We start from the raw sequence: 227,037 nt of genomic DNA, 5'->3' as shown, positions 1-227,037 counted from the left end.
CGACATCGGGCGGGTCGTAGCCGAACCAGGCCACCGCCGCCACCCGTTCGCCCCCGAAACCGGCGCGCTCCAACTGGAATTCGGCCTCCCGGCGCAGCGCGACGGCCTCGTCGGCCATCGACGGCAGCGACGTGGCATGCGTGGTCATGCCGGGTGTGGTGACCGCGACGTGCTGGGCCTCGTCCGGGTTGCCGATCGCGACGGCGGCCAGCAGTTCGGTGTCGGTGGGCTCGAACATCATCAGGTAGCGGTCCTTGTCGTAGCCCTGACTGGGGTCGCCGTCCACCGACAACGCCCGCTGCACACCGAGCGCCTCGTCGAGGCGCCGGCGCCGGTCGCCGACCATCGCGGTGTAGCCGGAGTTCAGCGCGGCGGCGTTGCGGCCCGGATGGTCGCGGCGGTACTCCTCGCGGCTGGGGATCGAGGCCACCTCGGCGCGCGCCGCGGCGATCTCGCGTTCGAGCGCGTCGATGTTGGCGTCGTGGCGCGGCGGCACCGGGACGCCGTCGCGGTTGCCGATCCAGTCGGGATGCTCCTCGACGACCTTGCGCTGCTCCTCGGGCGACAGCGCGTCCCACCACGCGGTGACCTCGTGCGGCGTCACCCCGGGGCCGTCGGGCGGATACGGCGCCGACAACCCGGACTGCAGCCCCCCGGCCTGCCGCGCGCCCTCGAAATCGGTGGCGCGGCCGCCGGTCACCTTGCCGTCGGCGATGTTGGTGAACACCTCGGCGCAGTCGGCGTCGATGTCGTCGGCCTGCCGGATCAGGGCCTTGGCGCGGGCCTCGATGTCGTCGGCCTCGTCCTGCAGGTCGCGGATCTCCTCCGCGGTGCCGCTGATCGTCACCTCGCCGCCGTCGGACAGGCTCAGGTGCCCCTCGCTACCGGCCACCTCCGCGCGCAGCGCCGTCAGCTGCTGCTGCAGGGTGCTGACGGCCTGGGCGGTCTCCTCGGCGAGGCGTTCCACTGCGCCGAGGACCGCGGCGTCGTCGAGCACATGCGCGCGCGCCGTGGCGATCCGCTCGCGGGCCACGTCGGCGGCCGGCGATTCCCACCCGGGTAGGCCGGCCAGGTTGCCCAGTTCGGTCGCGGCGCGCTGGGCGGCCTCGAGTTCGGCGCCCAGCTCGGTGGCCACGGTCTTCAGGGCCGCGACGTCCCAGCTCTCGATCTCGCTGAGCAGCATGGCTCAGAGCGGGGACGGGCCGCGGTGATAGCGCAGCGCCTCGGCGCCGGCCAGGGCGGTGGCCACGTACTCGCGGGCGGCCAACCGCAGCTTGTCGGCCACGTCGGCCAGCTCGGACTCGGCGCGCCGGCCCTGCCGGTGCACGGTGTCTCCGAAGGCGACGAATCCCGGCCGGGCGCGGTCTTGCCAGGCCGCGTCGTGCGCGGACAGCTCGACGGCCAGCGCGCGGCGTTCGGCCCCGGCGGCCGCACCGATGGAGTCCAGGTAGTCGGCCGAATAGATGACGTCGGACGGGGTCATCGACAACGAGCCGGGATCTGCCATGCATCCTCCCCGATGCCTTGAGCCATTTGCTGCCGAGCGCAACAACTCCGTGGAGATCCTAAGCGCCGCGCCGACCGCGGGGTGACGCAATTTGTCCCGGGCGCGGGCGCCGGGGGAGCCCGCAGTGAGATTGTTTGTGGTCCGCGGCGTGTGGTAGCAGAGTTTTGTCACGGTTTGGTGACACCATGGACAGTCATGAGGCAAAGAATCCTGGTCGTCGATGACGACGCATCGTTGGCCGAGATGCTGACCATCGTCCTGCGGAACGAGGGTTTCGACACTGCCGTCATCGGCGATGGCACCCAGGCGCTCACCGCGGTGCGGGAGCTCCGCCCGGATCTGGTCCTGCTGGACCTCATGCTGCCCGGGATGAACGGCATCGACGTCTGCCGCGTGCTGCGGGCCGACTCCGGGGTGCCGATCGTGATGCTCACGGCCAAGACCGACACCGTCGACGTGGTGCTGGGGCTCGAGTCGGGCGCCGACGACTACGTCATGAAGCCGTTCAAGCCCAAGGAACTGGTGGCCCGGGTCCGCGCGCGGTTGCGCCGCAACGAGGACGAGCCGGCCGAACTGCTCTCGATCGGCGACGTCGAGATCGACGTGCCCGCGCACAAGGTCACCCGCCAGGGCGAGCAGATCTCGCTGACGCCGCTGGAGTTCGACCTGCTGGTGGCGTTGGCGCGCAAACCCCGCCAGGTGTTTACTCGGGATGTGCTGCTCGAACAGGTTTGGGGCTACCGGCATCCCGCCGACACCCGGCTGGTGAACGTGCATGTGCAGCGGTTGCGGGCCAAGGTCGAGAAGGACCCGGAGAACCCGCAGGTGGTGCTGACCGTTCGAGGAGTGGGATACAAGGCCGGACCTCCGTGATTCCAGCCGGCGGCGACGGATGTGAGCGCCGCGGATGATCATCGGGCGCTCTAAGCGGCGAAGCCGGGGCCGCTGGGGGCGATCGGGTCCGCTGCTGCGCGGGCTGAACGCCCTGAGTCGTGCCGTCGGGGTGGCCTGGCGGCGTTCCCTGCAACTGCGCGTGGTGGTCCTGACCCTCGGGTTGTCGCTGACGGTCATCCTGGTGCTGGGCTTCGTGCTCACCAGCCAGATCACCGATCGGGTGCTCGACGTGAAGGTGCGCGCGGCCACCGAGGAGATCGAGCGGGCCAGCACCGCGGTCGCCGGGATCGTCGGCGGCGAGGAGACCCGCTCCCTGGACAGCAGCCTGCAACTCGCGCGCAACACCTTGACCTCGCGGGCGGCGCCCACCTGGGGCACCGGGCTGGCGGGCACGTTCGACGCCGTGCTGGTGGTGCCGGGGGACGGGCCGCGGGCCGCGACGGCCGCCGGGCCCATCGACGAGGTGCCCGAGGCGCTGCGCGAATTCGTCAAGGCCGGTCAGGTCAGCTACCAGTACGCCACCGTGAACACCGAGGGTTTCTCGGGATCGGCGCTGGTCATCGGCTCGCCGACGGCCTCGCGGGTGACCAACCTCGAGCTGTACCTGATCTTCCCGCTCTCCGGTGAGGAACGCACCATCGCGCTGGTGCGCGGGACCATGGTCACCGGCGGCCTGGTGCTGCTGGTGCTGCTGGCCGGCATCGCGTGGTTGGTGTCGCGGCAGGTAGTGCAGCCGGTGCGGTCGGCCTCGCAGATCGCCGAGCGCTTCGCCGAGGGGCACCTCACCGAGCGGATGCCCGTGCGCGGCGAGGACGACATGGCCCGGCTGGCGGTGTCGTTCAACGACATGGCCGAGAGTCTGAGCCGCCAGATCACCCAGCTCGAGGAGTTCGGCAACCTGCAGCGCCGGTTCACCTCCGACGTCAGCCACGAGTTGCGCACCCCGCTGACCACGGTGCGGATGGCCGCCGACCTGATCCACGACCAGCGCGACGAACTGGATCCGTCGCTGCGGCGCTCCACCGAGTTGATGGTCAACGAACTCGACCGGTTCGAGTCCCTGCTCAACGACCTGCTGGAGATCTCCCGGCACGACGCCGGCGTGGCCGAGTTGTCGGTGGAGGCCGTCGACCTGCGTTCGACGGTCAACAGCGCGCTGGACAACGTCGGGCACCTCGCCGACGACGCCGGCATCGAGTTGCTGGTCGACATGCCCGGCGAGGACGTCATCGCCGAGGTGGACCCGCGCCGGGTGGAGCGCATCCTGCGCAACCTGATCGCCAACGCCATCGACCATGCCGAACACAAGCCGGTGCGCATCCGGATGGCCGCCGACGAGGACACGGTCGCGGTGACGGTGCGTGACTATGGTGTGGGTTTGCGGCCCGGTGAGGAGAAGCTGGTGTTCAGTCGGTTCTGGCGGTCGGACCCGGCGCGGGTGCGGCGCTCCGGCGGCACCGGGCTGGGACTGGCGATCAGCATCGAGGACGCCCGGCTGCACCAGGGCCGGTTGGAGGCCTGGGGCGAACCCGGCAACGGCGCCTGCTTCCGGCTGACGCTGCCGCTGGTGCGCGGCCACAAGGTGACGACGAGCCCGCTGCCGATGAAGCCGGTCGGCGCCGAGAGCCGGGACCGGCAGCAGCAGGCCCGGACCCGCGAGCACGCCGGAGAAGGCGTGTGAATCGCCTCCTGGCTGTGCTGGTCGCCTTGGGCGCCGCCGTCGCGTTGCTCGCGGGCTGCGCCGGCGTGCCCAATTCCTCTGCGCCGCAAGCCATCGGCACCGTCGAGCGGCCGGCCCCGCAGGATCTGCCCAAGCCGACCCCCGGAATGGCCCCGGATCAGTTGCTGCGGGAATTCCTCAAGGCCACCGCCGATCCCGCCAACCGGCACCTCGCGGCCCGGCAGTTCCTCACCGAATCCGCCTCCCGGGAATGGGACGACGCGGGCAGCGCGCTGCTGATCGACCGCGTGGTGCTCACCGAGACCCGCACCGCGGGCAAGATCTCGGTGCAGATGAAGGCCGACATCCTGGGGTCGCTGTCGGACATGGGGGTCTTCGAGACCGCCGCGGGACCGCTGCCCGACCCCGGCCCCATCGAGTTGGTGAACACCCCCGACGGCTGGCGCATCGACAAGCTGCCCAACGGTGTCTTCTTGGACTGGAAGCAGTTTCAGGAGACCTACAAGCGCCACCCGCTGTACTTCGTCGACCCGACGGGCGACACCACGGTGCCCGATCCCCGCTACGTCGCGGTCTCCGATCGCGATCAGTTGGCCACCGAACTGGTGTCCAAGCTGATCTCGGGGCCGCGGCCGGAGATCGCCAACTCGGTGCGCAACATGCTCGGCTCACCGCTGCAACTGCGCGGGCCCATCACCCGCGCCGACGGCGGCAAGACCGGGATCGGCCGCGGCTACGGCGGCGCGCGGATCGAGCTGGAGAACCTGCCGAGCTCCGATCCGCAGAGCCGGGCTCTGCTTGCCGCACAGATCATCTGGACGCTGGCCCGCGCCGACATCCGGGGCCCGTACGTGATCAACGTCGACGGTCTGCCGCTGGACGACCGCTTCGCCGACGGCTGGGAGACCTCCGATGTCGCGGCGACCGACCCGGGCGCCGCCGCCGGGGCCTCGGCCGGGCTGCACGCCCTGGTGGGCGGGTCGCTGATGTTCCTCGACGGGCCGAGCGGCACCCGCGTCGACGGTGCGTTCGGGGCGATGCCCGACCAACGGTCCGCGGCGCTGTCCCGGGACGGCAACGGGGTGGCCTCGGTGGTGGCCGTGCGGGTGAACACGCCCGAGGTCGCCTCGACGCTGTGGATCGACAACAACGGCCAGGACGCCGTCGAGGCCATCAAGGGCCGCACCATCACCCGGCCCACCTGGGGCCTCGACGGGGCGGTGTGGGTCGTGGTGGACGGCAACAACGTGGTGCGGGTGACCCAGGAGGCGGCCACCGGCGCGCCGGCGCGCGTCCCGGTCGACTCGATCGCGGTGGCCACGAAGTTCCCCGGCGCCGTCACCGAACTGCAGCTGTCCCGCGACGGCACCCGTGCCGCGCTGGTGATCGAGGGGCAGGTGATCCTGTCCGGCGTCGAGGAGACCCCGGGCGGACAGTTCGCCCTGACCTATCCGCGCCGGCTCGGTTTCGGGCTGGGCTCCTCGGTGGTGTCGCTGTCCTGGCGGACCGGCGACGACATCGTGGTCAGCCGCGACGATCCCGCGCACCCGGTGTCGTATGTGAACCTCGACGGGGTCAACTCCGACGGCCCGAGCCAGGGGCTGACCATGCCGGTCGGCACGGTGGCGGCCAACCCGTCGACGGTCTATGTGGCCGACCGGCAGGGCGTGCAGCAGCTGTCCGGGTCCGGTGCCGACAACCAGCAGGCGTGGTCGGGCGTGCGCGCCTTCATGATCCCGGGTGCGGTGCCGGTGCTGCCGGGCTGAGCGGTGTCGGTGGGTGGCCGCACACTCGCGGTGTGCTGGACCTGATCCTGCCGTTGGAGTGCGGCGGCTGCGGCGCCCCGGGGACGCGTTGGTGCTCCGCCTGCGCGTCGGCGTGGCGGGTCGGCGTCGACCAGCCGCACCTGGTGGCCCCGCGCCAGGACCCCGGCGTCCCGGTGTTCGCGCTGGGCCGCTACGCGGGGGCGCGGCGCGCGGCGATCGTCGCGCTCAAGGAACATCGACGCACCGACCTGACCGCCCCGCTGGCGGGTGCGCTGGCCCTCGGCGTGCACCGGCTGCTGCGGTGGGGACTGGTGAGCCTGCCGCTGGTGCTCGTGCCCGCGCCCACCCGGCGATCCTCGGCGCGCCGCCGCGGCGGCGACCCGGTGCTGCGGACGGCCGCCGCGGCCGTGGCCGCACACCCCGGGATCGCCGTCGTGCCCGCGTTGCGGATGCGGGCGGGCGCGCGGGACTCGGTCGGACTCAACAGCCGGGGCCGCGAACGCAACGTCGCCGGGCGCGTCCTGCTGACCCGCCGCGTCCCCGCCGGGGCGGAGGTTCTCGTCGTCGACGACGTCGTCACCACGGGCGCCACCGCGCGGGAATCGGTGCGCGTCCTGCAAACTTCCGGGGCGCGCGTGACGGGTGTGCTCACGCTGGCGCACGCGTGACCCGGCGCCGGGTTTTCGGCGTCGAATCGGGCCGGATGTGACGCCGGTCGAAAGTTCCGGCAACGCGTGCACCAAAAGGGTGGCACGTTTGGGTGAACTGCGACTACCTTCGGGTGCAACGACCGCAAGAGCCTTGCGGCGGGGCTTCTGACCCGAGGCCCACACAGCTGTGTGGAGCCGATGCGTGAGGAGGTGAGTTCTCGACCCCAGGCGCCGGTGGATCGAGCGTCGGACACCCTCACCGCGCATGTTGTGTATCAGCCAGGCACGCGCTCGCGTGCAAAGCGACACAGAATCGAGTTGTCAAGCATGTCAAGCCAATCCGTGAATTCTGCCCAGACCCTGGTCTCCGAGAAGTCGGAGACCAAGCCGTCTGGACCGAACGCCGAAGTGGTGGTCAAGGGGCGCAACGTCGAGGTGCCCGACCACTTCCGGATCTATGTCTCGGAGAAACTCGCCCGCTTGGAGCGGTTCGACCGCACCATCTACATGTTCGACGTCGAACTCGACCACGAACGCAACCGTCGTCAGCGCAAGAACTGTCAGCACGTCGAGATCACCGCGCGGGGTCGCGGCCCGGTCGTGCGCGGTGAGGCCTGCGCCGACAGTTTCTATGCCGCGCTGGAATCCGCGGCCGCCAAACTCGAGGCCCGGCTACGGCGACACAAGGACCGCCGCAAAATTCATTACGGCGACAAGACGCCGCTGTCGCTCGCCGAGGCGACCGCCATCGTGCCGGAGGCCTTCGAGCGCCCGTCCGCCCCCATCGAGACCCCGGAGGCCGCGGCGGAACCGCACGAACCGGGTCAGGTGGTCCGGGTCAAGGAGCACCCGGCCAAACCGATGACCGTTGACGACGCGCTCTACGAGATGGAGCTCGTCGGCCACGACTTCTTCCTGTTCCACGACAAGGAGACCGACAAACCGTCGGTGGTCTACCGCCGGCACGCCTTCGATTACGGCCTGATCCGGCTGGCCTGATCCGGAGCCGACATCCGCGCGCGTGCGGCCCGGGCGGAATCCGCCCGGGCCGCCACGTCGGTTCGAGGCCGACTTCGCCGGGGTATATTCGCGCGTCACCTACGATGGTGCCGAGATAAAACTCCAATCCTGTAGGGGATACATCTAGTGCTGTCTAAGCTGCTGCGCCTTGGTGAAGGTCGCATGGTCAAGCGCCTCAAGGGGGTGGCTGACTACGTCAACACCTTGTCGGACGACGTCGAGAAGCTCACCGACGACGAACTGCGCGCCAAGACCGATGAGTTCAAGCGGCGGGTCGCCGCCGGTACCACCCTCGACGACCTGCTGCCCGAGGCGTTCGCGGTGGCCCGCGAGGCGGCCTGGCGGGTGCTGTCCCAGCGCCCGTTCGACGTGCAGATCATGGGCGGTGCGGCCCTGCACTTCGGCAACGTCGCCGAGATGAAGACCGGTGAGGGCAAGACCCTGACCTGTGTGCTCCCGGCGTACCTGAACGCGTTGGGCGGCGAGGGCGTGCACGTCGTCACGGTCAACGACTACCTGGCCAAGCGCGACGCCGAGTGGATGGGCCGGGTGCACCGGTTCCTGGGTCTGGACGTCGGCGTCATCCTGTCGCAGATGACCCCGCCGGAGCGGCGGGCCGCCTACGGCGCCGACATCACCTACGGCACCAACAACGAGTTCGGGTTCGACTACCTGCGCGACAACATGACCCACTCCGTGGACGACATGGTGCAGCGCGGCCACAACTTCGCGGTGGTCGACGAGGTCGACTCCATCCTGATCGACGAGGCGCGCACCCCGCTGATCATCTCCGGTCCCGCCGACGGCGGCGCCGCGCACTGGTACACCGAGTTCGCCCGCATCGTCCCGCTGATGGAGAAGGACACCCACTACGAGGTGGACCTGCGCAAGCGCACCATCGGCGTGCACGAACTCGGCGTCGAGTTCGTCGAGGATCAGCTGGGCATCGACAACCTGTACGAGGCCGCCAACTCGCCGCTGGTCAGCTACCTGAACAACGCCATCAAGGCCAAGGAGCTGTTCCACCGGGACAAGGACTACATCGTCCGCAACGGCGACGTCGTCATCGTCGACGAGTTCACCGGTCGCGTGCTGACCGGCCGGCGCTACAACGAGGGCATGCACCAGGCCATCGAGGCCAAGGAGCACGTCGAGATCAAGGCCGAGAACCAGACCCTGGCCACCATCACGCTGCAGAACTACTTCCGGCTCTACGACAAGCTCTCCGGCATGACCGGTACGGCCCAGACCGAGGCCGCCGAGCTGCACGAGATCTACAAGCTGGGCGTCGTGCCGATCCCGACCAACCGGCCGATGGTCCGGGCCGACCAGTCCGACCTGATCTACAAGACCGAGGAAGCCAAGTACATCGCCGTCGTCGACGACGTCACCGAGCGCCACGAGCAGGGCCAGCCGGTCCTGATCGGCACCACCAGCGTGGAGCGCTCGGAGTACCTGTCGCGGCAGTTCACCAAGCGCCGCATCCCGCACAACGTGCTGAACGCGAAGTACCACGAGTCCGAGGCGAACATCATCGCCGAGGCCGGCCGCCTCGGCGCGGTCACGGTGGCCACCAACATGGCCGGCCGCGGTACCGACATCGTGCTCGGCGGTAACCCCGACTTCCTCGCCGACAAGCGGCTGCGGGACCGAGGCCTGGATCCGGTCGAGACGCCCGACGAGTACGAGGCCGCCTGGGACGAGGTGCTCGAGACCATCAAGGCCGAGGCCGCCGAGGAGGCCGACAAGGTGCGCGAGGCCGGTGGGCTCTACGTGCTGGGCACCGAACGGCACGAATCGCGCCGCATCGACAACCAGCTGCGCGGCCGCTCGGGCCGCCAGGGTGACCCCGGCGAATCCCGGTTCTACCTGTCGTTGGGCGACGAGTTGATGCGGCGGTTCAACGGCGCGACGCTGGAGTCGTTGCTGACCCGGCTGAACCTGCCCGACGACGTGCCGATCGAGGCCAAGATGGTCACCCGGGCCATCAAGAGCGCCCAGACGCAGGTCGAACAGCAGAACTTCGAGGTCCGCAAGAACGTCCTCAAGTACGACGAGGTGATGAACCAGCAGCGCAAGGTCATCTACGCCGAGCGCCGCCGGATCCTCGAGGGCGAGGACCTGCAGCAGCAGGCCCACGACATGATGGTCGACGTCATCACGGCCTACGTGGACGGCGCCACCGCCGAGGGCTACTCCGAGGACTGGGACCTCGAGAAGCTCTGGGAAGCACTCAAGACGCTGTACCCGGTGGGCGTCGATCACCGGACGCTGCTGGACTCCGACGCGGTGGGCGAGCCCGGCGAGCTGACCCGCGAGGAGTTGCTCGACGCCCTGCTCACCGACGCCAAGGCGGCCTACGCGCGACGCGAGGCCGAACTCGAGGAACTCGCCGGCGAGGGCGCGATGCGCCAGCTCGAACGCAACGTGTTGCTCAACGTGATCGATCGCAAGTGGCGCGAGCACCTCTACGAGATGGACTACCTCAAGGAGGGCATCGGGCTGCGCGCGATGGCCCAGCGCGATCCGCTGGTCGAGTACCAGCGCGAGGGCTACGACATGTTCCGGGCGATGCTGGACGCGCTCAAGGAAGAGTCGGTGGGCTTCCTGTTCAACGTCCAGGTCGAGGCGACCCCGGCTCCGGCGGTCGCACCCGTGCAGGCCCCCGGCGGTCTGGCCGCGTTCGCCGAGCAGGCGGCGGCCAAGCAGGCCGAGCCCGCCGCGCCGGCCGAACCCGAGGAGACCCCGGCGCCCGCGCCGACCGGCGGCCGGCACGCGGCCCCGGTGGGCCTGCGCGCCAAGGGGATCGACAACGGCGAGTCCGCGCCCGCGCTGACCTACTCCGGCCCCGCCGAGGACGGCCAGGCCGCGGTGCAGCGCTCCGGTGGACCCCAGCCCGCGGCGGCCGCCGCCGGCGGCGGGACCCGTCGGGAGCGTCGCGAGGCCGCCCGCAAGGCCGCGAAGGCCTCGCGCAAGGGCTAGCCCCACGGGTCAGCCGATGTGCAGCGCCACGATCTGCCAGCGGCGGTCGGACGCGGCAGCGCGCCACTCGATGCGGCACGCGATCGCATGCGTGCGGTGGTGCCGCGAGTAGGTGGCGGCCACTTCGAACGCGCGCTCGTCGCGGTCGCAGGGCTGCACCCGCGCGCGGCGCAGCACCGCCGCGCCGCGACGCGCGCCCGCGGTGCGGCCGAACGCCAGCACCGAGTCGGCGAGCCCCGAGGACATCAGCGCGCGCAACTGGGTGGGCGGCCGGCGTCGGTCGATGACCTCGAGCACCGTGCGCAATGCCGCGTCGGCGAAGGCCGCGGCGGAGCCCAGCTGCGGCGACGGCGCGCGGCGGGAAGGGCCGGTCGGCACCGCCTCGAGGTGCCGCACGGGCGGGCGTCGGACCGGTGGGGCGGGCCAGGCGGGGGCCGCGGCGCCGATCGCCGGTTCGTAGTCGATGACCGGGATCACGATCGCGGGGACAGCGGGTGCGGTGCTGCTCGCAACGGTCACGTCGGAACCCTCCAGTTTGCGCGGCGAAAATACGCTCGACCTGCTGGAGAGTGGCAGGAACGACGAGAGTGATCCTGGCACAGACGGCGCCGGCGCGTGTGCACCCGTTGTGCACAACCACCACTGGGCCGGTTAACGTGACAGCAGCAGGTTGACACGCAAGGGGGGACGACACCGGCAATGGTGACCAGGTTGTCGGCATCGGACGCGTCGTTCTATCAACTCGAGAACAGCTCGACACCGATGTACGTGGGTTCGCTGTCCATTCTGCGCCGACCGCGCTCCGGACTGAGCTACGAGACGCTGCTGGCCACCGTCGAGCAGCGGCTGCCGCAGGTGCCCCGGTACCGGCAGAAGGTCCGGGAGATCACGCTGGGGCTGGCGCGCCCGGTCTGGATCGACGACCCCGACTTCGACATCACCTACCACATCCGCCGCTCGGCGCTGCCGTCCCCGGGCAACGACGCCCAGCTGCACGACCTGGTGGCCCGGCTGGGCTCGCGGCCGCTGGACAAGACCCGCCCGCTGTGGGAGATGTACCTGGTCGAGGGCCTGGCCAACAACCGCATCGCGATCTACACCAAGAGCCATCAGGCGCTGGTCAACGGCTTGAGCGCGGTCGAGATCGGGCACGTGATCGCCGACCGCACGCAGAAGCCGCCGGTCTTCGGCGAGGACATCTGGATCCCGGCGCGCGAACCGGGCACCGCCGAGTTGGTGCTCGGGGCGGTGGGGGACTGGTTCTCCGGCCCGCGCGAGCAGCTGGCCGCGGTGCAGTCGGCGGTGACCGGCATCGTCTCGAGTTCCGATCAGCTCGTGGAGACCGGGCGCCGGCTCGCCGATGCGGCGCGCATCGTCGCGCGCGGCACGGCGCCGAGCAGCCCGTTGAACACCCGGGTGTCGCGCAACCGGCGGTTCACGGTGGCCAGCGGCAGCCTCGAGGACTACCGGCGGCTGCGGGTGCGCTACGACTGCGATGTCAACGACGTGATCCTGGCCGTCGTCGCCGGGGCCCTGCGCAACTGGCTGCTGTCCCGCGGCGAGCCGGTGAAGCCGACGACGACGGTGCGCGCCATGGCACCGATGTCGGTCTACCCGGAACTGGACGACGACGGCGCGGCCGGCCCGGGTCAGGCGATCAGCGAGGTGACGCCGTTCCTGGTGGATCTGCCGGTCGGGGAGGGCAACGCGGTGGTCCGGTTGTCGCAGATCGCCCACGCCACCGAGTCGCACCCGACGGCCACCAGCCTGGTCGACGCGCGCACCATCGTGACGCTGTCGGGGTTCGCGCCGCCGACCCTGCACGCCATGGGAATCCGGGTGGCCACCAGCTTTGCTGCGCGCACGTTCAACCTGTTGATCACCAACGTGCCGGGCGCGCAGACCCAGATGTACGTCGCGGGGGCCAAGCTGCTCGAGACCTATGCGGTGCCGCCGTTGCTGCACAACCAGGTGTTGGCCATCGGGGTGACGTCCTACTGCGGGCGGGTGTACTTCGGGATCAACGCGGACCGGGAGGCGATGAGCGACGTCGACGTGCTGCCCGCGTTGCTGCGCGAATCGCTGGAAGAACTGCTCGAAGCCGCCAAATAGGTCGGCCACCGAACTTTGCCGAAGCGATTGACCTGGCCCGCGGAACGCGGTCTGATGGGTACACCATGTCGAAAACTGAATCAGGGAAACGAGAACGCACCAGGCCCGCCCGCGCCACGCAGGGCGCGTTTCGATCACCGACCGGGACCGTCGTGCCCCGGCATCACCCCGTGCTCGACCAACCCGTCGAGCACAAGGCGTACGGCCGCGGCGGCGGCATCGACTGGGTGGTTTTCGGCGTCACCGCGCTGATCGCGGTCGCCTTCCTGGTGTGGGGCTTTGTCGACACCGAGGCGTTGGCGTCCGCATCGTCGAGCGCCCTGGGCTGGGTGATTGACAACACCGGCTGGCTGTTCGTGTTGACTGCCACGGGATTCGTGGTGTTCGTGGTGTGGCTGGCGCTGAGCCGATACGGCAACATCCCGTTGGGCCGCGACGACGAGGAACCGGAGTTCCGGACCGTGTCCTGGATCGCGATGATGTTCAGTGCCGGCATGGGAATCGGGCTGATGTTCTTCGGCGTGGCCGAGCCGCTGTCGCACTTCACCGATCCGCCCCCGGGGACCGGGTCGCCCACCGTGGAAGCCGCGATGGCCACCACGCTGTTCCACTGGACGCTGCATCCGTGGGCGATCTACGCCGTCGTCGGCCTGGCGATCAGCTACGGGGTCTACCGCAAGGGCCGGTTGCAGCTGATCAGCGCGGCCTTCGAACCGTTGATCGGCGATCGCGCCAACGGTGCGTGGGGGAAGGTCATCGACATGTTGGCGATCTTCGCCACCCTGTTCGGGTCGGCCGCCTCCCTGGGCCTGGGCGCGCTGCAGATCCGCAGCGGGCTGGGCATCGTGGCCGGGATCGGGGAAACCGGCAACACCATCCTGATCGTCATCATCACGATCTTGACGATGGCGTTCGTGCTGTCGGCGGTGTCCGGGATCGCGCGCGGGATCCAGTGGTTGTCCAACATCAACATGGTGTTGGCCACGTTGTTGGCGCTGTTCGTATTCGTGGTCGGTCCCACGGTTTTCGTGCTGAATCTGCTGCCGACGGCACTGGGCAGCTACTTCCAGGATCTGGCGATGATGTCGGCCCGCACCGGCGCCGAGGGTGCCGAGGTGAACGCCTGGCTGGAATCGTGGACCATCTTCTACTGGGCGTGGTGGATTTCCTGGACCCCGTTCGTCGGGATGTTCATCGCGCGCATCTCCCGGGGGCGCACCATCCGGCAGTTCGTCGCCGGTGTGCTGTTGGTGCCCAGCGTCGTGTCGCTGATCTGGTTCTGCGTGTTCGGCGGCGCGGCCATCCGGGAGCAACAGCAGGGCGCCGATCTCGCCGGGGAGGGCAGCGTCGAGGAGCAGCTGTTCAGTTTGCTGGCGCAGTATCCGTGGGCGGCGGCGGTCAGCGTCGTCGTGATGCTGCTGGTGGCCATCTTCTTCGTCTCGGGCGCCGATGCCGCCTCGATCGTGATGGGTTCGCTGTCGGAGCGCGGCACCATCGCACCGTCGCGGCCCACGGTGATCTTCTGGGGTTGCGCCACCGGGGCGGTGGCCGCGGTGATGTTGCTCGTCGGCGGGGCAGACGCGTTGACCGGTCTGCAGTCCATCACGATCATCGCCGCGGTGCCGTTCGTGCTGGTGATGGTCGGTCTCGCGGTGGCATTGGTCCGGGACCTGAGCAGCGACCCCATGGTGGTGCGTCGCGAATACGCCGTGGAGGCCGTCAATTCCGCGGTGATCACCGGCGTCACCCACCACGGCGACGACTTCGTGATCGCGGTGGAAAAGGATCCCGACGCGGATGGCTAGGGGCAAGAATGGCTAAGGTCAAGAAGATCCCCGCCGAGCTCTACACCGCCGAATTGTTCCGCCTGCAAACCGAATTCGTGAAGTTGCAGGAGTGGGTCAAGCACACCGGGACCCGGCTGGTGGTGGTGTTCGAGGGCCGCGACGCCGCGGGCAAGGGCGGCACCATCAAGCGCATCACCGAATACCTCAGCCCCCGGGTGGCGCGGATCGCCGCGCTGCCCATCCCCACCGAGCGGGAACGCGGGGAGTGGTACTTCCAGCGCTACGTCGCCCAGCTGCCGACGCGCGGCGAGATCGTCCTGTTCGACCGGTCCTGGTACAACCGGGCCGGAGTGGAGAAGGTCATGGGTTTCTGTAGCCCGCACGAACATTCGCTGTTCCTGCATCAGGCGCCGATCTTCGAGCAGATGCTCATCGACGACGGGATCCTGTTGCGCAAGTACTGGTTCTCGGTGTCGGACGTGGAGCAGTTGCGCCGCTTCCGGAAGCGGTTGAAGGACCCGGTCCGGCAGTGGAAGCTCTCGCCGATGGATCTGGACTCGGTGTACCGCTGGCAGGACTATTCGCGGGCCAAGGACGAGATGATGGCGCACACCGACACCCCGGTAAGCCCCTGGTACGTCGTCGAATCTGACGTCAAGAAGCACGCGCGGCTGAACATGATGAGCCATCTGCTGTCCACCATCGACTACCACGAGGTCAAGCGGCCCAAGGTGAAGCTGCCGGACCGGCCGCAGCAGGCGCGCGACTACCAGCGGCTGCCCCGGGAGCTGTCCACCTACGTGCCCGACCACGTCGCGACCCTTTTGGACCGATAGTCTGCGGGCATGCGGGTCTACCTCCCGGCGACGCTGGGCATGCTGCGCCAACTGGTTTCCGACGGCGAGTTGTTCCCGGTCGGCGGCACGGCGTTCGCGGTGACCCCGACCTTGCGGGAGGCCTACGCCGAGGGCGACGACGACGAGTTGGCCGAGGTGGCGCTCGGCGAGGCGGCGCGCGCGTCGCTGCGGCTGTTGGCCGCCGAGGCGCCCGAGGACGGCGAGGACGTGCAGGGGCCTGAGGCGCAGGCGTCTGACTCCCAGGGATCGCTGCCGCTGCGGCGCGCGGTGATCGTGGCCGACATCGAGCCGGCGACGGCCCGTCCCGACCTCGACGACGCGGTGGTGCGGGTGGGTGCGCCGTGCCGTCTCGATGCGGTGGCGGCGGTGTACGTGGACATCGCGGACGCCGAGGCGGCGGTCCGCGCGGCGATGGCCGTCATCGACGAGGCGGACCTGGGCGACGAGGATGCCGAACTGACCGTCGGCGATGCGCTGGATCACGATCTGGCCTGGTACGCGACGCAGGAACTGCCGTTTCTGCTGGAACTGCTGTAGCGGAGTTCCCGCGGCCAGCGCTGGATACGGTACCGTAAGTTACGGTACCGTAGGTTATCTCCCGGGCTTCGGGAATGTTCATGCACCGCCACCGAGGCAGGAGCTCTCATGGCCAAGAACTACATCAAGGTCAGCGCCAAGGTGGGTGACACCGTCCGTCCCACCGTGGCCGGCGCCGACAAGCATCCGGGCTGGCATGCGCTGCGCAATCTGGTCGCCCGGATCACCACGCCGCTGCTGCCCGACGACTACCTGCACCTGGCCAATCCGCTGTGGTCGGCGCGCGAACTTCGGGGTCGCATCCTGGAGGTGCGCCGCGAGACCGAGGATTCGGCGACGTTGGTGATCAAGCCCGGCTGGGGCTTCACCTTCGACTACGAACCGGGGCAGTACATCGGCATCGGCGTGCTGATGGACGGTCGGTGGCGCTGGCGGTCGTACTCGCTGACCTCGGCGCCGGTGGCGGGTTCGAACACCATCACGATCACCGTCAAGGCCATGCCGGAGGGGTTCCTGTCCAGCCATCTGGTGGGCGGGGTCGCCCCGGGCACCATCGTGCGACTGGCCGCCCCGCAGGGCAATTTCGTGATGCCCGACCCCGCGCCCGGCAAGGTGTTGTTCCTCACCGCGGGCTCCGGGATCACCCCGGTGATGTCGATGTTGCGCACGCTGGCGCGCCGCGATCAGGTCTTCGACATCGTGCATCTGCATTCGGCGCCCACCGAGGCCGACGTGATGTTCGCCGGCGAGTTGGCCGCGCTGGCCGAGACCCATCCGGGCTATCGGCTGCGGGTGCGGGCCACCCGGACCGAGGGTCGGCTGGATCTGGGCAAGCTCGACGCCGAGGTCTCGGACTGGCGCGAGCGGCAGACCTGGGCCTGCGGCCCGGAGGCTATGCTCGCGGACGCCGAACGCCTGTGGTCCGGCGGCGGTCTGGACGACCAGCTTCATCTGGAGCGGTTCGCCGTCTCGCGGGCTGCCCCGCACGGCGCCGGTGGCACCGTCACCTTCGAGCGCAGCGGCAAGACCGTCCACGCGGACGCCGCCACCTCGCTGATGGACGCGGGGGAACAGGCGGGGGTGCAGATGCCCTTCGGCTGCCGGATGGGTATCTGTCAGACCTGCGTCGTCGGCCTGGTCGACGGCCACGTCCGGGACCTGCGCACCGGCGACGAGCACGAACCGGGCACCCGCGTGCAGACGTGTGTGTCGGCGGCGTCCGGCGATTGTGTGTTGGACATCTGACAATTACTCCCTGGTAACCTACGGGGCCGTAGGTTACGCTAGCGTAGGTACGACGAGAGGAGGTCGACGATGGCAATCACTGACATTCCGGCATTCACGCACTTGACTGAGGCCGACATCGAGAGCCTGGCGTTCGAGTTGGACGCCATTCGGCAGGACATCGAAGACTCCCGTGGTGAGCGAGATGCGCGGTACATCCGGCGCACCATCGCCACGCAGCGTGGACTCGAGGTGGCCGGCCGGCTGTTGCTGCTGGGCAGCTCCAAGCGGTCGTTCTGGTGGGCCGGGACCGCGACATTGGGCGTGGCCAAGATCATCGAGAACATGGAGATCGGCCACAACGTCATGCACGGTCAGTGGGATTGGATGAACGATCCCGAGATCCACTCCTCGAGCTGGGAGTGGGACATGACCGGGGCGTCGAAGCACTGGCGGTTCACCCACAACTTCATGCATCACAAGTACACCAACATCCTGGGCATGGACGACGACGTGGGCTTCGGCCTGATCCGCGTCACCCGCGACCAGAAGTGGACGCCGAGCAACCTGTTCAACCTGGTCTACAACACCATGTTGGCGGCGCTGTTCGAGTGGGGCGTCGGCCTGCAGCACCTCGAACTCGGCAAGATCTTCAAGGGCCGCGACGACCGCGCCGCCACGCTGGTGCGGATGCGCGAGTTCGGCGTCAAGACCGGTCAGCAGCTGCTCAAGGACTACGTGGCCTTCCCGGCGCTGACGGCGCTGTCGCCGGCGGCGACGTTCAAGTCGACCGCCAAGGCCAACGCGGTGGCCAACATCATCCGCAACATCTGGGCCAACGCCGTGATCTTCTGCGGCCACTTCCCCGATGGCGCAGAGAAATTCACCAAGACCGACATGGTCGGCGAGTCCCAGGGGCACTGGTACCTGCGGCAGATGCTCGGCAGCGCCAACTTCGAGGGTGGCCCGCTGCTGCGCTTCATGAGCGGCAACCTGTGCCATCAGATCGAGCATCACCTGTACCCGGATCTGCCCAGCAACCGGTTGCACGAGATCTCGATCCGGGTGCGCGAGGTGTGCGAGAAGTACGATCTGCCCTACACCACCGGGTCTTTCCTGGTGCAGTACGGCAAGACGTGGCGGACCATCGCCAAACTGTCGCTGCCGGACAAGTTCTTGCGCGACACCGCCCACGACGCGCCGGAAACGCGCAGTGAGTGGATGTTTGCCGACCTGGGGCCGGATTTCGCGGCCACCGACGAGCGCACCGGGCGTCGGCGCGGGCTCAAGAGTGCCATCCAGCGCGTGCGCGCGGCGCGAAAAGCCCGTCGACTCAACCAGATCGAGGACGATCGGACCGATCGCGCGGCCTGATGACCTGCGGTCTCGCCCTTGCGGCGCGAAGACCGGATTAGCGATCCACCTCCTCGGGAACACCAACGAACAGGGTCCGCACCCACCGGCGCGGCCCTGTTCTTGGCAGCTATCGAGGAAGGTAATCATGAACCGGCTTCTGCCCGCCGTAGCGGGCGCGTCCTGGCTCACCGCCGCACTGATCTTCGCTGGCGGTGCGAGCGCGGCACCCGCGGACGAGTACGAGGACTACGAGGACGCCGACGCCGCCGCGGTGGTCGAGGAACTGCGCAGCCAAGGGTTCGGGGTGCAGGTGCACGGCGCGCGCAACGGCCCGCTGACCGAGTGCGATGTCGAGGGCGTGTCGTCGGACGAGTCCGGCACCAAGATCGTCGACGTGACGTGCACACCGGACTACACCGGCTAGTTCTCGGCCCCCTCGCGCAGCGCGCGAAGTAGGTTGCGCGCGGCGGCAACTCGACCCACGGCCGGCCCGGACAGCTCATCGAGGGCACATTCGGGGTCGGCCGGCGGGCCCATGTGGCCGCACCCGCGCGGGCAATCGGCGATGGCCTCGGCCAGGTCGGAGAAGGACAACAGCACATCATCGGTCTCGATGTGCGCCAGCCCGAACGACCGGATGCCCGGGGTGTCGATCACCCAGCCGCCCCCGGCCAGCGGTAACGCGACGGACTGCGTGGAGGTGTGCTTGCCCTTGCCGACGCCGGACACCTCACCGATCGCGCGATCGGCCTCGGGCACAATGCGATTCACCAGCGTGGATTTCCCGACCCCGGAGTGTCCGAGCAGCACGGTCAGCTTGCCGGCCAGCACCGGCTCCACGGCGTCCAGCGGATCATCACGCCCGGCGGTCAGCACGGTGAGGTCCAGGTCGGCGAACTGCGCCGCGAACGGTTCCGGCGGAGCCAGATCCGACTTCGTCAGGCACAGGATCGGCCGCAGCCCGCCGGCGTAGGCGGCGATCAACGCCCGCTGCACCAGCCCCGCCCGCGGCGGGGGATCGGCCAGCGCGACGACGATCAGCAGTTGATCGGCGTTGGCCACCACCACCCGCTCGGTGGGGTCGGTGTCATCGGCGGTGCGGCGCAACACCGTTCGGCGTTCCCGGCGCCGCACGATGCGCGCCAGCGTGTCCGGCCGGCCCGACAGGTCGCCGACCACGTCGACGTCGTCGCCCACCACGATGGGGGTGCGGCCCAGCTCCCGCGCCCGCATCGCCGTCACCGGGCGGCGCGGATCACCGCCGAGCACGCAGCCCCAGCGGCCCCGGTCCACCGTGACCACCATCGCCGACTCGGCGTCGGCATGGTCGGGACGGTTCTTGGTGCGCGGCCGCGAGCCCTTGCCCGGGCGGATCCGGACATCGGATTCGTCGTAGTGGTGCGTCCGCCCCGCCATCGGCGGCCCTACCCCTGGCCCGCCAGCATGTCGGCCCACAGTTCGGGAAACTCCGGGAGGGTCTTGGCGGTGGTGTCGATGTCATCGATCTCGACACCGCTCACCCGGAGCCCGATGATGGCCCCCGCCATGGCCATTCGGTGATCGGCATAGGAGTGCCAGGTGCCGGCGCGCAGCGGTGTCGCGGTGATCGTCAGACCGTCCGCGGTCTCCTCGCACTGCCCGCCGAGGCCGTTGATCTCGGCGCTGAGCGCGGCCAGGCGGTCGGTCTCGTGCCCGCGCAGGTGCGCGATCCCGCGCAGCCGGGACACCGAGCCCTCGACGGCCAGGGCGGCCAGCGCGGCCACCGCCGGGGTCAGCTCGCCGACCTCGTTGAGGTCGACGTCGAAGCCGTCGTAGGACAGCGCGCCGCGTACCTCCAGATGCGAATCCGTCTGCGACACAGTGGCCTCGGCGAGCCTGAGCACCCGCAGGATGGTGTCGGAGGCCTGCAGGCTGGGCGACGGCCACCCGGTGATGCGCACGGCGCCGCCGGTGACCACCGCGGCCGACAGGAACGGCACGGCGTTGGACAGGTCCGGTTCGACCTGCCAGTGCCGGGCGCTGACCGGGCCGGGCTCCACCCGCCACTGATCAGGGGTGCTGTCGTCGACGCGGACCCCCGCCTGACGCAGCATCTGCACCGTCATCGCGATGTGCGGGGCCGAGGGCACCGTGGCCCCGGTGTGCCGGACGGTCACCCCGTCGGTGAACGACGGGCCGCACAGCAACAGCCCCGAGACGAACTGCGACGACGCCGAGGCGTCGATGTCGACCGGGCCGCCGGCCACCGCACCGGAACCGATGACCTTGAACGGCAGGCCGTCGCCGTCGATCTGCACGCCGAGGGTGCGCAGGCCGGCCAGCAGCGGCGCGATGGGCCGCGTGCGGGCCTGCTCGTCGCCGTCGAATTCGACGGGGACCGTCCCGAGCGCCGCCAGCGCCGGCACGAACCGCAGCACCGTGCCCGCCAGTCCGCAGTCCACCCGCGCATCCGGCGGCGGCGCCACCGCCCCGGAGATGGTCAGTTCGGAGTTGTCGCCGTCGACGTCGAGGCCCAGGGTGCGCAGCGCGCCGATCATCAGGTCGGTGTCGCGGCTGCGCAGCGCCCCGCTGATCGTCGAGGGGCCCGCGCCCTGCGCGGCGGCCAGCGCCGAGAGCAGCAGCGTGCGGTTGGTCAGCGACTTCGACCCGGGGACGGTGACGGTGGCATGGACGGGCGTGGCCGTCTGCGGGGCCGTCCAACTCTGTTGCGGCACGGATCCATCCTGCCTTGTCGTCGTCGTCTGGAAGCATGGAGGCCATGTGTGGACGGTTTGCGGTCACCACCGACCCGGCGCTGCTGGCGCAGAAGATCCAGGCGCTCGACGAGACCGCCGGCAGCGGGCCCGGTGCCGCGGGCAACGCCGCGGGCAACGCCCCGAACTCCGCCCCGAACTACAACGTCGCCCCCACCACGACCATCAGCAGCGTCGTCAAACGGCACACCGAACCCGAGGACGAGTCGACGCGCCGGGTGCGCTCGATGCGGTGGGGCCTGGTCCCGCCGTGGGTCAAGGCCGGACCGGACGGCGGGCCCGAGAACAAGGGTCCGCTGCTGATCAACGCGCGCGCCGAGACGGTCACCGAGTCGCCGGCCTTCCGCAACTCGGCCAAGAACAAGCGCTGCCTGATCCCGATGGACGGCTGGTACGAATGGATGCCGCACCAGGGCGAGGGCAAGGCCAAGGGCCCCAAGACCCCGTTCTACATGTATGCCGAGGACGGTGAGCAGCTGTTCGCCGCCGGACTGTGGACCACCTGGCGGCCCAAGGGTGCGGACAAGGCGACCCCGCCGCTGCTGAGCTGCACCATCATCACCACCGACTCCGCCGGCCCGCTGGCCGAGATCCACGACCGGATGCCGCTGACCATCAGCAGCGCGGATTGGGACCGCTGGATGGATCCGGACGCCCCGGCCGACGAGGGTCTGCTGCGCGGCCACGGCGACCTGGACCGGATCGTCGTGCGGGAGGTCTCGACCCTGGTCAACAGCGTCCGCAACAACGGGCCCGAACTCATCGCCCCGGCGCCCCCGCAGCCCGAACAGGCCGAGCTGTTTTGAACCCGACCAGCCTGGATCCGGCGCTGCTCGACGCCGTCGGGGCCGACCTGCGGGCCGCGGGCTTCAGTACCGCCGGGGTGGCCGAACTGCTCGGCGAGCAGGCCGACGCCGCCCTCACCCGCGGGGTGTGGTGGCCCGCGCTGCGCGTCACCCGGACCTGCCCGCCCGACCGGCAACCCCTGGCGGTGCTGGTGCGGCTGTTCCTGTTGGGCTCCGAGGAACCCGTCGAGCAGATCGCGCAGGCGTTCCCCACCGTGCCGGCCCAGACCCTGGCCGCTCACGGCGTCATCGAACTGACCGAACCCGGGACGGCGCGCGCCGTCCTGGACATCCGCCCGCACAGCGACGGGGCGCGGGACTTCCTGGTGATTTCCGATCAGGACGCCGTGCTGCGCGCCGCGCCGGTACGCCACGACCACGTGCTCGGCATCGGGGGCGCGTCGGTGTCGCTGGCGCGCGCGGTGATCCGCACCCCGGTGGCCCGCGCCCTGGACCTGGGCACCGGCTGCGGCATCCAGGCGCTGCACCTGGCTGCACACTGCGAACAGATCGTGGCCACCGACACCAACGACCGGGCCCTGGCGCTGGCCGCGGGCACGGCCCGGCTCAACGGGATGAGCTGGGACCTGCGCCGCGGCAGCCTGTTCGAGCCGGTGGCCGGCGAGCGCTTCGACCTGATCGTGAGCAACCCGCCGTTCGTGGTGGGCGCGGGGGCCACGGACTACCTCTACCGCGACTCCGGGATGGCCGGGGATGCGGTGTGCCGGCAGCTGATCGAGCGGGTCGGCGACCACCTGACCCCGGGCGGGACGGCGCACATCATGGCCAACTGGATCGTCCGGGACGGGCAGGACTGGCGCGCCCGGGTCGGCGGCTGGCTGGCCGACACGGGCCTGCACGCCTGGGTGGTGCAGCGCGAACTCGCCGACCCGGTCAGCTACGTCTCGCTGTGGCTCGCCGACGCCGGTGAGACGCTCCAGGACGGCGCGCGCCGCGGCGGGCAGTGGCTGGACTGGTTCGCCGAGGAGGGCATCACCGGCGTCGGGATGGGCATCATCGCGTTGCGCGCGCCGGCGGTCGGCGAGACCGGTGCGCCCGAACACATCCTGGAGGAGATCACCGAGGCCGACGAGGTCATCACGGGCCCCGAGGTCGAGGCGTTCTTCGCCCGCCGGGCCTACCTGCGCGACACCAGCGATGCGGCGCTGCTGGCGGCCCGGCTGTCGACCGCCCCGGTGTTCCTGGAGGAGCACGCGCTACCCGGCCCCGAGGGCTGGCAACAGGTTTCGGCCGCGGTGCGCCGCCCGGGCGGTCCGGCGGCGGTGCTCGGCGTCGACGAGGTGTCCAGGGCGCTGCTGGCGGGCTGCCGCGGCGAGGTGCCCCTGGGCACGCTGCTGGAACTGCTGGCCCACCACCACGGCGTCGACGCCGACGCGCTGGCGCAGGCCGCCCTGCCGGTGGTCCGCGAGGCGATCGGGCGCGGGATCCTCTACCAGGCGCAGTGAGTCACGGCCCGGTGTAACCCGGCGGGTTGGCGGAGTCGACCCACAGGTCCACGCCCAACTCGACCTCGCCGGGGGTGCAGTTGTACACCGACAGGTCGGTGACCCCGGACTCGAGCAGCACGTCCTCGCACAGCGCGCTGTGGCCGGTGTACTCCCGGGCGGGCCGGGTCAGGATGGCGTAGGCCGCATCCGAGTACACCTCGGGCCTGCGGGAGCGTTTCATCGACTCGTCGCCGCCGAGCAGGTTCTGCACCGCCGCGGTGGCCACCATGGTGCGCGGCCACAGCGTGTTGGAGGCGACGCCGGCGGACCGCAGCTCCTCGGCGATGCCCAACGCGCACAACGTCATCCCGTACTTGGCCATCATGTAAGGCGTGGGTTGCAGCCACTTCGGCTCCATCCGGATCGGCGGCGACAACGTCAGGATGTGCGGATTGTCGCCGCCCTTGAGGTGCGGAATGCAGGCCTGGGACACCGCGTAGGTGCCGCGTACCTGGATGCCGTTCATCAGGTCGAAGCGTTTCAACGGCACCTCCTCGATGGAGCCGAGGTTGATCGCCGAGGCGTTGTTGACGCAGATGTCGATGCCGCCGAACTGTTCGACGGCCTTGGCGACCGCGGCGGCCACCACGTCGCCGTCGCGGATGTCGCCGACGATCGGCAGCGCCCGGCCGCCGGCCGCCTCGATCTCCTCGGCCGCGGTGTAGATGGTGCCCGGCAGCGTGGGGTGGGGTTCGGCGGTCTTGGCGACCAGCGCGACGTTCGCCCCGTCGGCGGCGACCCGCTTGGCGATCGCCAGCCCGATGCCCCGGCTGGCGCCCGAAATGAACATCGTCTTGCCCTCGAGCGGGCGTGCTTCTCGCGAGCTTGGTGTGGCCATACCCGAACCCTAATCAGCGGTGATGGGGGCCAGCACCGCATCGGTGAGATCCACCAGGTCCCGCGGCGCCAGCGCGATGTCCAGACCACGCTTGCCGCCGCTGCACAGGATGCGGTCCCAGTCGCAGGCCGACGCGTCGATCACGGTCGGCAGGGCGCGGCGCTGTCCCAGCGGCGAGATGCCGCCCAGCACGTAGCCGGTGGAGCGCTGCGCGTCGGCGGGTGCGGCCATGGCGACCTTCGGCACGCCGAGTGCGGCCGCGGCGGCCTTGAGCGACAGTGTGCGCGGCACCGGCAGGACGGCGACGGCCAGACCCTTGGGCAGCGCCAGGACCAGCGTCTTGAACACCTGCTCGGCGACGATCCCGTGGCTGCGGGCGAGTTGTTCGGCGGCCTCGGCGCCGAACGAGGTGCTGCGCGGATCGTGCTGGTAGGTGAGTACCTCGTGGGCGATTCCGGCCGCGATCAGGGCGCTGATCGCCGGGGTTGCTGCTCTGGCCACCGGGCCAGATTAATCACGTTCGGAAATAGGTTGGCGTCGATATCCGTTTGACCATGCAGTCGGCGCTCGTGCGTCGAGGTTTGTCAGGATGCGGCCCTACGATGGGGCGGATAGGGGAGTCTGGTGTCAACGATATGCCTGGCAACTCCCACCGCGGCGGAACTCGCAGCGGTGTTCGGGTGTTCGGTGACGGAAGGGACTGTGTCAACCACAATGACCGACATCGACGGTAAGACCGCCACGGCGGTGGAGCCCGAGGAGACCGACGCCGAACTGACGGCGCGGTTCGAACGGGATGCGATACCGCTGGTAGACCAGCTGTACGGCGGCGCGCTGCGGATGACCCGCAACCCCGCCGACGCCGAGGATCTACTGCAGGAAACCATGGTCAAGGCCTATGCGGGGTTCCGCTCGTTCCGGGAGGGCACCAACCTCAAGGCGTGGCTGTACCGCATCCTGACCAACACCTACATCAACAGCTATCGCAAGAAGCAGCGCCAGCCCGCGGAGTACCCCACCGAGGAGATCACCGACTGGCAGTTGGCGGCCAACGCGCAGCACTCGTCGACCGGTCTGCGCTCCGCGGAGGTGGAGGCCCTGGAGTCGCTGCCGGATACTGAGATCAAGGAAGCGCTGCAGAAGCTGCCCGAGGACTTTCGGATGGCGGTCTACTATGCCGACGTCGAAGGTTTCCCCTACAAGGAGATCGCCGAGATCATGGATACGCCGATCGGGACCGTCATGTCCCGGCTCCACCGCGGCCGGCGTCAGCTGCGTGACCTGCTGACCGACGTGGCCAAGGACCGCGGCTACATCCGGGGTGCCCAGGCCGCGACGCCCGAGGAGGTGTCGTCATGAGCTCGACGCCCGACGAGGACAAGCGCGCCGAAGAGCAGATCGACCCGCTCGACGTCCAGCATCCCGCCTGCTCGGCCGTGATCGCCGAGGTGTGGACGCTGCTCGACGGCGAATGCACCGCCGATTCGCGGGAGCGCCTGCAGCAGCACCTGGACGAATGCCCCGCCTGCCTGCGCCACTACGGCGTCGAGGAGCGGATCAAGCGGCTGATCGCCACCCGTTGCAGCGGGGAGAAGGCCCCGGAGGGGCTCCGCCAGCGGCTGCAGATCGAGATCAGCCGGACCACCATCCGGCGCACCTAGCACCCGGCCCAGACGCAAAAGACCGCCCGGTTCGACTGAACTCGGGCGGTCTTTTCGGCGGCGGACCTAGGAGTTGGGCCGCTTGCCGTGGTTTGCCTTGCTGTGCTTGCGATCGCGCTTCTTACGGCCACGCTTGGCCATGACTACCTCCAGGTTGATGATGTCGTCGAGGACTCGACTGCGGTGCCCGCAGGGCCGGGCCCGCGAAGCAGTGCGTCCATTGTCGCATGTGCGGCCGCCGGGACCAGAATCCGCGTGCTGGGCGGGCGCGCTGCACCGATTCCGGCGGCGACTCAGCTTTGTAAGGTTGAAGGTCGACCGAACCGAAAGGACTGCCGAATGTCTTCCGCCCACGGCGGCTCGCGGGTAGGGACCCGATTCGGTCCCTACGAACTGCGGTCGGTGATCGGTGTCGGCGGCATGGGCGAGGTCTACCGCGCCTATGACACCGGCAAGGAGCGGATGGTCGCGGTCAAGCTGCTGCGCGCCGAGTTGGCCGCCGACCCCAAGTTCCAGGAGCGGTTCCGGCGGGAATCGCGCGTCGCGGCGCGCCTGCAGGAACCGCACGTGATCCCGGTCCACGACTTCGGCGACATCGACGGCGTCCTCTACATCGAGATGCGTCTGGTCGAGGGCCCGAGCCTGCGGGACCTGCTGCACAGCGGCGGCCCGATCGAGCCGCGCCGGGCGGCGTCGATCATCACGCAGGTGGCCTCCGCGCTGGACGCCGCGCACGCCGACGGCCTGGTGCACCGCGACATCAAGCCCGAGAACGTGCTGCTGACCAACGACGACTTCGCCTACCTCGTCGACTTCGGCATCGCCCACGCCGGCGGCGATGCGAGCGTGACGATGACGGGCATGGTGGTCGGCTCGTCGGCCTACATGGCCGCCGAGCGGTTCAGCGGCTCGAACCCGCCCGGACCGGCCTCCGACATCTACTCGCTGACCTGCGTGCTGTTCGAGGCGTTGACCGGCCGCCCGCCGTTCGACAGCCAAGACCTGCAGCAACTGCTCGGGGCGCACATGTTCGCCGCACCGCCGCGGCCCAGCGTGCTGCGCCCGGAGATCGGCCGCGCCTTCGACGACGTCATCGCCCGCGGCATGGCCAAGCAGCCCGCCGACCGGTTCCCGTCGGCCGCTGCTCTGGCGAAGGCCGCCACCGCCGCGGCCTCGACGGCGTCGCCGCTGATGTCCCAGCACGGGCGGCCGCCGGCGGCGGGCCGGCCCGCGAGCACCCGGCAGTTCACCTCGCTGTACGCCAACCCGGCAGCCACCGGCTACACGCCGTATCCGCCGCCACCGGCGCGACCCACGCCCCCGCCCGCGCCGGTGCGCAAGGCCCGCTTCGGCCCCGCCCAGATCGCGCTGGCGGCCGCGACCCTCGTGCTGTTCGGCACCGCCGCGATCCTGGCGGTGCTGTTGGTCAACGGGGGCGACGGCTCGACGTCGCCGAGCCGGCTGGCGGCCCCGCCGACGAGCACCACCCCGAGCCCGACCGCCACGTCGCCCAGCACCCCGGCGACCACCACCACGACCACGACCACCACCACGACGAGCCCGGGCCCGGTCCGGATGTCCGGCGCCGACGAGCAGGGCTTCGTCGGCCATTCGGCCCGTTGCGACTCCGGCAGCTCGCCGGCCGCGATGATCCGCACCGCGCACTCCCTGGCGGTGATCTGCCAGAGCGGATCGGACGACTTCTACTACCGCGGCGAGCGGCTGCGCGACGGCGCCGCCCTCGAACTCGCCCACGCGGTGCCCTCGGGCGGCGGCTTCGACGCCGTCAACCCCGCCGACGGCGCGCGCTACCAGGTCCGCCCCGACGGCCTCACCATCCTCAGCGACCGCGGCGTCGATTCCGCCGAGCCGGCCCTGCAATACGCCGCCGAACGGCCATAGCTTGTCCGGGATGGGCCGGTTGCACCGGCGGGGGTCAGGCGGTGCGACAGGCCCTTGTGGTTCGATAGAGCGTCAATAGCACCGGTGGACGCCGCCGTCCGTGGGAATGAAGAGTGGGGTGAAGATGGCCGAGGATGTTCGCGCGGAGATCGTGGCTAGCGTGCTCGAGGTGGTTGTCCGCGAGGGTGACCAGATCGGCGAGGGCGACACCGTGGTGCTGCTGGAGTCGATGAAGATGGAGATCCCGGTGCTCGCCGAGGCCGGAGGCACCGTCACCAAGGTGAACGTCAACGTCGGTGACGTCATCCAGGCGGGCCATCTCATCGCCGTGATCAGCTAGCCGGCCCATGGCGACCCTCGGTGAGCTACTTGCCGAGCACACCGTCCTGCCGGGCGAGGCCGTCGACCATCTGCACGCCGTGGTCAGCGAATGGCAACTGCTGGCCGACCTTTCCTTTGCCGACTACCTGATGTGGGTCCGCCGCGACGACGGCGACCTGGTGTGCGTCGCGCAGTGCCGCCCCAATACGGCGGCCACGGTGCTGCTGTCCGACGCCGTGGGCACCACCACCGCCTCCGAGAAGCTCCCGCTGGTGGCGGCCGCGTTCTCGTCCGGGGCCATCGGCCACGACGACGACCCTAACCCCGCCCTGACCGCCCGCACCGGGCTCAACGTGGAGGCCGTGCCGGTCCGGCACGGCGACACCGTGGTGGCGGTGCTGACGCATCAGACCGCGCTGGCCGCGCTGCGCCAGTCCAGTCCGCTGGAGAGCGCCTACCTGGATTGCGCCGACGATCTGGTGCACATGCTCTCCGAGGGCACCTTTCCCAACGTCGGGGACCTGGCGGCGTCCTGGTCCAGCCCGCGGGTGGGCGACGGGTTCATCCGCCTCGACGGCAACGGCGACGTGCTGTTCGCCAGCCCGAACGCGCTCTCGGCGTATCACCGGATGGGGTTGACCGCCGAGTTGGAGGGCCAGAACCTGGTCGCGGTGACCGGGCCGCTGATCTCGGATCCGTTCGAGGCCCAGGAGGTCGCCGAGCACATCCGCGCGTCACTGGCCGGCGGGTCGAGCATGCGCATGGAGGTCGACGCCGGGGGAGCGGCGGTGTTGCTGCGGACCATCCCGCTGGTGGTGCACGGTGCGGCGGCGGGCGCGGCGGTCCTGGTGCGCGATGTCACCGAGATCAAGCGCCGCGATCGCGCCCTGCTCAGCAAGGACGCCACCATCCGCGAGATCCACCACCGGGTGAAGAACAACCTGCAGACGGTGGCCGCGCTGCTGCGGCTGCAGGCGCGGCGCAGCAGCAACTCGGAGAGCCGTGAGGCGCTGATGGAGTCGGTCCGGCGGGTGACCTCGATCGCGCTCGTGCACGACGCCCTGTCGATGTCGGTGGACGAAGAGGTGAACCTCGACGACGTGATCGACCGGATCCTGCCGATCATGAACGACGTGGCCTCGGTGGACGCGCCGATCAAGATCAGCCGGGTGGGTGCGTTGGGGGTCCTCGACGCCGACCGCGCGACCGCGCTGATCATGGTCGTCACCGAACTGGTGCAGAACGCCCTCGAGCACGCCTTCGATGCCGACGCCCCGCGCGGGTCGGTCACCATCCGCGCCGAGCGCTCCGCCCGGTGGCTCGACGTCGTCGTCAACGACGACGGGCGCGGCCTGCCGGCGGGGTTCAGCCTGGAGAAATCCGATCGGCTGGGGCTGCAGATCGTGCGCACCCTGGTGTCGGCCGAACTCGACGGCTCACTGGATATGCGCGATGCGCCCGACGGCGGCACCGACGTCGTGCTGCGGGTGCCCATCGGGCGACGGCCGCGGCTGCCGCAGTAGCCGGCCCCGGACACAGCGATGGCCCCGGCTGATGCCGGGGCCATCGCTGAAAGATCGCCTCGTCAGACTCCGGTGCGAGTCCGGGTCCGGGCGTTGCGACGCTTGAGCGCGCGGCGCTCGTCCTCGCTCATGCCGCCCCACACGCCGGCGTCCTGACCGGACTCCAACGCCCAGCTCAGGCACTCGGTGGTCACGGGACACCGGTTGCAGACGAGCTTCGCGTCGGCAATCTGCGCGAGCGCGGGACCGCTGTTCCCCACCGGGAAGAACAGTTCCGGATCCTCGTCACGACAGACCGCCTTGTGCCGCCAATCCATGGCAAATACTCCTAACTGAGGCGCGCGGCGAGGCACGCCATTTATTGGTCTCGGGCTAACACGTGCACCGAATGTTTCTGCACTGTTGCATCTGATAGTTCCAGAGGCTGAACAGATGTCAATAGAACTCAGTTAACACGTGGGCAATGTCACTGCTGGGGGTCGTTCGCGGTTGGGCTACCCGTTTGTACTACACTTACACTCACTTGCGCCCGAAATTTTTGGCCCAGTTTCTGTTACTGCAGGTCAGGCGCGGTATTCGCCGGTGGAGCAACTACGTCCAACGCATCCGGCACGGACCGGAAGCTCATGGTTTCGCGCTCGCCGAGGTAATCCCCGTCGATCTGAGTGGCGATCGGAGTGTCGCTCGTCACGGTCACCCATTGGACATCATCGGAGCGAATCAGATGCTTCGCAGCCAACTTTGGTCGCTTGGACAACATCTGTCGCACCAGGCCGAGATTGCGCCACACACTCATGCTCGTGGTGGCGAAAACCCCGAGATCGGCCTCGAAAGTGGTGTCCGGATTGGTCCAGACCGGGCGCTTGTTGGCGTAGGTCCACGGGCTCGAGTTGGAGACGAACACGAAGTGCACACCCGCCACGGGCTCCTGGCCGGGCAGCCGCAGCGTGAGACGGGGTTGACGCCGCGCGCTGCGCAGCACCGCCGGCACGGCCACCCGGATGTAGCGCGACGCGGTGACGCCCTTCTGCTTGCGGCCGCGGTTGCGGTGCGATTCCACCGCGGCGACCACTTCGCCGTCGACGCCCATCCCCGCGGTGAACACGCCCCAGCGTTCGCCGCAGTCCATCAGGCCGATCCGGCGCCAGTTGCGTTTCGGGCCAACGGAATCCAGGAGGTCGACCAGCAGGTTGGTGGCCTCGACGGGGTCCGGGGAAATGCCCAGCGAGCGGGCGAAGACGTTGGCGGACCCGCCGGGCACCACCGCCACGGCCGGGGCGTGGGCGGGCAGGCGACCGCCGGGCGCGCCGAGCAGGCCGTTGACCACCTCGTTCACCGTCCCGTCGCCGCCGTGCACGATCACCACGTCGACGCCGTCGGCGGTGGCCCGGGCCGCGATCTCGGTGGCGTGCCCGGCGTGATTGGTGTGCTCGACGGTGAGGCGGACGCGGCTCTCGAGCGCGTGGGCCAGCAGGTCGCGGCCGGCGGCCGTGGTGGAGGTGGCATTGGGATTCACGATGAGCACGGCACGCACGAGCCACCAGCCTAATGGGCCGCGCCGCGAACTCGCCTTTGTGAAACCCGCCATTGTGCGCGAGCGTGCGCAAACCACGGGAAGTTTGCGGCGTGTCGGGCGGGGGCGCGCCCGTTCGCGCTGACAAGGGGAGGGCTTCAGGCGATGGTGCGCAGGACGGCGAGCACGCGGTCGATCAGCGGGGAGGCCGTGGCCATCCGGGCCGCCACCAGTTCGACGCCCAGCGTGGACGGCTCCAGCGGCAGGTAGCGCACCCCGGCGACGTCCAGAGCCGCGGTCGGGTCCGGCACCACCGCGGCGCCCAGCCCGGCGGCCACCAGGGTCACCAGCGTCGAGGTCTCCATCACCTCGTGGCGGATCCGCGGGACGAACCCCGCGTCGGCGCAGATCGCCGACAGCATGCTGCCCATCACCGACCGGCCGCCGCCGGCGTGGGCGACGAGGTCCTCGTCGCGCAGATCGGCGACCCGCAGCGCGGTGCGCCCGACGAGGGGATGGCCGTCGGGCAGCGCCACCAGCAGCCGGTCCCGGCGCACCACCTCGGTGCGCACACCGGGATGCTGCACCGGCGGGCGCAGCAGCGCCAGGTCGATCTCGCCGGCGGTCAGCGCGGCCAGCTGCGCCGGGGCCAGCATCTCGCCGCGGACCCGGACCTCCACGCCCGGCAGGGCCTCGCCCAGGGCGCGGACCAGCAGCGGCAGCAGCGAGTAGGTCGCCGATCCCACGCAGCCGATGGCCAGCAGCCCCTCGGTGCCCTCGGCGATGCGCCGGGCCTGCTCGCCGGCGTCGTCGACGGCGTCGAGGATCCGCACCACGCGCTGCAGATAGGCCGCGCCCGCCGGGGTCAGCTCCACGGTGCGGGTGGTGCGGATCAGCAGCGCCACCCCGAGCTCGGTCTCGAGCGCGCGGATCTGCTGGGACAACGGGGGCTGGGCGATGTGCAGGCGCGCCGCGGCGCGGCCGAAGTGCAGCTCCTCGGCGACGGCGCGGAAGTACCGCAGGTGACGCAACTCCACACTAAGACTCTAAACCTATCAATTGCCGCAATCTAAGTACTTCAGAATATTGTCGCTGGCACCTACCGTCGAAGGCATGGATGTCGTGATCTGCAGCCCCCTCCGCACGCCGGTGGGCCGGATGGGCGGGGCGCTGGCCCCGCTGACGGCCGCCGAGCTGGCCACCACCACGCTGCGCGCCCTCATCGAGCGCACCGGGCTGGGCGAGGGCGACATCGACGACGTGATCCTGGGCAACGGGTACGCCAACGGCGAGGCACCGGCCATCGGCCGGATCGCGGCTCTGGACGCCGGGCTGGGGACCGGGGTGCCCGGCCTGCAGATCGATCGTCGCTGCGGCTCGGGTCTGCAGGCCGTGCTGTACGCGGCGGGCCAGGTCGCCACGGGCGCGGGCCGGCTGATCGTGGCCGGCGGCGCCGAGTCGATGTCCAACGTCGAGCACTACGCGCTGGGCCTGCGCACCGGCGTGCGCCAGGGCGGCGTCGCGCTGGCCGACCGGCTGGACCGCGCCCGCGAGACCGCCGGCGGCACCAGCCATCCCATTGCCGGCGGCATGATCGAGACGGCCGAGAACCTGCGCCGCCAGTACGGCCTCACCCGCGCCGATCAGGACGAGCTCGCGGTCCGCTCGCACCGCCGCGCGGTCAGCGCCCACGACGACGGGCGCTTCGCCGACGAACTGATCCCCGTCACCATCCCCGGCAAGCGCGGCAAGCCCGACACCGTCGTCGACCGCGACGAGCATCCGCGCGCCGACATCACCGTCGAGCGCCTGGCCGAGCTGCGGCCGATCCGCGGCAAGGCCGACCCGGAGGCCACCGTCACCGCGGGCAATGCCTCGGGTCAGAACGACGGCGCCGCCATGTGCGTGGTCACCACCGCCGAGGAGGCCGCGCGACGCGGCCTGACCCCGCTGCTGGCGCTGCGGTCCTGGGCGGTCACCGGCTGCGCGCCCGAGACCATGGGCATCGGCCCGGTCGGCGCCACCGCCGCGGCCCTCGAGCGGGCCGGGCTGACGCTCGACGAGATCGACCTCATCGAACTGAACGAGGCCTTCGCCGCGCAGGTGCTGGCCGTGTTGGCCGAGTGGAAGCTCGACGCCGACGACGAGCGGCTCAACCCGTGCGGCTCGGGCATCTCGCTGGGCCACCCGATCGGGGCCACCGGGGCGCGCATCCTGGCCACCGCGGCCTACGAGGCGCGCCGACGGCAGGCCCGCTACGTACTGGAAACCATGTGTATCGGCGGCGGTCAGGGACTGGCCGCGATCTTCGAAGCAGTGAGGTGAAGTGAAATGACCGTGTGTGAGGTCCATGCCGTCGTCAGCGGCCGGCCCGACGGGCCCGCGGTGGTGTTGTCGAACTCGCTGGGTTCGACCCACCGGATGTGGGACGCCCAGCTCGCCGAGTTGGAGAGCCGGTTCAAGGTGGTGCGCTACGACACCCGCGGCCACGGCGGATCGCCCGTGCCCGACGGCCCCTACTCGATCGACGAGCTGGTCGACGACGTCGTGGCCCTGCTGGACCGCCTCGACATCGCCTGCGCGCACGTGGTGGGCCTGTCGCTGGGCGGCATGACCGCGATGCGGCTGGCCGCGCGCAACCCCGAGCGGGTCGACCGGATGGCGCTGCTGTGCACCAGCACCCAGCTGCCGCCGGCCGAGGCCTGGACCGAGCGCGCCAAGACGGTGCGCGAGGGCGGGTCCGGGTCCGTCGCGGCGGCCGTGGTGGCCCGCTGGTTCACCCCCGACTACCTGGCCGCACACCCGGACGTCCGGATCGAGGCCGAGCATATGGTCGCGGCCACGGCCGCCGAGGGCTACGCCGGCTGCTGCGAGGCGATCGCCAAACTCGATCTGCGCGACGATCTTTCGTCGATCAAGGCTCCGACGCTGGCGATCGCCGGCGCCGACGACCCGGCCACCCCGCCGGCCATGCTGCGCGATATCGCCGACCACATCCCCGGCGCGCGCGTGCTGGTGGTACCCCGCTCGGCGCACCTGGCCAACGCCGAACAGCCCGGCACCGTCACCGCGGCCATCATCGAACACCTGGAGCAGTCATGACCCTGAACAAAGTGGTGGGCTCGGCCGCCGAGGCGGTCGCCGACATCCCGCACGGCGCGAGCCTGGCCGTCGGCGGCTTCGGCCTGGCCGGCATTCCCTGGTTCCTCATCGAGGCGCTGCTCGAGCAGGGCGCCGGCGACCTGACGATCGTCAGCAACAACTGTGGCGTCGACGGCGCCGGGCTGGGACTGCTGCTCGACGCGCGCCGGATCAGCCGCGTGATCGCCTCCTACGTCGGGGAGAACAAGGAATTCGCGCGGCAGTACCTGGCCGGTGAGCTGACCGTCGAGCTGACCCCGCAGGGCACGCTGGCCGAGCGGCTGCGCGCCGGCGGCAGCGGCATCGGCGCGTTCTACACCCCCACCGGGGTGGGCACGCTGGTCGCCGAGGGCGGGATGCCGTGGCGCTACGCCGCCGACGGCAGCATCGCGCTGGCCTCACCGCCCAAGGAGGTGCGGACCTTCAACGGCCGCGAGATGCTGCTCGAGGAGGGCATCGTCACCGACTTCGCGCTGGTGCGCGCCGCGGTCGCCGACAAGGCCGGCAACTGCGTATTCCACGCCGCCGCACGCAATTTCAACCCGCCCGCGGCCATGTCCGGCCGGGTCGCCATCGTCGAGGCCGAACGCGTGGTCGAGGTCGGCGAACTGCACCCCGACGAGATTCACCTGTCGGGCATCTTCGTGCAGCGCGTCCACGAGCTAACTCCCGAGCAGGCCAACCGCAAGAGCATCGAGAAGCTGACCACCCGGGTACGACAGGAGGCCCACCAATGAGCTGGACCCGCAACGAGATGGCGGCCCGCGCCGCGCGTGAACTGCGCGACGGCGACTACGTCAACCTGGGCATCGGACTGCCCACGCTGATCCCGGACCACCTGCCCGCGGACTCCGATGTGCAGTTGCACGCCGAGAACGGCATCCTGGGCGTCGGCCCGTTCCCGTACGAGGACGAGGTGGACCCCGACCTGGTCAACGCCGGCAAGCAGACCGTGTCGGTGCTGCCCGGTGCGTCGTTCTTCGACTCCGCCACCAGTTTTGCGATGATCCGCGGCGCGCACGTCGACGTCGCGGTGCTCGGTGGCATGCAGGTGGCCGGCAACGGCGACCTGGCCAACTGGATGGTGCCGGGCTCCATGGTCAAGGGCATGGGCGGCGCGATGGATCTGGTCAACGGCGCCGGCCGGGTGATCGTCCTGATGGATCACGTCGCGAAATCCGGTGCGGCCAAGCTGGTCACGGCCTGCGACCTGCCGTTGACCGGCAAGGCCGTCGTCAGCCGCGTCATCACCGACCTCGGTGTCTTCGACGTCACCGGCGACGGGTTCCGGGTCGTCGAACTGGCACCCGGGGTGGATTACGACGATGTGGTGGCCAAGACCGCCGCGCCGGTCACCGACGGACGGGTCCTCGAACCCGCCTGAGCGTCAACCTCTCTCGTGTTCAGCCCGCGGCGTTGGGCAGCAGCGGCGGGCAGTTGCCGTAGGCGTCGACGGCCAGTTCGAAGTGCCAGGACTCGTTGGCGTAGATCTGGCACAGCCCGAACTGCCGGCCGTGGGCGATCAGCCACTGCGCGGCCTCGGGCCCGCCGATGTCCACGGCCTGGCCCACCACGTGCCGGGACGCGGTGGGGGTCTGCACGTACTGGCGGGCCGCCGCGTAGCTGCCGTAGGTCAGCACCGCGTCGTCGAGCAACTGCTGCTGGAATTCCGGGGAGCGCCACCCGGAGTTGACGGTCATCGTGATGCCGTGCGCGGCGGCGGCGGTCGCGGCGTTCTGCACGGCGGTGCGCAGCGCCGGGTCCAGGTTGCCGATGCTGGGATCGGCCACGTCGAAGGGGGTGACCAGCGCCACCGAGTTGTCGGTGAGCCGCACCTGATCGGCGGTGGCGGGCGCCGCCAGCGTCAGTGTCGCGGCCGTGAGGGCCGCCAGCGTCAGTCCCGCCGTGATTCGCATCGTGTCGTTCCTTGCCGCAAGTTCGCCCCCGACCCTGCTGCCGTTGCCCACCTTACGCATCGGCGCCCCACGGTCCCCGGGCCGCCAGCTCGGTGCGGGACCGGATCCCGAGCTTGGCGTAGATGCGGGTGAGGTGGTACTGCACGGTCTTGGGGGAGACGTACAGCTCGGCGGCCACCTCGCGGTTCGACTTGCCCTGGGACACCAGCGCGGTCACCGCCTCCTCCTGCGGCGTGAGCTCGACGCTGTGCCGGGCGCCGCGCAGCTGGTTGAGCCCGCCGGCCTTCAGTTCCCGCTCGCAGCGCGCGACGTAGGTCTGGGCCCCCAGCGCGACGTACAGGTCGCGGGCGGTGCCGATCACCGCGTCGGCCTCGCGGCGCTTACCGGCCCGGCGCAGTGTCTGCCCGTAGGCGAAGTTCACCCGGGCCCGGTCGTAACGCAGCGGCAGCCCGTCGAGCAGGGCCAGCGATTCCTCGAAGGCGGCGCGCGCCGCCGTTAGATCGCCGCGCGCGCCGAGCAGCCGGCCGCGGGCATAGCCCAGCCGCGCGATGGCCGAGCGGTGGTTGCGTTCCCGCGCCCGCCGCTCGTGCGGGGCCAGGAACGCCTCGGCGTCGTCGAGGCGGCCGTCGAGCACCAGGGCGTTGGCCAGCACGTCGGGCCACGGCCAGTAGCCCGGCTCGTGCAGCGAGGTCCCCGGCGCCATCCGCACCAGCGGCTCGAGCGTGCGGCGCACCCGGCCGTAGTCGGCCTCGGCCTCGGCAATCTGCGCGCGCGCCAACACGTTCGGGATCTGCATCATCTCGTAGTCCTGGGTGACCACGTCGGCGGCTTGGACCGCCGCGGTGGCCGCGGCCCAGTCGCCGCGCAGGGCATGGATCTGCGCGGCCGTCCACTCCAGCAGCGGGGTCACGACCACGATGCCGCTCGAAGTTGCCAGCGCACGGCCGGATTCGACGGCGGCCAGCGCGCTGTCCCACTCGCCGGTGACGAAGTGCACCCGCGCCAGCCAGCCCAGCGACCACAGCGTGATGCGCCGTGAACCGCCCAGACCCGCAGTGGCGACGGCGGTTTCGAGCTGGCTGCGGGCGCCGTCGACGTCGTCGCCGAGCAGTTGCACCCAGCCGCGGCCCATCGTGACCCGCTGGGCCTGCGCGCCGTGACGCACCCGGGCGGCCAACTCCTCGTAGGCGGTCGCGGCGTCGGCCGGATGCCCCGCGGCCAGCATGCCCAGGCCCCGCACCGCGGCGGCCTCGATGGCCTCCGGGGTGTCGGGCGCGGCAAGTTGCAGCGCGGTGTCCGCCCACTCGACGAGTTCGTCGCCGCGCCCCCGGATCAGCGTGTGCAGCACGTAGCGCTGGGCGATCAGGGCGGCGGTCTCCGGATCGCGCTCGGCGTTGACGATCGTCCAGGCGCGCCGCAGCCGGACCTCGGCCTCGGTGGCGCGGCCGCGCAGGATCGCCAGGTATCCCAGAACCGCGTTGCGCAGCGGTGTTTCGCGCATGCTCTCCACCGCCGGAACCAGCGCGCCGGCGGCCCCGCAGTCCCCGGCGGCCACCAGGGCGTCGACGGCCAGGGTCAGCCGCTCGTCGCGCAGCACCGGGTCCAGGGTCAGCCGGGCGGCGTCGCGCAGCAGGGTCGCGGCCTCGGCCCAGGCGCCATCGGTGCCGCGTTGGCGGGCCAGCGCGGCGACCTCGTCGGCCAGCGCATCCTCGGGCATCGGGGTGGCCGCCACCCGGTGGCGCAGGCGCGCGGCGGGATCGGCGACGATCTCGGCCGCGCGCCGGTGCGCCGCGGCGGCCGCGCGCACCCCCATCAGTTGCACCACCGCGGCCTCGGTCAGGTGACCGCGCAGTCGCGGTTCGAACGGGGCCTCCGATGCCAGCAGTCCGGCGGCCGTCGCCTCGTCGATGGCCGGTAACGGGTCGGCGAGGCCGGCCAGCGTGGCCGCCTCGGCCAGGGTGGCCCGCGGCCCGAGGATCCCCAGCGCCTCGACCAGCGCCCGGCCGTCGGAACCGCAGTGCCGCAGCGCCTCTGCGACGCCGTCCACGAGATAGCCGGGTGCGGGCAGCGCGGCGTCCGGACGCGACCACACCGCGGCGGGCACCTCGGCGAGCAGCGCCAGCACATCGCGGGGGATCCCGCGGGTGTGGCGGCTGAGCTCCTCGGCCATCGCCGGGTGCACGCTGATGCCGCGCTGCCGTAGCAGTTCGTCGACCGCCGCGGCGGTCAGGCCGGGCAATCGGATCTCGTCGGCACCCAGATCGCCGGGCAGCCGGTCGGCGGCGGTGGTGGCCAGCACGACGAGCACCGGCTGCTCGCGCTGATGGCGCACCAGCGTCGAGATCGCCTGCAGCGACTCGAGGTCGGCGTGGTGCGCGTCGTCGATCAGCAGCACCCGGATGTCGCCGGCGCGCAGGTGGTCGAGCAGATGCGCGGCCGCCTCGACGGGGTCGGCGGGAATCTCGTCCTGCAGCAGTTGGGCCAGGACCCCGCCGGGCAGGTCGGTCTCCCAGGCCATGCCGGCGGCCCAGCGGCAGGTGTGCTGATCGGCCAGCTGCCGCAGCAGCGTGGTCTTCCCGACCCCGGGCGGGCCGCAGACCGCGACGATGCGCGCACCGCGCTCCGAGTCGGTGACGAGGTCGGCGAGCTGGGTCAGCTCGCCCTCACGGCCCACGCAGCCGATGGGGTCCGGCACAGCTCACATGGTAGGCGTTACCCGAGGTCGCCACCGGCGACTGGAAGAACGGTGCCGGTGATGTAGGAGGCTTCGTCGGAGGCCAGGAAGCAGATGGCGGCGGCTTGTTCGTCGAGGGTGCCGTAGCGGTGTAGTAGTGCGGCGTCGATGGTTTGGTCGATGTGGGCTTGGTACCAGGCTTGTTCGGTGGCGTTGCGGGGTTGGGGGGTGCCGCGGGAGATGCGCCGGGGTGGGGCTTCGGTGCCGCCGGGGGCGGTGGCCACGACGCGGATGCCGGCGTCGGCGTATTCCATGGCCAGGGAGGCGGTCAGGGCGTTGACGCCGCCTTTGGCGGCGGAGTAGGGGATGCGGTGGATGCCGCGGGTGGCGGCCGAGGAGACGTTGACGATGACGCCGTGGCCGTGTTCGACCATGGTGGGTAGTGCGGCGCGGCAGGAGTAGAGGGTGGTGAGCAGGGATCGGGTGATCTCGGCGCGGATGTCCTCGTCGGTGAACTCGGTGAAGGGTTTGAAGTTGATCGCCCCACCCACGTTGTTGATCATCACGTCGATGCGACCGAACTCCGACAGTGCCTGCGCCACCGCGGAATCCGCGCCGTCGAACTGCTCGAGGTCGGCGGTGACGGCCAGGGCGCGCGGCCCGGTGCCGCCGGCGACGTCGAGCTCGTCGGCGACCTCCTTGACCAGCTCGCTGCGGTCGACCAGTACCAGGGTGCCGCCCTCGGCGCTGATCCGCCGCGCGGTCTGCTCGCCGATGCCCTGGGCGGCGCCGGTGATCACGACGACCTTGCCGGTGAAGCGGCCGGGGGCGATGAACTTCGGTTGCTTTGCCGCCCGGGTGTTCTCCAGATCGGTCATGGCTCTCCTCATGGTCTGCTTGGACCGTTCGGCGTGCGCGACGATCAGGTCCCGGGCCGCGTCGCGGTCGCCGGCCTCGAAGGCCGCCGCGATGTCCAGGTGGTCCTGGGCGCACAGCGGATGACACCAGGTGGCGTTGCGCAGCACCTCGGCCATCCGGCCCTTGACGCCGAGGGCCTGATAGGCCTGCAGCAGATGCTCGTTGCCGGTCATGTCGAACAGGTAGTCGTGGAAGGCCGCATTGGTCTCGGTGTACTGCGCGGCGTCGGTGAAGGATTCGCCGTCGACGAACGGCACGGTGGCCTCCGCGAGCAGCCGGTAGCCCGTGAGCTGCTGGCTGGACAGCCGGCCCAGGGTCAGTTCCAGCGCGCCGAGTTCCAGCGCCCGGCGCGCCTCGAACAGCGCATCGGATTCGTAGACCGAGGGGTGTTCCTCGCCGATCTCGTAGCCGTCGGCGGTCACGGGGGCGGTGGGGGCCGTGGCGGTCGGGGCTGCGGCGGTGGGGATTGGGACGGCGGGCTGGACCGCGTCGAACATCTGCTGCCCGATCACCGCGCGCGCGTCGTCGGCCGGCAGGGTCGCGTCGTCCTCGTCGAGTGCGTCGGCACCGCCGGTGCCGCCCGGGATCACCAACTGGCCGCGCAGGCGGCGGATGGCGTCGCCGGGATCGGCGGCCGGTGCGGGGTTGGTCACGGGGCCCAGGCCGCTGGGCGCCAGCACGGTCTGGCCGTTGACGGTGCGCGCGACACCGTCGGTGGCCGCCGGGCGCAGCTGCTCGACCGCGGTCGCGGCGGCCTTCGGTGCCGCGGTGGTTTGCGCTGCGGCCGCGGGGGATTCGGCGCCGCCGCCGTGGGCCAGCGCGAACTTCTCGTAGTAGAAACCGTGGGGTTGGATGCCGCCGGTGTCGATGTGTTTGCGGACGGCTTCGACCATGGGTGGGGGTCCGCAGAGGTAGATGGAGGTGTTGCCGTTGTGGAGGTGTTCGGGTGTCATCAGGGCGGTGACGTAGCCCTTGTTGGTGGCGGTGCTGTTTTGGTCGGCGACGCAGTAGTCCCAGGTGAGGTTGCCCAGTTCGGTGGCGAGTTGGTCGATGGTGTCGAGTTCGACGGCGTCTTCGTCGGTGTTGACGCCGTAGATGAGGTGCAGGGGTCGGGTGGTGCTGGTGCGCATTTTGCGCAGGATGGACAGGATGGGGGCCAGTCCGGTGCCGCCGGCGAGCAGGAGTGCGGGGCCGTCGCCTTCGCGGAGGAAGAAGCTGCCGTTGGGGCCGGTGAAGGACAGTTGGTCGCCGACTTTGGCGCGTTCGTCGAGGTAGGTGGACATGACGCCGCCGGGGGTGAGTTTGACCAGGAAGCTCAGGGTGGGGTCGTCGGGGGCGCTGGAGAAGGAGTAGGAGCGGGTTTGGTCGGTGTCGGGGACTGCGATGTTGACGTATTGGCCGGGCAGGAACACCAATTCGTCGCGGTTGGGGATTTCGACGCTGAAGGCCACGGTGGTCGCCGACAGTCGGGTCAGCTCGGTGATGGTGGCGACGTAGGTGGCCGCCTGGGTCTTGGCGATCTCCGAGGTGCTCGCGATCTGCAGGACCAGATCGGATTTCGGCTTCATCGCACACGGCAGGACGTAGCCGGCCGCGGCCTCGTCCGGGGACAGGGCGTCGTCGATGTAGGTGCCGCCGTCGTAGCGGCCGGAGTCGCACAGCGCCTTGCAGGTCCCGCAGGCGCCGTCGCGGCAGTCCAGGGGGATGTTGATGCGCTGCCGGTAGGAGGCGTCGGCGACGGTCTGGTCATCCCGGCAGGTGATGAACCGGGTGACGCCGTCCTCGAACGTCAGTGCAACGGAATGGGTTTCGGGCACCGGCGGTGCCTGCACGGCGGTCACGAGCGTAGCCCCCTAGATGTGGTAGATGTCGATGACGTGGTGGATGTAGTCGTTTTTGAGGACGACGGTTTTGCGGCGGATCAGGGGTTGTGGTCCGGAGAAGTCGATGGTGTAGAAGCTGGTGCCGTAGTAGGGGTCGACGGTGTTGTAGCGGAAGTACATGGTGTGCCAGTTGAAGCGGATGTCGACCAGATCGCCGCGGCGTTCGATGACTTCGACGTTGCTGATGTTGTGGCTGGTGCGCGCTTCCGGTAGTGAGGTGGCGCTGGAGCGTTCGGTGCGGATCCGGAAGACTCGGTCGGTCAGGCCGCCTTTGTTGGGGTAGTACATCAGCGAGACTTCGGTGTTCGGGTTTTCCGAGAGCATTTCGTCGTCGCGCCAGGACGGCATCCAGAATTCGACGTCGTCGGCGTAGCAGTCGAGCCATTTCTCGAATTCGCGGTCGTCGAGGTAGCGGGCTTCGCGGTAGAGGAATTGTTCGATCGCGTTCTGGGTGATCGTCGCACCACCGGAGGATCCGGTGGTGGTGGTGTTGGTGGTGGGCAGGGTGGCGGTCATCGCAGTCACTTCCCGTCGTGTCCGTTGGTGGTGGTGCCCAGGCCGGCGCGCATGACGTCGAGCCAGTAGCCGTGTTGGACGGGGAACAGGCCTTCGTCTTCGTTTTTGACCCCCGAGGAGATGACGCCGTTCATGCCGAGGTCTTTGGCCAGGTCGTTGGGGCCGTTGAGCCAGTGTTTGGCGCCGCGGCTCATGTCGTTCCAGGGGGCTTTGGTGGCGCGGAAGGTCAGCTGGGTGGAGCGGAACTCTTCCAGGTCATCAGGGGTGGCCATGCCGGAGGCGTTGAAGAAGTCCTCGTACTGGCGGATCCGGTTGGCCCGGGCCTCAGCAGTTTCGCCCTTGGGGGCGATGCAGTAGATGGTGACTTCGGTCTTGTCCGGGGCGATCGGGCGGAAATGCCGTATCTGGGTGGAGAACTGATCCATCAGATACACATTCGGGTACAGGCACAGGTTGCGCGAGCCTTTGACCATGAATTCCCCCTTGGCCTCCCCATAAGTGGCCTTGAGTTCGTCGAGGCGGTCCCACAGGGGCCGGTCCTGGGGGTTGGCGGCATAGGTCCACAAGCACAAATGCCCGTGCGGGAAGGACCAGTAGCCGCCGCCGGATTTCCCCCAGCCGCCGGCGTCGAGGGTTTTGGTGACGTTGGTCGACTCCCCCGAGGAGCGCCGTGAGGTGGTGGCGGCGTAGTTCCAGTGCACCGCCGAGACGTGGTAGCCATCGGCGCCGTTTTCGGCTTGGACTTTCCAGTTGGCGTCGTAGGTGTAGGTCGAGGCCCCGGGCACGACTTCCAGGCCGTCGGGGGATTGGTCGACCAGCAGGTCGATCACTTTCGTCGAATCACCCAAATGTTCTTCCAGGGGCAACACGTCGTCGTTGACCGAGCCGAACAAGAACCCGCGGTAGGACTCCATCCGCACCCGGGTCAGGTCGTGGGAGCCGTCGGTGTTGAACGAGTCCGGATAGCCCGCACCGTCAGGATCCTTCACCTTGAGCAGGGAGCCGTCGTTGCGGAACGTCCAGCCGTGGAACGGACAGGTGAAGGTGGGGCGGTTGTCGGTCTTACGCCGGCACAGCATCGCCCCGCGATGCGAACACGCATTGATCAAACAGTGCAACTCGCCCTTGCGGTCGCGGCTGATCACCACCGGCTGACGCCCGATATAGGTGGTGAAGTAATCCCCCGGGTTCGGGATCTGGGACTCATGAGCCAAATACACCCAATTGCCCTCGAAGATGTGCTTCATCTCCAACTCGAAAATCTCATCATCAGTAAAAATCCGGCGATTCGCCCGGTACACACCGGCAGCCGGGTCCTCCACCACCGCATCGGAAAGGATCTCGTCGAGGTGGGTGCTGTGGCTCGCGGGCGTCCGCGGCAGTGAAGTGGTCATCGGGGCCTCCGGTTCTTCTGGAGAGCTCGGAAATGTGCTCTGGGCACCCACTGTCACATTCAGTGGTGACCATCACACTAGGCATATTGCTAGTCCGGACCTAGGCTGGTATTGATAAACAAAATCAATCATTCACCCGTAAGTAAGTCCTTGTTCTCTATTGGTTGAGGGCCTAACGTCGGCTGTGTCACCCATCACAGGCGTAGCAAGTCAGGCAGGAGCGAGGCATGGAGCTGAGGCACCTTCGGTACTTCGCCGCCGTGGCCGAGACCTGCCATTTCGGTCAGGCCGCCGAGCGGTTGCACGTCGCGCAGCCGGCCCTGTCCTACGCCATCCGGCAACTCGAGTCCGAACTGGACGTCACGCTGTTCAACCGGACCACCCGGCACGTCTCGCTGACCGCGGCCGGGGAGTTCCTGCGTGGTGAGGCCGACCGCATCCTGGCCCACGTCGACGACGCCGAACGCGGCGTGCGACGGATCGCCGCCGGCCGCAGCGGCCTGCTGCGCCTCGGGCTCACCGGTACGGCGGCCTTCTCCTATCTGCCGCGCATCGCCCGGGTGGTCAAGCGTGAACTTCCCGACGCGGCGCTGGAGATCCAGGCCGACCTGCTGACCCCGGCCCAGTGCGACGCGCTGCGCAACGACGCCCTGGACCTCGGCGTGCTCCGGCCGCCCGCGGTCGGGGAGGAGATCGAGTTGCGCACCATCGACGTCGAGTCGCTGGTGCTGGCCGTCTCCGTCGATCACCGCCTGGCCGTGGAACCCGTTGTGTCCATGGCGGATCTGCGCAACGAGCCGTTCGTCGCCTACGCGGGCCGCGACTCGGCGGTCAACGAGGCGGTGCTGCGCAGCTGCCGCGCCGCCGGCTTCGTCCCGCACCGCGAGCACGCCGTGTCCGGCACCGCCGTGCTGCTGGCCTTGGTGGCCGCCGGCCTCGGGATCGCGCTGGTGCCCGAGTCGGTGCGGTCCCTGCCGCTCGACGGCGTGGTGTTCCGCGATCTGGTCGACGGCGGCAGCATCGAGTTGGCCCTGGCCTGGCGCCGCGGCACGGAGAACCCCCTGGTGCAGTCCGTCGTCGACGTCCTATCCGCTGCGCTCGTCAAGGAGAACCAGTGAAAATCACTGCGGTCGAGGCGATCCCGTTCGCCATTCCCTACACCAAGCCGCTGAAGTTCGCCTCCGGTGAGGTGCACGCCGCCGAACACGTCCTGGTGCGCGTGCACACCGACGACGGCATCGTCGGCATCGCCGAGGCCCCGCCGCGGCCGTTCACCTACGGCGAGACCCAGGCCGGGATCATCGCCGTCATCACCGGCGTGTTCACCCCGCAGCTGGTCGGGCTGCGCCTGACCGAACGCGAGGTCGCCCACGCGCGGCTGGCTCGCACCGTCGGCAACCCGACCGCCAAGGCCGCCGTCGACATGGCGATCTGGGACGCGCTGGGCCGCACCCTGGGCCTGCCCGTCTCCGATCTGCTGGGCGGCTACACCGACCGCATGCGGGTCAGCCACATGCTCGGCTTCGACGAACCCGCGGCCATGGTCGCCGAGGCGGAGAAGATGCTGGAGCGCTACGGCATCTCGACGTTCAAGGTCAAGGTCGGCCGCCGGCCGGTGCAGCTGGACACCGCCGTCGTGCGGGCGCTGCGGGAACGCTTCGGCGACACCATCGAGCTCTACGTCGACGGCAACCGCGGCTGGACGGCCGCCGAGTCCCTGCGGGCCATGAAGGAGATGGCCGACCTGGACCTGCTGTTCGCCGAGGAACTCAACCCGGCCGACGACGTGCTGGGCCGACGTTGGCTGGTCGGCAAGCTCGACGTGCCCTTCATCGCCGACGAGTCGGTGCCCACCCCCGCCGACGTCACCCGCGAGGTGCTCGGCGGGTCGGCGACCGCGATCAGCATCAAGACCGCCCGCACCGGGTTCACCGGCTCCACCCGGGTGCATCACCTGGCCGAGGGACTCGGGCTGGAGGTGGTGATGGGCAACCAGATCGACGGTCAACTCGGCACCGCGTGCGCCGTCACCTTCGGCGCCGCCCACGAGCTGACCTCGCGGCGCGCCGGCGAGCTGTCGAACTTCCTGGACATGTCCGACGACCTGCTCGCCGAGCCGCTGCGGATCAGCGACGGCGTCCTGCGGGTGCCCTTCGGCGTCGGCCTCGGCGTCGACCTGGACCCCGACAAACTCACCCGGTATCGCACCGACAACTGATCAGCCCCACGTCGATCAAGCACGTCGATCAGGAATATTGACGAAGGAGAACACCGCGAAATGACCACCATGGAGAGTCCGGCAGAGCACGCCTCGGCGGCGGCCTCGGGGGCGTCGGCCACCGAACGCTTCCACGCCGACAAGTCGCCGTTCGAAGCAGTCAAGGACACCCCGCCCGAACGGGTCGACATGCTCGCGCGCGAGGTGCTCGACGCCGTGCACGCCACCATCCGCAAGCACAAGGTCTCCTACGACGAGTACAACGCGCTCAAGGCGTGGCTGATCAACGTCGGCCAGGACGGGGAGTGGCCACTGTTCCTCGACGTGTGGGTCGAACACGTCGTCGAGGAGGTCGCCACCGATCACCGCCAGGGCAACAAGGGCAGCATCGAGGGCCCCTACTACGTGCCGGATTCGCCGGAACTCGGCGCGGTGGGCACCATGCCCATGCGCGAGAACGAGGCCGGCACGCCGCTGGTCTGGGACGGCCGGATCACCTCCACCGACGGAAAACCGTTGGCGGGCAAGATCGAACTGTGGCACGCCGACGCCGACGGGTTCTACTCGCAGTTCGCCCCCGGGCTGCCCGAGTGGAATCTGCGCGGCAGCTTCTCCACCGGGGCCGACGGCAATTTCCAGATCACCACCATCCGGCCCGCGCCCTACCAGATCCCCACCGACGGGTCCTGCGGCAAGCTGATCGCCGCGGCCGGCTGGCACGCCTGGCGCCCGGCGCACCTGCACGTCAAGGTGTCCGCCCCGGGCCACGAATCGCTCACCGCGCAGCTGTATTTCCCCGGTGACCCGCACAACGCCGACGACATCGCCAGCGCGGTCAAGCCCGAACTGATGCTCGACCCGCAGCCGCGCCCGGACGGCTCCGAGGCGATGACGTACTACTTCGTGCTCGACCCGGTGGGGGCCTGACATGCTGTACCACGTACGGATGGACGTGCGGATCCCCGACGACATGGATCCGCAGCGGCGCAGCGATCTGGTGAACCGGGAGAAGCGCTACTCCCAGGACCTGCAGCGGTCCGGCAAGTGGCCGCACATCTGGCGGGTGGTAGGCGAGTACGCCAACTACTCGGTGTTCGACGTCGAGTCCAATGACGAGCTGCACCAGATCCTTTCGGGTCTGCCGCTGTTCCCCTACATGGACATCCACGTCACCCCGCTGGCCGTGCACCCGTCCGATATCCACGCCGGCGACGCCGAATAGCGACCGCCTACGGTACCGGGGTCGTGTGCCTCGGTACCGTAGGTGAATGACCGAACGCCGTCTGCTGCTGCTCAACGGGCCGAACCTGAACCTGCTGGGATCCCGCGAGCCGGAGATCTACGGATCGACCACGCTGGCCCAGATCGAGGAGAACACCCGGTCGGTGGCCGTCGAGTTCGGCTTCGATCTGCGCGCGCTGCAGAGCAATCACGAGGGCGAGTTGGTCGACGCCATCCAGGCGGCCCGCGCCGACTGCGCCGGCATCATCTTGAACCCGGCGGCCTATACGCACACCTCGGTGGCCATCCGGGACGCACTCGCGGGCGTCGAATTACCCGTGGTCGAGGTGCATCTGAGCAACGTCGCGCGCCGCGAGGAGTTCCGGCAGCACTCGTATGTGTCTGGGGTCGCCGACGCCGTGATCGCCGGGGCGGGGGCGCTCGGGTACGAATTCGCCGTGCGCTACCTCGCCGACAGGATCGGCTCGTGATCCAGCCACCCGCCGTGCGCTACGCCGGTTTCATCGTCGTCGCCGAGGGGATCGTCGCACTGGTCACCGCGGTGGTGCTGGCGGTGCTGGCCACCGGCGGCACCGACAAGCACGCCGACGGCTTCAACGCCTACGGCACCTCGGCGTGGTTCACCATCATGGGCCTCGGCGTGCTGGCCGGGGGCTGGGCGCTGGTGACCGACCGGCGCTGGGGGCGCGGCATCGCGGTGTTCGTCAACCTGCTGCTGCTGCCGGTGGCGTGGTACGTGTTCAGCTCGCATCAGGTGGTCTACGGCGTGCTGGTGGCCGCGGTCGCGCTGACCGTGCTCGGGTTGCTGTTCAGCCCGACGGCGCTGCAGTGGGCCGCCGCGCCGCGCGGCTGAGCGTCCTCAGGAGTCGGCCAGGCGGCGCAGCGCGTCGCCGGAGACCCGGTAGCCGGTCCACTCGCTCTGCGGGGTGCCGCCGACGTCGTCGTAGAGCGCGATGGCCCCCGAGTTCCAGTTCAGCACCGTCCACGACAGCCGGGTATAGCCGCGGGCCACGCACTCGCCGGCCAGCGTCGCCAGCAGCGCCCGGGCCAGGCCGCGGCGCCGGTAGGCCGGCCGCACGTACAGGTCCTCGAGATGGATCCCGCCGACACCGTCCCAGGTGGAGAAGTTCACGAACCACACCGCGGCGGCCGCGGCCTCGCCGTCGATGTCGACGACGTGACCGTGGGCGATGGGCTCGTCACCGAACAGCGCGGTGTGCAACTGGGTTTCGGTCACCGTGCACTCGTCGGCGGCCTCCTCGAAGGCGGCCAGCTCGTGGATCATCGCCGTGATCGCGGGCACGTCGGCGGGCTCGGCGCGCCGGATGTGTTGGCTCATAGCGTGACTCCCAGCCCGGACAGGATGGTCCGGAATTTCGTGGTGGTCTCGGCGACCTCGTCGTCGGGATCGGACTCGGCGACGATCCCGCCGCCGGAATGGGCGAGCGCGCTGCGCCGGTCGGCCGATAGCTGGGCGCACCGGATCGAGACCACCCAGCGGCCGTCCCCGCGCGCATCGCACCAGCCGGCCGCACCGGCGTAGAAGCCGCGGTCGCCCTCGATCTCGCCGATCAGTGCGGTCGCCGCCGCCGTGGGCACCCCGCCGACCGCCGGGGTGGGCTGCAGCGCCAGCGCGAGATCGATTGCCGTGGTGCTGCTTTCCCGCAGGGTTGCCGAGATCGGCGTGTTCAGGTGCCACAGCGCATCGGTGTGGTGCAGCTGCGGTTCGGCGGCGATGTCGAGGTCCACGCACAGCGGTTCCAGTGCCGCGCGCATGACGTCGATCACCAGCTGATGCTCGTGGCGGTTCTTCGCCGACTCGGCCAGCGCCGTGCTGTTGGCGCGGTCGATCTCCGGATCGGCCGAGCGGGGCGCCGAACCGGCGAACGGCCGGCACGTCACCCGGTCCCCGGAGCGTGCCACCAGTAGTTCGGGGGAGGCGCCCACCAGCACGGTGCCGGCGTGCGCGCCGCCGGCGGGGGACAGGTCCACCAGATAGCCGTAGGCGCCCGGGTCGGCGTCGAGCAGCCGGTGCAGCACGGTCGTCGGGTCCCACGGCCCGTCGGCGTGCAGCCGCAGGGACCGCGCCAGCACCACCTTGTGCAGGTCGGTGCCGGGGGCGCGCAGGCGGGCGACCGCGGTGGCCACCCGGTCGCGGTGCGTGGCCAGGTCTGGCTGCGGGCTGACCTCGGTGACCCGCGGCAGGCGCCCGCCCGCCGGCGCGGTCAGTGGGCCGCGGTGCAGCTGTTCGGGCGCGTGCAACGCCGCCGGGGACGCCACGTCGAAAGGCAAGGCGCCCACCACGATCGGCACCTCGCCGCGGTCCAGCGCGGTGGTTGCGGCGGCCACGCTGTCGAAGGCGGCGCGGACGCCGCGGGACAGCACGGTGCCCGACGGTCCGCTGAGCACGAACGACGGCGGCGGGGCGGTCACGGTGTCCTGGGTTCGCGGTGCGCGGTCAGCCCCAGCGACTTCAGCTGGCGCAGACCGTAATCGAAGCCGCACACCGCCAGCGCGGCCGGGCCGAAGCCGTACCGGGCCCCCTCGCTCAGCGGCTGCTCGACCCAGCGGGTCAGCACCGACCGGGAGAAGTGGCCGTGACCGACGAACACCACGTCGTGCTCGCCGAGGTGATCCAGCGCCAACTCGATGGCCGCGTCGGCGCGCGCACTGACCTGCGCCACCGACTCCCCGCCGGGGCAGCCGTGCGTCCACAGCAGCCAGCCGGGGGTGTCCCGCCGGATCTCGCGGGTGGTCCGGCCCTCGTAGTCGCCGTAGTCCCATTCGGCCAGCCCGGGGACCTCCTCGTGCACCGCCAGTCCGGCGAGTTCGGCGGTGGCCAGCGCGCGCCGCCGCGGGCTGCTGAACACCAGCGCATCGTGCAGGTCCAGGTGCGCCAGGGCCAGCGCGGCCAGCTGGGCCTGTTCGCGGCCGCGCGGGGTCAGCTCCAGGTCGGTGGTGCTGGTGTGCTGCCCCGACAGCGACCACTCGGTCTCGCCGTGGCGCAGCAGGATCAGCCGATGCTCACCGACACTCACGGGTTCCGATTCTGCCCGATCGCGCCGGGTGGGCGCCCGTGTGGTCCCGGTGCCCGGCGCCGCGGCATGACAGGATGGTTGGCGTGGGGACGCAGGTATTGGCAGTGGCCAACCAGAAGGGTGGGGTGGCCAAGACGACGACAGTGGCGTCGCTGGGCGCCGCGATGGTCGAGGCGGGCAAGCGGGTGCTGCTCGTCGACCTGGATCCGCAGGGCTGTCTGACGTTCTCGCTGGGCCAGGATCCCGACAAACTGCCGGTCTCGGTGCACGAGGTCCTGCTCGGTGACGTGGAGCCGACGGCGGCGCTGGTGCAGACCGACGAGGGCATGACGCTGCTGCCGGCCAACATCGACCTGGCCGGCGCCGAGGCGATGTTGCTGATGCGGGCCGGGCGGGAATACGCCCTGAAGCGGGCGCTGGCGAAGGTGGCCGATGATTTCGATGTGGTGATCATCGACTGCCCGCCCTCGCTGGGGGTGCTCACGCTCAACGGGCTGACCGCGGCCGACGAGGTCATCGTCCCGCTGCAGTGCGAGACGCTGGCGCACCGCGGCGTGGGTCAGTTCCTGCGCACGGTGACCGACGTCCAGCAGATCACCAACCCGGACCTGACCATGCTCGGGGCGCTGCCCACGCTGTACGACTCGCGCACTACGCACAGCCGCGACGTGCTGTTCGACGTCGTCGACCGCTACGGGCTGCCGGTGCTGGCGCCGCCGATCCCGCGGACCGTGCGCTTCGCCGAGGCTACCGCCTCGGGGGCCTCGGTGCTCGCCGGGCGCAAGAACAAGGGCGCGATGGCCTACCGGGAACTGGCGGACGCGCTGCTCAAGCATTGGAAATCCGGCAAGAAGCTCGCGACCTTCACCCCGGAGGTCTAGGGCAGGTCTAGGGCCGCGCGCCGAGGGCGACCACCGTGCGGCCGCGCTGTTCGAGCACGGTCGGGCCGACGACGCTCGGCACGATCACCGGAACCCCGGAATCCATGCTCGGGCGGTCCACATCGATGACCCGTTCGAGTTCGCCGGTGCCCGAGTCGTAGACCCCGACGCCGCCGGTGACCGGGATCAGCAGCCGGTCGGCCATCATCGTCGCGGGCCCCAGCGGGATCACGCCGTCGGCGGGTTCGACCGTGAACTTGTGGGTCAGCTGATCGGAGTTGAAGACCAGTACGGCGTCGCCGGTCCACCAGGTGAACAGGTTGCCGGCGCGGGTCACCGTGGTCGCCGGGTCCGCGGCCGACGGCGGTTGCGGCACCGGCGTGCTCGACAGCTCGGCGCCGTTCTGGTCCACCACCGACACCCGCGGCGACGGGGTGGGCAGATACACGGCGGTGATGGTGTCGGAGACCGCAAGCACCCGGGCCGTCGAATCGGGGGCGACGTCGGGCTGCGGGACGTCGCGCTGGGTGGGTTCGTCGTCCTCGTCGCCGGGCCGCAGCAGGGTCAGCCGCACGTCGACCTCGCCGGGGCAGGCCTGCAGCAGCGACACCGCCAGCGGGCTGGCGGCGGCCGAGGTGATGGCGCAGCCCTGGCCCAGGCCGGTCTGATTGGGCTTGACCCGCGCGTCGACCTCGCCGAAGCCGATCATCCGGACCATGTCCGAGCGCCACAGTTCCAGCCGCGTAGACCCGGTGGACAGCACCACGGTGCCGTCCGAGGACAGCCGCACCCGGTCGTCGGCGTAGCCGGTGCGGGCCGGACCGCGGCGGCCGGTCGAGGAGTCGATGGTGCTGACCTGACCGCAGCCGCGCACGTCCGGATACACCGCGACGGCGTACTGGTAGACCCAGGTCACCCCGCACAGCTGCCGGTCGCGCGCGTAGCTCCAGCGGGTTTCGCCGGTGATCGGGTCGCGGCCCTCGACGGTGCTGCCGTCCCCGGTGACCACGGTGCCGCTGGCCACCAACGGCAGGTCCGTGGCCGCGCTGGGCGCGCTCCACAACTCGTCGAGGGCGGCGGGTACGGCGTCGGCCGGCGGGATGCTCTTCGACGGGGCGTCGGCGGGGCGGCTCTGCGTGGCCCGCGCGTCGCTGGTCCACCAGATGGCCACCGCCGCGATGGCGACGATCGCGGCGATCGCGGCGGCGACGGCGACGTCGGTGCGGGTCCGACGCTCCGGTTTGACCATGGGCGAAAGCGGTCTCAGCCGGCGTTGACGGCCGATTCGGTGGCGGGCTTGCGCGGCCCGCGGCGCCGACGACGGCGCGGGGGCCGGCTCGACTCGGCGTTCTCGCCGGTCGCAGCCGAATCGCCGGCCGGGCCCTGATCGCCGTCGGCGGCTGGGGCGGCGGCCTCGGCCCCGTTGGTCTCGGGGCGCCCGCCGCGGGTGCGGCGACGCTGCCGGGTGCGCTTGGGCCGGTCGGCGGGCGCCTGCTCGCTGCCGCGCTCGCCGCGGGTGGTGCGCTTGCCCTCGCGCCGTGCCGGCTTGCCCACCGAGCCCTTGGCGTCGGCGGGGATGTTCAGCTCCTCGAACAGGTGCGGCGAGCTGGAGTACGTCTCGGCCGGCTCGGGGCAGTCCAGGCCCAGCGCCTTGTCGATCAGCGCCCAGCGGGGCAGCTCGTCCCAGTCGACCAGGGTGACGGCGATACCGGTCTTGCCCGCGCGTCCGGTGCGGCCGATGCGGTGCACGTAGGCCTGCTCGTCGTCGGGGATCTGGTAGTTGATGACGTGCGTGATGTCATCGATGTCGATACCGCGCGCGGCGACGTCGGTGGCGACCAGCACGTCCACGTCGCCCTCGCGGAAGGCCTTGAGCGCCTTCTCGCGGGCGATCTGGCCCAGGTCGCCGTGCACCGCGCCGACCTTGAAGCCGCGCTCGGCGAGCTCGTCGGCGACCTTCTGCGCGGTGCGCTTGGTGCGGGTGAAGATCATGGTGGCGCCGCGGCCCTCGGCCTGCAGCACGCGGCTGACCAGCTCGACCTTGTCCAACGCGTGCGCGCGGTAGATGAACTGCTCGGTGCTGTCGTGGGTCTGCGAGGACTGCGGCGACTCGGCCCGGATGTGGGTGGGCTGGTTCATGAACGTGCGCGCCAGCGTGATGATCGGGTCCGGCATGGTGGCCGAGAACAGCATGGCCTGCCGGGTGTCGGGGGTCAGCCGCAGAATGCGCTCGATGTCGGGCAGGAAGCCGAGGTCCAGCATCTCGTCGGCCTCGTCGAGCACCAGCACCGACAGTCCACCGAGCTGCAGGTGGCCCTGCTGGGCGAGGTCCAGCAGGCGCCCGGGCGTCCCGACGACGACGTCGGCGCCGGCGCGCAGGGCTTCGATCTGCGGCTCGTAGGGCCGGCCGCCGTAGATGGACACGACCGACAGCTTGCGGCCGCCGTCGGCGGTCAGGTACTTCGCGGCGCCGGCGAGGTCGCCGTAGACCTGCAGGCACAGCTCGCGGGTGGGCACGACGACCAGGGCGCGCGGGGCGCCGGCCAGCGGGCGTTCGGTGTCGGTGGTGACGCGGTTGAGCAGCGGCACGCCGAAGGCGTAGGTCTTGCCCATGCCGGTGCGGGCCTGGCCGATCAGGTCGTCGCCGGCCAGGGCCAGCGGCAGGGTCAGTTCCTGGATGGCGAACGGATGAACGATGCCCTCTTCGCCGAGGGCGCGCACGATCTCGTCGCGGACGCCGAGTTCGGCGAAGCTAGGGCCGGTCGGGGCGGTATCGGTCACCGCGGTATCGGTGGTCTGGGAATCAACAGTCATGAGGTGGGGGTGGTGCCTTTCGATGTCGTATGCGAGTCAAATTTCCGAGGTGTACTCGTCTCTGGTTCTCGTCGCGTCGTCCGCGCGCACGAGTCGTAGAGAAACAAACCCCGGTATCTCGCGACACCGAATTCGCCGGGCCCAGCACCTGAAGGCGGGCCATGCACGTGCACGCACATTTCCTTGCCGGGTCGTCCAGGACACACCCAACGTCCGCCATTGTAGCTGTTGGCGCCGCGGTGCAGGTCCGCCGCACTGCGCGAGGGCCGGGGGCCGATACAGTGACTCCATGAGTTCGACGCCACCCGCGGCCGGCCAGCAGGCGCGAGCATCGAAGATTTCCCCCGATCACCCCGGCGTCGACAAGCTGTTCGCGTTGTTGGCCTACGGCGAGGTCGCGGCCTTCTACCGGCTCACCGAAGAGGCCCGGATGGCGCCGAATCTGACCGGTCGGATCAACATGGCGGCCATGGCCGCCGCGGAGATGGGACACTACGAGCTTCTCCGAAATGCCTTGGAGCGCAGGGGAGTTGACGTGGTCTCGGCCATGTCGGAGTACGCCTCGACGCTGGAGGACTACCACAGTCTGACCACGCCCAGCACGTGGCTCGAGGCGTTGGTGAAGACCTACGTCGGCGACGCGCTGGCCGCCGACTTCTACCTGGAGATCGCCGACGTGCTGCCCGCCGAGGTCGCCGACGTGGTGCGCGGCGTGCTCGCCGAGACCGGGCATTCGCAGTTCGTCATCGCCGAGGTCCGCGAGGCGGTCGCGGCCAGCGACATGCACCGCAGCCGGCTGGCGCTGTGGTCGCGCCGGCTGCTCGGCGAGGCCATCACCCAGGCGCAGTACGTGCTGGCCGACCACGACGAACTCGTCGACCTGGTGGTGTCCGGCACCGACGGGCTGGGCCAGCTCACACAGTTCTTCGACCGGTTGCAGCGCACCCACGCCGAGCGGATGGCGCAGTTGGGCCTGGCCTGAGGCCCTACTTGGTGCAGGTCGTGATCAGCGTGTTGTTGTTCTGAGCCAGCACGGTGGCACCGGTGCCGTCGGTGATCGCGCAGTTCAGCTTGCCGGTGACGCTGGTGGCGGTCACCGACTGGGTCTGCACGCCCGGGTTGAGCGTGACCGTGCGCGTCCACGGCAGCGCCGCGTTGATCTCGGTCCGCGGGAAGCCCTGCTCATCGGTGTAGATGATGGTCACCACGTCGAACAGCTGGCGTTCCCCGGTCACCGTGTAGGTGATGGTGCGCTCCGGGGCGGGCGCCTCCGCCGGCGGCGGCGGGGGTGGCGGCTCGGGTGCGGGATGGACCGCCGAGGGCGTCGGGGTCACGGTGACGACGGTCTCGGGGGCCAACTCGGCGCCGGGGCCGGGTCCCGGGGTGGCGATCACGGTGCGCGGCGCGGTGCTGGGCGCGGCGTCCTGGACCGGTTCGGCGGTATCGGTGGCCGCCTCCGTCGTCGACGACGTGGAGGTGGCGCTGTCGTTGCCGAGCACCGTGGCGATCGCCACGACCGCGATGAACAGCACGGCCGCGGCCCCGCCGGCGATCCAGCGCCAGCGGGTGTCGCGGTACTCGTAGCCCGCGTAGTCCTCGTCGTCGGAGTCCGGGTAGCCCTCGTAGTCCAGCAGGTCGGTGGCGCCGGTGTCGTAGTCGCCGGAGGCGTGGCTCTGGTACGACGGGGGCGCGTAGGAGCCGCTCTCGTGGGACGGGCGCTGGTAGGAGGAACTGCCGTACGACGAACCGTACGAGGAACCGCCATAGGCCGAGTTCTCGTAGGACGGGCTCTCGTAGGACGGCGCACCGCCGTCGAACTGGTCGCCGGCGTCGGGCTGGTCGTCGGCGTAGGTGTTACCCCCGCGCGAACGTCCACCGCTCCAGTAGGGCTTGTTCATCGCGTCACCCGTCGTAGGCACCAAGTCACTTTGATCACTCCCGTCACATCCTTCACGATGGTATCGGGCCGCGGGCCCGCGACGGGGACACGGCGGCGGGCGTGTCGGGTTCCGGGCGGTCGCCATCGCGGCAGGTCAGACCGATCGGTCGGGGCGCTTCGCTGACCGCGAACGCCTGGCGCGGCGGTGCGAGGACCCCGTGCATTAGCCTGCTGGAGGGCATTTCGCCCGCATGTCGCGTCAAGGAAAGGGTGCTCACGTGGAGGTCAAGATCGGTGTCACGGACAGTCCGCGTGAGCTCGTCTTCAACAGCGCGCAGGCGCCGGCGGAACTCGAGAAGCTGGTCACCGACGCGCTGGGCGGCAACGGCGCGAGCGTGTTGAGCCTGTCCGACGACAAGGGGCGGAAGTTCTTCGTCCAGACCGCCCGCGTGGCCTACGTGGAATTGGGTCCCGCCGACGGCCGTCGCGTCGGCTTCGGGGTGGGCGCCGGCCCGGTCACCGCGCCGGCCACCGACTGAGTCGGCAGGCCCGGGTCGTCAGGCCCGGGCCCTCAGGTGCGGGTCAGCGGCACGTGTGACAGGCCGCCCCAGATGAACTGGACGGTGCCCTCGACGGCGTCGTCCTTGGTGATCGGCCGCTCGTTGTCCAACCAGTAGCGCGCCGAGTCCACGCTGATGCTGACCAGCCCGACCGCGATCATGCGGGCGCGGTGCGGATCCAGCCCGGAGTCGTGGCTGATCAGGTCGAACACCGCATCGGTGCACGCCTCGGTGGCGACCTTGACCTGCGCGGACACCTGCGGCTCGTTGGTGTAGTCGTTCTCGAAGATCAGCCGGTAGCCCTGGCCGTCGTGCTCGATGAAATCGAAGAATGCGTGCACCGCGGCCCGGACGCGCTGCCGGTTGTCGGTGGTGGTCCGCAGCGCCTGGCGCACGCCCGACACGAGGTTCTCGACGTGCCGCGCCAACACCGCCAGGTAGAGCTCGAGCTTGCTGGCGAAGTGCTGGTAGAGCACCGGCTTGCTGACCCCGGCCCGATCGGCGATCTCGTCCATGCCGGCGGCGTGATAGCCGCGGTCGACGAACACCTCGCTGGCCGCGGCCAGCAACTGGCCGCGACGCTCGTCGCGGGGGAGCCGGTTACCGCGCCGGTTGGTGCCCGCAGTGCCGGCGGGCCGGTCTGCGTCGCCCGCTCTGGCGCCTCGCCGTGCGGCAGTGTTGGCGAGATCGCTCATCAGGTCCTCTGTTTCAAATTCTTGACGCCGAGCCGTCTCGGCGTGGGTGTCCACGCTGGCACCCAGGCGGCGAGCGGTGGCTCGTCGCCCCGACATTACTACCCGCCGGTACCGAACCGTCGAAAGGCACTCGCGCGCCCCGGCACTCGCGCGCCCCGGCACTGGCGCGCCGAAAGCCCCTGAGCAGCGGACTGTGCGATCCTGGGTCGGTGACCTACGACCCGGGGCGTCGCGGGGAGAGTCGTGTGCCCGTGCTGCGCAACGAGTGGCGCGAGCCGCTGCGCGCACAACGCGACCCGCTCGCCGGTGACTCCGGACGGGTCCGTTCCAACCGCGACGAACACCAGCATTGGCCCAAACAGTCCTGGTTGGGGCGGTTCGTGTCCACCTACGGCTGGCGCGCCTACGCGCTGCCGGTGCTCGTGGTGATCACGGTGATGGTGATCTATCAGACGATCACCGGCACCACCACGCCCGCGCCCACCGCGCAGGAAACCGTCGAGGGTCCGCCGACCATCGGCGCCGGCGGCACGGCCATCGTCGGCGCGCCGCCGAAGGGCCTCACCGAGTTCGACGCCAACCTGCCGACCGGCATCCTGCCGGAGGGTGGGCCGTTCACCCAGGCCGGCAACCGGACCTGGCGCGTGGTGCCCGGGGGCACCCCGCAGGTCGGGCAGGGCACCGCCAAGGTGTTCCGGTACACCGTCGAGATCGAGGACGGCGTCGACGCCACGACCTTCGGCGGCGACGACGCGTTCGCCCGGATGGTCGAGCAGACGCTGGCCAACCCGAAGAGCTGGATCCACAACCCGCAGTTCGGTTTCGTGCGCGTCGACGCGAGCGCCCCGGAACCGCCGGACTTCCGGGTGTCGCTCACCTCACCGATGACCATCCGGGACGGCTGCGGCTACGAGATCCAGCTCGAGGCGTCGTGCTACAACCCGGCGTTCCACCCGGTGCCCGGCTCGCCCGCCGAACCGCGGGTGTTCATCAACGAGGCGCGCTGGGTGCGCGGCGCGGTGCCGTTCCAGGGCGACATCGGCTCGTATCGGCAGTACCTGCTCAACCATGAGATCGGTCACGCCATCGGCTATCACCAGCACTCGGCGTGCGAGGAGAACGGGGCGCTGGCGCCGGTCATGATGCAGCAGACGTTCTCCACGTCCAACGCCGACCTGGCCCGGTTCGACCCGGATTCGATCACCCCGGACGACAAGACCTGCCGGTTCAATCCCTGGCCCTATCCCATCGCCTGACGGCCGATCGGTGGACGCTCGCGTGCAGAGCGCGCGGTGACACAATTGCGGGGGAGTCCGTTCGCAGAGGAGTCGCTCGTGTCCACGCTGCCCCCGCTGGTGGAGCCCGCCGCCGACCTGACCCGCGACGAGGTCGCGCGGTACAGCCGGCACCTGATCATCCCCAACTTCGGGGTCGACGGGCAGAAGCGGCTGAAGAACGCCCGAGTGCTGGTCATGGGCGCCGGCGGGCTCGGCTCGCCCACACTGCTCTATCTCGCGGCCGCCGGGGTCGGCACGATCGGCATCGTCGACTTCGACGTGATCGAGGAATCCAACCTGCAGCGTCAGGTCATCCACGGCGTTGCCGACATCGGCCGCTCCAAGGCGCAGAGCGCCCGCGATTCCATGCTGGCGATCAACCCGCTGGTGCAGGTCAACCTGCACGAGATCCGGCTGCAGCCCGACAACGCCGTCGAACTGTTCGCCCAGTACGACCTGATCCTCGACGGCACCGACAACTTCGCGACCCGCTACCTGGTCAACGACGCGGCCGCGCTGGCCGGCAAGCCCTACGTGTGGGGTTCGATCTACCGTTTCGAGGGCCAGATCTCGGTGTTCTGGGAGGACGCCCCGCCGGGCCCGGACGGCCAGGTGCAGGCGGTCAACTACCGCGACCTGTACCCCGAACCGCCCCCGCCGGGGATGGTCCCGTCGTGTGCCGAGGGCGGGGTGCTGGGCATCCTGTGCGCCTCGGTGGGTTCGGTGATGGGCACCGAGGCCATCAAGCTGATCACCGGGATCGGCGACTCACTGCTGGGCCGGCTGATGATCTACGACGCGCTGGCGATGAGCTACCGCACCATCGGGATCCGCAAGGACCCCGCCGCGGCGAAGATCACCGAGCTCATCGACTACGACTCGTTCTGCGGCGTGGCCTCGCCCGCCGCCGCCGACGCCGCCCAGGACTCCACCATCACCCCGCGCGAGCTGCGCGAACTGCTCGACGCCGGTAAGGAACTGCTGCTCGTCGACGTGCGCGAACCCGTCGAATGGGACATCAACCACCTCGACGGCGCCACCCTGATCCCCAAATCCACCCTGGACACCGGCGCCGGGCTGGCCAAGCTGCCGCAGGACCGGATGGCGGTGCTGTACTGCAAGACCGGGGTGCGCTCGGCCGAGGCGCTGGCGACGGTCAAGCAGGCCGGATTCTCCGACGCCGTGCACCTGCAGGGCGGCATCGCGGCGTGGGCCCGCCAGTACGAGCCCGACATGGTCATGTACTGAGCCGAGCAAAGTTTCCCGACACAGCTGGTCAGCGCGCCGCTGTGCGGGGCAACCGGCGATAGGGTGACAGCTGTGACTGTCGACCGCCCGCCCCAGCATGTGTTGACGGCGTTCGGTCTGAGCGGGGTCGACCCCGATCCGCTGGGACCCGGCTGGGACGGCGGCTGGCGCAGCGGCGAGGTGGTGCTGTCGATGGTGGCCGACCACGCCCGCGCGGCCTGGTCGGCCAAGGTCCGCGAGACCCTGTTCGTCGACGGGGTGCGCCTGGCCCGGCCCGTGCGTTCCACCGACGGCCGCTACGTGGTGTCCGGCTGGCGCGCCGACACCTTCGTCGCCGGTACCCCCGAGCCCCGCCACGACGAGGTCATCTCGGCCGCGGTGCGGCTGCACGAGGCCACCGCCAAGCTCGAGCGTCCCCGCTTCCTCACCCAGGCGCCGGTGGTGCCGTGGTCCGACGTCGACGTGTTCATCGCCGCCGACCGGGCCGCCTGGGAGGAACGGCCGCTGCATTCGCTGCCCTCGGAGGCCCGGGTGGCGCCCGGTTCGGCCGACGGACAACGCTCGGTCGACCTGATCAACCAGCTCGCCGAACTGCGCCGCCCCACCAAGAGCCCCAACCAGCTGGTGCACGGCGACCTGTACGGCACCGTGCTTTTCGCCGGCACCGCGGCCCCGGGCATCACCGATATCACCCCGTACTGGCGGCCGACGTCGTGGGCGGCCGGCGTCGCCGTCGTCGACGCGTTGGCCTGGGGGGACGCCGACGACGGCCTGATCGAGCGGTGGAACGCGTTGCCGGAGTGGCCGCAGATGTTGTTGCGCGCGTTGATGTTCCGCTTGGCGGTGCACGCGCTGCACCCGCGGTCGACGGCCGCGGCGTTCCCGGGACTGGCCCGCACCGCGGCCCTGGTGCGCCTCGAACTCTAGAACCGGTGTCGCACGGAGTCGTTGCCGTGCAACCGGATCCGGCCGTCGACGGCCAGCACGCCCTCGGCGCGTAACAGCGCGAGCTGGCGGGTGCGCAGATGTGCGGCCGGGCGGCCCGAGGCGGCGATCACCCGGTGCCACGGCAGATCCGCGGAGTCGGTGCGCATGATCCAGCCCGTGATGCGCGCGCTGGAAAGCCCCGCCGCCGCGGCGATGTCACCGTAGGTGGCGACCTTTCCGGCCGGGATCGAGGCCACCAGTTCGCGGACCCGTTCAACCTGTTCGTCGGTGACGGCGGCCACGCTCAGGACCCCAGCGCGGCCCGGATCAACGCGGCCGTCTCGGCCGGCTTGGCGTGCGGAACCATGTGGTTGCAGTCGAATTCGACCAGCTCCACGGCGCCCAGGCCGGCCCGGAGAAGCTCGACGAACTCGTCGTCGACATAGCGCGGATGGGTATGCCGGGCCCGCACGACGGTGGTGGGGATCGGGGTCCGCGGCACCGCCGGGTCGCGGGCCAGCTCGCTCCAGTACGCCAGCATCGCCGGGATGCTGATCCGCCAGCCCACCCGCCCGTTCGGCAGGGCGATCAGGTGTTCGTCGATCTCGGCGTCCAGCACGGCGTCGTCGACGTCGCCCCAGGAGCCGCCGCTCTTCTCGTTGCGCGCCTCGGCGGCGTCGGTGTAGTCCGGGTCGGCGAACATCGCCTCGGCGATCTGCTGCATCCACGTGCCGTCCAGGCCGACCGCCGGGTCCAGCAGGACCAGCGCCGCCACCAGCTCCGGGTTGGCCGCGGCCAGCTGCAGCGCGACGGCGGCGCCGAACGAATGCGCCACCACCACAACGGGGTCCCGGGTGTCGGCCTCGAGCAGCGCGGCCAGCGCGGCCGCGTTCGCGTCGATGGTCCACGGCGCCGCCCACGGCGAGCGGCCGTGCCCGATCAGGTCCGGTGCGGCGATCGCGATCCCCGGCAGGTGGTCGTCGGACAGCCGTTGCCAGCGCTGCCCGTGGCCGGTCAGCCCGTGCAGGGCGAGCACCCGCGGCGCTCCGTCGGGTCCGTACCGGTGCACATGCAGAGATGGGGGCACGCCCACGATGGTGCCAGGCCCGCGCCCGGCGCCGGTTGTCGTACCCCCGTGGTGTCATTCCGGCATGGCCACACCGCACACCGCACCCGCGCCGTCCGCGCCGTCGGGCGCGCGGCGCTGGGACTCCGCCGCCGCCGAGCTGCTCGACCCGGCCCGGCGCGGCACCTTCCGTGTTCTCGGTGGGGCCGGCACCGGCACGTCGAGTCTGCTGGTGGACGTGGCCACGGCCCGCATCGCCGCCGGGACGGATCCGGAATCGGTTCTGCTGCTTACCGGTTCGGGACGGGTCAGCGGCCGGGTCCGCAGCGCGCTGACCACCGCGTTGCTGACCGCCGGGGCGGCGGGGCGCGCCGTGGTGCGCCAGCCGCTGGTGCGTTCGGTGCACGCGTACGCGTTCGGGGTGCTGCGGGTGGCGGCCCAGCGCGTCGGTGATCCGCCGCCGCGGCTGATCACCGGCGCCGAGCAGGACGGCGTCATCCGCGAACTGCTGGCCGGCGATCTCGAGGACGGCGCCGCGGCCTGGCCGCCGGAGTTACACGCCGCGTTGGGCACCGCCGGGTTCGCCACAGAATTGCGGGACCTGCTGGCCCGCTGCACCGAACGCGGCATCGATCCGCTGCGGCTGCAGCGCCTCGGCCGCTCGGCGCGCCGGCCCGAGTGGACCGCGGCCGGCCGGTTCGCGCAGCAGTACGAACACGTGATGCTGCTGCGCTCGGCCGTGGGCACCGCCGCGCCGCAGGCCAGCGTCCCGGCCCTGGGGGCGGCCGAACTGGTGGGCGCGGCGCTCGAGGCCTTCGGCGCCGATCCGGACCTGCTGGCCGCCGAACGCGCCCGGGTCCGGGTGCTGCTGGTCGACGACGCCCAGCACCTCGACCCGCAGACCGCGCGGCTGGTCCGGCTGCTGGCCGCCGGCGCCGATCTGGCGGTCGTCGCGGGGGATCCGAATCAGGCCGCGTTCGGTTTCCGCGGCGCCGATCCGGCGCTACTGCTCGCCGAGGAATGGCCGGCGGTGCCCCTGACGGACTCGCATCGCTGCGCGCCGCCCGTCGCCGCGGTGCTCACCGGACTGGCCGCGGCGCTGCCCGGCACCGGTCCGGCGCGTCAGGTGCGCAGCGCCCGCACCGAACCCGGCGTCGTCACCGCCACGCTGGCCGCCTCCGAGCATGCCGAGGCGACGTTGATCGCCGACACCCTCCGGCGCGCGCACCTACTCGAGGGCGTGCCCTGGTCGCAGATGGCGGTCCTGGTGCGGTCGGTGTCCGGGATCGGGGCGGCCCTGCCGCGCATCCTGCGCACCGCCGGCGTCCCGGTGGCCGCCCCGGCCGCGCATCCACCGCTGGCGCACAACGCCACCGTGCGCGCGGTGCTGACGGCGCTGCAGGCCACGGTCGCCGGGCTGACCGCCGACCGGGCCCACGCGCTGCTGACCGGACCCGTCGGGCGGGTGGACCCGGTGTCGCTGCGGCAGCTGCGCCGGGCGTTGCGCCGGCAATCGGCCGACACCGCCGACTTCGGCGAACTGCTGGTCGCGGCGCTGCGCGACGGCGTCCCGGAGGCCCTGCCGCCCGCGCACGCGCGGCCGCTGCGCCGGGTCAAGGCCGTGCTCGACGCCGCGGCCGCCGGCTACCGCGCGGGCGCCGATCCGCGGTCCGTGCTGTGGCAGGCCTGGTACCGGACCGGGCTGCAGCGCCGCCTCGACGCGGCCATCGACCGCGGCGGCGACAGCGCCCGCCGCGCGCACGCCGACCTCGACGCGGTCACCGCGCTGTTCGACGTCGCCGACCAGTACGTGTCGCGCACCGCCGGGGCGACGGTGGCCGGGCTGGCCGAGCACGTGTGGGGCCTGCAGCTGCCGACCCCGGCCGCCGAACCCGTCGTGCCCGCCGAGGCGGTGGCGATCCTGAGCCCGCATCAGGCCCTCGACCGGGACTGGGACACCGTGGTCATCGCGGGCCTGCAGGAGGGGTTGTGGCCCAACACGATTCCGCGCGGCGGCGTGCTGGGCACCCAGCGGCTGCTCGACGTGCTGGCCGGCATCGGGGCCGATGCGTCGGACCGCGCGCCGCTGATCGCCGACGAGCGCCGGCTGCTGATCACCGCGGTCGGGCGGGCCCGGCGCCGGTTGGCCGTCACCGCGGTCGACGGCGCGGCCGCCGAGACCGACGACGGGCTGCGGGTGCCCTCGCCGTTCTTCTACGACATTGCCCGCTTGGCCACCGACGACGACCTCGCCGAGCGCGCCGTGCCGACGGTGAGCACCCCGCCGGTGCTGTCGGTCCCGTCCGTGGTGGGCCGGTTGCGCGCGGTGGTCTGCGCGCCCGACGGCGCCGTCGCCGACGCGCAACGGTTCAGCGCCGCAACCCAACTGGCGCGGCTGGCCCAGGCCGGCGTGCCGGGTGCGGACCCCGCCGACTGGCAGCAGCTGCGGCCGGTCAGCACCGTCGAGCCGCTGTGGCGCCTCGACGAGGACGGGGAGCGCACCCCGGTCACCATGTCCCCGTCGACGCTGCAGCAGGTGCAGGACTGTCCGCTGCGCTGGCTGATGGAACGCCACGGCGGCTCCGATGCCCGCGAACTGCGCTCCGCGCTGGGCTCGGTGGTCCACGCGCTGATCGCCGAACCCGGCGCCGACGAGGCCACCATGCTGGCCCGCCTCGAACAGGTCTGGGACCGGCTGCCGTTCGAATCGCAGTGGTTCGCCCGCAACGAGTTGGACCGGCACCGCGCCATGATCGAGACCTTCGCGCGGTGGCGCGAGGACTCCCGCGCCGAGCTGACCGAGGTCGGCACCGAGGTCGACGTCGACGGGGTGCTGCCCGCCCCGGACCGGGCGCTGCCGGATGTCCGGGTCCGGGGGCGCATCGACCGCCTCGAACGCGACGCCGAGGACCGGCTGGTGATCGTCGACGTCAAGACCGGCAAGAGCCCGGTCAGCAAGGACGACGCGCAGAAGCACCCCCAGCTGGCGGCCTACCAGCTGGCGGTGGCCCAGGGCCTGGTACCCGACGGCGCGGAGCCGGGCGGCGGCAAGCTCGTCTACCTCGGCAAGGTCGGCGTCTCCGGCGCGACACAGCGCGAACAGGATCCGCTGACCGCGCAGGCACGGCAGGATTGGCGCGACGAGGTGCACGCGGCCGCCGCCGACACCGCCGGCCCGCAGTTCCGGGCCCGGGTCAACAGCGGCTGCGCGCACTGCCCGGTGCGGCCCAGCTGCCCCGCGCACCGCCGGACCGAGGAGAGTTCGTGATGCCCGCAGCGCTGCGGTACAGCCCCGCCGACCTGTCGGAGGCCCTGGGCCTGCATCCGCCCACCGACGAGCAGGCCGCGGTGATCGCCGCCCCGCCGGGCCCGCTGGTCGTCGTGGCCGGCGCCGGCGCCGGCAAGACCGAGACCATGGCCGCCCGGGTGGTGTGGTTGGTGGCCAACGGCTTTGCCGCCCCCGACCAGGTCCTGGGCCTGACCTTCACCCGCAAGGCCGCCGGTCAGCTGCTGCGCCGGGTGCGTTCACGGCTGGCGCGACTGGCCGGGGTCGGCCTGACCCCCGGGGACTCCGGCGCGGACCCGCACGGCACCGTCACGGTGAGCACCTACCACGCCTTCGCCGGCACCCTGCTGCGTGAACACGGCCTGCTGCTGCCCGTCGAACCCGACACCCGGCTGCTCAGCGAAACCGAGCTGTGGCAGCTGGCCTTCGACGTGGTGAACCGCTACCCGGACGAGCTCGCGACCCAGAAGACCCCGACCGACGTCACCCGCCTGGTGCTGCGGCTGTCCAATCAGCTGGCCGAGCATCTGGTCAGCACCGAACAATTGCGCGACATCCACCTCGAGCTCGAACGGCTGGTGCACACCCTGCCGCCGGGCCCCAACCAGCGCGACCGCGGCCCGAACCAGTGGCTGCTGAAGATGCTCGCGACGCAGGCCGAACGCAGCGAGGTGGTCCCGCTGATCGACGCGCTGCACCAGCGGCTGCGCGCGGAGAAGGCGATGGACTTCGGCATGCAGATGGCCGCCGCGGCGCAGCTGGCCACCGACTGCCCTACGGTGGGCGCCCAACTGCGGCAACGGTTTCGGGTGGTGCTGCTCGACGAGTACCAGGACACCGGGCACGCGCAGCGCATCGCGCTCTCGGCGCTGTTCGGCGGCGGTGTCGACGACGGCCTGGCGCTCACCGCCGTCGGCGACCCCATCCAGTCCATCTACGGTTGGCGCGGCGCCTCGGCCACCAACCTGCCGCTGTTCACCACGGACTTCCCGCGCGCCGACGGGACCCCGGCGCCCACGCTGGAGTTGCGCACGAGCTGGCGCAACCCACCGAGCACGCTGCAGGTCGCCAACGCGGTGTCGGCCGAGGCGCGGCGGCGCTCGGTGGCGGTGCGCGAACTGCGCGCCCGCCCGGGTGCGCCGGCGGGCACCGTGACCTGTGCGCTGCTGTCCGATGTAGCGGTCGAGCGGGACTGGGTCGCCGATCAGATCGCCGCACGATTCCGGGCCGCCCAAGATGGCGCCGCCCAAGATGGCGCGGAGCCGCCGACGGCCGCGGTGTTGGTGCGCCGCAACGCCGATGCCGGGCCGATCGCCGAGGCGCTGCGGGCGCGCGGCCTGCCCGTCGAGGTGGTGGGGTTGGCCGGGCTGCTGGCCATCGACGAGGTCGCCGACCTGGTCGCGATGCTGCGCCTGGTCGCCGACCCGACCGCCGGTGCGGCGGCCATGCGGGTGCTGGGCGGGCCCCGGCTGCGGCTGGGCGCGCGCGACCTCACCGCGCTGTGGCGCCGGGCCCGCGATCTGGACGAGGGCGGCGGCAGCAGCCTGGACGCCGAGCAGATCGTGGCGCAGCTCTCCCCGGATGCCGACACCGCGTGCCTGGCCGACGCCATCGGCGATCCCGGTCCCGCCCACGCCTATTCGGCGGCCGGCTACGAGCGCATCACCGCGCTGGCCGAGGAGCTGACGGCGCTGCGCGGCCACCTGGACCGGCCCGTGACCGACCTGGTGGCCGAGGTCCGCCGGGTGCTCGGCGCCGACACCGAGGCGGCCGCTCGCGCCGGCGTCGAGCAACTCGACGCGTTCGCCGACGTCGTCGACGCCTACGCGGCCCGAACGCCCCGGGCCGGCAACGACATTCACGGGCTGCTCGGCTACCTCGCCGTCGCCGAGGACATCGAGAACGGGTTGGCCCCGGCGGAGGTGAGCGTCGCGCCCGGCCGCATCCAGGTGCTCACCGTCCATGCGGCCAAGGGCCTGGAGTGGCAGATCGTGGCGGTGCCGCACCTGTCGGCGCGGGTGTTCCCGTCCACGGCCAACACTCGGACCTGGCTGACCGACCCGGGCGATCTGCCGCCGCTGCTGCGCGGGGACCGCGCCGATCTGGGCGCTCACGGGGTGCCGCTGCTGGACACCTCCACCGTGACGCACCGAAAGCAGCTGGAGGACACCATCAACGCCCACCGCGCCCAGCTCGAGCAGCGCCGGGTCGACGAGGAACGCCGGCTGCTCTACGTCGCGATCACCCGCGCCGAGGACACCCTGTTGGTGTCGGGGCATCACTGGGGCGCCACCGAGTCCAAGCCGCGCGGGCCGTCGGACTTCCTGCGCGAACTGAAGGACATCATCGAGACTGCGGCCGAGGAGGGCCAACCCTGCGGGACGGTCGAGCAGTGGGCGCCCGAGCCGGCCGCCGGTGAGCAGAACCCGCTGCGCGACACCGTGATCGAGGCGGTGTGGCCACCAGAGCCCGCCCCGGCTGCCCAGAGCGCCGTCGAACGCGGCGCGGCGCTGGTCGCCGCGGCCATGGCCGCCCCGGCTGAGGATCATCCCGACCCGGACGGCTGGGCCGCCGACGTGGACGCCCTGCTGGCCGAACGCCTCGCACCGCCGATGACCGAGGCCACGCCGCTGCCCGGGCAGCTGTCGGTCAGTGCCCTCGTCGAACTCGGCAAGGACCCGGCCGGGGCCGCCGCGCGGCTGACGCGGCGGGCACCGGTGCGGCCCGACCCGCAGGCGCTGCTGGGCACGGCTTTTCACGACTGGGTGCAGCGGTTCTACGGTGCGGACCGGCTGTTCGACCTCGACGACATCCCCGGCGCCGTCGACGGCGGGCACGGCAGCACCGACGCCGAGGCGCTCGCGGATCTGCAGGCCGCGTTTATGGCCTCGCCGTGGGCCGCGCGGACCCCGGTCGACATCGAGGTGCCGTTCGAGATGATGATCGGCGGCCGCGTGGTCCGCGGCCGCATCGACGCGATCTTCGCCGACGCCGACGGCGGCTTCACCGTGGTGGACTGGAAGACCGGGGCGGCGCCGGCCGATCCGCAGGCCGGCCGCGCCGCGGCCATCCAGCTCGCGGTCTACCGGATGGCCTGGGCGGCGCTGCACGACTGCCCGGAGGCGGCGGTGCGCGGCGCGTTCCACTACGTGCGCACCGGGCAGACGGTCGCGCCGCAGGACCTGCCCGCGGCCGAGGAACTCGCCGAGCTGCTGGCCGCCGAAGATCCGGACGTCAGGACAGCCGACGGACCTTGAGCGCCTCGGTGATCATCGGGACCTGCAGCGGCAGCCGCGCGATCGCGCCCAGGCGCATCGGCCACGGCTTGTCCCACCACAGCCGGACCATGTTCAGGTTGCCGGGGAACACGGCCACGAACAGCGCCACGGCCGCCGTCGCGCCCAGGCGCCGGGTGCGCGGGGCCGCCAACAATCCGGCGGTCACCAACTCGGCCACGCCCGAGGCGTAGGTGTAGGTGCGGGGACTGCCGGGCAGCTCGGCGGGGATGATCGAGTCGAACGGCTTTGGCGCCACGAAGTGCAGCACCCCGACGCCACCGAGGAGCGCGGCCAGCCGGTGGGCCGAACGCCTGCCGGCGCGACGCGCGTCGACGGTGGCGGATGCGGACGCGGGATCGGTCGAGGTCATGATTACATGATGACGTGCGACGGCGAAGTCATGACGGGTTCGAGCCGATGACCGAGCATCGTGGCTGAGAGCAGGCTGCGCAGGCGGATGCGCCGCCTCGACGAGGCACTGACCGCGAAGCCGGACGCGGCCCTCGTCGATCACCTGCGGATCCCGGAGCGGTTCGTCTCCCCGGCGCGCAAGATCGGCCGCCGCGTCCTCTACGCGTTGGGCGCGCTGTTCGCAGCGGTGCTCATCGTCTACGTCGACCGCCACGGCTACCGCGATGTGCAGGGCGACGAGCTGTCGTTCCTGGATTGCCTGTACTACGCCACGGTGTCGCTGTCGACCACCGGCTACGGCGACATCACCCCGTACACGCCGTCGGCCCGGCTGATCAACGTCCTGGTCATCACGCCGCTGCGGATCGCCTTCCTGATCGTGCTCATCGGCACCACCGTCGAGACCCTGACCGCGGCCTCGCGGCAGGCCTTGAAGATTCAGCGCTGGAGGAACACCGTGCGCAACCACAACGTCGTCATCGGGTACGGCACCAAGGGCAAGACCGCCGTCACCGCGATGATCGCCGACGGCATCCCGCCCGCCGAGATCGTCGTCGTCGACACCGACCAGGCGTCGCTCGAGCGTGCCAACGCCGCCGGGCTGGTCACCGTCCGCGGCGACGCCAACCGCTCCGATGTGCTGCGCCTGGCCGGCGCCCAGCACGCCAAGTCGATCATCGTGGCCCCCAACAGCGACCCCACCGCGGTCATGGTCACGCTGACCGCCCGCGAACTCGCGCCCAACGCGAAGATCATCGCGGCCATCCGGGAGTCCGAGAACCAGCACCTGCTCAAACAGTCCGGCGCGGACTCGGTGGTGGTGTCCTCGGAGACCGCCGGACGGCTGCTGGGCATCGCGACCAGCACCCCGAGCGTGGTGGAACTCATCGAGGACCTGCTGACCCCCGACGAGGGTTTCGTCATCGTCGAGCGCGACGTGGAGCGCAGCGAGGTCGGCGGCTCGCCCAAGCACCTGGTGGACATCGTGCTGGGCGTGGTGCGCAACGGTGTGCTCAAGCGGGTCGACGATCCCGAGGTCGACTCGCTCGAGGAAGGAGATCGGGTGCTCTACGTGCACAGCGGGGGTGAGGACCGTGACTGACTTCCAGCTGCGCAACACCCCACTGTTGTCCCGGGTGGGGGCCGACCGCTCCGATCACCTGCGCACCGACATCGACGCGGCCATCGCCGGCTGGGCCGAGGCCGCGGTCCTGCGCGTCGACGGCCGCGGTCAGGTGCTGATCGCCGACGGGAAGGTGGTGCTGGGGGAGACCGCCCCGCTGGGCGACACCCCGCCGCACGACGCGGTGTTCCTGGGGCGGCTCGAGGACGGCCGGCACGTCTGGGCCATCCGCGCCCCGCTGGCGCCGCCCGAGGACGGGGCCGACGCGCAGGTCCTCGACATCCGCCGCACCGGGGTCCTGTTCGACGACGTCAGCGCGCACCTGGTGTCCTCGGCCACCGCGTTGCTCAATTGGCATGACGCGGCAAGGTTTTCGTCGGTCGACGGTGCGCCGACCCAGCCGAGCAAGGGCGGCTGGTCGCGGGTGAACCCAGTGACCGGCCACGAGGAGTTCCCGCGCATCGACCCGGCCGTCATCTGCCTGGTGCACGACGACGCCGACCGGGTGGTGCTGGCCCGGCAGCGCAACTGGCCCGACCGGATGTTCTCGCTGCTGGCCGGGTTCGTCGAGGCCGGCGAGTCGTTCGAGACCTGCGTGAGTCGCGAGATCGCCGAGGAGGTCGGCCTCGCGGTGCGCGACGTGCGGTATCTGGGCAGCCAGCCGTGGCCGTTCCCGCGCTCGCTGATGGTCGGCTTCCACGCCGTCGCCGATCCGGATCAGCCGTTCAGCTTCAACGACGGCGAGATCGCCGAGGCCGCCTGGTTCACCCGCGACGAGGTCCGCGCGGCCCTGGGCGTGGGGGATTGGAGCACCGCGGCGGCCTCGGCATCGAAACTGCTGCTGCCGGGCTCGATCTCGATCGCCCGGGAGATCATCGAATCCTGGGCTGAACGCGACTAACCCCCTTTTTTCCAGCGCGAGCGGGCGAGTCCCCGGCCGACACGCCGACATTTTTTCGGGTTTTCCGCCCGCTCGCTACCCGGCGAGCTTGGCCTTGACCTCGCCGATGCTGGGGTTGGTCAGCGTCGAGCCGTCGGCAAACTTCAGCGTCGGCACGGTCTGGTTGCCGCCGTTGGCCGACGCGACGAACTCGGCGGCCGCCGGATCGTCCTCGATGTCCACCTCGGTGTAGGCGATGCCCTCGGCCTTGAACGCGGTCTTGAGCCTGCGGCAATACCCGCACCACGTGGTCGAGTACATGATCAGGGGTGTTTCGCTAGCGGTCATGTGACCATCTTGTCAGCAGCGCCTGCCAAGATGAACGGCATGCCAACCGACGGACTCGACGACGAACAGCGCGAAGCCGTGCTGGCCGCCCGCGGTCCGGTGTGCGTGCTCGCCGGCGCGGGAACGGGAAAGACCCGCACCATCACCCATCGCATCGCACACCTGGTCACCGCCGGACAGGTGGCGGCCGGCCAGATCCTCGCGGTCACCTTCACCTCCCGGGCCGCCGGGGAGATGCGCGTCCGGCTGCGCGGCATCGAGGCCGCCGACCCCGACGCCCCGCGGGTCGGGTCGGTGCAGGCCCTGACCTTCCACGCCGCCGCGCGCCGCCAGCTGTCCTACTTCTGGCCGCGGGTGGTCGGCAACACCAGCTGGCAGCTGCTCGACAGCAAGTTCGCGGTGGTCGCCCAGGCCGCCAACCGGGCCCGGGTCCAGGCCAGCACCGACGACGTCCGCGACCTCGCCGGCGAGATCGAGTGGGCCAAGGCCTCGCTGATCACCCCCGAGCAGTACCCGGCCGCGGTCGCCGAGAACACGCGCGACATCCCGATGGACGCCGCGCGGGTGGCCGCGGTCTACGCCGGCTACGAAAGCCTCAAGGCCCGCGGCGAGGTCACGCTGCTGGACTTCGACGACCTGCTGCTGCACACCGCCGCGGCCATCGAGAACGACGTCGGGGTGGCCGAGGAGTTCCGGGACCGCTACCGCTGCTTCGTGGTCGACGAGTTCCAGGACGTCACCCCGCTGCAGCACCGGGTGCTGACGGCCTGGCTGGGCGGCCGCGACGACCTGACCGTCGTCGGCGACGCCAACCAGACCATCTACTCGTTCACCGGCGCCTCCCCGCGCTACCTGCTGGATTTCTCCCGGACCTTCCCCGACGCCACCGTCGTGCGCCTCGAGCGCGACTACCGCTCCACCCCGCAGGTCGTCTCGCTGGCCAACCGGGTGATCAAGGCGGCGCGCGGCCGCGTCGCGGGCAGCAAGCTGCACCTGGTGGGGCAGCGGCCGCCGGGCCCGGAGCCGACGTTCTCGGAGTATCCGGACGAGGTCGCCGAGGCCACGGCCGTGGCCAAGGCGATCGGCACCCTGATCGAGGCGGGCACCCCGGCGGCCGAGATCGCGGTGCTCTACCGGATCAACGCCCAGTCCGAGGCCTACGAGGAGGCGCTGACCGAGGCCGGCATCGCCTTCCAGGTGCGCGGCGGCGAGGGGTTCTTCAGCCGCCAGGAGATCCGGCAGGCGCTGGTGGCGTTGCAGCGCGCCGCCGAGCGCAGCCCCGAGGTCGACGGCGCCGCCCTGCCGGCCGCGGTGCGCGCCCTGCTCGAACCGCTGGGCCTGACCGCCGAGGCGCCCACGGGCACCAAGGCCCGCGAGCGCTGGGAGGCGCTCGACGCGCTGGCGCAACTGGTCGACGACGAGGTCGCCGAGCGGCCCGGGCTGGACCTGCCGGCGCTGGTCGCCGAGCTGCGGGTGCGCGCCGACGCCCGGCACCCACCGGTGGTCCAGGGCGTGACCCTGGCGTCCTTGCACGCGGCCAAGGGACTCGAGTGGGACGCGGTGTTCCTCGTCGGGCTCACCGACGGCACGCTGCCCATCTCGCACGCCCTGGCGCACGGCCCCGACAGCGAGGCCGTGGAGGAGGAGCGGCGGCTGCTCTACGTCGGAATCACCCGCGCCCGAGTGCATTTGGCGCTCAGCTGGGCGTTGTCGCGGACCCCGGGCGGTCGCCAATCGCGCAAGCCGTCGCGGTTCCTGAGCGGCATCGCCCCGCAGACCAGCAACCCGGCGCCCACCGGCAACTCACGCCGGTCCCGGTCGGCGAACAAGCGCTGCCGGGTCTGCAATAACGCGCTGAGCACCCCGGCGGCGCTGATCCTCGGTCGCTGCGAGACGTGCGCCTCCGACATCGACACCGATCTGCTGACCCGGCTCAAGGAATGGCGGCTGCGTACCGCGCAGGAACTCAAGGTGCCGGCGTTCGTGGTGTTCAGCGACAACACCCTGATCGCCATCGCCGAGACCCGCCCCACCGACGACGCCGCGCTGGTGGCCATCTCGGGTATCGGCGCGCGCAAGCTCGAACAGTTCGGGCCCGATGTGCTCGAACTCGTCCATGGCAGCTGAAACCGCAGGTCAAAAAATTGCTTGGCGAATTCGGCGACGGAGGTCTAACCTCTGAAGCGCACATTCACGCACGTGAGCACGAGCCCAGGAAGGAGGCCCCAACGATGATTAGCACCGCAGCTGGCGTCGGCGTAGCCGAGGTCGCCGTCGTGCGCATCGCCCGGGCCTCCCGAGCTGCCGCCGCCCATCAGTGGGCCGCCGCGCCGCACGCCAAGCGTCGTCCCGCCGCCGCGATCGTCGCGTCCGTGAATCGGGGTTTCCGCTAGAGAAACCCGCGAAACCCGCCTTAGTGGCCACGGACCCGACGTCACCCGGATCCGTGGCCACAGTTTTTTCGCCGGATTACCCGCGAAACCTGGCCCCGGATCTCATGGAACTGAAAGCCAAGAGACCAGGAAGCAGGTGAAGGACATGTCAGCCCTGACAGTCCCTGAGGAGAAACTGCCGGTGCTGCCGTGCCATGTCGGAGACCCCGACCTGTGGTTCGCCGAAAACCCCAACGATCTCGAGCGCGCCAAGGTGCTGTGCGTGGACTGCCCGATCCGTCGGCAGTGCCTGTCCGCGGCGCTGGAACGCGCCGAGCCGTGGGGTGTGTGGGGCGGCGAGATCGTCGAGCGCGGAACCATCGTGGCGCGCAAGCGTCCCCGCGGCCGGCCCCGCAAGGAGACGGTGGCTGCCTAGCCCCGGCAGGACCGGGCGGCAGCCCCGCTAGATATCGACCCCCGCCAGAGTTGGCTTGTTGCACCGGTTTCGCCCGAAATAGGTATAACAAGGCAACTCTCGGCGAGGCGCTATCGCGGGGGCCGTGGCCAGGGTTGAGTTGATGCACGGGTTTCACCCGAAATGCGTGCAACAAGGCAACTCTCGGCGAGGGACGACGGCGCCGCGGGACGCTACGGCGCGAGACCAGGCGGCCCCGCGCGGGACTACACCCCGTCGGGGTCGGAGAACCCGGGCACCATCTCGTCGGCGATGCGCCGCGTGGGCACATGCGCGTCGAGCTGACACGAAATCGCCACCACCGAGGCCATCACCCGCAGCGGGATCGCCAGCTTGGCCGGGATGTCCATCTGCCGGGCGGTCCTGATTTGCCCTGCGGCGCGGTCCAATTCGACGTTGGTCATCTTCTGCAGCCACTTGCGGCGGTAGTGGAAGACCGGGACCTCCAGCGGCTCGACGTACTGGCGCAGCATGTCGTCGATGTCGCGGGTGGAGACCTGCTCACCCTTCTGGATGAACCCGACCTTCTCCATGGTGGGCAGCAGCTTCTCGTAGTTCTTGTCCACCGCGTAGCGCAGCATCTGGCCGAGTTCCACCGGCCAGCCGCCAGGCATGGGGGCCACCGCGCCGAAGTCGATGACGCCCATCTTGTTGTCGGGCAGCAGCATGAAGTTGCCGGGATGGGCGTCGCCGTGCACCATCTCGAGCCGGCGCGGGGAGTCGTCGCAGAACTCGAAGAGCCGGGTGGCCATCAGGTCGCGCTGCTCCTGGGTGCCGTCGCGGATGATCTGCGACAGCGGGATGCCCTCGATCCACTCGGCGATCACCACCTTCGGCGCGCTGGCCACCACGTGCGGGACGACGAACTTCTCGTCGCCGTCATAGGCCTTGGCGAACGCCCGCTGGTTGTCGGCCTCGAGGCGGTAGTCCAGCTCCATCTCGGTGCGGTCGATCAGCTCGTCGACCACGCCCTGCACGTCGGCGCCCGGCGCCAACTGCTTGAAGACCCCGACCAGGCGCTTCATGGTCTTCAGGTCGGCGCGCAGGGCCTCGTCGGCCCCGGGGTACTGGATCTTGACGGCGACGTCGCGGCCGTCCTTCCAGACCGCCTTGTGCACCTGCCCGATGCTGGCCGAGGCCACGGGAGTGTCATCGAAGGAGGCGAAGCGCTCGCGCCACTTGGTGCCCAGCTGGGCGTCCAGCACGCGATGGACCTTGTCGGCCGGCAGCGGCGGGGCGTCCTTCTGCAGCTTGGTCAGCGCCTCGCGGTAGGGCTTGCCGAACTGCTCGGGCACGGCGGCCTCGAGCACCGACAGAGCCTGGCCCACCTTCATGGCGCCACCCTTGAGTTCACCCAGAACGGTGAACAACTGGTGGGCGGCCTTCTCCACCAATTCGGCGTTGACCTCGTCTTTCGACTTCCCGGTCAGCCGCTTGCCGAAGCCCAGCGCCGCGCGACCGGCCATTCCGCCGGCAAGTCCCGCGATCTTCGCATTGCGCGCCATACCACCGCGCTTGATTTCTGCCACCCGACCATCATCCACCACCGCGCCCACTCCTTCCGCACCGAGATGGCAACACGCGTTTTCAACATGGGCAGCGCGGGTGCCGCGGCCAGCGCCGCGAGACGATCGAACCGGCCCCCACATCGAACTCCAGCGTGGTCGACAGGGTCTGCGGCGCGGCCGGTACCGGCGCGCTGGAACCGGCGGTGCGCACGCCGCTGATCACGGCCAGCACCTGGCCCAGCGCCAGCGCCGCGGTGGCCAGGACGGTGCAGTGGTCGGCCACCCCGACGGTGTCGCGCAGCTGGGCGGCCAGCGCCGGCCAGGCGGCGTCCCGGTCGCTGCGGTGCAGGTCCGCGCACGTCAGGCAGCTGGTGACGCCGGGGATCACCAGCGGACCCACCAGGCCGGTGCCGTCGCGCACCCGCACCAGCAGGTGGGGGACACCGGCGGTGTGCAACTCGCGCACCAGGCGCGGGTCGACGACCAGGTAGTCGGAGAGCACCACCAGATCGGTGCGTTCGGAGCGCATCACGGCGTGCGGTTGGCTGCTGTGGCTGACCCGCACCCCGGTGCCGCCCAGGGCCTCGACGAGCCGATCGGTCAGCGGCCCCTGGCCGTGCACCCGGATGGCGGTGGCCCGGCCGGTGCGCGCGACGGCGCCCGGGCGGGCCACCCCGGCGCGCACCAGCGCCGAGACCAACTCGGTGAATTCGGTGGCGTCCACCGCGCCGTGGCGGCAGGCGTCGCGATACAACCGGTCCACGTCGGTGCTGCTGCGCATGGTCTGCAGGATGTCGGCCAGCGCCGACGCGGAAAGCCCGGTCGGCGGGCGGACCAGCACCGCCCGTCGCGGATCCCAGCCGATCTGGACGACACCGTCGGGTCGGAGCAGCACCGGCATCGCCGGATCGAGGCTGAACAGCTGTGCCATCCGCCGACTGTGGCACGCAGACTCGGGTCTGCGTGCTCAGCGATCCACAGGCTCAGCTGGACTCGCTGCCGTCCTTAGGGTCGTCCTTGAACTGCTTCTCCAGATCGGCCAGCGCGCTGTCGATGCCGCTGGTGTCCCCGCCGATCACCCGGTCGATGAACGCCGCCGGATCGTCGAGATCCTCCGACGACGGCAGCAGGTCGGGGTGCTGCCAGACCGCGTCGCGGGCGTCCATGCCGGCGGCCTCGGTCAGGCGCTGCCACAGCGCGGCCGCCTCACGCAGCTTGCGCGGGCGGAGCTCGAGGCCCACCAGCGTCGCGAATGTCTGCTCGGCCGGCCCGCCGCTGGCGCGGCGGCGCCGCAGCGTCTCGCTCAGCGCGGAGGTGCCGGGGATCCGCTCGCCGAGCGCATCGGCGACCACGGTCTGCACCCAGCCCTCGATCAGGGCCAGCAGCGTCTCGAGGCGTTCGAGGGCCGCGGTCTGGCCGGGGGTGGCCTTGGGTTCGAAGATGCCCTGGTTGAGCAGCTGCTCCATGGCGGCCGGGTCGGCCATCGAGGCGGGGTTGAAGCCCTGCGCCAGTTCCTCGATCCCGCTCATGTCGATCTCGATGCCTTGGGCGTAGGCCTCGACCGCGGACAACAGCTGCGCCGAGAGCCACGGCACGTGGCTGAACAGCCGGTGGTGGGCGGCCTCGCGGGCGGCCAGGAACATCATGGTCTCGCTGCGGGGCTGCTCGAGACCGGCCGAGAACTCCTCGACGGCCTGGGGCAGCAGCGCCGCGGTGCCCTTGGGGCCCAACGGCAGGCCGATGTCGGTGGAGGTCAGCACCTCCTTGGACAGCTTGCCCAGCGCCTGGCCCAGCTGCGAGCCGAACGCCATGCCGCCCATCTGGGAGATCATCGACAGCAGCGGGCCGGCCATCGCCTTGGCCTCCTCGGGCAGCGCCGAGGTCCACATCGACGAAATCTGTTGGGCCACCGGGTCGCACAGCCGCTTCCAGGTGTCCAGCGTGTGGTCGATCCAGTCGGTGGGCGACCACGCCGAGATGGTGGTGGTGCCGGCGGGCAGGGCGGTGGACCCGTCGAGCCAGGTCTCGGCCAGCCGGACCGCGTCGGCGATCGCGTTGGCCGTGCCGGCCGGGATGGGGGCGACGAAGCCGATGGACTGCGAGGCCAGTTGTCGCGCCAGGTCGTAGTTCACCGGGCCCGAGCCGCCGCCGGCCATCGCGCTGCCCGCGCCGGAGAACATCTGGCCCAGCCGGGTGAAGATCTGCCCGAGATCACCCATGTCGCCGGCACCGAAACCGAACGGGTCCGACGGACCGCCGGAGTCCTTCTTGTTTTTATCGCGATCGGGATCGTCTCCGTGGGAGAACCCGAAGGGCAGGTCGGCCATACCCCAACGGTACTCACCGCCACGGCGGATCGTGCGCTTGGCGGTCACGCTCTGGGTGAACTGCCGCGTCTACTCTTGGCGGCGTGAACAGGCGGATTTTGACGTTGTTGGTGGCGCTCGTGCCGATCCTCGCCTTCGGAGTGCTGCTGGCGGCCGTCACGGTGCCGTTCGTATCGCTGGGGCCCGGCCCGATCTTCAACACCCTCGGCGACTTCGACGGCAAACCCGTCATCGAGATCGAGGGCACCGATGTCGAGCCCACCGCCGGCGAGCTAAACATGACCACCGTCTCCCAGCGCGACGGCCTGACGCTGGGGCAGGCGATGACGCTGTGGCTGTCGGGACGCGAACAGCTGTTGCCGCGCGATCTGGTGTATCCGCCGGACAAGACCCGCGACGACATCGACAAGGCCAACCAGGCCGAGTTCAAGAGCTCCGAGGACAGCGCCGAGTACGCCGCGCTGTCCTTCCTGGACTACCCGCGGGCGGTCACCGTCGAGACCGTCAGCGACGACGGACCCGCCAAGGACAAGTTGCGCGACGGCGACGCCATCGACGCCGTCAACGGCACCCCGGTCGCCGATGTCGCCGCCTTCACCGGGCTGCTGGAGCACACCAAGCCCGGCGACGACATCGTCGTCGACTTCCGCCGCAAGAATGAGGCGCCCGGCACCGTGACCATCACGCTGGGGTCCAACGACGACCGCGACTACGGCTACGTGGGCGTCGGCGTGCGCGACGCCCCGTGGGCGCCGTTCACCATCGACTTCAACCTGGCCAACATCGGCGGGCCGTCGGCGGGGCTGATGTTCAGCCTGGCCGTCGTCGACAAGCTGACCCCCGGTGAGCTCAACGACGGTCGCAACGTCGCGGGGTCGGGGACCATCGACGGCGACGGCAAGGTCGGCAGCATCGGCGGCATCACGCACAAGCTGGCCGCCGCCCGGGAGGCCGGGGCCACGGTGTTCCTGGTGCCCGCCGACAATTGCGCCGAGGCCGTCTCGGCCAAGCAGGACGGCATGGAATTGGTCAAGGTCGAGACCCTCGATTCGGCCGTGGCGGCGCTGGAGACCGTTTCAGCTGGTGGCGAACCGCCGCGGTGCTAGAACACTCGACGGCCGGTCGTCGAGCCGGCATGCGTACAGTTGGCACCAACTAATCAGCTCTGACCGGGAGTTCACTCGTGGGTATGCGGCCCGCCGCAAAGATGCCGAGCCTCACTCGGCGTAGTCGATTTCTGATCGCGATCGCAGTGGTGGCCGTCGTGCTGCTGCTGATCGGGCCTCGGTTCATCGACACGTATATCGACTGGCTGTGGTTCGGCGAGTTGGGTTACCGCTCGGTGTTCACCACCGTGCTGTTCACCCGGATCGCGGTGTTCCTGGTGGCCGCGCTGCTGGTCGGTGTCGTGGTGTTCCTCGGGCTGTTCCTGGCCTATCGCAGCCGGCCGGTGTTCGTGCCGACCAGCGGCCCCAACGATCCGGTGGCGCGCTACCGCACGACGGTGCTCTCGCAGCTGCGGGCCATCGGCATCGGCGTCCCGGTGCTGATCGGTCTGCTCGCCGGACTTGTCGCGCAGAGCTATTGGGTGCGCGTGCAGCTGTTCCTGCACGGCGGCGACTTCGGCATCACCGATCCGCAGTTCGGCATGGACCTCGGTTTCTACGCCTTCGAGCTGCCGTTCCTGCGGCTGGTGCTGTCCTATCTGTTCGTCGCCGTCGTCCTGGCGTTGATCGCCAACCTGGTCGGCCACTACATCTTCGGCGGCATCCGGCTGGCCGGTCGCGAGGGCGCGGTCACCCGGGCCGCGCGCATCCAGCTGGTCACCCTCGTCGGCGTCCTGGTCCTGCTCAAGGCCGTCGCCTACTGGCTGGACCGCTACGAGCTGCTGAGCAACACCCGCGCCGGCAAGCCGTTCACCGGCGCCGGCTACACCGACATCAACGCCGTGATGCCCGCCAAGCTGATCCTGGTGGCCATCGCGGTCATCTGCGCCGTCGCGGTGTTCTCCGCGCTGGTGCTGCGCGATCTGCGGATCCCCGCGATCGGCCTGGTGCTGTTGCTGCTGTCCTCGGTGGTGGTCGGGGCCGGTTGGCCGCTGGTCGTCGAGCAGTTCAGCGTCAAGCCGAACGCCGCGCAGAAGGAAAGCGAATACATCAGCCGCAGCATCACCGCCACGCGGGATGCCTACGGCTTGACCGACGACAAGGTGACCTACCGCGACTACAGCGGTGACGCCCCCACCTCGGCGCAGCAGGTCGCCGCCGACAGTGCGACCATCTCCAACATCCGCGTGCTGGACCCGCGCATCGTCAGCCCGGCGTTCACGCAGTTCCAGCAGGCGAAGAACTTCTACGCGTTCCCCGAAGAGCTGTCGATGGACCGCTACCGGATGCCCAACGGCGACGTGCGCGAGTTCGTGGTGGCCGCACGCGAACTCGACCCGGCCCGGTTGATCGACAACCAGCGCGACTGGATCAACCGGCACAGCGTCTACACCCACGGCAACGGGTTCATCGCCTCGCCGGCAAACACCGTGCGCGGAATTGCCAACGACCCCAACCAGAACGGCGGTTACCCGGAGTTCCTGGCCAGCGTGGTCGGCGCCAACGGCAGCGTGACCTCGCCCGGACCGGCCCCGCTCGAGCAGCCGCGGATCTACTACGGGCCCATCATCGCCTCGGCGCCCGCGGACTACGCCATCGTCGGCAGCAACGGCGCCGATCGCGAGTACGACTACGAGACCAACACCGAGACCCGCAACTACACCTACACCGGTTCCGGTGGTGTGCCGATCGGGAACTGGCTGGCGCGCTCGCTGTTCGCCGCCAAGTTCGCCGAGCGGAACTTCTTGTTCTCCAACGTGATCGGCGAGGAGAGCAAGATCCTGTTCAACCGGGACCCCGCCGAGCGGGTGCAGGCCGTGGCGCCCTGGCTGACCACCGATTCGATGCTGTACCCGGCGATCGTGGACGGTCGGATCAAGTGGATCATCGACGGCTACACCACGCTGGACAACTACCCGTATTCCGAACTCACCGTGCTCTCGAGCGCGACGGCGGACTCCACCACGCCGAGCGTCAACAACCGGTTGGTGCCCGACAAGCAGGTGTCCTACATCCGAAACTCGGTGAAGGCCACCGTCGATGCCTACGACGGCACCGTGAAGCTGTACGCGCACGACGAGTCGGATCCGGTGCTGCAGGCGTGGATGAAGGTGTTCCCCGACACCGTCCAGCCCAAGAGTGAGATCACCGAATCGCTGGCGCAGCACTTCCGGTACCCGGAGGATCTGTTCAAGGTGCAGCGTTCGCTGCTGGCGCGCTACCACGTCGACGACCCGGTGACGTTCTTCTCGACGTCGGACTTCTGGAACGTGCCGCAGGACCCGATCCGGCAGGGGACTTTCCAGCCGCCGTACTACATCGTGGCGAACAGCCTTGCCGAGGGCGACAATTCGGCGGCGTTCCAGCTGACCAGTGCGATGAACCAGCTCAACCGCGAGTATCTGGCCTCGTTCATCAGCGCCAACTCCGATCCGGAGAACTACGGGCAGCTCACCGTGCTGACCGTGCCCGGTCAGGTGCGAGGTCCGTCGCTGGCCCACGGCGCCATCAACACCGACACCTCGGTCAGTGAGCACCTCGGCCAGATCGGTAGAGACGGGCAGAACCGCATCCAGTGGGGCAATATGCTCACGCTGCCGGTGGGCCACGGCGGCCTGCTGTACGTGCAGCCGGTGTATGCCTCACCGGGTCGCGCCGATGCCGCCTCGACCTATCCACGGTTGATCCGGGTGGCAATGATGTACGGCGACAAGGTCGGTTACGCGCCGACGGTGCGCCAGGCCCTGGACCAGATCTTCGGTGCCGGTGCCGGTGCGACCGCCGTCGGGCCCGCGCCCATGAGCCCGACGCCCAACGGTCAACCGGCCGAGGCGACCCCGCCCGCCGAGGGACGGCCGCGCACGCCGGCTCCGGCCGCGGCCGTGCCACCGGCGACCGACGGCGCGCCTCAGCAGCTCTCCGGCGCGAAAGCCGCTGCGCTGCAGGAGATCGGCACGGCCATGGAGGCGGTGCGTGAGGCGCAGCAGAGCGGCAACTTCGCCGAGTACGGCGAGGCGCTGCAGCGGCTCGACGACGCCATGAACAAGTTCGACAGCGCGGAGTAGGTAAGCGTTAGGGGAGGGGCGTCCAGCTTGCTGGGCGCCCCTTCTAGCGCGAGCGGGCGCGTCCGCGGACGACACGCCGCTGGAATTGCGTGGTTTGCGCACCTTCGCGGCCAGCCGGCGGGTTGTCGCGGGCCCGTAGCTGTTGCGGCCTGTAGGGGCTGCCTTGCCCGCCCGCTGCGCCGCGATTGTGCGGTTTCATACGCGCCACGCCGTCATCGCGTATGAGACTGCACGTTCGAGGCCGGGCGGACCGACGTCAGCGGCGCGCGTCTCGGCACGGTCCTGCGCGCCTCTTGCTCGCCTGCTGCGTCGCGATTGTGCGGTTTCATACGCGCCCACGCCGTTACCGCGTATGAGACCGCACGTTCGAGGCCGAAAACCACCGCTGAGCACCCGATTTGGAGTCTCACGAGCCGTTGGGTAACCTTGTGTTCACCCGTCGCGGGGTGGAGCAGCTCGGTAGCTCGCTGGGCTCATAACCCAGAGGTCGTAGGTTCGAATCCTGCCCCCGCTACTAACGAGAATGGCCCTCGGAGGAAACTCCGGGGGCCATTTTCAATCGTCGAGCGTCCGCTGCGCCTGCTTGCCAAACCCCGTGCCTAAGCTGCCCGAGCTGAGAACCCATCCAGTCGGCGCTCGATCACGGTTCCGGCGGGAAACATCGACGCGATCATCAGGTTGTCGTGGACGACTTCCGCGGCCCAGTTTTGCGGCCAACCACTGTCGGCCAGACTCGTCTGGATGGCAAGCACCAGTTCGTCGTAGCTGAAGTCGACCTCGACGACCTGGGCGGTGGTCGTCGCGCGATGCGATGCCGCACCGGCGAAGCCGCGCCCGCATCCGCAGCCGCCGTCGGGGTCGCGCAGGTCTCGGTCGCAGGGTTCTTGAACCCATAGGAGTTCCCCTGGGACGCAGTAGTTGTAGTCGTTGTCGCGGGTTCCCTGGGTGAGTGGTGTTGCTACCAGGATCTTCATCGGCCGGCCTCCTGCACGGTTGGCGCCGAGCCTAGGACCGGCCACCGACAACCGCTCAGCAGTAACCCGCTACCGGTTGCGGAAGTAGCTAAGGACTGCCGCAGCTGCCCGTTGGCGGTGCACATAATCTGGGTGCGGTTCTCGATGCAGGTGGCGCTAACCGCTACTTCCTCCGCCGACTGTCCTGCATCTGCACCCACAACGTGTCCGAGGACCGCGGGTAGTACCCGGCCAGGTCGTAGAAATGCTTCTCGCAGACCACCGGCTCCTCGTGCGGGCGGGCCACCGCCTGCCGCCGCTTGGGCAGCACGTAGGCGTCGCGGTGCGTCAGCGTCTTGGCGCACCGGATGCATTGCAGTCTGGCCATCTCGCCTCCCGGTACCAGACCCTAATGGCGTCCCACACCAGACGCGGCCCTATTGCCAGCCTCGAATAATCGAGAGACGATAGCTCCCAATCCGAGGGAGGTGAGCCGTGGCGACATCGGCGCCCACCGAGCGGGTCCTGGACATCCTCGAGTTCGTGGCCCGCCGCAACGGCGAGGACGTCCGGTTCTCGGATGTCGCCCGCGAACTGAAGATCAGCCAGGGCACCGCCAATGCCATCCTCAACTCGCTGTGCGAGCGCGGCTGGCTGGTCCGCGATCCGCAGACCAAGGCCTACGGGCTGGGGCCCGGGCTCGCCGCCGTCGCCGCGACCACTGCGACGGCGCTGCCGCTCACCCACGCCGCCAAGCAGGCGGCCACCGAGCTCGCCAACGACACGGGCCTGGCGGCCTCGGTGGTCGAACTCGTGGGAGATGCGCTGGTGATCATCGCCTTCGAGGGCGGCGACGGCCGGCATCCGGCGGGATTGCCCGGGGAGCGGATTCCCTACGCCCCGCCCTTCGGGGTGGCGTTCGCGGCGTGGGCCGAGGCCGACGAGCAGCGCGCCTGGATGGCGCGCAACCCGGGCGTCACCGGGGCGGTGGCCCGCCGGCTGCGCGGCGTCCTGCAGCGCGCCCGGGAACGCGGGTACGACGTGGACTGGACGACGCCGGTGCTGATGCGCATGTCCCAGTTCCTCGGCGAGGTCCGCACCGACGCCGACGTCTCCGACCACGTGGTCGCCGTCCTGGAAAAGGCCCTGCTCGACTGCGCCAAGGTCGGCTACCTGTCCGACGACGACCCGGCCATCGAGACCCAACCGGTGGCGACCATCGCCGCACCCATCTTCGACGCCGCGGGGCAGGCCTCCCTCATCCTGGGAGTACATCCCGGCCGGCCGTTGCCGTTCAAGGAGATTCGCCGGCTCGGCACCACCGTCGCGGCCGCTGCCGCTCGATGCAGCATTGACCACAAACCAACCCGCGCCTAGTCTCAACACAAATTAGAGAATTCAGTTCTCGAATAATTGAGATAGGCCCTACTGCAATGCGCGCGATGACATACAAGAACCGCCGGATCGAGATCGCCGAGGTACCCATGCCGGTGCCCGGACCCGGGCAACTGCTGGTGCGCACCCTGGCCTGCGCGGTATGCGCCTCCGACCACCACTACGTCGACCATCCGGACGTCAACGCCGCGGACAAGTCCGGCATGCGCGTCGACGCGCCCGACTGCGACGTCATCATGGGCCACGAGTTCTGCGCCGAGATCGTCGATTACGGACCGGACTGCCAGAAGACGCTGCCCATCGGCACCCGCGTCACCTCGATTCCCGTCCTCATGCGCCCCGACGAACCGGCCCGCATCGTCGGCTACTCGCCGGAGGCCCCCGGCGGGTACGGCGAGTACTTCCTGCTCACCGAGTTCCTGGCCCGCGAGGTTCCGGACACTGTCCCGGTCGAGCACATCGCGGTCAACGACGCGTTGGCTGTGGGCTGGTTCTACAGCCGCGCCGGCATGGAGCAGGTCGCCGAGCAGGGCACCGTGCACCTGGTCATCGGCTGCGGGGCCATCGGCGCATCGGTCGTCGCGGGACTGAAACTGCGTGGGGCGCAGAAGATCATCGCCGCGGACCTGTCGGCCGAGCGCCGCGCCATCGCCCGCGAACTCGGCGCCGACGTCGTGGTGGATCCCCGCGAGGAATCGCCGTTTGCCGCGTGGCGCCGCGAGGCGTGGGGTTCCCCGGAGGAAGTCCACGACCGGGTCCGCCAGATCGGGTTGCCCACGCAGGTGGTCTACGAATGCGCGGGCGTCAAGGGCGTGCTCACCGACATCGCGGAGAACTGCGCGGCCGGCGCGTACGTGCTCAGCGCCGGTGGCTCGCATGTCGACGAAATCTCCTCCACCGTCGCGCATCTCAAGGGGCTGATCATCCAGTGGGGTGGCGGTCCCGAGTTCGAGGACTGGTACGGCTGTTTGGACATGATCCTCGACGGCAAACTCGACCCCGTCCTGTTCATCGGCGAGACCATCGGCCTCGATCAGCTGCCGGACGCCTTCGAACGGGCCCGTTCCTCCTCGGCGCCGCTGCGCATCGTCTGGAAGGCCGACAATGACTGACCGCGACGACATCGTCGATGTGCTGACTCGGTACGCGACGGGTATCGACAGCCGCGACTGGACGCTGTTCCGTTCCTGCTTCACCGACGACGCGCACTTCGACTACGGCGCCATCGGCCAGTGGCAGTCCCCGGAGGCCATCACGGCCTACATGCGGGCGTCGCACTCGGGCCCGTCGATGCACCGATTGACGAATTTCGTCATCGTCGTCGACGGCGACACCGCCACCGCCCGCACCTACGTCGACGCCGTGGTCATGGGGCCCAAAGGGCTCGGTGCCATCGAAAATTTCGGTTGGTACGACGACCAACTCGTGCGCACCGACCAGGGGTGGCGCATTAGGTTCCGCCGGACAATTCTGCACGGCGCCCGTCTGCCGGGACCGCTGCGGTTGGTGCCGCCGGTCCTGGGTGCGCGCATCGCGGGATGGCTCGGCGGCCGCCGGTAGCACGTACGGCTTGCGCAGAAACAGTTGTAGTTTCACAATCATCGGGTGACTGCACCCGCCGAGGCGATGACCACCCGGCGCAAGGCCGTCATCCTCTTCTCCTGCTGCCTGAGCCTGCTCATCGTCTCCATGGACGCGACGATCGTCAACGTCGCGATCCCGTCGATCCGCACCGACCTGGACGCCACGCCGGCACAGATCCAGTGGGTCATCGACATCTACACTCTGGTGCTGGCGTCGCTGCTGATGCTGGCCGGGGCCACCGGGGACCGCCTCGGACGCCGCAGAGTGTTCCAGACCGGGCTGACGCTGTTCGCCCTGGGATCGCTGGCCTGCAGCCTGGCCCCGACGATCGAGATGCTGATCGCCGCGCGCTTCCTGCAGGCGGTGGGTGGTTCGATGCTCAACCCCGTTGCCCTGTCCATCATTTCGCAGATCTTCACCAAACCGGTGGAACGCGCCCGGGCCCTGGGCGTCTGGGGCGGGGTGGTCGGGATTTCGATGGCGCTCGGACCGATCGTCGGCGGCCTGCTCATCGACACGATCGGCTGGCGCTCGGTGTTCTGGATCAACCTGCCGATCTGCGCGGCGGCCCTCGTGCTGACCGCGGTGTTCGTGCCCGAGTCGAGATCGGCGACCATGCGCAACGTCGACCTGGTCGGACAGGGCCTGGCGATCCTGTTCCTGTTCGGCACCGTGTACACGCTCATCGAGGGCCCGGTGCTGGGCTGGGGCCACCCGCGGGTCGTCGGGACCGCCGTCGCCGCGGCGGTGGCGTTCGTCGCGTTCCTGGCCTACGAGTCCCGACGCGTCGATCCGTTCCTGGACCTGCGGTTCTTCCGCAGCATCCCGTTCGCCACCGCGACCATCAACGCCGTGAGCGCCTTCGCCGCCTGGGGCGCCTTCCTGTTCATGATGTCGCTGTACCTGCAGGGCGAGCGCGGCTACTCCGCCATGCACACCGGCCTGATCTACCTGCCCATCGCGATCGGCGCGCTGGTCTTCTCGCCGCTGTCGGGCCGCCTGGTCGGCCGCTACGGTGCCCGGCCGTCGCTGGTCACCGCCGGGGTGCTGATCGCGACGGCCGCAGGCATGCTGACCGCGCTGGACGCCGCCACGCCGGTGTGGTGGCTGCTGATGGTCTTCGCGGTGTTCGGGATCGGCTTCTCGATGATCAACGCGCCCATCACCAACGCCGCGGTCAGCGGGATGCCGACCGACCGGGCCGGGGCGGCCTCGGCCGTGACCTCGACCAGCCGTCAGGTCGGGGTCAGTATCGGTGTGGCACTGTGCGGTTCGGTCGCGGGTTCGGCGCTGGCGCAGGGCGGCAACGACTTCGCCACCGCCGCCCGGCCGCTCTGGTTCATCTGCATCGTGCTCGGTCTGCTGGTCGTGGTGATGGGCCTGTGGTCGACGTCGGCGCGGGGGCTGCGTTCCGCCGAGCGGCTCGCCCCGTTGATCCTCGACGAACGGGGGGAGGTTCCCGTTGTCCGCTGAGGCCGACGAGATCTGGCGCGCGCTGGCAGCGCTGGTGCGCGATCACCGCGACGACTGGAAGCGCGCGGTCATCGCGGAATCGGGGCTGCCGTTCAGCAGGATCCGGATCCTGCTGCGGCTGAACGGCACCGCGATGACGGTCAAGGAACTGGCCGCCGCGGCCACCGTCGACGCACCGGCGGCGACGGTCGCGGTCAACGATCTGGCCGGGCGGGGGTTGGTGGTGCGCCGCACCGACCCGTCGAACCGTCGCTGCAAACTGGTGTCGCTGACCGCGGCCGGGCAGGCCCTCGTGCGCTCGATCGGTGCGGTGCCCGACCCCGCCCCGGAGGTGTTCGGGGTGCTCGGCGCCGAGGATCTCGCGGCGCTGCGCTCCATCCTCGACAAGCTCGCCGGCCACTAGGGATACCGCCCGCTCCATCCTATTGACTCAAAGTCATTGAGAACTAGTCAGCCCGTTGCTACAGTTCAGGCGATCGACCGGGCACTAGGAGGGCTTCGCACATGACCAAGCTGGATTCGAAGACCGTGCTGGCGGCGGCGCGGTCGAGCATCGGCGTCAGCGGCTGGCTTGCGCCCATCGCGGCCGGCCGCCTCTTCGGCATCGAGGCGTCCCAGGACGTCAGCGCCCCCCAGTATCTGCGGATGGGCGCCACCCGGGATTTCGCCCTGGCCGCCGGGCCGTTCCTGACGACCGGGCCCTCGCGCAAGGCGGTCCTCGCGCTCGCCGGTGCCTGCGATGTCGGTGACATCATCGGCGTCGCCATCGCCTCGCGGCGCGGCCGGATCTCGCGCGGGGGAGCCATCGCCTTCGTCGCCGCATCGCTGAGCTGTCTTGCGCTCAGTATCAAGGCTCGCGGCGAGGTCGACGGCTAGCGCGCCCGCGCGACCGTGCGCCGTCGACGGGAGGTGCCGACGGCGGGTTTCGGCTGCCCGCAGCGCGCCGATTCGTGAAATCTGTTTGCGCAGCGCGTATTTCGTGGCAGTGGAACCCGGCGGGTGGGGCTTGCGGAATTTTGAGTATACGCCGTAGACTTCGGCGCGAGCTCATAGGTGACGGGCGTCTCAATCCACCGAATCTCCGTGTTGGAGCACGAGACCCCACCGCACCCGCCGTCGAAAGGACCCCTGTGACCGCCGCGATTCTCAACGACACCTCGCCGCATGCGGGCGGCAACGCCGCCTGGGGGCCACTGGCCACCGCCGTGCACACCGACGCCGCAAGGCCGACGGACCCCACCTGGAAGGACAACGCGTACGTGTCCTTCTGGGATGTCACCGGCGAGATCTACGGCGCCATCCACGTCTCGACCTCGCCCAACGACGCCGGGTCCCGCCGTGCCAGGTTCTCCATCCAGCTGGGAACCGGGCAGGTGGAGATCATCGAGGAGCTCCCGGCCGGATCCTTTGCCAGTGAGTCGATTTCGTTCGGCCTGGACGGGACCATTGGCGTCGACCACCCCGACTTACGGGTGCTGATCGGCAACGCGCCGCTGTGGGTGCCGGCCGACTACAGCCTCAACGACCTCATCCCGCCGCTGGTGCCGGGCCGGCCCCTGCAGCATTTCCAGCAGGCCTGCACCGTGCGCGGCGAGATCGCGCACGCCGGCCGCACCTGGGATCTCGACGCCATCGGGATGCGCGACCGGACCTGGGGGTTCCGTGACGAATCGGCGCAGTGGGTGGAGTACGCGGGCTTGGTCGGCGTCGTCGAGGATGCGTTCCTGACGGTCATCAAGTTTCTCGGCGCCGACGGGTCGCTGCGCTCGGACGGTTACTGGACCGACGACGCCGGCGCTGTTCTGATCACCGACGTCGCGTTCCGGCGCAATGCCGCGGCGCAGTTCGTCTCCGGCACAGTCACTCTGGCGGACGGACGCGCCAAGGTTGTGTCGATGTCCAGTCGGCGGGCGGGCTTCTTCGTCCCGATGGGGCGCGAGACCGACGGCCCGGCGTTCGGCACCTACGACGATTTCATGACCTTCGAGTCCGACGGAGCCACGGGCGCGGGTTTCTTCGAGCAGGGCATCATCCACCGCGTGCACTGACCGCGGCCGCAAAGACCACGCAGGGAGACAGGAAATCAGCATGGACACCGACCGTCTTCGCGTCCTTCGGACAATTCGGCTGAAGGGCCGGGTGCTTCCCGGCGATCTGCCGGCCTCGGCCGGCGCCGACGAAAGTAGTTGCGCGACAATCACACAGGACTTCCTGACCTCGGGCCTGGCGGAGGAGGCCCGCGGCCGCCTCAAGCTCACCACCGCGGGACGTGAGCGTCTCACCGAGTTGCTCACCGCGGAACGGAACACCGTCGATGCGCGTGCCGTCGAGGGCCTGTACGCGGAGTTCGGCGACTTCAACAGCGAACTGAAGTCCTTGATGACCCGCTGGCAACTCAAGACCGCCGACACCCCCAACCTGCACGACGACCCGGACTACGACCAGGCCGTGATCGACGACCTGGCGGCACTCGACGCCCGGTTCCGGAGCCTGCTCGCCCGCCTGGTCGACACGGTGCCGCGACTCGGCCACTACCCGACGAGGTTCGCCGAGGCGCTGGGGCGGGTGCAGGCCGGGGACCACTCGTGGTTCGCAAAACCGTTGGCCGACAGCTACCACACCGTGTGGTTCGAACTCCACGAAGACCTCATCGGGCTGGCGGGCCTGACCCGGCTCGAAGAGGCCGCCGCCGGACGGGCCGAATGATGGTCCCGACCAACACCCTCAGCGTGCAACCGGTACGCCGCGACGGCAGCCTCACCCGCGACCTCGCCGGCGGCAAGGCCTGGGGTATCCAGCGCATGCTGACCCTGGGGATCCCCGTACCGCCGGCGTTCGTGGTGACCACCGAGGTGTGCCGCGCCTACCACGCCGGCGGCCGCGCGCTTCCCGTCGGCGTCACCGACGAGGTTCGCGCCGCCATGGCGCACCTCGAGGACGCCACCGGACGGCGCTTCGGAGGTACCGAACGGCCGCTGCTGGTATCGGTGCGGTCCGGGGCGGCGGTGTCGATGCCCGGAATGATGGACACAGTGCTCAATCTCGGCATGACGGCGGCGATCCAGGACGCGCTGGCCAGCGAGACTGCCGATCCGGCCTACGCCGACGACACCCGCCGCCGATTCCGCGAGCAGTTCGAGAACGTGGTGCAGACAACGCCGCCCGAGGACCCGTGGGCACAGCTGGACCTGGCCATCCGGGCGGTGCTGGACTCGTGGCATTCCACGCGAGCCATCGCCTACCGGCGGGCCCGCGGCCTGGACGACGACGCCGGCACGGCCGTCACGGTGCAGGCGATGGTCTTCGGCAATCTCGACGACTCCTCCGGTACCGGCGTGCTGTTCTCGCGGGATCCCCTGAGCGGCAACCCGGCTCCGTACGGCGAGTGGTTGCCGCGCGGGCAGGGCGAGGAGATCGTGTCCGGCCGAGCGGACGCGCTGCAGCTCGACGCGCTGGCCGCGCAACTGCCCTCGGTGCACGCCGAATTGCTGGCGGCGGCAAGGATCCTCGAACAGGATGCGCGCGACGTCCAGGACATCGAGTTCACCGTGCAGTCCGGCACGTTGTGGCTACTGCAGACCCGGGCGGCGAAGCGGACCCCGCGCGCCGCGCTGCGCTGCGCGATCGACCTGCAGCGCGACGGCGTCCTCAACGTGGCCGAGGCGCTCGACCGGGTGAGCGCCGAGCAACTGCGGGCCCTGCTGCGCCCGAGCCTGGATCCGTCGGTGGTATCGGCCTCGCCGCCGGTGGCCGCGGGCAAGTCGGCCTGCCCCGGCATCGCGACGGGGGTCGTGGTCACCGACGCCGAGGAGGCCGAGCGTCGCGCGGACGAGGGAGAGGCGGTGATCCTCGCGCGTCCGACGACCGACCCGGACGACGTCGCGGGCATGTCCGCGGCCGTCGCGGTGGTGACCGAACTCGGCGGGGCCACCTCGCACGCCGCGGTGGTGTGCCGCGAGATGGCGGTCCCGTGTGTCGTCGGCTGCGGTGTCGACACCGTGACCGCATTGGCCGGCAAGATCGCCACGGTCGACGCCGACGCCGGCACCGTTCACCTCGGCGAGCTTCCGGTCCGGACGCCGGTGGCGGCCGACGACCCGGACCTGGTCCTCTTCGCAGGATGGCTGCGAGATGCGCTGGGAGACAGCGACGCCCCGGCCGACGTCGTGAAACTCAAAGAGCGGCACCAACAGCAGGGCGGTCTGTGATGACAAGTGTTGACGAGATGCTCGAGACGTTGACCACGACCGGGTCGCGACCGGACCAGACCTGGACCACCGGCAACGTCGCCGAGGCGTTCCCCGGGGTCTTCACCACCTTCGGTCTCGGATTCGTGTTCACGGCCATGGAGATGGCCTTCCGGCGAATGTTCCACGACCTCGGCGTCTACTCCGCCGCGGAGATCGCGGTGCCCGAGAACGCAGAGGAGTGCTTCTGGGCCGTGTTCGACGGGTGGGCCGCGGGCAACATCGACAAGTTCCGCGACATCGCGAACCGGATGCCGGGAACCACCGCCAGTGCCGTCGAACAGCAACTGTTCGGCTTCGTGCGGCCGGAGACGGTGAACGAGAACAGTTTCCGTCGATACCCGTTCATCCTCGGCAAGGCTCCGCTGTGGTTGCTGCGCACGCCCGAGCGCCACGATGCGTTGTTTGCCGAACTGCGACGGTGGCGCCTCGAGATGCTGCCGCGGATCGAGGGCATGGACGAGCGAGCCTGCGCGGCAACGATCGCCGACGCCCAGGCGCGCTGCGAGGACATCATGAGCATCCACATGGGTGTGGCGATGATCAGTTCGTCGTTGGCCGAGAAGGTCGCCGACGTGGCCGAGGCCGCCGAGCAAACCGGACTCGAGGCCGCGCTGCTTAGCGGCGTGGGTTCGGTCGAGAACGCGGTGGCCCACGACCTGTGGGCCCTGGCGCACGAGCAGATCAGCCTGCGCGAGTTCACCGACCGCCACGGCTATCACGGCCCCAACGAGGGACAGCTCTCCGGCGTCACGTGGCGGCAGGACCCGGCGCCGATCCTGGCGCGCATCGAGGACTATCGCAGCATCGCGGCCGACAGCCCGCGCGCGCCCCGCGCCCGCAGCGCCGCCCAGGAGGCCACCCGCGCCCGCGCCCTGCAGGACCTCCTGGCCGGCACGCCCCGGTTCAAACGACCGGTCGTGGCGGCCCTCGTGAAGCTCACGGCGCGCTACCTGGCCCTGCGCGAACAGGGCAAGGCCGGCTATCTGCTGACGTTCGACGTGGCCCGGGCCGCTGCGCGCCGGATGGGTTCGCTGCTGGTCGAGCGGGGCATTCTCGACGATGCCGAGGACGTCTTTCACCTGCGCTGCGATGCGCTGGAAAGCGGCATCGACATCGATCAGCGCGACATCGTTGCCCGGCGCGCCGCGCAATACCGTGAGCGGCAACAGATCCGGTTGCCGAAGTCGTGGACGGGCTCGCCCGAGGTGGTCAAGGTCGCCGAGGAGGAGCGCACCGCGTTGGCCGTCGGGGAGGTGCTGACCGGGGTGGCCGCCAGCGGCGGCGTCACCGAGGGCCGCGCGCGGGTGGTCAAGGACCCCGACGGGGTGGAACTCGACGAGGGCGACATCCTGGTCTGCGAGACCACCGACCCGGCCTGGGTGCCGCTGTTCCTCGTCGCCGGCGGTGTCATCACCGACCACGGCGGACTGTTGAGCCACGGCCCGATCGTCGCCCGCGAACTCGGCATCCCCTGTGTCTGCGGCACCGAGGACGGCAGTCGCCGGATCCTGGACGGCCAGATCGTCCGGATCGACGGGGACCGCGGCACCGTCGAGGTGATCGACGGCGACCGCTCGCTCACCACGAGTTGAGTCTGCTCATCCGACACACCAAAAGGGCTCCGACGCAATGTCGGAGCCCTTTTCGTCGCTGTGCACTCGGCCGAGCCCGGCCGGTGCGGGTGAGCGCGCTGCCTCGCTGATCCGCTCACCCGCACCCGAGGGCCGTCAGCCCCCGGCCAGCTTGGCGCTGACTTCCCAGGCCGGCGGACGCTTCGGGTACTCGCGGTCGACCTGCCAGCGGTCGGGATGCTTGGCCTCGGGCACCGCCGCGAACGACAGGTGGGTGTGCAGGATCTTCCACTCACCGTCGATCTTCTCGACGGTATCGGTCTGGCGCATCTTCCAGACGAACTCCGAACCGTCCTCGAGCTTGCCCTGGTAGGTCTGGTTCATGTACACGAAGCCGACGCCGTTCTTGGCGTAGATCCGCATGTTGATCAGACCGAAGTCGCCCACGAACTGCGGGCTGATGTACATGAACCACTTCCGCACATCGTCACCGAAATACTCACCGGGGGAGAGGATGTCGATGAAGCTGACGTCCTCGTGGTCCGCGTAGTACTTCAGCGGGGCGTCGTAGACCTTCAACCACTCGTTGTTGTAGACGCGCTCGGCGTCCTTCTCCATCTTGGCGATGTCCGCCACGTCCTGCGGATCGCTGCCGAACAGTGCGATCGGCTCCTCGAAATCTGGTTTCAGATTCGGATGGGTCACCATTTCCTCCTCGTCGAGCGGGTTGGGATTTCCGCTGGCCTTCAGCGGGACAAGACAGCGCCTACGGCGCCGGCAAGCTCATCGGCCGGATTGGCGGCCGAAGTTGTACTGCGCCAGGCGACAAAGTTGTCGGGACGCACGAGAATCGCACCGTCGTCGGCAATCTCGCCGACCTCGGCCCACTGGCCGTCGACGTCGCGGTAGTCGCCGCCGATCGACGCGACCGAGATGGTCACCCCGAAGCGCTCGGCGGCCGCGGCCGCGGCGTCGGCCCACGCCTGCCCCCGCGCCCCGGTGATCAGGACGAACCGGCCGTCGTTGCCGGTGAGGTCGTGGGTGGAGACCCGGTTGCCGGCGTGCTCGAGCCAGGCGTGTGGCAACCGGTGGCCCGGCCGCGACGTCGGGTGATAGACCGATCCCATCGGATCGACCGGCGGCGGCGCCGAGCCGTCCGGCACCAGCGCGCCCGCGGCGTAGGCGATGCCGAGTTCCAGGTCGTGGGCCTGGAACTCGACCCGTTGGGTCTTGACCACCTCTTCGAAGCGGGCCCGGCGGGCGGCGCCCATCGGGGTGTCGGAGAAGAAGATCTCGAACACCCCGCGGTGCATCTCCGGGGGCACCGGGACCGGCAGCAGTCCGATCCCCGAGTCGACCACGAAATGGTTCTGCATGGTGTGCAGCGCCCAGTCGACGATCCGCAACCCCTCCGGTTGCCGCTCGGCGGCGTAGGTGTCCAGCAGCGCCGGGCCGGCAACGCCCTTGAGCACGGCGGCCAGCTTCCAGGCCAGGTTCTGCGCGTCCTGCACACAGGTGTTCATGCCCAACCCCGTGGTCGGCGGGTGGCGGTGCACCGCGTCACCGACCAGGAATACCCGGCCCTGCGAGTACTTGTCGGCGACCGAACCCTGCACCGACCAGTGGCTGATGCGCAGGATCTCCATCGGAATATCGCCGACCCCCAGCAGTTCCCGGATCTTGGCCGAGATCGCCTGCTCGTCGAGGTCGGAGTCGTCGGTGGGCAGGAACGCGAAATGGAAGGCCCACTCCTCGGAGTGCTTGCCCCAGGTCGGGCCCATCTGCACCATGTTGCCGCCGGACGGGTACGACCCGGCCTCCGGATTGATGAAATGCGCGATCAGCACATCGTCTTCCCACCACTGGGACAGATCCGCCTTCAGGTGCGCGGTGACGATGTCGAGCAGGTCGTGGGCGCCGACCATCGTGGCGCCGATCATCTGGCCGACGGTCTTGCCGCCGTCGGCGCCGACGAGGTAATCGGCGGTGACGGTGAAGGTTTCGCCCGACGAGCGGTTGCGGATCGTCGCGGTGACCGCGTCGTCGCTCTGGCTCATCTCGGTCAACTCGTGATGGAACAGAATCCGTCCCGCCGCACGCTTCTCGGCGTGCTGACGCATGATGGGTTCCAGGCGCAGCTGCGGATAGTTGGTCGACCGGCTCGCACTGTCGCGCAGGTACTGCTCGGTGAGCGCGCCACCGCCGAAACAGTCCATCTTGTAGAAGGTCTTGCGCTGCAGCGGTCCGTCCCCGGCGAGGGTGGTCTGCCAGACCACCGAGGCCATCTTCTCCGTCGGCGTGCCCACGGCGTAGATGTCGTCGGCGACCTCGAACTGACGGAACAACTCCATCGCCCGTTGATTCAGGTAGTGGGCCTTCGGCAGGATCGACGTGCCCTCGTGCCGTTCGACGAGGATGTGGTCGATTCCGTAACACGACAGCATGATCGAGGTCATCAGACCGGAGGCGCCGCCGCCGACGATCAGTACGGGGACCTTGGTATCGGACATGGTTGGTTACCTCTTTCGAAGATCGTGGATCATGAGGGCGCCGCCGCGAGGCCGTCCGCCAGTTGCTCGAAGACGTCCAGCGCCTCGGGATTGCGGACCGCGCCGTCGGAGACGACGGTGGCGCGGGGCGCACCCGTGAGGAGGCGCTTGACCGGTACCTCGAGCTTCTTGCCGGTGAGGTTGTAGGGGACCGCCGGGATCGCGTGGATCTCGTCGGGCGTATGCCGGGGCGAAAGCCGCTGCCGCAGCTGACTGTTGATGCCGCGGCGCAGATCGTCATCGAGGGTGACCCCGTCGGAGAGTTGCACGAACAGCAGCAGCGAACCCGATCCGCCGGACGGGTCGTCGAGGTGGACCACCAGACTGTCCTGGACTTCCGGAACGTCGTCGAGCGCGGAGTAGAACTCACTGGTACCCAGGCGGACCCCGCCGCGGTTCAGCGTGCCGTCGGAGCGACCGCTGATCACGCAGGCGCCGCGGCTGTTGAACGTGACCCAGTCGCCGTGGCGCCACTGGCCGGGGTAGTGCTCGAAGTAGGCCCGCCGATACTTGGCCCCGTCCGGGTCGTTCCAGAAGCACACCGGCATCGAGGGCATCGGCGCGGAGATGACGAGTTCACCGAGTTCGTCGACGACCGGATTGCCGGCCGGGTCCAACGCCCGGGCCAGCACGCCGAGCGCCGGAGCGGTGATCTCTCCGGCCCGCACCGGCAGCAGCGGTGTGCCCCCGACGAACGAGGTGCACACGTCGGTGCCGCCGCTGGTGGACTGCAGATAGATGTCGGGGCCGATAGCGTCGTAGACCCAGTGGAACCCCTCGGCCGGCAACGGTGAGCCGGTGGAGGTCATGGCCCGCAGCCTGCTGAGATCGAAACTCTCCCCGGGCCGCATACCGGCCTTGCGGCAGCCCATGAGAAACGCTGCGCCGGCGCCGAATACGGTCACCCCGTGGTCGGCGACCGTCCGCCACAGCTCATCCGGCCCCGGGTGGGCCGGATCGCCGTCGAACAGCACGATCCTGGCACCCAGCAGCAGCGCGGAGACCTGGATGTTCCACATCACCCAGGTGGTGGTGCAGTAGACGAAGTAGGTGTCGTCGGCGCCGAGATCCGAATGCAGCCCCAGGGCCTTCTGCAACTCGAGGGTGATGCCGCCGTGGGAGTGCACGATGGCCTTGGGCAGACCGGTGGTGCCGGAGGAGAACAGTACCCACAGGGGCTGGTCGAAGGGCACCCGCAGATAGTCCGGCGCGGCCGGTTCGGCCAGTAGCTCGGTCCAGGTAGTCGTGCCGTCAGGTCCCGCACCGAGGTAGGGGACCGAGACGGTGTGCACCACGCTGGGCAGCGCAGCCCGGATCGCGGAGACGTGCTCGGTACGGTCGATCGACTTGGCGCCGTACTGATATCCGTCGACGGCGATGAAGATCTTGGGGGACAACTGCTGCAGTCGGTCCAAGACGCTGTCGACACCCAGCTCGGGCGCGCACACCGCCCAGACGGCCCCGATGCTGGTCGTCGCCAGCATCGCCACCAGGGCTTCGGGAATGTTGGGCAGATAGGCGGCGACGCGGTCGCCCGGTTCGACGCCCAGCCGTCGCAACCCCGCGGCCGCGCGGGCCACCCGGTCGCGGAGCTCACCCCGGGTCAGCGTGATCACCTCGCGCGACTGGGAGATCGCGGTGAGGACGGTCTGGTCCTCGTCGCCGCGCAGCATGTTCTCCGCGTAGTTGAGGCGGACGTCGGGAAACCACTGCGCGCCCGGCATCGTGTCATCGAGCAGGGCACGGCCGGTGTCGCCGTCGGCGAGGATGCCGAAGTAGTCCCAGACCGAGCGCCAAAACTCGGCCAATTCGGTTGTCGACCAGCGCCATAGCTCGTGATAGTCGGGCGTCGTCACAGTGCCGCGCTCGACCAGTTCCCGGGCGTAGCGCCCCATCCGGCTGTCCTGCAGCAGCTGCTGCGAGGGCTCCCAGAGCACGCTCATCCGCGCGCCTTGGCGGCCGTCATCCGGTTGCGCATGGTGCCGATGCCCTCGACGTAGGTCGACAGCCGTTCACCGTCGCGCAGGTACCGCGGGGGGTTCAGGGCGAATCCGATGCCCGACGGGGTCCCGGTGAAGATCAGGTCCCCGGGCAGCAGCGGCAGGATGCCGGAGAGGTAGGACACCAGGAACGGCACCGTGAAGATCAGGTCGCCGGTGCGGGCCTGCTGGACCTGCTGATCGTCGATCGCGCAGCTGATCTCGAGGTCATCGGGGTTGGCGAACTCGTCCGGCGTCACCAGGGCCGGGCCCAGTGGCGCGAACCCGGGATGCGACTTGGCCAGGCTGAACTGCTGCGGGGCAGGCGGTTTGACCTGCAGGTCGCGCTCGGACAGATCCTGGCCGACCGTCAGGCCCGCGACATGCTCCCACGCCCGTTCCACTGCGACGCCTTCGGCTCGGCGGCCGATCACCGCGACCAGTTCCGCCTCCCAGTCCACCGAACCCGGGGGCATGACGACGTCGTCGTAGGGCCCGGTGATCGAGGAAGCGAACTTGGTGAACACCATCGGGGTGTCGGGAATGTCGATCCCGGTTTCCTCGGCGTGGCCGCGGTAGTTGAGGCCGATCGCGAAGATCTGGCGAGGTGTGCCGACGGGCGCTGCCAGTTCGGCCTCTTCGAACGGCCGGCCGTCGGCGTCACCGAGTGTGGCTGCCCAGTCCCGGAATTCGTCCCAGCGCTCCAGCAGGTCCTGGAACGCGGCCGAGAACCGCCCGGCGCTGGCTTCTTCGATGTCGACGGCGGTTCCGCCCTGGTCCAGGGCGGCCCGGCCGGCGAGGTTGATCAGGCGCATGGATGTGCTCAGCTCCTTCTAGGCGGTGGTGAGAAGTTCGAAGGGGTTTACCTGCGGGGTGGTCTTGGCCCAGGTGCGCGTGATGAGTTCGGCTTCCGGGGTGCCGCCGCGATAGGCCTTGATCAACTCGTCGACATCGAAGCTGGGGCCGATCGGGTCCGCGGCGTACTCGGGGCCCTTCATGTACTCCGTGGCCTCGTCGGGCGTCGCAAAGTTGTCGATCTGGAGTTCGACCATGTTGCCGTCCGGATCCCGGTAGTAGATCGAGGTGGTCAACCCGTGTTGCACGGGCACCCGCGGATGGATGTCCTCGGCCTTCAACTCCAGGTACTTGTCGAGCAGATCGCCCAGGGTGGGGAAGGTGAACGCCGAGTGGGCCATACCCGTCGTCAGCGGTGTGCGGTCGGCGAGCACGCCCGGCGGCAGGCCGAGGAGGGCGACCCGGTGATGTTCCTCGTCGAAGGTCAGGAAGGACATCGCTTCGTTCTCGTAAACGGCGTGGGCGCCAAGGACTTTCAGGTACCAATCACGCATCGCTGGGAGCTGAGCGGTCTGCAGCACGAAATGCGCTAGACGAGGTCGAACTGTCATCGTGTTCTCCAAGGGGGTGAGCTGGCCGTAGGCACACATCGGGAGTTGGACACGGCCACGTGGGCAGCGGGATGCGCGGTGGTTGCCGCGGCATCTGCTCGAGCTGACCCGTTGACGTGTTCAGCCTCACACTAGGACGTTGTTGATTTATAGTCAATGACTCAAAGTCGAAAGTTTGTGGTTTGATGCGTTAGCCTGCGCTGATATGCCGAATGGGTACTAGTGGGGTCGATTGCAGAGGGGCGCTTGTGAGTACGAAGGCGGATATGTCTGCCCGGAAGGCTCAGGCGGAGGAAACTCGCCGCCGGATCCTTGACGTTGCGGTGGAGGCATTCTCGGCGCAGCACTACGACGCCGTCGCCGTGAGTGACATCGCGACCTCGGCCGGGGTGGCGCACGGTTTGCTGTTCCACTACTTCAAGAACAAGCGCGGGCTGTATCTGGCGGCCATGGAGGAGGCGGCGCGCGAGTTCGACGCCGCCCATCAGAACGACCCCGACCTGCCGCCCGGTGCCCAGATGCGGCAGCGGTACTACAACCAGTTCGCCTACCTGGCGCGCCACCGCGGTCTGGCCACGCGCCTGGTGCTCGGCGGCCGGGGGGCCGACCCCGAGGCGTGGGCCTTCTTCGAAGATCAACGCTGGCAAGAGATCGCGCGGGGTTGCACCGCGCTGGGTCTCGACCCGGAAAAGCCGGCGCTGCGCATGATGCTCAGTGCCGCGACCGCGACCGTGGATGCCGTCGCGGCGTTCTGGCATCAGAACGGACAGCCCTTCGACGTCAAGGCGCTCGGCGACGTGCTGTTCGAGCAGACCATCGAGGCGCTGCGTGGCGCTGCCCGGCTCGATCCGACCTTGCAGCCGTCGGTGGAAAAGGCGATCGAACAACTGCGTGCCGACACGTAAGCGGCCCTTGCCCGACGCGCGCTGATCCGCGCGGTTGGTAGCTGTCTTCCTGTATCGCAACGTCTTCCGTGCTTCATTGCGCGAACGTCGAGCCTGATTGACCGTCCCACGACCTCTCGCGATGGCGCATGTCCGTGTCATCGACTTTGAGTCATTGACATTTAGTCAATGCAAGATATGCTGTGACGTGGACCACCGGTCTAGGTGGTCGAACGCCGTGGGGTCAGGGCATTCGGGAGGCGGGATGGAAGCGCGCGTCGGTGACAGTGCCGCGTTCCGGAGCGCACTTGTCGCAGGCCTGGTCGCCGGGGACGAAAGACCGGTTCGCCGACGTGCCTACGGAAATGCGTTCGCTCAGGACCGGTCCGGGCCGCCCGCGCGGCCGTTGTTGTATTCGGTTGCGCACTAGGCGAATCCGACGTTTCATCCAGAAAGGTAGTACATCCATGTCGATCGATCAGGACGTCAAACCGGCGGCACGCTCGCTGGCCGGGTTCAACGACGAGCTGGCGGACGAACTCGTCTCCCGCGCCAAGGCGGTACGCCCGCTGCTCGAGAGCAAGGCCGACGAACACGAGCAGAACAGCGAGCTGAGCCAAGAGGTTGTCGACAAGCTCACCGAGATCGGTGTGTTCGCCATGGCCGGTCCGGCCCGCGTGGCCGGCCTGGCGCAGTCGTGCCGGTCGATGGCCAACGTCGCGGCCGAGTTGGCCAAGGGCTGCCCGTCGACGGCGTGGGTCTACACGATCTACAACTCCTGCCTGTGGTTCGCCTCCAAGCTGCCGGCCGGCATCCAGGACCAGATGTTCGCCGACGGAGTACCGCTGATCTGCTCGCCGCAGAACGGGATCGGACACCTGGTCCCCGACGGCGATTCCTTCAAGCTGACCGGGAAATGGAGCTACGCCACGGGTTCCCACCACGCCGCGTGGACGATGGTCCCGGCGCTGTCCCCGGAGCAACTGCCGGTGCTGGCCGTCATGCCGATGGCGGATGTGGAACTGGACTACACCTGGCGTGTCGCGGGGATGAAGGGGACGGGTTCGGACACCGTCGTCGCCAACGACGTGCGGGTACCGGCGAACATGATCGCCGCGTTCTCCGACATCGCGGTGGCGCCGCCGGCCACGATCGACGAATCGGTGCGCGTCGCCAGCGATTACTGGGTCAACTACCCGATTCTGCGCGCGAAGGCGCTCGGCGTCCTGGTCGGATGCGCCGAGGGTCTGCTCGACGTGGCCGTGGCCAAGAGCGGCAGTCCCATCCTCTACAGCGCCTATGCACAGAAGCGCGACTCGTCGGCCTATCACGCGGCCATCGGTGAGGCCACCACGATGATCCAGGCCGCCAAGAGGTTGGTGGACGACTCGTGTGCCCGGATCGACCAGGCCGCCTGCGAGGGCCGCGTACAGTCCATCGACGAGCGCACCGAGGCCCGCGGCGCCGGGGCACTGGTGATCCGTCTGCTGCACGACGCCATCGAACTCCTGATGGATCTGGGCGGATCGTCAGGCTTCTCGACCACCGCTCCGGCGCAACGGTATTGGCGTGACTTCGCGACCGGCTCCCGGCACGTGATCTTCAACTCGCAGATCAGCTACGAGCAGGCCGGCCGGCACCTGCTGGGCATCGAGCCGGGGATCGTCGAACCAGACATGCTCTGATGGGTACGGGCGGGCCGCGGGGGACCGCGGCCCGCCCGATCTCAGTTCAGCCGAACCTTTTCGTTGACCGCGGCCACCACCAGCCGGGCGGATTCGACGCAGCCGCTGAGGCCGGCGGCCAGGGGAGGCCGAGCCCCGTCCCCGACATTCCACAGGTTCGCGATGGGGGTGGCGTTGGGCCAGTCCCGGCCCGGAATCGCCCGTTGGCCGGGCCAGTCCCCGGTGCACACGGCGACCGAGATGATCTGGGCCGTGGCGAATTCGGGGAACTCCGCGGCCGCCTCCTGCTCGAGCAGCCGCACTTCGGCGTCGGTGTCGAAACCGGAACTGGCCGGGTGCGGCGTGCTGGTCACGCAGTACAGATGCCTGCCGGCCGGGGCCAGACGCGGCGAGGGGCCGCTGACGTAGGACGCGTAGGCCAGTCGCCGCGTGTGGCCGAAGAAGATCAGCGTGGCCAGATTCGGGATGGGCCGCTCGGTCGCGAAGTTGATCGTGATGAGCGTGCCCGGATAGTTCTGCTGCGCAAGGCTCTCCAGGTAGCCCTCGGGCCACTGCGCAGCCGGCACGAGTTGGCCGGTCGCGACCGGCCCGATATTGCTCACCACGCATCGGGTCCGCACCGTCGTCGTCGACCCGGAACTGTCCGCGACGACCACGGATTCGATGAGCCCGCTGGGCCCGACCTCCGCGCGCACCACGGTGCTGTCCAGGCGCAGTACGCCACCCGCGCGCTCGAAGTACTCGGCGAGGTCCGACCAGGGGCCGATGGAGCCGTCCGGGTGGGCCCCGTAGGGATTCATGCCGCCCTTCTTCGTGAGGTAGTCGAAGAAGACGCGGGCGCACACATCGGCCGGTTCGGCGGCGAACATGGCGCTGGTGAGGTTGCGAACGAGCTTGCGGGCGGCCGGTGATGCGTTCAACTGCGCCAGCCAGTCATCGAGGCGCTGGTGCTCCGCTGGGCGGAACCAGCCGAACCTGCGCGCCAGCGCGCCGATGACGGGGATCGCGACCTTGTTGATGAGGAGGCCCGACGGGCCACTCATCATCGCGATGTCGCGGCGGCCCATGCGAAGCACCAACGGCTTGGCCTGACGGCGGGCCCGCAGGGGGACGCCGAGTTCGTCGAACAGTTCCTTGTTGGCGCCGCCGAGCTCGAATATCTGTGCGCCGGTGTTGATCCCGAACCCGTCGATGTCGACCGTGGAGGCGCGGCCGCCGACCTGTGCCGCGCGTTCGACCAACAGGGTCCGGTACCCCTGCTTCACCAGCAGTGCCGCGGCCGCAACGCCGCCCGCACCGGCCCCGACAACGACGACGTCGTATGCCTCGTCGGTCAAAGATCCAGGACCAAGCGCTTGCCGACGCAGCGGGAGACGCAGATCATCATCGACTCGTTGCTCGCGCGTTCCTGCGGGGTCAACACCGAGTCGCGATGATCCGGCTCACCCTCGAGGACGTCGGCCTCGCAGGTCCCGCAGGTGCCCTCGGAGCACGAACTGAGGACCTCGATACCCACCTTGCGGACCTCGGCCAGGATCGTCGAATCGGCCGGCACCGTGACGGTGATATCGGATTCCGCGCAGACGACCTCGAATTCCTCGTTCGCGCCGACGTCGGCGTCCTGTTTCGGAGCGAACCGCTCGACGTGCAGGGGCAACGCCTTGGTCGCGCAGATCTCCTCGGTGGCGGCGATCAACGGCTCTGGCCCACAGCAATATACGGCGGTGCCGGCCGGGGCCGTACTCAGATAGGACGTCAGGTCCAGGAGGCCACATTCATCCTGGGGGCACACTTGGATCTTGTCGCCGAACCCGTCGAGTTCGTCGAGGAAGGCCATCGACGCGCGGCGCCGTCCGCCGTAGAGCAGCCGCCACGACGCGCCCTGGCGTTCCGCGGCGTGGATCATGGTCAGTATCGGGGTGATTCCGATGCCGCCGGCGACGAACAGATAGTGGTCGCTGGGCTGCAGCGGGAAGTGATTTCGCGGGCCCCGTGCGGTCAGCGTGGCGCCTGCGCGCACCGAGTCGTGGAGGAACTCGGAGCCGCCGCGGCTCTCCGGCTCGCGCAGGATCCCGATGCGCCAGCGGGAGCGGTCGGCGGGGTCGCCGCACAGTGAATACTGCCGAACGAGGTCGTCGCCCAGGATCAGGTCGATGTGGGCACCGGGCGACCACTCGGGCAGCTCGGCGCCGTCGGCCGTCTCCAGAACCATCACGATGCAGTCCTCCGCCACTGGCCGGACCTCTCGAACGGCAAGGTCGATGGTGTCGGTGGTGCTGATGCTCTCCTCCTGGAGGGGCAGTGTCATGTGGGTCGTCATGTGGGTCCCCGCAATCCGGTGCCCGTGGCCCGATGCGCTCGGATCGGGCCACGGTTCTACGTTGTTTCGACGCCGCAAGCGTGTCGTCTGGATCACTTATTACCGGTTCATTGACTTGGTGTCAAGGAGTTTGGCGCGTCGACTTGTCGCCGCCGTAAATAAGATGACAAGCTCTGGGTCGGTGCATTTTCCCTGTTGACCGGGGGTTGCGCAGTATAAGTAGACTTATGTCACACCCCGCGATGACCTTTTCGACTTCAAGTCATTGATTCTGTGTCAACAGTGTGCTTAGTATGTGATCCACCACACTGCGGATCGCCGGCGGGGGCGACGACATTCGAGATCGGGCCCCTGTTCGGCGAGCCGAGTGGGGTTCAGCCGACATCACGCACGGAACGGGCGCTGCGCGAGCACTTTGGCCCAGCGGGGGCTGGCAGCCGCCACAAAGAAAGGGTTAGAACCATGTCCGAACTGGTCGACAAGGGCCTTCCGGCCGACCTTCAGACCGAACTGTCGGGCTACAGCAGCTACACATCCACCCCGGACCGGGCCATGGAGCTCTTCGCCGAGGCCCGCGCCGCGGGGTGCCCGGTGCCGCACAGCGACGAGCTGGGCGGCTTCTACCTCGCGCTCGACCACGACCTGGTCAGGAAGATCCACAGCGACTGGGAGACCTTCTCGCACTACCCGACGGTGGTGCTGCCGGTGGTCGAGCGGCCGGCCTTCCCCCCGATCGAGATGGATCCGCCGGAGCACACCATGTGGCGCGAGTTGGTGGCCAAGGCGTTCAACGCCGATACCGCCGGGCGCTTCGAGGAAGGTATCCGCGAGGACATCAACCTTCTCATCGACAATTTCGCGGCCAAGGGTTCCTGCGATCTGGTCGAGGAATTCTGCGAGGAGGTGCCCCTCTACGCGCTCTGCCGCATCATCGGGTTCGACCTGGACAAGCGCGCCACCGTGCGCGATATGACGCTGCGCCTCGTGGCGGCATTCGAGGATCCCGAAGAGGGCCCCAAGGCCTTCCTGGACTTCGCGATGTTCGGTGCGCAGGAAGTCATGGCGCGCAAGGAAAATCCGAAGGACGACTTCCTGACCGATCTCGCCAACGCGGAGTTGAACGGCCAGCCCCTCGGCCCGCTCGAGATCGGCCAGATCATGAACTCGTTCCTCGTTGCGGGTCACGGCACCAGCGTCGCCGTGCTGGGCAGCATCTTGCACGAGGTGCTCTCGCGGCCCGAACTGACCGAACGGCTCAAGGCCGACCCCGAGATGATCCCCAGCGCGGTCGAAGAGACGCTGCGGCTGCACCCGCCGTTCTTCGGGCTCTACAAGCGGGCCACCCGCGACGTGGAGCTCGGCGGCACGCAGATCCCCAAGGACAGCTACATCCAGACGTGCTGGGCGGCGGCCAACCGGGATCCCAAGGTGTACGAGAATCCGGACGAATTCGATGTGGATCGCAAGTTCGGCCGCAAGAACCGCCACCTCACCTTCGGCTTCGGAATCCACTCGTGCCCCGGCGCTCCCACCGCGCGGATGGAACTGCGCATCGCCGTCGAGGAATTGCTGCGCCGACTGCCCGACATCACCCTTGTCGATCCGTCGGCGGCGAAGTACGAGTTCCACGGCACCGAAACGGCGGCGATCGGCTCTCTGCCGGCCACTTTCACGCCCGCACCGTGACGCCCGTGACGATGAGAGTTGAGATCGATTACGACCGTTGCGAAGGCCATGGGGTCTGCGTCGGCTTGGCGCCGGAGGTGTTCGTGCTCGAGGACGACGACGAACAGGTGCGTCTGCTGACCGACACCCCCGACGCCTCGCTGGCGGAAGCAGTGACGCTGGCGGGCAAACGCTGTCCGATCCAGGCCATCCGAATCAGTTCCTGAAGTTCAGGCGTAGACGAAGGGTTTGGCATTGACCACGCCCTCCGAGATGACTACGCCCTCTGAGATCGAGGAGAGCCGACCGTAATGACGGTTACTCAAACCGCGCCGCCCGCGGCGGATACCCGACCACGGCCCGTCGCGGCCGCGGTCGGGTCCGCCGCGGCCGGCGCCGCCGGACGGCTCGCGGAGATTCCGGTGCACAGCGCGGCCACCACCGGCCGGGGTGTCCTGCTGGCCGCGTCGGTGTTCCGGTACGCCGTGACCGACACGCTGACGCTGCGACTTCCCTTCGGGGAGACCATGTCTCAGGCCTGGATCCTGCTCCGGGTGACCGTGCTGCCGGCGATCCTGATGGCGATTCCCTTCGGGGCGATGGTCGCGGTGCAGCTGTCCGGCCTCGTCAACGAGGTGGGTGCCAACTCGCTCGTCGGGTCGGCAACCGGGGTGGCCGTCCTGCGGCAGGGCGCGCCGGTGACGGCGGGGCTGCTGATGGGTGGTGCGGCCGCGGCCGCGATCGCGTCCGACTTCGGTGCCCGGGCCATCCGCGAGGAACTCGATGCGCTGCGCACGCTGGGGATCGATCCCGTTCGGCGCCTGGTGGTTCCGCGGTTCCTGGCGCTGCTGCTGATCACGCCGATCCTGGTCACCATCGTGATCGCGATGGGCGTGGGGGCCGCATTCCTGATCGCCACGGTGGTCAATGACGTGACGCCGGGCAGCTTCTGGATCTCGTTCGGGTCGTTCGCGAAGATGACCGACCTGTGGTTCACCATGGGCAAGGGATTCGTCTTCGCCTCGATCGTGGCGATCATCTCCTCCCAGCGCGGTATGGAGGCCAAGGGCGGACCGCGCGGTGTCGCCGACGCGGTGAACGCCTCGGTGGTGCTCAACGTCATCCTGATCGTGGTCGTCAACCTGGTGATCACCCAGTTGCAGACGATGTTCTTCCCGATGGCGGTGGCGTGATGGCAACGGCGGCACAACACCGATCTTCGGCACCCTCAAAGCTTTTCAGTTCACGGCTGATCCCGACCAAGCAGCTGCGGGCACCCTTCCGGGAGCTCGGCCAATGGGCCACCTTCATTGCGCAGACCATCTGGTTGCTGCCGATCACGGTCCGCCGGTATCGGCGCGAAACGCTGCAGGTGATGAACAACCTGGCGTGGGGCCGGGGTTCGATCGTCGTCGACGGCGGCGTCATCAGCGTGCTGGCCATCCTCGGCGTCACCGTCGGCGGGATCGTCGCCATCGAGGCCTTTGCCACCCTCGATCTGATCGGACTCGGTGCCCTGGCCGGAATCATCGGCGGGTGGGGCAACGTCCGGGAGATGGCTCCGCTGGTCGCGGGAGTGGCGTTTGCCTCGCAGGCCGGTTGCCGGATGACCGCCGAGATCGGTTCGATGCGTATCGCCGACGAGATCGACGCCACCGAGGCGATGGGGCTGCGGGCGATCCCGTTCGTGGTCGGCACCCGCGTCATCGGCGGATTGCTGTGCGTCATACCAGGTTTCCTGTTGACCCTGATCGTCAGCTTCTACACGGCGGTGACGGTGATCACCGTCTTCTACGGTCAGGCGGCCGGGACCTATGACCACTATTTCATCCAGTTCCTCACCCTCCCGGACATCGGGGCGGCGCTGCTCAAGGCCACCGTGTACTGCACAGCGGTGACGCTGATCCACTGCTACTACGGGTTTTTCGCCTCCGGCGGACCGGTCGGTGTCGGTGAGGCGTCCGGGCGGGCCATCCGGGCCAGCCTGGTGACGATCATGGTCCTGGACCTGGCCACCACGATCATGCTGTGGGGCTTGCGCCCAGAATTCATCTTCAAGGGATAGGTGCGCGGTGTTATTTCGTATGACGGCAGACGCCGAGGACCGCAGACTGACCACCATCGGGGTCGGGGTCGCGGCGGCCTTCGCCGCGGCAGTCCTGGTGGTCGCCATCAATCCGTTCGCCAAGCCGCCGGCCGACCGGACGTCGATCGTGATGGATGTGCCCTACGTGGGCCAGGGGGTCGGGGCGGGCACGCCGCTGCTGATGCACGGGGTGCCGGTCGGTGAGGTCACCGCCGTGGCGGTTCGGCCCGACGGCAACGTGCATCTCGACGCCAATGTCGAGGGCACGCCCGCGGTGGGGCTGACCGACTCCATGCGGATCGACTTCCGGCCCGCCAACTACTTCGGGGTCACCGGCATCAACCTCATCCCGGGCGAGGGCGGACAGCCGCTGCGCGACGGCGCGCAGGTCCGGACCGTCCCGGTGGGCAACTTCACGCTGCCGACGATGCTCTCGCAACTGGGCGAGATCACCGGGGGAGTGATCACCCCGCAGCTCATCGATGTCATCAACCGAGCCACCAGCTACACCGACGGGCTCAACCCGATGATCGAGTCCGGGTTGATCGGCGCGAACACGCTGGCCCGGGTGCAGACCGTCAGCACCGAGCAGTTGATGCGGAACACCACCGGGATCAGCGTGGCCTTCCCGTCCTTCGTCGACAACGCCACGGCCGCCGGGCAGTCCTTCAATCAGGAGTTCGTGACGTTCAACGTCTCCGGCAAGGATGCGTTGCCGGGGCAGGACGTCGTGGCTGAACCGGGCATGGCGGTCACCGAGGAGTACTGGCAGGACCGCGCCCTCGTCACACTCGATGTGATGTCGGGATCGTTCTTCGGCGCGCTCGGCAAGCTGCTGTCGTCGCACAGCTCGGATCTGCGTCCGGTGGTCGACCTGGTCCAGACCCTGTCCGACACGGTGCCCGCCCTGGTGACACCGGTAGGAGTCGACGACATGCTGACAGAACTCCGCACCCGACTCGAGAAGCTCTACGCCGGCTCGCCCGAACAGCGGGCGCTGCAGGTGCACCTTGTTCTCGACCGGATCCCCGGCGTCCAGGCGCCCGTCAACGCGATCGGTGGACCATGATCAAGCCCTGGCATGCATTCTGGCGGTTCGCCCTGGTGGCCGCGCTCACCTCGGTGATCTTCGTCCTGACGGTGAACGTCCTGAGACAACCCGTCGCCGCTGAAACACGCTCCTACACTGCAGAATTCAGTGACATCTCGGGCTTGCACGCCGACGCCGACGTGCGCATCCGTGGCCTGCGGGTCGGCAAGGTGGGCGACATGCGGCTGACCCGTGCGGCCGGTCAGAGTTTCGCCGAGGTCGATTTCACCCTCGACAGTCGCTACGCGGTGCTGCCGGAAACCCGGCTGCTGATCAAGTACCAGGCGCTGACGGGGTTGCGGTACATCGACGTGGTCGAGGCCGCCGAAGTCGACGATCCGGGTGCCTCGCTGGTCAGCCACATCCCGCTGAGCATGACGAGACCGTCGTTCGACATCACCAAGCTGTTCAACGGATTACAGCCGGTGCTCGACACGTTGAGTCCCGACGACATCGACCTCTTCACTGCCAACGTCGCGTCGTTCCTGCACGGCGACGGCGGGGGCCTGGGCCCGATGCTGGACAGCATCAGGACACTGACCTCCTTCGTGTCCAACCGTCAGGAGGTCGTCGCGACGCTGATGCGGAACCTCTCCGAGATCTCGACGACCTTCGGCGGGCATTCCGAAAAGCTCGTCCAGATCCTGGACTGGCTGAACCGGCCGGTGGACGCCGCGCTCTCGGTTCTCGACGAGTTCCGCAAGTCCGAACTCTACGGGCCGGCGTTCACCTCCGCGGCCGTCCGACTGCTCGAGAACGCGGGTTTCCGTGCGGGCGAGGCGGATATGGACGAAGGGCTGGACCGCGCCCTCACCGTCCTGGACGACTACAGCGACGCCTTCAAACGCGTGCCGGTCATCTGGGACAACATCGAACCCGCTGCGGCGCCGGATGAACCGGTCCCGTGCTCCAAGGGTCGCGCGCAACTTCCCGAGACAATGGATGTATTGCTGAACGGACAGCGGGTGATCCTGTGCAACCAGTGAGCAAGTTCAAGAGCCCGATGTTCTGGGGGGTGAGCGCCCTGGTCCTGGTGACGGTGCTCGCGGTGACCGCCGCCGCCGTCTACGTCAATCCACCCGGCCAGAAGACCGTCACGTTCTACACCAACGACGTCGCGGCGGTGCAACCCGGCGACGACGTGCGCATCGCCGGGATGACGGTGGGCAAGGTGAAAGACCTGACGCTGGAACAGGATCAGGTCAAGGTGCGCGCCAAGGTCGACGGGAGCGCCTTCGTCGGCGATCAGTCGCAGATCGAGGTGCGGATGCTCACCATCGTCGGCGGCTACTACGTCAACCTGGTCTCCCTGGGCGACAAACCGCTGGGCGAGCAGCCCATCGCGCGCGAGCGCACCACCATGCCCTACAGCCTGATGGACACCCTGGCCGACTCCACGAAGGTCACCGAAGAGGTGGACACCAGGCCGATCCGGGAATCGCTGGACGAACTGCAGGCCGGCCTCGACGGCACCAACGTCGATGCGCTGAGCGCGGTGATCGACGCGGGCAACTCGCTGACCGCGACGATCGACAGCCAACGCGGACAGATCACCCAGATCCTCAACCTGTCCGACGAATACATCGAGAGCCTGAGCAACTACGGCGGCAAGCTCAGCGAACTCGTCGCCAAGCTCTCGATCCTCGAGCAGACACTGGTGTTGTACGGCAAGGGGTTTGCCGGTGCGCTCAAGGGGATGGGCGACATCTCCGATGCCTTCCTGGTGCCCTACGGCAAGTTCTGGGTGAACCACCGCGAGGACTTCATCCTCAAGGTGCGGGAGTGGCAGGACCGGGTGCGCCGTTGGGTCGACAACAACAGCCGGATCGTTCCGCGGTTGCGCCGAGTGCGGGACAAGATCGAGCGGGTGCTCGATGCCCAGAACGCGCGTCCCGAACTGCTGGCCACCGATCTCTGTATCCCGCTACCGGAGAGCCCCTGCTGATGCCCATCAACCTGACACCGCGCGCGACACGTACCGCCGCAGCGACGCTGACCGCCGTCGCCCTCGCAGCCGGCAGCACCGCGTGTGCGAGCCCGCGCAGCGAAAGTGCCGACTACTGCACGCTGTTGCCCGACACGGTCGGCCTGTACGTCGGAAACCCGGTGACCCAGATGGGATACCCGATCGGCACCGTAACCTCCATCGACGCTGGACCGGCTCATGTCCGGGTCGGATTCTCCGTCACCGAGCAGCGGACGTTGCCCGCCGACGTCAAGGCGGTCGTCCGGTCGCCGTCGATCCTGGCCGACCGGTCCCTGGAGTTGGTCGGCAACTATGCCGAGGGGCCACAACTGGATCCGGGGAGCTGCATCGCCCCGGAACGGTCGTTCTCCCCGAAGACCTTGTCGGAGGTCATCGGGTCGGCGGACACGATGTTGAACGCGATCAACGACAGCGGTTCGACCAACATCGCCGACACCGTCGGCGGTCTGGACCGGTTGACGCACAACAACGGTGTCCGCGGCGGGCAGCTGGTCAGCGCGACCTCCGCGCTGCTCGACAGCCCGGACCAGGCCATCAGCGATCTGGGCACGATCACCGACAACCTGGGGGATCTGACCACCGTCCTGGTCGACAGCCGGGAACCGTTGAAGGAGATCATCGTCGACCTGCCGGCGACCGCCGGCGATCTCGTCGTCGCCCTCGACGGCACCGCTCGCCTGGCCGGCGCCGACGTGGAGTTGGGCACGCTGGGGCCGCTGCTGGAATCGGTGGCCGTGCTGGAGACCCGACTGGGCGACGAAACCCAGATCACGCTGGACTCGGTGAGCGCGGCGGTGCGCAAGGTCACTCCGCACGCGAATGCGCTGGCCGGCCTGTTCAACGGCGTTCCCTGGTGGATCGACTCCGTGGCCCACAGCTACAACCACCGGCAGTTCAACATGTTCAACATCGCCTACCGGCCGCCGATGTTCCGCGTCCGGGCCCCGGATGGACTGGCCCTGTGCGGCTTCATGAACTCGTCGATGCCGGGCAGCTGCGCCGACGTGCACGGCACGCCGTACGCCGTCGACGTCGCGCTTCTCCAGTACGTGCTACAGCAAGCGAGCCGCTCATGATGAAACGTCGGATAGCCGCGGTGATCGTCGGCGCCACCACGGCCATGGTGGTCACCTCCTGCGCGTCGCTGACGGTGAACTCGTTGCCGCAGCCGGGTGCACAGGGCGGCGGGGGATACCCCATCGTCATCGAGTTCGAGAACATCCTGAACCTGCCCGAACGCGCCAAGGTGGTCCAGGGTGGGACGACGGTGGGAATGGTGACCTCGGTTGACCTGCAGGGCGACCGCGTGGAGGTCTCCGCGCAGATCGAGCCCGGCGTGGCCATCCCGTCCGACGCCCGAGCCACGTTGGAACAGTCCACGGTCCTCGGCGACATCTACCTGGCCCTGGAGCGCCCCTCGCTGGAAGAGCAGGGCCCGGCGTTGGTGCCGGATGGCCGGATTCCGTTGGCGCAGACCACATCACCTCCTCAGCTGGAAGACACCATCGCCAACCTGGCGAACTTCGTCGGCAGCGGATCGGTGCAACGGATGCAGGACAGCATCATCAAGGTCAACAACGTCACCCCGACCGACCGTCAGGAGTTGCGGGCGTTGGTGAGTCGGGTCGCGGTCGACCTGTCGGATCTGGCATCCGACATCGAGACCGTTGATCAATGGCTGCAAGGTGTCTCGGGAACCGCCGAGGTGATGCGCCGACACCTCCCGGTATACGCCCACTGGTTCACCCCGGCCGGCATGCTCGGCTTCGACCGGGCCACCCAGGTGGCCGACTACATCGGCACCGTGCTGCCGTCGATCGGCAGCATCTACAGCGGTGGCTACTGGCTGGTGCCCCTGCTGAATTCGATGGCCGATGCACTGGGTGCGGTGCAGCAGACGAAGTGGAACGTCGAGGACGAAGCGGCGGCGTGGCGCACGCTGTTCACCGAGTCCTACATGCCGGCCGACAAGTATCCGGCGATCAACATCACCTCGATCACGGGACCGGACGGCAACGAGATGATCGACAACGTGGAGGACGTCCTGCGGATGCTGGGGGCAATGCCATGAGGACCGTCAAGAACGTCCTGTCGTTCGGCGCCTTCGCCGTCATCATCGCCGTCGCGGCGGCCTATATCGGCTCCTTCGGGCTGCGGCTGAATCCGCCCGAGGATCGGACCAACCTGTCCATGGCCGTCCCGGATGTCAAGGGCCTGGTTGTCGGCTCCAGTGTGCTGCTGCGCGGGGCCGTCGTCGGTAAGGTCACGGCGGTCTCGGCGGAGATGGACGCTGCCTCGGTGGACTTCTATCTCGAGGCCGGCCACGAGATCCCGGTCGACAGCGAGATTCGGCTGGAGAACCTGTCGGCGCTCGGGGAGGCGTTCATCGGCTTCAAGCCGCGGACCACCCAGGGGCCGTTCTTCACCGAGGGGCAGCACATCGCGACCGAGTCGATCACGGTCCCGCCGTCGATCTCTCAGTTGGCGACCAGCGTGGTCCGGGTCCTCGACCAGATGGACCCCGAGCAACTCAAGCGGATCCTGAACGAGACCGACGCGGCACTGCCGGATCCCCAGGTGGTCCTGCCGAACCTGGTCAGGGCAAGTCGCCTGGCGCGCAACATGGTGACCGGATTGGACGGCGACGGCGCGGAGGTACTGGAGAACTTCCAGACGCTGCTGCAGAACGCCCATTGGGTGGGGCCCAAGCTCGCCGAGGCCGGCGCACCGGTGCGTGAGGCCGGGGTCAACATCAACCGGGTGTGGCACGGGATGATGCACACCGTCGCCTGGAACAACCCCGAGAACATGCAGCTGTTCCAGAAGTTCCTGGATCGCATCCAGAAGCTCCTCGACGACCGCGGCGGGGACCTCAAGGTCATCTCGGAGGCCCTGCTGCCGCAGTTCAGCGGCATCGGCGGGGCGCTGATGAATTTCGATACCGCGCAGATCCTTTCCAATGCGCTCGCGGGAACTCCGGAAGAGGGGGCCATCAGACTTCATGTCGCAATTCCCGATCGTTAGGTCGGCCCCGTCTTTGCTCAACCCGAAAGAGGAATCCTCATGGCAGTAATCGACACCGATGTCCGGACCGAGGAAGCGGAATCCACCGTGGACGACGAGTCCGGGATCGACGAGACCGCAACGCCGGTGGGCGAGGACCGGCAGCCCGACACCGCTGCGGACAAGAAGTCCCGGCAGATCTCGATGTCGCTGCGCGGCTTGGTCATAGCCGTGGCGATGGGCGTGCTGATCATCGCGGTGGCCGCACTGGGCTGGCTCTACCTCGACGCCAAGGCTCAGCTCGACGCGAGTGCCGTCGAGGCGAGCAACGTCGAGCGCGCCGAGACCGCCGCCATCGAGTACGCGGTCAACGCCGCCGAGATGAACTATCAGGACTTCGGTGGGTGGAAAGCCAACCTCGTCGGCGGCACTTCACCGGAGTTGAAGGACAAGCTGACCAAGGCCGCCGACTCCATGGAGCAGGTGCTGGCGCCGCTGCAGTGGCAATCGACGGCGCAACCGCTGACCGCGAAGGTGCGCTCGATCAGCGGCGGGATCTACATCGTCGACGCGTTCGTCAGTGTGCTGACCAAGACGATGCAGGCGCCGGAGGGGCTGCAGTCCACGGCGACCTACAGCATCACGTTGGACAGCCGGAACAATTGGCAGATCACCGATGTCGGCGGTGTCGATGCGGCCCTGGGCAGGTAGCGCCGTGTGGACACGAGTGATCGCGGCCGTGGTGATGACGCTCGGGGCGGCGCTGACCTTCAGTTCGACCGTCGCCGCGCTTCCCGGCCGGGACGTCGAACCGATCACCCACGACTTTCCGCAGCCGCTGCCGGTCGTGGTTCCGGTGCCCAGCGATTGGGAGCCCATGTGGCCCTTCCCGTTCGATCAGACGCGCGGTGATGTCACCGCGGCGGAGATCAACGCGGAGCGGGAGATGTGTCAGTGGTACAACGCCCAGTACGCCACCATCAAGCGGCAGATCGCCGGCCTGAACAACGCGATCATCCGCAACAACGGCAACTTCGACGGCCCGGGTGTTCCCGAGCAGACCGCCATCGTCGTCGGGAACATTGATCAGTCCCTGCAGTTCCTGACCCCGCGCGTACACATGCTGACCCAAAGCCACAACCATGCCGGCGACATGTATTTCCCGCTGTATCAGGGCGATGCCTTCTACGGCCTGTGGCAGCAGATGTCCAACGTCTCCAACGGGATCAAGGGCCGCCAGCCGACCTGGTTCACCGGCCCGTCGTATCACCACATGATGCGGTGGGGAAGCAAGATCAACCGCTCCCATGTGTGCCGCTGATGAGTCGAGGAAGGGATATCGGAGATGAGTAGCGGTAATCAGCGATGGCGCGGGGCGCTGGCCCTGATCATCGGCGGACCGATCGTGGCGGCCGGGATGGCGGCCCCGACCGCCGGCGCCGATCCCGGGTCCGAGGTCGAACAGGCGGTGGCGACGGCGCGGGGCGCCTCCTCCTGCGGGGCGCTGCAACACAATGCGACGGTCGAGCAGGCCGCGGATATCGTGAATCGCTCCACCGCCAGCTATCTCGACCACAGCTCCGGGAACGTCCCGGCCGACGACCCGAAGCCGACCGCGTTGTTGCGGGACCTGGGCATCGAGACCGACAACGCGATAACGCTGCTGGGCGCGGGTCGCAACGCCCCCGACGCCATCAAAGCGCTGCTGTTGCAGGGCTATAAGGAGATCCCCAACTGCTCCTACGCCGACATCGGCACCAGCCTGCGCTTCGAGGAAGATACGGGCTTCGTGATCGTGACCGCGATCCTGGTGGGCCCATGACCACATCGAAGTTCACACCCCGGGCCTGGCGCGCGCTGGCGGGCATCCTGAGCACCGCGACGCTGGGCGCCGTGCTCGCCAATCCGGCGGTGGCCTGGGCCGACGAACTCGTCACCTACGAGGTGGTCTCGGACCACATCGACACCGCCAACATCGAATACCAGGACGCCACCGGGCGACTGTGGGCGGTGCACGCACCGCTGCCCTGGCGCATCGACGCGAACGTGCGCGCGGTCCGCGACGCCCCGCCGCATGGCAGTCAGGTGCGTGCGCACTGGCGGGAAAAGGCGTCGCCGGGCCGATGGGTGACCGTGCGCATCATCTATCGAGGCGAGGTCCTGTGCCAGAACACCCTGGATCTGGGCAACGCCGCCTGCTACGGCATCACGAACCGGATCACCTAGGCCCACAACGTGAGTCGCCGAGCAGAAGGACGGCCGGAAGGAAGCATGAGAGTTCGATTGCACAGCATCGCGTTGGGCGTGCTCGCGACGGTGATGGCGTTCGCCGGTGCGGCGCCCGGGCACGCCGACCCCGGCGCCGCCGAGGCCGCCCCGGATCCGTTCCCGGACATCCGCTACTACGAACAGGCCGACGCCGGCAGCTTCGTGGAGCCCGGCGGGGTGTGGTTCATCGCCCCGACGGGACAGAACTGCGGGATCTGGGGCCTGGGCAGCTTCGGCTGCGCCGGAACGATTCCCGGGGCGCCGGCGGGGACCAGTCACATCGGCTGGGTCGACGGCGACCGGGCGGTGCACTACGACTGGTCGATGGCGGTCCGGTTCCCTCCGGCCCGGGCACAGCGGGTGCTCGAACCGCGGACCAAGGTCACCCACGAGGGCACGACATGCGCGGCGACGCCCGACGGGCGGATCTACTGCGAACGGGGTCCGCTGCGGTTCCTCATCGAGCCGACCCGAACCTGGCTGTCCCCGCCGTGGATGGACCTGAGCTGGATCGAACTCGGACCCGCGTCGTGCAGTCCGCCGGGCGGTGGCCCCTGCTACAGCTGACCGGCCTCCGAGGGAGACCCACATCGCCGACATCGCACTTGAAGATACGAACGAAAGGTAATCGACGACATGAGTAACAGCAGCGAGGCCGCAGGTAAGTGGTTCGACATCCTGGCCCGCGGCGCGGTCGCGGAGTGGGACGGGTTCGTCGATCCGGACTTCAGCATGCACGTGCCGCTGATGCCCGGTGAACCCGAAACACCCACCCTGGGCCTGGAACCCAACCGGGCCCGGGTGGGTCAGCTCTGGCAGGCCTGGGAGTCCTTCGAGTTCGCGGACACCGACATCCATGCCTCCGCCGACGATCCGGAGGTGGTGTTCGCCACCACCAATTCGAAGGCGAAGACGGTCTGGGGTGCCCCGTACGAGAACCGCTACGTCATCAAGCTCCGGTTCCGCGACGGAAAGCTCGTCGAGCACCTGGAGTTCATGGATCCCCGCCCGGTCCTCGCGGCCTTCGAAGGTCACCTCTAAACAGCGCAACGCAGAAGGGATTACAGCAATGACAGAGAACAGCAAGGTCGCCCTGGTGACCGGGGCGGCCAGCGGGATCGGGGAAGCGACCGCCCGCGCGCTCGTGGCCGCCGGCGCCAAGGTGTACCTCGGCGACATCAACGAGGAAGGGGCAAAAGCCGTGGCGACGGCACTGGGCTCCGGCGCCGAAGCCATCCAACTCGACGTGACCAGCGCGGAGTCCTGGGAAGCGGCGGTCACCCGGATCACCGCACAATCCGGTTCGCTGTCGGTGTTGGTCAACAACGCCGGCATCTTCACCCCCGGTGGCCTGGAAGCCATCGGCGAGGCGGAGTTCCAGAAGACCTTCGAGATCAATGCGCTCGGTGCGTTCCTCGGCATGAAGGCCGTCGTCGAGTCGATGAAGTCCGCCGGTGGCGGATCGATCGTCAACGTGTCCTCGTCGGCCGGCCTGGTCGGCGTGAAGGACGCCATCGCCTACTCGGCCTCGAAGTGGGCCGTGCGCGGCCTGAGTCGCAGTGCGGCACTGGATCTGGCGCCGTACTCCATCCGGGTGAACTCCGTGCACCCGGGCATCGTCGAGACGCCCATCTTTACGGGCTTCCCGCGCGAGGCCCTCGACATGATGACCGCCGCGCTGCCGCAGCCCCGCTTGGGCAATCCGGAGGAAATCGCGGCCATGATCGCGTTCCTGGCGTCCGATCAGGCCAGCTTCTGCACCGGGGCGGAGTACACCGTCGACGGCGGATACGCCTGCGCATAGGCGCAGACGCCGCGCCCCGGCCCGGGCGACACCGCACTGCGGGCCGGGGTGCGCAAGTGCGCAACCACGAACGGCGAAAGGACGACATTGACCACCATCGGCATCACCGGAGCCAGCGGCGAACTCGGCCGCGCGGCAACCGATCACGTCCTGCGTGCGAATCCGGACACCGATCTGGTGCTGCTCACCCGCAACCCGGAGGCGCTGACGGGGAGCCGATCCGCCGGTTCGGTGCGCATCCGCCACGCGGACTTCGACGCCCCGGAGGAGTTGCCCGCGGCGTTCGACGACATCGACGTGCTGCTGCTGATCTCCACCGATGCCGTCGGTCGCCGGGCCGCGCAGCACCGTGCGGCCATTGCGGCGGCCGCGAAGGCGGGGGTCGCACGGGTGGTCTACACCTCGGCGACCAACCCGCACGTCGCGCATCCGGTGGAGTTGGCGCCGTTGATGCGCGACCACGCGGAGACCGAGGCTGCCCTGCAGGCCGCCGGGATGTCCTGGACCATTCTGCGCAACGCGCTGTACCTCGATGCCTTCGCGCCGGTCTGGGCGCAGAGCGCGGCCACCGGGACGCTGGTCTCCAACAACGGGACCGGGCGACACGCCCCCGTCGCACGCGATGACTGCGCCGCCGCCGCGGCGGCGGCGCTCACCACCGCGGGCCACGACAACGCCACCTACAACATCTCCGGTGCCCAACTGATCGACGACGAGACGCTGGCGGCACTGCTGAGCACTGCATACGGCCGCACGGTCGAGGTGGTTGCGGTCTCGGACCAGGAGTATGCCGCCGGCCTGCAGGAGGCCGGACTGCCGCCCGCGGTCGCGGATCCGATCGTCGGCTTCGGCGCGAGCATCAGGGGCGGCTTGTTGGAGGCGCCGTTGGGCGACACCGAAAGGCTCATCGGCCGCGCCCCGATCTCGGTCGAGGCGTTCCTGTCCCCGGCCGGCGCCTGAACCAACGAAAGGTCGAAGCAATGGTGGATTGGGATGCGGGCGACGACGTCATCGTCATCGGCAGCGGGGTCTCAGGACTGACGGCGGCGTTCGCCGCGACGTCGGCCGGACTGAGCACGCGCGTGTATGAGGGGGCCGCCGAGTGGGGCGGCACCAGCGCCATGTCCGTCGGCGGCGTATGGATCCCGGTCAACCCGCTGATGGCCGCCCAAGGCGTGCGCGATTCGATCGAAGAGGCGATGGAGTACCTCGAGAACGTGATCGGCGACGCCGGCCCGGCCAGCTCGATCGAACGTCGCCGCGCGTACGTCGAGAATGCCGCTCGGATGGCGAACGACCTTGCTCAGCACGGCTTTCGGTGGCGCCGAGCGAGTCGGTGGCCGGACTATCACAGCGATCTTCCCGGCGCGAAACTGGGACGAGTCGTCGAAGGTGATCTCTTCGACCTACGCCGACTGGGCGCCGCCGCCGACACGATGCGCAAGCCCGAGACGCTTCCGCCCATTCCGCTGCTGGGCGGCGACATCGCGGACCTGGTGGTCGCCACCCGGTCCCGACGCGGCCTCGTGGCCGGTGTGCAGACCGCCGGGCGTGCGGCGCGTGGCCTTGCCGCCAAGCGACGCCTGGTCGGGATGGGACAGTCGCTCATCGGCCAACTCGGTCTGATCTGTCAGCAGCTCGAGATTCCGGTGCAACGCAATAGTCCGCTGCGCGAACTCGTCGAGGTGGACGGCCGGGTCCAGGGTGTGGTCATCGAGCAGGGTGGGCGGTTGCGCCGAATTTTCGCCCGGCACGGGGTGGTGCTGGCCGGCGGGGGATTCTCCCAGAACGCCGAACTGCGCCGGCAGTATCAGCCGGTCGGCGCCGAGTGGTCCGCCGCGATCCCCGGCGATCAGGGTGACATCCTGATCGCCGGGATGAAGATCGGCGCCGCGACGGCCAACATGGAGGGCGCCTGGTGGGTTCCGGTCGTTCTGCCGCCCAACGGGAATCGTGACTTCCTGGTGTGGGAGCGCTCCTTGCCGGGCAGCATTGTCATCGATCAGAGCGGGCGACGGTTCGCCAACGAGTCCGCCGACTACACGACCTTCGCCCAGCAGATGCTGGAGAACGACAAGTCGGTGCCGACGGTGCCCGCGTGGCTGATCATCGACTCTAGGCACCGGCGCCGGTACATGTTCGGCGGTGTCCCGGGCGGGTACACGCCCCGGTCGTGGATCAAGTCCGGCTACCTGATCAAGGAACGTTCGCTGGAGGCGCTGTCGCAGCGCTGCGGTCTGCCGGCCGCGGCCGTGCGCGCCACCGTCACGAGGTTCAACGAGCAGGCCCGTCGCGGGGTCGACGACGACTTCGGCCGGGGAAGCACGGTGTACGACAACTACTTCGGCGATCCGTCGCATCGACCGAACCCGAATCTGGGACCGGTGGAACAACCGCCCTTCTACGCCGTGAAGTTGTGGCCCGGTGACGTCGGGACCAGCGGTGGACTGCTCACCGACGAGCACGCCCGGGTGCTGGACGAGGCCGGCGAGCCGATCAGGGGGCTGTACTCGGCGGGCAACAGCACCGCGTCGGTGATGGGGCTGCGCTATCCAGGGCCGGGTATCACCTTGGGCGCCGGTTCGGTGTTCGGCTACATCGCCGGCCGCCATCTCGCGTCGGTCGCGGGTGCGATTCCCGGCTCCGAGGCGGTTGTCAGCTAGTCGAGGGGCTAGGTGTAATGACTAGGCGGTGATGTCGATGACGACCTTGCCGAGCTGGCCGCCGGTCTCCAGATAGGTGTGGGCCGCGGCGATCTCGTCTAGCGGATAGACGCGGTCCACCACCGGGCGCAATTCATGCGCGGTGACGAACTCGAGCATGCGTGCGAAGTCGTCCGGGCTACCCAGCGTGGTGCCCAGGATCGAGGCCTGCCGAAAATACAGGGTCGCGGCGTCGAAGCCGACCGCCTGCCCGGCCCGGGCGCCGAAAAGCGCTATCCGGCCGCCGGTTTTGAGGCAGGACAACGCGTCAGCGAGTTCCGAGCCGACGCCGCACACGATCACGTCGACCCCACCGCCGGTGCTCTCTGCGACCGCGGCAGGCCAGCCGGGCTCGGTGTACAGCACCCCACCGCGGGCGCCGAGACCACGAACGCTGTCGATCTTCGCCGTGCTCGACGAGGTGACATAGACCTCTGCGCCGCTGGCGGCGGCGAACAGCACCGCGAACGTCGAGACTCCGCTGCCGGCCCCGAGCACCAAGACCGTCTCGCCGGGTTGCAACCCCGCGCGCGTGAACACCGCGCGAAACGCCGTCAGCGCCGCGCACGGCAGTGCGGCGGCCTCCAGCCAGGACAGGTGCGCCGGCTTGGGATACAGCATCGCCTCGGGAACCGCGATGAGTTCTGCATAGGTTCCGTCGTCGGCATCGCCGAGGACGCCGAAGCCCGGGCCGGGGCCGGCGGCCTTGTCGCCCCAGTTGAGGCCGGGATAGATGACCACCTCCTCGCCGGTGTCCCGGCGGACGCCGGCGCCGTCCATCCCGAGGATGCTGGGAAGCTGTGCGCCCCGGCCGGTTTGCCGCACGATGACGTCGTGCCAGTTCAGCGCGGCGGCGCGAAGCTCGACCAGTGCCTCACCGTCGCAGGGCGTCGGGTCGGGGACCGACTCGACCCGCAATTCGTCGGGGGCGCCCCAATTGCGCAGGACTGCTGCCCTCATGTGTCGACTCTCATTTCGGCTCGCGTCTCATTTCAACTCGCGTAGGTAACCCGCCGCCAATCGGTCGAGCGAGTCCAGGAACTGGTCGTCGCGGGCACTGACCCCGGCGATGGCGTCGCGCAACCGGACGACGGTCGGCGTGTCGTCACCCGCGGTGGCCAGGCGGGCTTGGCGGTCCTTGCGCGACGAGCGGTACAGGGCGGTGCCGAGGGTCAGGCCGAACAGCGCCACCAAGAATTCGGCCGCCCTGTTGTCATCGAATCCGTGGCGTCCCGCCAGGACCAGGACGCGCTCGCCGAGGTGCCGGGCCACCTCGCCCTCCAGCGGCCGGGCGGCCATCGCTGCGGCGAGGCCCGGCTGCTCGACGGCCAGGCGATAGATCGCCCCGAAGGAGTTGCGCAACTCGGGGATCAGCGGCCCGTCGGGATCGACCGGGGGCACCGACCGCAGCGACTCGTCGACGACGAGATCGAGCAGGGACTCCTTGTTCGGGAGGTGGCGGTAGAGCGCCATCGGCGTCACATCGAGCGCGGTGGCCAGCCGGCGCATGGACAGGTTCTCGATGCCCACCGACCGGGCGAGGTGCGTCGCGGCCGCCACCACCGTGGCTCTGTCCAAACCCACGTTACGCACGAATCTCCTCAGCACCGGCCGCTGCCGCCCGAGTGTACTGCGTAGACCTAACGCGCCGAGTGCGGAGTTCGCGTCAGTACGCAACCGTGAACCGGCGCCGACGGTGCCGGGGGTCCTCGATCTCGTCGAGGAACGCCACGGCGAAATCGTCGCCGCTGATCTCCGAGTTCCCCTGGCCGTCGGTGAGCAGAACGTCAGCACCGAGGCGGTAGTGGCCACGCGCGACGCCGGGCACGTGGGCGCCGAATCCGGTTGGGGGGCTGAGATAGAACCAGTCGACGTCCTCGGGTGTTTCGCGCAGGCGGTCGAGGAAGTCGATGTGCAGTGCGATGTCCCGCAGCTTGTCCGGGGGTGCGATCGCCGCCAGGCGCGAGATGACCTGCTCGCCGCCTTCGCTCAGCAGCAGGCCGCCCGCCCCGCCGACGACGCCGATCCGGACCCCGCTGCGCTGCGCCGCGGCGACCAGGATCGGCACGGCGTCGGGCAGGGTGTTGCCGGCGGCGTCGGGACCGCTGGTGATCGCCGAGACCAGGACGTCGGCGTCCTCGGCCAACCGCAGGACCGCGTCGCGGTCATACAGCGACGCGGCGACCGGGCCGCCCCGGGACACCGCGGTGACCTGGTGCCCGCGCCGCAGTGCCTCGTCCCTGATCCGGCTGCCGGCGTAGCCGCTCGCGCCGAACAGCAGTATCCGAGTCACCTGTGCCCGCTCAGCTGAGATCTTCAGCGGTGTAGCCGGATTCGAGGCGCTGTTTCATGGCGGTCAGGAACTTCGCGGCGTCGGCGCCGTCGACGATCCGGTGGTCGTAGGAGATGGACAGGTAGGCCATCGGACGGACTTCGATGCGCAGGGGGCTGCCGGCGTCGCGCACGGGGACCACGCGGTCGACCACCGCCCCGGTGCCGAGGATGCCGGTCTGGGGCTGGTTGATGATGGGGGTGTCGAACAGCGCGCCCCGGCTGCCGGTGTTGGTGATGGTGAAGGTGCCGCCGTTGAGTTCGTCGACGGTGATGGTTCCGCCGCGCACCCGCTCGGCCAATCGCGCTGTGGCCTGGGCCAATTGGGCGATCCCGAGAGCACTCGCGTCCCGGATCACCGGGACCATCAGGCCCTTGGGGCCCTCGACCGCGATGCCCAGGTGGCAGCTGCCGTGATAGGTGACCTCGGTGACGTCGCCGTTCAGCGAGGCGTTGAGCATCGGGTAGTCGGGCAGCGCATCCAGGGCGGCCTTGGCGAGGAACGGCAGGAACGACAGCTTGGTGCCGGTGCGGCCCAGGAACTCCTCCTTGTGCTCGGCCCGCAGCCGGCTGATGGCCGAGAGGTCGACCTCCAGGACCGTGGTGAGCTGCGCCGACACCTGCAGCGATTCGAGCATCCGGCGGGCGATGGTGCGCCGGATCGGCGGGAGCTTCTCGGTGGTGCCGCCGCGGTGCGCTGCCGGGGCGGGTGCGGGTGGCGCGATGACCGGCGGCGTCGCGACGACGGGTGTCGTGGCGACGGGTGTCGGGGCCGGCTCGGGTTCCGGTTCCGGTGTCGGCACGGGCTCCGGCGCCGCGGCCGGGGCCGTCCCGGCGTCGTCGCTGCCGGACACGGTCGCCAAGCCGCCCCCGACGGGGACCACGTCGTCCTCCTCGGCGAGGATCTCGGTGATGGTGCCGCTGTGCGGGGAGGCGACCTCGGTGTCGACCTTGTCGGTGGCGACCTCGAGCAGCGGCTCGTCCACCTCGACGTAGTCGCCGACGGATTTGAGCCAGCGGGTCACCGTGGCCTGTTCGACCCCCTCGCCGAGTTCGGGCAGGCAGACGGTGGCCGTGGGGGTCTGGGTGGTGGTGTTCATCAGTGTGTGCGGTCCGATCACGGAAGTTCTGTTGTGGGAGGGGTCTATTCGGTGATGTCGAGCGCGGCGCGGACGATGCTGTCGGTATCGATGCCGTGGTAGCGGTAGACGTCGCCGAGGTCGCCGGCCTGACCGAACTTGGAGACGCCCAGCGCGGTCAGCGGAACCCGCTGGATGTTGGCCAGGAACGCGAGCGTGTGCGGGTGTCCGTCGAGGACGGTCACGATCGGGTTCGCCCGGTCGGCTCCGAAGAGCTGATCGAGGATCCAGGTGTCGGCGGAGCCGTGGCCCTGGCGGGCCTGCCAGGCCTCGAACAGCAATCCCGGGCTGGTCACACAGATGACGTCGGCGGGAATGCCGGCCTGCTCCAACCGGTCGGCCGCCGCGAGCGCCTCGGTGATCATGGCGCCCATGGCGGCAATGGTGACCCGCGCGGAGTCGTTGCGGCGCAGCGGGTATCCGCCCGCGATGACCTGGCGGCGCCGACGTTCCCGCGCGGCGGGATCCTCGGGCACGGCGGCCAGGGACTGGTCGACGGGGCGCGTCGACAGTCGCAGATAGGCCGAGGTCCCGTCGGGGCGGCCGAGCTTGGCGATGCTGGCCAGCATCGTCCATTCGACGTCGAGGGCGAAGGCCGGTTCGTAGCTGATGCAGCCAGGCTGCTCGAGCCCGATGGACGGGGTCTTGATGGACTGGTGCGCACCGCCCTCGGCGGCCAGGCTGACGCCGGACGGGGTGCCGATGAGGATGGACTGTCCGCCGGCGTAGATGCCGAAAGACCAGGGCTCCAGGGCGCGTTCGACGAACGGGTCGTAGACCACACCGATCGGGAACAGCGGTTCATTCCAGCGGCTCCAGGTGGCCCCGAGCTCACCGATGAGGCCCACGAGGTTGGTTTCGGCGATGCCGAGTTCCATGTGCTGGCCGGTCGGGCGTTCATTCCAGTGCATCAGGGTCTGCGCGTCGTCGGCGAACCAGTTGTGCCGCTCACTGGCCGACCACACCCCGACCTTGTTGACCCAGCCGGCCAGGTTGGTCGTCGAGCTGACATCGGGGCTCACGGTCACGACCCGTTTGGCCACCTCGGGCGCCTCGCGGGTGAGGTCGAGCAGCAGGCGCCCCAGGGCGGCCTGGGTGGTGGAGGTGCCCTTCGGGGTACGGCCGATGTCGGTGGGGACCTCGGGCCTGGTGACGGTGGGCAGCGGCTCGCGGCGCAACCGCGCCGCGGTGGCCGCACACAGCTCGCCCGCCGGGGTCTCGGCGGGGAACCGGGTCCAGGGCCGGTCGATGTCCATGCCGAGTCGTGTTGCCATTTCGGCGTATTCGTCGGTACTGAGCAGCGCCGAGTGGTTCTGCGGATGTCCCTCGGTGGGCAGCCCGTAGCCCTTGATGGTGTAGGCGAGGATGACCGTGGGGCGTGTGTCGTCGATCTGTTGGTAGGCCTCGGCCAACGCCGTCAGGTCATGACCGCCCAGGTTACGGACCGCCGCGGTCAACTCGGCGTCGTCGAGCGTGCCGATCAGCGCGGCGATGTCAGCGCGTCCCGGGCCGTCGCCGGGCAGCCGTTGCCGAATCTCGTCGGCGTCGCAGCGCAGCAGGCGTTGATACTCGGGATTCTCCATCTCGAGGATCCGCTCCCGCAGCGCGTCGCCACCCTCGCGGGCGAACAGCTTCTGGAGCAGCCGGCCGAACTTGATGGTGAGCACCTGCCACCCGGCCGCGGCGAACATCGTCTCCAGGCGACGGGCCGCGATGTTGGGCACCACGCGGTCCAGGGATTGGCGGTTGAGGTCCACGATCCAGACCACCTCGCCGAGTTCGGCGATGCCCGGGTCCAGGATGGCCTCCCACACGGCACCCTCGTCGAGTTCGGCGTCGCCCACCAGGGAGTACTGCCGGCCGCTGCCGCCCGAACCCAATTGGGTGTTGACGTACCGACGCGCCATCGCTCCCCACATGGGAGCCGTCGCACCGATGCCGACCGACCCGGTCGAATAGTCCACCGGGTCGGGGTCCTTGGAGCGGCTCGGGTAGGACTGCAGGCCACCGAATTCGCGCAAGGTGGTCATGTACTTTTCGTCGAGCTCGCCGAGCAGGTAGTTGATGCCGTGTAGCACCGGAGAGGCATGCGGTTTCACCGACACCCGGTCGCCGGGTTGCAGTTGCTGGAACCACAACGAGGTCATGATGGCCACCATCGACGCGCTCGAGGCCTGATGGCCGCCCACCTTCAGGCCGGACGCGTTGGGCCGCACCCGGTTGGCGTGATGGACCATGGACGTGGACAACCACAACACGCGGTCCGCAATGGTGTCGAGGGCGTCGAGGTCGCTGGTCGCGTTGGCCTCGACCAGGGCGGTGGCGTTCATTGAGTCCTACCGATCGATTTGTTGCGCATATAGATCACCTAGAACATCACTGAGGCTATGGTTGGGCAAGTGTCAGGCGCAGTTTTGAGCATAATGCGCACATCCACGGAGCTCTCGTTGACGGAGGTACGCAAATTGACCACCCCGGAACGCGCTGTCGACAGCATCGACGCGCGCATCCTGCGCGCCCTCGTCGCGGACCCGCGGGCCACCGCCGTCGCCCTGAGTGAGGCAACGGGGTTGGCCCGCAACACCGTCCATTCCCGACTGGCCAAGCTCGAATCCAGCGGTGTCCTGCAGTCGGTCGAGCGGCGGGTCGATCCCGCGGCGCTGGGCTACCCGCTGACCGCCTTCATCATGGTGACCGTCACCCAGCGCAAATTGCGCTCCATCGGGGAGGCGCTCTCCGGGGTGCCCGAGGTTCTCGAGGTGCACGGACTCAGCGGGGTCACCGACCTGCTGGTGCACATCGTGGCCCGGGACGCCGATGACCTGTACCGCGTGGCGGGGCAGATCCTCGATATCGACGGGGTCGAGAAGACGACGACCGGGCTGGTGATGCGCCGCCTGGTCGACTACCGGCTCAGCCCCTTGCTGGAAACCATCGAATAGGTCCCGGGCTCACTCGGCGGCGGTGTCGGTCGTGGCCATCGTCAACGACGTCAGGACGAACCGCTCGATCATGCTGCGTTCGTCGTCGGCCGGGATGTTGCGCCGGAGGATGATCGAGGCGTACACCGTGTGCAGCCAGTCCGCCAGGTCGCTGTTGTCGAGGTCGGTGCGCAGCACGCCCTGCGTGCGCCCGTGGTCGAGCCACGGCCGCCAGAACCGTCCGGCCCGGTCCACGAGTTCGCGTTCCCATAGCGCGTCATGCAGCGTCACCGGACTGCCCTCGCCGAGGATCGCGTTGAGTTCCGGGTCGTTGCGCAGGGTTTCGATGATCTCGACGGAGAGATCCACGAAGGCATCTCGGAACGACGTCGACGGTGCGGCGCCGGCCGCGTCGTCGGCGATCTCCGCGATCCGTTCGACCGCGGCCGCGAGCACCAACTCCCGCCGGTCGAAGAACACCTTGTAGACGAGTTGCCGAGAGCATTCGGCCCGCCGGGCGACGGCGCCCATCGTCACCGCGCGCACCCCATCCGCGCGGAACAGTTCCCGCGCCGCCGCCAGGATGCGGTCCCGAATCGCGGCGCGGGAGGACTGGGGGCTGGCCATCGCCGCAGTTTAGCTGCGATCCGGTGGCTCTATTGACAAGCATGCCGCGATGTAGTCATATGACGGCTGTTGATTACAAATCAATCAATTTGTCACCCCGGAGGAGCCATGACACAAACGCGACAACCAAAGCCGGCCACAGAAGGGTCGGCCCAACCGCCCGCGCTACCGCGCCTTGGTCGGCAAGGACCGGCGACATTCCTGGCCCTGGTCGGGGTGCTGTGGTTCATCCTGGCCGTCATCGTCGTCGCACGGTGGGTGACCTCGGGGGAGTACTTCCAACCGGCGCCGCACATCGGGCCGGACGTCATGGAGGACTGGCGGCTGATCGCCCTGCGCATCTTCGAGGCGATCAGCCTGGCGGTGCTGGCGGCCTTCATCTGGTACTGCGTGGTCAAACCGCTGCGGACCACCGGAAAGCTCAGTCTCGACGGCAAATTCGTCATCGGCGGCCTCATCTGCTTCGTCGCCGACGGGTTCCTCAACATCAAGGAGTACCTGTTCGCGTGGAACAGCGCGAACGTCAACCGCGGCGTCTGGGTGCAGTTCCTGCCCTTCCACAGCGAGGATGCGCCCACCCGCTACGCCGAGTCCCTGATCTGGGGACCGCCGATGTACGTCTACTTCGCCGCCGGCGTGGCCATCGTGGCCTGTCACGAAGCCAAGCGCGTCCGGCGGCGCTGGCCGAACATCACCAAGTTCCGGCTGTTCGTGTTCATCTTCGCCTTCGAGTTCACCTTCGACTTCGTCCTGGAGAACATCATCATCCGGACCACCCACGCCTACGCTTACGCCAAGACCTACGAACCGCTGACCCTGTGGGCCGGTGAGGTACATCAGTTCCCGCTTTACGAAGCGTTCCTGGTGGCCTGCGTGGGCTGCATGTTCACCTGGGCGCGGCTCGAAGCCGAAGAGCGGCCCATCGGGGAATCGCCGATCGAGGTCGGGGCGCACCTGTGGCGGCCCACGCTGCAACCGCATGTCCGCAACTTCGCGGTCCTCGGGTTCTGCTTCCTGACCCTGGTGTTCCTGTACCACCTGCCGTTCAACTGGTTCGGCCTGATCGGGGATTCCTACGCCGACCTGCCCACCTACCTGCTGCCCGGCTACTGAACTACCTCCTGACCCCGGTCCCCGTCGGGCGGTACGCCGCCCGACGGGGACCGGGGTCATTGGCCGTCCTTCAGGGCCGCCGGGCCGCGGGAGTAGCCGGGGCGCAACGTGATCCGCTCCGAGCCGACGCGCGCCACGTCCTCCCACGCGGCGGTGAACGTGCCGCGATGCAACCACTTGGCCAGCGCGGCGATCACCAGCGGGGCGTTGATACTCGTGCGCTCGTAGCCCAGATACGACGAGCGGGTCCGGGGGCTCATCACCAGCGCGGCCACCCGCGGCGTTCCGGGGCGGTCGTCGCGGTCCCCGGGCACCGAGAGTCGGACGTCGGTCACGGTGCCGAGGCGGTGATGGCCGGCGTCCACGACGGGCATGCCGAGCAGGCTACTCAGCTGCATGGCGACCTCCCGGAATGCGGGCCACCACGTGGTCGCGCAGCCAACGTTCCACCCACTGCACGTCGAACTGCATGTCAGTGGGGACCAGCTGCACCGTTGTTCCTATGGACGCCACCAGTTTCCACGGAATGGGCTGCAACCGCGACGGCGGCGGGCCGCCGCCGAAGATCCGGGTGGCGACGACCTGCCCGGACAGCAGGGCGGTCACGCGCGGCGCCGCCGTGCCCGGTGCGATGTCCTCATCGACCTCGACACCGTCGAGTTCGAGGTCGTCGACGATGGCCACCGGAGCGCCGTCGGCGTCGAGCAATTGGCGATCCAACAGATGCAGGCGGGCGTCCAGGGTGGTCATGCTCCCGCCCCCGTCACGATCATCAGCGGGATCGCCGCCAACGACGCCGCCAGAATGATCACCAGATAGATCGAACCGAACATGTTGGTCACCTTTCCGTTGGTGTGTTCGCCCATGTACTCGGGATCGTTGGAGACGATGAGGATCGGCAGATACGTCAGCGGCAGGGCGATGGCGGAGAACACCACGGAGTACTCCGTCACCATCACCGGGTCGACGCCGGTGAACAGCACCGCCGCCCCGACGACGATGCTGACGAACATCACCACGTGGAACCGGGAGGCCTCGGCAGGACGACGGAACTTGCCCCACGGCCAGCCCAGGAACTGCGCCAGCGTGTATCCGCTGGACAGGGTGGTCTCCAGCGCCGCGCCGAAGGTGGCCGCCACGATGCCGACGATGGCGAAGGCCAGCGCCAGCTTGCCGCCGGCCTCGACGACCGGCATCACCACCTGAGACAGCGAAGTCACCTCGATCTGGTTGGGCAACAGCACGATTGCCGCGCCCGCGGCGATGGCGATCGACAGGATGCCGCCCAACGGGAAGCCCACCAGGACATTGAGCCGGGAGGTGCCCAGATCCTTGGTGGTCCAGCGTTCCTCCACCGCGCCGGAGGAGAAGAAGAAGACCTCGTAGGGTGTCATCGCCGCGCCGAACAACGCGATGGCGTAGTACCAGTAGGTGGCCGCCGATTCCGACTCCGGGATCACCGGCTGCACCACCTGTTCGCCGAGTCCGCCCCAATCAGGCTGCAACGCAAAGACACTGACGGCGAACACGATGAGGCACAGGCCCAGCACGCCCGTGGTGTTCTCCATGACGGAGAACTTGACACGCCAGATCACCAGCCACACCGCGAAGGCGACCACCGGAATCCACATCATCCGCCCGACGTCGGTCGCCAACTGCAGGGCCAGGGCAACGCCGCCGATCTCGGCGGTCAGCGTCATCAGGTTGATCAGGAACGAGGCGCTCAGATTCGCCGCGGCCGTTCGCGGGCCCAGCCGCTCGCGGATGATCTCGAAGGTGGCGCGCCCGCTGACCGCGGCCACCCGGCCCGCCATCTGCGCGAACAGGCAGATCCCGATGACGCCGACCACGACGACCCACACGAGGGCCAGCCCGAACCGGGAGCCGACGACGGCGTTGGTGACCAGATCGCCGATATCGAGGAATCCGCCGATGGCGGTGAGGATTCCCAGCGCGACCCCGAAGATCTTCTTCATCAGCGGTAGCCCGCTTCGAGGCGGTCCGCCGAGGCCGTCAGTGCGGCGCGCAGCTGCTCCAACGGGGGATCGGCGACGACGTTTCGGGTGTGGGCCGAAGCCGTATTGAGCAGGTCGATGATGGCGGTCATCGAGTCGGTCAGGAAGCGTTGCCGAGAAAGGTCGGCGGCGTCATCGGCCTTCAGGTCGGCAATGCCCTGAAAGGCCTTGACCACCTCGTCGCGCGCATCGGAGATCTGCACGCTGACCAGCTGCGGCGTGGTGCGATCCCGGATCCGCAGATCCAGGGCCAAGGCACCGCTGTGGGCGGCGGCGACGGTCTCCTCCATCGCCTGGGCGAGTTGGCCCGGTACGCCGTCCCGGTTGGCGGGGCACTGCGACAGCAGCAAACCCAGGGCCACGACCATGACGGCGGCGACGAGGCCGCGCCGTAGGAGCCGCAGCTCGTTCGCGATTGCGTACCACGGCCGTCGCCGATCAGTCGCGCAAGTCCAGGCCCACGATCGGGCGGTAGTCACTGTCAGGAGATAAGAAGGCGTCCCGGTTCATGCCGTCTCCTAGCGCTCGCAGCCGAGGATGCTTGACTGCGCGCTGGAGTACCCGGGACGGGGAGGATCAAACTATGCGGCGTCCCGGGCCAGATGGTCACTGCGAGCACAGGACGAGCACTCGGGGGAGTCGATGTCGAACTGGCCGCACCCGGGGCAAATAAACGGAATCACAAGACAACCGCTCCCTGTCGTTCCGGCGCCCTCGTGGCGCCGCGTTGCCTGCCCTTTACCCCGCGCGGGACAGGTTTGAAACCGGTCTTTTTCCCGTCGCCGGGAGTCGGTATCGCGGGACAGGTACTAGATGAAGCTGCCGCCGTAGTACGGCTCCGGCACCGTCGAAGTCCGCCCCGGGGGCACCGGGCGGACGGTCCGGGGCTGCTGCGGCCCGGTCCCTTGACCGTATTCGGTCTGGGGAGCGTAGGGCGACTGTGATCCGTACTTGGGCGTTCCATGGGTCAGCAGAGCGGCCGCGATGAAAGCCGCCGCCCGATCGGTGTACACCGGGATGTAGCCCTCGGTGTGCCCACTCCAGGAGTTGCCCGGTCCGTCGTGACAAATCGGGTCGCTGGGATGGCACAAGTCGATCGCCTTGGCGGCCAGCGGTGAATCCTGGGTCGGTGTCGACCCGCCTGTGCGGCCCGCGACGTTGCCGAACGTCGCGACCGCCGCAACGTGGTCCATGTACTTGCGCGGTAGCGGATCGCCCCAGTTGACCCCGTCGAAACCGGCCACGATGTTGACCACACTCGCGCCCTGCGAATAGCCGCCCAACACGATCTTGGTGTCGGGGCAGGCGTCCGCGGTCGATTTGATGCGGTCGATCGCGTCCTTGGCGCCCGCGCCGCTGTGCCGCTGGGTGATGGTGGCCTTGTAATCCACCGGGTAAGTCCGGATCGGCAAGCCGCCGGTCTGCCGCCGCAGCGAGTTGACCATGGCATCACCGACGCGGCCCATGCCGGCCGGTTCGTCGGTGCCGCGAGCAAACACCACCTCGGCGATCGGGCAGTCGTCGGCGGCGGCCCACGGGGCCACGGGAGCGGTCAGCGGGATTGCGGTGAGGACCAGGGCCGATGCACCCAACTGGGCCCAACGACGCACCGCCCGCCGGACAAACATCCCGGGAGTCTACCTGGGTCAGGGTTATCCAGCTGAACACTGGCGTGGTCATCGCCTCCGCCAGTAGGCGGATCAGTCGGCGAGGAACTCCAGGACTTCGGGGACGAAGGTCTCGTGGTACTGGAAGACACCGCCGTGGCCCGAGTTGGGGTAGATGGTGATCTTCGCGTTGGGTAGGCGCCTGGCCAGGTCGAGGGAGTGATCGCTGGCCACCATGAGGTCGTTGTCGCCGTTGGCCACGAAGGTCGGTGCGGTGATCTTCGAGAGGTCGTCCGGTGCGTGGAGTCCGCCGGCGGTGATGGCGCGCAGTTGCGCAATCCGGGCCTGGTTCGAGATCGGCTTGTCGCGGTCGGTGGTGCGCTCGGCGAGACGGTCGAAATAGGCGTTGGCGGCCTTCTTGCCCTCGGGAGTGCGCGGGAAGAACAGGAAGTGGCGGGCATCCTTGCGGGCCAGCGCAGCCTTGGCGTAGGCGCCGCCGACGATAAACGGCATCTTCCAGATCCCGCCGCCCCCACGCGGTCCGGATCCGGCGATGATCATGCGGCGTACGAGGTCGGGTGTCTGCAGGGCGATCATCTGGGCTACCGCCCCGCCCACGGAGAAGCCGAAGAGATCGACTTTCTCGTGACCGAGGGCCCGGATGAAGGCGATGGCGTCGGCACCCATCTGCTCGAGGTCGGCGGGCACCTTGGAGCCGGAGGCGCCGACCCCCTTGTTGTCGAAGGCGATGACGCGGTGCTGGGCAGCGATGCCGTCGATGACGCGGGGGTCCCAGTCATCGAGGACCGCGGTGAAGTGGTGCAGGAAGACCACCGGGACGGCGGTGTCGGCGCCGAGTTCGCGGTAGACGAAGCGCACGCCCGCCACATCGATGCTGCTGGTCGGGACGTCTTTCCAGGTGGTCATCATGGCTTCCTTCGTGAAGTGGTGGGTGTGGAGGTCTGTGGTTGTGGGCCGCGCCCGTCCAGCCGGGCCAGAATGTTGAGCACGGTGCGGTCGGAGGTCAGGTTCTTGTCGAGGGCAGGCCCGATGACACCGCGTGCGGCCGAGATCGCCGACCACCGTGTGGGATGAACGACGCGTGGTCTGCGGCGCTCGAGCCCGTCTGCGATGGCGACGGCCGCCGAGTTCGGCGTGACTCGTTTCAGCATCCTCTTGGGCAGTGCGCCGAGAAGTTCGAGCACCATCGGGTCCTCGTCGACGCCATGCTTGATCATTGCGGTGTCGACCAGGGAGAAGTACGTGGTGAGTACGGACACGCCGGCGTCGGCGAGTTCGATGCGAAGGCCGCGGCCGAGTTGCTCGACGGCGGCCTTGCTCATCGCGTAGGGGATGGTGCCCATACCGTTGACGAAGGCGAACACCGACGACAGCAGGACGATTTGTCCTTGGTGGGCCAGCACCTGTTCCAGGGCGGCGTCGACGGTGTTGACGACCCCGGAGACGTTGACCGCCAAGGCATTATCGATGTAGGACTCGGGCGTCGTGCGAAGTGTTGCCGCCTTCGGTAGGAGGCCGGCGCTGGCGATCACCACGTCGAGGCGCCCGAAGCGGTCCACCGTCGCAGCGACCGCGTCGGCGAGCGAGCCGCGTCGGCGTACGTCGGTCACCACCCCGAGCGCGTGGATGGGGTGCAGTCGCGAGGCGCGTTCGGGGATGTCGGCTGCGAGATCGGCAATGGTGACCCGTGCACCCCTACGGAGCAGTTCTTCGGCCGTGGCGGTTCCGATCCCACCGTTGCCACCGGTGATCAGGACGACCTTGCCGTTGAGGTCGTAGGTCTTGGGACGGGACAGCAACCGCATCACAGGCCCCGCCGCTTGCCGAAGGCGACGCGGCCGTTGCGACGCACCATCGCGGCCGTGGTCTTGAGCGGCCCACGCGTGAGGTCCGGCTCCTCGCCACGGCTCAGCCGGTGCAGCTGGTCGGTGTTCCAGCTGATGTTGAGAAGTCCGTCGAGCTGCTTGAGGTCGGCGACCCTGCCCAGGATCGGGCGAAGCCCATATTTGATCTCGTGCGCCTTCAACTCGGCGCTCTCGTCGGCGAGGATGTCAGAGGCCGCCTCGGGATTGGTGACCGACGGACGTGCGATGCCCACGAGGTCGCACTCACCGCTGGCCACGGCCGAGTTCATACCTCTGTGGGTCCGGAAGCCCCCGGTGACCGCGATCGGCACACCACCTGCCACCTCCTTGACGGAGGCCGCGTACTCGAGGAAGTACGCCTCGCGGGCACGCGTGCTCGCCGCCGCGGAGCCCGACATGGCGGGCGACTCGTAGCTGCCGCCGCTGATCTCGATGAGGTCAACGCCTTCGGCGACGAGGGCTGCCACGACGTCACGTGACTCAGCCTCGGTGAAGCCGCCCTTCTGGAAGTCTGCCGAGTTGAGCTTGACACTGACCGCGAACCCCGGGCTGACAGCCTTTCGAGTGCGCCGGACGATTTCGAGCAGGAACCGCATGCGTCGTTCTGGGTCACCTCCCCACTCGTCGGTGCGCAGATTCGCCAGGGGAGAGAGGAATTGGGTGACGAGGTAGCCATGGGCGGCATGGATCTGAACGCCATCGAACCCGGCCGCCTCGCAGACGACCGCGGCCCGGGCGAAGCGATCAATGATGTCCTCGATCTCGACGGCGCTCAGCGCGCGCGGTGTCGCTGCACCGGGCATCGCCAAGCCGACCGCGCTGGGAGCGACGGGAGTGTGGCCGAGGTTGAGTGGGTTGGCTTGCCGGCCGGGATGGTTCAACTGAACGAAGATGGGAGTGCCGCCGTCATGAGCCGCCTTCGCCCACGAGGCCAAAGCGTCGTGGTCGCGGTCGTCTTCGATGACGACGTTGCCGGGCTCACCCAACTGCGTGCGGTCCACCGCCACATTGCCGGTGATGAGCAGGCCGTAGCCGCCTTTCCCCCAGCGGCGGTAGAGGCATGCCAACTGCTCGTTCGGCGCGTGATCGCTGCCGGCCAGCGCTTCGCTCATCGCCGCCTTGGCGATGCGGTTCGGCAGGCGTAGGCCACAGGGAAGGTCAAGCGGATCACTCAGGTTCGCTATCGGATCGGTCACGGTCACTCCAGAAGTTGATTGGATTATGACCATAATATTATGATCGACATATAGTCAAGGCCAACGAATCAAGGGAGGCTCGATGGCCAGATACGCCAGTGATCACAAGGAAGCGACGCGGCGACGGATCATCGAGACGGCTGGTCGTCGTCTCAAGCAGGACGGAATCGACGGGGCCGGCATCGCGGCGTTGATGTCCGATGCGGGACTGACCAACGGTGCCTTCTACGCGCACTTCGCCTCAAAGAGCGACCTCATCGCTGCCGTGGTTGCCGACCAGCTCGACGCGCAGGCCGCTGCGATCGCTCAGCTCCCCGAGGGGCGTGAAGCTCTGATCGCCTATGTCACTTGGTATCTGTCGCCGGAGCACCGCCTGGACGTCGCCAACGGGTGCCCCTCCGCTGCGCTGCTCGATGAGATCGCGCGCCAGGGCGGAGATATTGGTGCCGCCTATCAGCGCGGCATCGCCGTCATCGTGGATGAGGTGGCAAAACGGCTGACCTCGGATTGGTCCCTTGACCACGCACTGGCCAAGACGCGGGCGGTCGGACTGATGACTGTGCTCATCTCGAGCTTGCAGTTGGCGCGAGCGATGGCAGACGAGCAGGCCGTGGACCAGATCCTCAGGGCGGGGTTGGATAACGCCCGGGCGTTGCTGGCTTCCTGACTGTTCGACGGCCGTGGCAGGCCGAGCCGAAACTTGCCCTCAGAACCTTTCGCGCAGCGGGCGATCGTGTGGGGTGCCGCGGTAGATCCCGCGGTCGATGAGCCGGGGGACCACCTCGTCGATGAACTCCCGGATGGACTGCGCCCCGGCTGAGAACATCAGGTTGAATCCGCCGACGTTGCCGTCGGAGTGCCAGGCCGCGAAGTCGTCGACCAGGTCGTCGTAGGAGCCGACGAACTTGCGGTGCGTGGCGCCGCCGCGGCCCACCGCCTGCGCGACGACGTCGCGGACGGTGACCCCGGGCCGTTCCTGGATCCAGTTGTAGAGCCCGACGTAGTTGCCGAAGGTGCTCTTGATGGTCTTCTCGACGTCCTCGGGGCGCGGCAGCAGGTCGACGGGGAACGCCTCGTTGATGTCGCCCACCGGGATCTGGATGCCGAACTGGCCCAACGCGAAGGGCGCGATGGGCGCCCAGTCGACGTGACTGTCCAACTCGTGCAGCTTTTCCTCGGCCTCCTTGGCGGTGCGGCCGAGGTACGGGATGAGCCCGGGGATCGCCGGCACCGAGCCCGGGCTGCGGCCCTGCTCGGCGAGCGCCTTGTCCAGGGTCTCGCGGTAGACGGCGGCGGTGTCGCGGGTCGAGGAGTTGGTGAACACCATCTCGGCGTGCTTGGCGGCCACGCGGATGCCCGCCCCGGAGCCGCCGGCCTGGGCGATGAGCGGCCGGCCCTGCCGGCTGGGTGCGACGTTGAGCGGGCCGGTGACCTGAAACAGGTTGCCGCGGTGATTGATCGGCGTCGCGTAGAACCGGGTCAGGCCGTCGGGATCGCGGCGCAGTTCGCGGTGGTCCCACAGCCCCCGCAGCACCTGCAGGAACTCGTCGGCCCGCGCATAGCGCTCCTCGCGGTCCAGGTGGCGCACCAGGTTGTAGTTCAGCGCGAAGTCGTCGATCACCGAGGTCACCGCGTTGTAGCCGGCGCGCCCGTCGGAGGCTTGGTCGAGGGAGGCCAGCAGGCGGGCCAGGTTGTAGGGGTCGTAGAACGTCGTCGACGCCGTCGCGATGAGCCCAACATGCTTGGTGTGCTGGGAGATTGCGGTCAGCGCGGTGATGGGTTCGGCGGGGCCGCCGTCGAAGGCCGGTGATCCCTGCATGCCCGGGATGTCCCCGACGAACAGCGCGGTGAACAGCCCCTCGTCGCCGAAGCGGCCGTACTCGAGCAGGCGCTCGAAGGTGCTGCGCGCGGGGATGCCGTGCGCCTGCTCGTTGCCGTACGCCCCCTGGTGCAGGTTGATGTCGTTGGCCACCAGGTTCAGATGCAGATAACGTTTTTCCGACATCGTGCTCCTATCAAGGGTTCTCGGGGAGTTCAGCGCATGGTGGCGTGCAGGGCGTCGGTCATCGCCTCGATGGCGGCCTCGCGGTCCAGCGGCCAACCGTCGACCAGCCAGAGGTGCATGAAGGAGTCGACCATGGTGTACATCATCGCGATGGCCAGCCGCAGCTGCGCCTCGGTGGCGCCCGGCATGGCGTCGGAGCGCGCCCACTCCTCGACGTTGGCCTCCATGGTGGCGCGGTGCGCCCCGGCGAACTCCGGGTCGGCCGCGCGGGCCTGATGCAGGGCGGTGTAGAGCTCCGGGGCCGAGGTGTAGAAGTCGACCACCTTCTCGAAGAAGGCGCGGATGGACGGGCGCCCCGACTTGCCGCCGCGCGGCGCGTCCTCCTGCGACCAGACCGTCATCCGGGTGTTGCGCAGTTCCCGCAGCACCGCGGCCTTGCTGTCGAAATGCAGGTAGAACGTGGCGCGGCCAATCCCGGCGCGCCGCACGATGTCGTCGATGGTGACCGCGACGTAGCCCCGTTCGGCGAACGCCTCCAGGGCCGCGGACTCGATGTGCTCGCGGGTCATGATGCGGTGCCGGTCGCGCATCGTGAGCTTCGGTGCGGCGTCCTCGGTTTCGGTGGCGGCCGTGGTGTCGGTCACGCGAGGATCACGCCCTCGAGCCGACCGTTCGCGCGCCACTTCGCCAGCATGTCGAAGAACTCGACGGGCTTGCCGCCGAAGTTCGTCGACAGCATCCCGTGCGGGTTCTCCTTGTCGCCCTCGGAGCTCAGATAGCTCGGCGTGCACTCGGCGTAGAAGGCCTTGGGCTTCTCCGACGAGGCCTCCATGGCCGCCAGCCACTGTTCCTCGGCGGCCTGGGTGGCCTCGATGGTCGACGCGCCGCGCTCGACGAAAGTGCGCACCAGATAGGCGAAGTGCTGCGCGCGCTCCTCGGCGGTGTGGGTGTAGTTGGGGGAGACCCCGGACTGGGTGTAGCCGAGGAAGAAACAGTTCGGGAAGCCGTGGGTCTGCAGGCCGTGCAGCGTCCGCATGCCCTTGGCCCACTTCTGCGACAGCGCCACGCCGTCGCGGCCGACGATCTCGAACCCGAGCCGACGGGTGAACTCGGTGCCCACCTCGAATCCGGTGGCGAACACCAGCGCGTCGAGTTCGTACGCCACCCCGTCGACCACCACGGCGGTCTCGGTGAAACGCTCCACCCCGCGGCCGTCGGTGTCGACCAGGGTGACGTTCGGCCGGTTGAAGGTGTCCAGGTACTGGTCGTGATAGCCCGGCCGCTTGCAGTTGAGCCGGTACCAGGGCTTCAGCGCCTCAGCGGTTTTGGGGTCGCGCACCGTGGCATCGATGCGCGCGCGCAACCGCTCCATCGCATCCCAGTCGGCGCGGAAGAGAAATTCGGTGATCTCCTCGAGGCTCATTTCCCGGCCCAGGCGCGCGGTCTCCCGGGCCACGGCGGGTTCGGAGAGCGCGAGCGCCTTCTGGGTCCAGCCGTCGTCGGTGAGATCGAGTTCCATCTCGACACCGCACGTCACCCGGGTGAAGTTCTCCATCCGCTCGCGCTGCCAACCGGGCCCGAGGGTGGCCGCCCACTGCGGATCGGTGGGCCGGTTGCCGCGCTCGGAGACCGTGCTCGGGGTCCGCTGGAACACATACAGCTGCTCGGCATGCTCACCCAGGTGTGGAATGCATTGGAGCCCGGTGGAACCGGTGCCGATGACGCCGACGCGCTTGTCGGCCAACTTGGTCAGCCCGCCCGTCTCGTCGCCGCCGGTGTAGTCGAAGTCCCAGCGGCTGGTGTGGAAGGTGTGGCCGCGGAACTCGTTGATCCCCGGGATGCCGGGAAGTTTCGGGCGGGTCAGCGACCCCGGCGACACCGCGACCATGGTCGCGGTGAAGTCGTCGCCGCGGTCGGTGGTGATCCGCCACTGCGTGGCCTGCTCGTCCCACTGCATGCCGGTGACGGTGGTCTGCAGCAGCGCGTTCTCGTACAAGCCGTAATGCTTGGCGCAGTTCTGCAGGTGCTCCCGGATCTCCGGGCCATGGGCGTAGCGCTCGCTCGGGATGTAGTCCAGTTCTTCGAGCAGCGGCAGGTAGATGTAGGACTCGACGTCGCACTGCACGCCCGGGTAGCGGTTCCAGTACCAGGTGCCGCCGAAGTCGCCGGCGGTGTCGATCATCCGGATGTCGGTGATGCCGGCTTCCTGCAGGCGCGCCGCGGCCAGGATGCTGCCCAAACCCGCGCCGATGATCGCCACCTGCACGTGGTCGCGCACCGGGTCGCGCTCGACCCGTTCGGTCCACGGGTCGTCGGCGTAATGCGAGAAATCGGCGGTGACCTCGACGAACTGGTCCACCGCGTCGGGCCGCAGGCGCTTGTCGCGTTCGATCGCGTACTTCGCGCGCACCCACTCGGCGTCGTACTCCGCCGGCTTGGGTCCCAGGGAAGTGGCCGCTTCTGGCATCTCGTCGCGCTCCTCGCAAATCTCGCTGGACGGTGTGTCTACTAAACAGACGTAGGGGCATCTTGCCAGATGGGGCATCTATCTGGCTAGGGCTTGGTGTGGGTGGCAGCGACAACAGCGGGGCTCCGCGGCTTCGGTTGTTGCTCGTAGGAATGCCTATGGGCGCGGCGACTGGCCGGAACCCAGCAGCAACTCGACCAGATCTGAGAGGGCGTTGTACCCGTACTCCCGCTGCTCGGTGCTCTCGATCAGCAGCCAGGCCGGATGTTGCTGTGCTTTGAGTTCATGCCAGAGCTTCCGGATGCGTCCGCGGTCGCTGCCGCGCACCTGGTCAGCGACGGCCTCGGGATCGTCGATGCAGCAGGCGAGGACCGCCGCGTCCCGGAGGTGGCGCTCCGCATCCCGGTTGTCAGCGGTGTAGGCCGCGCCTTTCAGGCCAAGGGCCGCTATCACGGAGGGCAGGCTGAACCGCACTGGTTTCGAATCAATGTGAAGGGTGACGTTCACCGTGCGCTGTAATGCTCCAGTGCTGCCGGGTACCCGAAACACGCGATGGCCCAGGGCCTTCGGTGGGTGCTGCAGGTGATCTGCGACCATCACGTCGACAATGTCGGAACCGCGTTCGAAACAGTGGATGAACCCGTTCGGTTTATTCGGTCTCCGCAGCACGAAGCCAAGGTTCTCGAGTCGTTCGCGAGCGCCTGCGAAGCTAATTGCGTCCGTCTCGACGTGCAACACGATGTCGATGTCCTCGGTTGGCCGATGTCGCACGCCAATACGCGCGGCGTGAACCTGCACCATCAGTCCGCCGACAAGCGTCCAGCTGAATTCGGGTAACGCGGCGGCGACTTCGACGGCGAGCGGCCACGGGTGCGCCCAACCGCCCGGTGGGGGACTGATGTCCCAGCGCTCTCGCTCGGTCAACGAAGTAGGCCGATCATCTCTACTAGTCGGTCCCTGCCGACGCTGCGCGCCCTGGAATCCATCGACTCCATCAGATCGAGCGCGACCGCAGCGTCGGGTAGCGGGTCTACCGGAAAGTCGAGCAGGCGCAATGAAATCTGACCGCCGCCCGGATCCTCTCGCAATTTGAGATCACGCAGTGTGCGGTTGGGGCCGACGTAGAGGTACCCGTCGATCTGCGCGGCATTGTCGGCAGCCAGGCCCCATTCGACTGCCAGCGGGGACATCAGGCCCGTCGGCTTCATCCCCTTGTTCTGGAGGTGGGCGACCAGAGTGTCGGGCGCCATGCGCACGGTAAGGCGCAGGCTCCTTACTGTTGCGCGGCGCCGAGCGAAGCGCGCCACTTCGATCGGGGTCATGGCCGCCAGCCGATCGGCGATGCGCATTTCGTTGCGCCCGTCGGGTACTCGACCGGACAGCAGTGCCAGCGCCATCCATGCTGTTGCCGGAAACGCCGGCCGGCCCTTGCTCGTGGTGCCGTTGTTCTTGGCCCTGTGGACCGCCGCCGATTTGACGACAGCGGTGCGGCCGACGAGGCGCACATACCCGAGTTCGCCGCCAGCGGCCAGTCGCTGCGCTTGCCGCGGTGTGACCCCGAGTATCTCGGCTGCCTCGGAGAGCGGCACCTCATCAGTCACGGTTTATATAGTCGCTTACACGACTACATAAGTCCAGCAGATGGCGCATGGATGGGCCTTGACCCGGTCACCGGGCGCTGCTAAGCAAGTGCTCAGCATATCGCCGAGAGCCGGCGTGCCCCCGGAGCGAGAAGGGTCAACAATGACATCGACGACATCGACGGCGCTGCAGTCCGTACTGGACGACATCCAGAAGCGGCCCGGCACCGGCGAGGTGATCCCGATCATCAACCCGGTGACCGAGGAGCAGATCACCGAGTTCACCGACTGTGGGCCCGAGGCAGTCGACGACGCCGTCGCGCGCGCCAAGGCGGCCTTCGAGGCCGGCGTGTGGGCCGACCTGCCCGGGCGTGAACGCGCCAAGGTCATGTGGCGGATCGCCGACCTCATCGAGGAGCACGCCGAGGAGTTCGCGCAGATCGACTCGGCCAACACGGGCATGCCGCTGATGCAGTCCCGGCTGGTGGTCCCGACGTCGGCGGAGTTCTTCCGCTACTACGCCGGGTGGTGCAGCAAGGTCAGCGGAAGCGCCTACGACGTCAAGACCAGCGGCATCGCATCCGACAGCTACGTCAGCCAGCACGCCTACACGCTCAAGGAACCCTATGGCGTCGTCGGCCTGATCTTCCCGTGGAACGGACCGATCTTCAACGCCTGCGCCAAACTCGCGCCGGCGCTGGCCGCCGGATGTAGCAGCGTGGTGAAACCTGCTGAGGAGACCCCACTTTCGGCGATCCTGCTGGACCGGCTCATCGCCGAGGCCGGTGTCCCCGAGGGTGTCGTCAACCTCCTGACCGGCTACGGCCACACCGCGGGTGCGGCGATCACCGCCCACCCCGACGTCGAAAAGGTGGCCTTCACCGGTTCGACGGACGTGGGCAAGGAGATCGTGCGGGCTTCCGCGGGCAACCTCAAGAAGGTGATGCTCGAACTCGGCGGCAAGTCACCGGTGCTGATCTTCGACGACGCGGATCTCAACCAGGCCATCATGATGGCCGCGATGGGGATCTTCGTGCACTCCGGCCAGGGGTGTGTCTGCGGGTCACGCATCTTCGTGCAGCGCGGTGTCTACGACCAGGTGGTGGAGGGCATCGCGATGATGGCCAACAACATCAAGCTCGGAGGACCCGACGAAGAGGGTTGCGTCAGTGGACCGTTGATCAGCGAGAAGCAGCTGAAGCGGGTCATGGGCTACATCGACGAGGGCAAATCGGGCGGCGTCAACGTCGTGACCGGCGGACATCGACTCGACCGCAAGGGCTATTTCGTCCACCCGACCGTGCTGGCCGACGTCGACCGCGACCTGAAGCTCTACCAGGAAGAGATCTTCGGGCCCGTGGTCACGGTGCTGCCGTTCGATGACGACGACGAAGCGGTCGCCATGGCCAACGAGACTCCGTACGGTCTGGCCGCCACGGCGTGGACGACCAACCTCAGCCGTGCCCACACACTGGCCAAGAAGCTGCAGGCCGGCACCGTGACGATCAACTGCCAGCTGGTCTTCGACCACTCGGTGCCCTTCGGTGGGTACAAGCAGTCCGGGTGGGGCCACGAGTTCGGGCCGGAAGGGTTGGACGCCTACCTGAAGACGAAATCCGTGTGGGCGCAGCTGTAACCGCCGAGATGACGGGCGTTTAGGCCGTCAGCGTCTCGCGCATTCCCGGCGCCAGCACGGGGTCGAGGACGTCCCAGTCCACGGTGATCGGGTAGTAGTCGCCGAGCACGTGGGCCACCGAGATGAAGACCACCAGGCCGTCGTCGTCGGGAACCCACGCGGCCAGCTGATCGGCGAGAGGTTCCGGCGCGGACTGCCCGGCCAGCTTCTCGTCCTCGGCGATCTCGGCGTTGATGCCGTCGACCAACGCGGTCAGCCCCGCGGTCTCGTCGGTGAACAGATCGGTGATCATGATCGGCTCGGCGGTCTTTGCGTCGATCACCGTGGTCGCCACCGCGTTGAACGGGTGCGCCGCGCGCTCGACGGAGATGTTGAGCAGCAGCACGCCGGCCACCGACCCGGTCCCGATGTGGGTGACCTCGCTGCGATCGTCCTCGCCGAGCACCCCGGGCCACACCGACACCGGGGTGTTGTCCTCGGTGGGCACCAGGTAGTCGTCGAGCGCGGCGCGCATACCGGAGTTGAACCAGTCGCGCACCGCGGCGTCGCCGCCGCGCAACTGCGGCAGTTCCGCCTGATAGGTCACGAGCCCCTCGGCGCCCTCGACCGGTTCGACGAAGGCGGTGAAGGGTTCGACGGCGGCGCTCGTGGCGCTCGTGGTGGTCGGGTCCTGCGTCGCGGTCGGGCCCTCGGGGGTCTCCGAGTCACACGCCGTGGCCGCGCCGATCAGGGCGAGCGCGACGGCCGCGGAGGCCAGCTTGCGGGCTGCCGATGTCTGGATCATTGCCTGACCCTAACCCCGGCTGCCTACGCTGGTCTGCATGCTCACCGAGTTGGTCGAACTGCCCGGCGGATCCTTCCCGATGGGGTCACGGGAGTTCTACCCCGAGGAAGCGCCCGTGCACGAGGCGACGGTCGCACCGTTCGCCATCGAGCGCCATCCGGTGACCAACGCGCAGTTCGCCGAATTCGTCGCCGCCACAGGTCATGTCACCGTCGCCGAACAGCAGCTCGATCCGGCGGCCTTCCCGGGCGTACCCGCCGCCGACCTGGTGCCGGGCGCGTTGGTGTTCCGCCCGACCGACGGGCCGGTGGACCTGCGGGACTGGCGGCAGTGGTGGACCTGGGTGCCGGGCGCCTGCTGGAAACACCCGACGGGACCCGGATCGTCGGTCGAAGGCCTTCCGGATCATCCGGTGGTCCAGGTCGCCTACCCCGACGCGGCTGCGTACGCCGCCTGGGCCGGGCGCGGTCTGCCCACCGAGGCCCAGTGGGAGTACGCGGCGCGCGCGGGCAGCGCCACCGTCTACCCCTGGGGCGACGACGCCCGCCCCGACGGCCGGCTGATGGCCAACACCTGGCAGGGCCAGTTTCCGTACCGCAACGACGGCGCCGCGGGCTGGTCGCGAACCTCCCCGGTAGGCACGTTCCCGCCGAACGCGTTCGGCCTGGTCGACATGATCGGCAACGTCTGGGAATGGACCCGCACCCGGTTCACCCCCGGCCACCGCGGCGCCCCGCAGAACTCCGGATGCTGCCCAGCACCCGCGGGGGATCCGTCGGTCAACCAGGTACTCAAGGGCGGCTCGCACCTGTGCGCACCCGAATACTGTCACCGCTACCGGCCCGCGGCACGCTCTCCGCAATCGCAGGACAGCGCCACCACCCACATCGGATTCCGTTGCGTGGCAGGCTAGGAGCCCGGTCAGCGGGGGAGCAGCACCGCCACGGCGGCCACCGCCGCGGGCAATCCGAATAACGCGAGCAGGCCCTTGCCGCTGAACTGTGCCCGTAGGTGGAAGCCGTAGTCACCCCATCCGGCGGCGTCGGCGGTGCCGGGGATGATCACCCACGACGGACGCCACCGGCAGATGATCAACCAGTCCACGAGCACCAGATCAACGAGGCAGAAGAGTGCGGCGGTGCCGAGCGCCATTCCGTAGGCCGACAGCAACCCGCGCGCCGGGTCGGCGTCGAGCCAACTCCAGGTCGTCCAGAGCACCGCTGCGAGCAGCGTCAAGATGAACGCGGGGCCCAGAACCCACGAAAGGCGTCGCTCGGTCCTGGTGAACGGGGGCATCCTCGACTGGATGTCGGGCGGATAGTCGTCGGCGAAAGCCGGCCGTGCCCACCGCAGGCAGACCAGCAGGATCGCGGTCGGGATCAGCAACGACCCCCCGCCGAACACCAGTGCGTGCCACAGCCAGGAACCCATGCTCACCTTCCGACTTGAAAAGCCTAGGTGCCGGGGTGGGTGAACGGGGCCGGCCCTCAACGGTTCCCGCCCAGGCTCACCGCACGGCTAACGGGTGACTACAGCTCGAACACCTGACCCTGCCGCGGCACCACGGCGTCCCAACCGAACTCGCGGCCCAGTCGCACGCGCAACGCGTCGGCGGGCTGCGGTTCGCCGTGGACCACGAACACCCGCCGCGGCGGGGTGGTGAAACCCGAGGCCCACCGGATGAGTTCGTTGGCGTCGGCGTGCGCCGAGAGCATGCGCAGGTTCTCGACCTGGGCCCGCACCGGGATCCACTGGCCGTGAACCTTGATCTCGCGGGCCCCGCTGACCATCGACCGGCCGCGGGTGCCCGGGGCCTGATAGCCGGTGAGCATGATCGTGTTGCGCGGGTCGGAGGCGAAGGCCTCGAAGTGGTGCAGTACGCGACCGCCGCTGCCCATGCCGCTGGCGGAGATGACGATCTTGGGATCACGATCCGCGGAGATCCGCTTCGATGCCTCGGCGTCGCGGGTGTAGGTGGCCATCGCGCACATGTCCTCGTAGACCTGCCGCGACAGGCGGTGGTCGCCATGGTGGGTGCGCAGCAGATCGCTGGCGTTGATGGCCATCGGACTGTCCAGATAGATCGGGACATCGGGCAGCCTTCCGGCGCAACGCAATTGCCACAGGTGGTACAGCAGCGTCTGGGCCCGACCCACCGCGAACGCCGGTATCACGATGGTGCCGCCCCGGCTCACGGTGGTGTCGATGATGTCGGCCAGGGTGTCGGTAGGGTCGGTGCGGTCGTGCAGGCGGTCGCCGTAGGTCGACTCCATCACCAGGTAGTCCGCGGCCGGCACCGGTTCGGGGTCGAGCATCAGTGGGTCGTCGTAGCGGCCCAGATCGCCGGAGAACACGATGCGCCGCCCCTGCCAGAGCACGTCGACGGTCGCCGCGCCCAGAATGTGTCCGGCCCGCCGGAACACCACGCTGGGGCCGTCGCCGGGCAGGCTGACCTCCTGGCCGAACGGGTGGGTGGTGAACAGCGCGAGCGCGCGCTCGGCGTCGCGGCTGTCGTACAGCGGCAGCGCGGGGGAGTGTTTGGTGGCGTGGTGCCGGTTCAGGAAGTCCGCCTCGCGTTCCTGCAGAAAGGCGCTGTCCCGCAGGATGATTTCGGCCACCGCGGCGGTGGCCGCGGTCGCGACGATGGGTCCGCGGAATCCGTCGCGCACCAGGCGGGGCAGATATCCGGTGTGATCGAGGTGCGCGTGGGTGACGATGACGGCGTCGATGCTCGCCGCGTCCACCGGCAGCCGTTTCCAGTTGAGTTCGCGCAGGTTCTTCAGTCCCTGGAACAGCCCGCAGTCCACCAGGATCCGCCTACCCTCGGTCTCCAGCAGGTGCTTGGAACCGGTGACGGTGCCCGCCGCGCCGAGGCAACGCAGCGTGAGCTCAGAGTCCATGCCGCCAGTCTCGCAGAGCGGGTCGGAACTCAGTGGCCGTACGTGTCGGCATCCACCATCGGCAGATCGGGCCGGTCCAACGATCCCAGCATCACCATGTCGTCGTCGGTCAGGGTGAAGTCGAAGCTCGCCAGGTTCTGTGCCTGCCGGCCCGGGTCGGTCGATCTCGGCAGGGGCACCAGGCCCTGCTGAATGTGCCAGCGCAGCACCACCTGCGCGGGGCTGCGCCCGTGACGTCGGGCGACCCGGGCGATCGTCTCGTCGGCGAGCAGTCCGGTGCCCCACCCCAGCGGACTCCAGGACTGGGTGAGGATGCCCCGGTCCCGATGCAGCGCCACCACGTCGGGCCGCAGCCGATAGGGATGCAGCTGGATCTGGTTGACGTGCGGGGTCAGCCCGGCGTCGAACAGCCGCTGCAGATGCGCCGGCGTGAAGTTCGACGTCCCGACCGCGCGGATCAAACCGTCATCGAGCAACCTCATGAGCCCCTCGACGGCCTCGACGTACCGGTCCTGCTCGGGGTTGGGCCAATGCACCAGGAACAGGTCCAGGTAGTCCAGGCCGAGCCGGGCCAGGCTCTGCACGCAGGCCTGCCGGACGCCGTCGACGCTGTGCCACCGGCGGTTGAACTTGCTGGTGACGAACAGTTCGGCGCGCGCCACCCCGCCATCACGCAGGGCCGTCCCGACGCCGTGTTCGTTGCGGTAGTTCTCCGCGGTGTCGATCAGCCGGTAGCCCGCGCGCACCGCGGCGGCGACCGCGACCGCGGCCTGCGAATCGTCCATCGGCCAGGTGCCCAGCCCGAGCCGCGGCATCCGCACCCCGTTGGCCAGGGTGACGGTAGGTGCCGGTGGCGCGCGGATGGTGTCCTCCTGGGTACTCCGTAGCGAAACGCTGCTTGAAGGACAATCTGGCACAGTCGTCCGACACGGCGATAACCTGGCCCGATGGTGCTCAGAGAGGATTCTCGTGACCGAACCCGACGACGCTAGCCCGACACCGGAAACCGCGGAGGCCGCAGAGACCATGGAGGCACCGGAGACCGGCCCGGACCGCGGCGCGGTGATCGGTGCCGGCGGGATGTGGCTGGCGAAGTGGTCCCTGATCATCGTGGCCATCGCCGCGGGCACCGTGGTGCTCGGCTGGATCGCGGCGAAGCTGTGGGTGGTCGTGCTGCCGGTGCTGCTCGGTGTCGTGCTCTGCACCGTGCTGTGGCCGCCGGCCCGGCTGATGATGGACCGCCTCGGTTTCCCGCCGGCCGCCGCGGCCACCGCCACGCTGCTGCTGTTCCTGGCCATCTTCTCCGGCATCGTCGCGCTCATCGTGCCGCCGGTGCTCGACCAGATGCCGGAGCTCATCGACCAGGCCACCGAGGGCATCAACCGGATGCAGCAATGGGTCGCCGGCCCGCCCCTCAACCTGCAGCAGGAGCAGTTCGACCGATACGTGGACACCGTCGTCAACGCCATGCGGGAGTCGTCGTCGGCGATCGCGACCGGCGTCGTCACCGGCGTCAGCACGGTGGGGACGCTGCTGCTGACGCTGGTGCTCACCGTCGTGCTGTCGTTCTTCTTCCTCAAGGACGGCCGACGTTTCCTGCCCTGGCTGGGCCGGGTGACCGGGCGCCGCGCCGGGCGGCACCTGGAAACGGTGCTGGGGCAGATGTGGGAGAACCTCGGCGGCTTCATCCGCGCGCAGGCGGCGGTGGCGCTGATCGACGCCGTGTTCATCGGCATCGGGCTGGTGGTCCTCGGTGTGCCGCTGGCCCCGGTGCTGGCCGTGCTGACCTTCATCGGCGCGTTCGTGCCGTTCGTCGGCGCGTTCGTCGCCGGCGCCCTGGCGGTGCTGATCGCGTTGGTGGCCAACGGTTTCACCAACGCGCTGCTGGTGCTCGGCGTCATCATCGCGGTGCAGCAGATCGAAGGCAATGTCCTGCAACCGATCCTGCAGAGCCGCACCATGAAACTGCATCCGGTGCTGGTGCTGCTGGGCGTCACCGCCGGTGGTTCGCTGTTCGGCATCGTCGGGGCGTTCCTGGCCGTGCCGACCGTGGCGATGGCCGCCGTCGTCGCCCGCTATATCAACGAACAGATCGACCTGCGCGCCGGAGAACCCGCCGCCGACGTGACGTGACCCCGGGAGAGCCCGGGGCCACGTTCGGTGCCGCGGTCGATCAGGAGGTGACCGCGACCTGACCCCGGTCGAGCTTCTGGGGTCCGTTGCCGCCGGGGCGGATGTCGAAATCAAAGATCTCGGTGGGCAGGAACACCGAGCAGCAGGCGTTCGGAATGTCCACGACACCGCCGATGCGGCCCTCGATGGGGGAGGTGCCCAGGATCAGGTACGCCTGCTCGCCGGTGTATCCCCACTTCTTCAGGTAGGCAATGGCATTGAGGCAGGCGTTGCGGTAGGCCATCGTGGCGTCCATGTACGCGTTGCGGTTCTGTTCGTGCTCGACGGAGATGCCGATGAAGGTGAGCCATTCGGAGTACTGCGGTTCGACCCGGCCGGGCATGAACACGGGGTTGGTGGTGACGCCGTAGGTCTCCATGCCACCCTTGATGAGCTCGACGTGCATATCGATGAACCCGCCCATTTCGATGGCGCCGCAGAAGTTGATCTCGCCGTCGCCCTGGCTGAAGTGCAGGTCACCGCCGGACAGCATGGCCCCTTCCACGAACACCGGGTAGAAGATCCGGCTTCCGCGGGTGAAGTTCTTGATGTCGTGGTTGCCACCGTTCTCGCGCGGCGGAACGGTGCGGGCGCCGTCGGCGGCGATGCCGTCGAGCAACCCGCCCGTGGCGGTGCCGCCGAGCGTTCCCTCGACCAACGGCGGCAGCGCCAGCGGCGGAACCCGGTCGGGGTCGGTGGCGATCAGGGCCCGTTCCCGTTCGTTCCACTTTGCCAGCAGGTCCGGCGAGGGTGCGGTGCCGAACAATCCGGGGTGGGTGATCCCGGTGTAGCGGACGCCGGGCACATGCCTCGAGCTGCACTGTTGGCCGTGGAAGTCCCAGATCGCCTTGTAGGCATCCGGATAGTAGTCGGTGAGGAATCCGCCGCCGTTCACCTTGGCGAAGATCCCGGAATAGCCCCAGCCCTCACCGCAGTACTGCCCCGAACCTTGTTGCACCGGACCGAGATCCAGAATGTCGACGACCAGCAGGTCGCCGGGTTCGGCCCCCTCGACCGCGATGGGCCCGGACAGCATGTGGCAGGGCGAGAGGTCGACATCGCGGACGTCGTTGGCCGAATCGTTGTTGCCGATCTGACCGTCGGTCCATTCTTTGCATTCGATCCGGAAGTCGCTGCCCGGCTTCACGGTGGCGGCGGCGGGGACGTCCGGGTGCCACCGGTTGTGGCCCGGAACCGCCTGGTCCCGCATTGATTTGGATTGGTCGACGCTGAAAACGACTTCAGGCATGGAACGGATTCCTTTCAGTTGGATACGGTCGCGGGCGCGACCGGGTCGGGACGTTCGGGAAGGGCCCCCGGTGCGGCGAGCAGGCGCCCCAGTGGGACGGCGAAAACGATGGTGGCGACTCCGATTACGCCGATGACCACTGCCGTGGTCAGTCCGTTGTGCCAGTTCCCGGACAGGATCAGGAAGGCCGGGATGGCGGCGGTCAGGACGCCTTCGACAAGGGCGACCACGCCGGCGGCGGGCCCCAACGAACTGCGGCCCAGTCCGAGTACCAGGAAGAACAGGAACCACAGCACGGCCCACAGCAGCCAGATCACCCCGAAGGCGGGATCTGCTTCCACCGCGAAGGCATGCCAGGAGTACCCGAGCGCCGCGGCGGCGACGAACAGGGAGAACCAGCCCAACCCGGTCCCGTCCCATCCGGTGCTGTTGTTGATCGCCACCCACAGGTAGGTGAACCCGAACAGATAGAGCCCGGAGGCGGCGAAGGTGACGGCGCTGTCACCGCCGGCCTGTGCGGCGAGCACCGTCGGGGTCAGCACCTGCAGCGCACCGACGAAGTAGTTCAGCGGGGTCGCACCGGTGGGTGTGATACGTCCGAGCAACATCAGACCGTTGATGATCAGGACGGCGCCCACGTAGAAGAGCCCGATGCCGATCATCTCGTCACATCCGGGGGAGTGCGGGAAGCCGCGGATCGCGGCGCGGGGCACGCGGTGGCCCGGCCGCGGCCGGGATGGACGTCGTGACGACGGGGTGCTCGGCGCTGGCATCCGCCGCCGACGCGAGTCGGTGCTGGCCCGCGCTGAACGTCGAAAGGTGCGGCGAACCGAACACCCGACGCGCGGGTGCCGCACACGATGGACAGGCGGGTTGATCTGCGACATCGGCCATGGCACAGGTGATTTTGAACGACCCGCAGTCGTGACAGTCGAAGGAATACGTTGGCATGGTCACCCCATATCGTTTCCGTGAAATATATTCACATGAAAATATATGTCAAGGGTGTGGCGCTCGTGCGAAGCTGGTTTCGGCGGGTGGGTGCGCTACTGCGCGGAGGGCGCGCAGACGAGTTCACGAAGCTGGTCGACGTCCAGGCCGCGGGATTCGAATGCGGCCCGTTCGGCCTCGGCGACGGCAATTGCCAAGCGGCCGCGAAGGTTTCGTCCCCGCCGGGTGAGGCTCACCAGGACCCGCCGACGGTCGTGCAGATCGGTGGTCCGGTACATTAGGCCCCTGGAGACCAAGCGGTCCACGGTGCGGGTCAGGGTGGGGCCGGTGATCATGGTGGCCTTGGCCAGATCGGTCATCGGGACCGTGCGTCGACCCGCCAGATCATCGAGCACGCGCCAGTCCTCCACCTTGAGGTCCGACTCCGCCAGTACCTGGGCGATGGCCGCCTCCACGTGCTGGGTCAGGCGTGCCAGGGGCAGCAGGAGATTGAGGGGGTTCTGCTGTGTGGCTGCCATGCTGAGGTCCTCGTCGCGCCCGCTTGATCTGTTCAAGATGAAGTATTTCTGCTAGAAAGTATCGGACACAGCGTACACGGGATCGATGGTGGCCTCCGGTTGCAGAATCGTGAAGTGCAGTTCCGCGTCGGGCTGGTGATCCCGCAGCAGGGCCCAGCCGGGATCTTCGGGCCCTCATGTGAGGCCGTGGCCGAGCTGGCCGTGGCCGAGATCAACGAGCGTGGGGGCCTGCACGCCCGCGAGGTGACCCTCGACGTGATCGACGGCGGGGCGTCCGACGCCGACATCGCCCGAGATGTCGCTCGTCGGCTGGACTCGCGATGTCTGGATGCCGTCACCGGCTGGCACACGTCGGCGGTCCGAAATCTGCTGTCACCCATCGTCAAAGATCGGATCCCCTACATCTACACCTCGTTGTACGAGGGCGGTGAGCGGACGCCCGGACTGTTCTGCACCGGGGAGACGCCGCGTATTCAGATCGCCCCGGCGCTGTCCTGGCTGCGCGATCAGCTCGGGATCCGGTCGTGGTGTCTGGTCGGCGACGACTACATCTGGCCGCGCGGCTCGGCCGTGGCTGCGCGCGCGTATTGCCGGGAACTGCAGCTGGACCTCAAATCCGAGATCTACGTCCCGTACGGTTCCGACGACTTTCGGGCCCCGGTGCGGCAGGCCCTCGACAGCGGTGCGCAAGGCGTGCTGATGCTGTTGGTGGGGCACGACGCGGTGCTGTTCAACCGGGAGTTCGCCCGCGTCGGCGGGCACGACCGGATGGCCCGGTTCAGTCCCCTGATGGAAGAAAACATGTTGTTGGCCAGCGGCTCCGGCTCGACCCAGAGCCTGTATGTGGCCGCGGCCTACTTCAGTTCGTTGGCCACGGCGGGGGCCATCGATCTGATGGACGGCTACGTCGGCCGCTTCGGGCCCGTCGCACCACCGTTGAACGAGATGGCCGAATCCTGTTATGAAGGCCTGCTGACGCTGGAGGCGTTGTTCCAGCGGGCCGCCTCGGCCGAGCTCGGCGACCTGATGGCCTCGTCGGCGGCCGTCGGCTTCGATAGTCCGCGCGGCCCGGTGAACATGCGCGACGGTCATCTCGATCAGCGTGTCTACATCGCCGAGGCTTCGTGCTTCGACTTCGAGATCCTGGACTCGCTGCACCCGGTCGGCTGATGCGGGCGGCCCCGGTAGGGTCCCGAACATGACTGACGGTCGCCAGCGACGCAAGGCCAAGCAGGCCCGACGAGAGGTACGCCGCGCCAGCCGACGCCGCCGCGAGGAGGTGCGCGACGAGATCCCCGAGGAGGTCCCGTTGGTCGCCGAGGTACAGGAAGCGTTGGCCGCCGACCACCCACTGCACCTGTTGGCCCTGGTGTCGACGATCATCGAGGCCAGCCTCCCGCAAGCCTCGCTGCTGGAGTCGCACGAGGATGCCGACTCGCCGGACCTCGACGATCTCGTCGAAGGCCTGATCGGGGTGCCCGTCCCGGAGACCACCGCGCTGCTGGGGGTGCTCGCCGAGCTCGTCGACGACCCCGAGCTGGCGGCGCTGTGCGCCCAGGAGGTCGACCATCGCGACGACGAATTACCCGCCTGGATCAGCGAATTGGAGCGCACCAGCGTCTATCGGGCCGCGCGGATGAGCCATGTGCTCGGCGACGGCGACGATCTGATGCTCGGGGTGCGCCTGCCCGGCGGTTTCGAGATGACCTGCGTCGCGCACCTCGACCACAACCTGCATTCCTGCGTCGGCGACGCGTTCCTGGTGCCGGACTCGCTCGACGCGGTGCTGGCGGTCGCCGAGGCCAATCGCACCGATGCGGACCTGGAACTGGTCGAGATGACCCTCGCCGACGCCGGTGCCTGGCTGGGGGAGGGCCTTGAGGCCACCGAATTGATGTACACGCCCTCGGAGTCCGACACCTGGCCGGCGTGCCGCCCGCTGGTGGAGTGGCTCACGTACTCGTTGCCGACGGGCGGATCCGGGTACGCGGGGCGGGGCCTGGGTTACGACGAGCACCAGGATCTGCTCGACCGGTTCTTCGGCTCGCTGGTGGGGATGCGGTTTGCCACCGCGGAGCACCGTGAGCTGCTGAATTTCTGCCTGTTCGAGGGCACCGGAGATCCGTTGCGTTTCAGCGAGGTTCGGTTGACGGACCTGCTGACCGCCACGCCGTTCGACGGGGCCGCGGTGCCGGCGGGACGGCTCCGGGAACTGCCGGACCTGCTGCGCGCCTATGTGCCGTTCGCCCACGCCCAGTCCGGGCTGCGGGAGGAACTGACCGCCGAGGCGCTGGCCGCGATCGACCATGGCGAGAGCGAGTACCTGGCCCAGATCTCGGGTTAGCGGTAACAATCATCCCCTCCGCAACGACTACACCGTCAGTACCCTGGACCCCATCTGTCTCGAGTCAGGAGGGCGTATGCGGAGCCGTTGGAAGGCGCCGGTGGCCGCGGTGGCGCTGGCGCTCGTCACGGCCCTCGGCGGCATCGAACCGGCCCTGGCGCACGCGGCGCCGACCCCGGCCGGCAAGGACTTCTCCAAGCCGGCCATCGTGATCCTGGGCTACGGCCTGCAGCCCAACGGCAGCATGCGTCCGCTGCTGCGTCGCCGGGTCCTCGCCGGTCTTGCGGTCGCGCAGGGCTATCCGCAGTCGCCGATCATCGTCACCGGCGGCAATCCCCGCAACGGCGTCACCGAGGCCGAACAGATGCGCCGGATGTTGACGATGCTGGGCTTTCCGAATCACCGCATCATCGTCGAGGACCGCGCCAACAGCACTGTGCAGAACGCCCGATTCTCGGTGCCGCTGGCCGAGGAGGCCGGCACCACCGGCATCATCCTCGTCACCTCCAGCACCCATCAGGGCCGCGCCGACGGCGACTTCATCGCCGCGGGCGGCAACATCCTGGCCACCGTCAGCTACCCGGACGGCAATCCGGCGCTCAACATCACCCAGTTCGTGCGGGACGCGCTGAGCCCGGTCACCAACTTCGGTTGATCACAGCTCGCCGAGGTCGTCGGGCACGTCCACGGCATACTTGCGCAGCGTCTCGAGCGGCACCACGTCCAACGTCCGCTCGTGCGTGCACGCCAGCACCACCGGCGCGGCGCACCCGGCGTTGTGGGCGCGCAGCCAGTTCAGCGCGGTGACACACCAGCGGTCACCCGGGGTCAGGCCGGGGAAACGGTAGGCGCGCACCGGCGTCGACAGGTCGTTGCCGATGGACTGCTGGTGCTTGAGGAAGTCGGCGGTGACGACGGCGCAGATGGTGTGCAGGCCGATGTCCTCCGGCCCGGCCGAACAGCATCCGTCGCGATAGAAGCCCGTCAGCGGCTCGCTGCCGCACGGTTCCAGCCGGTTTCCAAGGACGTTGCGGTCAATCCGGACAGCCATTGCCTCAGTATTCCTGACGTCACTGCGCAAACGGTGGCCCCAGCAAGCGACGCAACATCTCGGCCTCGTCACGGGGGTCTTTGAGCGGCCAGAACCACAGCGCCAGCACCACCCGGATGAGCCACTGCGCGGCAAGCGGATCGGGGACGTCCTGGCCGAGCATCTCCGCCGCCAGGTCGGTGACGATGGGCGATGTGGTCAGCCAGTCGGTGCCCGGGCCCGGTTGCACCGCGCGCATGATCCGGGCGAACGGTTCCGAGCGCATCTCCCGCAGCGCGACCACGGTCGCGGTGACCACCCGCTCGGGCCCGTGCAGGCCGGTGATCTCTTGTCGCACGGTGTCGACCACCTGCAGCGACAGCCGCGCCAACACGACATCGCGGATCGCCGCCTTGCCGCCGGTGTGGCGGTAGATCGTCGCGGGGGAGCAGTGAATCGCCGCGGCCAGCGCGTCGATGGTGAACGCGTCGTAGCCCTCGCGGACGATCAGTTCCTGGGCGCCCGCGTAGATGCGCTCGGCGGCGGCGTCGTGCCGATCGCCCAGCAGCCAGTCCTGTTGCGCCATGGTCGAAGAATTCTCGCACGGTGAGAGAAATATTGCTCTTTCTCTCACCGACGGCGCTGGTAGGCCGCGCCGACTGCGAGCGGCTCCCCGATGCGGACCGCGGGCACTCTCTCGACTTCGCGACCATCCCTTGACCGTGCTCGCCGCCGGCGCGCAGCCTGAGCGCCATGCAGGTCCTCGACGATCCCGCGCGGCTCTTCGATTCCGATGCGCTGCAAGACCCCTATCCGCTCTATGCGCACTTGCGGGCCAGTGCGCCGGTGCACCGGGTCGGCGACTCGCCCTTCTATGTCGTATGCGGCTGGGATGCGGTGATCGAGGCGGTCAACCGGGTCGACGACTTCTCGTCGAATCTGACCGCCACCATGGTGCTCGGCGCCGACGGTCGCGTGAACGCCTTCCCGATGGGTGAACTCGGCTCGTCCATCCATGCCCTGGCGACCGCCGACGATCCGGTGCACGCGGTGCACCGGAAGCTGCTGCTGCCGCACCTGGCCGCCAAGCGCATCCGCGTCATCGAGCAGTACGCCGAACAGACCGCCCGACGCCTGTGGTTCGAGGAACTCCGCGACGGCCGCCTCGAGTGGATGAGCGCGCTCGCCGACCGCTTGCCGATGCTGGTGGTGATCCGGCTGCTCGGGCTCCCCGACAGCGACGCCGACCTGCTGATCCGGCGCGCGTATGCAGCCACCAGCCTGCTCGACGGCGTCGTCACCGCCGAGCAACTCGAGGCCGCCGGCGTGGCCGCCCTCGAGCTGTCCGGGTACGTCATGGAGCACTTCGCGCGCAGCGCCGACGACGACGGCTCCGGGCTGATCGCCGACCTGGCCGCGCGTCACCGCAGCGGTGAGCTGGAACAGATTGCCGCACTGGGCATCATGATCACGCTGTTCGGTGCGGCCGGCGAATCCACCGCATCCCTGCTGGGCAGCGCGGCCTGGATCCTGGGGACCCGCCCGGACATCCAGCGCCGCGTGCGCGCCCACCCGGAATTGCTGGATCCGTTCCTCGAGGAGGTGCTGCGCTTCGAGTCGCCGTTCCGCGGGCACTACCGGCACGTGCGCCGAGACACCTCGCTGGGCGGGACCGAGTTGCCCGCCGACTCTCGGCTGCTGCTGATGTGGGGCGCGGCCAATCGCGATCCGGCGCAGTTCGACGCGCCCGAACAGTTCCGGCTGGACCGAACCAGCGGCAAGGCGCACCTGGCCTTCGGCAAGGGCCCGCACTTCTGCGTCGGCGCCGCGCTGGCCCGGCTCGAGGCCCGCATCGTGGTGCGCATGCTCCTCGACAGCAGCGCCTGGATCGAGGCCGACGACATCGGCCCGTGGTTGCCCAGCATCGGCGTGCGTCGCCTCGAGAAGCTGGGTTTGGCAGTCCAACTCTGAGCGCCGGACACACGTATTCGCTCGTGTTCCACAGCCTCGGCCCAGGTTGCTCTAAGGTCTACTTCGTGCCTCAGATGGATCGTCGCAGCATGATGTTGTTGGCGGGACTCGGTGCCCTCGGCGCCGCGCTTCCCCTTCCCAAGGCTCTGGCCGACCCGCTCCAGCCCGACGCGCCCGCGCCCGGGCCGGGTGGACCGGCCCCCGCGCCGCAGGCCGGCGCCGGACCGGCGATGCGCTTCTCCGACGAGTTCGACGGGCCGGCCGGCTCGAGCATCGACTACTCGAAGTGGCGCGTGGAACCGCGCCGCGAGCGGATCAAGAACCCGGTGTTCTGGGACCGCCCGGAGAACATGGGCGAATACCGCGACAGCCGGGAGAATCTGTTCCTCGACGGCAACGGCAACCTGGTCATCCAGGCCACCCGCGAGGGCGACAAGTACTTCGGCGCCAAGATCACCGGCACCCAGCCCGTCGGCATCAACAGCACCTGGGAAGCCCGGATCAAGCTGGACTGCCAGACCGCCGGCTGCTGGCCGGCCTGGTGGATCCTCAACGACAACAAGGTCGACGGCGGCGAGGTCGACCTGATGGAGTGGTACGGCAACGGCGAGTGGCCGTCGGGAATGACCGTGCACACCAAGCTGGACGGGACCTCGCACCGCACCATGCGGGTCCCCATCGACAACAACTGGCACACCTGGCGGATGACCTGGACCGACCACGGCATGTACTTCTGGAAGGACTACGTGCCCGGCATGCAGCCCATCTTCGAGGTGCCGGCGTTCTCCATGGATCCGTGGCCGTTCAACAACCCCGGCTACACGTTCGTGCCGATCCTCAACGTCGCGGTCGCCGGATCCGGCGGCGGTGACCCGTCCGGCGGCTCCTACCCGGCGCAGATGCTCGTCGACTACGTCCGGGTGTTCTAGCAGCAAGCTATCTTTGGTCGACGGCCCCGGCACCTCGGTTCCGGGGCCGTCGTGCGTGGTAGGTGCCCGATCGCGCGCATCAGTGGGGTTATGCTCGTGGAAAGCGGCAAAGGAGCCGCGGCCCAGGAGGTGCCCAAATGCGTACATCCACCACCGCCGAACTGCCGGCCGGTCGGCCCGTCATCGTCCGCGGTGCCGACGGCACCCGACTGCACACGGAGGTGTTCGGTCGCGAGGACGGCTACCCGATCGTGCTGTCCCACGGCATCACCTGCGCGATCCGGGTCTGGCGCGAACAGATCGCCGCGCTGGCCGACGAGTACCGGATCATCGCCTACGACCACCGCGGGCACGGCCGCAGCGGCGTGCCGCCGCGCGGTCACTACAGCCTCAACCACCTGGCCGCCGACCTCGACGCGGTGCTCGAGGCGACGCTGGAACCCGGCGAGCGCGCGGTGCTCGCCGGACACTCGATGGGCGGCATCGCCATCGAGGCGTGGTCCGAGCGCTACCGGCACAAGGTGGCCCAGCGCGCCGACGGCGTCGCACTGATCAACACGACCACCGGGGAACTCATCCGCCAGGTCCAGTTCCTGGCGCTGCCGCAACGGCTGGCCAATCCGCGCGCGCTGGTGGCCACCGAGGCCATCCGCCGGTTCGGCGGTGTCCCCGCGCTGCGGGCGGTGCAGCGGACCGGCCGCGGCGTGGTCTCCCGGCTGGCGGTCGGCCGCGACGCGCACCCGGAAATCACCGACTTCGTCTACGAGTTGTTCGCCACCACCCCCGCGGCCGGTCGCGGCGGCTGCGCCCGGATGCTGATGGACTCGGTGGAGAAGCGGCACATCTCGCTCGACGGCTTGACCGTGCCCACGCTGGTGATCGGCAGCACCCACGACCGGCTGCTGCCCATCGCCGCGCAGCGGCGCATCGCCGAGTCGGTACCCAATCTCGTTGACCTCGTGGAACTTCCGGGTGGACACTGCGCCATCCTGGAGCAGCCCGACGCGGTCAACCAGCACCTGCGTTCGCTGGTGGAGTCCGTGCGCCGCTAGTCGCGGGCCCCGAGGTACTTGGCCACCTCGGCGGCGGCGCGCTGACCCGAGCACACCGCCCCGTCGAGGAAGCCGGTCCATTCGTCGGCGGTCTCGGTGCCGGCCCAGAACAGCGGCCCGACCGGATCGGCCAGCGCCTTGCCGACCGTGGTCCACGACCCCGGCGGCGGCGCTGCGGTGGGCCCGCCGGGGGCGAATTGCTCGGTGCCCCAGCAGAAGTCGAGATAATCGACCGGGTTCCGGGCCGGTTCCCCGAAGATCCCGGCGAAACCGGCCAGCGCCCGCTCGCGGCGCTGCTCGGGGGTCAGGGCATCGAAGTCCCCGGCATCGACGAAGCCCAGCAGGACCCCGGGCCCGTCCGGTCCGGGGCTCACGTCAAACGTGATAAACACCGGCCCGTCATCCGACAACGCCTCACCCGAGTACCCGTCGGCGCGCCAGAACGGGGTGTCGTAGACGGCGTAGGCCTTGCTGAGGCGGCCCTGCGGCCAGCGCTGCGGCAGGCCCGCGTGCTCCTCGGGCAACTCCGGGGTGACGGCGATGGAGCCCCGGTGCTGTGGGGCCACCGCGACGACGACGGCGCCGGCGCGTACCGTCCCCGCGGCGCTGCTCACGGTGGCGCCGCCGTCCTCGTCGTAGTCGATCGCGTACGCCGCCGCGTCGAGCACCACCCGATCGCCGAGTTCCTCGGCGATCCGCTGCGCGATCGGCTGGGTGCCGGCCAGGAACCGGTCCTGCTGCGCACCGCGTTTCACATCGAGCATCCGGTTGAGCCCGCCGGCGGCCTTGACGTAGCGCACCGCGTGCAGCATCGACACGTCCTGCGGGTCCGCGCCCCAGGTCACCCGGGACATGATGGTCATCAGATCCACCGTGGCGTCCGACGCGCGCATCGAGTCCAGCCACTGCCGCAGCGACATGCCGTCGAGTTCGTAGGCGTCCAGGGCCGTCCACGGGCGGCGCACCGGCATCCGTCGCACCAGCAGCGCGAAGCGCAACCGCACCCAGGCCACGTTCACCAGCGCAGCGAACCCCAGCGCCGGGATGGTGCCGGAGTAGGGCCGCACCTCGCCGCGCCAGCGGATCAGGTTCCTGCCCTCGCAGTACGTCGGTACGGTGGCGCAACCCAATTCGTCGGCCAGGGCCAGCACCGCGTCCTGGGTGGGGCCCACGAACGTCGCGCCCAGATCGACGGGAACCCCGCCGACCGTACAGGTCAGCGAGCGGCCGCCCACCCGGTCGCGCCCCTCGAGCACCACCACGTCATACCCGCGATTGCTCAACTCCCGGGCCGCGGTCAGCCCCGCGAAGCCCGCCCCGATCACCACGACATCAGCCTGCGTACGCACCCGAACAGTCAATCAGTAATAGGCTGCGCTCGGAGGTGCGGAGTGAGAGTTCTGACGGCGCTGTCGGGTCCGGTGGACGCCATCGAACGCGCGGCGGCCCTGCGCGAGGCCGGCGCGGCGGGCGTGTTCACCTTCGAGGGACCCCACGACGTCTTCGCGCCGCTGACGCTGGCCAGCACCGTCGGCGGCCTCGATCTGATGACCAACGTGGCGATTGCCTTCCCGCGCAACCCCATTCATCTGGCCCATCAGGCCATCGACCATCAGCTGCTCTCCGGGGGCCGGTTCGTGCTCGGCCTGGGCACGCAGATCCGCACGCAGATCGAGAAGCGGTTCGGCGCCGAGTTCGATCGACCGGTGGACCGCATGGTGGAGCTGATCGCGGCCCTGCGCGCCATCTTCTCCACCTGGTCGACGGGGGAGCGGCTGAACTTCCGCGGCGAGTTCTACACCCACCGGCTGATGACGCCGAACTTCAGCCCCGGCGCCAATCCGTACGGGCCGCCGCCCATCTACGTCGGGGCGCTGGGGCCGCGGCTGACCCGCGCGGCCGCCGAGCACGCCGACGGGCTGCTGGTGATGCCGTTCGGGTCCACGAAGTTCCTGCGCGAACACACCATGGCCGCGGTGCGCGCCGGGCTGGCCGCGGCGGGCCGCAGCGAGTTCGCGGTCGTGCCGGAGATCATCGTGTCGCCCGGTGAGGACCACGACGGGACGCGGCGGCTGCTGGCGTTCTACGGCTCCACACCCGCCTACCGGCCGGTGCTCGAGGCCCACGGCTGGGGTGATCTGCAACCCGAACTGCACGCGCTGTCCAAACAGGGCCGCTGGCAGGAGATGGGTGCGCTGATCGACGACGACGTGCTGAGCACCATCGCCGCGGTCGGTTCGCCCGCCGAGATCGCCGCCCACATCCGGGAACGGGCCGACGGGATCGCCGACACCGTGTGCATCTACTCCGGCGGTGCGCTGTCGGTGCAGCAGCAGGCCGAGATCATCGACGCGCTCTAACGGAGCTTCAGCACGACCTTGCCGCGCGCGGTGCGGCTCTCCAGCGACGAGATGGCCTCGGCGGCCCGCTCCAGCGGGTAGACCTGCGGCGCGGGTGCGGACACCTTGCCTGCGGCCAGCAGCGCCTCGAGCTGATCCCACTGTTCGGCCAGGTAGCCCGGATGCGACAGCGCCCAGGCGCCCCAGCCGACACCGACCGCGTCGACGTTGTTGAGCAGCAACCGATTTGCCTTGATGGCCGGGATGTCGCCGCCGGTGAACCCGATGATCAGCAACCGGCCCGCCGGGGCCAGTGACCGCAGCGAATCGGTGACGCGGTCACCGCCGACGGGGTCGAGCACGATGTCCACGCCGCGGCCCTCGGTCAGCGTCGCGACGGCGTCCTTGAAGCCCTCGGCCAGCACCACCTCGTCGGCGCCGGCGGTCTTGGCGGCCTCGAACTTGTCCTCGGTGGACACCACCGCGATGGTGCGGCCCGCACCGAGCGCCGGCGCCAGGCGCAGCGCGGAGGTGCCGATGCCGCCGGCCGCGCCGTGCACCAGCACGGTCTCGCCGGGGCTCAGTCGCCCGCGGGTGCGCAACGCAAAGTGCACGGTCAGGTCGTTGAACAGGATCCCGGCGCCGGCCTCGAAGGAGACGTTGTCGGGCAGCTTGAACACGCGGTCCGGGGCGAGCACCACGACCTCGGCCATGCCGTCGGTGATCATCGTCAGGCCCAGTACGCGGTCGCCGGCCGCGACGTGGGACCCGGCGGGCGCGCTGCGCACCACCCCGGCTACCTCGCCGCCCGGGGTGAACGGCAGCTCGGGCTTGTACTGGTAGCGGCCGCGGCTCAGCAGCGCGTCGGGGAAGGCCACCCCGGCGGCGTGAACGTCGATGACCACCGCGTCCTCGGGGGCCGCCGGTTCGGCGACGTCGTTGATGGCGACGGCGTCGGGGCCGTCGAGGTTGATGATCTGTACCGCACGCATGCCCCCGACCCTAGCGACTTCGGTGCGTTCGGTTGCGGTGGGCGCAACCGCGCGCACCCAAATCACTCAGGGGGCGACGGTCAGCCAGTCAGCGAATCCGGACGGGTCGTGGCGACCCAGCGCGCCGTGCTCGAACAGCCCCCAGCCCTCGCTGCTGGTGCCGTCGGCGGCGTGGCACACCGCACGCCCCACGTGGTCGATGACGCCGAAACCGGCGCGGCCGACAATCGCCGGGTCGGTCATGTCGTAGGTGAGCCGCTCGGTGAAGTTCTCGCCCTTCCACATCCCGTGCAGCCAGTCCGAGTCGCCGCCGTACCCGCCGCCGACGTGGATGGGGCAGGCCAGCTTGGATTCCACCTCGAAACGCACCGGGGAGCCGTCGGCGGCGGTGGCCTCGATGTCGGCGCCGGTGGGGATCCGGGTGCCGGAGGTGTAGTGGATCTTGATCCGCGGCCAGCCCAGCTGCTCGATGCGGCCGTCCTTCCAGATCCGGGTGCAGTCGTTGAGCGAGCGGAAGCCGCTGGGTTCCTCCTGGATGATCAGCACGATCGAGAAGTGCTCGAAGGCCATCGGGACGTAGAGCCACCACATGCCCTCGAACGGCGGGTCGGCGGGCCGTCCGGCCGGTTCGGCCTCGCCGACCGGTCGGATGCCCCAGGACCGGTCCCGGCTGCCGATCCAGACATCGGGGTCGACGGTGATCATCTCGCCGTCGATCTCCAGATGCCCGCTCCACGAGCCCAATTGGGCGAACCGCTGGGCGTCCAGGGTGACGCGGGTGCCGGTGCGCAGCACGTGCCGCTGCTCCTGCACGGCATCGAACAGGCTGTTCCAGGTCAGGTTGGCCGCGATGCCGTCGGTCTCGTCGAGGACGATGCGCAGCTTGTGCAGCGGTTCGTCGACCTCGACGCGGTAGTTGCCGACGTGCTGGTTCAACCGGTCGCCGTCGATGGCGTCGGACAGGTGCACCGCGGTCTGCACATCGCCGCGGCGCACCAGCAGGAAGGCGTCCTTGACCCCGAGGTTGGGGTAGTAGCCGATCCCGGTGATGACGAAGATGTCTCCGGTGCGGTCGTGGGCGTTGAAGTAGGAGCGGTCGTAGAAGTTGCGGTCGCTCGAGCCGGGCCACGCAATCGGTTGGGGGAGTTGGTGTACCGGGAATTCGTCCATGGGACCGAGCATCAGGAGTTTCCTTCCAGCAGCTTCTTCATCAGCGATCCGTGGTAGAACAGCGTCTCGATGTCGTCGGGTTGCTCCATCTCGCCGAAGTGCACCCGGCGCGCGCCGGTGCGCATGAACACGCAGCACCACACCACCGCCGAGTAGACGTAGAACCAGCGCAGGTCGCCCACCTCGACGCCGGTCAGTTCGCGATAGGTGGCGCGGACATCGTCCTCGCGCAGCACCTCGGGCAGCCCGGGCAATCCCGCGAGCCCGCACAGTTCTTGAAACACCTGATGCGCGAAGATGATCCACGCCACATCGAGCTCGCGCGGGCCGACGCAGGCCATCTCCCAGTCCAGGACTGCCACCGGTTCGAAGTCGCGGTAGAGCACGTTGCCGATGCGGGAGTCGCCCCAGGCCAGCACCGGTTCGGCGGCCGCCACGTCGGTGGGGAAGTTGTCCTCGAGCCAGCCCAGCGCGCGCTCGACCAGGTCGGACCGGCCGATGCCCGGGATGCAGAACTGGTACCATTGTTTGAGCCAGTTGAAGTGCCGGTGCAGCGCGGTGTCCCCGGGCGGGTCCGCCTCGAGCAGGTAGCCAAAGGTGTTCTGCGCGTCCGGGATCGAGTGCAGCTTGGCGATCACCGCGACAGTGGTGTCCTGCAGCTTCTGCTGCTGCTCGGCGGGTGCGTCGGCGAACCAGTTGTTGCCGAAGGTGTAGGGCATGACATCCGGCGGAACCACGCCGTCGACGTGGTCCATCAGGAAGAACGGGGCGCCGAGCACCTCGCCGGTGTTCTCGAGCCAGCGCACCCGCGGCACCGGAATGTCGGTGAGTTCGCCGGCCGCGCGCATGACCTCGAACTGATGGTCCAGCCGGTAGGCGGAGAACACCGGGATGTCGTCGGCGGTGGGGGCCACCCGCGCGACCCACTTCTGCTCCCGCGGGGCACCGTCCTCGATCCAGCGCCCCGTGAGAATGATTGTCTCCGAGGACATTCCATTGGAGTCCACGCCGCTTTCGATCGTGACGTCCGGGGTCGCGCCGCCGGGCAGCACGGTCGACAGCCACCGCGCGAGCACGGTGGGCAGGGTGTTGACGTCGCGGCTGGAGCGTTGCAGGCGGTCGACGTTTTCTACGGCGGGCTGATTCGACACTGAACCTGCTCCTTCGCGGCGATATTACGATACTGTCGGTAGCGTTATGAAAGCAGACACGCCACCGGTTGACAAGATCTCGGCCGCGGGCCGGCCCCGCGACCCGCGCCTCGACGCTGCCATACTGGCCGCCACCGCGGACCTACTTGTCGAGATCGGCTATGCGAACGTCACTATGGCCGCGATCGCCGAACGCGCGGGCACCACCAAGACGGCCGTGTACCGCCGCTGGCCCAGCAAGGCCGAACTGGTGCACGAGGCCGCCTTTCCCGCCGTGCCGTCGGCGCTGGAGATCCCGCCGGGTGACATCGCCGCCGACGTGCGGGCCATGATCGCCGCGGCCCGCGACATCTTCACCACACCGGTGGTGCGCGCCGCGCTGCCGGGATTGATCGCCGACATGACCGCCGATGAACAACTCAACGCCCGCGTCATGGAGCGCTTCAGCGCGCTGTTCTCGGCGGTACGCACCCGTGTGATCGAGGGGGTGGCGCGCGGGGACGTGCACCCGGACGTCGACCCCGACCGGCTCGTCGAGGTCGTCGGCGGCGCCACCATGCTCCGGCTGCTGCTGGATCCCGCGAAACCCCTCGATGAGCAGTGGGTGGATCACACCGCCGCTATCGTCGTACACGGCGTGAGGAGGCCGCAATGACTGCACGGCTCGAGGGACATTCGGCGATCGTCACCGGCGCGAGCCGCGGGCTGGGTCGGGAGATCGCCCTGGCGTTGGCCGCCGAGGGTGCCGCCGTCGCCGTCGTCGCGCGCACCGAACAGGTGTGGAACGACAAGCTGCCCGGCACCATCGGCGAGACCGTTGCGCAGATCGAGGCCGCCGGCGGGCGCGCCGTGGCGATCCGCGCCGACCTGACCGAGCGCGAAGACCTGCCGCGACTGGTCGCCGAAGCCCGGGAAGCCCTGGGGCCCACCACGATCCTGGTCAACAACGCCGCGTTCACCGCTCCCGGCCGACCGCCCAAGGTGGGGGAGCAGCCGCGGCCCAAGGCCCAGCGGTCCGCCAAAACCCCTGCGCCCTCGGCGGATTGGCCGCCGTTCGTCGGCACCCCGGTGCACGCCTTCCGCCGGCATTTCGAGATCGCGGTGTTCGCCGCCTACGAGCTGATGCAGCTGGTGGCCCCGGATATGATCGAGGCCGGCCGCGGCGCCATCATCAACATCAGCTCGGTCGCCTCGCGCATCCCGGGCTCGGGTCCGTACGAGGATCTCTCCGGCGGGATCCTGCCCGGCTACGGCGGATCCAAGGCGGCCCTCGAGCACCTCACCAGTTCCGCGGCCTACGAGTTGCAGCGCCGCAACATCTCGGTGAACGCGCTGTCCCCGTCGCAGGCGATGATGACGCCGGGACTGTCCTACTACCGCACGGACTTTGACGACATCGGCTCGGAGGCCGACTTCGCCGAGGCCGTGGTCCGGCTGGCGCTGGTCGATCCCGCGCAGGTGACCGGGCGCACCGTCGGGCACCGCGAGGTGCTGGACGGGACATTCACGCCGTTTGCGCCCTAGTGGGCCGTTGCCTCCGAACCCCTGACGAAGGTCCTTTTGCCGAAGTGCGGATTGGCGACGGCCGTGGTGACCCCGGTGCCGATCGGGCCGCGGGTGTCGAACAGGCTGGCCGTCCCGGTCGCCAGGCCCACCTCGCTGTAGTGGGTCAGCGCGGCCATCCCGATGTAGGGCCCCTCGGGCAGCCGGCACAGCGTCAGCGTGTAGTCGGCGTTGATGAACCCCAGCCCCGACGTCGAGAACCCCGTCAGCGATGCGGTGACGTCCACGGCCAGCGCGGCCTGGACGAACGGGCTGTTCGGCTCGCCGGCGACCAATTCGCGCACCTCGCGCACCCAGGCGTACCGCGGCCCGTCGTGCTGCCAGACCATCCCCGAACCGACTCCCGGCTCCCGGCCGTACGGCTTGACGAACATCGGCATGGCGTCGTCGAACTCGGCGGGCTCCCGGGGCAGCGGCGGCAACTCGATGGGGGTGCTCCAGGCCGCCTCGCCGGGTTGTTCGCCCCGGCGCAGATACAGCGCGGACGCGCGCCCCACGACCTCGTCGTGCTGGATCATCGCCGCGTCGATGGCCTGCATCCGGCTGCCGACGCGGACCACCTCGGCGCGCACCCGCACCGGTTCGGTGGCAACCCGCCGCAGCATGTCGACGGTCAGGCGCACCGGCAGCAGCTCCGGGTCGGCCCGCTCCGCGTCGATGGCCCGGGCCAGCAGCCCGCCGATGACGTGCCCGCCCAGTGTCGGCCCCCAGCCGCCCTGGGCGATGGCGTTGGGCACGAACGCGTCGCCGTCGGCCACGAAGTACGGGGTCAGGGTCGCCGTCTGCATGTGTCGTCCTCGCTGATGGTCCTACGGAAACACTTACAGTATCTGGCTCTTGTTCCGGGCCGTCACCTCGGCCCTGCGTTGCGCCAGACCCGCGGCGTCGAGTTCCTGGGTGCCGGAGATCCGCTTCTCGGCGGCCAGCGCGGGTTCGGTGACCCCGGCCCAGCCGCGCTGATAGATCTCCTTGAGGCCGGCCATGGTCGGCGCGTCCACCTCGGCGACCTGGGCGGCCAGCTCGAGGGCGCGGGGTAGGAGCCGCTCGTGGGCCACCACCTCGGTGACCAGACCGATGCGTTCGGCGCGCGCGGCGTCGACCACCTCACCGGTCATCGACAGCCGCCGCGCCATGCCGGCACCGACCCGCTGCGGCAGCCGGGCCGTCATGCCGCCGCCGGGCAGGATGCCCACCCGGGCGTGCGTGTCGGCGAAAACCGCGCGCTCCGAGGCGATCAGGAAGTCACAGGCCAACGCCATCTCGAGGCCGCCGGTGAACACCGGACCGTTGACGGCGCCGATCACCGGGATAGCCATCTCGGCGGGTTTGGTGATGCAGTGGTGGCTCTGGAACCGGGCGAAGTACTCCCGGCCGTGCTGCTGGGCCTCCTTGAGGTCGACGCCGGCGCAGAACGCCGGGTCGGTCCCGGTCAGGACCGCCACCCGCACCGCCGGATCGGCCTCCGCGTCGCTCAGGGCGGCGAAAAGCGCCTCGATCAGCTCGCGCCCCAACGCGTTTCGCGCCTCGGGCCGGTTCATGGTGACCACGCGGACCGCGCCGTGGTCGGTGGTGTGCACGACAGTCATGGTCCGACGTTAGCGCGCGGCGCCTCGGGCTCGTCGAACGTGCGCTTCGATCCGCCTGTGCGGTGTGTTGCGGATGAAACTGCTGCTTCGGCGAGCCAGGCGGGGCGGGCGGTCACCGTGACTGTGCGTCCTCATACGCCATAGCGGCGTAGTAAGAGCGCTATGTCGAAGAACGCTGATGAAAAAGACGTCCTCCTGATGTCGTTAACGGGCTTGGAATCCCAAAACATCAAGGAGGACGTCATGACTCAGGGTAGTAGCTTGTCGCGAGGTGACAAGCGTCGTAATGCGCGGTTGGCTCAGATGCGCGGGTTGGTTCCGTTATGCAACGCGATCGTGGGGATCGATCTGGCTGACGAGAAGCAGGCCGTGGTGGTCACTGATCACGATTCGCAGGTATTGGCTCGGCGCCGGGTGCGGGCCAAGGCCTGGAATCTGACTCCGGTTCTGGCGTGGGCTCGTCACGTAGCCCGTGAGCACGGTTACATCGATGTGACGGTCGGGTGTGAGCCGACTGGTCATCGGTGGCGGGTGCTGGATCAGCTTGCTGCCCAACAGGACATGGCCTTGGTGTGTGTGCAGCCGTTGCTGGTGGGGCGGGCCCGTGAGGCCGAGGATTACACCCGCGACAAGAGCGACGACAAGGACGCGGTGTTGATCGCCCGCCTCGTCGGACAGTTGCGCTGCTATGCCCCTGAGCGTGCCGATGAGACCTGGGCGCGGTTGCGTCAGCTCGGTGCCCGCCGGGAACAGCTGATCGTCGAGGCGACTGCGTGCGTGCAGCAGCTGCGGGATCTGCTGGAGTGCGCGTGGCCTGCGGTGTTGGGTGCGGCGGGGTCGCCGTTTGACTCCACCAACTGGTGTGCCGCGCTGGCGGTAGTGCTGAAGCGCTGTGATGGTGACCCGACACGACTGGCCCGGCTGGGCCTGGTGCGGTTCCAGGCTGCGGTGCGCCGCGAGCTGCCCTGTTGGGGTGGCCAGCGGCTGTGGCGGCGCATCGTCGGCGCGGTCTTCGCTTCGCTCACCGATCCGGCCGGGGTGATTACCCAACGTCGTGGGGCGTTGGAACGTGCGGGGTGGGTACTGGCCGATTGGCACTCGACTAAGGCCCGACTGGCTCAGGTGGAGGGTTGCATGGTCGACATCCTCGACCAGCTAGAACTCACCGCCCTGGTCACCAGCATTCCCGGCGTCTCGGCCATAGGCGCGGCAGCGATCCTGGCCGAGACCGGCGACCCCACCCGCTTCGACACCCCCCGCGCACTGGCCAAACACGCCGGACTCTGTCCCCGGGACAACAGCAGCGGCACGGCTACCGGCCGGTCCAGGATCTCCGGTCGCGGTCGGCCTCGGCTACGCCTGGCAGCGTGGCGCGCGGTCTGGGGGGCGTTGCCCAGTAATCCGGTAATGGCTTCCCGTTACCGATACCTGACCACCCGAGCGGACAACCCATTATCGGATGGACAGGCCAGGGCGGCGATCGCTGCAGCATTGCTGCGCTGGTTGCACGTCATCACCACCCAGCGCGTCAGCTGGGATCCTGTGATGGCCGGCGTCAGCGAAATATCTCCTGCAGCTTGAAACAACCTCTACACACAATCCACCTGAAGAGCAGGTTGGGCCAAGCTCCACGCGGCGTAGAGGACCACCTCGAGCGACACCCTGAGCAGGCCCACCCGTCCCTCAACGAACTCGATTGCACGCTGTCGGGGACCACCCCGTTTGACGAACTACGTTGAGACGCAGGGAACGGGTCGGCCCCCAACCCCTTGACTAAATCCTCTTACGTTGGTGTCGCGGAGGAAACTGCTGCTTCGGCGACGCATGGGGCCGACGTCAGCGCAGGAACTGGGTCGAACTGTTCGCCAGATCCAGCAGCGGCTGCGGCAGCGCACCCAGCGCCAACGTCACCACCGCGGTCACCGCCACCGTCGCCTTGCCGGCCCAACTGGGGGCGACGACCACGGGGGCGTCCGGGGGTGGGTCGGTGAAGAACATCCACACGATGACGCGGACGTAGAAGTAGGCGGCGATGGCGCTGGCGATGACGCCGACGACCACCAGCGGCATGGCCCCGCCCTCGCCGGCGGCTTTGAACACCGCGAACTTGCTGACGAAGCCGCTGGTCAGGGGGATCCCGGCGAAGGCCAGCAGGAACAGCGAAAACACCACGCCCACCACGGGATAACGTCGGCCCAGCCCGGCCCAGCGGGCCATGTCGGTGTCCTCGGCGCCGGTGGGGTCGCGGACCAGGCCCACCACGGCGAACGCCCCGAGCGTGGAGAACCCGTAGGCGAACAGGTAGAACAGCGTGCTCGAGACGCCGCTGTCGGTGAGCGCGATGACGCCGGTCAGGATGAAGCCCGCGTGCGAGATCGCCGAATAGGCCAGCAGCCGTTTGACGTCGGTCTGCCGCACCGCGACGACCGTGCCGATCACCATGGTCGCGATGGCCACCGCCCACATCATCGGTCGCCAGCCCGCCTGCAGGCCGGGCACCGCGACGTAGAACACCCGCAGCATGGCGCCGAAGGCGGCGACCTTGGTGGCCGCGGCCATGAATGCGGTGATCGGCGTGGGCGCGCCCTGGTACACGTCCGGGATCCAGGAGTGGAACGGCACCGCCCCCACCTTGAACAGCAGCCCCACGGCCACCAGCACCAGCCCGATCAGCGCCATCGTCGAGGACCGCCCGACGGGTTCGGCGACGGCCTCGGCGATGCCGGTCAGCTCGAACGTGCCGCTGTAGCCGTACAACAACGCGACGCCGTAGAGGAAGAACGCCGACGAGAACGCGCCCAGCAGGAAGTATTTCAGCGCGGCTTCCTGGGAGAGCAGCCGCCGGTGCCGGGCCAGCCCGCACAGCAGATACAGCGGCAGCGAGAGCACCTCCAGCGCGATGAACATCGTCAGCAGGTCGTCGGCGGCCCCGAACAGCAGCATCCCGGTGACCGCGAACATCGTCATGGGGAAGACCTCGGTCTGCATGACGCCGACGCGGGTGGCCTCCTTCTCCGCGACGCTGCCCGGCACCGCCGCGGCCTGCGGCGTGAACCCGTCCAAACCGCCCGTCCCGCCGCCATTTTCGGCCGGCAGATGACGTTCGGCGATCAACAGGATGCCCAACACGGCGATCACCAGCACCGTCGCCTGCAGGAACAGGGCGGGCGCGTCGATGGCCACCGAACCCATCATCGCCGAGTTACCCGGCCCGCCACCGAGATCGCGCAGCAGCAGCACCACGGCGACCAGCGCGGCGGCCAGCCCGCCGAGACTCAACACCAGCTGGGTGCCGTACCGCAGATTGCGGGGGAAGAACGCCTCGACCAGCACACCGGCCACGGCGACGCCGACCACGATCAGCATCGGGGAGAGCTGGGCGTACTCGACGGACGGCACGTCCACAGCAAGCAGGGCGGTCATTCCGCGGCTCCTTCCGCGACCACCGGGGCCGGGTCGGTGTGACCGATGGTGGTCAGCGTGTGCTCGACGGCCGGATTGATGACATCCAGCGCGGGTTTGGGATAGATGCCCAGCACCAACAGCAGCGCGATCAACGGCGCGACCACCGCCAACTCGCGCGGCACCAGGTCGCGGACCTTCTCGCTGCCGTCGGCCACCGGGCCGGTCATCATCCGCTGGTACATCCACAGCACGTAGATCGCCGAGAGCACCAGCGCCGAGGACGCGACGACGGCGAGCACCGGATACCGGGTGAAGGTGCCGATGAGGACCAGGAACTCACTGATGAACGGTGCCAGCCCGGGCAGCGACAGGGTGGCCAGGCCGGCGACCAGGAACGTCCCCGCCAGCACCGGCGCCACGGTCTGCACCCCGCCGTAGTCGGCGATGGTCCGGGAACCCCTGCGCGACACCAGGAATCCGGCGATCAGGAACAGCGCGGCGGTGGACAGGCCGTGGTTGATCATGTAGAGCGTCGAGCCGGACTGGCCCTGGCTGGTCATCACGAAGATACCCAGGATGATGAAACCGAAGTGCGAGATCGAGGTGTAGGCGATCAGCCGCATGAAGTCGGTCTGCCCGAACGCCAGCACGGCCCCGTAGACGATGCTGATGACGGCCAGCACCATGACCGCCGGGCCGAACAGCGAGGCCGAGTCCGGGAACAGTTGCACGCAGTACCGCAGCATGCCGAACGTGCCGACCTTGTCGACCACGGCCATCATCAGCACCGCGGTGGCCGGTTTGGACTCCACCGCGGCGTCGGGCAGCCAGCGGTGGAACGGCCACAGCGGGGCCTTGATGGCGAACGCCAGCATGAACCCGAGGAAGATCGCGTGCATGACCGCGGGGTTGACGGCCAACTCGCCGGCCGACACCGCGGCCACGATGGCGCGGAAGTCGAACGTGCCGCCGTCGAAGGCGTCGCTGTCGGCGGTCACCACGTACAGCCCGATGATGGCCGCGAGCATCACCAGCCCGCCGAACAGGTTGTACAGCAGGAACTTCACCGCGGCCCGCGACCGGCCCGCGCCGCCGAACCCGCCGATGAGGAAGTACAGCGGAATCAGCATCGCCTCGAAGAACACGTAGAACAGCAGCACGTCCAACGCGCTCAGGGCGATCAGCACCATGCCCTCGACGGCCAGCGTCAGGGCCACGTAGGCGTGCGGCGCGCGCCCGGACAGCAGCGGCTTGTGCCCCGCGACGTCATCGGCGTCGGTCCAGCCGGCCAGCAGCAGCAGCGGCACCAGGACCGCCGTCAGCACCACCAGGGCCAGGGCGATGCCGTCCAGGCCCAGCAGGTAGCCGGTGCCGAACGACGGGATCCACGCCATCTCCTCGACGAACTGATACTGCGCGCCGGCCGGGTCGAACCGCACGACCAGCAGCACCGCGATCGCCAGCACCGCCAGCGACACCGCCACCCCGGCCAGCTTGGCGAACCGCTGCAACCGCGCGGGCAACACGATGATCAGCGCGGCGCCGACCAGCGGCACGGCCCACAGCACGGTCAGGATCGGGAAGTCGTTCACCGCCACACTCCCGTCAGCAGGACCGCGGCCACCATCAGGCCGGCGCCGGCGAGGATGGTCAGGGCATACGAGCGCGCGAAGCCGGTCTGCAGGCGACGCAACGCCTCCGAGCAGCGACTCACCAGCGTCGCCAACCCGGCGCCCACCCCCTCGATGGCGTGGTCGTCGATGCGCACGAGTTCCTTGGTGAGCTCCTGACCGGGCCGCATGAACACCGCCTCGTTGAACGCGTCGCCGTACAGATCGCGGCGCGCCGCGCGGGTCAGCGCCGACACGTCGGTCGGCGCGGTCTGCGGCACCGGGCGCCGCGCGTAGGCCCGGTAGGCGACGGCGACACCGATGAGCACCACCGACAGCGTGATCGCCGACATCACCCACACCGGCACCACGTGGTGGGCGTGCGCGCCGTCGGGGTTGACGACGGGTTCGAGCCAATCGACCAGCCGGCCGCCGAGGGCCAGCAGGGCGCCGGCGCCGACGGAACCGACGGCCAGCACCACCATCGGCAGGGTCATGCTCGGTGGGGATTCGTGCGGGTGGGCCTCCGGTGACCAGCGACGCGGTCCGAAGAACGTCAGGATCATCACGCGGGTCATGTAGAACGCGGTGATGCCGGCGCCCAGCAGCGCAGCCCCGCCCAGCAGCCAGCCGCGTAGACCGCCTGCCGCGAACGCGGTTTCGATGATGGCGTCCTTGGAGAAGAAGCCGGCGAACGGCGGCACACCGATGATGGCGAGGTACCCCAGCCCGAAGGTGACGAAGGTGATCGGCATCAGGGCGCGCAGGCCGCCGTAGCGCCGGATGTCGGTCTCGTCGTTCATGCCGTGCATCACCGATCCGGCCCCGAGGAACAGCCCGGCCTTGAAGAAGCCGTGGGTCAGCAGGTGCATGATCGCGATCGCGTAGCCCACCGGTCCCAGGCCGGCGGCCAGCACCATGTACCCGATCTGGCTCATCGTCGAGGCCGCCAGCGCCTTCTTGATGTCGTCCTTGGCGCACCCGATGATGGCGCCGAACAGTAACGTGACCGCGCCGACCGTCACCACCGCGGTTTGCGCGTCCGGCGCCAGGTTGAACACCGGGCCCGAGCGCACGATCAGGTACACCCCGGCGGTCACCATGGTGGCCGCGTGGATGAGCGCCGAGACCGGCGTGGGGCCCTCCATCGCGTCGCCGAGCCAGGACTGCAGCGGCACCTGGGCGCTCTTGCCGCACGCCGCGAGCAGCAGCAGCAGGCCGATCGCGGTCAGCGCCCCGGTGGACGCGCCCGGAGTCCCGGCGAAAACCCCGGCGTAGGACAGGGTTCCGAATTGGGCGAACATCACCATCATGGCGATCGCCAGGCCGATGTCGCCGACCCGGTTGACGACGAACGCCTTCTTGGCCGCCGTCGCCGCGCTCGGCTTGTGCGACCAGAACCCGATCAGCAGATAGGACGCCAGGCCCACGCCCTCCCAGCCGACGTAGAGACCCAGGTAGTTGTCGGCCAGCACCAGCAGCAGCATCGCGGCGACGAACAGGTTCAGGTAGGCGAAAAACCGCCGCCGGCCCGGGTCGCCGGCCATGTAGCCGATCGAATAGACGTGGATGAGCGCGCCGACCCCGGTGATCAGCAGCACGAAACACACGCTCAGGGCGTCGAGTTGCAGCCCGAAGTCCACCCGCAGCCCGGCGACCGGGACCCAGGAGAACAGGCGCTCGCCGATGACCCGGCCGGCGGCGTCGCGCCCCAGCAGATCCGCGAAAAGCACCGCGGCCCAGGCGAACGAGGCCGCCACCGTGGCGCACCCCAACAGGTGGCCCCAGCCGTTGGTCCGTCGCCCACCGAGCAGCAGCACCGCGGCCCCGGCCAGGGGCAGCGCGATCAGCGGCCACAGCATGGTCGTCATCGCGGCCCCTCCCGCACGGCGGAGAGGAACGGCGTGATGATGTCGACCGGCAGCGGGAAGACCACCGTGGAGTTCTGGTCGGCGCCCAGCTCGAGCAGCGTCTGCAGGTAGCGCAGCTGCAGCGAGGCCGGGCTCTTCGACAGCGTCTCGGCGGCCTGCCGCAGCTCCTCGGAGGCCTGCAGTTCGCCGTGCGCGTTGATGATCTTGGCGCGGCGCTCCCGCTCGGCCTCGGCCTCGCGGGCCATCGCGCGCTGCATGGATTCCGGGATCTCGACGTCCTTGATCTCGACCACCGTGACCTCCACACCCCAGTCCTGGGTCTGCTTCTCGATGATGGTGCGCAGGTCCTGGTTCAGATCGTCACGGTGGGCCAGCAGCGTGTCCAGGTCGGCCCGCCCCAGCAGGGAGCGCAGCGTGGTCTGCGCGATCTGCGAGGTCGCCACGGAGAAGTTCTCCACCGCCACAATGGCGTTCACCGGATCGGTCACCTTGAACATCACCACCGCGTTCACCCGGGCCGGCACGTTGTCCTTGGTGATCACCTCCTGCGGCGGAATGGTCAGCGTGACCACCCGCTGATCGACCCGCACCAACCGGTCGAGCACGGGGATCAGCAGCTTGACCCCGGGGCCGTACAGCGGTCGGAGCCGGCCGGCGCGAAACACCACCCCGCGCTCGTACTCGGGCAGCACCTTCAGCGACAGGACGAGCAGGACAACGATGATCAGGACAACGGCGACAACGGGAATGATCCAGGTCATCGACTGTCACTATCCTTTCTCGCCGATCCCACGCCCCACCTCGTGGAGTACTTGTCGATGGCGGCGGCCACCGACTCCTCCTGGGCGGTCCGATGCGGCAGATGTGCGGGGGGCTCCACCTTGTTGGTCCACAGGTGCTTGAACAGCGGCGCGCAGATCAGCGCCACGGTGAGCGCGGCGATCAGCGACACCAACACGTCGGCCGGACTCTGCTTGGCGACGGCCTGGGCCAGCGGCATCAGGATCGCCAAACCGGCCACGGCGCAGGCGATCCCGCGGTGGAACCGGCCGGCCTCCGAGAACGGCCACGGATCGACCTGGCGGCTGATCTCGCGGCCGTGCGACGAGGTGGTGCAGTCGTGCTTGACCGGGCAGTGGTTACAGATGGTGGGTTTGGCGCGGTAGCGCATCACCCGGTTGTTCGGGTCGAACGACGTGGGCCACAGCCATTGGTCCTCCGGGCATTTCCAGGCGTCGTGGTCGGGGTGGTAGACGAAATCGCCGGTGCGCCAGGCCGCGGCGCGGTGCGAGGCGCGTTTGGCCATCGCGTCGAAACCCCACGCCACCATGGCCAGCAGCAGCGCGTACGCTGCGAACAGCCAGGTGTCGATGTCGGGAGGAGTCACGGCCGGCCGTCCCCGTCCGCCGCGCCCTGGGGCAGCTCGACGTAGAGCGGATCGTCGGGCAGTTCCTCGACGGGCTCGGCCGTCCGGCTCTGCCAGAAGCTCCGGACGGCGATCCAGGACATCCAGATGAAGGGCAGGATGCCGCCGCCGATGAAGACGATGTCGCCGGGCATCCGCATCCACTCGAGCACCACGTTGCCGGGCTGGGTGATGTAGCCCAGCGAGCGGGCCTCGAAGTAGCCGTCGTTGACCGAGGCGTAGAGCTGCAGCACACCGAGCGGCAGCAGCGTGGCGAACACCATCCAGGCCAGGCCGATGTTCAGCGACCAGAAGCTCAGCCGCGCAAGCTTTTCCGGCCACTTGTCCGCGGGGATGATGTAGCGGTAGGCGAACATCGCCACGCCCATGGCCAGCATGCCGTACACGCCCATCATCGCCCCGTGCGCGTGATTGGCGGTCAGCGCGGTGCCGATCTGGTAGTACGACACGATCGGCAGGTTGATCAGGAAGCCGAACACCCCGGCGCCCAGGAAGTTCCAGAAACCGACCGCGACCAGGAACATCACCGCCCACCGGTGCGGGAAGGGCTTGGTGTCGCCGGTCTGCTGCCGCGAACCGAGCTGCAGGAAGGTCCACGCCTCGACGGTCAGGAAGGTCAGCGGGATCACCTCGGCTGCGGAGAAGAACGCGCCCAACGCCATGTGCTCCACCGGGGTTCCGGAGAAGTACAGGTGGTGCATGGTGCCGATCACCCCGCCCGCCGAGTACAGGATGATGTCGAGGAAGATGATGCCCAGCGCGATCCGCTGCCGCACCACACCCAGCAGCACGAAGATGTAGGCGACCATCACCGTGGTGAACAGCTCGAGGAAGTCCTCGACCCACAGGTGCACCACCCAGAACCGCCAGAAGTCGGCGATGGTGAAGTGGGTGTCGCTGCCGGCCAGCAGCCCGACGGCGTAGAACGCGGGGATCGCCAGACCGGCGAAGAAGAACATCCACGGCATGCTGGTCTTCGGTGCGGTCTTCAGGCTGGCCCGCAGGCCGCGGAAGATGATCGCGATCCACAGGAACAGCCCGATGATCAGCAGGATCTGCCAGATCCGGGGGAGGTCCAGGTACTCCCACTGCTGGGAGAGCAGGGTGCCCTCGGGGATGATGCCGAAGATCGACAGCGCCTCGCTGATCAGCGACCCCACCACCACGACGGTGACCGCACCGAGCAGGCCGTAGGTCAACCAGTGCTGCCGCTTCGGTTCGCGCCGGGTGATGAACGGCGTCAGGAAGATCCCCGCGGCCAGGAAGGCCGCCGCCGGCCACAGCAGCGCCAGTTGCACATGCCAGGTCCGGGCCAGGTTGTAGGGCAGCAGGCTGGACAGATCCAGGCCGAAGAACGAGCTCAGGTCGGCGCGGTAGTGCTCGGTCAGCGCGCCGAGCAGGGCCTGGACCAGGAACAGCAGGGAGATGATCGCGAAGAACCACACCGTGGCGCGCTGCGAGCTGGTCAACCGCACCTCGCCGGGCTGCTTGTAGGAGATGGCGGGCGCGTCGGTGGCGTGCCAGCCGATCTTCTGGCTCCAGCGCCCGTAGACGGCGAACAGGATCCCGGTGCCGCCCAGCAACGCGACCAACGAAAGTGTCGACCAGACCACCAGATCGGCGGTGGGGCCGTTGTTCACCCGCGGTTCGGCCGGCCAGTTGTTGGTGTAGGTGTAGTTGAATCCCGGCCGTTCGGCCGCCGACGCCCACGCGCTCCAGGCGAAGAACGCCGTCAGGTCGTCGATGTCGGCGGCCTCGGTGATCAGGTTGGGGGACAACCCGATGCTGCGCGCGTCGGGGCCGAAGTGCGCCGCGTAGTGCTCGCGCAGGCGATCGAAGGCGGCGGCCTGCGCCTCGGTGAACACCAGGGTGTCGGTGGCCTCGTCGAAGCGGTTGGTCCGGAACTCGCTGACCACCCGGTCGTGCACCTGCGCGACGCCGGCCTCCTCGAACTGCGCGGTGACGTCCTCGGTGGCCCGTCGCAGGTAGTCGGCGGTGTAATCGGGTCCGAGGTAGGCGCCGTGGCCGTGCACCGATCCGTACTGCATCAACCCGCGGGCCTGGAACAGTTCCTGGCCGCGGGTGATGTCCTCGCCGGTGAACAGCACCGCGCCGGTCTCGTCGACCACCTGCTGGGGCATCGGCATCGAGGCCGTGTAGGTGCGGTAGGCCAGGATCCCCATGACGAAGAACCCGAAGATCATCACCAGGGCCACACCCTGCACCCAGGTCTTGCCGATCGGTGAGTCGTGTGGATCCGGCGACGGGCGTTGAGGATCGCGAGAAGTGTTGATCGCCATAGCCGCCAAACCTCCTAGGGTGCCTTGAACTGCAAAGAGCTAATGCTTGAGCAGATTCACCTCATCGACGTTCGCCGACCGGCGGGACCGGTAGATGGCCATGATGATCGCCAGGCCCACCACCACCTCGCAGGCGGCGACCACCATGGTGAAGAACGCGACCACCTGCCCGTCGAGTTGGCCGTGCATGCGGGAGAAGCTGACGAATGCGAGGTTGCAGGCGTTGAGCATCAGTTCGACGCACATGAACATGATGATCGCGTTGCGGCGCAACAGCACTCCGGCGGCGCCGATGGTGAACAGCAGCGCCGAGAGGTAGAGGTAGCTATCGGGATTCATCAACACCTCGGTGCTCGAATCCGCGGGGTGCCAGCACATCGCTCACCGAGATGTCGGCCGGCGATCCGTCGGGCAGCAGCGCGGGGATGTCGACCGCGTTGTGCCGGGCGTACACCCCGGAACTCGGCAGCGTCGTGGGGTGGCCGTGGCCACGGAAGCGTTCCTGGGACAACTCCCGCTGAGTCTTGCGCCGCCCCAGGCGCTCCCGGTGCGCCAGCACCATGGCGCCCAGCGAGGCGATGATGAGCAGCACGCCGGTCAGCTCGAAGGCCCACAGGTAGCGCGTGAAGAGGAGCGTTGCCAGATCTTCGACGTTGTAGGCGGGGTCGGGGCCGACGGCGGGAGTCCATCCCGTCGCCGACACGGTACCGAGGCCGGCGATCAGCAGGACGCCGAAGCCCAGGCCCGCGACCGCCGCGGCAATCCGTTGCCCGCGAATGGTTTCCACCAACGACTCCACGGAATCCACGCCGATCAGCATCACCACGAACAGGAACAGCATCATCACGGCGCCGGTGTAGACCACCACTTGCACCACACCCAGGAACAGGGCGCCTTGCGCGACGTAGAGCGCCGCCAGGCTGATCATGGTGGTGGCCAGGAAGATCGCCGAGTAGACCGCTTTGGGTGCGGAGACCACGCCCAGGGCGCCGACCACCGCGATCGTGGCCAGCACCCAGAACGCGACGGCTTCGGCGGTCATGTCACGTTGCCCTGGATCTCGCCCAGGACGTTGCCCAGGTAGTAGTCGTCGTCGGTGGCCCCCTCGGCCATGGCGTGCGGGGGAGCGGACATGCCGGGTTCCAGCGGCGCGAGCAGCTTGTCCTTGCCGTAGATCAGATCCGACCGGTTGTCGTCGGCCATCTCGTAGTCGTTGGTCATGGTCAGCGCCCGGGTGGGGCACGCCTCGATGCACAGCCCGCAGCCGATGCACCGCAGGTAGTTGATCTGGTAGACCCGCCCGTAGCGCTCACCGGGCGAGAACCGTTGGGCCTCGGTGTTGTCGGCGCCCTCGACATAGATGGCATCGGCGGGGCACGCCCACGCGCACAGCTCGCAACCGATGCACTTCTCCAGCCCGTCGGCGTACCGGTTCAACTGGTGGCGCCCGTGATAGCGGGGCTGGGTAGGAATCTTCTCATCGGGATACTGCTCGGTGGTCGGCTTCTTGAACATGGTCGAGAACGTCACCCCGAAACCGGCGAGCGCGTCGAGCAATTTAGCCACGAACCTCCTCCTTGCTGGGGATCGGCGGGACGGGGAAGTGCGAACTGTCCGGGCTGTCGGGCAGGCGCGGGACCGCGTCCCGGGGCCGGCGCCGACGGTTCCAGACCGCCAGCAGCACGCCGACGAGCACGGTGAAGCCGACGTAGAGCACGACGGTCACCCAGGGGCCGGCCCCGTCGTTGCGCAGCGTCTTGGCGGTCGCGACCGTCAGGATCCACGCCAGCGACAGCGGAATCATCACCTTCCAGCCCAACACCATGAACTGGTCGTAGCGCAGCCGCGGCAGGGTCGCCCGCAACCAGATGTAGAAGAACAGGAAGCCCCACACCTTGGCCGCGAACCAGATCAGCGGCCACCACCCGGTATTGGCGCCGTCGATCAGACTGATCGGCCAGGGCGCGCGCCAGCCGCCGAGGAACATCGTGGCGGCCAGCGCCGAGACCGTGGTCATGTTGACGTACTCGGCCAGCATGAACATCGCGAACTTCAGCGATGAGTACTCGGTGTGGAATCCGCCGACCAACTCGCCCTCGGCCTCGGGCAGGTCGAACGGTGCCCGGTTGGTCTCGCCGACCATGGCCACCAGGTAGACCGCGAACGACGGCAGCAGCAGAAAGATGAACCAGGTGTGTTCCTGGGCGGCGACGATGCCGGAGGTCGACATGGTGCCCGCGTAGATGAACACCGCGACGAACGACAGCCCCATCGCGATCTCGTAGGAGATGACCTGCGCCGACGAGCGCAGTCCGCCGAGCAGGGGGTAGGTGGACCCCGACGACCACCCCGCCAACACGATCCCGTACACCCCGATCGAGGTGACGGCCAGCACGTAGAGCACTGCCACCGGAAAGTCGGTGAGTTGCAGCGGCGTCTGGTGCCCGAAGACGGAGACCACCGGTCCCATCGGGATCACCGCGAATGCCAGGATGGCCGGGATCACGGCGATCACGGGGGCCATCAGGTAGATCGGCTTGTCCGCGCCGGCCGGGATGAATCCCTCCTTGAGCGCCAGCTTCACCCCGTCGGCCAACGACTGCAGCAGTCCCCACGGCCCGACCCGGTTCGGGCCGTGCCGCATCTGCATGCGGCCCAATACCTTTCGTTCCGCCAGGATGGCGACCAGCACGGTCAGGACGAGGAAGGCGAAGATCGCCACGGCCTTGAGCACGATCAGCCACAGCGGGTCATGACCGAAGACGCTTGCGTCGGGGTGGGTCACGGGGCATCGGCCCGTTCGATCCGCACCACATCGCCGCTCACCGCACCCAACTGGGCGGCCACCGCGCTGCCCGGTGAGTTGGCCGGCAGCCACACCACGCGCTCGGGCATCTCGGTGCACACCAGCGGCAGCGCGATCGCGCCGCGGTCGGTGCGCACCGTGAGCAGATCCCCCTCGGCGACGCCGACCTCGGTGGCCGTGGCCGCCGACAGCCGCGCCACCGGCGGCCGGGCGGTACCGGCCAGATGCGGTTCGCCGTCCTGTAATCGGCCCGCATCCAACAGCATTCGCCACGTCGAGAGCACGGCTTCGCCGGGGCCGACGGATACCTCGCGAACCGGGTGCTCGGGGACGGCCGGGCGGTTACCGTGCCAGCTCGGATCCTCGGCACCACGCAGGCCCAAGTCGACCCCGAGTTCGTCGGCCAGCGTCTGCAGCACGCGCGAATCCGAGGTGGCGTTGCTGGGCAGCGCGGCGTCGAAGGGGCGCGCCCGGCCCTCCCAGTTCAGGAACGCATCGGCCTTCTCCACCACCGGCGCGACGGGGAACACCACGTCGGCCAGGGCGGTGACCTCGCTGTGCCGCACCTCGAGGCTGACGACGAACGGGGCGGCGGACAGCGCGATCCGGGCGGCGACGGGGTCCGGCAGGTCGGCGAGTTCGACACCGCCGACCACCAGCGCCCCGAGGTCACCGGCGCCCGCGGCGGCCAGGATGCCCGCGGTGTCGCGGCCCGGTGCGGCCGGCAGCTCGGTGCTGTGCCAGGCGGCGGCGACGGCCGCCCGTGCGCCGGCATCGGCGACCGGATGGCCACCGGAGAGCAGGTTGGGCAGACAGCCGGCCTCCAGCGCCCCGCGCTCACCGGCGCGCCGCGGGACCCAGGCCAGCCGGGCACCGGTGCGGTCGACCAGCCGGCCGACCGCCGAGTAGCCGCCGGGGCTGGTGGCCAGCCGCTCGCCGACCATGATGACCGAGCCGGCGGGTAGTTCGTCGGCCAGCCCGTCGAGGGCCGCGGCCTCGCCGCCGGGCGCGGTCATCACCAACTGGCCGTCCAGCTTGGTCAGTCCGAGGGAGGCGAACGGCGCCACCGACAGCACCGACAGGCCGTGTTTGCGGACAGCCTTGCGCAGCCGCAGGAACACGATCGGGCATTCCTCTTCGGGCTCGAAGCCGACCAGCAGCACCGCCGGCGCGGATTCCAGGTCGGCGTACGTCACGGCCATCCGCCGGCCGGCGACCCGGGCCGCCAGGAACTGGGCCTCTTCCGCGCTGTGCGGGCGGGCCCGGAAGTCGATGTCGTTGGTGTCCAGCACCATGCGGGCAAACCGGCTGTAACCCAGGGCATCTCGGGCACTGACCCGCCCGCCGACCAGGACCCCCGTCCGGCCCACCGCCGCGGCCAGCCCCGCCCCGGCCACGCTGATCGCCTCCGACCAGGAGGCCGGTCGCAGCGCCCCGTCGGGTTCGCGCAGCAGCGGGGTGTGGATGCGGTCGCCCTGGGTGGCATAGGTGAACGCCCAGCGCCCCTTGTCGCAGTTCCACTCCTCGTTGACCTCGGGATCGTCACCGGCGAGGCGCCGCATCACCTTCCCGCGCCGGTGGTCCGTGCGCTGGGCACAGCCGGCCGCGCAGTGTTCGCACACGCTGGGGGAGGACACCAGGTCGAAGGGCCGGGCCCGGAACCGGTAGGCCGCGCCGGTCAGCGCGCCGACGGGACAGATCTGCACGCTGTTGCCGGAGAAGTACGAGTCGAACGCCTCGCCGGGGGCGATGCCGACCTGCTGCAACGCCCCGCGCTCGAGCAGTTCGATGAACGGGTCGCCGGCGATCTGGTTGGAGAAGCGGGTGCAGCGCGCGCACAGCACGCACCGCTCGCGGTCCAGCAGGACCTGCGCCGACAGGTGGATGGGCTTCGGGAAGGTGCGCTTGACGTCGTCGGTGAACCGGGTCTCGGGCCGGCCGTTGGACATCGCCTGGTTCTGCAGCGGGCATTCGCCGCCCTTGTCGCACACCGGGCAGTCCAGCGGATGGTTGATCAGCAGCAACTCCATGACACCGTGCTGGGCCTTGTCGGCCTCGGCGCTGGTGTGCTGGGTGCGCACCACCATGTCGGGCGCCACCACGGTGGTGCACGACGCCATCGGCTTGCGCTGCCCCTCGATCTCGACGATGCACTGCCGGCAGGCGCCGACCGGGTCCAGCAGCGGATGGTCGCAGAACCGTGGGATCTGCACACCCATCAGTTCGGCCGCCCGGATCACCAGGGTGCCCTTGGGTACCGAGATCTCGACGTCGTCGATGGTCAGGGTGACCATCTCGACGGGCGGGGCCTCCGGGTCGTGCTCGGCCAGCGTCATGCGTCCACCTCCTCCGGTGCGACGAGCATCGAGGCGTGCGGATCGAACGGGCACCCGCCGTTCAGGTGGGCCTCGTATTCGCCGCGGAAGTACTTCAACGACGACTGGATGGGCATCGCCGCCCCGTCGCCCAGCGCGCAGAACGACTTTCCGAGCACGATGTCGGAGATGTCGAGCAGCTTGCCGAGATCCTCGGCCGTGCCCTGACCGTTCTCGAGCCGGTGGTAGATCTGCTTGAGCCAGTAGGTGCCCTCCCGGCACGGCGTGCATTTCCCGCACGACTCGTGGGCGTAGAAATCGGTCCAGCGCGCCACCGCCCGCACCACGCAGGTGGTCTCGTCGAACATCTGTAATGCCTTGGTGCCCAGCATGGATCCCGCGCCGGCCACCCCCTCGTAGTCCAGCGGGATGTCGAGGTGTTCCGCGGTGAGCAGCGGCGTCGAGGACCCGCCCGGGGTCCAGAACTTCAGTTCGTGGCCCGCGCGAACCCCGCCGGCGTAGGACAGCAATTCGCGCAGGGTGATCCCCAGCGGCGCCTCGTACTGGCCCGGCGTGGTGACGTGCCCGGACAGCGAGTACAACGTGAACCCGGGCGACTTCTCCGATCCCATGGACTTGAACCAGTCCACCCCGCCGAGCACCACCGGCGGCACCGACGCGATGGATTCGACGTTGTTGACCACCGTCGGGCACGCGTACAGTCCGGCGACGGCGGGAAACGGTGGACGCAGGCGGGGTTGGCCGCGGCGGCCCTCCAGCGAGTCCAGCAGGGCGGTCTCCTCACCGCAGATGTAGGCGCCCGCGCCGGCGTGCACGATGAGTTCCAGATCGAATCCGGTGCCGCCGATGTCGCGGCCCAGATAGCCGGCCGCGTACGCCTCGGCGACGGCGGCCTGCAGTCTGCGCAGCACCGGGACCACCTCGCCGCGCAGGTAGATGAACGCGTGGTTGGCCCGGATGGCGTACGCCGCGATGATCGCCCCCTCGACCAGAAAGTGCGGGGTGGTCAGCATCAGCGGAATGTCTTTGCAGGTACCGGGTTCGGATTCGTCGGCGTTGACCACCAGGTAGTGCGGCTTGGCGCCGGCGCCGGTGGCGTCTTGAGGTATGAACGACCATTTGGTCCCGGTGGGGAACCCCGCGCCGCCGCGGCCCCGCAGGCCGGCGTCCTTCACCAGGGCGATGACGTCGTCGGGCGGCATGGCCAGCGCCTTGTCCAGGGCGCGGTAGCCGTCGTGGCGGCGGTAGGTCTCCAGCGACCAGGGCTCTTCTTCGTCCCAGAACCGGCTCAACACCGGGGTCAGCGCGGTCACCGGCCGTCTCCCTCGTTCGACGTCATGCCGAGTGCCTGGGCCACCCGCAGTCCGGCGAGTGTCGCGGCGCCCGGACCGGTCTGATCGGGTGCCCGGTCGGGATCGGGCAGGCCGGCCAGGGTGCGCGAGGTCTCGGCGAACGAGCAGATCCGGCCGCCGCGGGTCGCGGTCACCGGCTGGTCGGCGCGCAGGCGGTCGACGAGATCCCTGGCGCCCGACGGGGTTTGATTGTCGAAGAACTCCCAGTTCACCATCACCACCGGCGCGTAGTCGCAGGCGGCATTGCATTCGAGGTGCTCGAGGGTGATCTGCTCGTCCTCGGTGGTCTGTCCCGGTTGCACGTCGAGATGCTGCTCGAGGGTCTCGAGGATGGCGTCGCCGCCCATGATCGCGCACAGGGTGTTGGTGCACACGCCCACCAGATACTTGCCGGTGGGGGTGCGGCGGTACATCGAGTAGAACGTCGCGACCGCGGTGACCTCGGCCTCGCTCAGGCCGAGTTGCGCTGCGCAGAAGGAGATCCCGGCCGCGGTCAGGTAGCCGTCCTGCGCCTGGACCAGGTGCAGCAGGGGCAGCAGGGCCGAGCGGGACTGCGGATAGCGCGCGATGATCGCCGCGGCGTCGACCGCCAACCGGTCGGCCACCTGCGACGGGTAGGTCAGCGGCCCCCCGATCGGCGGGCCCGGCTCGTCGGGGCGCGGGCCCAGCGTGAGGTCGACGGTGCGGTTGTTGATCGGCTGCGGCTCGGTCATCGGTCCACCCCGCCCATCACGGGGTCGATCGAGGCGACCGCCGAGATCAGATCGGCGACCATGCCACCCTCGCACATCGCCGCCACCGCTTGCAGATTGGTGAACGACGGGTCGCGGTAGTGCACCCGGTACGGCCGGGTGCCGCCGTCGGAGACCATGTGTACGCCCAGTTCGCCGCGCGGCGACTCGACCGCCACGTAGCACTGGCCGGCGGGCACCCGGATGCCCTCGGTCACCAGCTTGAAGTGATGGATCAGGCCCTCCATCGAGCGACCCATGATGCGGGCGATGTGCTCGGGGCTGTTGCCCAGGCCGTCGGGGCCCAGCGTCAGATCGGCCGGCCAGGCCAGCTTCTTGTCCTCGATCATCACCGGTCCGGGCCGCAGCCGGTCGAGGCATTGCTCGACGATCTTCAGTGACTGCTTCATCTCCTCCACCCGGATGACGTAGCGGTCGTAGCAGTCGCAGTTGGTGCCGGTGATGACGTCGAATTCGTAGTTCTCGTAACCGCAATAGGGTTGCGCCTTGCGCAGATCGTGCGGCAGGCCGGTGGCGCGCAGCACCGGGCCGGTGACGCCGAGCGCCATGCAGCCGGTCAGGTCCAGGAACCCGATGCCGACGTTGCGGGCCTTCCAGATCGGGTTGTCCCGCAGCAGCGCCTCGAATTCGGCCAGCCGACCCGGCAACAGTTTCAGCAGCGCCGCCACCTTCTCGACGCCGCCGTCGGGCAGGTCGGCGGCCAGCCCGCCGGGCCGGATGTAGGCGTGGTTCATCCGCAACCCGGTGATGGCCTCGAACACCGTGAGCACCTCTTCGCGCTCGCGGAATCCGTAGAACATCGCGCTCATCGCGCCGAGTTCCATACCGCCGGTGGCCAGTGCCACCAGATGGCTGGAGATCCGGTTGAGTTCCATCAGCATCACCCGGATGACGCTGGCGCGTTCGGGAATCTCGTCGGTGATGCCCAGCAGCTTCTCGACGCCGAGGCAGTACGCGGTCTCGTTGAAGAACGGGGACAGGTAGTCCATCCGGGTGACGAAGGTGACGCCCTGGGTCCAGTTGCGGTACTCGAGGTTCTTCTCGATCCCGGTGTGCAGGTAGCCGATTCCGCAGCGCGCCTGAGTGACGGTCTCGCCTTCGATCTCGAGGACCAGTCGCAGCACGCCGTGCGTCGACGGGTGCTGGGGCCCCATGTTGACGACGATGCGTTCACCGGCGCTCCCGGACGACGGTTGCCCCGCCGATTCCCGGGCCAGCGCGACGATCTCGTCCCAGTCCTGGCCGCCGAGGGTGACGGTGCGTTCGGTGGTGTCGGTCATGTCAGTGGTAGGCCCTGCGTTCGTCGGGCGGCGGAATCTGTGCGCCGTGGTATTCCACGGGCACGCCACCGAGCGGGTAGTCCTTGCGCTGCGGATGTCCGACCCAGTCGTCGGGCATCTCGATGCGGGTGAGCGCGGGGTGGCCGTCGAAGATGATCCCGAAGAAGTCGTAGGTCTCCCGTTCGTGCCAGTCCACGGTCGGGTAGACCGAAAACAACGACGGCACATGGGGATCAGCGTCCGGACAGGTCGTCTCGAGCTGGATGCGCCGATTGTGCGTGATCGACATCAGCGGGTACACCGCGTGCAACTCGCGGCCCTCGTCACCGGGGTAGTGCACCCCCGAGACCCCGGCGCACAGTTCGAAGCGCAATGCGGCGTCGTCGCGCAGCGCCCGCGCCACCTGCGGCAGGTGTTCGCGTCGAAGCTCGAGGGTCAGCTGCTCGCGGTGCACGACGACGCGTTCGACCGCCTCCCGGAACGCGGATCCGAGCACCTCCGCCAGGCGGTCGACGACCTCGTCGAAGTATCCGCCGTAGGGCCGCGGGCTGCTGCCGGGCAGTGCCACCTCGCGGATCAGCCGCCCGTAACCGGAGGTGTCGCCGGTGCCCTCGGGACCGAACATGCCGGTGCGGACCTCGATCACCTCGGGGTCGGCCGGATCGTACGGACTCATCGCAACAACCCCTTGAGCTCGATGGTGGGCGGCGAGTCCAGGGCGGCCCGTTCGGCGGCGGCGATGACCTCGTCGCGGTGCACCCCCAGCGGCATCTCGGCGATCTTGGCGTGCAGCGTCAACAGCGCGTTGAGCAGCATCTCCGGGCGCGGCGGGCAGCCGGGCAGGTAGATGTCGACCGGCACCACATGGTCGACGCCCTGCAGGATCGCGTAGTTGTTGAACATCCCGCCGGAGGACGCACAGACCCCCATCGCCAGCACCCACTTGGGCTCGACCATCTGGTCGTAGACCTGCCGCAACACCGGCGCCATCTTCTGGCTGACCCGCCCGGCCACGATCATCAGGTCGGCTTGGCGGGGGGTGGCCGAGAACCGTTCCATCCCGAATCGGGCGATGTCGAACCGCGGTCCGGCGGTGGCCATCATCTCGATGGCGCAGCAGGCCAGTCCGAAGGTCGCCGGCCACAGGGAGCCCTTGCGGACGAAGCCCGCGGCCTTCTCCACCGTGGTGAGCAGGATCCCGCCTGGTAGTTGTTCCTCTAGTCCCAATTCAAGCCTCCCCGCCGCCACTCGTACGCATAGGCGACCGACACGTTGAAGATGAACAGCGCCACGGCGATCACCCCGAACAGCCCGAGGCTGTCGAATGCCACCGCCCACGGGTAGAGGAAGACGATCTCGATGTCGAAGATGATGAACGACATGGCCACCAGGTAGAACTTGATCGGGAAGCGGCCGCTGCCGGCGTCCTGCGGCGCGGGTTCGATGCCGCATTCGTAGGCCATGACCTTGGCGCGGTTGAAGCGCCGGGGGCCGATCACCAGCGCTATTCCGACCGATCCGACCGCGAAGGCGGCTGCGATGGCCCCCAGGACCAGGATGGGCGTATAGAGCTCCATGGGTACTGCTGCGCTCCCTCGCTCGGGCTGTCGATGTGAGCTAACACACAGCCTAGCGATCTTGACCGCTGACCCGGCGCATTTTGGTTAGGATCGTCGCAACCGCGCAGGAAACGCCCAGGAATTCCCGGATCTTGTGAAAAAGTATGGGCGGCAGAATATTTCGCGCGGTGATTCCGACCGCTCGGTGTCCAGCTGAGGGCCCCGCTCAGGACGCGCGGGCGCGCAACAATCCCACCACGGCCTCGCCGAGCTCAATGGGGTCGATCGGGTGCGGCACGGCGGCCTCGGCGCGCGACCACTTTGCCAGCCAGGCGTCGTCGCGCCGGCCGGTCAGGACCAGGATCGGCGGGCAGACCTCCAGCTCGTCCTTGAGTTGCTTGGCGATTCCCATCCCACCGGCCGGGGTGGCCTCGCCGTCGAGGATCGCCAGGTCGATGCCGCCGGCGTCCATCTGCTGGATGACGACGGGTGCGGTGGCAACCTCGAGATAACTCAGCTCGGGCAGGTCGGGGTGCACCCGCTTGCCGAGTGCCAGCAAGACCTGTTCGCGGGTGCGGGGGTTGTCGCTGTACACCAGCACGCGCACGGAAGTGTCGGCCACGACGCCGATGCTACGGCGATATTCGTTCGGCCTGCGGGCTTTTGATGCCGCGCGTCCCCGCCGCTACAGCAGCGGCGCCATGTCCTTGGGATCGAAATACTCGTCGATCCGACTGATCAAGCCGTTGGCACCGAGCTTGATCACGATGCAGACCCGCAGCGCGATGCTGGCGCCGTCGGTCCCGGTGGCGTGCAGGAGGTGCTGCTGGACGAAGCCGGATTCGAAGACCTGACGGTCGAAGATCTCGTAGCGGCGCGCGGTGGTGCGGTCGATGAACCAGGTGATGACGCGCAGCGCGCGGGCCCGGTCGTTGTCGGCGGCGTCGCCGCTGTGCCACACCGCGATGTCGGCGTCGAACAGTTGCTCGATCGTCGCGACGTCGGTCTGCTCGATCGCCCGGAACAACCTGTCGGCCACGCCGATGATGGCGGCTTCGTCGGGGACGGGCATCTGCTCACTCCTGTTCGTAGCCGGGGTGCGCGGCGGCCAACCGGTGGCTCACCACCGTGCGCAGCGCCGCCAACACCTCGTCGGTGCGGTCGTCGTGCGCACCGGCGCGGATCGCGGCGGCCAGTGCGGCCTCGTCGTCGGCGCCGAGGCCCGCCAGCGCCGCGTCGACCTGCTCGGCGCCGGGTCCGTCGAGTTCGCGGACCACCATGCGCAGCGCGTTGGCGGCGACCCGGGCGTGGAAGTTCACCTGCCCGTCTCCGCCAGGACCATCGGGTCGGGTGGCCTCGCGGACGTCGCCGTCGAGGAAGTCGGCGACGGCGGCGACGAGTTCGGCCGCCGTCGGCCGGCCGTGCAGGGTCATGACGCCTCCATCAGGTTGAGCAGATCCCACTCCGTCTCGCAGACCCGGCGCCCGATGGTCGCCAGTTCCACTGACGGGGACTCGCCCGAGAGGTGCCGCTCGGCCTGGAACCGGCAGATCACCCCCCACCGCAGGGTGGCCAGCACCAGCCACCAGCGGAACGCCGCCCGGTCGATGGCCGCACCGCCGGCGGCCTCGTAGGCGCTCAGGAACTCTTCGATGCTGCCCAGGCCGCCGGCGCCGAGTTCCTTGGGTGCGCCGAACCGCCAGGCCCGGATGCAGAACCAGGCCAGGTCCTCGACCGGGTCGCCGGCGTGCACCAGCTCCCAGTCGAGGACCGCCGCCAGGCGCGACCCGTCGACGATGAGGTTGCCCATCCGGAAGTCCCCGTGCACCAGCGTGGGGGCCGCGGCGGCCGGGCGGTGGCGCTCGAGCCACCGGAACGCGAACTCGAACGTGGCGGTGGTGTCGTTCATGGCGTCGAGTTCGGCGCGTGCCGCCGCCACCGGGTCCTCGGCGCCGAGTTCGGCGGCGGCCGGGTCGATCCGGTGGATCCTGGCCAGCGCGTCCGCGCATTGGCGCAGCAGCGAGGCCCGGCCCGCGTCGTCGAGCCCGCGGTAGATCCGCCGGACGATGGTCTCCCCGCCGATGGCCGTGCAGATCAGATAGGGATTGCCCAGTGGGGCAACGGAGTTCGACGCCGCGAGGATCTCCGGCACCGGGGCGCCCTGCTCGGCGGCCAACGCCTGGACCCGGGCCTCGAGCTCCATGCTGGCGTGGATCTCCTCGGGGGGCCCGGTGCGCAGGATCAGGGCCCGGGTCCCGGCGTCGGTGCGCGCCGTGAACGACCAGGTAGTGCGGCTCGCGCCGCCGGTCAAGCGGGCCAGGTCCTCGATCTCGGCGCCCAGGATGGTGCCGAGTTGTGCCGCCAGGCTCATTTGCGGCCGAACTTGAGCATGCGCTGGGCGACCCGGCGGATCTGGATTTCCTCGGCGCCCTCGGTGATCCGGTACCGGCGGTGGTGCCGGTAGATGTGCTCGAACGGCTCGTGGCGGCTGTAACCGAGGCCGCCGTGGATCTGCATGGCGCGGTCGGCGGCCTCGCACACCAGCCGGTTGGCACGGTAATTGGCCATCGAGACCTTGTCGGAGACCTCCATGTGGTGATCGCGATCCAGATGCCAGGCCGCGTAGTACACCAGCAGCCGCACCATCTGCGCCTCGGTCTGCAGTTCGGCCAGCGGCCACTGCACGGCCTGGTTCACCGACAGCGGCTTGCCGAAGACGATGCGCTCACCGGCGTAGGCGGCGGCGCGGTCGATACAGTACTGCGCGGCACCCAGGCTGGAGGCGGCCTGCCGAATCCGGTTCTCGTGCAGGAAGGTCTGACCGACCTCGAGGCCGCGGTCCACCTCGCCGAGCACCGCTTCCGCGGGCACCCGGACATCCTTGAGTTCGACCTCCGCGTGGTCGCTGGGCATGTTGAAGGTCCACCAGTAGTAGGGGACCTCGAATCCCTCGGCGTCGCAGGGCACCAGGAACGCCGTGATGCCGGTGGCCTGCCCGGCCTCCCCGGAGGTGCGGGCGAAGATGAGGTCGTGGGTGGCGCGGTGCACGCCGGTGTTCCAGCGTTTGGTGCCGTTGATGACCCAGTCGTCGCCGTCGCGCACGGCGCGGGTCTCCAGCCAGGTGGCATCGCTGCCGTGGTTGGGTTCACTCAACCCGAACGCCATCGACTTCTCGCCGGTGATCAGCGCCTCGCACCAGTCCTTGCGCTGGGCCTCGGTGCCGAACCGCGACATCATGATCACCTGCGGGAAGTTGCCGACGATCGACGACTCGTCCTGCAGGTCGTTGTGCAATCCGAGTCCCTTGTGCGCCAGGTGCTCTCGGATGACGGCCATGTCGAGGTTGCTGCCGCCGCGGCCGCCGAACTCGGTGGGCAGGCCGTAACGCAGCCAGCCCGCCTTGTCGGCGCGGCGGCGCATCTCGTCGAGCAGGTCCTCCCACTCGCGGTTGGGGATGCCACCGTTGTCCAGATCGGTGCGCGCGAACTCGCGGCGCCGATCGAAGTACTGCATGTTCTCGCGTTCCAGCGGTTTGATCTCGGCCTCGATGAAGGCGTCCATCTCGGCGAGCAGACCGGGCAGATGATCCGGCAGGGTGAAATCCACGACTGACTCCTCGGGTAGCTCTGGTCAGCGACCGTACAGCGTCTTTCGCCAGATGGTCGCCAGGGTGTGTACGGCATCCTCGTCGGTGCTGCGGACGCCCAGTGCGGCGGCGTCGGGGCGCAGATAGACGGTGGTGAACTGTTCGAACATCAACGCGATGGCCAACGCCAGGTGGTCGGGGTCCAGGTCGTCGGCGTATCCCTGCGCGCGCGCCGCGCGTACCGAGGCCCGCACGATGTCCATCCCGAAGCGCCGGAACGCGTTCTGCACCTCGGCGAACCGGGGCTGGCCGGCACCGAGTTGGTCGACGGCCACCATGATGCCGATGTTCTGTTTGAACATGTTCCAGTAGCCGGTGACCGCGGTGGTGAAGAACTCGGTGTCCTCCGCCGATTCCGGTAGCCGCAGGTCGGTGCCCGACGGCGCGACGATGTCCTGCAGGAAGCTCTGCGCCAGCGCCGCCAGCAGATCCTCCTTGTCGTCGAAGTAGCGGTAGAACGCCGCCGACGACTTGCCGGCGGCGGAGGTGATATCGGCCAGCGTGGTGGCGTGAAAGCCGCGCTCGGCGAACAGTTTCCGGGCCGCGTGCTCGAGGGCGGCCCGGGTTTGCTGTCCCTTGCTGGACAGCGTGCGCGGGGTCATCAGCCGCCGATCCGGTCCCCGGCCCGCAGCAGCGAACTGGGCAGTTCGTGGCCGATGAGCCGCTGCGCGACCCCGGCCGCCTCGATGGTCCGGTCCAGGTCCACACCGGTGTCGATATCGCTGTCGCGCAGCAGGTACACCAGGTCCTCGGTGGCGATGTTGCCGCTGGCCCCGGGGGCGAACGGGCAACCGCCCAGGCCGCCGACCGAGGCGTCGAGGCGCGTCACCCCGGCCTGTACGGCCGCGTACGCGCTGGCCAGCCCGGCCCCGCGGGTGTTGTGGAAGTGCGCGCCCAGCGGGGTGTCGCCGATGATCTGCTGGACCTGGGTGAGCAGGGTGCCGACCCGGCGCGGGGTGGCGGTCCCGATGGTGTCGGCGATCGCGATGCGGTCCACGCCGAGATCGCAGGCGGCCGTGACGATGTCGAGCACCCGCTGCGGGGCGGTGGGGCCGTCGAACGGGCAGTCCCAGGCGGTCGCGACGATGACCTCCAGCTTGGCCTCGTTGTCCCGGGCGATCCGCAGGACGTCGGCGATCGCGACAGTGGCCTCCTCGGTGCCCCGACCCACGTTGGCCCGGCTGTGCGAATCGGCCGCCGACACGACGTACTCGATCGAGTTCAGGCCCGCGGCGATGGCGCGCCGCGCGCCGTTGGGGCTGGCGACCAACGCCGAGAACTCGACGTCGAAATGCGGTGCGCTGAACCGTTTCAACTCGGCGGCGAACTGCTCGGCGTCGGCCAGGGCGGGCACCTTCGACGGCGAGACGAAGGCGGTGGCCTCGACCTCGCGCACGCCGGTGGCGACCACCGCCTCGAGCAGTTCGATCTTGGCGTCCAACGAGATCGGCTCTTCGATCTGCAGGCCGTCGCGCAGGGAGACCTCGCGGATGGTGACCTGGCTGGGCAAGTCGCTCATAGCACCCCCTCGGCGTGCAGCTGTTCGAGTTCGGCGGCGCTGCGACCGAGCAGGCCGCGGTAGATCTCGTCGTTGTGCTGGCCCGGCCGCGCCGAGCCCGCCGACCGGATGGTGCCCGGCGATTCGGAGAGCACCGGGACCACCCCCGGGCCCTTGACGTTGCGCCCGATGCGCTCGTCGAAGTGATCGGCGATCATCCCGCGCGCGTTCAGTTGCGGGTCGGTCACCACCTCGGCGACGGTGTTGATGGGGCCGGAGATGACCCCGGCCTTCGACAGCGTGTCGATGATCTCGCCCGGCGGGCGCTGCGCGGCCCACTCGCCGATGATCTTGTCGAGTTCGTCCTGATTGCGTCCGCGCGCGACGTGGTTGACGAAGCGGTCGTCGTCCGCCAGCTCCGGCCGGCCCATGGCCCCGCACAGCCGGCGGAAGACCGTGTCCTGGTTGGCCGCGATCACCACCCAGCTGCCGTCGGCGCTGCGGTAGATGTTCGACGGGGCGATGCCTTCGAGCCGGGTGCCCGACGGGCCGCGGACGACACCGCCGATGTCGTAGTCGGGGATGGTGGATTCCTGGATGGCCAAACAGGATTCGGTCAGCGCCGCGTCGACGATCTGCCCGGTCCCGGTGACGGTCCGGCGATACAGCGCCGCCAGGGCCCCCTGCGCGGCGAACATGCCGGCCAGGCTGTCGCCCAGGGACAGCGCCAGCCGCGGCGGCGGCCCGCCGGGGAAGCCGTTCATGTGCCGCAGGCCGCTGGCTGCCTCGGCCACCGAGGCGTAGCCGGCCTTGTGGGCCTCGGGCCCGGTCTGGCCGTAGCCGGAGACCCGCACCAGGATGATGCCGGGATTGCGTTGGGCCAGCACGTCATAGCCCAGGTTCCACTTCTCCAGCGTGCCCGGGCGGAAGTTCTCGACGATGATGTCGGACTTGTCGACCAGGTCCAGGAACAGCTCGCGGCCCGCCGCCTCCCGCAGGTTCAGCGTGACGGCCTTCTTGTTGCGGGCGTGCACGGTCCAGAAGAAGTGCTCGCCGTCGAGTTCGGCCTGCCCCCAGGTGCGCAGCGGATCCGGCGTACCGGGCGGCTCGATCTTGACGACCTCGGCGCCCATGTCGCCGAGCAGTCGACCCGCGAACGGCCCCGAGATCAGTGTGCCGACCTCGATGACCCGGATGCCGTCCAGCGGCCCGGTCGGGGTCACGGTGTCTCCAGGGAGAAGCCGTGCCGGTGCAGCCAGTCGGTGCAGATCCCGACCGCCTCGCGCAGGGTGTCGCGTTGGTCGGGACCCGCGTAATAGTGGTTGGCCCCGGCGATCTCGTGCATCTCCTTGTCGGGGTGCCCGATCGCCTCGAACAGCCGACGGGTGTGGCTGGGGGTGCACGCGTCGTCGGCCAGGTTGCCGATCACCAGCGCCGGGACGGCGATGTCGGGTCCGGCCTTGACCGCGTCACCGTTGGCGTCGTCGTAGCTCCACTGCGACAGCCAGCTGCGCAGCGTGCAGAACCGGGCCAGGCCGACGGGGGAGTTGTTGACCACCTGCGGGTCGCCCAGATAGCAGGTGCCGGGCTTGCGGTCGTTGGGGTCGACGGTCGGGTCCAGCCAGCGCGGATCGGCCATGGTGCCGTGCACGACGAAGGCGAACTCGTCCTCGGGGCGCCCGGCCGCCTGCAGTTCGGCGAGCTTGGCCTTGACCCACTGGGTGATTCGCCGGTTGCGGGCGATCTGCGCCTCGCGGTAGCGGTCCAGGAACTCCGCGGTGTAGGGCGGCTGGTTCGGGTTGTCGGGGTTGTAGAGGTCCAACTCCGGGTCGCGCTTGCTGGGGTCGTTCTCGTCGAGAATGGAGGCGTCGAGCCATTCGGTCATGGTGCCGTGGCGGCTGATGTGCGCCGCGAGCAACATGATGCCGTCGGCCGGGATCAGGCCCAGCTTGGTCAGGTCGGGGCCGTCGCCGGACGGGCTCGCGGTCACCGTCGGGTGCTGGGCCTGCTGCTGGTAGAACACCGACAGCGAGCCGCCGCCACTCCAGCCGGCCAGCACCACCTTCGAATAACCCAGGCGGTTCTTGGCGTCCTTGATGCACTCGCCGAGATCCTCGACCACCTTCTCCATCAGCAGCGCGGAGTCGGTGCCGCGGAAGCGACTGTTGCAGTAGATGACGTGGTGTCCGGCCCGGGCGAGCCCGTTGATCATCGGCAGGTAGGCCCCGCCCCCGATGGGGTGCATGAAGACCAGCACGGTGTCGGACGGCTTGTCCTTGGGCTTGAGCAGATAGCTTTCCAGCACCACCAGCTCGGCGACTCCGCCGTACACGTCGCGGACGCCCGAAGTGTTCTGGTAGGCAACCAGATACGGGATCCGGTCGTACTCGAACTTGGTGCGGGTCTCAGTGTTCGTCGTTGCGGTGCTCGTCATCTCAGTGTTGCCCCAGATCGTTGGCGAGGATTTCGGCGGAGGGAATCAGGCGGCGGCGGGTGTCGATGGCGATCACCGACCAGTCCACCCGGTCGTAGTCGTCGAACTTGCGGCGGGCGCGTTCCCGGGCCTTCTCCGGGGCGCCGTGGTGAACCCCTTGCGGCGCATGGGAAACCAGGCCGGGCGGCATCGGGATGCCGTAGAGCGTCCCGCCGTGGAAGAACGCGATCTCGTCGTAGTCGACGTTGCGGTGGTACCACGGGGTGCGTTCGGTGCCGGGGACGGTCTCGGCCGGCTTGGGCAGGAAATTCATGATGTAGACGCCGGTGGCCTGCATGAACAGGTGCACCGTGGGGGGCAGGTGGACGCTCTCGGAGGTGATGACCGTGTAGTCGTCGATGTTGAAGGTGAACGGGAAGTTGTCGCCGCGCCACCCCTCCACGTCGAGCGGATGATGTTGGTAGAAGAGCGATGTGGGGCCGCCATCATGCATGAGGCGGACCTCGTACTCGCCGTCGACGTGCGGGCCCTCGCCGTCGTCGATCGGCTGCGGATCCGGGATGGTGGCCTGCGCGGGGTCGAACGGGAAGTGGCGGCCGAGGGTGCCGGCCGGGGGCACGCGGAACTCTTCGGTGGCCTGGATCATCAGCAGGGTGGTCTCGGCGGCCGGGATCTGGCGCCAGGTGCAGGCCTTCGGGATGTAGACCCAGTCGCCCTCGCGGTAGTCCAGCGGTCCGAGTTCGGTTTCCAACCGGCCGGTGCCCTTGTGCACGAAGAACAGCAGGTCGCCGTCGAAGTAGCGCACGAAGAACGGCATCTCCTCGGTGCGGCGGCTCAGCAGAACCTGGCAGTCGGCGTTGGAGAACATCAGCAGGGGAGCGCCCTGGGGATCGGTGGCGTCGGCCGGCTTGAGTTCGGAACTGAGCACGTCGGTGGGCCGCAGCGGGCCGACCGTGCGATACGCGGTCGGGTCGTTGCGGCGGTACATGTTGGCGGTCCGCCCGACGAAGCCGCCGCGGCCGAGTTCGTCGTCCTTGAGGCCGTCGAGATCGGCGTGAACGCGCTTGGGGGTTTTGCCTTTGCGCAGGTGGACGAAGGATTCCATGGACAAGCTCCTCGGTCAGCAGAAGTGAAACTGACTTTACTTTTACCTACCCGCCGGGTCAACCCGCCCTGCGATTCTGGCGTGATCGCACACGCTCAGCATGGGAAATCACGCCGAAATCGCTCGGGGTCGGGGCTCGGGGGCGACGCTCAGGGGCGGAGCATGAACTCCAGGAACCGCTCGCGCTGCGCGGCGCTCAGGGGAGGGGTCTTGCTGCCGGCGATCTGCAGGAAGCCGATGCCCGCGGCGAAGGTGGTCTGCGCCCGCAACTCCGCCTCCTCGGGGGCGAAGTCCAGGTCGGCGAACGCCTGCCGCACCGTGCGGATCACCCGGCGATCGGCGGCCGCCACGCTGGCGGCGACGTTGGGGTCGGTGCGCGCCCACTCCCGCATGGCCCGCTCCAGCTGCCAATGCCGCGGACTGATCAGGGCCTTGATCATCATCGACAGCCGCTCGGCCGGCGGCCGGTCGCGGATCTCTTGGTAGACCCGGTGCTCCTCGCCGCGCTGCTCGGCCCAGGCCTCGATCAGCGCACTGCGATAGCCGGCCATATCGGAAAAGTGCCAGTAGAAACTGCCCTTGGTGACGCCCAGCCGCGCGCAGAGCCGGTCGATCTTGAGCGCCTGCAGGCCGTCCTCGGCGATCAGCGTGTACCCGGCCTGCAGCCAGTCGTCCACGGAAAGGCGGGAGTTGCCGGTCGCGCGCGGGGCCATGCCAGGCAGCCTACGGCCGCCCCGCCGGCGGGGTCGGAGGTCCTACTTCAGCTCGGTCGAGGACAGCCCGAGCAGTCGGCGGGCCACCACCAGCTGCTGGATCTGCTGGGTGCCCTCGAAGATGTCCAGGATCTTCGAGTCCCGCGCCCACTTCTCCAGCAGCGTCTGCTCGGAATAGCCGGTGGTGCCGGCCAATTCGACGGCCTTCAGCGTGATGTCGCTGGCCACGCGGGCGGCCTTGGCCTTACCCATCGAGGCTTCCTTGGAGTTGGGGATCCGGTTGTCGGCCTGCCACGCCGACCGCACGGTCAGCAGGTAGCCGGCCTCCCAGTCGGCCTCCATCCGGAGGAACTCCGCGGCCGGGGCGCTCTGGGCGTGCGCGGGCTTGTCGTAGGAGATCTCGATGCCGGCGTCGGTGAGCAGCTTGCGCAACTCCTCGAGTGCGGCCCGCGCCACACCGACGGCCATCGCGGCCACGATGGGACGGGTGTTGTCGAAGGTCTCCATGACCCCGGCAAAACCCTTCTCCACGTGGATCTCCGGGTCGCCGAGCAGGTTGTCCTTGGGGATGCGGGCGTTGTCGAACCGGATCACCGCGGTGTCGGAGGCCTTGATGCCCAGCTTGCGTTCGAGCCGCTCGACGATCACGCCGGGGTGCTCGCGCGGCACGATGAACGACTTGATGGCCGCGCGGCCCTTCGACTTGTCCAGCGTCGCCCACACCACGATGTGGGAGGCCCGGGACCCGGCCGTCACGAAGATCTTCTCGCCGTTGATGACGTACTCGTCGCCGTCGAGGGTCGCCGTCGTCGTCACCGCCGCCGAATCCGAGCCGAAGCCGGGCTCGGTGATGGCCATGGCGGCCCACACGTCCTTGCCGAGGCGCTCCAGCTGCTCGGGGGTGGCCACCGAGGAGATCGCCGCGTTGCCCAGGCCCTGCCGCGGCACCGACAGCAGCAGCGCGATGTCGCCCCAGCTGATCTCGAGGGCATTGAGCAGTGCGGACATGTTGGCGCCGTTGACATTTGTCTTCTTGCCGTCGTGGGCGGTGTCGGCGAACGCCTCGGCCCCGGCGAACGAGATGGTCTTGGCCTCCGAGATGCCCTCGAACAGGTCGGCCAGGGTGTCGAGCTCGACGGGGTAGGCGTGCTCCTTGACGTCGTACTTGCGCGAGATGGGCCGCAGCATCTCGGCCGCACCTTGGTGGCCCTTCTCGATGACCGCCTGCAGCTTCTTGGGCATTTCCAGATTGATAGCCATGGTGTTCAGTCCCTTCCTCGCCGGCGCCCTTAAAGGACGACCACACCCTCAGCGACGCCGATGGCCCGCAGATCGCGGTACCACCGCTCGACCGGGTGTTCCTTGGTGTAGCCGTGTCCGCCGAGCAGCTGGACGCCGTCCAGGCCGATCTGCATGCCCCTGTCGGCGCCGAGCTTGCGGGCCAGTGCGGCCTCCCGGGCGAACGGCAGGCCCTGTTCGGCGCGGGACGCGCCCCGCCAGGTGATCAGCCGCAGGCCGTCGAGTTCGATGGCGATGTTGGCGCACATGAACGCCACCGACTGCCGGTGGGCGATCGGCTCGCCGAAGGCCTCGCGCTCCTTGACGTAGGGGATGACGTAGTCGAGCACCGCGTGCGAGGTGCCGACGGCCAGGGCGGCCCAGCCCAGCCGGGACAGCGCGATCGCCTCGGAGTAGTTGCGGTCGTGCTCGGCCTCCTCGACGTCCTCGCCGAGGCGCGCCGACAGCGGCACGGACACCTTGTCCAGCTCCACCTGGCCGAGGGCGGCGGCGCGGATGCCCATGCTGGGGTCGGCCTTGACGGTCAGCCCCTTGGCGCCCGCCTCGACGATGAACAGCGTGGGCTTGCCGTTGAGTTGCGCTGCGATGATGAACATTTCGGCGTCGGCGGCGGCCGGCACCAGCGACTTCACCCCGTCCAGCCGGTACCCGCTCGGCGTGCGCACCGCGGTGGTCTTGAGCGCGGTCGGGTCGAACAGCGGCAGCGGTTCGGCGATGGCCAGGCACGCCTGCGGCACGTTCTCGCCGGCGAACTCCGCGAGGTAGGTCGCCTGCTGATCGGCGCTGCCCCAGTGGGTCAGGGCCGAGGCGACGCCGCCGGGCGCCAGGATGGGCAGCGCCAGGCCCATGTCGCCGTAGGCCAGGGCCTCGGCCACCAGCGCGTTGGTCACCGTGGCGCGGTGCTCGGCGATGCCGTCGAAGTCCTCGGGGATGTTGATGGCGGTGACGCCCAACTCGGCGGCCTTGGCCAGCAGTTCGGGCGGGTAGGTCGCGGCCTCGTCGGCCTCGAGCGCGGCCGGGCGCAGGATCTCCGCGGCGAATTCGCGCACCGTGTCGACGATCATCTGCTGATCGTCATCGGGGGTCAGGTCGAAGTAGTCCGAACCCTTCTGTGCCCCATTGGTTTCCAGCCGCGTGGGGGCCTTCCCGAGCCCTTGGACGCGCTTGAACTGGCGGGTCGAGGCGCCGGCCGCGGAGAACACCGTCCTGACCCCGTAGCGCAAACCCCGGTTGAGCGGGTCGCGCAGGTTGTACTTGTCCAGGAACTCCTGACCCACGATCGGGGTGATCAGGGCCAGCCCGATATCGGTGGCGGTGCGCTTGTGCTTCTGCAGACCGACGGCGCTCTCGTGGCGGATGGAATTGGTGGTCATGGGTCAGCACCTCAAAGGGGTTGGGGAGCAGGTGTGAACAACCGTATCTTACTCCAAAGTAAGGTACGGCTCTTTTGTTAGGTAATTCACACCGCGCTCAGGCGCTGCACCACCTGATCGTGCACCAGTCCGTTGGTCGCCAGGGCGCTGCCGTGATGCGGACCGTCGCGGCCATCGACGCTGGTGAAGCGGCCGCCGGCCTCGCGGACGATGATGTCCAGCGGAGCCAGGTCCCACAGCTTGACCTCCGGTTCGACGGCGATGTCGACCGCGCCCTCGGCCACCAGGCAGTAGGACCAGAAATCGCCGTACGCCCGTACTCGCCAGACCTCGTCGGTGAGGGCGACGAACCGCCCCCGGCTGTCCTCCCAGCCGGTGGTCAGGTCCGAGTAGGACAGGCTCGCCGCGCTCAGCTCGGACACGCCGGATACCGACAACCGCCGGGTGCGGCCGTTGAACGAGCCGTGGGCCCCCTCGCCCCGGGCGGCCCACCACCGACGCCCCAGCGCGGGCGCGCTGACCACGCCGACCACGGGCACGCCGTCGTCGAGCAGCGCCAGCAGCGTGCACCACACCGGCACCCCGCGCACGAAGTTCTTGGTGCCGTCGATCGGGTCGATGACCCACTGGCGGCCCTCGCGCAGCGGCTCACCGCCGAACTCCTCGCCGAAGATGGCGTCGTCGGGCCGCTCGCGGGCCAGGGCGCCACGCAGTTCGGTCTCGGCGGACTCGTCGGCGTCGGTGACCGGGGTCAGGTCGGGCTTGGTGTCGATCCGCAGGTCGAGTGCCCCGAACCGGTCCAGCGTGATGGCGTCGGCCTGATCGGCCAGCGCGAGGGCGAGGGAGAGATCTTCGTGGACTTGGCGGTCACTCATGACAGGAGTCCTACCATGAGTGCGTGTGGGAAATCGGAGTGCTGCTCCTCCTCGTCGGCGCCCTGGTCCTGTTGATCGGGCCCCGATTCATGAAGCGCGGCCCCCGGCCCGGCTCGGACATGGCGCACGGCACGCTGCTGGTCACCGGGGTCAGCCCACGCCCGGAAGACGTCGGCGAGCAGTACGTCACCATCAGCGGCGTGATCAACGGACCGACGGTCCAGGAGCACGTGGTGTACCAGCGGATGGTCGTCGACGTCGACACCTGGCCGACCATGGGCCAATTGATCCCCGTCGTGTATTCGCCCAAGAATCCCGACAATTGGCGCTTCGGCCAGGACTGATCCGCTCGCGCGACCGGTGCTGCTAGGCGTGCCCCACCCGCAGCAGTTCGGCCACACTGGCCAGCTTCACCCGGGGCCGGCCCGTTGGCTCGCCGAGACCGCGCTCGTGCGCGTCGATGGTCTGCCAGTGCTCGCCGGTGACCAGGTCGGGCTGCCGGGACAGCAGCCACTGCCGAAGGTCCTCGGTGTGATCCGCGCCGACCTCGGCCAGTTCGGTGTCGGCCAGCGCCGCCAGCAACCGGTCGACGGTGGCCGCCGAGTCCTTTTTGTTGCTGCCGATCACCCCGGACGGGCCGCGCTTGATCCAGCCGACGACGAACTCGTTGTTGCTGCCCTGCACCTGCCCCTCGGTGTTGGGGATGGTGCCGCTGCGGTCGTCGAACGGCAATCCCGGCACCGGCCGGCCGCGATACCCGACGGCCCGGACCACCAACCGGGCCGGCAACTCCTCGCGCACGCCGGTGTCCTTGGCCACGATGCGGCCGGTGTCGTCGGCCACGAGTTCGTTGCGGCCCAACACGATCGACTCCACCCGCTCGTCGCCCTTGATCTCGACGGGGGAGGTGCGGAACCGGAACACGATGCGGCGGTTGCCCGGCCTGCGTTCGTGATCGAGGTAGCTGCGCAAGACCTTGATGTTCTGCTTGACCGTCTTTCCGGCGGCCTCGAGGTCCTCGTCGCTGATGTCGGCGAAGTCCGCGGGGTCCAGGACGACGTCGACGTCGGCAAGGCCCTCCAGGTCGGCCAGCTCGCGCAGTTCCAGCGTCGTGAACGTCGCCTGCAGCGGCCCGCGCCGGCCCAGCACCACGACCTCCTCGACGCCGCGCGGTCCCAGCGACTCGAGTGCGTGGTCGGCGATGTCGGTGGCCGCGAGCGCCTCCGGATCGGTGACCAAGATGCGGGCCACGTCCAGGGCGACGTTGCCGTTGCCGATCACCACGGCGCGCCGGCCGGCCAGGTCCGGGGCCATGTGCTCGAAATGCGGGTGCGCGTTGTACCACCCCACGAAGTCGACGGCGGCGATGCTGCCGGGCAGATCCTCGCCGGGGATGCCCAGCGGGCGGTCGGCCTGCGCGCCGATCGCGTAGATCACCGCGTCGTAGCGCTCGGCGAGTTCCTCGGCCTGCACGTGCTCGCCGGCGGTGATGTTGCCGAAGAAGCGGAACCGCGGGTCGGCGGCGGTCTTCTCGAACTGGGCGCTGATGGTCTTGATCTTCGGATGATCGGGCGCCACCCCGGAGCGCACCAGACCCCAGGGCGTCGGCAACATTTCCAACATATCGATCCGGACATCCGCGCCGCCGCTGTCGTCGGCCTGCTTCAGCAGTGCCGCGGCGGCGAAATATCCGGAGGGACCAGAGCCGACGATCGCCACATGGTAGGGGCGTATCTGAGACATGGACGCGGAACCTTCTGTCGATACCAAGCCGCGCGCAAGGGGGCTGTCGCGCGCAGGCGGGGCGGAATCTTTGCGGCGCGGGCGACCATTGCCGGTGCGTGGGCTGGACCGGCGAGGGCTCGAGGTCGTGCGCTACCAAAGGTGTTTACGGGTCTGATGGTAAACGTGATGTCCAGATAGCGCCGGTGGTCAGGGCAGAACCGGCGCGCCGGTAACCTGAACAGCCGTGGACCTCGACCGTCAATCCGATATCGCCGCGCTGGACACCACTCTGACCACCGTGGAGCGGGTGCTCGACGTCGATGGCCTCCGGGATCGCATCGACAGACTCGAGCAGGAAGCCACCGACCCGACCCTCTGGGACGACCAGGCGCGCGGCCAGAAAGTGACCAGCGACCTGTCCTACGCCCAGGGCGAGTTGCGCCGGGTGGAGGACCTGCGGCAGCGGCTCGCCGACCTGCCGGTGCTCTACGAGCTGGCGGCCGAGGAGGAGGGCGCGGCCGCCGAGGCCGCCGCCGCCGAAGCCGATGCCGAGCTGGCCGCGCTGCGCGACGACATCGAGGCGATGGAAGTCCGCACGCTGCTCTCCGGCGAGTACGACGAGCGCGAAGCGGTGGTGACCATCCGCTCCGGCGCCGGCGGTGTGGACGCCGCCGACTGGGCCGAAATGCTGATGCGCATGTACATCCGCTGGGCGGAGAAGCACAATTACCCCGTCGAGGTGTTCGATACCTCCTACGCCGAGGAGGCCGGGATCAAGAGCGCGACGTTCGCCGTGCACGCCCCCTTCGCCTACGGCACCCTGTCGGTGGAGCAGGGCACCCACCGGCTCGTCCGGATCAGCCCGTTCGACAACCAGAGCCGACGCCAGACCTCGTTCGCCGACGTCGAGGTGCTGCCCGTGGTGGAGACCACCGACCACATCGAGATCCCCGAGGGCGACGTGCGCGTCGACGTCTACCGCTCCAGCGGACCGGGCGGCCAGTCGGTCAACACCACCGACTCCGCGGTTCGCTTGACCCACGTCCCGACCGGCATCGTCGTCACCTGCCAGAACGAGAAGTCGCAGCTGCAGAACAAGGTGGCGGCCATGCGGGTGCTGCAGGCAAAGCTGTTGGAACGCAAGCGGTTGGAGGAGCGCGCCGAGATGGATGCGCTCAAGGGCGACGGCGGCAGCTCGTGGGGCAACCAGATGCGCTCCTACGTGCTGCACCCGTACCAGATGGTCAAGGACCTGCGCACCGAGTACGAGGTGGGCAACCCGGCCACCGTGCTCGACGGCGACATCGACGGCTTCCTGGAAGCGGGCATCCGATGGCGCAACCGGAAAGACGATGACTGACACCTCCGCGGTCAGCGTGCTGGCCTTCGACTGGGCACAGAAGTGGCACAACTTCTGGCACGGCACGGTGGGCGAGTGGATCCTGGCCAAGGGGCTGCAGATCGTGCTGCTGGTCCTCGGCGCGGTGCTGACGGCGCGCTTCATCGGCTGGGGGTCGCGCAAGGTGACCCGACACCTCGAACAGGGCTTCCAGGCCGGCGACGCGCTGGTGCGCTCGGAGGCGTCCAAACACCGCCAGGCGGTGGCCTCGGTGATCTCCTGGGTCGCGATCGTGATGCTCAGCGTGATCGTGGCGGTGCAGATCACCAACATTCTCGATATCCCGGTCGGGTCCCTGGTCGCGCCCGCGGCCGTGTTGGGTGCCGCGATCGGCTTCGGCGCCCAGAAGGTGGTCCAGGACCTGCTGGCCGGGTTCTTCATCATCACCGAGCGGCAGTACGGCTTCGGTGACCTCGTGGAACTGAACATGCTCGGCGCGACGGAGGGGTCCGTCGGCACGGTCGAAGAGGTCACGCTGCGGGTCACCAAGCTGCGCACCTCCGACGGCGAGGTGTACACGGTGCCCAACGGCAACATCGTCCGGTCGCTGAACATGTCCAAGGACTGGGCGCGCGCCGTCGTCGACATCCCGGTGCCGGTGACCGCGGACATCAACCGGGTCAACGAGGTGCTCCACGAGGTCGGCCGCGCCTCGATGGAGGACCGCTTCCTCAAGGATCTGCTGCTCGACGAGCCGTCACTGATGGGTGTGGAGAGCATCGGCCTGGACAACGTGAACCTGCGCATGGTGGCCCGCACCCTGCCCGGCAAGCAGTACGAGGCGGGACGACGGCTGCGGGCGCTCGTCGTGCGCGCACTGGGCCGCGAGGGTGTGGTCACGGCGACCGGCGCCGGTCCGGTGGTGGACACCCTGCCGGCCACCGCCGGCGCGAAGCCCGACGGAAAGCCGGGGTCCGACAGTGGCCGGTGAACGCACGGACAAACCCAGGATCAAGGTGCCCTCGCACCTCTTCGGCGGCCGCGTACGCACCTCCACGGCCATCCTCGTGGTGGCGTTCTTCGCGACGTGGTGGGTCTATTACACCTATGCCCCGGACCCCGCGCCGGCTCCCGCCGAACAGCTGGTGCCGCCCGGTTACGTGCCCGACCCCGAGTACACCTGGGTGCCGCGCACCCGGGTGCCGACGACGCAACCCACCACCACGACGCCGACCACCACGACGCCGACGACGACCGAAACCACCACCGAATCACCCGAGCCGACCGACACCACCGTGACCACCACCACAACGGCACCGCCGGCGCCCGGGGACCTCATGCTGCCGCCCGACGACACCGAAACCACCACCGGCGAGACCCCGCCGTCGCCCGCGCCGCTGTTCCCCAATCTGTTCCCGCCGGCCCCGGCCACCGCACCCGCGCCGGAGCCGGAAGCGCCGGCCACCGCGCCGTAGCCGGGACTGGCGCCGGACCCCGCTACACTGGCGTGCCGTGATGATCACCCTTGACCATGTCACCAAGCAGTACAAACAGTCCGCGCGTCCCGCGCTGGACGATGTGAGCCTGAAGATCGACAAGGGTGAGTTCGTTTTTCTCATCGGCCCGTCGGGTTCGGGCAAGTCGACGTTCATGCGGCTGCTGCTCGGCGAGGACACGCCGAACTCCGGGGACATCCAGGTCTCCAAGTTCCACGTGAACAAGCTGCCCGGTCGGCACATCCCCAGCCTGCGCCAGGTGATCGGCTGCGTCTTCCAGGACTTCCGGCTGCTGCAGCAGAAGACCGTGTTCGAGAACGTCGCGTTCGCGCTCGAGGTGATCGGCAAGCGCCCCGACACCATCAACCGCGTCGTGCCCGACGTCCTGGAGATGGTCGGCCTCTCCGGCAAGGCCAACCGCCTGCCCGGCGAACTGTCCGGCGGTGAGCAGCAGCGGGTGGCGATCGCCCGCGCGTTCGTCAACCGGCCGCTGGTCCTGCTGGCCGACGAGCCCACCGGCAACCTCGACCCGGAGACCAGCAAGGACATCATGGACCTGCTGGAGCGCATCAACCGGACGGGCACCACGGTCCTGATGGCCACCCACGACCACCACATCGTCGACGCGATGCGCCAGCGCGTGGTCGAACTGTCGCTGGGCCGCCTGGTCCGCGACGAGCAGCGCGGCGTCTACGGAATGGATCGATAAGTGCGTTTTGGCTTCCTGTTCAACGAGGTTCTGACGGGGCTTCGTCGCAACGTGACGATGACCGTCGCGATGATCCTGACGACCGCGATCTCGATCGGGCTGTTCGGCGGCGGCATGCTGGTGGTGCGCCTGGCCGATCAGTCCCGCGCCATCTACCTGGACCGGGTCGAGACGCAGGTGTTCCTCACCGACGACGTGTCGGCCAACGACCCGAACTGCGGCGGTGAGGCGTGCAAGGCGCTGCGCGAGCAGATCGAGGCCCGCGACGACGTGCGCTCGGTGCGCTTCCTCAACCGCGACGACGCCTACGAGGACGCGGTCGCCAAGTTCCCGCAGTACAAGGACGTGGCGGGCACCGATGCGTTCCCGGCGTCCTTCATCGTCAAACTGGACGACCCCGAACAGCACGAGCAGTTCGACGAGGCCATCGCCGGCCAGCCCGGCGTGCTCAACGTGCTCAATCAGAAGGATCTGATCGACCGGCTCTTCGCGGTGCTCGACGGGTTGTCCAGCGCGGCCTTCGCGGTGGCCCTGGTGCAGGCGATCGGCTCAATCCTGTTGATCGCGAACATGGTTCAGGTCGCGGCGTACACCAGGCGCACCGAGATCGGCATCATGCGACTGGTGGGCGCCAGCCGCTGGTACACCCAGCTACCGTTCCTGCTCGAGGCGGTGCTGGCCGCCACCATCGGCGTGGTGCTGTCGGTGATCGGGCTGATCCTGGTGCGCGCACTGTTCCTGGAACGAGCGCTCGACCAGTTCTACCAAGCGAACCTGATCGCCCGGATCGACTACGCCGACATCCTCTACATCTCGCCGCTGCTGTTCCTGGTCGGAGTGGTGATGTCGGCGGCCACCGCGTATGTGACCCTGCGGCTGTACGTCCGAAGGTAGCGATGGCGAAAACCAAGAAGAAAGTCGACGAGGCCACCCGCCGCAACAACCAGGTGGTCGCCACCAATCGCAAGGCGCGGCACAACTACGCGATCCTCGACACCTTCGAGGCCGGCGTGGTCCTGCAGGGCACCGAGGTCAAGAGTCTGCGCGAGGGGCAGGCGTCGCTGGCGGATGCGTTCGCCACCGTCGACGACGGCGAGATCTGGCTGCGCAACCTGCACATCCCGGAGTATCACCACGGCAGCTGGACCAACCACACCCCGCGGCGCAACCGCAAACTGCTGTTGCACCGCCGGCAGATCGACACGCTGGTCGGCAAGATCCGCGACGGCAACCTGACCCTGGTACCGCTGTCGCTGTACTTCAGCGAAGGCAAGGTCAAGGTGGAACTGGCGCTGGCCCGCGGTAAGCAGGCCCACGATAAGCGCCAGGATCTGGCCCGCCGCGACGCCGACCGCGAGATCACCCGCGAACTCGGCCGGCGCGCCAAGGGAATGTCCTGACGCCGCCATGGCCGCGGGGGAGCAGCGCGCCGGGGTCGACCTGACCAACCTGGATGCGCCGCTGGGCCCCGAGTCCGACGCCACCAAACGGGACCTGGTCGACTACCTCGACGCCGTCGCCGATCGGCTGCTGCCGAACCTCGTGGATCGACCCCTGACGGTGCTGCGCGCGCTGCGGGGGCGGGCGCCGTTCATGCAGAAGAACGTCCCCAAGTACACCCCGGACTGGGTGGCCACCGTCGGCATCTGGGCCGAGGCCTCCCAACGCGAGATCCGCTACGCGCTGTGCAACGACCGGCGCACGCTGCTGTGGCTGGCCAATCAACGCGCCATCGAATACCACCCGACGCTGGGCCGCGCCGACAACATCTACCGACCCACCCACCTGGTGCTCGACCTGGACCCGCCGACCGGCGACGACTTCGCCGCCGTCGTGGCGGTCGCACACCTGGTGCACCGGGCGCTGGCCGACGCCGGCCTGTCCGGCGCAGTCAAGACCAGCGGCTCCCGCGGACTGCACATCTTCGTGCCGGTCGACGACAGCGCCCCGGTCGAGGACGTCGCCGCGGCCACCCGGGCGCTGGCCGCCCGGGCCGAGGCCCTCGACCCGGCGATCGCGACGACGGCGTTCATCGTCGAGGACCGCGCCGGCAAGGTGTTCGTCGACGCCACCCGCTCCGGCGGCGCGACCGTCGCCGCGGCCTACAGCCCGCGGCTGCGGCGGGGGACGCCGGTGTCCTTCCCGGTCGCGTGGTCGGACCTCGACCGCGTGGTACCGGCGGATTTCACGCTGCACACCGCGCTCGACGCGCTCGGCGAGCGCGACCCGTGGGCCGAGGCGATGCCGGCCCCGCAGACCCTGCCGCGCGACGTGATCGAGCAGGGCCACACCATCCCCGTCGCCCGCGTGGCCGCCATGCACGAAGGTAAGCGCCGCGCCCGCGCCCGCCGCGCGAACGCGGTACCGTCGCCTGGTGAGCAGCCCTCGCCCGGTTCTGGAACTGAACCAAACCGAAGTCCTTGACGGTCTTTTCGCCTCGTGGGACGGCATCGAGCATCTGATGGCCGACGTCCCCGAGGCCGACTGGCGGCGGCCGACCGCGCTGCCCGGCTGGTCGGTCCACGACGTCGTCGCGCACATCATCGGCACCGAGGCCATGCTGGCCGGCACGCCCACCCCCGAGACGGGAGTCGACGTCGCGGCGCTCGAGCACGTCCGCAACCCGATCGCCGAGCTGAACGAACACTGGATCATCTCGCTGCGCGACGAGAGCGCGCCGGCGATGCTGACGCGCTACCGGGAGGTGATCGCACAGCGCAAGGCCGCGTTGCCGAAACTGCCCACCGCCGAGTGGAACGCCGTCACCGCCACCCCCGCCGGGCCCGACAGTTACGGGCGCTTCATGCGGATCCGTAACTTCGACTGCTGGATACACGAACAGGACATCCGGCAGGCGCTGGGCCGCCCGTCGTCCGACGAGGAGCTGTCCGGCCCGGCCGGCCGATTGGCCCTCGACGAGATCGCCGCCAGCATGGGATTCGTCGTCGGCAAGCTCGGCAAGGCGCCGGACGGCTCCCGCGTGGCCATCGAGTTGACCGGGCCGCTGGCGCGCACCATCCGGGTGGCCGTCGACGGGCGGGCGGCCGTGGTCGAGGAGTTCGACGCCGAGCCCACCGCGGTGATCCGCCTGGACGGCCTGCAGTTCACCCGGCTGTGCGGCGGCCGGCCGCTGTGCGAGACCCGCCCGGACACAATCGAATTCGACGGCGACGCGCAGGTCGGTCAGCGCGTGGTGGACAACCTCAACTACGTGATCTGAGCCGGGTCGGTACTACCGCGGTAGTCGGGTCAGCATTCCGCCGGTCTCGGTGGCGTAGCTCTTGGCGTCGTCGCTTTGCGCATCGGTGAACGTTCGCACCGCCTGCGGGTCACCGGGCACGGTGACCAACAACGTCAGATCTTTCAATTCCACTGGCTGACGGGTCGGCGTCTGCCGACTGACTGCCCTGCTCACTGCGCATCACTCCAACTGAAGCAACCCTGGAACCGGACACCAAACCAGACCCGTCGCGCGGGGTCAACTCGGCTGACCGGGATCGCCCGTGCCGCGCCGGACATGGCAGTAAGGTGCTCTGCGTGGGTAGCAAACTGTTAGCCAGCCACCGGGGACGCCTGTTCGTGCTGGCGGTCTCCGTGGCCCTCTCCGGCGGCATGCTCTACGCCCAGGGCGCCGCGCCGGTGCAGCGCGCCCCGGAACCCGCGGCCGCCCCGGCCGAAGCGGCCGCGCCGGCCACCGAAGCGCCACGGATCGCGACCCCCGCCGAGGCCGACCTGCTGGCGGCCAGTTCACCGGTCGCCGCGGCGCGCGACTTCCAGTTCGAACTGCCCGCCGGGGTTACCCCGGAATCGGGGTTGCAGGTCAAGACCATCTGGGTGGCCCGCGCCATCAACGTGATGTTCCCTGAGATCACCACCATCGGCGGGTACCGGCAGGATCCGCTCAAGTGGCACCCCAACGGCCTGGCGATCGACGTGATGATCCCGAACCACAACAGCGACAAGGGTATTGAACTCGGCAACCAGATCGCCGGCCTGGCACTGGCCAACGCCGAGCGCTGGGGCGTGCTGCATGTCATCTGGCGGCAGGGTTACTACCCGGGCATCGGCGCGCCGAGTTGGACGGCCGACTACGGGTCGGAAACCCTCAACCACTACGACCACGTGCACATCGCCACCGACGGCGGCGGCTACCCGACCGGGAACGAAACCTACTATCTGGGCTCGATGGAGCCCGCGCCCAAGAGCTAGTCGCCGCGCCCGCGAATTAATCGAAGAGGACGTCGAGCGTCTTCTGCTCGCGGTCCTTCCACTGGCCCACCTGCTCGCGGACCTCGGCGACCTCGTCGGGGCTGAGGTGGTGCGCCTCCTCCGGAGTGATCCGGCACAGATCCATCGGCCCGCCCACGCTCGGCGACGAGACCGCCAGCGCGTCGAGCACCCGCAGTACGCCCAACAGGCCGTAGTCGATCCCACGGTCGGACATGTTGAAGTTCTCCAGCAGCGTGTAGGCCTGCTGCGCCATCGGCGCGCCGCTGCCGATGGCCTGGAACCCGGTGCCCTCGTGGCGGCCGATCAGCCCGTGCGGGTCGATGTCGACGATGAACGGCTGGTCACCGGTGTAGCCAGCGGCCAGCACGTACGTCGCCGGGGTCGCGCCGCTGGATTCCTGCGCCGGGACCTTCTCGATGAAGCACTCGTAGTGGTGTTCGAGCACCGGCACGGTGCGCGCCTGCAGCGCCCGGCCGATGTCGTCGGCCTCCAGGATGGACTCGGGTTCCGAGCCGAAGATCTGCTCGAGGTCGTAGAGGACCGCGCGCGAGCCGCTGCCGCCCCAGGCCGCCCGCTTGCCCAGCGGATGCAGCTTCTGGTCGGGATAGGTCAGGCCGCGACCGGGGTCGGTGATCTGCGAGTCTGATCCCATCACCAGACCGTCGAGGCAGCGCAGGGCGATTACAACCGTCACCGTTTCGATGCTGCCACAGTGTCGCCGGGGCTTACGTCGGTAAGACTGGAGGCCATGACGACTTGCCGTGCGGCGCTGCTGCTCGCGGGGGCGCTGGTGCTCGGCGGCTGCGCCGGTGACCCGGCCCCGACGGAGCCGACGTCGTCGGCCGTCCCTGCGCCCGTCCCGGCACCCCCGGCCCCGTCCCGCGAACCCGCCGCCGATCCGGTGGGCCTGGCCGATGACCTCGTGCACGACGAACGGGCGTTGCGGGACCCGTCGTCGTCGGAGGAGGTGCTGGCCGCGGCCGCGCGCCGGCAGCAGGCGGCCTACCGCACGCTGGGGCGCCACCCGGAATGGGACCCGATCGCGCGGCCCCGCATCCCGCCGGAACTGCTGGAGAGCTATGACTTGAATATCGACGCGCGGCGCAACCTCAGCGCGCTGGGGGAGAGCTCCGGGCTCGGCGACACGCTGCCGGCGTGGCGGATCGTCGCGCCGGCCCCGGCCGAGGAGCTGCTGGGCTACTACCGCGAGGCCGAGGCCGCCTCCGGGGTGCCCTGGGCGCACCTGGCGGCGATCAACCTGATCGAGACCGGCTTCGGCCGGATCGCGGGGACCAGCACCGCCGGGGCGCAGGGGCCCATGCAGTTCATGCCGGGCACCTGGGCGCAGTACGGGGCCGGCGGGGACATCCACGCGCCGCGCGATGCCATCCTGGCCGCGGGCCGCTTCCTGGCCGCGCAGGGCTTCGCCGCCGATCGCGACAACGCGCTGTTCCGGTACAACAACTCCGACCGCTACGTGCGCGCGGTCAACGACTACGCCGCGGTGCTGGCCGCCGATCCGGCGATGCTCGGTGCGTACCACCGGTGGGAGATCTACTACGTCACCACCGCCGGTGATGTGCTGCTGCCGGTGGGCTACGCCGAACCCGCGCGGATCCCCGTCGCCGAGTACCGGGCCCGCGGGGCGGCGCCGGCGGTGCGGATGTCCGAGCGCAGCGCGCAGACCCTGGACCGGATGCTGGCGGCGCCCGACCCGTCGGGGGAGTTCCTCGGAATTCCCTATGGCGCAGACACACTCATCGGCTCGGCCACCGAGCCCGAGCAACTCGTCGTCGACCTGGAGCGCGTCGACTGCTTCACCTACGCCGACTACGTCGAGGCGCTCAAGCGCGCCGAGGATCGCGATGGCTTCCTCGATGCGCTGCGGCAGATCCGCTACCGCGACGGCGTGGTCGCCTTCGAGAACCGGCGGCACTTCTTCACCGACTGGGCGCCGACCATCGCCACCGACGTGACCGCGACGGTGAGCGACCGCGCCGTCGAGGTGACCAAGAACTTGAACCAGAAGGACGGCGGCGGGCTGTATCTGCCCGGGCTGCCCGTGGTGCCCACGACCATGTCGTATATCCCCAGCGCCGCCGTCGACGATCAGGTGCTCTCGGTACTGCGGCCCGGGGACTACATCGGGGCCTACGCCGAGGACGGCGGCCTGGACGTCACCCACGTCGGCATCTTCGTGGCCGGGCCGGACGGGCCGGTGTTCCGCAACGCGTCCTCACTGGCCGCCGATCAGCAGGTGGTGGACACCCCGCTGCGCGACTACCTGCGCACCGTGCCGGGGATCGTGGTGCTGCGGCCGGTGCTGTAGGCGGGTATCGGCGCCGAAAGCCCCGCCGAAAATGGCACCAGGGTTGTAGATCTTCGAGGCCCACTGCCCTGAGCGCATTCTCGGGCCGGCCGCGGTGGCGCCGGGCAAAAGAAAACTGGCCAGAGCCTTGCGACTCTGACCAGCTTCTTTCTCGGTGGAGCTGCCGGGAATCGAACCCGGGTCCTACGGCATTCCCTCGAGGCTTCTCCGTGCGCAGTTCGCTGTGTCTCTACTCGGATCTCTCGGTCACGCGAACCAGCCGAGATGACGATCCCAGTCGCTGTTTGGTGTCCCGATGAGTCCCGCGACCGAACTCATCGGTTGATCCCTCTAGATGACGCCAGGGTCCGGGTCGAGGGCTTTCCCGGTCTGACGGACTAGCTTCGCTTAGGCAGCGAGAGCGTAGTCGCGCTGATTGGTATCGGCGCTTAATTGGTTGCAACGACGCTTACGGTGGTCTCTTGCCTGCACCGGCACGCTTCCCTTGATTCGATGCGCGAAGTCGAAACCGTTCAGCCCCTTGTCTGTGAAACTTCGCCACCTACCCGCCGACCATCGACGGGACAGTTCATCATACCGGCCGTTCCAACACCGTCGAGTGAATAAAAAGTCCCGACCGGCTCACGAATGTCTAGAACTGCTGCACTCGGCTGACGCTGACGAGCGCGCCGTGCCCGGTGCGGTCGTTGCGGAACTGCACGCCGTTGTCGCCGGCCACGATCGTCCAGCCCAGCGCCCGGTAGGCCTGATTGCCCAGAACGGTGGCCTCCTCGGCGCCGAGGTTGCCGTCGATCCAGTTCAGGCTGCCATCCGGGTTGACCTTCACGCCGTGATACGGCCCGCTGCCGTCGAGGTGCGCTGGCCAGCTCATGCCCGCGCTCTGGCAGCCGACGAACGCGGCCTGGATCATGCACTGCAGGTCCCCGGAGGCCGTCTGCACGCCGGCGTAGCCGTACGGGTTGACGGGCAGCGGCACCGGATCGGTGCTGGGTACCGCCGCCGGGACGGCGTCGGCGGGGCGCGCGGTGAACGTCGAGGGCCGCTCGTAGGCGGTGAGGGTGAAGCCGTAATCCCGCAGCGGATGCAGATCGCTCTCCTCGCCCTCGGGCGTCCAGATCACCAGCGGCCGGCCGTCGACGACGGTCTGGGCCGCGTGGTGCGAGCTGGACCAGGACAGCTCGGCATCCATCTCCTCCTGGGAGCTGAAATGGTCGATGTTGATGGTGCCGTCGCCGTCGTGCGGGGTGCAGCTGTCGGCGTCGTCGGGTGTCGACGGATGACACACGGCGTCCTGCCAGGACTCGAGGGTCCCGGAGATCGCCGGGGCGGCGTCCACACTCTCGGCCTCGCCGGCGGCGGCCTGATGGTTCGTCGCGGAGCAGGCGACCGTGGCGACAGCGAACAGCGCCGCCGCAGCGGCACGCACCGGCGTGGGGATCCTCATGGTCGGGGAACCTAGCGGCGCCGCGGGCGTAAACCGCGTCGAAACCCCGGTCAGGGCCGGTTCGACGCATCCTCGTTACTGACTCTTGACCAGTCCGAGGCCGTCGTCAGTCGAGGTTGCTGCTCCGGTCGCCGATGAACGCCAACAGCGCGGCACCGCCGGCGGTGACCCGGTCGACCTCTTCGCCGCCGTCGCAGGTGAACAATCCGACGGTGACGGACTCGGCGCTGCGATGCAGCACCTGCCAGACGGCGCCGGCGTCCTCCCAACGTTGCAGTACCGCAACCGGATCGTCGCTCATAGCGATGATTTTGCCTGACATGATCGCCGCATGGACGTGGGCCTGCACGCGCTGGGTGTTGGCACGGGCGCCGAGCGCACCGTGATCGATGCGGTGGCGGCCGCGGCCGAACGGGCCGGGTTCGCCACGCTGTGGGCCGGGGAGCGGGTGGTGATGGTCGACGAGTCGGCCTCGCGTTACCCCTACTCCGACGACGGTGTCAGTCCGGTTTCCCCCGACAGCGACTGGCTGGACCCGTTCATCACGCTGAGTTTCGCGGGCGCGGCCACCACCCGCATCGGGTTGGCGACTGGGGTGCTGGTGCTGCCCGAGCACAATCCGGTGGTGGTCGCCAAGCGCGCGGCGTCGCTGGACAAGCTGTGCGCGGGACGGTTGGCGCTCGGCGTCGGAATCGGCTGGGTGCGTGAGGAGTTCGACGCGCTCGGCGTGCCGTTCGCGCGGCGCGCGGCGCGCACGGCCGATTACGTGGCCGCCCTGCGCGCGCTGTGGCGCTACGACGTCGCCTCGCACGACGGCGAATTCGTGCAGTTCCACGACGTGCGGGTCAACCCGAAGCCGCGCAACCGCACGTTGCCCATCGTGCTCGGCGGCAACAGCGAGGCGGCGTTGGAACAGGCGGCGCGCTGGGCCGACGGCTGGTACGGGTTCAACCTCGCCGACGTCGAGGAGGCCGCCGAGGCCGCCGCCACGCTGCGACGATTGACCCGGGCCGCCGGCCGCGAGCCCGGGGACCTGCGGTTGTGTGCCGCGCTGCGGGAACCGATGCCCGGCGATGCCCGACGGCTGGCCGACGCCGGTTTCGACGAGATGGTGCTGGTGTCGAGCCCGCCGTATGACCCCATCGCGGCCGAGGCCTGGGTGGGGGAGCTGGCGCGGCAGTGGATCGGGCCCGCACACTGACCCCCAGGGACCTTTAACCCCGTTATCGGCGACCAAAGACCTCAACCTGCGCGCGGCGATCGTGTTGACTCGAAGGTGGAGGGATCATGAACGCTGGTGTATCCGCCGCTGTGGCAGCGGTTTTCGTGTGGTTGGGCATGGTGTTGGCGATCTCGTTCCTGGAGGCGCCGCTGAAGTTCCGCGCCCCCGGTGTGACGCTGCCCATCGGTCTCGGGATCGGCCGCCTGGTGTTCCGGGCGCTCAACGGCTGCGAGGCGGTGCTGGCCGCGGTGGTGCTGGTGGGCATGATCGTGGCGCGGCCCTCGACCGCCGCGATCGTCGCCTTCGGAGTGGCGTTGGGGGCGCTGGTGATCCAACTGGCCGCGGTGCGGCCGGCGCTGGTGCGGCGCTCGAACACCGTGCTGGCCGGGGGTTCGGGAGGTTCCGGCCGGTCCCGGTCGCGAATTCACTACGCTTACGTAGGGCTGGAGGCGGTCAAAGTGCTTGCCCTACTTGCGACCGGCATCCTGCTGCTTACCTGGTGACCGCGGAATGAGGAGTGATTGTGCAACCGATATCGCTGACTAAGGTCGTCGACGAGCAACTCGAGGCGGCCCGGACCGCGCGGGCCGGGCGTTCGGCGCAGACCGTGCGCGGCGGCCATGACCACTCCCTGCGGGAGACGGTGATCGCCCTGGCCGGCGGCCAGCAACTGGCCGAGCACGAGAGTCCCGGCGAGGCCACGCTGCAGGTGCTGCGCGGCAAGGTTCGCCTCATCGCCGGGGACGATTCCTGCGAATGCTCGACGGGTGATTTCGTGGTGATCCCGCCGGTGCGGCATTCGCTGGAAGCTGTGGAGGATTCGGCGGTTTTGCTGACGGTGTTGGCCGCGCAGCGCGGCTGAAGGTAGGTAAACCTAGCCTTCCTGGCTCCGGTAGGCTCACCGCTCAATGACTGAGCCAGCGCCGAGCCCCGCATCGCCCAATGGGTCCGCCACCGCGACGACGGACGACCTGCCCGTGCTACCCCGGGAACTGACCGACATTTCCGCGGACGTGCGCGCCGTGCCGCCGCCGCCGCTGCCCTCGATCGGCGAGCCCTACGGGATCCGGTTGGCCGACCCGACGGTCGACGCGCCGATGATCTCGGAGTGGATGAACCGTCCGCACCTGGTCGAGGCGTGGGAATCGCCCTGGTCGACGGACCGCTGGCGCGGCTATCTGCGGGCGCAGTTGGCCGGCACCTATTCGCGCCCGCTGGTGTGCAGCCGCCACGGCGAGGATCTCGGCTACCTCGAGGTCTATCGGGCGGCCAAGGATTCGATCGCGCCGCGCTACGACGCCGATCCCTACGACCTGGGCCTGCACGCGGCCATCGCCGATCTGCGGATCGTCAACCGGGGCTTCGGTCCGCTGCTGCTGCCGCGGGTCACCAAGAGTCTGTTCGAACTCGAACCGCGTTGCCGGCGAATCATGTTCGATCCGGATCACCGCAACACCGGGGCGCGTCGGCTCTGCGAGTTCGCCGGGTGTGAATTCCTCGGCGAGCACGACATGTCCAACCGGCGGATGGCGCTCTATGCGCTGACCCGCCCGGCGGACTGACCGCGCGGGTCAGCCGCCGATCAGGTCGGCGTAGCCGTCGTGGTCGGGCTTCATCGCCGCGGCCACCAACTCCCAGAGCACCTCGTCGGTGCCGCCGCCCACGCGGGCCAGCTTCATGTCACGCCACCACTGACCCAGCGGTGTCTCGTCGACCAGGTAGCCGGAGCCGCCAAAGATGTGCATGCATTCCGCGAGCACCTCTTCGCCGAGGCGTGCCGCGGTCACCTTCACCGCGGCCGCCGAGCGCAGATCCAGCTTGCCGGTGGCGGCAATCCCGTTGAGGCCGTGGCGAAGTAGGTCCACCCGGGCCTGCAGGTCGGCCATCCGCAGCCGCAGCGCCTGATGCTCGAACAGCGTGGAACCGAACTGCCGGCGGTTGACCATCCGGGCGTGCGTGATGCCCAGCACCCGCTGGCACGACGAGGCCACCTGGCCGGCGATCGACATCCGCTCGTGGGCCAGCCCCCAGGACACGGCGGCCAACCCGGTGCCGGCGCGCGCGATCAGCGCGTCCTGGGGCACCCAGGTGTCGATGTGCACCGCGGCGGTGTCCAGCGGGCCCGCGCCGACCTTGCGGTAGGGCGTCTGGACCTCGGTCTGCGCGGTCGGCACGGCGATCAGCAGGACGTTGCCGTGCCGGCTGCCCTCGTCGTGGTCGATGCTGCGCGCCACCACCATGATGTGGTCGGCGATGGGGGACAGCGAGACGAACTTCTTGACCCCGCGAACCTCGAAACCGCCTCGCGCCGAACGCACCTCGGTCTCGCAGATCTGCAGGTCCGAGCCGCCGGACTCCTCGGAGGCGCCGATGCACAGCACGGCCTCACCGCGGATGGCCTGCTCGCAGATGTCCTTGAGGTAGTCGGACTTGCCGAACCGGCGCAGCGTCGCGATCGCGGAGTCGTGCAGGCTGACCCCGACGGCGATCCCGGCCGAACCGAGATGGCCGAGCTGATAGGCCAATTCGAGCAGCTTGCCGACATGCGGTAGCTGCGCGTCGCCCCACTTGGCGCTGAAAACACCCGAGGAACCCAGGTATTCGATGAGTTCGCGGGGGAAGCGCTCGGTCTTCTCGGCCTCAGCGGTCCAGGCGACCACGCGTTCGTCGAAGACCTTGCCGAGCAGTTCCCGGTACTCGTCCACCGATACCTCGACCGCTGCCGTCATGTGCGAACCGCCTCCAAATTGCTTCGTACTTCGAGTCGCCGCAGCTTGCCCGATGAGGTGCGGGGCAGCGAGCCGGGCGTGACAAAGATGACATCGGCGGGCACCACGCCGCATTCGGAGGCCACCCGCGAGATCAACTCGCTGCGGGCGGCGTCCTCGCCTGCGCCGCGGAACTCCGCGGCGATCACCAATCCCGGCCGTGGCGCACCGGGTTCGGTGCCGACGGCCACCACCGCGCCCTCGCGCACCCCGCGCACCTGCGCGGCCACGCGTTCGACCTCGGTGGGGAACACGTTGCGGCCCGCGACGGTGATGAGTTCCTTGGCGCGGCCGCACACCACCAGGCCGCCGTCGGTCAGGTAGCCGATGTCGCCGGTCTTGAACCAGTCGCCGGGGGCCACGGTTTCGGCGCCGAGGTAACCGGACATCATCGAGGTGCCGCGGATCTCCACCTCGCCGATCTCCTTGCCGGAGTTGCCCGAATGTTCCTCGGCGGCGACGATCCGCAGTTCCATCCCCGGGATCGGGTTGCCCAGAACGGCGTGCTGCCGCACGGTTTCGGTGACCGGGTCCCACAGTTCGTCGGCGAGCAGACCCGTGCCCGGGTCCGGGGCGCTGACGGCGCAGGTGGCCTCGGCCAACCCGTAGGACGGTGCGGCCGCGCGGGGATCCAGTCCGAACCGGTGCAGTTCGGTCAGGAAGCGGTCGAGGCCCTCGCAGTCGATGGGCTCGCCGCCGTTGATGGCGAAGCGCAGCGCCGACAGGTCGACCTCGGGCACCCGGCGGGCGTACTTACCGATGACGTTGTACGCGAAATTCGGTGCGGCAGTGAGCGTTGCGCGGCTGTCCGACAGCCAGCTCAACCAGCGGAACGGTGAGGCCGAGAACGCCGCGGTGGGTGCCAGCCACAGCTCGCAGCCGCCGAGCGCGCCGCTGAGCAGGAAGGTCAGGCCCATGTCGTGATACACCGGCAGCCAGGAGCAGCCGACGTCGACGGCGCGGTCGACACCGATGTGCTGCAGCAGGCCGCTGACGTTGCTGAACACGGCCTCGGGGCGCAGCGCGGCGGTGCGCGGGGTGCCGGTGGAACCGGCAGTGCCCTGCAGCACGGCGTAGCCGCCGTCGTCGGGGACCGCGGCGAAGGTGGTCGAGCGCTGGGCGTGACCGACGGTCGGCAGGTCCAGCAGCGTCACCGACGACTCGGCGTCGCGCAGCAGTGCCAGTTCAGATCCGGCGGAGCACACCGTGGTCACGCCGATCCCGTCGAAGCGAGCCAGCGTGGACTGGGCCCACTGGGCCGGGTCGGCGCCACGGATCGGCGAGGGCAGGATCGAGACCGCGCGCCCGGCCAGCCAGGCGCCCTGCAGGGCGGCGACGAACTCGACGGTGACCTCGCCGACCAACCCCACCTCGCCGGCCGGGCCGTTGCTGATCCGTTCGGCGACGTTCTCGGCGCGGGCGTGCACCTCGGCCCAGGGGTGGCGGACCCATTCGCCGCTCTCGCGGTCGAGGACCACCAGGTCTTTGTCCGACTCCGTCATCGCCCGCGTCAGCGCGGACGTCAGCACGTTCACTTGGCGGCGGGAACCTTGGCCAGGATGGCCGCCTCGAGGTCCCCGACGGTCTCGCAGCTGAGCAGGTCCTCTTCGGTCAGCGCCGCGCCGAGCTTGTCCTCGATGGCGACCATGCCGACGGCGAAGGCCACCGAGTCCAGGCCCACGTCGTCGATCAGCCGCGACTCACGCGTGACCCGGCTGATGTCGACGCTGAGATCGTCGCGCAGGATCTCTTCGAGGGCAGCACTGACCGCTTCCGGGTGAGACGTTTCCATGGCGTGCGACGCTACACGCCGGGGTAAGCCAAGGCTAGGCTTACCCCCTGCCCAGGGCCGCAATCGCCTGCCCCAGCCAGACCGCCGCGAGGCCCAACGTGACACTCACCACGATGTTGGCCAGCGCCGGCCAATAGCGCCGAGTCTCGGCCAGCAGCCGGGTCTCCAGCATCCACGTCGAGAACGTCGTATAGGCGCCCACAAACGCCGTGCCCACCAGCAGGGCCGCGGACGGTCCCAGCGTCAGCCCGCCGAGGAAACCGAGCAGCAGCGCCCCGCTGAGATTGACCGCCATGGTGCCGTACGGGAACGCCCGGGCGACCCGGCGGGTGACCGCGCTGTCGACGAGGTAGCGCGCGACCGCGCCGAGCCCACCGAGCACCGCGACCGCCAGCCACAGCAGGACGCTCATCGGCGCCCCAGCCCGCCGGCCAACCGCACCGCCGCCAGCCCGGTCACCAGGCTGACCGCCGTGTAACCGAGGGCCAGGCCGTAGTGCTGGTGTTCGAGCATCCGCACGGTCTCGAGTTGCATGGTGGAGAACGTCGTCAACCCGCCGCAGAACCCGGTGCCCAGCATCCGTCGGCGATGGCTGTCGGGCGGCAGGCGCGTGCTCAGGAAGCCGAGCAACAACGCGCCGGCGATGTTGGCCACGAACGTCTGCCACGGCCAGCGCGCCGGGTCGTGCACCGCGAACTCGGCCAGCGCCGCGCGGGCCAGCGTGCCGACCGCGCCGCCGACGAACACCGCTGCCAGCGCGCGCTTGTCGTGACCGAACACGTCGCAAAGTATGACGGCAGTGCCGCCGTCTACTGCGAATCTTCTGCGGTGCGCCTGCGCAAGCGCCAGGGGTGGCGCTCGTGCGGCCACATCTTCTCGATCACCGCGTTGACCTCCGCGCCGAGGAGCACGGCCAGCGCCGTGAGGTAGAGCCAGAGCACCACCGCGATCGGCACCGCGAGCTGGCTGTAGGCCGCGTCGTCCTGCACGCTGAACGCCAGGTAGGCGCGCAGTGCCGCGGCCGCGGCCAACCACAGCGCCATGGCCAGCACGGCGCCCGGCAGGTCACGCCGCCACGGTGTATGCCACGGCGCCCCAAGGTGGTACAGAGTCGCCAACCCCAGCAGCACCAGGACGCCCACGGCCGGCCAGAACAGCAGATCGAGGACGTGCAGCGTCGCCGCGGCGACCGCCGGCGGGGCCATCGACTCGATGAGGTCCGGGCCCAACACCAGCGGCGGCAGCAGCGCGACGGCCCCGAGCAGGCCGGCGACCGTCAGGCCGAGCGCCAGCAGCCGCCGTTGGCCCAGCCGGCGCGGACTGACGCCGTAGGCGATCGCGATGGTCTCCAGATACCGGTGCATCGCCCGCGAACCGGTCCACAGACTCAGCAGGATGCCGATGGAGATCACGCTGCCGCGCCGCTGCGCCAGCATGGCCTCCACGGTCTGCTCGTAGGCGGCGAAGGTGCGCTCCGACAGGAACGCCTCGGGAACCTCGAGCACCAGCTGACGCAGTGCCTCGGTGCCCGCCGGGCCCAGCGTCTCGGCGATGAAGCCCAACGACCCGAGGATCGCCAGCAGCAACGCCGGCAACGAGATTAGCGAGAACAGCGCGGCCTCGGCGGCCAGACCGGGCACCCGATCCTGGGCGGCCCCCCGCAGCGTGCGCAGCACCAGCCGCCACGTTTGACGCACCGGACGCGGCGCCCGGTTGAAGACGGCGATGCTGCGCCGCAGCAGCGCCATCGGGATGGCATCCAGAACCGCCTCCATCCGCGACCACCAGCTGCCCGACGCCATGGATCGAGCCTAGGTAGGCGATCGCCCGGCTAAGCAGCGGGTTCGTCGGTCGTCGCGGTGTGGCTCGGAAACCGTCTCGGCACGAACATCAGCAGGACCACGGTGATCAGCCCGGCCACCAACAGGCCGACGAACACCGCGTGGGTGGCCGCATGCATGGCGACGGCGGCCGGCTGATCGTGCTGCTGGCGCAGCATGGCGTTGGCGACGGCACCGAAGCCGGCCGCGCCCAGGCTCTGCCCCAGGAAGCGGGCGAACATCAGCCCGCCGGTGATGGTCCCGCGCTGGTCCCAACCGACGGTGTTCTGCAGCCCGACGATCAGCGGGGAGAACACCCAGCCCATGCCGACGCCCATCAGCGCCGTGCACGCCACCGGTTGCCACACCGGCGATTCCGGGCCGAGCAGCGCGAAGCCCGCGCCGGCGGCGACCGCGGTGATCGCCCCGAGCAGCGCGGTGTTGCGGAACCCGATCTTCAGGTAGATCCGCGCGGAGACGCCCGAGGCCAGCGGCCAGGTGATGCTCATGACGGCCAGGACGAAGCCCGCCGCGATCGGGGACAGCCCCAGCACGGTCTGCCCCCAGTTCGGCAGGTAGACCGACAGCCCGATCACGATCATGCCCGCGGTGGCGGTGGCCGCCATCGAGGCCGCCGTGCGCCGCTTGGTCCACAGCCATGACGGCAGCACCGGTTCGGCGGCGCGACGTTCGACGAAGATCAGGGCGACCGCGGCGACTGCCGCGACCGCGAAGACGGTGAAGCTGGCCGGGGAGTTCCACGCCCAGGTGGTGCCGCCCTGCAGCAGCCCGAGGATCAGCATGCCCGCGGCCACCAGGACCAGGGCCGAACCCAGGTAGTCGACCCGGTGCGAGCGGCGGACCACGTCGTCGTGCAAGTCCCGGACGATCAGGTAGAGGGCGAACACGCCGATGGGGATGTTCACCAGGAAGATCCAGCGCCACGACAGGTATTGCGCGAACACGCCGCCGAGCGCCGGGGCGATCACCGCCGAGATACCCCAGACGCTGGCCAGGTAGCCCTGGATCCGGCCGCGTTCGGCGACGGTGTAGAGGTCACCGGCCACGGTCTGGACGGTGCTGCCGATCGCGCCCGCGCCGATGCCCTGCACCGCGCGAAACAGGATCAGCGACAGCATGTTCCAGGCGCCGGCCGACAGCGCCGAACCGAGGAGGAAGACGGCCACGCCGAAGACCAGGACCGGTTTGCGGCCGTAGAGGTCGGTGAGCTTGCCGTAGATCGGGATGGTCACCGTCTGCGCCAGCAGGTAGACCGAGAACACCCAGCCCACCTGATCGAAGCCGCCGAGGTCGCCGACCACCTGCGGGACGGCGGTCGCCAGGATGGTGGTGTCCATGGCCACCAGGGCCATGGTGAGGATCAGCGCGATCAGCACTGCCGTGCGCGGGTCGTGTCGAAGGTTCACCAAGTGGCCGCTCTGCGCTCGCACTGCATGCCGACCAGTCTGGTGTGGAATCAGGGATACGGGTAATCGGCGGCCGCGATCCGTACGGGGCACAATTGCGGTCATGGGCGCCCATCCACGCGCCGGGCAACCGGCGCAACCCGAAGACCTGATCGACATCGCCGGCCTGGTGACCGCCTACTACAGCGTGGTGCCCGATCCCGACGACATTGCCCAGCAGGTGGCGTTCGGCACTTCCGGGCATCGCGGGTCCAGCCTGGACGCGGCGTTCAACGAGGCGCACATCCTGGCCACCACGCAGGCCATCGTGGAGTATCGCGCGGCCCAGGGCACCACCGGCCCGCTGTTCCTCGGCCGCGACACCCACGGCCTGTCCGAACCGGCGTGGACCTCGGCGCTGGAGGTGCTGGCCGCCAATGACGTTGTCGCCATGATCGATTCGGCCGACCGGTACACGCCGACACCGGCGATCAGCCACGCCATCCTGACCTTCAACCGCGGCCGCGACGCGGATCTGGCCGACGGGATCGTGGTCACCCCGTCGCACAATCCGCCGCGCGACGGCGGTTTCAAGTACAACCCGCCGCACGGTGGACCGGCCGACACCGACGCCACCGCGGCGATTGCCAAGCGCGCCAACGAGATTCTGCGCGGCGGGCTGCGCGACGTGAAGCGGGTGTCGCTGGCCCCCGCGCGCGGGCTGGCTCAGCGCCACGACTACCTCGACGCCTACGTCGCGGACCTGCCGAACGTCGTCGACCTGCACGCCATCCGCGCCGAGGGGGTGCGCATCGGTGCCGACCCGCTGGGCGGGGCCAGCGTCGACTACTGGGCGGCCATCGCCGAACGGTACGACCTGAACCTGACCGTCGTCAACCCGCTGGTGGACGCGACGTGGCGGTTCATGACGCTGGACACCGACGGCAAGATCCGGATGGACTGCTCCTCGCCGAACGCGATGGCGTCGCTGATCCACAAGATCGGCGACTATCAGATCGCCACCGGCAACGACGCGGACTCCGACCGGCACGGGATCGTCACCCCCGACGGCGGGCTGATGAACCCGAACCACTACCTGGCCGTCGCCATCGACTACCTGTTCACCCACCGGCCCGGGTGGCCCGGATCCGTCGCCGTCGGCAAGACCGCGGTCAGCAGCTCCATCATCGACCGGGTGGTGGCCGGGATGGGCCGCGACCTGCTGGAGGTGCCCGTCGGATTCAAGTGGTTCGTCGACGGATTGCTCGGCGGCACAGTCGGGTTCGGCGGCGAGGAATCGGCCGGGGCGTCGTTCCTGCGCACCGACGGCACGGTGTGGACCACCGACAAGGACGGCATCATCCTGGCGCTGCTGGCCGCGGAGATCCTCGCTGTCACCGGCAACACCCCCTCGCAGCGCTACGCCGAGCTCGCGGAGCGCTACGGCGCACCGACCTACGCGCGCATCGACGCGCCCGCGGATCGCGAGCAGAAGGCGCGGCTGGCCAAGCTGGCCCCCGAACAGGTCAGCGCCACCGAGTTGGCCGGCGAGCCGATCACCGCCAAGCTCACCTCGGCGGCCGGCAACGGCGCGCCGCTGGGCGGGCTGAAGGTCACCACCGAGAACGCCTGGTTTGCTGCGCGGCCCTCCGGCACCGAGGACGTCTACAAGATCTACGCCGAATCCTTCCGCGGACCCGAGCATCTGGCGGAGGTGCAGGCGGCCGCGCGCGAGGTGGTGAATACAGTCATTGCGTGACTTCTGAGGCGAAGGGTGACTGCGCGAGCGACGGCCGCTCCGAGCCCAAGCTCCCGTCCGAAGTCTGGGTGCTGATCGCCTCCAACGCCGTGATCGCGCTGGGCTACGGTGTCGTCGCTCCGGTGCTGCCCGAATACGCCCGGCACTTCGGCGTCTCGATCAGCGCCGCGACGTTCGTCATCACCGCGTTCGCGCTCATGCGCCTGGTGTTCGCGCCCGCGGCCGGGCTGCTGGTGCAGCGGCTGGGGGAGCGGCGCATCTACGTCAGCGGGTTGGTGATCGTCGCGCTGTCCACCGCGGCGTGTGCCTTCGCCCAGTCGTACTGGCAGCTGCTGCTGTTCCGGTCGCTGGGCGGCATCGGCTCCACCATGTTCTTCATCTCGGCGCTGGGGTTGATGATCCGGATCAGCCCCGAGAACGCCCGCGGCCGGGTGGCCGGCATGTTCTCCTCGGCGTTCCTGGTGGGCTCCGTGGGCGGACCGGTGCTCGGTTCGCTGACCGCCGGGCTGGGGCTGTCGGCGCCGTTCCTGATTTACGGCGGGGCGCTGCTGGTGGCCGCCACGGTGGTGTTCATCAGCCTGCGGCACTCGTCGCTGGCCGCGCCCGCCCCGGCCACCGAATCGCCGGTGAGACTGCGCGACGTGTTGCCTAATCGGGCCTACCGCGCGGCGCTGCTGTCGAATTTCGCCACCGGCTGGTCGGCCTTCGGGCTGCGTATCGCGCTGGTGCCGCTGTTCGTCGTCGACGTGCTGGACCAGGGCGTCGGGATGGCGGGCCTGGCGCTGGCCACCTTCGCGATCGGCAACGTGGCCGCGGTGATCCCTGCCGGGCACCTGTCCGACCGCGTGGGGCGGCGCATCCTGCTGATCATCGGACTGTCCACCGCCGGCGTCGCCACCGCCATCGTCGGGTTCACCGAGAACCTGCCGCTGTTCCTGATCGCCGCGCTGCTGGCCGGCGCGGCCACCGGCATGTTCTCCTCGCCGCAGCAGGCCGCCGTGGCCGACATCGTCGGCAACAAGGCCCGCGGCGGCACCGCCGTGGCCACTTTCCAGATGATGGCCGACCTGGGCTCGATCGTCGGCTCGACGCTGGTGGGCCTCATTGCCCAGCACCTGTCGTTCTCGTGGGCGTTCCTGATCAGCGGCGGAATCCTGGTGCTGGCGTCGTTCGGCTGGATGCTGGCCCAGGAGACCCGCCCGCGGTCGTCGCACGAGCACACCTCGGCGCGCCCGCTGGGTCCGGAGGTTTCCGGAGAGGTGCCCTGAGCACCGGTTTTGGGACCGGTGGGGAAGTGGTGTAACTTCGATGAGCACCACTTGAGGGGCTATGGCGCAGTTGGTAGCGCACCACACTGGCAGTGTGGGGGTCAGGGGTTCGAATCCCCTTAGCTCCACGTATCGAATCCCGCTTTGACCACTGGTCGGAGCGGGATTCGCGGTTCGCGGGCTATCGTCTGCGAAGTGCTGGATGATGCGACGTCGCCCCGCTGTGGTGTCGGTAGCCAAGATCTACGGACCGGCTGTCACCACTGAATGCCAGCTACTCGCTGGTGCATCAGCAGCTCGGTGACGCCCGACCAGTTGCGTTCGGTAGTGCGGTCAGAGGCGAGGGCCGAGTCGGCCTTTCCTCAAAATCAGGCCTGCCGCGATCATCAGGACCAGGCTGCAGACAAGCAGGAGAACTCGAGCGCGGCCCTGTGAGTAGTCATACACTGCAGCTGCCCAGAAAACCGCAACAGCGAACAGTGTTATGGCCGAACGGATCTGGGCTTCAC

Annotated in this window: 226 protein-coding genes, 2 tRNA genes and 1 other RNA gene (1 of these 229 only partly in view); 111 read left to right on the top strand and 118 right to left on the bottom strand. The window is 69.2% G+C overall.

Going from position 1 to position 227,037, the window contains the following annotated elements:
- Positions 1-1,183, bottom strand: the 5' portion of a protein-coding gene (locus EL338_RS17375) for an alpha/beta hydrolase (RefSeq protein ID WP_126334883.1). 611 nt of this gene lie to the left of the window's left edge; 1,183 of the gene's 1,794 nt are visible here — the first part of the coding sequence; the start codon lies at positions 1,181-1,183; its stop codon lies beyond the left edge, outside the window.
- Between the two features lie 3 nt (positions 1,184-1,186).
- Positions 1,187-1,507: a type VII secretion target gene (locus EL338_RS17370; RefSeq protein ID WP_126334882.1), complete on the bottom strand. Its 321-nt coding sequence runs from the start codon at positions 1,505-1,507 to the stop codon at positions 1,187-1,189.
- A gap of 195 nt (positions 1,508-1,702) precedes the next feature.
- Between EL338_RS17370 and mtrA the strand changes: the two genes are divergently transcribed.
- From mtrA to secA, 6 genes are all read left to right on the top strand, one after another.
- Positions 1,703-2,380 (top strand): two-component system response regulator MtrA, encoded by a 678-nt coding sequence (gene mtrA / locus EL338_RS17365; protein ID WP_126334881.1) that lies wholly within the window; start codon positions 1,703-1,705, stop codon positions 2,378-2,380.
- Between the two features lie 34 nt (positions 2,381-2,414).
- Complete coding sequence (mtrB, locus tag EL338_RS17360; RefSeq protein WP_126334880.1) at positions 2,415-4,082, top strand: MtrAB system histidine kinase MtrB; 1,668 nt, start codon at positions 2,415-2,417, stop codon at positions 4,080-4,082.
- Positions 4,079-5,848, top strand: coding sequence for an MtrAB system accessory lipoprotein LpqB (gene lpqB / locus EL338_RS17355; RefSeq protein ID WP_126334879.1), 1,770 nt, complete (start codon positions 4,079-4,081; stop codon positions 5,846-5,848). Before mtrB ends, lpqB begins: the two co-directional genes overlap by 4 nt.
- A gap of 32 nt (positions 5,849-5,880) precedes the next feature.
- The gene (locus tag EL338_RS17350; protein ID WP_126334878.1) at positions 5,881-6,516 is read left to right on the top strand and encodes a ComF family protein; all 636 of its coding nucleotides are present in this window, start codon (positions 5,881-5,883) and stop codon (positions 6,514-6,516) included.
- Between the two features lie 309 nt (positions 6,517-6,825).
- Positions 6,826-7,497 (top strand): ribosome hibernation-promoting factor, HPF/YfiA family, encoded by a 672-nt coding sequence (hpf, locus tag EL338_RS17345; RefSeq protein WP_126334877.1) that lies wholly within the window; start codon positions 6,826-6,828, stop codon positions 7,495-7,497.
- A gap of 147 nt (positions 7,498-7,644) precedes the next feature.
- Positions 7,645-10,500, top strand: coding sequence for a preprotein translocase subunit SecA (gene secA, locus EL338_RS17340; protein ID WP_126334876.1), 2,856 nt, complete (start codon positions 7,645-7,647; stop codon positions 10,498-10,500).
- Between the two features lie 9 nt (positions 10,501-10,509).
- Here the strand turns inward: secA and EL338_RS17335 are convergent, their stop codons facing one another.
- On the bottom strand, positions 10,510-11,019 hold the full coding sequence (locus EL338_RS17335) for an Rv3235 family protein (protein ID WP_126334875.1): 510 nt from the start codon (positions 11,017-11,019) through the stop codon (positions 10,510-10,512).
- 180 nt (positions 11,020-11,199) lie between these two features.
- Between EL338_RS17335 and EL338_RS17330 the strand changes: the two genes are divergently transcribed.
- The 7 genes from EL338_RS17330 to EL338_RS17300 all read left to right on the top strand — a co-directional run bounded on the left by EL338_RS17330 (position 11,200) and on the right by EL338_RS17300 (position 18,797).
- Positions 11,200-12,612: a WS/DGAT/MGAT family O-acyltransferase gene (locus EL338_RS17330; protein ID WP_126334874.1), complete on the top strand. Its 1,413-nt coding sequence runs from the start codon at positions 11,200-11,202 to the stop codon at positions 12,610-12,612.
- Between the two features lie 65 nt (positions 12,613-12,677).
- A complete protein-coding gene (locus EL338_RS17325; protein ID WP_126334873.1) occupies positions 12,678-14,417 on the top strand; it encodes a BCCT family transporter in 1,740 nt (579 codons plus the stop codon).
- An 8-nt stretch (positions 14,418-14,425) separates the two neighbouring features.
- Positions 14,426-15,235 (top strand): polyphosphate kinase 2, encoded by an 810-nt coding sequence (ppk2, locus tag EL338_RS17320; RefSeq protein ID WP_126334872.1) that lies wholly within the window; start codon positions 14,426-14,428, stop codon positions 15,233-15,235.
- Between the two features lie 9 nt (positions 15,236-15,244).
- Positions 15,245-15,793: a DUF6912 family protein gene (locus EL338_RS17315; RefSeq protein ID WP_126334871.1), complete on the top strand. Its 549-nt coding sequence runs from the start codon at positions 15,245-15,247 to the stop codon at positions 15,791-15,793.
- Between the two features lie 108 nt (positions 15,794-15,901).
- Complete coding sequence (locus tag EL338_RS17310) at positions 15,902-17,038, top strand: ferredoxin reductase (RefSeq protein ID WP_126334870.1); 1,137 nt, start codon at positions 15,902-15,904, stop codon at positions 17,036-17,038.
- 69 nt (positions 17,039-17,107) lie between these two features.
- Entirely contained in the window at positions 17,108-18,391 is a 1,284-nt protein-coding gene (locus EL338_RS17305; RefSeq protein ID WP_126334869.1) for a fatty acid desaturase family protein, read from the top strand.
- A gap of 127 nt (positions 18,392-18,518) precedes the next feature.
- Positions 18,519-18,797 carry a hypothetical protein gene (locus EL338_RS17300; RefSeq protein WP_126334868.1) on the top strand — a complete coding sequence of 93 codons (279 nt, stop codon included), beginning with the start codon at positions 18,519-18,521 and terminating at the stop codon, positions 18,795-18,797.
- On the opposite strand, the gene rsgA is transcribed toward EL338_RS17300, so the two are convergent.
- Positions 18,794-19,789, bottom strand: coding sequence for a ribosome small subunit-dependent GTPase A (gene rsgA / locus EL338_RS17295; RefSeq protein ID WP_126334867.1), 996 nt, complete (start codon positions 19,787-19,789; stop codon positions 18,794-18,796). The genes EL338_RS17300 and rsgA overlap by 4 nt on opposite strands.
- An 8-nt stretch (positions 19,790-19,797) precedes the next feature.
- Entirely contained in the window at positions 19,798-21,087 is a 1,290-nt protein-coding gene (gene aroA, locus EL338_RS17290; protein WP_126334866.1) for a 3-phosphoshikimate 1-carboxyvinyltransferase, read from the bottom strand.
- Positions 21,088-21,131: 44 nt separating this feature from the next.
- Here aroA and EL338_RS17285 point away from each other — a divergent pair, with 44 nt between their 5' ends.
- Together EL338_RS17285 and EL338_RS17280 are read left to right on the top strand one after the other, a co-directional pair.
- Complete coding sequence (locus EL338_RS17285) at positions 21,132-21,932, top strand: SOS response-associated peptidase (protein WP_197721897.1); 801 nt, start codon at positions 21,132-21,134, stop codon at positions 21,930-21,932.
- Positions 21,929-23,437 (top strand): DUF7782 domain-containing protein, encoded by a 1,509-nt coding sequence (locus EL338_RS17280; protein WP_163792212.1) that lies wholly within the window; start codon positions 21,929-21,931, stop codon positions 23,435-23,437. The genes EL338_RS17285 and EL338_RS17280 overlap by 4 nt, the downstream gene beginning before the upstream one ends.
- A 1-nt stretch (position 23,438) precedes the next feature.
- Here EL338_RS17280 and EL338_RS17275 read toward each other — a convergent pair whose 3' ends face one another.
- Together EL338_RS17275 and ybaK are read right to left on the bottom strand one after the other, a co-directional pair.
- Positions 23,439-24,317: an SDR family oxidoreductase gene (locus tag EL338_RS17275; protein WP_126334864.1), complete on the bottom strand. Its 879-nt coding sequence runs from the start codon at positions 24,315-24,317 to the stop codon at positions 23,439-23,441.
- Between the two features lie 9 nt (positions 24,318-24,326).
- Complete coding sequence (gene ybaK / locus EL338_RS17270; protein WP_126334863.1) at positions 24,327-24,818, bottom strand: Cys-tRNA(Pro) deacylase; 492 nt, start codon at positions 24,816-24,818, stop codon at positions 24,327-24,329.
- A gap of 213 nt (positions 24,819-25,031) precedes the next feature.
- Between ybaK and EL338_RS17265 the strand changes: the two genes are divergently transcribed.
- Together EL338_RS17265 and rsrA are read left to right on the top strand one after the other, a co-directional pair.
- Complete coding sequence (locus EL338_RS17265) at positions 25,032-25,676, top strand: sigma-70 family RNA polymerase sigma factor (RefSeq protein WP_126336934.1); 645 nt, start codon at positions 25,032-25,034, stop codon at positions 25,674-25,676.
- Positions 25,673-25,978, top strand: coding sequence for a mycothiol system anti-sigma-R factor (rsrA, locus tag EL338_RS17260; RefSeq protein WP_126334862.1), 306 nt, complete (start codon positions 25,673-25,675; stop codon positions 25,976-25,978). The genes EL338_RS17265 and rsrA overlap by 4 nt, the downstream gene beginning before the upstream one ends.
- 66 nt (positions 25,979-26,044) lie before the next feature.
- On the opposite strand, the gene EL338_RS26950 is transcribed toward rsrA, so the two are convergent.
- Positions 26,045-26,119, bottom strand: a complete 75-nt coding sequence (locus tag EL338_RS26950; protein ID WP_085976515.1) for a 50S ribosomal protein bL37 — start codon at positions 26,117-26,119, stop codon at positions 26,045-26,047.
- 198 nt (positions 26,120-26,317) lie between these two features.
- Between EL338_RS26950 and EL338_RS17250 the strand changes: the two genes are divergently transcribed.
- The 3 genes from EL338_RS17250 (at position 26,318) to EL338_RS17240 (ending at position 29,724) form a co-directional block, all read left to right on the top strand.
- Entirely contained in the window at positions 26,318-27,880 is a 1,563-nt protein-coding gene (locus EL338_RS17250; protein ID WP_126334861.1) for a serine/threonine-protein kinase, read from the top strand.
- 124 nt (positions 27,881-28,004) lie between these two features.
- Positions 28,005-28,220 carry a biotin/lipoyl-binding carrier protein gene (locus tag EL338_RS17245; RefSeq protein ID WP_126334860.1) on the top strand — a complete coding sequence of 72 codons (216 nt, stop codon included), beginning with the start codon at positions 28,005-28,007 and terminating at the stop codon, positions 28,218-28,220.
- A gap of 7 nt (positions 28,221-28,227) precedes the next feature.
- Positions 28,228-29,724, top strand: coding sequence for a two-component system sensor histidine kinase PdtaS (locus tag EL338_RS17240; RefSeq protein ID WP_126334859.1), 1,497 nt, complete (start codon positions 28,228-28,230; stop codon positions 29,722-29,724).
- 62 nt (positions 29,725-29,786) lie between these two features.
- On the opposite strand, the gene whiB1 is transcribed toward EL338_RS17240, so the two are convergent.
- From whiB1 to EL338_RS17225, 3 genes are all read right to left on the bottom strand, one after another.
- Positions 29,787-30,041 (bottom strand): transcriptional regulator WhiB1, encoded by a 255-nt coding sequence (gene whiB1 / locus EL338_RS17235; protein WP_068245183.1) that lies wholly within the window; start codon positions 30,039-30,041, stop codon positions 29,787-29,789.
- A gap of 236 nt (positions 30,042-30,277) precedes the next feature.
- Positions 30,278-31,258, bottom strand: coding sequence for a diacylglycerol/lipid kinase family protein (locus tag EL338_RS17230; RefSeq protein WP_126334858.1), 981 nt, complete (start codon positions 31,256-31,258; stop codon positions 30,278-30,280).
- Between the two features lie 137 nt (positions 31,259-31,395).
- A complete protein-coding gene (locus EL338_RS17225; protein WP_126334857.1) occupies positions 31,396-32,274 on the bottom strand; it encodes a LysR substrate-binding domain-containing protein in 879 nt (292 codons plus the stop codon).
- A gap of 76 nt (positions 32,275-32,350) precedes the next feature.
- On the opposite strand from EL338_RS17225, the gene EL338_RS17220 reads away from it, so the two are divergent.
- From EL338_RS17220 to EL338_RS17205, 4 genes are read left to right on the top strand one after another with little or no spacing between them, the layout of a single operon-like run.
- Positions 32,351-33,562: an acetyl-CoA C-acetyltransferase gene (locus tag EL338_RS17220; RefSeq protein ID WP_126334856.1), complete on the top strand. Its 1,212-nt coding sequence runs from the start codon at positions 32,351-32,353 to the stop codon at positions 33,560-33,562.
- Between the two features lie 6 nt (positions 33,563-33,568).
- A complete protein-coding gene (gene pcaD / locus EL338_RS17215) occupies positions 33,569-34,339 on the top strand; it encodes a 3-oxoadipate enol-lactonase (protein ID WP_126334855.1) in 771 nt (256 codons plus the stop codon).
- On the top strand, positions 34,336-35,115 hold the full coding sequence (locus tag EL338_RS17210; RefSeq protein ID WP_126334854.1) for a CoA transferase subunit A: 780 nt from the start codon (positions 34,336-34,338) through the stop codon (positions 35,113-35,115). Before pcaD ends, EL338_RS17210 begins: the two co-directional genes overlap by 4 nt.
- Positions 35,112-35,762, top strand: coding sequence for a 3-oxoacid CoA-transferase subunit B (locus EL338_RS17205; protein WP_126334853.1), 651 nt, complete (start codon positions 35,112-35,114; stop codon positions 35,760-35,762). Before EL338_RS17210 ends, EL338_RS17205 begins: the two co-directional genes overlap by 4 nt.
- A 19-nt stretch (positions 35,763-35,781) precedes the next feature.
- Here EL338_RS17205 and EL338_RS17200 read toward each other — a convergent pair whose 3' ends face one another.
- The 5 genes from EL338_RS17200 to benA are packed head-to-tail and all read right to left on the bottom strand — an operon-like array spanning position 35,782 to position 43,679.
- Positions 35,782-36,294 carry a M15 family metallopeptidase gene (locus EL338_RS17200; protein WP_126334852.1) on the bottom strand — a complete coding sequence of 171 codons (513 nt, stop codon included), beginning with the start codon at positions 36,292-36,294 and terminating at the stop codon, positions 35,782-35,784.
- Between the two features lie 52 nt (positions 36,295-36,346).
- Positions 36,347-38,989: a LuxR family transcriptional regulator gene (locus tag EL338_RS17195; RefSeq protein WP_126334851.1), complete on the bottom strand. Its 2,643-nt coding sequence runs from the start codon at positions 38,987-38,989 to the stop codon at positions 36,347-36,349.
- Positions 38,990-39,006: 17 nt separating this feature from the next.
- Positions 39,007-41,727 (bottom strand): benzoate 1,2-dioxygenase electron transfer component BenC, encoded by a 2,721-nt coding sequence (benC, locus tag EL338_RS17190; RefSeq protein ID WP_235666188.1) that lies wholly within the window; start codon positions 41,725-41,727, stop codon positions 39,007-39,009.
- 12 nt (positions 41,728-41,739) lie between these two features.
- Complete coding sequence (benB, locus tag EL338_RS17185; RefSeq protein ID WP_126334850.1) at positions 41,740-42,285, bottom strand: benzoate 1,2-dioxygenase small subunit; 546 nt, start codon at positions 42,283-42,285, stop codon at positions 41,740-41,742.
- Between the two features lie 5 nt (positions 42,286-42,290).
- On the bottom strand, positions 42,291-43,679 hold the full coding sequence (gene benA, locus EL338_RS17180) for a benzoate 1,2-dioxygenase large subunit (RefSeq protein WP_126334849.1): 1,389 nt from the start codon (positions 43,677-43,679) through the stop codon (positions 42,291-42,293).
- Between the two features lie 227 nt (positions 43,680-43,906).
- Here benA and EL338_RS17175 point away from each other — a divergent pair, with 227 nt between their 5' ends.
- From EL338_RS17175 to EL338_RS17150, 6 genes are read left to right on the top strand one after another with little or no spacing between them, the layout of a single operon-like run.
- Positions 43,907-44,797 (top strand): LysR substrate-binding domain-containing protein, encoded by an 891-nt coding sequence (locus EL338_RS17175; protein ID WP_126334848.1) that lies wholly within the window; start codon positions 43,907-43,909, stop codon positions 44,795-44,797.
- Positions 44,794-45,897: a mandelate racemase/muconate lactonizing enzyme family protein gene (locus EL338_RS17170; protein WP_126334847.1), complete on the top strand. Its 1,104-nt coding sequence runs from the start codon at positions 44,794-44,796 to the stop codon at positions 45,895-45,897. Before EL338_RS17175 ends, EL338_RS17170 begins: the two co-directional genes overlap by 4 nt.
- Positions 45,898-45,957: 60 nt before the next feature.
- Complete coding sequence (gene catA / locus EL338_RS17165) at positions 45,958-46,824, top strand: catechol 1,2-dioxygenase (RefSeq protein ID WP_126334846.1); 867 nt, start codon at positions 45,958-45,960, stop codon at positions 46,822-46,824.
- Between the two features lies 1 nt (position 46,825).
- The gene (catC, locus tag EL338_RS17160) at positions 46,826-47,119 is read left to right on the top strand and encodes a muconolactone Delta-isomerase (RefSeq protein WP_126334845.1); all 294 of its coding nucleotides are present in this window, start codon (positions 46,826-46,828) and stop codon (positions 47,117-47,119) included.
- Positions 47,120-47,165: 46 nt separating this feature from the next.
- Complete coding sequence (gene aroQ / locus EL338_RS17155) at positions 47,166-47,609, top strand: type II 3-dehydroquinate dehydratase (RefSeq protein WP_126334844.1); 444 nt, start codon at positions 47,166-47,168, stop codon at positions 47,607-47,609.
- Entirely contained in the window at positions 47,606-47,992 is a 387-nt protein-coding gene (locus EL338_RS17150; protein WP_126334843.1) for a hypothetical protein, read from the top strand. Before aroQ ends, EL338_RS17150 begins: the two co-directional genes overlap by 4 nt.
- A 6-nt stretch (positions 47,993-47,998) precedes the next feature.
- Here EL338_RS17150 and EL338_RS17145 read toward each other — a convergent pair whose 3' ends face one another.
- From EL338_RS17145 to EL338_RS17135, 3 genes are read right to left on the bottom strand one after another with little or no spacing between them, the layout of a single operon-like run.
- Positions 47,999-48,478 carry a GNAT family N-acetyltransferase gene (locus EL338_RS17145; protein WP_126334842.1) on the bottom strand — a complete coding sequence of 160 codons (480 nt, stop codon included), beginning with the start codon at positions 48,476-48,478 and terminating at the stop codon, positions 47,999-48,001.
- Positions 48,475-49,572 carry an isochorismate synthase gene (locus EL338_RS17140; protein ID WP_126334841.1) on the bottom strand — a complete coding sequence of 366 codons (1,098 nt, stop codon included), beginning with the start codon at positions 49,570-49,572 and terminating at the stop codon, positions 48,475-48,477. The genes EL338_RS17145 and EL338_RS17140 overlap by 4 nt, the downstream gene beginning before the upstream one ends.
- On the bottom strand, positions 49,569-50,177 hold the full coding sequence (locus tag EL338_RS17135; protein WP_126334840.1) for an acid phosphatase: 609 nt from the start codon (positions 50,175-50,177) through the stop codon (positions 49,569-49,571). Before EL338_RS17135 ends, EL338_RS17140 begins: the two co-directional genes overlap by 4 nt.
- A gap of 74 nt (positions 50,178-50,251) precedes the next feature.
- On the opposite strand from EL338_RS17135, the gene EL338_RS17130 reads away from it, so the two are divergent.
- On the top strand, positions 50,252-51,058 hold the full coding sequence (locus EL338_RS17130; RefSeq protein WP_126334839.1) for a ParA family protein: 807 nt from the start codon (positions 50,252-50,254) through the stop codon (positions 51,056-51,058).
- A gap of 7 nt (positions 51,059-51,065) precedes the next feature.
- On the opposite strand, the gene EL338_RS17125 is transcribed toward EL338_RS17130, so the two are convergent.
- Together EL338_RS17125 and EL338_RS17120 are read right to left on the bottom strand one after the other, a co-directional pair.
- On the bottom strand, positions 51,066-52,307 hold the full coding sequence (locus tag EL338_RS17125) for an Rv3212 family protein (RefSeq protein ID WP_126334838.1): 1,242 nt from the start codon (positions 52,305-52,307) through the stop codon (positions 51,066-51,068).
- 14 nt (positions 52,308-52,321) lie between these two features.
- Positions 52,322-53,872, bottom strand: a complete 1,551-nt coding sequence (locus EL338_RS17120; RefSeq protein ID WP_126334837.1) for a DEAD/DEAH box helicase — start codon at positions 53,870-53,872, stop codon at positions 52,322-52,324.
- A gap of 289 nt (positions 53,873-54,161) precedes the next feature.
- Between EL338_RS17120 and EL338_RS17115 the strand changes: the two genes are divergently transcribed.
- Entirely contained in the window at positions 54,162-54,854 is a 693-nt protein-coding gene (locus EL338_RS17115; RefSeq protein ID WP_126334836.1) for a ferritin-like fold-containing protein, read from the top strand.
- Positions 54,855-54,858: 4 nt separating this feature from the next.
- Here the strand turns inward: EL338_RS17115 and EL338_RS17110 are convergent, their stop codons facing one another.
- Positions 54,859-55,791 (bottom strand): hypothetical protein, encoded by a 933-nt coding sequence (locus EL338_RS17110; RefSeq protein WP_126334835.1) that lies wholly within the window; start codon positions 55,789-55,791, stop codon positions 54,859-54,861.
- Positions 55,792-56,029: 238 nt separating this feature from the next.
- Here EL338_RS17110 and EL338_RS17105 point away from each other — a divergent pair, with 238 nt between their 5' ends.
- The gene (locus EL338_RS17105) at positions 56,030-56,290 is read left to right on the top strand and encodes a DUF3107 domain-containing protein (RefSeq protein WP_126334834.1); all 261 of its coding nucleotides are present in this window, start codon (positions 56,030-56,032) and stop codon (positions 56,288-56,290) included.
- A gap of 32 nt (positions 56,291-56,322) precedes the next feature.
- Here EL338_RS17105 and fasR read toward each other — a convergent pair whose 3' ends face one another.
- The gene (gene fasR, locus EL338_RS17100; RefSeq protein WP_126334833.1) at positions 56,323-57,006 is read right to left on the bottom strand and encodes an HTH-type transcriptional activator FasR; all 684 of its coding nucleotides are present in this window, start codon (positions 57,004-57,006) and stop codon (positions 56,323-56,325) included.
- A 209-nt stretch (positions 57,007-57,215) separates the two neighbouring features.
- Here fasR and EL338_RS17095 point away from each other — a divergent pair, with 209 nt between their 5' ends.
- From EL338_RS17095 to EL338_RS17085, 3 genes are all read left to right on the top strand, one after another.
- On the top strand, positions 57,216-58,262 hold the full coding sequence (locus EL338_RS17095; protein ID WP_126334832.1) for a DUF3152 domain-containing protein: 1,047 nt from the start codon (positions 57,216-57,218) through the stop codon (positions 58,260-58,262).
- 78 nt (positions 58,263-58,340) lie between these two features.
- A complete protein-coding gene (moeZ, locus tag EL338_RS17090; protein WP_126334831.1) occupies positions 58,341-59,531 on the top strand; it encodes an adenylyltransferase/sulfurtransferase MoeZ in 1,191 nt (396 codons plus the stop codon).
- Positions 59,532-59,603: 72 nt separating this feature from the next.
- The gene (locus tag EL338_RS17085; RefSeq protein WP_126334830.1) at positions 59,604-60,458 is read left to right on the top strand and encodes a TIGR02569 family protein; all 855 of its coding nucleotides are present in this window, start codon (positions 59,604-59,606) and stop codon (positions 60,456-60,458) included.
- Here EL338_RS17085 and EL338_RS17080 read toward each other — a convergent pair.
- Complete coding sequence (locus EL338_RS17080) at positions 60,455-60,760, bottom strand: MGMT family protein (RefSeq protein WP_126334829.1); 306 nt, start codon at positions 60,758-60,760, stop codon at positions 60,455-60,457. The genes EL338_RS17085 and EL338_RS17080 overlap by 4 nt on opposite strands.
- A gap of 2 nt (positions 60,761-60,762) precedes the next feature.
- Positions 60,763-61,545: an alpha/beta fold hydrolase gene (locus EL338_RS17075; RefSeq protein WP_126334828.1), complete on the bottom strand. Its 783-nt coding sequence runs from the start codon at positions 61,543-61,545 to the stop codon at positions 60,763-60,765.
- A 64-nt stretch (positions 61,546-61,609) separates the two neighbouring features.
- Between EL338_RS17075 and EL338_RS17070 the strand changes: the two genes are divergently transcribed.
- Together EL338_RS17070 and EL338_RS17065 are read left to right on the top strand one after the other, a co-directional pair.
- The gene (locus EL338_RS17070; RefSeq protein WP_126334827.1) at positions 61,610-64,792 is read left to right on the top strand and encodes an ATP-dependent helicase; all 3,183 of its coding nucleotides are present in this window, start codon (positions 61,610-61,612) and stop codon (positions 64,790-64,792) included.
- Positions 64,729-68,067, top strand: coding sequence for an ATP-dependent helicase (locus EL338_RS17065; RefSeq protein ID WP_435404939.1), 3,339 nt, complete (start codon positions 64,729-64,731; stop codon positions 68,065-68,067). The genes EL338_RS17070 and EL338_RS17065 overlap by 64 nt, the downstream gene beginning before the upstream one ends.
- On the opposite strand, the gene EL338_RS17060 is transcribed toward EL338_RS17065, so the two are convergent.
- Complete coding sequence (locus EL338_RS17060) at positions 68,045-68,458, bottom strand: DoxX family protein (protein WP_126334825.1); 414 nt, start codon at positions 68,456-68,458, stop codon at positions 68,045-68,047. The genes EL338_RS17065 and EL338_RS17060 overlap by 23 nt on opposite strands.
- An 87-nt stretch (positions 68,459-68,545) precedes the next feature.
- On the opposite strand from EL338_RS17060, the gene EL338_RS17055 reads away from it, so the two are divergent.
- On the top strand, positions 68,546-69,601 hold the full coding sequence (locus EL338_RS17055) for a potassium channel family protein (RefSeq protein WP_179967289.1): 1,056 nt from the start codon (positions 68,546-68,548) through the stop codon (positions 69,599-69,601).
- The gene (gene nudC, locus EL338_RS17050; protein WP_126334823.1) at positions 69,594-70,523 is read left to right on the top strand and encodes an NAD(+) diphosphatase; all 930 of its coding nucleotides are present in this window, start codon (positions 69,594-69,596) and stop codon (positions 70,521-70,523) included. The genes EL338_RS17055 and nudC overlap by 8 nt, the downstream gene beginning before the upstream one ends.
- 75 nt (positions 70,524-70,598) lie before the next feature.
- Here the strand turns inward: nudC and EL338_RS17045 are convergent, their stop codons facing one another.
- Positions 70,599-70,850 carry a mycoredoxin gene (locus EL338_RS17045; RefSeq protein WP_126334822.1) on the bottom strand — a complete coding sequence of 84 codons (252 nt, stop codon included), beginning with the start codon at positions 70,848-70,850 and terminating at the stop codon, positions 70,599-70,601.
- 30 nt (positions 70,851-70,880) lie between these two features.
- On the opposite strand from EL338_RS17045, the gene EL338_RS17040 reads away from it, so the two are divergent.
- The 3 genes from EL338_RS17040 to EL338_RS17035 all read left to right on the top strand — a co-directional run bounded on the left by EL338_RS17040 (position 70,881) and on the right by EL338_RS17035 (position 73,658).
- Positions 70,881-72,977 (top strand): ATP-dependent DNA helicase UvrD2, encoded by a 2,097-nt coding sequence (locus EL338_RS17040; RefSeq protein ID WP_126334821.1) that lies wholly within the window; start codon positions 70,881-70,883, stop codon positions 72,975-72,977.
- A 104-nt stretch (positions 72,978-73,081) separates the two neighbouring features.
- A complete protein-coding gene (locus EL338_RS26185; RefSeq protein WP_163792210.1) occupies positions 73,082-73,243 on the top strand; it encodes a hypothetical protein in 162 nt (53 codons plus the stop codon).
- A gap of 145 nt (positions 73,244-73,388) precedes the next feature.
- Positions 73,389-73,658: a WhiB family transcriptional regulator gene (locus EL338_RS17035; protein ID WP_126334820.1), complete on the top strand. Its 270-nt coding sequence runs from the start codon at positions 73,389-73,391 to the stop codon at positions 73,656-73,658.
- A gap of 245 nt (positions 73,659-73,903) precedes the next feature.
- Here the strand turns inward: EL338_RS17035 and EL338_RS17030 are convergent, their stop codons facing one another.
- From EL338_RS17030 to EL338_RS17020, 3 genes are read right to left on the bottom strand one after another with little or no spacing between them, the layout of a single operon-like run.
- On the bottom strand, positions 73,904-75,241 hold the full coding sequence (locus EL338_RS17030) for a macrolide-binding ATPase MABP-1 (RefSeq protein ID WP_126336932.1): 1,338 nt from the start codon (positions 75,239-75,241) through the stop codon (positions 73,904-73,906).
- A gap of 43 nt (positions 75,242-75,284) precedes the next feature.
- Positions 75,285-76,136, bottom strand: a complete 852-nt coding sequence (locus EL338_RS17025; RefSeq protein ID WP_126334819.1) for a bacteriocin biosynthesis cyclodehydratase domain-containing protein — start codon at positions 76,134-76,136, stop codon at positions 75,285-75,287.
- A 52-nt stretch (positions 76,137-76,188) separates the two neighbouring features.
- Entirely contained in the window at positions 76,189-77,532 is a 1,344-nt protein-coding gene (locus EL338_RS17020) for a zinc-dependent metalloprotease (protein WP_126334818.1), read from the bottom strand.
- 83 nt (positions 77,533-77,615) lie between these two features.
- Here EL338_RS17020 and EL338_RS17015 point away from each other — a divergent pair, with 83 nt between their 5' ends.
- The 3 genes from EL338_RS17015 to EL338_RS17005 all read left to right on the top strand — a co-directional run bounded on the left by EL338_RS17015 (position 77,616) and on the right by EL338_RS17005 (position 82,217).
- Positions 77,616-78,638, top strand: a complete 1,023-nt coding sequence (locus EL338_RS17015) for a YlbL family protein (RefSeq protein WP_126334817.1) — start codon at positions 77,616-77,618, stop codon at positions 78,636-78,638.
- A 77-nt stretch (positions 78,639-78,715) separates the two neighbouring features.
- Complete coding sequence (locus EL338_RS17010; RefSeq protein WP_126334816.1) at positions 78,716-81,703, top strand: UPF0182 family protein; 2,988 nt, start codon at positions 78,716-78,718, stop codon at positions 81,701-81,703.
- A 440-nt stretch (positions 81,704-82,143) separates the two neighbouring features.
- Positions 82,144-82,217: transfer RNA gene (locus EL338_RS17005), tRNA-Met, on the top strand.
- An 85-nt stretch (positions 82,218-82,302) separates the two neighbouring features.
- Here EL338_RS17005 and EL338_RS17000 read toward each other — a convergent pair.
- Both EL338_RS17000 and EL338_RS16995 read right to left on the bottom strand, forming a co-directional pair.
- On the bottom strand, positions 82,303-82,677 hold the full coding sequence (locus EL338_RS17000; protein WP_126334815.1) for a DUF7715 family protein: 375 nt from the start codon (positions 82,675-82,677) through the stop codon (positions 82,303-82,305).
- A gap of 163 nt (positions 82,678-82,840) precedes the next feature.
- Positions 82,841-83,044: a hypothetical protein gene (locus EL338_RS16995; protein ID WP_126334814.1), complete on the bottom strand. Its 204-nt coding sequence runs from the start codon at positions 83,042-83,044 to the stop codon at positions 82,841-82,843.
- Between the two features lie 107 nt (positions 83,045-83,151).
- On the opposite strand from EL338_RS16995, the gene EL338_RS16990 reads away from it, so the two are divergent.
- From EL338_RS16990 to EL338_RS16945, 10 genes are all read left to right on the top strand, one after another.
- On the top strand, positions 83,152-84,033 hold the full coding sequence (locus tag EL338_RS16990) for a helix-turn-helix domain-containing protein (protein ID WP_126334813.1): 882 nt from the start codon (positions 83,152-83,154) through the stop codon (positions 84,031-84,033).
- A gap of 65 nt (positions 84,034-84,098) precedes the next feature.
- Complete coding sequence (locus EL338_RS16985) at positions 84,099-85,163, top strand: zinc-binding dehydrogenase (protein WP_235666187.1); 1,065 nt, start codon at positions 84,099-84,101, stop codon at positions 85,161-85,163.
- Complete coding sequence (locus EL338_RS16980; RefSeq protein WP_126334811.1) at positions 85,156-85,611, top strand: nuclear transport factor 2 family protein; 456 nt, start codon at positions 85,156-85,158, stop codon at positions 85,609-85,611. The genes EL338_RS16985 and EL338_RS16980 overlap by 8 nt, the downstream gene beginning before the upstream one ends.
- Positions 85,612-85,677: 66 nt before the next feature.
- Complete coding sequence (locus EL338_RS16975) at positions 85,678-87,108, top strand: MFS transporter (RefSeq protein ID WP_126336931.1); 1,431 nt, start codon at positions 85,678-85,680, stop codon at positions 87,106-87,108.
- A complete protein-coding gene (locus tag EL338_RS16970; RefSeq protein ID WP_126334810.1) occupies positions 87,098-87,511 on the top strand; it encodes a MarR family winged helix-turn-helix transcriptional regulator in 414 nt (137 codons plus the stop codon). The genes EL338_RS16975 and EL338_RS16970 overlap by 11 nt, the downstream gene beginning before the upstream one ends.
- A 101-nt stretch (positions 87,512-87,612) precedes the next feature.
- On the top strand, positions 87,613-87,984 hold the full coding sequence (locus EL338_RS16965; protein WP_126334809.1) for a hypothetical protein: 372 nt from the start codon (positions 87,613-87,615) through the stop codon (positions 87,982-87,984).
- Between the two features lie 254 nt (positions 87,985-88,238).
- Complete coding sequence (locus EL338_RS16960; protein ID WP_126334808.1) at positions 88,239-89,156, top strand: DUF7064 domain-containing protein; 918 nt, start codon at positions 88,239-88,241, stop codon at positions 89,154-89,156.
- Positions 89,157-89,196: 40 nt separating this feature from the next.
- The gene (locus EL338_RS16955) at positions 89,197-89,814 is read left to right on the top strand and encodes a hypothetical protein (protein WP_126334807.1); all 618 of its coding nucleotides are present in this window, start codon (positions 89,197-89,199) and stop codon (positions 89,812-89,814) included.
- Entirely contained in the window at positions 89,811-91,316 is a 1,506-nt protein-coding gene (locus EL338_RS16950) for a pyruvate, phosphate dikinase (RefSeq protein ID WP_126334806.1), read from the top strand. Before EL338_RS16955 ends, EL338_RS16950 begins: the two co-directional genes overlap by 4 nt.
- Positions 91,316-92,950 (top strand): PEP-utilizing enzyme, encoded by a 1,635-nt coding sequence (locus EL338_RS16945; protein WP_235666186.1) that lies wholly within the window; start codon positions 91,316-91,318, stop codon positions 92,948-92,950. Before EL338_RS16950 ends, EL338_RS16945 begins: the two co-directional genes overlap by 1 nt.
- Before the next feature lie 135 nt (positions 92,951-93,085).
- On the opposite strand, the gene EL338_RS16940 is transcribed toward EL338_RS16945, so the two are convergent.
- The 5 genes from EL338_RS16940 to EL338_RS16920 are packed head-to-tail and all read right to left on the bottom strand — an operon-like array spanning position 93,086 to position 98,806.
- On the bottom strand, positions 93,086-93,634 hold the full coding sequence (locus tag EL338_RS16940; protein ID WP_163792208.1) for a YybH family protein: 549 nt from the start codon (positions 93,632-93,634) through the stop codon (positions 93,086-93,088).
- A gap of 41 nt (positions 93,635-93,675) precedes the next feature.
- On the bottom strand, positions 93,676-95,439 hold the full coding sequence (locus EL338_RS16935) for an FAD-dependent monooxygenase (protein ID WP_126334804.1): 1,764 nt from the start codon (positions 95,437-95,439) through the stop codon (positions 93,676-93,678).
- A 29-nt stretch (positions 95,440-95,468) separates the two neighbouring features.
- Positions 95,469-97,421 carry an acetoacetate--CoA ligase gene (locus EL338_RS16930; protein ID WP_126334803.1) on the bottom strand — a complete coding sequence of 651 codons (1,953 nt, stop codon included), beginning with the start codon at positions 97,419-97,421 and terminating at the stop codon, positions 95,469-95,471.
- Positions 97,418-98,272: a fumarylacetoacetate hydrolase family protein gene (locus EL338_RS16925; RefSeq protein ID WP_126334802.1), complete on the bottom strand. Its 855-nt coding sequence runs from the start codon at positions 98,270-98,272 to the stop codon at positions 97,418-97,420. The genes EL338_RS16930 and EL338_RS16925 overlap by 4 nt, the downstream gene beginning before the upstream one ends.
- Positions 98,273-98,290: 18 nt before the next feature.
- Positions 98,291-98,806: a VOC family protein gene (locus EL338_RS16920; protein WP_235666185.1), complete on the bottom strand. Its 516-nt coding sequence runs from the start codon at positions 98,804-98,806 to the stop codon at positions 98,291-98,293.
- Positions 98,807-99,129: 323 nt separating this feature from the next.
- On the opposite strand from EL338_RS16920, the gene EL338_RS16915 reads away from it, so the two are divergent.
- Complete coding sequence (locus EL338_RS16915; protein ID WP_163792206.1) at positions 99,130-99,768, top strand: TetR/AcrR family transcriptional regulator; 639 nt, start codon at positions 99,130-99,132, stop codon at positions 99,766-99,768.
- 446 nt (positions 99,769-100,214) lie between these two features.
- Positions 100,215-101,432: an acyl-CoA dehydrogenase family protein gene (locus tag EL338_RS16910; protein ID WP_163792204.1), complete on the top strand. Its 1,218-nt coding sequence runs from the start codon at positions 100,215-100,217 to the stop codon at positions 101,430-101,432.
- 41 nt (positions 101,433-101,473) lie between these two features.
- On the opposite strand, the gene EL338_RS16905 is transcribed toward EL338_RS16910, so the two are convergent.
- Positions 101,474-102,769: a phytoene desaturase family protein gene (locus EL338_RS16905; protein WP_126334798.1), complete on the bottom strand. Its 1,296-nt coding sequence runs from the start codon at positions 102,767-102,769 to the stop codon at positions 101,474-101,476.
- Complete coding sequence (locus EL338_RS16900) at positions 102,766-103,740, bottom strand: PDR/VanB family oxidoreductase (RefSeq protein ID WP_197721896.1); 975 nt, start codon at positions 103,738-103,740, stop codon at positions 102,766-102,768. Before EL338_RS16900 ends, EL338_RS16905 begins: the two co-directional genes overlap by 4 nt.
- A gap of 474 nt (positions 103,741-104,214) precedes the next feature.
- Here EL338_RS16900 and EL338_RS16895 point away from each other — a divergent pair, with 474 nt between their 5' ends.
- The 19 genes from EL338_RS16895 (at position 104,215) to EL338_RS16805 (ending at position 120,318) form a co-directional block, all read left to right on the top strand.
- Positions 104,215-105,438, top strand: coding sequence for a cytochrome P450 (locus tag EL338_RS16895; RefSeq protein ID WP_126334797.1), 1,224 nt, complete (start codon positions 104,215-104,217; stop codon positions 105,436-105,438).
- A gap of 11 nt (positions 105,439-105,449) precedes the next feature.
- Complete coding sequence (locus tag EL338_RS16890) at positions 105,450-105,644, top strand: ferredoxin (protein WP_126336928.1); 195 nt, start codon at positions 105,450-105,452, stop codon at positions 105,642-105,644.
- 84 nt (positions 105,645-105,728) lie between these two features.
- Positions 105,729-106,610 (top strand): MlaE family ABC transporter permease, encoded by an 882-nt coding sequence (locus EL338_RS16885; protein WP_235666184.1) that lies wholly within the window; start codon positions 105,729-105,731, stop codon positions 106,608-106,610.
- Positions 106,610-107,482, top strand: a complete 873-nt coding sequence (locus tag EL338_RS16880; protein ID WP_126334796.1) for an MlaE family ABC transporter permease — start codon at positions 106,610-106,612, stop codon at positions 107,480-107,482. Before EL338_RS16885 ends, EL338_RS16880 begins: the two co-directional genes overlap by 1 nt.
- Before the next feature lie 19 nt (positions 107,483-107,501).
- On the top strand, positions 107,502-108,572 hold the full coding sequence (locus tag EL338_RS16875) for an MlaD family protein (protein ID WP_126334795.1): 1,071 nt from the start codon (positions 107,502-107,504) through the stop codon (positions 108,570-108,572).
- Positions 108,569-109,579 (top strand): MlaD family protein, encoded by a 1,011-nt coding sequence (locus EL338_RS16870; RefSeq protein ID WP_126334794.1) that lies wholly within the window; start codon positions 108,569-108,571, stop codon positions 109,577-109,579. Before EL338_RS16875 ends, EL338_RS16870 begins: the two co-directional genes overlap by 4 nt.
- 17 nt (positions 109,580-109,596) lie before the next feature.
- Positions 109,597-110,538 carry an MlaD family protein gene (locus tag EL338_RS16865; protein ID WP_179967288.1) on the top strand — a complete coding sequence of 314 codons (942 nt, stop codon included), beginning with the start codon at positions 109,597-109,599 and terminating at the stop codon, positions 110,536-110,538.
- Positions 110,538-111,656: an MlaD family protein gene (locus EL338_RS16860; protein WP_126334792.1), complete on the top strand. Its 1,119-nt coding sequence runs from the start codon at positions 110,538-110,540 to the stop codon at positions 111,654-111,656. Before EL338_RS16865 ends, EL338_RS16860 begins: the two co-directional genes overlap by 1 nt.
- Positions 111,656-112,651, top strand: coding sequence for an MlaD family protein (locus EL338_RS16855; RefSeq protein WP_179967287.1), 996 nt, complete (start codon positions 111,656-111,658; stop codon positions 112,649-112,651). Before EL338_RS16860 ends, EL338_RS16855 begins: the two co-directional genes overlap by 1 nt.
- Positions 112,648-113,604: an MlaD family protein gene (locus EL338_RS16850; RefSeq protein WP_126334791.1), complete on the top strand. Its 957-nt coding sequence runs from the start codon at positions 112,648-112,650 to the stop codon at positions 113,602-113,604. Before EL338_RS16855 ends, EL338_RS16850 begins: the two co-directional genes overlap by 4 nt.
- 39 nt (positions 113,605-113,643) lie before the next feature.
- Positions 113,644-114,294 carry a hypothetical protein gene (locus EL338_RS16845; protein WP_126334790.1) on the top strand — a complete coding sequence of 217 codons (651 nt, stop codon included), beginning with the start codon at positions 113,644-113,646 and terminating at the stop codon, positions 114,292-114,294.
- Between the two features lie 19 nt (positions 114,295-114,313).
- Positions 114,314-114,904 carry a hypothetical protein gene (locus EL338_RS16840; protein WP_435404938.1) on the top strand — a complete coding sequence of 197 codons (591 nt, stop codon included), beginning with the start codon at positions 114,314-114,316 and terminating at the stop codon, positions 114,902-114,904.
- A 24-nt stretch (positions 114,905-114,928) separates the two neighbouring features.
- A complete protein-coding gene (locus EL338_RS16835) occupies positions 114,929-115,405 on the top strand; it encodes a hypothetical protein (protein WP_170217452.1) in 477 nt (158 codons plus the stop codon).
- Complete coding sequence (locus tag EL338_RS16830; RefSeq protein WP_235666182.1) at positions 115,402-115,809, top strand: hypothetical protein; 408 nt, start codon at positions 115,402-115,404, stop codon at positions 115,807-115,809. Before EL338_RS16835 ends, EL338_RS16830 begins: the two co-directional genes overlap by 4 nt.
- A gap of 45 nt (positions 115,810-115,854) precedes the next feature.
- Positions 115,855-116,418: a hypothetical protein gene (locus EL338_RS16825; protein ID WP_435404910.1), complete on the top strand. Its 564-nt coding sequence runs from the start codon at positions 115,855-115,857 to the stop codon at positions 116,416-116,418.
- A gap of 69 nt (positions 116,419-116,487) precedes the next feature.
- A complete protein-coding gene (locus tag EL338_RS16820) occupies positions 116,488-116,892 on the top strand; it encodes a nuclear transport factor 2 family protein (protein ID WP_126334789.1) in 405 nt (134 codons plus the stop codon).
- 28 nt (positions 116,893-116,920) lie between these two features.
- On the top strand, positions 116,921-117,655 hold the full coding sequence (locus EL338_RS16815) for an SDR family NAD(P)-dependent oxidoreductase (RefSeq protein ID WP_126334788.1): 735 nt from the start codon (positions 116,921-116,923) through the stop codon (positions 117,653-117,655).
- An 87-nt stretch (positions 117,656-117,742) separates the two neighbouring features.
- Positions 117,743-118,615, top strand: coding sequence for an NAD(P)H-binding protein (locus tag EL338_RS16810; RefSeq protein ID WP_126334787.1), 873 nt, complete (start codon positions 117,743-117,745; stop codon positions 118,613-118,615).
- A 20-nt stretch (positions 118,616-118,635) separates the two neighbouring features.
- Positions 118,636-120,318 (top strand): FAD-dependent oxidoreductase, encoded by a 1,683-nt coding sequence (locus EL338_RS16805; protein ID WP_126334786.1) that lies wholly within the window; start codon positions 118,636-118,638, stop codon positions 120,316-120,318.
- Between the two features lie 21 nt (positions 120,319-120,339).
- On the opposite strand, the gene EL338_RS16800 is transcribed toward EL338_RS16805, so the two are convergent.
- The 5 genes from EL338_RS16800 to EL338_RS16780 all read right to left on the bottom strand — a co-directional run bounded on the left by EL338_RS16800 (position 120,340) and on the right by EL338_RS16780 (position 126,157).
- Entirely contained in the window at positions 120,340-121,317 is a 978-nt protein-coding gene (locus EL338_RS16800; RefSeq protein WP_126334785.1) for a quinone oxidoreductase family protein, read from the bottom strand.
- Positions 121,318-121,344: 27 nt separating this feature from the next.
- On the bottom strand, positions 121,345-121,941 hold the full coding sequence (locus EL338_RS16795) for a TetR/AcrR family transcriptional regulator (protein WP_235666181.1): 597 nt from the start codon (positions 121,939-121,941) through the stop codon (positions 121,345-121,347).
- An 82-nt stretch (positions 121,942-122,023) separates the two neighbouring features.
- The gene (locus EL338_RS16790) at positions 122,024-122,650 is read right to left on the bottom strand and encodes an NAD(P)-dependent oxidoreductase (protein WP_126334783.1); all 627 of its coding nucleotides are present in this window, start codon (positions 122,648-122,650) and stop codon (positions 122,024-122,026) included.
- A gap of 10 nt (positions 122,651-122,660) precedes the next feature.
- Positions 122,661-123,788, bottom strand: a complete 1,128-nt coding sequence (locus tag EL338_RS16785) for a 2-oxo acid dehydrogenase subunit E2 (RefSeq protein ID WP_126334782.1) — start codon at positions 123,786-123,788, stop codon at positions 122,661-122,663.
- A 44-nt stretch (positions 123,789-123,832) separates the two neighbouring features.
- Entirely contained in the window at positions 123,833-126,157 is a 2,325-nt protein-coding gene (locus tag EL338_RS16780) for a thiamine pyrophosphate-binding protein (RefSeq protein WP_126334781.1), read from the bottom strand.
- Positions 126,158-126,274: 117 nt separating this feature from the next.
- Between EL338_RS16780 and EL338_RS16775 the strand changes: the two genes are divergently transcribed.
- Positions 126,275-126,769: an Lrp/AsnC family transcriptional regulator gene (locus tag EL338_RS16775; protein ID WP_235666180.1), complete on the top strand. Its 495-nt coding sequence runs from the start codon at positions 126,275-126,277 to the stop codon at positions 126,767-126,769.
- A gap of 9 nt (positions 126,770-126,778) precedes the next feature.
- Here EL338_RS16775 and EL338_RS16770 read toward each other — a convergent pair whose 3' ends face one another.
- The gene (locus EL338_RS16770) at positions 126,779-127,375 is read right to left on the bottom strand and encodes a TetR/AcrR family transcriptional regulator (RefSeq protein WP_126334779.1); all 597 of its coding nucleotides are present in this window, start codon (positions 127,373-127,375) and stop codon (positions 126,779-126,781) included.
- Positions 127,376-127,483: 108 nt separating this feature from the next.
- Here EL338_RS16770 and EL338_RS16765 point away from each other — a divergent pair, with 108 nt between their 5' ends.
- A complete protein-coding gene (locus EL338_RS16765) occupies positions 127,484-128,488 on the top strand; it encodes a spirocyclase AveC family protein (protein WP_126334778.1) in 1,005 nt (334 codons plus the stop codon).
- Positions 128,489-128,544: 56 nt separating this feature from the next.
- Here the strand turns inward: EL338_RS16765 and EL338_RS16760 are convergent, their stop codons facing one another.
- The 8 genes from EL338_RS16760 to EL338_RS16725 form a co-directional block, all read right to left on the bottom strand.
- Positions 128,545-128,886, bottom strand: a complete 342-nt coding sequence (locus EL338_RS16760) for a PRC-barrel domain-containing protein (protein WP_126334777.1) — start codon at positions 128,884-128,886, stop codon at positions 128,545-128,547.
- The gene (locus EL338_RS16755; RefSeq protein WP_126334776.1) at positions 128,873-129,238 is read right to left on the bottom strand and encodes a hypothetical protein; all 366 of its coding nucleotides are present in this window, start codon (positions 129,236-129,238) and stop codon (positions 128,873-128,875) included. The genes EL338_RS16760 and EL338_RS16755 overlap by 14 nt, the downstream gene beginning before the upstream one ends.
- A complete protein-coding gene (locus EL338_RS16750; RefSeq protein ID WP_126334775.1) occupies positions 129,235-130,464 on the bottom strand; it encodes an Nramp family divalent metal transporter in 1,230 nt (409 codons plus the stop codon). Before EL338_RS16750 ends, EL338_RS16755 begins: the two co-directional genes overlap by 4 nt.
- Positions 130,464-130,871: a hypothetical protein gene (locus EL338_RS16745; RefSeq protein ID WP_126334774.1), complete on the bottom strand. Its 408-nt coding sequence runs from the start codon at positions 130,869-130,871 to the stop codon at positions 130,464-130,466. Before EL338_RS16745 ends, EL338_RS16750 begins: the two co-directional genes overlap by 1 nt.
- A gap of 441 nt (positions 130,872-131,312) precedes the next feature.
- Complete coding sequence (locus tag EL338_RS16740; protein WP_126334773.1) at positions 131,313-132,131, bottom strand: cutinase family protein; 819 nt, start codon at positions 132,129-132,131, stop codon at positions 131,313-131,315.
- A 72-nt stretch (positions 132,132-132,203) separates the two neighbouring features.
- Positions 132,204-133,037: an alpha/beta fold hydrolase gene (locus EL338_RS16735; protein ID WP_126334772.1), complete on the bottom strand. Its 834-nt coding sequence runs from the start codon at positions 133,035-133,037 to the stop codon at positions 132,204-132,206.
- A complete protein-coding gene (locus EL338_RS16730) occupies positions 133,037-133,936 on the bottom strand; it encodes an SDR family NAD(P)-dependent oxidoreductase (RefSeq protein WP_126334771.1) in 900 nt (299 codons plus the stop codon). Before EL338_RS16730 ends, EL338_RS16735 begins: the two co-directional genes overlap by 1 nt.
- Positions 133,936-135,180 carry an NADH:flavin oxidoreductase/NADH oxidase family protein gene (locus EL338_RS16725; RefSeq protein WP_126336921.1) on the bottom strand — a complete coding sequence of 415 codons (1,245 nt, stop codon included), beginning with the start codon at positions 135,178-135,180 and terminating at the stop codon, positions 133,936-133,938. The genes EL338_RS16730 and EL338_RS16725 overlap by 1 nt, the downstream gene beginning before the upstream one ends.
- A 94-nt stretch (positions 135,181-135,274) precedes the next feature.
- On the opposite strand from EL338_RS16725, the gene EL338_RS16720 reads away from it, so the two are divergent.
- Positions 135,275-135,859 carry a TetR/AcrR family transcriptional regulator gene (locus tag EL338_RS16720; protein ID WP_126334770.1) on the top strand — a complete coding sequence of 195 codons (585 nt, stop codon included), beginning with the start codon at positions 135,275-135,277 and terminating at the stop codon, positions 135,857-135,859.
- A 39-nt stretch (positions 135,860-135,898) separates the two neighbouring features.
- Here the strand turns inward: EL338_RS16720 and EL338_RS16715 are convergent, their stop codons facing one another.
- The 5 genes from EL338_RS16715 to EL338_RS16695 form a co-directional block, all read right to left on the bottom strand.
- Positions 135,899-137,197 (bottom strand): NtaA/DmoA family FMN-dependent monooxygenase, encoded by a 1,299-nt coding sequence (locus tag EL338_RS16715; protein WP_126334769.1) that lies wholly within the window; start codon positions 137,195-137,197, stop codon positions 135,899-135,901.
- 29 nt (positions 137,198-137,226) lie between these two features.
- Positions 137,227-137,841, bottom strand: a complete 615-nt coding sequence (locus EL338_RS16710) for a TetR/AcrR family transcriptional regulator (protein WP_126334768.1) — start codon at positions 137,839-137,841, stop codon at positions 137,227-137,229.
- Positions 137,838-139,664 (bottom strand): flavin-containing monooxygenase, encoded by a 1,827-nt coding sequence (locus EL338_RS16705; RefSeq protein ID WP_163792202.1) that lies wholly within the window; start codon positions 139,662-139,664, stop codon positions 137,838-137,840. The genes EL338_RS16710 and EL338_RS16705 overlap by 4 nt, the downstream gene beginning before the upstream one ends.
- Before the next feature lie 156 nt (positions 139,665-139,820).
- Positions 139,821-140,588: a hypothetical protein gene (locus EL338_RS16700; RefSeq protein ID WP_235666179.1), complete on the bottom strand. Its 768-nt coding sequence runs from the start codon at positions 140,586-140,588 to the stop codon at positions 139,821-139,823.
- Positions 140,585-141,265 carry a hypothetical protein gene (locus tag EL338_RS16695; RefSeq protein ID WP_126334767.1) on the bottom strand — a complete coding sequence of 227 codons (681 nt, stop codon included), beginning with the start codon at positions 141,263-141,265 and terminating at the stop codon, positions 140,585-140,587. The genes EL338_RS16700 and EL338_RS16695 overlap by 4 nt, the downstream gene beginning before the upstream one ends.
- A gap of 142 nt (positions 141,266-141,407) precedes the next feature.
- On the opposite strand from EL338_RS16695, the gene EL338_RS16690 reads away from it, so the two are divergent.
- Positions 141,408-142,880: an aldehyde dehydrogenase family protein gene (locus tag EL338_RS16690; RefSeq protein WP_126334766.1), complete on the top strand. Its 1,473-nt coding sequence runs from the start codon at positions 141,408-141,410 to the stop codon at positions 142,878-142,880.
- Between the two features lie 19 nt (positions 142,881-142,899).
- Here EL338_RS16690 and EL338_RS16685 read toward each other — a convergent pair whose 3' ends face one another.
- Positions 142,900-143,664 (bottom strand): hypothetical protein, encoded by a 765-nt coding sequence (locus tag EL338_RS16685; RefSeq protein ID WP_126334765.1) that lies wholly within the window; start codon positions 143,662-143,664, stop codon positions 142,900-142,902.
- A gap of 37 nt (positions 143,665-143,701) precedes the next feature.
- On the opposite strand from EL338_RS16685, the gene EL338_RS16680 reads away from it, so the two are divergent.
- Positions 143,702-144,577: a formylglycine-generating enzyme family protein gene (locus EL338_RS16680; RefSeq protein WP_126334764.1), complete on the top strand. Its 876-nt coding sequence runs from the start codon at positions 143,702-143,704 to the stop codon at positions 144,575-144,577.
- Positions 144,578-144,585: 8 nt separating this feature from the next.
- On the opposite strand, the gene EL338_RS16675 is transcribed toward EL338_RS16680, so the two are convergent.
- The 3 genes from EL338_RS16675 to EL338_RS16665 form a co-directional block, all read right to left on the bottom strand.
- Positions 144,586-145,095, bottom strand: coding sequence for a hypothetical protein (locus EL338_RS16675; RefSeq protein ID WP_170217450.1), 510 nt, complete (start codon positions 145,093-145,095; stop codon positions 144,586-144,588).
- A gap of 98 nt (positions 145,096-145,193) precedes the next feature.
- Positions 145,194-146,564 carry an MBL fold metallo-hydrolase RNA specificity domain-containing protein gene (locus EL338_RS16670; protein ID WP_126334762.1) on the bottom strand — a complete coding sequence of 457 codons (1,371 nt, stop codon included), beginning with the start codon at positions 146,562-146,564 and terminating at the stop codon, positions 145,194-145,196.
- 29 nt (positions 146,565-146,593) lie between these two features.
- A complete protein-coding gene (locus EL338_RS16665) occupies positions 146,594-147,379 on the bottom strand; it encodes an aldo/keto reductase (protein ID WP_126334761.1) in 786 nt (261 codons plus the stop codon).
- A 211-nt stretch (positions 147,380-147,590) separates the two neighbouring features.
- On the opposite strand from EL338_RS16665, the gene EL338_RS16660 reads away from it, so the two are divergent.
- Positions 147,591-148,697 (top strand): AI-2E family transporter, encoded by a 1,107-nt coding sequence (locus EL338_RS16660; protein ID WP_126336918.1) that lies wholly within the window; start codon positions 147,591-147,593, stop codon positions 148,695-148,697.
- Between the two features lie 40 nt (positions 148,698-148,737).
- On the opposite strand, the gene fmdA is transcribed toward EL338_RS16660, so the two are convergent.
- From fmdA to EL338_RS16640, 4 genes are all read right to left on the bottom strand, one after another.
- Positions 148,738-149,985, bottom strand: a complete 1,248-nt coding sequence (gene fmdA / locus EL338_RS16655; RefSeq protein ID WP_126334760.1) for a formamidase — start codon at positions 149,983-149,985, stop codon at positions 148,738-148,740.
- 14 nt (positions 149,986-149,999) lie between these two features.
- Complete coding sequence (locus EL338_RS16650) at positions 150,000-150,647, bottom strand: AmiS/UreI family transporter (protein WP_126334759.1); 648 nt, start codon at positions 150,645-150,647, stop codon at positions 150,000-150,002.
- A gap of 4 nt (positions 150,648-150,651) precedes the next feature.
- On the bottom strand, positions 150,652-150,879 hold the full coding sequence (locus tag EL338_RS26900; protein ID WP_353961682.1) for a zinc ribbon domain-containing protein: 228 nt from the start codon (positions 150,877-150,879) through the stop codon (positions 150,652-150,654).
- 152 nt (positions 150,880-151,031) lie between these two features.
- On the bottom strand, positions 151,032-151,454 hold the full coding sequence (locus EL338_RS16640) for a MarR family winged helix-turn-helix transcriptional regulator (RefSeq protein ID WP_126334757.1): 423 nt from the start codon (positions 151,452-151,454) through the stop codon (positions 151,032-151,034).
- A gap of 99 nt (positions 151,455-151,553) precedes the next feature.
- On the opposite strand from EL338_RS16640, the gene EL338_RS16635 reads away from it, so the two are divergent.
- From EL338_RS16635 to EL338_RS16625, 3 genes are all read left to right on the top strand, one after another.
- The gene (locus EL338_RS16635; RefSeq protein ID WP_126334756.1) at positions 151,554-152,624 is read left to right on the top strand and encodes a substrate-binding domain-containing protein; all 1,071 of its coding nucleotides are present in this window, start codon (positions 151,554-151,556) and stop codon (positions 152,622-152,624) included.
- Positions 152,625-152,652: 28 nt separating this feature from the next.
- Positions 152,653-153,798 (top strand): hypothetical protein, encoded by a 1,146-nt coding sequence (locus EL338_RS16630; protein ID WP_126334755.1) that lies wholly within the window; start codon positions 152,653-152,655, stop codon positions 153,796-153,798.
- Between the two features lie 76 nt (positions 153,799-153,874).
- Positions 153,875-154,453: a YdcF family protein gene (locus EL338_RS16625; protein WP_126334754.1), complete on the top strand. Its 579-nt coding sequence runs from the start codon at positions 153,875-153,877 to the stop codon at positions 154,451-154,453.
- Here EL338_RS16625 and EL338_RS16620 read toward each other — a convergent pair whose 3' ends face one another.
- On the bottom strand, positions 154,454-154,849 hold the full coding sequence (locus EL338_RS16620) for a DUF2237 family protein (RefSeq protein WP_126334753.1): 396 nt from the start codon (positions 154,847-154,849) through the stop codon (positions 154,454-154,456).
- 19 nt (positions 154,850-154,868) lie between these two features.
- On the bottom strand, positions 154,869-155,414 hold the full coding sequence (locus EL338_RS16615) for a TetR/AcrR family transcriptional regulator (RefSeq protein ID WP_126334752.1): 546 nt from the start codon (positions 155,412-155,414) through the stop codon (positions 154,869-154,871).
- A 167-nt stretch (positions 155,415-155,581) separates the two neighbouring features.
- Here EL338_RS16615 and EL338_RS16610 point away from each other — a divergent pair, with 167 nt between their 5' ends.
- The 3 genes from EL338_RS16610 (at position 155,582) to EL338_RS16600 (ending at position 158,780) form a co-directional block, all read left to right on the top strand.
- A complete protein-coding gene (locus EL338_RS16610; RefSeq protein ID WP_126334751.1) occupies positions 155,582-156,799 on the top strand; it encodes a cytochrome P450 in 1,218 nt (405 codons plus the stop codon).
- Between the two features lie 74 nt (positions 156,800-156,873).
- Positions 156,874-157,728 carry a glycoside hydrolase family 16 protein gene (locus EL338_RS16605; protein WP_126336917.1) on the top strand — a complete coding sequence of 285 codons (855 nt, stop codon included), beginning with the start codon at positions 156,874-156,876 and terminating at the stop codon, positions 157,726-157,728.
- Positions 157,729-157,865: 137 nt separating this feature from the next.
- Entirely contained in the window at positions 157,866-158,780 is a 915-nt protein-coding gene (locus EL338_RS16600; RefSeq protein WP_126334750.1) for an alpha/beta fold hydrolase, read from the top strand.
- On the opposite strand, the gene EL338_RS16595 is transcribed toward EL338_RS16600, so the two are convergent.
- Positions 158,777-160,129 (bottom strand): flavin monoamine oxidase family protein, encoded by a 1,353-nt coding sequence (locus EL338_RS16595; RefSeq protein ID WP_235666177.1) that lies wholly within the window; start codon positions 160,127-160,129, stop codon positions 158,777-158,779. The two genes, EL338_RS16600 and EL338_RS16595, sit on opposite strands and share 4 nt — an antisense overlap.
- Before the next feature lie 51 nt (positions 160,130-160,180).
- Between EL338_RS16595 and EL338_RS16590 the strand changes: the two genes are divergently transcribed.
- A complete protein-coding gene (locus EL338_RS16590) occupies positions 160,181-161,140 on the top strand; it encodes a TIGR03617 family F420-dependent LLM class oxidoreductase (RefSeq protein WP_163792382.1) in 960 nt (319 codons plus the stop codon).
- Here the strand turns inward: EL338_RS16590 and EL338_RS16585 are convergent.
- The 3 genes from EL338_RS16585 to EL338_RS16575 form a co-directional block, all read right to left on the bottom strand.
- Positions 161,137-162,111: an NADPH:quinone oxidoreductase family protein gene (locus EL338_RS16585; protein WP_126334748.1), complete on the bottom strand. Its 975-nt coding sequence runs from the start codon at positions 162,109-162,111 to the stop codon at positions 161,137-161,139. The genes EL338_RS16590 and EL338_RS16585 overlap by 4 nt on opposite strands.
- 66 nt (positions 162,112-162,177) lie before the next feature.
- Positions 162,178-163,293, bottom strand: coding sequence for an Rv3169 family protein (locus EL338_RS16580; protein ID WP_126334747.1), 1,116 nt, complete (start codon positions 163,291-163,293; stop codon positions 162,178-162,180).
- On the bottom strand, positions 163,293-164,432 hold the full coding sequence (locus tag EL338_RS16575; RefSeq protein WP_126334746.1) for a phosphotransferase family protein: 1,140 nt from the start codon (positions 164,430-164,432) through the stop codon (positions 163,293-163,295). The genes EL338_RS16580 and EL338_RS16575 overlap by 1 nt, the downstream gene beginning before the upstream one ends.
- Before the next feature lie 46 nt (positions 164,433-164,478).
- On the opposite strand from EL338_RS16575, the gene EL338_RS16570 reads away from it, so the two are divergent.
- Both EL338_RS16570 and EL338_RS16565 read left to right on the top strand, forming a co-directional pair.
- The gene (locus EL338_RS16570; RefSeq protein WP_126334745.1) at positions 164,479-165,087 is read left to right on the top strand and encodes a TetR/AcrR family transcriptional regulator; all 609 of its coding nucleotides are present in this window, start codon (positions 164,479-164,481) and stop codon (positions 165,085-165,087) included.
- Positions 165,084-165,956 (top strand): SDR family NAD(P)-dependent oxidoreductase, encoded by an 873-nt coding sequence (locus tag EL338_RS16565; protein ID WP_126334744.1) that lies wholly within the window; start codon positions 165,084-165,086, stop codon positions 165,954-165,956. The genes EL338_RS16570 and EL338_RS16565 overlap by 4 nt, the downstream gene beginning before the upstream one ends.
- On the opposite strand, the gene EL338_RS16560 is transcribed toward EL338_RS16565, so the two are convergent.
- Positions 165,953-166,783, bottom strand: coding sequence for an acyl-CoA thioesterase domain-containing protein (locus EL338_RS16560; protein WP_126334743.1), 831 nt, complete (start codon positions 166,781-166,783; stop codon positions 165,953-165,955). The two genes, EL338_RS16565 and EL338_RS16560, sit on opposite strands and share 4 nt — an antisense overlap.
- Positions 166,784-166,816: 33 nt before the next feature.
- On the bottom strand, positions 166,817-167,581 hold the full coding sequence (locus tag EL338_RS16555) for an enoyl-CoA hydratase (protein ID WP_126334742.1): 765 nt from the start codon (positions 167,579-167,581) through the stop codon (positions 166,817-166,819).
- 162 nt (positions 167,582-167,743) lie between these two features.
- On the opposite strand from EL338_RS16555, the gene EL338_RS16550 reads away from it, so the two are divergent.
- On the top strand, positions 167,744-169,162 hold the full coding sequence (locus tag EL338_RS16550) for an IS110 family RNA-guided transposase (RefSeq protein ID WP_126334583.1): 1,419 nt from the start codon (positions 167,744-167,746) through the stop codon (positions 169,160-169,162).
- A 255-nt stretch (positions 169,163-169,417) separates the two neighbouring features.
- On the opposite strand, the gene nuoN is transcribed toward EL338_RS16550, so the two are convergent.
- From nuoN to hisN, 31 genes are all read right to left on the bottom strand, one after another.
- Complete coding sequence (gene nuoN, locus EL338_RS16545; protein WP_126334741.1) at positions 169,418-171,004, bottom strand: NADH-quinone oxidoreductase subunit NuoN; 1,587 nt, start codon at positions 171,002-171,004, stop codon at positions 169,418-169,420.
- Entirely contained in the window at positions 171,001-172,578 is a 1,578-nt protein-coding gene (locus tag EL338_RS16540; RefSeq protein ID WP_126334740.1) for an NADH-quinone oxidoreductase subunit M, read from the bottom strand. The genes nuoN and EL338_RS16540 overlap by 4 nt, the downstream gene beginning before the upstream one ends.
- Positions 172,575-174,467: an NADH-quinone oxidoreductase subunit L gene (gene nuoL, locus EL338_RS16535; protein ID WP_126334739.1), complete on the bottom strand. Its 1,893-nt coding sequence runs from the start codon at positions 174,465-174,467 to the stop codon at positions 172,575-172,577. The genes EL338_RS16540 and nuoL overlap by 4 nt, the downstream gene beginning before the upstream one ends.
- Positions 174,464-175,228: a slipin family protein gene (locus EL338_RS16530; protein ID WP_126334738.1), complete on the bottom strand. Its 765-nt coding sequence runs from the start codon at positions 175,226-175,228 to the stop codon at positions 174,464-174,466. The genes nuoL and EL338_RS16530 overlap by 4 nt, the downstream gene beginning before the upstream one ends.
- A complete protein-coding gene (locus EL338_RS16525) occupies positions 175,225-175,854 on the bottom strand; it encodes a hypothetical protein (RefSeq protein ID WP_126334737.1) in 630 nt (209 codons plus the stop codon). Before EL338_RS16525 ends, EL338_RS16530 begins: the two co-directional genes overlap by 4 nt.
- Complete coding sequence (locus EL338_RS16520) at positions 175,851-178,193, bottom strand: nitric-oxide reductase large subunit (RefSeq protein ID WP_126334736.1); 2,343 nt, start codon at positions 178,191-178,193, stop codon at positions 175,851-175,853. The genes EL338_RS16525 and EL338_RS16520 overlap by 4 nt, the downstream gene beginning before the upstream one ends.
- A 39-nt stretch (positions 178,194-178,232) precedes the next feature.
- Positions 178,233-178,532 carry an NADH-quinone oxidoreductase subunit NuoK gene (gene nuoK, locus EL338_RS16515; protein WP_126334735.1) on the bottom strand — a complete coding sequence of 100 codons (300 nt, stop codon included), beginning with the start codon at positions 178,530-178,532 and terminating at the stop codon, positions 178,233-178,235.
- A complete protein-coding gene (locus EL338_RS16510; RefSeq protein WP_126334734.1) occupies positions 178,519-179,235 on the bottom strand; it encodes an NADH-quinone oxidoreductase subunit J in 717 nt (238 codons plus the stop codon). Before EL338_RS16510 ends, nuoK begins: the two co-directional genes overlap by 14 nt.
- The gene (gene nuoI / locus EL338_RS16505; protein ID WP_235666538.1) at positions 179,232-179,708 is read right to left on the bottom strand and encodes an NADH-quinone oxidoreductase subunit NuoI; all 477 of its coding nucleotides are present in this window, start codon (positions 179,706-179,708) and stop codon (positions 179,232-179,234) included. Before nuoI ends, EL338_RS16510 begins: the two co-directional genes overlap by 4 nt.
- A 43-nt stretch (positions 179,709-179,751) precedes the next feature.
- A complete protein-coding gene (nuoH, locus tag EL338_RS16500; RefSeq protein WP_435404937.1) occupies positions 179,752-180,915 on the bottom strand; it encodes an NADH-quinone oxidoreductase subunit NuoH in 1,164 nt (387 codons plus the stop codon).
- A 59-nt stretch (positions 180,916-180,974) separates the two neighbouring features.
- Positions 180,975-183,335, bottom strand: a complete 2,361-nt coding sequence (locus EL338_RS16495; protein ID WP_126334731.1) for an NADH-quinone oxidoreductase subunit G — start codon at positions 183,333-183,335, stop codon at positions 180,975-180,977.
- Positions 183,332-184,648, bottom strand: coding sequence for an NADH-quinone oxidoreductase subunit NuoF (gene nuoF / locus EL338_RS16490; protein WP_126334730.1), 1,317 nt, complete (start codon positions 184,646-184,648; stop codon positions 183,332-183,334). Before nuoF ends, EL338_RS16495 begins: the two co-directional genes overlap by 4 nt.
- Positions 184,645-185,400 (bottom strand): NADH-quinone oxidoreductase subunit NuoE, encoded by a 756-nt coding sequence (gene nuoE / locus EL338_RS16485; protein WP_126334729.1) that lies wholly within the window; start codon positions 185,398-185,400, stop codon positions 184,645-184,647. Before nuoE ends, nuoF begins: the two co-directional genes overlap by 4 nt.
- Positions 185,397-186,719, bottom strand: a complete 1,323-nt coding sequence (nuoD, locus tag EL338_RS16480; protein ID WP_126334728.1) for an NADH dehydrogenase (quinone) subunit D — start codon at positions 186,717-186,719, stop codon at positions 185,397-185,399. Before nuoD ends, nuoE begins: the two co-directional genes overlap by 4 nt.
- Before the next feature lies 1 nt (position 186,720).
- The gene (locus EL338_RS16475) at positions 186,721-187,395 is read right to left on the bottom strand and encodes an NADH-quinone oxidoreductase subunit C (protein WP_126334727.1); all 675 of its coding nucleotides are present in this window, start codon (positions 187,393-187,395) and stop codon (positions 186,721-186,723) included.
- Positions 187,392-187,946: a NuoB/complex I 20 kDa subunit family protein gene (locus EL338_RS16470; RefSeq protein WP_126334726.1), complete on the bottom strand. Its 555-nt coding sequence runs from the start codon at positions 187,944-187,946 to the stop codon at positions 187,392-187,394. Before EL338_RS16470 ends, EL338_RS16475 begins: the two co-directional genes overlap by 4 nt.
- Positions 187,937-188,296: an NADH-quinone oxidoreductase subunit A gene (locus EL338_RS16465; protein WP_126334725.1), complete on the bottom strand. Its 360-nt coding sequence runs from the start codon at positions 188,294-188,296 to the stop codon at positions 187,937-187,939. Before EL338_RS16465 ends, EL338_RS16470 begins: the two co-directional genes overlap by 10 nt.
- A gap of 208 nt (positions 188,297-188,504) precedes the next feature.
- Positions 188,505-188,900, bottom strand: a complete 396-nt coding sequence (locus EL338_RS16460; RefSeq protein WP_126334724.1) for an Rv3143 family two-component system response regulator — start codon at positions 188,898-188,900, stop codon at positions 188,505-188,507.
- Positions 188,901-188,963: 63 nt separating this feature from the next.
- Complete coding sequence (locus EL338_RS16455) at positions 188,964-189,350, bottom strand: nuclear transport factor 2 family protein (protein WP_126334723.1); 387 nt, start codon at positions 189,348-189,350, stop codon at positions 188,964-188,966.
- A gap of 4 nt (positions 189,351-189,354) precedes the next feature.
- Complete coding sequence (locus tag EL338_RS16450; RefSeq protein ID WP_126334722.1) at positions 189,355-189,711, bottom strand: DUF6285 domain-containing protein; 357 nt, start codon at positions 189,709-189,711, stop codon at positions 189,355-189,357.
- A complete protein-coding gene (locus tag EL338_RS16445; protein ID WP_126334721.1) occupies positions 189,708-190,649 on the bottom strand; it encodes a phosphotransferase family protein in 942 nt (313 codons plus the stop codon). Before EL338_RS16445 ends, EL338_RS16450 begins: the two co-directional genes overlap by 4 nt.
- A complete protein-coding gene (locus EL338_RS16440; RefSeq protein ID WP_126334720.1) occupies positions 190,646-191,884 on the bottom strand; it encodes an acyl-CoA dehydrogenase family protein in 1,239 nt (412 codons plus the stop codon). Before EL338_RS16440 ends, EL338_RS16445 begins: the two co-directional genes overlap by 4 nt.
- A gap of 24 nt (positions 191,885-191,908) precedes the next feature.
- Entirely contained in the window at positions 191,909-192,526 is a 618-nt protein-coding gene (locus EL338_RS16435) for a TetR/AcrR family transcriptional regulator (protein WP_126334719.1), read from the bottom strand.
- Positions 192,526-193,443, bottom strand: coding sequence for a hydroxymethylglutaryl-CoA lyase (locus EL338_RS16430; RefSeq protein ID WP_126334718.1), 918 nt, complete (start codon positions 193,441-193,443; stop codon positions 192,526-192,528). The genes EL338_RS16435 and EL338_RS16430 overlap by 1 nt, the downstream gene beginning before the upstream one ends.
- Positions 193,440-194,645 (bottom strand): CaiB/BaiF CoA transferase family protein, encoded by a 1,206-nt coding sequence (locus EL338_RS16425; RefSeq protein ID WP_126334717.1) that lies wholly within the window; start codon positions 194,643-194,645, stop codon positions 193,440-193,442. The genes EL338_RS16430 and EL338_RS16425 overlap by 4 nt, the downstream gene beginning before the upstream one ends.
- A complete protein-coding gene (locus EL338_RS16420) occupies positions 194,642-195,856 on the bottom strand; it encodes an alpha/beta hydrolase family protein (protein ID WP_126334716.1) in 1,215 nt (404 codons plus the stop codon). Before EL338_RS16420 ends, EL338_RS16425 begins: the two co-directional genes overlap by 4 nt.
- A 1-nt stretch (position 195,857) precedes the next feature.
- Entirely contained in the window at positions 195,858-196,961 is a 1,104-nt protein-coding gene (locus EL338_RS16415) for a homogentisate 1,2-dioxygenase (RefSeq protein WP_126334715.1), read from the bottom strand.
- Positions 196,962-197,110: 149 nt separating this feature from the next.
- Entirely contained in the window at positions 197,111-197,674 is a 564-nt protein-coding gene (locus EL338_RS16410; RefSeq protein ID WP_126334714.1) for a TetR/AcrR family transcriptional regulator, read from the bottom strand.
- Between the two features lie 42 nt (positions 197,675-197,716).
- The gene (locus EL338_RS16405) at positions 197,717-198,934 is read right to left on the bottom strand and encodes an acyl-CoA dehydrogenase family protein (protein ID WP_126334713.1); all 1,218 of its coding nucleotides are present in this window, start codon (positions 198,932-198,934) and stop codon (positions 197,717-197,719) included.
- A 29-nt stretch (positions 198,935-198,963) separates the two neighbouring features.
- Positions 198,964-200,346 carry an acyl-CoA dehydrogenase family protein gene (locus EL338_RS16400; RefSeq protein WP_126334712.1) on the bottom strand — a complete coding sequence of 461 codons (1,383 nt, stop codon included), beginning with the start codon at positions 200,344-200,346 and terminating at the stop codon, positions 198,964-198,966.
- A gap of 86 nt (positions 200,347-200,432) precedes the next feature.
- The gene (hisN, locus tag EL338_RS16395) at positions 200,433-201,221 is read right to left on the bottom strand and encodes a histidinol-phosphatase (RefSeq protein WP_126334711.1); all 789 of its coding nucleotides are present in this window, start codon (positions 201,219-201,221) and stop codon (positions 200,433-200,435) included.
- Between the two features lie 23 nt (positions 201,222-201,244).
- On the opposite strand from hisN, the gene EL338_RS16390 reads away from it, so the two are divergent.
- The gene (locus tag EL338_RS16390; protein WP_126334710.1) at positions 201,245-201,565 is read left to right on the top strand and encodes a hypothetical protein; all 321 of its coding nucleotides are present in this window, start codon (positions 201,245-201,247) and stop codon (positions 201,563-201,565) included.
- 22 nt (positions 201,566-201,587) lie between these two features.
- Here EL338_RS16390 and EL338_RS16385 read toward each other — a convergent pair whose 3' ends face one another.
- Complete coding sequence (locus tag EL338_RS16385) at positions 201,588-202,964, bottom strand: FAD-dependent oxidoreductase (protein ID WP_126334709.1); 1,377 nt, start codon at positions 202,962-202,964, stop codon at positions 201,588-201,590.
- A gap of 226 nt (positions 202,965-203,190) precedes the next feature.
- Between EL338_RS16385 and prfB the strand changes: the two genes are divergently transcribed.
- From prfB to EL338_RS16345, 8 genes are read left to right on the top strand one after another with little or no spacing between them, the layout of a single operon-like run.
- Positions 203,191-204,306 (top strand): peptide chain release factor 2, encoded by a 1,116-nt coding sequence (gene prfB, locus EL338_RS16380; protein WP_126334708.1) that lies wholly within the window; start codon positions 203,191-203,193, stop codon positions 204,304-204,306.
- On the top strand, positions 204,299-205,276 hold the full coding sequence (locus EL338_RS16375) for a mechanosensitive ion channel family protein (RefSeq protein ID WP_126334707.1): 978 nt from the start codon (positions 204,299-204,301) through the stop codon (positions 205,274-205,276). Before prfB ends, EL338_RS16375 begins: the two co-directional genes overlap by 8 nt.
- 25 nt (positions 205,277-205,301) lie before the next feature.
- A complete protein-coding gene (locus EL338_RS16370) occupies positions 205,302-205,760 on the top strand; it encodes an Rv3103c family proline-rich protein (protein WP_435404909.1) in 459 nt (152 codons plus the stop codon).
- A 40-nt stretch (positions 205,761-205,800) separates the two neighbouring features.
- Complete coding sequence (ftsE, locus tag EL338_RS16365; RefSeq protein ID WP_126336915.1) at positions 205,801-206,490, top strand: cell division ATP-binding protein FtsE; 690 nt, start codon at positions 205,801-205,803, stop codon at positions 206,488-206,490.
- On the top strand, positions 206,491-207,384 hold the full coding sequence (ftsX, locus tag EL338_RS16360) for a permease-like cell division protein FtsX (protein ID WP_126334705.1): 894 nt from the start codon (positions 206,491-206,493) through the stop codon (positions 207,382-207,384). It abuts the gene before it with no gap.
- A 2-nt stretch (positions 207,385-207,386) separates the two neighbouring features.
- Positions 207,387-207,890: an SsrA-binding protein SmpB gene (gene smpB, locus EL338_RS16355; RefSeq protein ID WP_126334704.1), complete on the top strand. Its 504-nt coding sequence runs from the start codon at positions 207,387-207,389 to the stop codon at positions 207,888-207,890.
- A 7-nt stretch (positions 207,891-207,897) separates the two neighbouring features.
- Complete coding sequence (locus EL338_RS16350; RefSeq protein ID WP_235666176.1) at positions 207,898-208,914, top strand: DNA polymerase domain-containing protein; 1,017 nt, start codon at positions 207,898-207,900, stop codon at positions 208,912-208,914.
- Complete coding sequence (locus tag EL338_RS16345) at positions 208,862-209,710, top strand: maleylpyruvate isomerase family mycothiol-dependent enzyme (protein WP_126334703.1); 849 nt, start codon at positions 208,862-208,864, stop codon at positions 209,708-209,710. The genes EL338_RS16350 and EL338_RS16345 overlap by 53 nt, the downstream gene beginning before the upstream one ends.
- 12 nt (positions 209,711-209,722) lie before the next feature.
- Here the strand turns inward: EL338_RS16345 and EL338_RS16340 are convergent, their stop codons facing one another.
- Positions 209,723-209,863 carry a hypothetical protein gene (locus EL338_RS16340; protein WP_235666175.1) on the bottom strand — a complete coding sequence of 47 codons (141 nt, stop codon included), beginning with the start codon at positions 209,861-209,863 and terminating at the stop codon, positions 209,723-209,725.
- A gap of 164 nt (positions 209,864-210,027) precedes the next feature.
- Between EL338_RS16340 and EL338_RS16335 the strand changes: the two genes are divergently transcribed.
- Complete coding sequence (locus tag EL338_RS16335; protein ID WP_126334701.1) at positions 210,028-210,699, top strand: VldE C-terminal domain-containing protein; 672 nt, start codon at positions 210,028-210,030, stop codon at positions 210,697-210,699.
- Positions 210,700-210,715: 16 nt separating this feature from the next.
- Here EL338_RS16335 and EL338_RS16330 read toward each other — a convergent pair whose 3' ends face one another.
- On the bottom strand, positions 210,716-211,414 hold the full coding sequence (locus tag EL338_RS16330; protein WP_126334700.1) for a proteasome protein: 699 nt from the start codon (positions 211,412-211,414) through the stop codon (positions 210,716-210,718).
- 969 nt (positions 211,415-212,383) lie between these two features.
- Here EL338_RS16330 and EL338_RS26590 point away from each other — a divergent pair.
- Positions 212,384-213,049, top strand: a complete 666-nt coding sequence (locus tag EL338_RS26590) for a DUF1460 domain-containing protein (RefSeq protein WP_235666536.1) — start codon at positions 212,384-212,386, stop codon at positions 213,047-213,049.
- 152 nt (positions 213,050-213,201) lie between these two features.
- On the opposite strand, the gene ssrA is transcribed toward EL338_RS26590, so the two are convergent.
- The 3 genes from ssrA to EL338_RS16310 all read right to left on the bottom strand — a co-directional run bounded on the left by ssrA (position 213,202) and on the right by EL338_RS16310 (position 214,794).
- Positions 213,202-213,569: a transfer-messenger RNA gene (ssrA, locus tag EL338_RS16320) on the bottom strand.
- Between the two features lie 111 nt (positions 213,570-213,680).
- Entirely contained in the window at positions 213,681-214,493 is an 813-nt protein-coding gene (locus EL338_RS16315) for a hypothetical protein (protein WP_126334698.1), read from the bottom strand.
- Positions 214,494-214,599: 106 nt separating this feature from the next.
- On the bottom strand, positions 214,600-214,794 hold the full coding sequence (locus EL338_RS16310; RefSeq protein WP_126334697.1) for a hypothetical protein: 195 nt from the start codon (positions 214,792-214,794) through the stop codon (positions 214,600-214,602).
- A 30-nt stretch (positions 214,795-214,824) separates the two neighbouring features.
- On the opposite strand from EL338_RS16310, the gene EL338_RS16305 reads away from it, so the two are divergent.
- From EL338_RS16305 to EL338_RS16290, 4 genes are all read left to right on the top strand, one after another.
- Complete coding sequence (locus EL338_RS16305) at positions 214,825-215,694, top strand: LLM class F420-dependent oxidoreductase (RefSeq protein WP_126334696.1); 870 nt, start codon at positions 214,825-214,827, stop codon at positions 215,692-215,694.
- Positions 215,695-215,780: 86 nt separating this feature from the next.
- Positions 215,781-216,218 carry a hypothetical protein gene (locus EL338_RS16300; protein ID WP_126334695.1) on the top strand — a complete coding sequence of 146 codons (438 nt, stop codon included), beginning with the start codon at positions 215,781-215,783 and terminating at the stop codon, positions 216,216-216,218.
- Positions 216,219-216,238: 20 nt separating this feature from the next.
- Positions 216,239-216,577 carry a cupin domain-containing protein gene (locus tag EL338_RS16295; protein ID WP_126334694.1) on the top strand — a complete coding sequence of 113 codons (339 nt, stop codon included), beginning with the start codon at positions 216,239-216,241 and terminating at the stop codon, positions 216,575-216,577.
- 46 nt (positions 216,578-216,623) lie between these two features.
- On the top strand, positions 216,624-217,277 hold the full coding sequence (locus tag EL338_RS16290; RefSeq protein ID WP_126334693.1) for a GNAT family N-acetyltransferase: 654 nt from the start codon (positions 216,624-216,626) through the stop codon (positions 217,275-217,277).
- 9 nt (positions 217,278-217,286) lie between these two features.
- Here EL338_RS16290 and mbtN read toward each other — a convergent pair whose 3' ends face one another.
- From mbtN to EL338_RS16255, 7 genes are read right to left on the bottom strand one after another with little or no spacing between them, the layout of a single operon-like run.
- Positions 217,287-218,444: a mycobactin biosynthesis acyl-ACP dehydrogenase MbtN gene (gene mbtN, locus EL338_RS16285; RefSeq protein WP_126334692.1), complete on the bottom strand. Its 1,158-nt coding sequence runs from the start codon at positions 218,442-218,444 to the stop codon at positions 217,287-217,289.
- Complete coding sequence (gene mbtM, locus EL338_RS16280) at positions 218,441-220,018, bottom strand: long-chain-fatty acid--ACP ligase MbtM (RefSeq protein ID WP_126334691.1); 1,578 nt, start codon at positions 220,016-220,018, stop codon at positions 218,441-218,443. Before mbtM ends, mbtN begins: the two co-directional genes overlap by 4 nt.
- Positions 220,015-220,275 carry a mycobactin biosynthesis acyl carrier protein MbtL gene (mbtL, locus tag EL338_RS16275; protein WP_126334690.1) on the bottom strand — a complete coding sequence of 87 codons (261 nt, stop codon included), beginning with the start codon at positions 220,273-220,275 and terminating at the stop codon, positions 220,015-220,017. The genes mbtM and mbtL overlap by 4 nt, the downstream gene beginning before the upstream one ends.
- 40 nt (positions 220,276-220,315) lie before the next feature.
- Positions 220,316-220,687, bottom strand: coding sequence for a fluoride efflux transporter CrcB (gene crcB / locus EL338_RS16270; protein WP_126334689.1), 372 nt, complete (start codon positions 220,685-220,687; stop codon positions 220,316-220,318).
- Entirely contained in the window at positions 220,684-221,055 is a 372-nt protein-coding gene (crcB, locus tag EL338_RS16265) for a fluoride efflux transporter CrcB (RefSeq protein ID WP_126334688.1), read from the bottom strand. Before crcB (EL338_RS16265) ends, crcB (EL338_RS16270) begins: the two co-directional genes overlap by 4 nt.
- Before the next feature lie 29 nt (positions 221,056-221,084).
- Positions 221,085-222,077 carry a YihY/virulence factor BrkB family protein gene (locus tag EL338_RS16260; protein ID WP_126334687.1) on the bottom strand — a complete coding sequence of 331 codons (993 nt, stop codon included), beginning with the start codon at positions 222,075-222,077 and terminating at the stop codon, positions 221,085-221,087.
- A gap of 29 nt (positions 222,078-222,106) precedes the next feature.
- The gene (locus EL338_RS16255; protein WP_235666174.1) at positions 222,107-223,522 is read right to left on the bottom strand and encodes an MDR family MFS transporter; all 1,416 of its coding nucleotides are present in this window, start codon (positions 223,520-223,522) and stop codon (positions 222,107-222,109) included.
- A gap of 103 nt (positions 223,523-223,625) precedes the next feature.
- Between EL338_RS16255 and pgm the strand changes: the two genes are divergently transcribed.
- From pgm to EL338_RS16240, 3 genes are all read left to right on the top strand, one after another.
- Entirely contained in the window at positions 223,626-225,260 is a 1,635-nt protein-coding gene (gene pgm, locus EL338_RS16250; RefSeq protein ID WP_126334686.1) for a phosphoglucomutase (alpha-D-glucose-1,6-bisphosphate-dependent), read from the top strand.
- Positions 225,257-226,528: an MFS transporter gene (locus EL338_RS16245; protein WP_126334685.1), complete on the top strand. Its 1,272-nt coding sequence runs from the start codon at positions 225,257-225,259 to the stop codon at positions 226,526-226,528. Before pgm ends, EL338_RS16245 begins: the two co-directional genes overlap by 4 nt.
- Positions 226,529-226,583: 55 nt before the next feature.
- A tRNA-Ala gene (locus EL338_RS16240) sits at positions 226,584-226,656 on the top strand.
- Positions 226,657-227,037 lie beyond the last annotated feature (381 nt).

Origin of the sequence: Mycolicibacterium chitae (assembly GCF_900637205.1) — a bacterium.
GTDB classification, from domain to species: Bacteria; Actinomycetota; Actinomycetes; order Mycobacteriales; family Mycobacteriaceae; genus Mycobacterium; species Mycobacterium chitae.
Note: the sequence above shows the minus strand (reverse complement) of the source record. Positions and strands in the feature narration are given on the sequence as shown.

Coding starts and splice junctions, on each gene's coding strand:
- EL338_RS17370 (WP_126334882.1), bottom strand. CDS start 1,507: ATGGCAGATCCCGGCTCGTTGTCGATGACCCCGTCCGACGTCATCTAT.
- mtrA (WP_126334881.1), top strand. CDS start 1,703: ATGAGGCAAAGAATCCTGGTCGTCGATGACGACGCATCGTTGGCCGAG.
- mtrB (WP_126334880.1), top strand. CDS start 2,415: ATGATCATCGGGCGCTCTAAGCGGCGAAGCCGGGGCCGCTGGGGGCGA.
- hpf (WP_126334877.1), top strand. CDS start 6,826: ATGTCAAGCCAATCCGTGAATTCTGCCCAGACCCTGGTCTCCGAGAAG.
- EL338_RS17330 (WP_126334874.1), top strand. CDS start 11,200: ATGGTGACCAGGTTGTCGGCATCGGACGCGTCGTTCTATCAACTCGAG.
- EL338_RS17325 (WP_126334873.1), top strand. CDS start 12,678: ATGTCGAAAACTGAATCAGGGAAACGAGAACGCACCAGGCCCGCCCGC.
- ppk2 (WP_126334872.1), top strand. CDS start 14,426: ATGGCTAAGGTCAAGAAGATCCCCGCCGAGCTCTACACCGCCGAATTG.
- EL338_RS17315 (WP_126334871.1), top strand. CDS start 15,245: ATGCGGGTCTACCTCCCGGCGACGCTGGGCATGCTGCGCCAACTGGTT.
- EL338_RS17310 (WP_126334870.1), top strand. CDS start 15,902: ATGGCCAAGAACTACATCAAGGTCAGCGCCAAGGTGGGTGACACCGTC.
- EL338_RS17305 (WP_126334869.1), top strand. CDS start 17,108: ATGGCAATCACTGACATTCCGGCATTCACGCACTTGACTGAGGCCGAC.
- EL338_RS17300 (WP_126334868.1), top strand. CDS start 18,519: ATGAACCGGCTTCTGCCCGCCGTAGCGGGCGCGTCCTGGCTCACCGCC.
- rsgA (WP_126334867.1), bottom strand. CDS start 19,789: ATGGCGGGGCGGACGCACCACTACGACGAATCCGATGTCCGGATCCGC.
- EL338_RS17285 (WP_197721897.1), top strand. CDS start 21,132: ATGTGTGGACGGTTTGCGGTCACCACCGACCCGGCGCTGCTGGCGCAG.
- EL338_RS17275 (WP_126334864.1), bottom strand. CDS start 24,317: ATGGCCACACCAAGCTCGCGAGAAGCACGCCCGCTCGAGGGCAAGACG.
- EL338_RS17265 (WP_126336934.1), top strand. CDS start 25,032: ATGACCGACATCGACGGTAAGACCGCCACGGCGGTGGAGCCCGAGGAG.
- rsrA (WP_126334862.1), top strand. CDS start 25,673: ATGAGCTCGACGCCCGACGAGGACAAGCGCGCCGAAGAGCAGATCGAC.
- EL338_RS17250 (WP_126334861.1), top strand. CDS start 26,318: ATGTCTTCCGCCCACGGCGGCTCGCGGGTAGGGACCCGATTCGGTCCC.
- EL338_RS17245 (WP_126334860.1), top strand. CDS start 28,005: ATGGCCGAGGATGTTCGCGCGGAGATCGTGGCTAGCGTGCTCGAGGTG.
- EL338_RS17240 (WP_126334859.1), top strand. CDS start 28,228: ATGGCGACCCTCGGTGAGCTACTTGCCGAGCACACCGTCCTGCCGGGC.
- whiB1 (WP_068245183.1), bottom strand. CDS start 30,041: ATGGATTGGCGGCACAAGGCGGTCTGTCGTGACGAGGATCCGGAACTG.
- EL338_RS17220 (WP_126334856.1), top strand. CDS start 32,351: ATGGATGTCGTGATCTGCAGCCCCCTCCGCACGCCGGTGGGCCGGATG.
- pcaD (WP_126334855.1), top strand. CDS start 33,569: ATGACCGTGTGTGAGGTCCATGCCGTCGTCAGCGGCCGGCCCGACGGG.
- EL338_RS17210 (WP_126334854.1), top strand. CDS start 34,336: ATGACCCTGAACAAAGTGGTGGGCTCGGCCGCCGAGGCGGTCGCCGAC.
- EL338_RS17205 (WP_126334853.1), top strand. CDS start 35,112: ATGAGCTGGACCCGCAACGAGATGGCGGCCCGCGCCGCGCGTGAACTG.
- EL338_RS17200 (WP_126334852.1), bottom strand. CDS start 36,294: ATGCGAATCACGGCGGGACTGACGCTGGCGGCCCTCACGGCCGCGACA.
- benB (WP_126334850.1), bottom strand. CDS start 42,285: ATGACCGCCACCCTGCCCACCACCAACACCACCACCACCGGATCCTCC.
- benA (WP_126334849.1), bottom strand. CDS start 43,679: ATGACCACTTCACTGCCGCGGACGCCCGCGAGCCACAGCACCCACCTC.
- EL338_RS17175 (WP_126334848.1), top strand. CDS start 43,907: ATGGAGCTGAGGCACCTTCGGTACTTCGCCGCCGTGGCCGAGACCTGC.
- catA (WP_126334846.1), top strand. CDS start 45,958: ATGACCACCATGGAGAGTCCGGCAGAGCACGCCTCGGCGGCGGCCTCG.
- catC (WP_126334845.1), top strand. CDS start 46,826: ATGCTGTACCACGTACGGATGGACGTGCGGATCCCCGACGACATGGAT.
- aroQ (WP_126334844.1), top strand. CDS start 47,166: ATGACCGAACGCCGTCTGCTGCTGCTCAACGGGCCGAACCTGAACCTG.
- EL338_RS17145 (WP_126334842.1), bottom strand. CDS start 48,478: ATGAGCCAACACATCCGGCGCGCCGAGCCCGCCGACGTGCCCGCGATC.
- EL338_RS17130 (WP_126334839.1), top strand. CDS start 50,252: ATGGTTGGCGTGGGGACGCAGGTATTGGCAGTGGCCAACCAGAAGGGT.
- EL338_RS17125 (WP_126334838.1), bottom strand. CDS start 52,307: ATGGTCAAACCGGAGCGTCGGACCCGCACCGACGTCGCCGTCGCCGCC.
- EL338_RS17120 (WP_126334837.1), bottom strand. CDS start 53,872: ATGACTGTTGATTCCCAGACCACCGATACCGCGGTGACCGATACCGCC.
- EL338_RS17115 (WP_126334836.1), top strand. CDS start 54,162: ATGAGTTCGACGCCACCCGCGGCCGGCCAGCAGGCGCGAGCATCGAAG.
- fasR (WP_126334833.1), bottom strand. CDS start 57,006: ATGAGCGATCTCGCCAACACTGCCGCACGGCGAGGCGCCAGAGCGGGC.
- EL338_RS17070 (WP_126334827.1), top strand. CDS start 61,610: ATGGCCACACCGCACACCGCACCCGCGCCGTCCGCGCCGTCGGGCGCG.
- EL338_RS17060 (WP_126334825.1), bottom strand. CDS start 68,458: ATGACCTCGACCGATCCCGCGTCCGCATCCGCCACCGTCGACGCGCGT.
- EL338_RS17055 (WP_179967289.1), top strand. CDS start 68,546: ATGCGCCGCCTCGACGAGGCACTGACCGCGAAGCCGGACGCGGCCCTC.
- EL338_RS17045 (WP_126334822.1), bottom strand. CDS start 70,850: ATGACCGCTAGCGAAACACCCCTGATCATGTACTCGACCACGTGGTGC.
- EL338_RS17040 (WP_126334821.1), top strand. CDS start 70,881: ATGAACGGCATGCCAACCGACGGACTCGACGACGAACAGCGCGAAGCC.
- EL338_RS26185 (WP_163792210.1), top strand. CDS start 73,082: ATGATTAGCACCGCAGCTGGCGTCGGCGTAGCCGAGGTCGCCGTCGTG.
- EL338_RS17035 (WP_126334820.1), top strand. CDS start 73,389: ATGTCAGCCCTGACAGTCCCTGAGGAGAAACTGCCGGTGCTGCCGTGC.
- EL338_RS17025 (WP_126334819.1), bottom strand. CDS start 76,136: ATGGCACAGCTGTTCAGCCTCGATCCGGCGATGCCGGTGCTGCTCCGA.
- EL338_RS17020 (WP_126334818.1), bottom strand. CDS start 77,532: ATGGCCGACCTGCCCTTCGGGTTCTCCCACGGAGACGATCCCGATCGC.
- EL338_RS17000 (WP_126334815.1), bottom strand. CDS start 82,677: ATGAAGATCCTGGTAGCAACACCACTCACCCAGGGAACCCGCGACAAC.
- EL338_RS16995 (WP_126334814.1), bottom strand. CDS start 83,044: ATGGCCAGACTGCAATGCATCCGGTGCGCCAAGACGCTGACGCACCGC.
- EL338_RS16985 (WP_235666187.1), top strand. CDS start 84,099: ATGACATACAAGAACCGCCGGATCGAGATCGCCGAGGTACCCATGCCG.
- EL338_RS16980 (WP_126334811.1), top strand. CDS start 85,156: ATGACTGACCGCGACGACATCGTCGATGTGCTGACTCGGTACGCGACG.
- EL338_RS16975 (WP_126336931.1), top strand. CDS start 85,678: ATGACCACCCGGCGCAAGGCCGTCATCCTCTTCTCCTGCTGCCTGAGC.
- EL338_RS16965 (WP_126334809.1), top strand. CDS start 87,613: ATGACCAAGCTGGATTCGAAGACCGTGCTGGCGGCGGCGCGGTCGAGC.
- EL338_RS16955 (WP_126334807.1), top strand. CDS start 89,197: ATGGACACCGACCGTCTTCGCGTCCTTCGGACAATTCGGCTGAAGGGC.
- EL338_RS16950 (WP_126334806.1), top strand. CDS start 89,811: ATGATGGTCCCGACCAACACCCTCAGCGTGCAACCGGTACGCCGCGAC.
- EL338_RS16945 (WP_235666186.1), top strand. CDS start 91,316: ATGACAAGTGTTGACGAGATGCTCGAGACGTTGACCACGACCGGGTCG.
- EL338_RS16935 (WP_126334804.1), bottom strand. CDS start 95,439: ATGTCCGATACCAAGGTCCCCGTACTGATCGTCGGCGGCGGCGCCTCC.
- EL338_RS16930 (WP_126334803.1), bottom strand. CDS start 97,421: ATGAGCGTGCTCTGGGAGCCCTCGCAGCAGCTGCTGCAGGACAGCCGG.
- EL338_RS16925 (WP_126334802.1), bottom strand. CDS start 98,272: ATGCGCCTGATCAACCTCGCCGGCCGGGCCGCCCTGGACCAGGGCGGA.
- EL338_RS16920 (WP_235666185.1), bottom strand. CDS start 98,806: ATGCGTGATTGGTACCTGAAAGTCCTTGGCGCCCACGCCGTTTACGAG.
- EL338_RS16915 (WP_163792206.1), top strand. CDS start 99,130: ATGTCTGCCCGGAAGGCTCAGGCGGAGGAAACTCGCCGCCGGATCCTT.
- EL338_RS16910 (WP_163792204.1), top strand. CDS start 100,215: ATGTCGATCGATCAGGACGTCAAACCGGCGGCACGCTCGCTGGCCGGG.
- EL338_RS16900 (WP_197721896.1), bottom strand. CDS start 103,740: ATGACACTGCCCCTCCAGGAGGAGAGCATCAGCACCACCGACACCATC.
- EL338_RS16895 (WP_126334797.1), top strand. CDS start 104,215: ATGTCCGAACTGGTCGACAAGGGCCTTCCGGCCGACCTTCAGACCGAA.
- EL338_RS16890 (WP_126336928.1), top strand. CDS start 105,450: ATGAGAGTTGAGATCGATTACGACCGTTGCGAAGGCCATGGGGTCTGC.
- EL338_RS16885 (WP_235666184.1), top strand. CDS start 105,729: ATGACGGTTACTCAAACCGCGCCGCCCGCGGCGGATACCCGACCACGG.
- EL338_RS16880 (WP_126334796.1), top strand. CDS start 106,610: ATGGCAACGGCGGCACAACACCGATCTTCGGCACCCTCAAAGCTTTTC.
- EL338_RS16875 (WP_126334795.1), top strand. CDS start 107,502: ATGACGGCAGACGCCGAGGACCGCAGACTGACCACCATCGGGGTCGGG.
- EL338_RS16870 (WP_126334794.1), top strand. CDS start 108,569: ATGATCAAGCCCTGGCATGCATTCTGGCGGTTCGCCCTGGTGGCCGCG.
- EL338_RS16865 (WP_179967288.1), top strand. CDS start 109,597: ATGTTCTGGGGGGTGAGCGCCCTGGTCCTGGTGACGGTGCTCGCGGTG.
- EL338_RS16860 (WP_126334792.1), top strand. CDS start 110,538: ATGCCCATCAACCTGACACCGCGCGCGACACGTACCGCCGCAGCGACG.
- EL338_RS16855 (WP_179967287.1), top strand. CDS start 111,656: ATGAAACGTCGGATAGCCGCGGTGATCGTCGGCGCCACCACGGCCATG.
- EL338_RS16850 (WP_126334791.1), top strand. CDS start 112,648: ATGAGGACCGTCAAGAACGTCCTGTCGTTCGGCGCCTTCGCCGTCATC.
- EL338_RS16845 (WP_126334790.1), top strand. CDS start 113,644: ATGGCAGTAATCGACACCGATGTCCGGACCGAGGAAGCGGAATCCACC.
- EL338_RS16835 (WP_170217452.1), top strand. CDS start 114,929: ATGAGTAGCGGTAATCAGCGATGGCGCGGGGCGCTGGCCCTGATCATC.
- EL338_RS16830 (WP_235666182.1), top strand. CDS start 115,402: ATGACCACATCGAAGTTCACACCCCGGGCCTGGCGCGCGCTGGCGGGC.
- EL338_RS16825 (WP_435404910.1), top strand. CDS start 115,855: ATGAGAGTTCGATTGCACAGCATCGCGTTGGGCGTGCTCGCGACGGTG.
- EL338_RS16820 (WP_126334789.1), top strand. CDS start 116,488: ATGAGTAACAGCAGCGAGGCCGCAGGTAAGTGGTTCGACATCCTGGCC.
- EL338_RS16815 (WP_126334788.1), top strand. CDS start 116,921: ATGACAGAGAACAGCAAGGTCGCCCTGGTGACCGGGGCGGCCAGCGGG.
- EL338_RS16805 (WP_126334786.1), top strand. CDS start 118,636: ATGGTGGATTGGGATGCGGGCGACGACGTCATCGTCATCGGCAGCGGG.
- EL338_RS16800 (WP_126334785.1), bottom strand. CDS start 121,317: ATGAGGGCAGCAGTCCTGCGCAATTGGGGCGCCCCCGACGAATTGCGG.
- EL338_RS16785 (WP_126334782.1), bottom strand. CDS start 123,788: ATGAACACCACCACCCAGACCCCCACGGCCACCGTCTGCCTGCCCGAA.
- EL338_RS16780 (WP_126334781.1), bottom strand. CDS start 126,157: ATGAACGCCACCGCCCTGGTCGAGGCCAACGCGACCAGCGACCTCGAC.
- EL338_RS16770 (WP_126334779.1), bottom strand. CDS start 127,375: ATGGCCAGCCCCCAGTCCTCCCGCGCCGCGATTCGGGACCGCATCCTG.
- EL338_RS16765 (WP_126334778.1), top strand. CDS start 127,484: ATGACACAAACGCGACAACCAAAGCCGGCCACAGAAGGGTCGGCCCAA.
- EL338_RS16760 (WP_126334777.1), bottom strand. CDS start 128,886: ATGCAGCTGAGTAGCCTGCTCGGCATGCCCGTCGTGGACGCCGGCCAT.
- EL338_RS16755 (WP_126334776.1), bottom strand. CDS start 129,238: ATGACCACCCTGGACGCCCGCCTGCATCTGTTGGATCGCCAATTGCTC.
- EL338_RS16750 (WP_126334775.1), bottom strand. CDS start 130,464: ATGAAGAAGATCTTCGGGGTCGCGCTGGGAATCCTCACCGCCATCGGC.
- EL338_RS16745 (WP_126334774.1), bottom strand. CDS start 130,871: ATGGTCGTGGCCCTGGGTTTGCTGCTGTCGCAGTGCCCCGCCAACCGG.
- EL338_RS16740 (WP_126334773.1), bottom strand. CDS start 132,131: ATGTTTGTCCGGCGGGCGGTGCGTCGTTGGGCCCAGTTGGGTGCATCG.
- EL338_RS16735 (WP_126334772.1), bottom strand. CDS start 133,037: ATGACCACCTGGAAAGACGTCCCGACCAGCAGCATCGATGTGGCGGGC.
- EL338_RS16730 (WP_126334771.1), bottom strand. CDS start 133,936: ATGCGGTTGCTGTCCCGTCCCAAGACCTACGACCTCAACGGCAAGGTC.
- EL338_RS16720 (WP_126334770.1), top strand. CDS start 135,275: ATGGCCAGATACGCCAGTGATCACAAGGAAGCGACGCGGCGACGGATC.
- EL338_RS16715 (WP_126334769.1), bottom strand. CDS start 137,197: ATGTCGGAAAAACGTTATCTGCATCTGAACCTGGTGGCCAACGACATC.
- EL338_RS16705 (WP_163792202.1), bottom strand. CDS start 139,664: ATGCCAGAAGCGGCCACTTCCCTGGGACCCAAGCCGGCGGAGTACGAC.
- EL338_RS16690 (WP_126334766.1), top strand. CDS start 141,408: ATGACATCGACGACATCGACGGCGCTGCAGTCCGTACTGGACGACATC.
- EL338_RS16685 (WP_126334765.1), bottom strand. CDS start 143,664: ATGATCCAGACATCGGCAGCCCGCAAGCTGGCCTCCGCGGCCGTCGCG.
- EL338_RS16680 (WP_126334764.1), top strand. CDS start 143,702: ATGCTCACCGAGTTGGTCGAACTGCCCGGCGGATCCTTCCCGATGGGG.
- EL338_RS16675 (WP_170217450.1), bottom strand. CDS start 145,095: ATGGGTTCCTGGCTGTGGCACGCACTGGTGTTCGGCGGGGGGTCGTTG.
- EL338_RS16670 (WP_126334762.1), bottom strand. CDS start 146,564: ATGGACTCTGAGCTCACGCTGCGTTGCCTCGGCGCGGCGGGCACCGTC.
- EL338_RS16665 (WP_126334761.1), bottom strand. CDS start 147,379: ATGCCGCGGCTCGGGCTGGGCACCTGGCCGATGGACGATTCGCAGGCC.
- EL338_RS16660 (WP_126336918.1), top strand. CDS start 147,591: ATGGAGGCACCGGAGACCGGCCCGGACCGCGGCGCGGTGATCGGTGCC.
- fmdA (WP_126334760.1), bottom strand. CDS start 149,985: ATGCCTGAAGTCGTTTTCAGCGTCGACCAATCCAAATCAATGCGGGAC.
- EL338_RS16650 (WP_126334759.1), bottom strand. CDS start 150,647: ATGATCGGCATCGGGCTCTTCTACGTGGGCGCCGTCCTGATCATCAAC.
- EL338_RS26900 (WP_353961682.1), bottom strand. CDS start 150,879: ATGGCCGATGTCGCAGATCAACCCGCCTGTCCATCGTGTGCGGCACCC.
- EL338_RS16640 (WP_126334757.1), bottom strand. CDS start 151,454: ATGGCAGCCACACAGCAGAACCCCCTCAATCTCCTGCTGCCCCTGGCA.
- EL338_RS16630 (WP_126334755.1), top strand. CDS start 152,653: ATGACTGACGGTCGCCAGCGACGCAAGGCCAAGCAGGCCCGACGAGAG.
- EL338_RS16625 (WP_126334754.1), top strand. CDS start 153,875: ATGCGGAGCCGTTGGAAGGCGCCGGTGGCCGCGGTGGCGCTGGCGCTC.
- EL338_RS16620 (WP_126334753.1), bottom strand. CDS start 154,849: ATGGCTGTCCGGATTGACCGCAACGTCCTTGGAAACCGGCTGGAACCG.
- EL338_RS16615 (WP_126334752.1), bottom strand. CDS start 155,414: ATGGCGCAACAGGACTGGCTGCTGGGCGATCGGCACGACGCCGCCGCC.
- EL338_RS16610 (WP_126334751.1), top strand. CDS start 155,582: ATGCAGGTCCTCGACGATCCCGCGCGGCTCTTCGATTCCGATGCGCTG.
- EL338_RS16605 (WP_126336917.1), top strand. CDS start 156,874: ATGGATCGTCGCAGCATGATGTTGTTGGCGGGACTCGGTGCCCTCGGC.
- EL338_RS16600 (WP_126334750.1), top strand. CDS start 157,866: ATGCGTACATCCACCACCGCCGAACTGCCGGCCGGTCGGCCCGTCATC.
- EL338_RS16585 (WP_126334748.1), bottom strand. CDS start 162,111: ATGCGTGCGGTACAGATCATCAACCTCGACGGCCCCGACGCCGTCGCC.
- EL338_RS16580 (WP_126334747.1), bottom strand. CDS start 163,293: ATGCTCGGTCCCATGGACGAATTCCCGGTACACCAACTCCCCCAACCG.
- EL338_RS16570 (WP_126334745.1), top strand. CDS start 164,479: ATGAAAGCAGACACGCCACCGGTTGACAAGATCTCGGCCGCGGGCCGG.
- EL338_RS16565 (WP_126334744.1), top strand. CDS start 165,084: ATGACTGCACGGCTCGAGGGACATTCGGCGATCGTCACCGGCGCGAGC.
- EL338_RS16560 (WP_126334743.1), bottom strand. CDS start 166,783: ATGCAGACGGCGACCCTGACCCCGTACTTCGTGGCCGACGGCGACGCG.
- EL338_RS16555 (WP_126334742.1), bottom strand. CDS start 167,581: ATGACTGTCGTGCACACCACCGACCACGGCGCGGTCCGCGTGGTCACC.
- EL338_RS16550 (WP_126334583.1), top strand. CDS start 167,744: ATGTCGAAGAACGCTGATGAAAAAGACGTCCTCCTGATGTCGTTAACG.
- nuoN (WP_126334741.1), bottom strand. CDS start 171,004: ATGACCGCCCTGCTTGCTGTGGACGTGCCGTCCGTCGAGTACGCCCAG.
- nuoL (WP_126334739.1), bottom strand. CDS start 174,467: ATGACGACCATGCTGTGGCCGCTGATCGCGCTGCCCCTGGCCGGGGCC.
- EL338_RS16530 (WP_126334738.1), bottom strand. CDS start 175,228: ATGACCTGGATCATTCCCGTTGTCGCCGTTGTCCTGATCATCGTTGTC.
- EL338_RS16520 (WP_126334736.1), bottom strand. CDS start 178,193: ATGGCGATCAACACTTCTCGCGATCCTCAACGCCCGTCGCCGGATCCA.
- nuoK (WP_126334735.1), bottom strand. CDS start 178,532: ATGAATCCCGATAGCTACCTCTACCTCTCGGCGCTGCTGTTCACCATC.
- EL338_RS16510 (WP_126334734.1), bottom strand. CDS start 179,235: ATGACCGCCGAAGCCGTCGCGTTCTGGGTGCTGGCCACGATCGCGGTG.
- nuoI (WP_235666538.1), bottom strand. CDS start 179,708: ATGTTCAAGAAGCCGACCACCGAGCAGTATCCCGATGAGAAGATTCCT.
- EL338_RS16495 (WP_126334731.1), bottom strand. CDS start 183,335: ATGACGCTGGCCGAGCACGACCCGGAGGCCCCGCCCGTCGAGATGGTC.
- nuoE (WP_126334729.1), bottom strand. CDS start 185,400: ATGACCGAGCCGCAGCCGATCAACAACCGCACCGTCGACCTCACGCTG.
- nuoD (WP_126334728.1), bottom strand. CDS start 186,719: ATGACCGACACCACCGAACGCACCGTCACCCTCGGCGGCCAGGACTGG.
- EL338_RS16475 (WP_126334727.1), bottom strand. CDS start 187,395: ATGAGTCCGTACGATCCGGCCGACCCCGAGGTGATCGAGGTCCGCACC.
- EL338_RS16465 (WP_126334725.1), bottom strand. CDS start 188,296: ATGGAGCTCTATACGCCCATCCTGGTCCTGGGGGCCATCGCAGCCGCC.
- EL338_RS16455 (WP_126334723.1), bottom strand. CDS start 189,350: ATGCCCGTCCCCGACGAAGCCGCCATCATCGGCGTGGCCGACAGGTTG.
- EL338_RS16450 (WP_126334722.1), bottom strand. CDS start 189,711: ATGACCCTGCACGGCCGGCCGACGGCGGCCGAACTCGTCGCCGCCGTC.
- EL338_RS16445 (WP_126334721.1), bottom strand. CDS start 190,649: ATGAGCCTGGCGGCACAACTCGGCACCATCCTGGGCGCCGAGATCGAG.
- EL338_RS16435 (WP_126334719.1), bottom strand. CDS start 192,526: ATGACCCCGCGCACGCTGTCCAGCAAGGGACAGCAAACCCGGGCCGCC.
- EL338_RS16430 (WP_126334718.1), bottom strand. CDS start 193,443: ATGAGCGACTTGCCCAGCCAGGTCACCATCCGCGAGGTCTCCCTGCGC.
- EL338_RS16420 (WP_126334716.1), bottom strand. CDS start 195,856: ATGACGAGCACCGCAACGACGAACACTGAGACCCGCACCAAGTTCGAG.
- EL338_RS16415 (WP_126334715.1), bottom strand. CDS start 196,961: ATGGAATCCTTCGTCCACCTGCGCAAAGGCAAAACCCCCAAGCGCGTT.
- EL338_RS16410 (WP_126334714.1), bottom strand. CDS start 197,674: ATGGCCCCGCGCGCGACCGGCAACTCCCGCCTTTCCGTGGACGACTGG.
- EL338_RS16405 (WP_126334713.1), bottom strand. CDS start 198,934: ATGGCTATCAATCTGGAAATGCCCAAGAAGCTGCAGGCGGTCATCGAG.
- EL338_RS16400 (WP_126334712.1), bottom strand. CDS start 200,346: ATGACCACCAATTCCATCCGCCACGAGAGCGCCGTCGGTCTGCAGAAG.
- hisN (WP_126334711.1), bottom strand. CDS start 201,221: ATGAGTGACCGCCAAGTCCACGAAGATCTCTCCCTCGCCCTCGCGCTG.
- EL338_RS16385 (WP_126334709.1), bottom strand. CDS start 202,964: ATGTCTCAGATACGCCCCTACCATGTGGCGATCGTCGGCTCTGGTCCC.
- EL338_RS16375 (WP_126334707.1), top strand. CDS start 204,299: ATGACTGACACCTCCGCGGTCAGCGTGCTGGCCTTCGACTGGGCACAG.
- ftsE (WP_126336915.1), top strand. CDS start 205,801: ATGATCACCCTTGACCATGTCACCAAGCAGTACAAACAGTCCGCGCGT.
- smpB (WP_126334704.1), top strand. CDS start 207,387: ATGGCGAAAACCAAGAAGAAAGTCGACGAGGCCACCCGCCGCAACAAC.
- EL338_RS16350 (WP_235666176.1), top strand. CDS start 207,898: ATGGCCGCGGGGGAGCAGCGCGCCGGGGTCGACCTGACCAACCTGGAT.
- EL338_RS26590 (WP_235666536.1), top strand. CDS start 212,384: ATGTCCGAGCGCAGCGCGCAGACCCTGGACCGGATGCTGGCGGCGCCC.
- EL338_RS16315 (WP_126334698.1), bottom strand. CDS start 214,493: ATGAGGATCCCCACGCCGGTGCGTGCCGCTGCGGCGGCGCTGTTCGCT.
- EL338_RS16310 (WP_126334697.1), bottom strand. CDS start 214,794: ATGAGCGACGATCCGGTTGCGGTACTGCAACGTTGGGAGGACGCCGGC.
- EL338_RS16305 (WP_126334696.1), top strand. CDS start 214,825: ATGGACGTGGGCCTGCACGCGCTGGGTGTTGGCACGGGCGCCGAGCGC.
- EL338_RS16300 (WP_126334695.1), top strand. CDS start 215,781: ATGAACGCTGGTGTATCCGCCGCTGTGGCAGCGGTTTTCGTGTGGTTG.
- EL338_RS16290 (WP_126334693.1), top strand. CDS start 216,624: ATGACTGAGCCAGCGCCGAGCCCCGCATCGCCCAATGGGTCCGCCACC.
- mbtN (WP_126334692.1), bottom strand. CDS start 218,444: ATGACGGCAGCGGTCGAGGTATCGGTGGACGAGTACCGGGAACTGCTC.
- mbtL (WP_126334690.1), bottom strand. CDS start 220,275: ATGGAAACGTCTCACCCGGAAGCGGTCAGTGCTGCCCTCGAAGAGATC.
- crcB (WP_126334689.1), bottom strand. CDS start 220,687: ATGAGCGTCCTGCTGTGGCTGGCGGTCGCGGTGCTCGGTGGGCTCGGC.
- EL338_RS16260 (WP_126334687.1), bottom strand. CDS start 222,077: ATGGCGTCGGGCAGCTGGTGGTCGCGGATGGAGGCGGTTCTGGATGCC.
- pgm (WP_126334686.1), top strand. CDS start 223,626: ATGGGCGCCCATCCACGCGCCGGGCAACCGGCGCAACCCGAAGACCTG.